Raw genomic sequence first — 230686 nt, 5'->3', positions numbered from 1 at the left:
ATTACCTGGTCATGTTCATAGGCTGGGAAGGTGTAGGACTATGTTCCTATTTATTGATTGGCTTTTGGTATAAGAATAGTTCGTATGCAAATGCGGCAAAAAAAGCATTTGTGATGAATAGAATAGGAGATTTAGGTTTTCTGCTTGCGGTATTTTTAATACTTGGGACTTTTGGCTCCTTAGAATTTTCGACTGTATTTCCAGCGGCCAAGAATTTTGCTGTTGGTGATATCACAGTCGTTAGCATTACCATTTTGTTATTTATTGCTGCAACAGGTAAATCGGCGCAGATACCTTTGTTTACCTGGTTGCCAGATGCCATGGCTGGCCCGACACCCGTGTCGGCCCTGATCCATGCGGCGACGATGGTTACAGCCGGTATTTATATGATTGCACGTTCCAATGTATTGTTTATTCTTTCACCGTTTACGTTGCAGCTCATTTCTGTCATAGCTATCTGTACAGCCCTGTTAGCTGCTGCGATTGCATTGACACAAAATGATATTAAGAAAGTATTGGCTTATTCCACAGTTTCACAATTGGGCTATATGTTTCTTGGCCTCGGTGTCGGAGCATTTACTGGAGCGTTTTTCCATGTATTGACTCATGCCTTTTTCAAAGCATTACTATTCTTAGGGGCCGGATCTGTTATACATGGTATGAGTGAGGAACAGGATATGCGTAAAATGGGCGGCTTGAAGAAAGCAATGCCTATTACTTATCTGACGATGTTGATGGGGACAATCGCGATTGCAGGAATTCCGCCATTCTCTGGCTTCTTCTCCAAAGACGAAATATTGGCGGGGGCTTTTGCCGCTAGTCCGGTCTTATGGGGTTTAGGTTTTATTGGTGCATTAATGACGGCATTCTATATGTTTAGGATGCTGTTTATGACCTTTTTTGGAACATTCCGTGGTACGGAAGAGCAAAAACATCATTTGCATGAATCTCCAAAGAGTATGACAATGCCACTCATTGTATTGGCTATACTTTCTGTGGTTGGAGGTGTGATCAACTTACCAGCTGTTTTGGGTGGTAATCATTGGCTTGAGGACTTCCTGGCGCCGGTGTTCTCAGAGGGAAAAGCAATAATGCCTGCAACTCATCATTTGGAACACAGTACTGAATATTTATTAATGGCTGTTTCTGTTGTTGGAGTATTGATTATGGTTGCTTTAGCCTTTAACAAGTATGTTAAACGACAACAGTTACCTGAAGCGGGAGAAGGTACCAGAAGTTTCTTGGCGAATCTATCTTACAATAAGTTTTACGTGGATGAACTTTATGATAGCATCATTGTACGTCCCATCAATTGGCTCTCGTCTTTCTTCGGGAATGTTGTGGATCAACGTGGCATTGACGGTGTTGTTAATGGTGCCGGGAAAGCAACATTTGATACAGGAAAAGTATTGCGTTTGCTCCAGAATGGTAATGTTGGTTTTTATTTATTGATGATGGTAATTGGGGTGATTGCCATTTTCATCTATGGATTGTTGAGTCTTTAATTTTGGTGTAATCGATGGATAACTTGTTTTTACTTATTTTATTGCCGTTAATAAGCGCATTGATTCTAACGTTTTTAAAGACCAATGCTGCAAAGTCTATTGCCTTGATTTTATCATTACTGTCTTTGGCTTTGACTATTCCTTTCCTTTGTACTTTTGACGCAAATGGCGGAATGCAATTTGAACAAAATTGGCTATGGATTTCTTCATTGCATATTCATTTTCATATCGGCGTTGATGGAATTAGCTTGCCGCTGATATTATTGACGAATGGACTGATGCCTTTAATTATTGCTACAACCTTTAAGAAGGATTATAAAGGAAACTTTTATGCATTAATGGCTTTTATGCAAGCGGGCTTATTGCTCGTATTTATGGCCTTGGATGCGTTTACTTTTTATGTGGGTTGGGAGATTGCCTTGATTCCGATTTATTTTATTTGTGCACTTTGGGGTGAAGGAGATCGTATTCGCGTAAATTTGAAATTCTTTATTTATACTTTTTTGGGGAGCCTTTTGATGTTGATCGGTATTCTTTATCTCTATCAACAAGTACCCAATCGTGATTTTGAATGGACTTCATTTATAGCATTAGATTTGGGGGAAAATACGCAGAGATGGTTATTTTGGGCTTTTTTTGTTGCTTTCGCCATCAAAATACCAATTTTTCCTTTTCATACCTGGCAACCCAATACGTATACAAACGCACCTGCAGCAGGTACGATGTTGTTGGCGGGTATCATGCTCAAAATGGGGGTTTATGGTTTAATGCGTTGGCTATTGCCTATTGCACCGGCTGGTGTTGCTCTATACGGACATTTTGCAATGATCTTATGCGTTATTGGGATCGTTTATGCTTCCATTATTGCAATTAAACAAGATGATGTGAAGCGATTGATCGCATATTCATCAATAGCCCACGTTGGCTTAATTAGTGCTGGTGTCTTCACATGGAATACGAATGGCCTGAGTGGAGCAACTATTCAAATGTTAAATCACGGTATTTCTGTGATAGGGCTTTTTTATGTGTTGGATATTATACAGCAACGCACACAGACACGTAGTCTCACTGAGCTCGGCGGAATAGCAAGCAAGGCGCCTCGGTTGGCCATCTTCTTTATGATTATTTGTATGGGAGCAGTGGGGTTACCATTAACGAATGGATTTATTGGTGAGTTTTTATTATTGAAAGGCGTCTTTCAATATGGATTTTGGTTTGCGGTTTTCGCGGGTTTAACCTTAATTCTGGGTGCAGTTTATATCCTTAGGCTTTATCAAGGAACGATGCTGGGAGAAACGACCGAAAGAACTATACAATTTGAAGATATAAAAGGAACGGAACTTATTGTATTGACAGTGGTCTCCGTATTGATCCTTTATATTGGTATATTCCCTAATTTCCTATTGAACCTTTCTGCAGGTTCTGTGGAAGTTTTAAGTACATTTTTAGGCAGATAATAGATATATTTAATTGTATGGGTGCAATAATTACACTTTCGATATTAGCATTAGTCGTCCTTTATCTTGGTTTATTCAAGATGAAATCTATGCTGCTGCCTGTTTCTATTCTTGGCTTCTTGGTCGCTATTGGTTTCTTATGGAATGACTGGACTTCTACCAGCGGACCTCTCTATAGTGGGATGGTTCATTTTGATCATTATGCTATTGCTTTCTCGATCTTATGTATCGCGGTTACCTTGTGCATCTTTGTAATATCAAAGGGATATTTCGATGAGGAGGGACAAATTGCGGAGTATTATTCGTTATTGATTTTCTCCCTCACAGGTGCTGTTCTTGTGAATAGTTATCATAATTTTTCAATGCTTTTTTTAGGTATTGAAATTATGTCTGTAGCGCTTTATATTTTGGTCGGTATACGTAAAAGAGACAAAGCATCAAATGAAGCGGCATTAAAGTACTTTTTGATGGGAGCTTTCTCTACCGGGTTTCTGCTGTTTGGTATTGCCCTGTTATACGGTGCTACAGGATCATTTGATTTAGGTGAAATCAAAGACTATGTTGTCAATAACCCGCAGGCAATTTCGCCTTTGTTTTATGGAGGTATATTGCTCCTCATTGTGGGACTGACGTTCAAGGTGGGGGCTGTTCCCTTTCATTTCTGGACACCAGATGTTTATGATGGAGCTCCGATACTGATTACGAGTTATATGAGTACGGTCGTTAAAGTTGCTTCTTTTGCTGGATTGTTACGTTTATTCAGTTATAGTCTATTGCCTTTACAAGATTTTTGGACTCCGGTTTTCTTAGTGATCGCCATTCTTACCTTATTTGTTGGAAATATTTCTGCATTAATGCAGTCTTCCTTCAAACGCATGCTTGCCTATTCAAGTGTTTCGCATGCTGGGTATATGTTATTTGCGATTGTAGCAGTTGGGGCTACTTCGGCTAATAGTATCTTTGCTTATGGCCTTGCCTATTCACTGGCAACCATTGTTGCCTTTACGGGATTGATCCTTGTCAAGAAAACGACTGGCTCCGAGCATTTTGAAGCTTTTAATGGCTTGGGCAAACGAAATCCTTTGCTCGCATTTGCCATCACGATAGCCATGCTTTCTCTTGCGGGAATACCACTGACAGCTGGATTTATCGGTAAGTTTATGATGTTTTCTTCTGTTATGGAAAATTATCATATTGTTTTGCTCGTATTGGCGGTAATCAATGCAGGCATTGCCGTGTATTACTACTTAAAAGTTGTCGTTGCGATGTACTTTAGAGACAGTGACGAATCCTGTGTCAATGTGCAGTGGAATTATTCATTGGTATTATTCCTTGCCGTAATGCTTACAATCTTAATTGGGGTATATCCAGACTGCCTTTTAAAATTAATATAAAGTTTCTGTTAAAATACTTGTTGTTTATTAGAGCATGGCGATTTCGCTGTGCTTTTTTTATTTTTATTGGTATAACTCTTGCATACAAATTGTATATTGTAAAAAAGAAATCCTATCAAATTGCAGATGGCGTTTAAAGTGTGTGTTAAATCTTTTTCGATTCATGTTTTATGTGTGTTACTTTTCTTCGTTATCTGCGGACAAGTAATTGCACAGGACTTTATTCGTGGAAAGGTTGTTGATGCACAAACAGGCAAGGGCATTTCAAGGGTTTCAATCAACTGGCTTGGGGAAGATAGTGGTGGTAGTAGTGATACCCTTGGGTATTTTAAGATTCTAGATATCAAGAAATACAGACAACTTGTATTTGGAGCAGTGGGGTATGAGCGGCGGACGGTGGATGTTCGTCGTTTACAAGATTCTATGCTGACGGTGCATTTAATTGCCTCGAATAATACATTAGAGGAGGTCGTGGTCAATCGAAAAAACAAAAAGCCTAAAGATCCAGCTATTGCACTGATCGAACAGGTGATAGCGCATCGACCACAAAATCATTATACCCGAATACCTGAAATTCGTTTTGACGAATACGAGAAGACGCAATTTGGTTTTGTCAATCCTGAGGATAAAGCGAAAAAATTTCCGAAACCATTCCGATTCCTCTTTGAAAATGTCGATTCTACAGCTTTTCGGGGGCAGACCATAGCACCCTTTTATTTGGAAGAAAACTATGCTAATATCTATTCGTCCCATAATCCAGATCGGAGTAAGAAGATTGTCATTAGCCACAATCAGACCGAATTAAATCCACGTTTTTTTAACAATGATAATTGGCAGACACGGTTTCAGACGATACTCCGTGATGTTGATCTCTATGATAATACAATTCAGATCACAAACAAAGGGGTCTTAAGCCCTATTGCAGCCGGTGCCACGGCATTTTATAAATACAAAATTCAAGATACGATTAAGATAGAGGGGAAGGATTATATTGAGCTCCATTTTGAAGGTAAATCGGAAATTGATCTGCTCTTCTATGGTGATCTACTAATCTCAGATGATACAAGGTATGCCGTTCATCGCGCGACATTGAATATCGGACGTACTGCAAATATCAATTGGATAAATGACGTGCAGATAGATCTCAGCTATAGCGAATTTAAAAACGGTAGCATGCTTCCCGTTCATGCAGACCTGAAAATGTTATTTGGCGGGAGCAAGTCGGATGTATTGTATGGGCGCAGGGAAACCCAATACTTAGGACATCGCACCGATTCTATTTCGAATGAGAATTTTGCGGGTGTACCTGTTGAAAAAAGGTATCTCCTCCAGTCCGCACCGCATGTACCCATAGGAGGGGTCAGACCAAGCCCATTAAGCCATGCTGAATTAGGGGCATATCAAAAAGTTGATTCGGTACAGAATATGCGTTCTTTTAATCAGTTAGTAGCATTGGGCTATTTATTGGCAAAGGGGTATTATAATGCCGGGAAAGTTGAGTTTGGTCCTCTGGAATATCTTTATAGCCGTAATAATTACGAAGGGAATCGTTTTAGGATGAGTGGTCGAACAACACGGTTGTTTTCGGAAAAGGCCTACATTGAAGGATACACAGCCTATGGCGATAAAGACAAAGCGCTAAAATACTACTTGAGTACGGCATTTACTTTAAATGGAGAACGTATTGTTCAGTTTCCGGCAAATTATTTGCGCTTTACCGTACAGCACGACGTTATGGAACCGGGGCGAGGTTTGGGTTTTTTAAAAGGAGATGGTTTCTTCCGTTCTTTTGGGAAAAACAGACCGAATAAATGGCAGTTTAATGATATCTATCGTATCGATCATCTGATCGAATTTGGGAACCATATTAGTGTAGGAACGGCATTTACACATACCCGCAGACAACCTCGCGGTGATTTGTTTTATATCAATAGTCTACCTTTACCGGATACAATCCGCCAAGTAAATACAAATGATCTACAGCTAATTTTGCGTTGGGCTCCGAATGAAGAATTTACTTATCATAATCTCGACAGGGGAACAGTAGAAAATAAATATCCCATTTTTACCCTGCAATATAATAAAGGCCTGAAAGGATTTTGGGGGGCAGATTATAGTTATGATGCGTTGCGGTTCAGTGTGTTCAAACGATTGTTCTTATCGCCAGCAGGACAGGCTGATTTTGAATTCTCAGGCGGGAGAATTTGGGGGAAACACCTGCCTTATACCTTACTGGAACTTCCAGAAGTCACTAAAGATAAGCAGGGCCCGTTGGTGAATTTTGACTTGATGGCTACCTCGGAATTTGTTTCAGACCAGTTTTTGAAATTGACTTATTACCACAATTGGAATGGTTTCTTTTTTAATAGAATTCCTTTGTTCAGACGGTTAAAGTGGCGTGAAGTAACAGGATTCAAGGCGTTTTATGGAAAGTTAAGCGATGCCAACAATCCCTTTGTTACGCCCGAAAATATTCAGTTTGAAGCGGACAAGGATGGTATTATTCAAACAAAAGCAGTGCGAAATAAACCTTATGTAGAAGGACTTGTGGGGGTGGATAATATCTTTAAATTGATTAGATTAGAGTATAAAAAGAGATTAAGCTATAAAGGCGGAGAAGGAGTTCCTTCTGATACTTTTACGGCATCCTTACATTTTAATTTTTAGCAATTATGGTTCAATATTCAAATTTAAAGTATGCCATTAAAGATAGTATTGGCTATGTCATCATTAATCGCGAGCCGCAACTGAATGCCTTAAATCAGGAAACGCTTGATGAATTGCAAGATATCTTCAAACATTTCAATTCCGATGATCATGTAAGGGGTATTATCCTGACTGGCGCCGGACATAAAGCATTTGCCGCGGGCGCGGATATCAAGGAATTTATGGATTTGTCTGTGATTCAGGCGCGATGGCTTAGTGAAAGAGGGCATATTATCTTTACGGATCTTATCGAAGGTTCTCCTAAGCCAGTTATTGCTGCTATAAATGGATATGCTTTAGGCGGAGGGCTGGAGATGGCTTTAGCTTGCCATATCCGTATAGCTTCTGAAAATGCCAAAATGGGACTTCCGGAGGTTTCTTTAGGCCTGATTCCGGGTTACGGAGGTACGCAGCGTTTGCCCAAATTGATCGGAAAAGGGCAGGCTATGCAAATGATTTTAACGGGCGATATGATTGATGCGCAGCGAGCTTATGAACTAGGACTGGTCAATGAGGTGATCGCACAGGATAAACTAATTGCCCGAGCGGAGGAAATACTCCAAAAGATATTTACGCGCTCGCGCGTTGCAGTGGCAAATGCTATTGCAGCTATTAATGCTGCTGAGGATAGACAACAAAACGGAAATAAGTTGGAAATGGATGCCTTCGGACATTTGTTCGGGACAGAAGATTTCAAAGAAGGTGTTTCAGCATTTTTAGGGAAAAGGACACCCAATTTTGAATAATGCCGCAATACTTCGCTAAACGCTATACCTTGTGTATTGGCAGGTTTGAGTGTCGATGAAGAGTGAGAGATAGCCAAGAAAAGATGTTCGAATGGAGAGCTAATCGTTTATAACCAATCGTTTAGAGGTGACTGGTCTAGATGGCATATGAATCCGAAGGGTTTAACCGACTTTATTTTTGATATTTTTTGCGATATTCTTGTGGCGACATTTTCATTTCTCGTGTAAACGCTTTTGAAAAATGAAAGGGATCATAAAAGTGGAGTTTGAATGCGATTTCTTTAATCTTAAGTAGTGTAAATTGTAGGTAAGAGCAAGCTCTTTGCATACGGAGTTGATTGTAATATACCATGGGTGGGTAAGACGTTTTCTGCTTGAACAAGTTTATAAGATGTGATTTGGAGTAGCTGAAATGTGCTGAAATATCATCCAGATTGATATCGTTCTCCAGGTTGTCTTTCATAAATATGATGATGTCCTGTATAATATTGTCTACTTGAATTCGGTTACTTTCTCTAAACTGTGCCTGATATTGAATGGAAGCTAAAAAATATTGGAAGCAAAAACTCGTATACTCCAAATTTTCTGGACTGTATCCCATTTCGAGGTTTTTGTAGATGCTTTCGAAGAGTTGGATGCGGTTGGCATGTTTGTTTGAATCCGCGTCATCTATATGAATCACTTCGCCCATGATATGTTTAAAAAGAGCCGCATCTGTCCCGATGAAATGAATCCAATAGATGCTCCAGGGATCATTTGATTTTGCTCCATAGCAATGTGCACTATCTCTCGGTATTATAAATACATCGTTTCTTTTAAGGTTGTGCGTTGTTTCATCCTGTTTTATCCAACCACTTCCTTCTTCGCAATAAATCAGAATATATTCCTTACATCCTTCTTGACGATCACGGTAGTGTTTTTTTGCATTGGGATAATAGCCGATATGTGTGATGTGTAATTTTGATGTAATGCTATTGTCTGCCAGGTAATTGCAGACGGCATAGGGAAGGACAATCGCCTTTTCTCCTTTGAATCCTTCAGCGATGACATCTTGGTTTTGTTTCATAAATCGAGCTTGTTTTTGGTTATCCTTATAAAAATAGTAATATTTTACATGTTTATCGTGTTCACTTACATGATTCTCCCCAAGTAATCCATTACTTTTACCTAAGTAAATCTAAATATGTAAACTCTTATGCAAAAGACTGCGACGACCTATCTGCTATTGATCACTTTTGTGGCTGCTATTGGTGGATTTCTATTTGGATATGATTGGGTAGTTATTGGAGGTGCGAAACCATTTTATGAGGCTTATTTTCATTTGAAATCCGATCCTGCATTGCAAGGATGGGCCATGTCTTCGGCGATTGTGGGAAGCTTTGTTGGTGTACTGCTCTCGGGGGGATTGGCAGATCGCTTTGGTAGAAAACCACTGATTTATACAGCTGCAATTTTATTTATAATTTCTGCATTGGGAACCGGCATGGCGTCCGAACTTGACACCTTTATTATTTATCGGATTTTGGGCGGGATAGGTATTGGTGTAGCCTCCAATTTGGCTCCGATGTATATCGCGGAAATCGCCCCTGCAGAAAGTCGGGGAAAATTTGTATCAGTCAATCAATTAACCATTGTACTGGGCATACTTACAGCACAGGTGGTTAATTGGCTCATTGCTAAGCCGGTTTTAGCTGGAGAATCTATTCTAGAAACCTGGAATGGGCAAGAGGGTTGGAGGTGGATGTTTTGGGCAGGTGCGATCCCAGCGGTCTTTTTTTTGGTATTACTTTTCCTGATTCCCGAAAGTCCCCGTTGGTTGTATTCGAAAGGGAAGCACGAACAGGCAAAGCGCGTGTTTTTACGCATGGGTGGAGATGAATATGCAGCAGAAAATATACGATCTATTGCCGAGGCGGCTGAGCTAAGTCAGGGTAAAGCTCGAAAAAGAAATTTATTTCAGGGCAAGTTGCTGCGCTTGTTGTTGCTAGGGAGTTTTATTGCGGTCTTTCAGCAGTGGTGTGGGATTAATGTTATTTTTAATTACGCCCAAGAAATTTTTACGGCTGCTGGATATACAGTTTCGGGGATGCTTTTCAATATTATTATCACTGGAGTGATCAATGTAATTTTTACATTCATCGGCATGTATCTGGTCGATCGAATTGGTCGTCGTGCATTGATGCTCTTCGGATCGGCAGGGCTTTTTGTGATTTATATTGCCTTAGGAGCTTGTTATTATTTCAATTGCAGTGGAATTTTCGTGCTTCTGCTTGTGTTAGCCGGAATTGCGGTGTATGCAATGACCTTGGCACCTGTTACTTGGGTAATCATCGCCGAAATATTCCCTACCGCTGTAAGGGCGCAGGCCATGGCGATTGCGACATCGTTATTATGGATTGCATGTTTTGTGCTCACTTATACTTTTCCTTTACTGAATCAAAATCTGGGCGCAGCTGGTACATTCTGGCTGTATGGTGGAGTCTGTTTTATTGGCTATCTGTTTCTGTGGAGCCGACTGAAAGAGACCAAAGGAAAAAGCTTAGAAGAAATTGAACAAGAACTGGAAGGATAATTGGCACCAGGATAATCAACTCGACCTATATAAACCTATTAGCGTATTAAGAAAATGACAGAATTGACTCGTTACCTCATAAAATCAACAGTTGACCAGAAAGGGATCGTAAAAGCATGGGAGGAGCAGGTTGCAATTCCAACATACGAGATTGGGACGATGGAGAAGAATCCCATATTTGCCGAAAAGCGCGTATACCAAGGTAGCTCAGGGGTAGTATATCCTTATCCGATAATAGAGAAAATTAGCGATCAGAAGCGAAACAAGATATATCAAGCGCTATTTCTTGAAAATGAATATATCAAGGTGATGATTCTTCCAGCTTTAGGTGGACGGGTTCATATGGCTTATGATAAAGTTAGAGAACGACATTTCGTTTACTATAATGAAGTTATCAAGCCCGCTTTGGTTGGGCTCACTGGTCCTTGGATTTCCGGAGGGATTGAATTTAATTGGCCCCAGCATCATCGACCGACTACTTTTATGCCAACAGAGCATTTAATCGAACACAACAGCGATGGAAGTATTACGGTTTGGTGCAACGAAATCGAGCGTATGTTTCGGATGAAGGCCATGCAGGGATTTACTTTGCATCCCGACAAAGCGTATCTGGAAATCAAGGTTCAGGTGTATAATCGGACAGCATTGCCACAAACTTTTCTGTGGTGGGCCAATCCGGCTGTTGTTGTGAATGACGACTATTATTCCGTGTTCCCTCCCGATGTCAATGCCGTTTTTGATCATGGAAAGCGAGAGGTTTCTTCTTTCCCGATTGCTACGGGGACCTATTACAAGTACGATTACTCGGCAGGTGTTGATATTGCGCAATACAGGAATATTCCTGTTCCGACATCCTATATGGCCATTCAATCGAAATACAACTTCGTTGGCGGCTATGAGGCCGGTGCTACCAATGCGGGGATGTTACATGTGGCCGACCATCACATTTCACCGGGGAAAAAACAGTGGACCTGGGGAAATGGTGACTTTGGTGTCGCTTGGGATAGAAACCTGACAGATGAAAATGGACCATATATTGAATTGATGGCTGGTGTATATACAGATAATCAGCCTGATTTTGCTTGGTTACAACCCTACGAAGTGAAATCTTGGTCTCAGTATTTTATGCCTTACGCAGAAGTCGGACAGGTGAAAAATGCAACAAAAGATGCGGTGCTCAATATGGAGGTTAGGGAGCAGACTGCTCACATTGTCCTGTATACAACAGGGACGTATGAAAGTATACGTGTTTTGTTACGTAATACGGCCGGTACAATCTATTTGGACGAACAAGTGACTTGTTCTCCTCGGAATATTTATACCCAAAGTGTTGCTGGATTGGACAGTGTACCAACCGAACTCATATTGACTGTGTATGATAAAAATAACCATGAAATATTGGTCTACCAGCAAGAACAGCTGAAGGATGCCGAAGATATACCCAAACCAGCACAGGCAGCATTGCTGCCTGAAGACATTTGTTCTATCGAAGAATTGTTTTTGACAGGACAGCATCTGGAGCAGTACCGACATGCAACTTATAATCCATTGGATTATTATAAGGAGGCTCTGCGACGTGAACCGAACGACATCAGATGTAATAATGCAATGGGCGCTTTTTTGTTGCGGAACGGTAAGATAGAGGAGTCCATTCCTTATTTTGAGACCGCGATCGCTCGCGCTACCGAGCGTAATCCCAATCCTTATGATGGAGAACCTTATTACAACCTTGGTGTAGCTCTGCAATTATCTGGGGATCTGAATGGAGCTTATGCAGCTTTCTACAAAGCAACATGGAATGCCGCATGGAAGGATTCTGGCTATTTTGGTTTGGCACAAATTGATGCGAAGAGAGGCGATTGGAAAGCTGCTTTGGAAAAAATAGATCACTCATTGAGCAGAAACTGGTATCACCATAAAGGAAGACAGCTGAAGGCCTCTATTTTAAGAAAACTCGGAGCAAAAGATGCCGCTTTAGCATGTATTCAAGAATCAATGGAATTGGATCCGTTTAATATGGGCTGTCGATTCGAATGGTACCTGTTAACACAAGAAGAATCGATATTTTCTCCTATTCTCGATTTAGCGCGCGTTAATATTCATAGTGTGATAGAGTATGCATTGGATTTTGCTCATGCCGGTCTGTATGAAGAAGCATCTTTACTCCTTGAAAAAACCATTGACGACGTAACCTTAGTTTACCCACTGGTATATTATACACTAGGTTATTTCGCAACTCATTTGGGCTTGCATGACAAGGCAAAAACTTATTGTGACCAAGCCGTCGTTATGGATCCGACTTATTGTTTTCCAAATCGTTTGGAAGAGATTGCAATTCTCCGACATGCCATAGTTTTAAATAGTGCTGACGCAAAGGCCTCGTATTATTTGGGCAATCTTTGGTATGGTAAAAGACAGCATCAGGATGCTGTTGACTGTTGGGAGCATGCGATCCAACTGGATGGACAGTTTCCTACCGTTTATCGTAATTTGGCCCTAGCTTATTATAATCGGATAGACAAGAAGAAAGAAGCTGTACCCCTATTGGAGAGCGCATTTTCATTGGATGAAACTGATGCACGTTTACTCATGGAGCTCCATCAGCTCTACAAGAAGGAGGGACGCTCTTACAAAGAAAGGTTGGCGTTACTCGATCGATATCCGGATTTGGTGAAGCTTAGGGATGATCTATTCTTGGAGCGCATCACCCTGTTTAATCTCTTGGGCGAATACGAGAGCGCGAAAACGTTGCTTGCTTCCCGGCAGTTTAAGCCCTGGGAAGGAGGAGAAGGTAAGGTCTCTCGTCAATACACCATATGTCAGCTGGAATTGGCCAAAAAATCGATACTGCAAAATGAACTGCAGCAGGCGCTTTCCTTACTAAAGGCGATTGATTATTATCCACATAACCTTGGTGAAGGTAAGCTGATTACAATGGAAGAAAACGATATTCACTATTATAAGGGACTTGTCCATCGTTTATTAGGTATGGACGAAGAAGCTAAGGTTTATTTCTATAAAGCAACAGAAGGTGCTGATGAACCCCAGCAGGCCCTTTTCTATAATGATCCACAACCAGATAAGATATTTTATCAAGGTTTAGCCTGGCATGAGCTTGGTGATCCGGTGCGAGCTGAACAACGTTTTCAATGTTTAATAGATCATGGAAAGTTATTTATTGACAAGACCTTTAAAATAGATTACTTTGCAGTTTCCTTGCCTGATATGGATATTTGGGAGGAAGATCTGGATCATAAGAATATGATACATTGTCTGTATGTCATGGGATTGGGGTATTTGGGGAATGGAGATCGTACTTTGGCAATGGATTATTTGGCACAAGTGCAGCAGTTGGATCCCAATCACCAAGGGAGCCAGGCTATTATATATTCTTTCTTAGGTGAAACTTCTTTAAAGAATTAATTTCAGTATGTATCGCTATATCATTGTATTCGTCGTTCTATTTCAAAGTTATACGGTCTGGGCAGATGGAGTAAATCGTCTTGATCTTGCAGGCGAGTGGAAAGTTCGGCTTGATCCCGAAGATGTCGGTATCGAGCATGGTTGGGCTGGTAAATCGTTCGAAACATCGATTAAATTACCAGGAACAACAGATGATGCGGGTTTAGGAACCGTAAATACGTTGACACCTGCTCTTGCCAAACCTCAGCTTTCGCATCTTACGCGAGCACATCGTTATGTGGGGGCCGCATGGTATACACGGGAACTTTCAATCCCAGCAGGTTGGGCAGGTAAGGAGATGATCTTAACCCTCGAGCGTGTTCTTTGGGAGTCTATGGTTTGGATCGATGGGATAGCAGTAGTACAAAAGCAACGTAGCCTTGTCAGTCCGCATGAGTTTGACTTAAGTTCACTACTGAAAACAGGAAAGAAACATCGGTTGACAATCCGCGTAGATAACAGGAAGAAGCTCCCGATCAGTGTTGATGATATGGCGCATGCTTATACCGATCACACCCAAATTATTTGGAATGGCATTCTTGGAAAGATTGCTATTCAGGCCTACGATGCGGTGCGTCTGAAGTCTGTGTATGCGAGCCCTAATCTAGCGAAAAAGGAAATCAATCTGCAGATCAATCTCCGTAATAAACTTGCAAAGGCCGTTGTCGGTAAACTGAAAATAAAGGTAAAAGACAAAATGGGTTCCCTACCACCAGTTGAAAGAACCATTCAGCTGTCGCCAAGGGATTCAGCGATCAACCTAAACTACCTTCTTGGTGACAAACTGAAACTTTGGAGCGAATTTTCGCCGCATTTGTACGACATCAGTCTGGAATTGAAAACCGCAGATGCCGTATCAACATTGAGTACCTCAATAGGTATGCGTGAGCTCTCTACGGATGGGACCATGCTAAAAGTCAATGGTGAGCCTTTATTTTTGAGGGGAACATTGGAGTGCAGTATCTTCCCGTTAACGGGACATCCGCCGATGGATAAGGCCGGTTGGAGAAAAGTCTTTGTGACAGCACGCGAATGGGGGTTAAATCATCTGAGGTTTCATTCATGGTGTCCTCCTGAGGCGGCCTTTGCTGTTGCCGACGAATTGGGATTCTATCTTCAAATTGAGTTGCCAATCTGGGAGAATAATCTTGGTAAAGATGAGGGAGTGATGAATTTTCTCTATGAAGAGGCCGATCGAATAATGCAGACTTATGGAAATCATCCGTCCTTTTGTTTTTGGAGTATGGGTAATGAGTTGAGTGGTGATTTCAATGCGCTGAATGATCTGGTAAAATACGTAAAGGAAAAAGACAAACGGCATCTTTATACGGCAACTTCTTTTACATTCCAGCAAGGGCATGGTGTGAAGGAAGAACCCTATGATGATTATCTGATTACCCAGTGGACAGCCAAGGGCTGGGTGCGGGGACAAGGTGTATTTAATAGCGAAGCACCTACATTCAATAAAAACTACAGCAATTCTTTGGAAGGAATTTCGATTCCGGTCGTGACGCACGAAATTGGACAATATGCTGTCTATCCCAATCTCGCCGAAATCAAAAAATATAAAGGTGTTTTAAAACCATTAAACTTCATTTCTGTTGCAGAAGATCTAAAACAAAAAGGATTATTACATAAGGCCAGTGCATATACGATGTCCTCGGGGAAATTGGCAGCTATTCTGTACAAAGAGGAGATGGAAAGAGCGTTGAAGACACCGGGTATCAGCGGTTATCAGCTCCTTGATCTTCACGATTTCCCTGGTCAAGGAACGGCGTTGGTGGGCTTATTAGATGCTTTTTGGGACAGCAAACATATTCTCTCAGCGGCCGAATTTCGACAATTTAGCGCTCCAGTAGTGCCTTTACTCCAGTTTGCGAAAGCGGTATATACCAACGATGAAACGTTCGAAGCTTCTATAGATGTGAGTAATTATGGACAGGAGATTTTGAAGAATCAGGGGATTAGTTGGTTCCTGAAAGATGCGGGAAAAATAGTCGCACAAGGACATTTTCAGTCAACCATTGGAAAGGGACATCAAGGCAATGTGGGGCATGTAGAAATACCATTACAAACAATTGGACAGGCGAAGAAATTGACGATTCAACTTAAACTTGAGGGTACTTCATACGAAAATCATTGGAATATTTGGGTGTATCCTCAAAAGGTAGCCGTTGATTTTGGGGAAGTTAGCTATACGCGCGAATTGGAGGAAGCAATGCACTTGCTGAAAGAAGGGAAAAAGGTACTTTTAAATCCCGATTGGAAGAAAATAAACGGTATTGAAGGGAAGTTCGTTCCTGTTTTTTGGAGCCCGGTACATTTTCCAAAACAGGCAGGTACAATGGGCTTGCTTTGTGACCCTAAACACCCTGTATTTGCCGATTTCCCGACAGATAATCATACGGATTGGCAATGGTGGGATCTCCAAATTAAATCGACTACGATGATTACGGATCAGGTCAAAGGCGGAAATGCAGTTGTAGAGCTCATTGATAACTTTGCCAATAATAGAAGATTAGCATCTCTTTTTGAAGGAACGGCAGGATCAGGCAAGCTGATGATCGCTACGTTTGATCTGGAGGCGGATCTAACCAATAGGCCCGTTGCAAGACAGCTGTTGAGCTCCATCTTAACGTATATGAACAGTACAAAGTTTAGGCCTAAAGTGATCGAAAATCCAGCAATTCTATCGCAGGTATTGCGCTACAAAGAAGCGCAAGAAAAATCCGAACCCAAAGCGATCTATTAGTTAGAAGATCGCTTTGGAAAAATTTAATATGCTTGATTTTTTAAAATAAAGATGTTGAAATAATTGTTAACTTGGCCTTGTAATCTAATTGTTACCTGTGAAAAGCACAAAGACCAATAAACTGAAGATTGGGCGCTTTAGTTATGAGAAAAGAAAACGATGAAGCCAATTTGATCCAGGCGCTCTCTATAGGAAAGCAGGCTGTTTTACCAAAACTTTACGAACGATATGCAGACCGCATTTTCGATGTATCTTTCCACCTGTTGAAAGATACAGGCTGGAGCGAGGATGTCGTGCAGGAAGTTTTCGTGAAACTGTGGACCAATAGAGAAAGTATAAAACAGGATGTGGATCTCTGGCCCTTTCTCTATGTATTGACTAAAAGAGAGTGTTTCAATAAACTAAGAAGTATTAAACGTTCTCATTCGGCCTTTGAGCTTCTATATTACCATATTGAACATCATTCGGATAGCGCCGACGGTTTAATAGAACGAAAGGAACTTGCTGGTGAAATAGAAAATTATCTTGCTCTACTTCCTGAACAACAAAAACTTGTTTTTACATTAAGCCGAATCGAAGGAATACCTCACAATCAAATTGCAGAGGAACTAAATCTTTCTAAGAACACTGTAAAAAACCATCTTGCCAGAGCATCGAAACATTTAAAACAAGTCCGTTCTGGACGAAATCCGCTATTATCCCTATTTTTTTATTTTTTCTGAAAAAGGATCTCATTTATTGATGTATCTATATTAAGTGCCTGTTTACATTTTTTATGGCAAGGCTTAAGATCTATTTAGAAATTATTATGGCCATAGGTGATTTCGGCTTGATCTAAAATTTTTTAAAAAAATATTTTTCAGTGTAGTCCTTTTCTGTTTTTGCGGTGTACTGTCTAAAATCAATACTTAGAAAGTACGAACCAATTTGACCATGCAAGAAGAAAGACTACGCTATTTGCTAACCCATTATTTTAGAAATACAATCTCTCGTTCGGAACTGAAAGAGATGCTCGATCAATTAGATCAGCTGGAAGAAGCTGAATTCTCCGATCTTTTTGAACGTATGGGCGAAAGAATTCCTGAACGCTCGGAGCTGTTTAACAGGGATCAGGTTTTAAATCAGATCTCAAGTCGAATAGGGGAACATCATGAAGAGATAGGAGATGAAAGAAAATCAAAGCTACGCTACATCAAATGGGGGGCGATTGCAGCTGCAATTGTTGTTTTTTGTTTTTCAATTTTGTTTCTGGTCCAGCAAAACGCGAAGGAAATAACGTCTCAACAAGCCATCTCGCCAAGGGAAATCGCCTTGCCGGAAAACGGTGCGCCTATACTTAAACTTTCAAATGGTGATCAATATTCAATTTCAGAAGAGCATCCTGAAACCTTGGATAAAAACGATCTGAGCATCGTTAAAGCAACAGATGGTACAGTAGTGTATCAAATTAGAAATAATGGCAAAGGCAAGTCTGAGATGAGAACTTTCCTTAGTCCAAAAGGTAGTGCATTAACCGTGAGGCTGATTGATGGCACACAAGTTCAACTAAACTCGGGCGCTAGCTTGACCTATCCGACACATTTTGATGATCACATCCGAACGGTATCCTTGGATGGTGAAGCCTATTTTGATGTCACTCATGACAGTAGCAAGCCTTTTATTGTTCAGACGAAACAAACCCAAATTAAAGTGTTGGGCACGCAATTCAATATCGCCTCCGATCTCAGTAAAACTAAAATCCTGACTACTTTAATCAAAGGTAAGGTTGCTGTAGCTGCAGGGCGTAATCAGCAGATTTTAACCCCAGGAATGCAGGCGCAGACTAATCTGCATACGAAACAAATTGTGGTACAGGAAGCCGACTTAAAAGAGGTTCTCGCATGGCGGGATGGCTTCTTTCGCTTTACCGAAGATAATATTGAGACTGTCTTGCAAAAAGTGGGTGAATGGTATGATATCAAGGAAGTCAAGGTGAATTCATCGTCCAGCGATAAATTTACGGGGATGATAAAGAGGACCAAAAAGCTCTCGGATTTATTGCGGCAGCTGGAAAAAATATCCAATTATAAATTTAAAATTCAGGATGGGAGGGTCCTTGTTATGTAATAATGAGACCTTGAGCTAAAAGTAATCGGAAGTGCTCGCAACACTCCCGATCGTAGTTTAGCAATTAAATAAACCTAATTGAGTTATAAACCATTTAACACCAAACCTATACAAATGTATAAAAGGAATAGCAAAAGTTGCTTTTTTACACAAAAATTCTTTGTAAAAGCATTTATCAGGATGAAAGTATGCATACTAATCCTCATCATCTCCATGGTGCATGTTCATGCATCTAGCTTTGGTCAACAAGTGACATTGGATATAAAAAATGGACGTTTGGTGGACGTCCTGGATGAGATTCAAAAACAAACGGGGTACGAGTTTTTGTACAATAACAGTTTGATTAATAAACAGAAAAGAGTGACCATTAAAGCAAATCACAAAAACTTTAAAGAGGTCCTGCAAGAGTTTCTATCGGAAAGAAATCTGACCTACGAATTGAATCTGAACACGGTATTGATTATGGCCAAAGCGGCTTCTCTGCCAGTTTCTCCCAGCACCGCGGTGATCTTGCAGCGACGTAAAATAAGAGGGGTTGTGTCGGATGTTAAGGGGATGCCATTGGAAAGTGTCACTGTTTCGGTTAAGGGGACAAATATTGGAACGAAGACCGATGCGCAGGGACAATTTGCCTTGGAAATTGAAGATCAGCATAAGGTGCTGCAGTTTTCGCTGGTAGGATTTCAGTCTTCTGAGCGTAATATTAGTACGTCAAATCAGCTGAATGTCACTTTGGAGCCTGCTGTAAGCGATTTGGAGGAAGCCGTTGTGGTTGCTTATGGAAAACAACGTAAAATCAGTGTGGTGGGCGCAATTAGTAGTGTTTCTCCACAGCAATTGAAAACCCCGGTCGCAAAACTTAGTAGCTCATTGGCGGGACAGATGGCTGGGGTTGTCACGGTGCAAGGCTCGGGAGAGCCGGGCTCCGCAACTTCGTTCTGGATACGGGGGGTCAGTAGTTTTGCTGGAAGTAATAGCCCATTGATTTTAGTCGATGGTATCGAACGTCCGATGGATTTAGTTGATCCTGAGGATGTAGAGTCTTTTTCAGTTTTGAAAGATGCAACAGCCACAGCGGTGTACGGTGTAAGGGGAGCGAATGGCATTGTGATCATTACAACAAAAAGAGGAAAGAAAAGTGCCAAACCAACAATTAATGCTCGTGTCGAACGGGGGATGTTGGAGCCGACACGACTGCCGAAATTGGCCAATGCTACGCAATGGTTAGATTATTATAATGATATCAACTTTGAAGCCTCTGGTAAAGTACCATTAACGCAGGAAGAAATAAATAAGTACGTGAATAAAGTGGATCCGGATGTGTATCCTAATGTGGATTGGATGCAAGAAATATTTAAGAAAAGAACGTCGAATGAACGTTTGAATGTGAATGTGACCGGAGGTGGAGATTTTATCAAATATTATGTGTCGGGTTCTTACATGAAAGAGAATGGCATCTTTCAGCCTCGTAAAACATCAAACTATGATCCTTCGGTGAACTTTGACAGGATCAATTTCCGATCTAATGTAGATATCAAGCTTTCTCCTTCAACTGAGGTAAACCTAAATCTCTCCAATCAATTTGAAACAAAGAACCGTCTGGGACTAGATTTGGGAACGATGTACGAGACTATCTTGCATACGACACCAGTGGCAATTCCAACGCAATTTTCTAATGGTGCCTATACAATGAGTCCATATTATTTTCTGAATACAACAGGATACTCAAAGGATTTTTGGAATAATGCGCAATCGCTGGTTGGCGTAACGCAAGATTTCTCAGAGTTGATCACACCTGGATTAAGAGCAAATGTCAAATTCTCTTGGGATGCTAAAAATTCGACTTCTTTGGACAGACGTAAAAATCCTATCACTTATTATGTGGATAAGACGAATGCCCGGGATAGTGATGGAAATTTGATTTTGAAAGATAATGGCGCTGGAAGCGATTATTTCACATTAAAGGATTGGCATTCTGGCGAGCGGGCAATCAACTTTGAAAGCTCACTAATGTACGACAGATTGTTTGCGGAGAAGCATCGTTTCGGGGGGCTATTTTTATTCTCTATGCGTGAGCGCACGAATAATTTTCCGGAGAACAATTATATAGCTGCGTTACCTTATCGAAATACCGGAATTGCTTCCCGTCTGACTTATTCGTATAAGGATCGCTATTTTATCGAAGGCAACTTTGGTTATAACGGTTCAGAAAACTTTGCCCCTAAGAAGCGTTTTGGATTCTTTCCGTCCTTGGCGATGGGTTATGTGCTAAGTAATGAGCCATTCTTTGAGTCCTTATTACCCGTGATTAGCTTCTTGAAGATCCGCGGATCCATCGGTAAGATTGGTAGCGATAAAATTGATGGAAAACGTCGGTTTGCTTATAACTCGGAGATGGAAGACCGTGGAGGATATTCATTTGGTATAGGGGGGCAAAAACCATTGACTGGAATTGCCACAGGTTATCCCGGAAATCCATTGGTAGCCTGGGAGAGTGCATTGAAACGAAATATTGGTTTAGAATTGACGCTATTTAATAAATTGACCATTCAGACGGATTATTTCGCTGAGAAGCGCGATGGGATTTATATCCCACAGGAGAGTGTGCCTTCTGTTGTTGGGGTAAATGTGAAACCTTTAGTAAATATTGGTCAAATGGAGAATAGGGGTATAGAAGGATCATTGGAATTTAATCACCATCAGGGAGATTTCGGCCTTCAGATTCGTGGGAATATCACCTATAATCGTAATAAAAAGTTATTTGATGATAAACCTGTTCCTGTGTGGGCTTACCAATCGGATATCGGACAACGCTGGGGACAGCAGCGGGGCTTGATAGCGCTGGGCTTATTCCAGTCCGAAGAGGAAATAGCACACAGTCCGGTACAGAAATACGGAGATGGTCCGCACCCGGGAGATCTCAAGTATCGAGACATTAATGGAGATGGACAGATAACCGAGCAGGACAAGGTCGCTATAGGTGATACTGATATGCCACAGTTGACCTATGGATTTGGAACGAGTGTATCCTGGAGAGGATTTGATATTGCCGCATTTTTTCATGGTGTGGGTGAGATTACGCGAATTATTGCCGGAGGGCCCTTGTATGGGCAGACAGGCAATATCTGGAATGCAGGACAAATTTATTTCGATGTCGCAGATCATCGTTGGAGCGCTGATAACCCAAACCCGGACGCTATTTATCCGCGTATGTCTCTCAATATTGCCAATAATTCTCAGGCATCTACATGGTGGCAGCGCGATATGAGCTTTATCCGTTTAAAAAATCTGGAGTTTGGTTATACACTACCTAAACGTTGGATAGAAAAATGGAAAATGTCAACAATGCGTTTTTATGCCCAAGGAGTCAATGTTTTTACGTTCAGTAAATTCAAATTATGGGATCCAGAATTGGAAACGGTCTCGGGAAGTGGTTATCCGCAAATGCGCGTATTTAATATTGGTCTAAGTGTGATATTCTAAACGAAAAAACGATGAAAAAATATATTTACCTCTTGACTTGTCTTTTAGTACCGGTTTTCTTTGGGGCATGCAGTAAGTATTTGGATGTGGATTTGGCAAACCAGAAGACCCTTGATGAAACCTTTCAGAAGCGTACAACAACCGAACGGTATCTCGCGCAAGTATATGGTTACTTGCCCATTGAACATGATCTATTTAATAGTGAGGGGGGGAATGTGCCGCTTAGCGATGAAGCGCTGTTCTCCTGGGTAGCATGGGTACCTTGGCTCAACTTCACAAATGGAGGTTGGGGGGTGACAACAGATGATTATGCGACATGGGTACATAATTATCAAGGCATTAACCAGGCGGCCATTTTTATCAATAATGTTGATAAAAACGTAGAGCTCAATGAATCTACTAAAAGTACGATGAAGGCGGAAGCCAGGTTTTTACGTGCTTATTTTTATTACCTATTGTTAAAACGCTACGGGCCTGTATTTGTTTGGGGTGATCGTGCTGCAGACGATAAGATCGATGCTAAGACAGTGGATCGCATGTCCTTGGAAGCCAACGTTAATTTTATACTCTCGGAATTTGATAAAGCAACTGCTGTATTACCTAAGGAGATTACCGATCAGGCCTGGTATGGTCGCTTGACCAAAGGTGCAGTAATGGCCGCTAAATCAGAGTTATTGTTGTACATGGCACGACCGTTATTTAATGGAGCGAAATTATATGTGGGTTTGAAGAATAGAAATGGTGAATTCCTGTTTCCTCAAACTGTTGATCCTACTAAATGGGAGCTAGCTGCCCAAGCGGCTAAAGATCTCATTAATCTAAATTTATATACCCTGTATCAGGATAATAAAGAGACGAACAACTTTCGTCGTGCGATAAAATCATATATGGGTATTTATTTTGAAAAGTGGAATTCGGAAATTATTTGGGGCCGCTGGTCAGACGATGGCTTTAATTATAATGTTCGTACCGCGCCGCCGCGAGTCGTTACGATGGGCTGGGGTGGATATGCTCCTTCATTGAAATTGGTCGATTCTTATCCAATGGCGAGCTCTGGACGTTATCCAATTACGGGCTACAATAGCAATGGCCAACCTATTATTGATGAAAAATCTGGTTACCAAGAAACTGGATTTACAGATAACTATGTGCATCCATTGGACAATTTTGCTGCCTTTAAAGCACATAACAGTTGTGTGGGACGTGATGCACGTTTTTATGCATCTATTCTGGCGAATGGAATGTACTGGATTAATAGGTTGCATGGCGACAAAAAGGTGACGTTTTTCGATGGAGGAACATCGACCTATACCAAAACTGGCGACTGTGTAAAATCGGGATATCTCTGGCGGAGGATGAGTGACCCAACAAACGATATAGAATCTGGAAACTGGGGACAGTTTGCCTGGCCTTTTTATCGCTTGGCAGAGATATACCTCAATTATGCTGAAGCATGTAATGAAAAGCCAAACCGAAATGAAACTGAGGCCTTGAAATATGTTAATCTCGTTCGCCAACGCAGCGGATTGAATAAATTGGAGGAGGCTTATCCTGAAGTCTTGGGAAATAAAGAATTGCTTCGAGGACTTCTTCGTAAAGAGCGCATGGTAGAAATGGCTTTTGAAGGACATCGCTATCCGGATTTAAGAACATGGATGATTGCAGAACAGGAAATGAATGAACCTTATTACACACGCAATGTTGCAGCGACAACCTATGAGACTTCATGGGAACGCACAAAAGATGTCTTCCCTGGCAAACGGGTATTTCAAGCAAAACACTATTTCTTTCCGATACATCAGCAGCAACTGAGTGAGATGGTCAACATGACGCAAAACTATGGATGGTAGTACTTATTTACTAATACAGAAAATGATGAGAAATTGTATTTCCTATTGTATTTTCCTACTGACATTGGTTTTGATGAATGGATGTCAAAAGGATGATCGAATGAATAATATGGTCGATGACACCATTTATTTCAGAGACTTTAAAGAGAATAAAATAACGGTATTTGACTGGGGAAAGTTTGATTATAATGTAACTGTTGTGAAGGCTGGAATTGGACAGCAGGAAGCAAAGGTCAACTTTAAGATTGACGAAGCTTATCTAGCGGCATATAATGCGCAAGAGGGTACAAACTATAAGTTGCTCCCCCCAGATTGCTATAAAATCGACAATACCGCTTTAGAATTTTCAAAAAAAGACTATTTACATGATATAGCAATTGTTTTTGATAGCGAACGTATAAAAGCGTTGCAGGGAAAGTATAAGGAGTTGTATGTGCTTCCCTGTCGTATTGAAGCTGAAGGATTGCATGCGCTGAAACCTGAAATGGCAACTACATTGCTCATCCCCAACGTTAAAGATCCTTTTTTGGAGTTCACATCGCCAGGACTGCAGCTGGATCAAATCAAATTAAGCCCCACTAGTGCTGAACAAGTTATAGGAGAAGCTACATTGGTGACAAACTATCCTAATCAATGGAATCTTGACTACGAAATTGAAGTAGATCCCATGATTTTGGATGATTACAATGGGACGGTATCAGATGATAAGAAGTTGAAATTACTGCCGAAAGCGGCTTATCAGCTTTTGCCTGCACCTTATAAAATTGCTGAGAAGGAGAATAAAGCGAGTTTCTCATACACCATTCAAAAAAAGGGACTTATTGATGGATCAACCAATTTATTCGGAGAATATGCTTTGCCTTTACGGATTAAGTCTGTTTCAAAAAATAGTATTAACCCCGTTGCTTCGACAATATTAGTTCCTGTTTCATTTCAGCCGCCGGATATTCCACGTAGTGGCTGGAAGGTCATCGCTGCTTCTTCCGAATGGATTGGCGGTGGTGAAAAGGAAAATATACTGGACGGAAACCCAGATACTTTCTGGCATAACATATGGATGGGCGGAGAACCACCGTTGCCACATTACGTGATTATAGATTTTGGCAAAGAATATAATGTGATGATGATTGAATTGACAAGGCGACTTTGGAATAATGATTTAAAAGTTGTTGAGTTTTCGGCTAGTAATGATAATAAAACATATGTTCCATTAGGAAAGATTGATTTTGGAACAAATAGTCCCAAATCAACGTTGGCCGTTAATGTTCCGACAACAAAAGCCCGTTATTTAAAATGTACAGTAACAGCAAGTAATCGTCCTCCTTCATCCGCTATAGCAGAAGTATATGTTAAAGGACTATAAAATGCATCCGAGATTAGACATAATACAACTTCAAGTATAGTCTAGCTTGCAATCTGGTAGAGCTGAAAGTCACTCCATTTTCCGGAGTGACTTTTTTACTTTTTTAATATTTGTTCTTATTTGATACTTTTGCGCTGAATTAGGTGATGCTGAATGGCCTAAGCCGGAAGTTTCGACTTCCCTAGTATATTTATTTGTCAAGCAGCTATCCTTTATACCGAGCTATATTACTACATTATAATGAATAACTTTTTAGAACTCAATAAGCATAAATTCTTCTTAGCATTCAAGATATTATCGTTAAGTTTTACCGTACTCTTTGTTATCCTTCCCATGGCAATTTCTATTGCGAATGGAGATTATCCTACCTGGACTCTTTTCATCAGCGTTTTTCTGTTAGGGTCCGTTATATTCCCTCTTTTCTTAGTCGGAATGACTTACTTGACCTGGCTGAATAAAATATGGGTTAAGAAGAAAGCACTTAATATACAGCCATTCGATGAATTGGATCGGATAGGATTTGCTACAGCCTATATTAATGAAAAATCGAAATGGAATTTTACCGAAGAAATCAAAGAGATTGTAATTGATGGTTATCGAATACAGTTCAATGTAATCATGGGATTTCCGAGTAATATTGAATTTAGGGCTTTAGTTAAGCATCCAAAAGTAGAAAGAGAACGCTTTATGGCTTTCGTGGCAAGTTCCAAGCAGGATAGAATATATTTAGACATTGATTCATTAATTAAAGTTTACTCGCCTAAAAAGGTAGACAATTTGACGATCGAACAATTAAAAGCTGAACTGATACAATTTGCACAGGTAATGCGGCTTGAAAATTTTGAACCTTTAGATAGGAAGTAAAACAACTAAGCTGTATGCTTTTGACTACGCTGGTAATAGATTTCTATTGATTTTTTTGAGAGGCAATATGCTTATCAAAGGCATTAAAAAGGTGTAGGCTTTAAATAGAAAAAGCGACTCTTTTGAAGTCGCTTTTTGTAGCCCGTAGGGGAATCGAACCCCTGTTTCAAGAATGAAAATCTTGCGTCCTAACCCCTAGACGAACGGGCCATATCGTTTTCGATGATGCAAATATAGAAGCTTTTTCAAAAAGCGCAAAAAAAAAGTGCTGTTTGGATGCTAATTCATTGAAATTGAGAAAAATTATTTTTTTAAAGGACCTATTCTACAGCGTAGGCGAGCATATATTCATTAAACTTCTCGTAATATACATCATAAATATGTTTATTTTGATCGCTGTCGAGTTCAAGTTTTAATATGCCTTGTGTTTGGTATTCGAATGGTTGTATGGTCATGTTGTTCAAGAAGGAGACCCCCGCATTGCCTTGAAGTTTATAAATCGCTTCTTTGGCGCACCAGCAAGCATAAAGCTGCTCATATCGGCTCTCATCTTGGGCGATGAATGCAAGCTCCGCAGGTTTTAGGAACTTATGTTGGATGCGCTCTACTTTTGTTTTGATGATTTCCATGTCGATACCAACTTCACCTTTTGTACTGATCATAGCTGCTGCATAATCAAATGAGTGTGAAAGTGATATTTTTTGGGGAAAATTAGCGAGATAAGGCTTGCCATTTGCATCCGAAGGACATTCGATATAACGGGATGTGTTCAATAGGGTTCGCAGGAGAACACGTGTGGCAAGCCAATGTAACCGTCTTTTCCCTTTATTGAAGGACCCTAATTTTGCTTTTTCACGTTCATCCAATTGAAGTTTCGACAGTAAATCGTCGTCCGATTCCTCAATTCGCCAAATTGCAAATTTGGTTTGATTATCAATTTCACGTAGATACACTAGACTCATACCCAAATTTAAAAAACAAATCCCAGATTTTTGTTTGGAAAAATGAAGTAAAATTAGTGGGAGAACTGTATTTTTGAATTTGTATAGCATTGCCTGACGCTTTTGCTATTTTGATACACATGATTTTATCTGATAAAAGAATTCTCGAAGAGATTGAAAATGGCAGTATTGTCATTCAACCATTTGATCGTAAATGTTTGGGAACAAATTCCTACGATGTGCATTTGGGGAAATATTTGGCAACGTATGCAGACCGTGTCCTTGATGCCAAGAAACACAATGAAATTCAGCATTTTGAAATCCCGGAAGAAGGGTTTGTATTGGAACCCAATACCCTTTATTTAGGCGTTACGCAAGAGTATACCGAAACGCATAAGCATGTTCCTTTTTTAGAAGGCAAATCGAGTACTGGTCGCTTAGGGATAGATATCCATGCAACTGCAGGAAAGGGTGATGTCGGTTTCTGTAATACCTGGACCTTGGAAATTTCGGTTGCCCAACCTGTTCGGGTTTACGCGGGAATGCCTATTGGACAATTGATCTATTTTGCTGTAGAAGGCGATATCGAAACATTTTATAATACCAAAGGTAACGCAAAATACAATGGCAAGACCATCCGCCCGGTGGAATCCATGATGTGGAAGAATAATTTCTGATGCGGAATATGGGATGGATTATTTTAGGGGCTCTATTGATTGTTCTCATCAGTGGAGTACTCTATTATTTTGTTCATCCAATGTTTGGTGGAAGTTTCAAAGGAGCTCGGCTTGAACGTATGAAACAGTCACCAAATTTTAAAAATGGTGTTTTTCATAATCTCGAAGTAACGCCATCGTTGAAAGGCGATGTGAATATGGTCTCTTTGCTGTGGGATTTCCTTTTCAACAAAAATCCCCACTTGAAACCGATCAACGTATTGCCTGCTATGGAATGCGATTTAGCACATCTTCCCGCAGATGACGTTCTGATTTGGTTTGGTCACTCCTCCTACCTGTTGAAGTTAGATGGAAAATTAATATTGGTTGATCCGGTGTTCAGCCCAAATGCTTCTCCTATCCCAGGGAGCAATAAAGCATTTAAGATGTCTGTCGACTATGCGACGATGGTTTTTCCGAAAATTGATTATTTGTTTATCTCTCATGATCATTACGATCATCTGGACTATGAGACTGTTGTGAAATTGAGGGATAAAGTCGGTCGGGTGATTTGTGGTCTTGGCGTGGGGGCGCATTTTGAATCTTGGGGATATAAGTCCGATCAGATCATCGAGGGTGACTGGTACGACCAGATAAAACTGGCGCCCGATTTTCAGGTAACCTTCACACCCGCAAGGCACTTTTCGGGACGAAGATTTACACGGAATAATACCTTGTGGACATCCTTTGTGTTAAAAACTTCCCAGTACACTATTTTCTTGGGTGGAGACAGCGGATATGGTAAGCACTTCAAAAAGATAGGTGACCAGTTCGGTCCATTTGATTTAGCAATCTTGGAAAATGGCCAGTATAACGATGCCTGGCATTATATCCATTCCTTACCTGACGAATGGGCTGCTGAAACGAAGGATCTGAAAGCTCAAGCTATTTTGCCCGTTCATTCTTCTAAGTTCGCGTTGGCTATGCACGACTGGAAAGAGCCAATGGAGAAATTTTACGAGACAGCGAACAAAGAACAGATCACTCTCCTTACGCCAAAAATAGGGGAAATGATCCATTTTAATAGATTAGATACAGTATACGCGCCTTGGTGGCGTGAAGTCAACTAAAGATCTATTTATTTTTTTCCTCAATCCATAAAGACATATATTTTGTGCTCTGCATCGTGTGGTGCAACAATATCTGACTAATAAAGTTTTGTTGGCGGTGCCTGTCAATCTGCACTTTTAACAAAGATAGATTCGTCATAAAGTCGGCCTGATATTTTCGTTTTTCATAACGCTCGTTGATAATACGGATACCATGTTCTTGGGCCGTTTTCCAAAGATCTTCGTTTTCGTAGAGCTCGACAGTCTTTCTGCAGAAAGTTTCGGGATCGTCTTCGATAAAACCATTCCAATCCAAATTACCCTTCATGGCTTCTGCTCCAACTGTCGTGGTGACAGATGGCGTGCCTGTCTGCATAGCGTCGATAAACTTTCCTTTCACACCGGCACCAAATTGAATTGGAGCTACCAGTACACGGTAGTTTTCCATGGTAAGACGAGCAGATTCCGCTCGGCCCTTGATCAGGAAATTCTCCTTAGAGTTGTTTAACTGGAGTACTTTTTGGGTTGCATAGGCTCCATAAATGTGCAATTCTACTTTGGGAAGCATCTTCCGTAATTGGGGCCAGATTTGTGTTTTTAGATATTGAACCGTATGCCAGTTCGGCTCATGGATAAAATTTCCGATAAATAGTAAGTTCTTACGCTCTTCAAAGGGCTTCCATTGATTAATTTCAGTAGAACTGATCTCATGTTCAAGGAAAGGGAGGTAATAGAGGATGTCGGGTGAAATTCGAAATTCTTCAATAAGAATCTTCATTTCGGATTCGGAGATAATCAAGGAGAGGTCACTTCGCAGAATTGAGGCAATTTCCCGTTTAGCGGTATCTGTAAATAACTCTTGAAAGGAGAAATCACCTTTATTTTTGACGGACGCCTGCCTCGCCTGGCGTAAAAAATGCAAGTCTTCCGTGTCGAGTACGCGAAGTGCGTTAGGGCATTGCTGGGCAACGCGCCAACCATATTGCTCCTCCACCATAAAGCGATCAAATACAACAATGTCGGGTTGAAGTTGAATGATAAATTTATCAAAGCTATCGCTATTTAGCACGATTGCTTGCTCATGCACACCCAGTGATTGTAAAGGGGCGCTATAAGGTGATTTAGCCGCCGCTGAGGCAAAAGTAATCTGAGAAAAGCCATTCAAGAATGTGTCAATTAATTGCATCATGCGAAAGCCCGCTGCTGAAGATGTTGGCTCTGGCCACACAAGTCCGATGAACAAAACCTTTTTCTCTTTCATGCAGGAAAATTACTGATTAATGTGAAAAGAATTTACGAAAAATTAACAATTAGTCATTTTCAAACGATTAGCTTTATTTTAGTGTTTATAATATATTTAAAGGTTATTCATCATTAAACGATCATATGGCCAAAACTATTGCTCAACGGATTCGACATTTTTCACCAAAGACCTATTGGAAGGAACTAATAGCTGTTTTGGTTATCTTATTGGCCTTCGTATTTTTTAGAAATGAGCGGAAAGAGCTTGCGGCAATTATTCCGCAGTTGCGCGCGGCTAACCTAACCTGGGTTTCAGTTGGAGTTGGAATTACCATCGTTTATATTGTGCTTCAGGGATTGATGTATGTGCAGAGTTTTAAAGCGATCGGTCTTTCTATTAATCTGAGAATCGCCATTGATCTTTTCCTGAAGAGAAATTTACTCAGTGTGTTTCTCCCAGCGGGTGGGATTAGTTCTTTGGCATATACAACAACGGAGTTGCGGAAAAGAAATTTAAATACGACGCAAATTCACCAAGCAGGGGCGCTGTATGGCTATGTCGGACTACTGACGGTCTTTATGATTGGTGTACCTGTTATATTGTATACGATCTGGCATAATAAAAATTTTGGTGATGCCTGGATCTCATTGGTGGTTTTGGGACTGCTCCTGGCTGTCGTATTTTGGTTCGTTTGGTCTTTTCGAACACACAAAGGCATCTATCGCTGGGTCGAATTAAAGTTTCCTGCTGTAGCCTCTAATATCGATGAAATATTTTCAGGGGAAGTCAAGCTAAAATATTTGTTGGGTACCATGTTAGCGTCCATGGTCGTCGAATGCTGCGGTATTGCCCATGCCTTTGTAAGTATGTATGCTCTTGGTTTGGACCACTCCTTCGAGGCTGCGGCTATTGCCTATACTGTTTCGGTCGTATTGATGATTGTTTCTCCTTTTCTACGGGGCCTTGGGGCTGTAGAGCTGACCATGCTGTATATTTTTAAAGCATACGGTTATTCGCAGGCCGAGGGCTTAGGAATCACGATTCTCTATCGGGCATTCGAATTTTGGCTTCCATTACTCTTGGGGATCCTTGCCTTTGCATGGCGTGGTAAGCAATTGCTGGCACGTATTGGACCAGCGCTGCTTATTTTCTTCTTAGGCGTGGTAAATCTTGTTTCTGTATTGACGCCTCCTTTGGCGGACCGAATGAAACTGGATCGTTTTTATTTACCGCTAGAAGCAATTCATGCTTCTAAATTTATGGTATTGGTTTTGGGCTTAGGACTATTGGTTACTTCAGCCTACTTGATTAAAGGTTTCCGTATTGCGTTCTGGATCGCCGTGGTGTTTAGTGCTTTGTCGCTGTTTGGCCATGTATTTAAAGCGTTAGATTATGAAGAAGCTTCGGCTGCTTTATTGACCTTGATTTTATTGGCAATGAGCTATAAACAATATCGCATCAAGAGTAATATTCGTTGGGTAAGAATTGGGTTTATCACATTTTTTGTTGCTCTGATAGCGATATGCCTGTTTGATGTGTTGAGTTTTTACTTCATTGATAAGCAACATTTCGGGCTAGACTTTACATGGGGACAATCAATATATCATACGGCACGGAGTTTTCTGTTGTTTGCAGATGATGAATTGATGCCACAAACAGCTTTTGGTCAAGAATTTTTGCGCATCACCCAAGTTTTGGGGCTATTTTGTTGGTTCTTATTGATCTACGCACTTGCACGTCCTCGGCTGATTGATGACGAAGATTCGAGTAGCTCCGAAATGGAGCATGCAGAACAATTACTAATTGAGTTTGGACAGTCTCCGATGGACTTCTTTAAATTGGGAAAAGATAAGAGTTTGTTCTTCTCAGAAGTCTCGGAGGGATTTACCGCTTATCGCTTGGCGAATGAATTTGCTATTGTATTGGATGAACCTGTCTGTGAACAGGGAGATAAGGAAGAGCTGGTTCATGAATTTGATCAATACTGTTACGCGAATGGTTTAAAGGCCATTTATTACCGTGTTGATGAAAATAGCTTGGTTCATTTCTCATCCCTTCGTAAACAGAAGATCACCATTGGACAGGAGGCTGTATTAGAATTGGAAACATTCAAGCTAGAAGGAAAAGACCGTAAGTCATTACGTAATGGACTTAATGCAATTCAAAAAAAGGGTTTTACAACAGAAGTGTTGAAAGCACCGCAGGAAAAAGCAATCATAGACCAGTTAAGCTTGATTTCCAATGAATGGTTGAAAGAATTTGACAAAAAGGAAATGGTTTTTTCGCAAGGGATGTTTGATGAAAATGAGCTTATTATGCAAGATATTATTGTATTGAAAAATGAGCAAAATAATATTGTCGCCTTTCTGAATATTATTCCCGATTATGCTAAAGATGAGTGTACTTATGATATGATCCGAAAGTCGCTTGACGCGCCAGGTGGGAGTATGGATGCATTGATTGTTGAGCTTATTACATATGCTAAAGCTAAAAAGTATGTCTATCTAAATTTGGGAATGGTGCCAATGACGGGCTTGGGAGCGACAGATAGTCCCGCTGAAAAGATTATGAAGTTTGCCTCAACACGATTGGGAAACTTTAAACATTACCATAGTCTGCGTGATTTCAAAGAGAAGTATGCGACATTTTGGGAAAATAAATACCTTATATTTGATAACGATTTTGATCTCTTACAACTTCCTGTTGCACTGGTCAAAGTGATGAAACCGAATGAATAGCTTCATGTAGATCTCATACAGATGAAAAAATTAGCCACTTTATTTATAATTGGTAGCATAGCATTTCATGCTTTTGCTCAACAACGTTTGATTGACATGAAATATTGGAATAATAAAGCTGTACTACCTCTGGTTCTCTATCTGAGTGGAGATGGTGGATTTAATTCATTCTCTAACAAGCTTTGTGAGCTGATTGCTGGAGCAGGATATACTGTCGCAGCTCTTGATTCAAAAAATTATTTCTGGAAGAAGAAAAGCCCGAATGAGATAGCAGGAGATATTTCTAATACCTTGAAGACTTTGCTATCCTCACGGCAGAATATGCGTCTTTTCATCGTTGGGTATTCATTTGGAGCAGATGCGGTCCCTTTTATTATTAACCGCTTGGATCCAGTTGTTAAAAAAAATGTAAAGAGTGTTGTTCTATTGGAACCATCCGTGTCTACAGATCTGGAGATCCATATAGCTGATATTTTAGGCCGTAGTAATACAAAGCGAAGTCTTGATGTCGTCTCTGAAATCAATCGCATGGATGGAGTCAAAACGGGCGTCATTCTTGGTGATGACGAAGCCGATTTTCCTATACAAAAAATTACACTTAAGAATTTTACAAAAAAATACCTCTCCGGGGGCCATCATTTTAGTGGGAATGCAGACCAGGTAGCGAAGAATACGATCGCTCTCTTCTAATTGGGCGGGGTTATTGTCTGCTAGCTTTCCTTTATGGTGGTTATACAGTAGCGATAGGCCTTTTACCTTGTCAAAATCGGTGAAAGCTCTGAAGCTAATCAGATTTCTTGTCCTACATCAATTTAATTAAATGAAGAAGGTCTTAATTTTGATTTAGAATTTAAATAGACAATTATGGAATTAGGAATAGGAATGTTTGGTGACTCGAGGATAGATCCTGTTACAGGTCAAATCCAGGCAGCACAAGATAGAATGAAAGAAATTATTGAAGAGATCAAGCTTATGGATCAAGTAGGATTGGATTTCTTTGGAATCGGGGAACATCACCGGGCAGATTATGCGGTTGCAGCACCCGAAATTGTCTTGGCAGCGGCTTCTACAGTTACCAAAAATATTAAATTGGGTAGTGCAGTTTCGGTATTGAGTTCTGCGGACCCTGTTAAATTATTTCAGGATTTTGCGGCAGTCGATCTTTTATCCGATGGACGTGCTGAGCTGATGGCTGGAAGAGGATCCTTCATTGAATCTTTCCCTTTATTTGGTTATGATCTGAAAGATTATTCCGAATTATTTGAAGAGAAACTTGAGCTTTTGCTACGATTGAACAAGCAAAATCCGATCACTTGGCGAGGAAATTTTAGAGCTCCGCTAATCAATCAAGAAGTCTTCCCACGGCCTAAAAATGGATCACTGCCAATTTGGGTTGCCGTAGGAGGTACAACATCTTCTGTTATCCGTGCAGGAAAACTAGGTTTACCAGTGATGTTTGCTATCATCGGTGGCATGTACGAAAGCTTCGACCACTTATTTGATATGTACCGCCAAGCTTATGAAGACAATGGGCATGATATGGCTAATTTTCAAGTTGGAGTGCACATGCATGCCTTCTTTGGTGACAATAGTACCCAAATAGCAGATTATTATTATCCTGTTTACTCTTCTCAAATGGATCGCATAGGGGCGAGCCGTGGATGGCCTCCATACCAACGTACACAATATGACTTTGGGCGTTCTTCAAGGGGTCACCTTATTGTTGGGGATGCTGCCTATGCCGTAGATAAAATTTTGCAAATACAGGAGAAATTCGGATTGACACGTTTCTCTGCACACATGGATGTGGGCGCCCCTGGACATAAAGAGATGCTCCGTTCTATTGAGATTTTTGGCGAAAAAATAGCACCTGAAATTCGAAAGGCTCTTCATAAAGATGCCTAAAGAGCTATTATCATTTTTTTAACGCTGAGATATTCGCTACCTTTGTGGCGTAAATCATTTTAGAGAGTAAGATGCTTGGATTAAAGTTGTTGACAGATCCGCGATGGGCAAACATCGCAGAAGGAAATTTAGAAGAAATTTTGACTGATCATGCCTGGTGTGAGCAAAAGGCTGCTTCAAATGCAATATCATTAATCACAAACAACTCAGAATACGAAGATTTAGTGCATGAACTGACAGCAATTGCTATCGAAGAGATGGAACATTTTAAGATGGTTATTGATATCATCAAAGAACGTGGCTATACCTTGGGTCGTGAAAGAAAAGATGATTATGTTGGCCAATTGATGAAATTCTCTAAAAAAGATGGCAGTAGAAATATGGCTTTTATTGACCGTTTATTATTCGCGGCGATGATCGAAGCCCGAAGCTGCGAACGTTTTAGAGTGCTCTCGCAAAATATTCAAGATAAAGATCTTGCGAAGTTTTACCATGATTTAATGGTATCTGAGGCAAATCATTATACAACATTTTTAAATTTTGCACGCAAATATACCGTAGACGTCGACGTAGAAAAGCGTTGGAAGGAGTGGTTGGATTTTGAAGGGAAGTTAATTCAGTCGTACGGAAGTAAAGAAGCCATTCATGGCTAATTGGATCTCGCTCCTACCTATTTTAAAACACATACATAACAGTTGTCCCGTTCTATTTCTTAGAACGGGATTTTTTGTCACTTATTTATTCTTATCTTTGTACCGTGATTGAAAAAAGTAAAATAATAGATATCAGGAGTTTGTCTTTGGATCAGATCAAAGATCAACTTACAGCGTTGGGGGAGCAGGGCTTTCGTGCGAAGCAGATTTATGAATGGATCTGGGTAAAGTCCTGTGTAGATTTTGATGAGATGAGCAATTTAAGTAAGCCCCTTCGTGAGAAGCTGAAAGCGAATTTTACGATCAATGCAGTTACAGTTAAAGAATCTCAGATCAGCTCAGATAAAACAATTAAGAGTAGTTTTTGGCTGTATGACAATAATATCATTGAGGGGGTATTGATCCCTGCTCCGGAGCGAATGACAGCCTGTGTAAGTTCACAAGTGGGTTGTAGCTTGACCTGTAAGTTCTGTGCAACAGGCTATATGGACCGTAAAAGGAACCTCAATGCCGATGAGATCTATGATCAAGTCGTTCTGATCAGCAAGCAAGCCGAAGAGAATTATGGGCAGCCACTGACAAATATCGTTTATATGGGGATGGGTGAGCCTTTGCTGAACTATGCCAATATGATGAAGTCGGTTGAGCGCATTACGGCTCCCGATGGATTAAATATGGCTGCCAAGCGGATCACTGTTTCCACTGCTGGCATCGCAAAAATGATTAAGAAATTGGGTGATGATCAGGTGCGTTTTAATCTTGCACTTTCTTTGCACGCTGCAAATGATAAAAAGCGGAATGAAATTATGCCTATCAATGAGCAGAACTCACTAAAAGCTCTGGCAGAAGCCCTCAAGTATTTTTATGCAAAGACAAAAAGTCCAATTACATTTGAATATATTGTCTTTAACAATTTCAATGACGAATTGGAGGATGCTAAAGAACTTGCCAAGTTCTGTAAACACGTTCCTTGTAAGGTCAACCTGATTGAATATAATCCTATCGCACTGGCCGATTTCTTGAATGCTGAAGCAGATAAAATCGAGGTATTTGCAAATTATCTAAAAAGTCAAGGTATAATCACGAATGTGAGACGTAGCCGTGGTAAAGATATCGATGCAGCCTGCGGACAATTAGCAATCAAGGATGAGAAAAAGGAGGAATCCGAGGCATAATCTGAAGGATAGTTCCTATCTTTAATAGGGGAATTAACCAGATGAAATCCGAATTAAATAAACTTTTTAGCGATTTTGTATCCATCTTTTTTCCAAGAGAATGTGGCTGTTGTGGCTGTGTGCTAAAATATCAGGAAAAGTTTATTTGTATAGCATGCGATTTCCACTTGCCTTATACTAACTTTCACGAATATTCAGATAACGATACCGCAAGACAGCTTTGGGGGAAAGCTCCAGTGGAAGAGGCCTGTTCTTTTTTGTTAATGCAAAAGGATAGCCGTGTAGAGCACCTCATTTATCAGATTAAATACAATAATCAACCCTTTCTTGCGGAATATTTTGGTTATCTATACGGCTTAAAATTAATAGAAGTAAAGGCCTATCAGGATATCGATTGTATTGTTCCTGTGCCATTACATAAGAGCAAACTCCGAAAAAGAGGTTATAATCAATCCACTTACTTTGGGAGAGGTTTGTCCAGAGCGATGGAAATCCCGTTGCGTGAAGATATTTTGGTAAGAAAGAAAGCGACAATTAGCCAAACAGGTAAGGGACGACTCGACCGTTACGAAAATGTAAGTGATATTTTCGATTGTCAGGCCACTGGGGTGCCGGCCAATGTACACATTCTATTGGTGGACGATGTGTTAACAACAGGCGCTACGATTGTTTCCGCGGCATTAACACTCTTAGATGCTGTTGACTGTCGGGTATCTATTGCTACTTTAGCAAGGGCCTAGGCCCAATCTGGCCCATAGCGTATGGGTTATTTAAAAATAATAAGGAATAAAATTCACAGCCCGGAAGAACGCGTTCAGATAATTTAAAGCGAATTCTTATAATTTAAGTAGCTAATTATATAGACCCAATATATAGATCTGGTAAAGCACTCAATGATAACGAAATCGTCAAAACTAAATCAACCCGGTATTTACAACCTTCGGTTGACATAGTTTAGTAGATAGGCAAACCCGGCCATCCCTATTCCGATGCTGTCGGCAAATAAATCCCACCAATCACCGCTCCGATAAGTAAAAATATAAAGCTGAAGTAATTCTGTCAGTCCAGCAAATAAAAATCCGAGGATAGATACGATAAAAATCGGAAGCCAGCGGGTTGGTTTACCGCTGAATTGCTGGATAACACCATTGTAAAGCAGCGTACAGAAAACAAAAAACATCCCACAATGGACTAATTTGTCCATACCTGGATATGCGGGAACTGCGTCAAAATTGTTACCCGGGAGTGTGCATAAAATAATAACTATTATGGCCCAAATAAAACACCACTTATAGTCTAATAAGATTTTAATCATGGCGTTAAATATCCAAAAATTTCCTGATAGAAATAAAAATATTATGAATTTAAAAATTATTCACTTGTAAATCAGTGATTTAATAAAATTGTTTTGTTTTGTATGGTACTATGTATTGCATGGTACCATAAAATACATATATCTTTGTATTGTTATGATAGCTGAAAATACACAAATCCAAATGAGGAAGGGGATACTTGAATATTGTATCCTATCCATAATTTCTCGAGGAGAAATTTATGCCTCCGATATTATCAGCGAACTGAAGAAAGCTCAATTATTGGTTGTGGAAGGAACCTTATATCCGCTTTTAACACGTCTAAAAAACAATGGCCTGTTAAGCTATATATGGAAGGAGTCGACTTCAGGTCCGCCTAGAAAATATTATGAAATTACCCAAGAAGGGTTAGAAGTCCTTTCGCGACTAGATGTTACCTGGAATGAGCTCGTGTTTGCTGTAAACACGTCATTGGTGGGTAGGAACAATGATTCAACTAAACCAGTTAAAGACAATAACGATGAATAAGACAATAATTATCAACATAAATAGTATCGTCTTCCATATTGAAGAGGATGCTTATGAGGTGCTTCGCTCCTACATGATTGATATAAAGAAGCACTTTGGACAATCGGAAGATAGTCGGGAGATTTTAGAGGACATCGAAAATCGTATTTCTGAAATGTTTACCGAAAAGATTCAGGCGGGCAGCAAAGAAGTTCTGAATATGGACGATGTTAATGCTGTTATAGAGCAAATGGGGAGTGTAAGTGATTTTGAATCTGAGGATCAGGATGGTTATGCATCTTTTCAGCGCCAGCCAAATGCAGACGGCTTTAAAGTAGGGAAGAAGCTGATGCGTGACCCTGATGACAAAGTTTTCAGTGGAGTATGTAGTGGACTGGGACATTTTTTTGGCATTGAGGCCAAATGGGTGCGCTTACTCTTTGCTTTATTTGTTGTGATCGGTGGATCGGGTGTATTGGTCTATGTCATCCTGTGGATCGTCATGCCGCTCGCTGTAACTCGTGCAGATAAGATGGAAATGCGTGGGGAAGCACCGAATATTCAAAACTTCAAACGTTCGTTCGATGAAGAAATGAGCGGGGTGAGGGATTCATTTTCGAGGGGAATGGATCGTACAGGCGATAGTGTTGCTAAATTATTGCAGGTCTTTGTGAAAGTCATCGGCGTATTCTTTGTTATTATCGTTGGGTTGACGCTCATCGGGTTGATTATTGGACTTATTTTCTTTGCACTGGCTATTGTGAACGTAATTCCTGACGTCATGGACGATTCTGGTCCTTTTTATCTCATGAATCCGAGTGACGTACCTTTTGCTTTGATAGCGGGTTTCCTGGCCATTTTTATCCCTTTTGCTGGATTGTTCTATTTGCTTCTCCGCGTTCTCTTCGAGAAAAAACCAATGAACAATTATTTGACAACCACCTTATTTTTAGTCTGGTTGGCGTCGATAGGCGCAATTATCTACTACGCTACATCGGTAGCAAAGGAATTCAAAGAGTCTAGTACGATTGTTGAAGAGAAGCCGCTGCAAAAACAAGCTGTTTATTACTTAAATGAAAATGATATTCGGGTAATCCGCTTAAAAAATGGTGTAAAAAGCGGTTTGGGTATAAAAAACGAAAACCTCTCTACTTATCTGAGACGTAATATTCGTATCCGTGTCGAACGTATAGACTCCCTACAGGAACCTTATGTACGTTATGAGTATTCGGCCAAAGGAAATTCCTATAAAGTTGCAACAGACAGAGCAGGTAAAATTAATTATGCGTTGAGACAAGATAGTACGTCATTAACATTTGACAATGCGTTCCAGTTGAATGAAGGTGAACTCTATCGGGATCAAGAAGTCAATATTACCTTGTTTCTCCCAGTAGGCACCAAGTTGATCATTAATGATAATTTGGAAGATAAATTAAGGGATATTTCATTTTACGAATGTCGTGACCGTTATAGTGAAGACCTAAGGGATGTAAAAGACGTCGAGTTTGTGGTCACGTCACTCGGGTTGAAATGTGCCTTACCGGCCAAAAAGTCAGATGACAGTGACGAAACAGATGCTGAAGGCAATGAAGTAATCGCAGCTGATACGTCTGTTGTCATCCGCAGGGATACCATTATTAATGTCAAAAAAGATGGAGTTACCATAGAGACAAAAAAGAAATAACATAAACCAAGTCTTCCGCCTTTAGGCGGAAGACAAATTATTGAAGCTGTAACCAATCGAAAATCACTACTGAACCTCGTGTGATAAGCCTATTTAGTGCCATCAAAAGTGAAAGCTATTACACCTATTTATAAACGAATGAAAAGATATTTTTACCTCTTACTCTTAAATTTTTTAATTGCTTCCTTTGCCTATGCGCAAGTGAAAGTTACAGGCAATGTACGGGTGGAAAATAATGTGCCTTTGGCTTCTGCAACTGCTTATCTGATGAAGGCAAAGACAACTGTTATTTTGAAAGCAGTTGTTACAGATGAAAATGGAGAATACCAGTTTTCGGATATCCAAACTGGAAGTTATTATGTCGACGTCAAAATGGTTGGGTATACGGCCAATAAGAGCAGCGTTTTTGATATCAGTAAATCAGATTACAAGCTCCCAACGATCCTGCTGAACGCGGACACACGAAAATTGCAGGAGGTCGCCGTAGAGGGTAAGCGGCCGATGGTTGAAAGCAAGCCTGGTAAACTGGTTTTAAATGTCGAAAACTCTCCCTTGGCCGCAGGGAATAATGCCTTAGATATTGTACAGCGGGCCCCTGGAGTGAGTTTAGATAACAATAATAACCTACAGTTGATGGGTCAATCTGGTGTATCAGTGACCATCGATGGTCGGCAGACCTATATGTCGGGTGAACAGTTGGTGAATTTTTTGAAAAGTACGGATGGTAACCAGATTAAGTCCGTTGAAGTTATCACCACCCGGGCAGCAAAAGATGACGCAGAGGGGGCTGTGGGGACTATAAATATTGTCCTCAAGAAAAATCGGATGGAAGGATTTAACGGAACCTTTAACATGACGGCAGGGCGGGGAGAAAAATTCAGAGGGAATAGCTCCTTATCCTTAAATTATAAAAAGAATAATACGACAGTATTTGGATCGTATGCATATTCGAATGAGAAAAGTCACCGGAAGCTCCTGCTTGATCGTGTTATTCAGAATAAAGGGGAAAAGACCTATTTTAAACAAAGGTCGATATTGGATGAAAAGGAACAGAATCATTCCTATCGCTTCGGTGTTGAGCAAAGGACATCAGCCAGAAATACGTTAACCGTGCAGTTTAATGGTTCGAATAATATCGAATACAATGATAACGATAGTAAGACCAATGTAGGAAAGTCTTTTACAACATTGGATTCGCTTTTGATTTCGACATCGCAATTCAAAGAGTTATTTGATCGGTACTCTGCTAATTTAAACAATGAGTTTAGAATTGATTCTAACGGCAGAAAACTTACCGTTGATCTGGATTGGAGTAAATTCAAAAGCAGCAAACGGGTAGGGTATAATAACCAATATTTTGATGGTCAGATGGATGCGATTACTCCTGAGGAGATCCAACGTAGTAGAATGCCCATCGGAATCGATATCTATGTCGCCAAATTGGATTATGAACAACCGCTGTCTAAGGTTTCCAAGCTTGAGATGGGGGCTAAATATTCTAATGTTACGTCGGATAACGACTTAACCTTTGAAGATTTTTTGAACAATTCTTGGATTAATAATGAAAAACGTACGAATCATTTTGTGTATAAGGAGCAGATTGCCGCTGGATATATAGACTATAATAATACGATAGGAAAATGGGGCCTGAAGGTCGGTGCGAGAGGAGAATATACGTTTTCTGATGGAAACTCATTGACCTTAAATAAGCAGGTGAAGCGGAACTACTTTAAACTTTTTCCGAATGCAAATCTGACATATACCCTCGATGAGAATCATATTCTTTCCTTAGGTTATGCAAGGAAAATCACCCGTCCCAATTACCGACAGTTGAATCCTTTTGATTATTTCATTGATAAACTAACCTTCGAACGTGGCAACCCTTATCTGAATCCGCAATTCTCCAATGAATTCACCCTAAATTATACGTTGATGCAACGTTACAATGTGACATTGGGAATTAACGATGTACGGGATGCGATTGTAGAGAGTATGGGGCAAGATTCAGTACTGAAACAAACTTGGGTTATACGTGAAAATTTAGGTAAAAATTTGACTGCTTATCTGAATCTGAACATCCCTATAACGGTATCCAAGATTTGGAGCATGAATAACAATATTACAGGCATCCATTTTAACTTTGATGGCATGGTGGGTGGTCATCCGCTGAAAAGGAAGTCATTTCTTTTGCAGGCTACATCGATGCACAATTTAAAATTGGCGAAAAGTCTGTCGGCTAATGTCAATTTGAGGTATTTCTCTCCTTTCAAATATAATGTATACGATATGAAGGCCCGCTGGGATATGGAGCTTGGAGCGACAAAGACATTTAAAGATCAACGTAGTTCTTTGAAACTGGCGGTGAGCGATTTGTTTAATACAGGGAATCAGAATCTGAAAACCAATTTCGGCGATTTCGACTCCAGTATCAGGCAATACCAAGATCGTCGTGTGGTTCGATTGACCTATTCGTATAAATTCGGAAATTTAAAAAATAACTATCGTAAGAAAGATACAAGTAACGAGGAGAAGGAAAGAGCGCAATAGCTACGCACCATTATGTCGTTTCAAAAAGCCGTAGGAAAATTTTTTCTTACGGCTTTTTATTTAGTCATTGAAGACTAACTCAGTAGGTAATACACGCGTTTCAAATTCTGTAATCGGATATTTGGCTTCTATTAATTTGATAAGAAGTTCCGTAGCGATTTTCCCCATTTCGAAAGCAGGTTGCCTTATGGCAGTTACTTTAGATGAGAATAGTTCGACAACATTAGAGTTTGTAAATCCAGCGATAGCAATATCGTTACAGGCTTCAAAATTTCTTTTTTTCATGACATGGAGATATCCTGTCGTTAACTTATCGCCAGAAATAAAAATAGCATCAAAACCAATGCGGATAAGCTCTTCAATTGCATTTTCGATTTCTTCCAAATGTAGCCCCCCATATTGGCAGTATTTAACCAGATCTGGATCGAAATCAATATGATTAGCCATCAGTGCCTTTTTGTACCCCATTAGTCGGTCCTTTGTTATGGACAATGATTTAGAATTTGTAAGGTGTGCAATTTTCTTCTTTCCTAGTTTTATGAGGTGCTGGGTTGCATCGTAGGCTCCCTGTTGGTTGTTTACGACAACTTTATAGGTATTAAACTGTTGTGGTATTCTATCGAAAAATACAATTGGAAATCCACGTTCTTTTAATTGGTAGAGATAAGAAATGTCCTCGGTTTCAGAGGATAACGCTATCAATAACCCATCTATGCCTCTGGATGTTAGATACTCAACATTCAGCCTTTCCCTTTCTGAAGACTCATGTGTCTGTGAGATAATGATATGAAAGTTCTTGTCATAGGCAATAGACTCGACACCGTTTATGACTTGGGAGAAAAAATTATTGGCTATTTCACTGACAATGATACCAAGAGAGTGGCTTCGACGTTCCTTTAAACTCCTTGCAATGGGATTAGCGCGATAATTGATCTTTTCGGCATACTCCAACACAATCTTTTTTGTTTCAGGACTTATTTCATAACTATCTCTTAGTGCTCTGGAGATTGTGGACGTTGATAAGTTAAGTGCTTTAGCAATATCTTTGATTGTATAGTTTTCGAATCTCATAATTGGCAAAATAGAACATAATATTAATCAAAAAAAATTACAAAACCTAATAGGCTCCCCTATGCAAACGTTGCCGGCAACGTTTGCGTAACTTTAGTCCTGATACTTGCACCAACAAGTGAAATATACTTTGTAAACTTGGTTATATGATGATTGGTTAAATTCCTCTGTATTTCCAGCGAGGGTGATTTAATCATTTTAATTGAATACCTAAAATATGAGTAAAGCCTTAGTAGTATCTACTGCTATTTGTGCTTCTTTATCCACATTAAATGTGCATGTTCAAACCCAAAAAGTCCAAGTAACTGTCGTTGATAGCGATCAAAAGGAATTAATGGGGGGAGTGTAACTGTGACAGGAGCAGGAGTGATTTTTAATGCTCCCGTTTGTTCTCCTCTATAAGCAGGGTAGGTTTAATAGGATTTTAAGTAAAATGAATACAACTCGCCTTCTGGATGTTGAAGGCAGGTGTTTTTTAGATATACCCAATGAAGAAAATCGGTACACTTATTTCGGGCTTTGTGATGGTAATTTTTCTCCTCGCTTTACAGCAGGAACAAACCCTCACAATTTATATAATTGGCGACTCAACAGCTGCAAATAAAGATAAGCGCACCTTTCCTGAAACTGGTTGGGGAATGGCTTTTGCAAAGATGTTTAATCAACAAGTGAGGATCGATAATCGCGCATTAAATGGCCGCAGTTCTAAATCCTTTAAACAAGATTCGGGCAAGGACGGGAGTACTATTAATCATTGGGAACCTATTTTTGAAAACCTCCGTCGCGGAGATTATGTTTTTATCCAGTTTGGACATAATGACGAAAAAGTCGATAAACCCAATGTAGGAACTTCGTTGGGAGAGTTTGAACAGAATTTGACTTTCTATATCAATCAGACAAAGGAGAAAGGGGGGATTCCAATTCTTTTGACACCGATAGCGCGACGTAAATTTGAAAATGGTGTTCTCATCAAAACCCATGGGCAGTATCCGGCTGTTATCCGCAAGATTGCTCGAAATATGCAATTACCTTGTATTGACATGGAAGATCAGACAACAGTACTTGTCAGGTCTTACGGAGAAGATGGAAGTAAGAAATTGTTTTTACATGTAGACAGTGGCGATATGAATTATCCACAGGGAAAGAAAGATGATACCCATTTGAATACCTTTGGTGCCAATGAAGTGGCAAGGCTGGTTGCCAAAGGGATTTGTGAATTGCAGTTACCTATTCAAAAAAATCTGATGCTGAAGTAACTTTAGGATGCTATAAAATCAGAAGGAAGCATACACCTAACACAATTTGATTGACAGGGGAAGGGCTGTCGTAAAAAGGATGGAGTTGATCTGAAAATGTACTTGGAAAATTTCTGAAAAAATGGATTTAAAAACAAGCGACACCGAAATGATCGATGTCGCTTGTTCATATCAGCCGTATACTAGAAAATGTATTTCGTGCTTAAGAAATTTGATTCATTTTCACTCACGATTTCGTTTAACAATTTCTTGTTTTCCTCGGTGAACTTTGTGGCCACTAGAGAACGTATGGAGAATGAGCGCAAAGCATCAACTACTGACAACGTTCCTTCAGCACTGTCCTTTCTACCTGTGAAAGGGAAAGTATCCGGACCGCGTTGGCATTGACAATTGATGTTTACACGGCTAACTTGATTGACAAGTGGATCAATAAGCGATGAAACAACAGCTGCGTTATTACTAAAAATACTTACTTGTTGTCCGTGTGAAGATCCGATTAAGTACTCGATAGGTTCTTCAAGGTCGTCAAAAGGAACAACAGGGATAACTGGGCCAAATTGTTCCTCTCTATAAAGTTTCATCTGTGAATTGACAGGGTAAACAATTGCCGGATAGAAGAACGATTCTGCAACTTGACCACCATTTTCATTGACTACTTTTGCACCATATGCTTTTGCATCTTCAATGCATTCAGTTAAATAAGCTGGTTTATTGACTTCTGGAAGCGGAGTCAAAGATACCCCCTTTTCCCAAGGCATTCCATATTTCAATTTTGCGACTTCAGCAGAGAGACGTTTTAGGAACTCCTGTGCTAAGCTGCGATGTACATAGATAATTTTTAATGCTGTACAACGCTGGCCATTGAAAGAGAGTGAACCCAGTACGGTTTCAGAAACCGCGAGGTTCAAATCTGCATCTTTTGTAATAATTGCTGCGTTTTTTGCGTCCAAGCCAAGAATAGCGCGAAGGCGATTCACTTTTGGATGCAATTTTTTAAGTTCATCAGCAACACGGCTTGAACCGATTAACGTCAAGACATTGATCTTTCCCGATTGCATTAGGCTAGGGACAATCTTGTTGCCACGGCCATAGATTGTATTGACAACACCTTTTGGGAAACTCGTTCTGAAAGCTTCTAATAAAGGATAATGTAATAACGTACCATGTTTAGGTGGTTTGAATAACATGGTATTTCCCATGATCAATGCTGGAATCAAAGTCGTGAATGTCTCATTCAATGGATAATTGAATGGGCCCATACAAAGGACGACGCCTAATGGAGATCTTCTGATTTGGGCAACGATACCTTGTTCGATTTGAAAACGCGAAGAATCGCGGTCTATATCTTTCAATGCATCGATCGTTGCATAGATGTATTCCACTGTGCGATCAAACTCTTTTACTGAGTCTGCATAGGATTTGCCAATTTCCCACATAATAAGCTTGACAACAATGTCCTTTTTGGCAATCATCTTTTGCGTGAAATTTTCAACACAAGTAATACGATCGGCAACGCTCATTGTCGGCCATTCTCCACGGCCATTGTCGTATGCTTTTACAGCAGCGTCTAAGGCTTCCATGGACTCTTTTTCAGTACAAACAGGGAAACTACCGATGCGCTTACGTTTCAAGCCATCCTTAGTCTTCACACAAATAGGTGAAAAAACTTCGTTTACTTGACCCGTCCAAGAAATCATTTCTCCATTGGAAAGGAACTCTCTTTGATCGACCTGTTCGTCGAGCGTAAATTCTGCGGGAATGTCTTTCTCCTCGTAGAAGATACCTTCTAAGTTTAAGCTCATTGTTTTAAAAAATGGTTTAGATTGATATTTATAAAGATATTGCTAATGTAATATAAATTTCGCAATATATGTTAATTTTTTATTAAAATAAGTTTAGGAACTAGGGTTTTCATTATCACCCATGCAATTAAATATGCGATCGCACAGAAAGAGAAGATAATAAAATATCCAGCTTCTTCGCCTTTGAATCCCATAAAAGTCATTTGTGTTTCTTTTGCATAATCAAATAACCATCCTGACGTCTTGTTGATAATAAAGGCTCCAATACCTCCTGCAAGCCCTCCAATCCCTGTAACAGTTGCAATGGAGCGTTTTGGGAATGAGTCTCCAATGGTCGAAAAGATATTGGCGGACCAGGACTGATGTGCGGCTCCGGCGAAACCGATCAGAATGACAGGTATCCAATAGGAGAGATGCCCCAAGGGCTGAGCGAAAAGAACAACCAATGGTACAAAAGCAAATAACAGCATGGCTTTCATGCGGCCTTCATAGGCATTCATACCCTTTTTCTCTACAAAGTAGGTCGGTAGCCATCCACCATAAATAGATAACATAGTAATTGCATAGAGCACAAAAATTGCGAGCTGCCCTTCTGTATCCGATGATTTTATGTCGTAGACGGCAGAAAGATAAGCTGGCATCCAGAACAAGAAAAACCACCAGACTCCGTCGGTCATAAATTTTCCAAAGGCGAATGCCCAGGTTTGCTTATATTTTAAGCATTCAGATATGGTTGTTCTTGGAAGTTTCGTATCGACCGTATGTGCGGACTGCTGTTCATGGTCATCTTGATTGATATATGCCAATTCTGCCGCATTGACTTTTGGATTTTCATGTGGCTTTTTATAGAGAAAAATCCAGAAACCCATCCAAACGAAGCCTAATGCACCTATGATGATGAAAGACATTTCCCAACCCCAATGTGCGGCGATTACAGGAATGGTCAAGGGTGCAGCCAGGGCACCAATAGTTGCGCCCGAGTTGAAGATACTTGTTGAGAGCGCCCGGTCTTTTTTTGGAAAATATTCGGCTGTGGCTTTGATCGCGGCAGGAAAATTCCCCGCCTCTCCAACAGCGAGAACAAAGCGGGCAAAGATAAATAGGTTGACACTAACGCTAATGATTAAGCCTGCATTATTCACATGAGAAATTGCCTCTTTTGCGCCTTCGAAACCGACGAACCATTCGCCGGCAACAATTCCTGAGGTCGCTATACCACAGAAAGCATGTAATATGGCACCAATTGACCAGATTCCAATTGCCCATAGAAAACCTTTTTTTGTGTCCATCCAATCCACAAAGCGACCTGCAAATAGCATACTAATGGCGTAAAAGATCGAAAATAGTGCTGTAATATTACCATAGTCTGTATTTGTCCAATGAAACTCAGGACTAATAAAATCTTTCCAGGTCAAGGACAGCACCTGCCGATCCAGGTAATTGATTGTGGTAGCAAAAAATAGTAGAGAGCATATCACCCAACGGTAATTACTCTTTTTCTCCGTGTTAATCATAATGGGTTTAATAGTTTATTTTTTTAGTGTACGTGTCTGTTTCCTGCTGTCAAAAAGTGCCCCTCAGCATGACTTTTTTGAAGTCACTATATGAAGACGTTTATCGTGCTTTTGAGACAAATTCAAGTGCTTTTTTAGTGTTTTCGAATAAATTGCTTGTGTCTTTAGGGTCAATTAACTTGCTGCCCATGCCTACTGCGCAAACCCCGGATTTGAACCAGGCTTTTAAATTCTCCATTTCGATTTCTACGCCCCCCGTCGGCATAAATTTCTGTCCTTTAAAGAGATCTCTTATCGACGACATAAATGCCGGCCCCAGAATATTTGCAGGAAATAATTTTATAAGCGCCGCTTGCTGCTGTTGCGCAGTATAGATTTCTGTCGGTGTCATACATCCTGGAATCCACAACTTATGCTGCTCATGCACAAGAGAGCCAACTAAGGGGTTTACAATGGGAGAAACAATAAAATCTGCACCAATTTGCAGAAATTGTTGCGCTTCTTCAACCGATTTGATGGTGCCAATACCTAAATAGAGATCTTGCATGTCTAAATTCCTTGCGGCAATCAAACTTTCAAACACTGCCAATGCTTCTGGGCCGCGGTTTGTAAATTCAAAGACACGTATGCCTGCCTGATATAAAGTTCGCAGGATAGTTATGCTTTCGGCCTTATCGTGATGAAAAAACAAAGGAAGTGTCCCCTGCTCTATAATTTTATCTAATACAATTTCTTTCAAATTCATGCTATCATTCTTTTTTTTATGTCTTCCACTGTACTTGTTGTTGCGTCGCTCGCGATGAATAGTTTATCGAATGCTGCGAGCGTTGCAAACGCTAGGGTTTCTTTTGGAGAAAGGTTGGAATACAACCCATAAATCAGGCCTGCCATAAAGCAATCTCCACTACCTACTTTGTCCAAAATTTCTTCGGCGGTATATTCCGTTGATTTAATCAGGCTGTCTTTGTCAAACAGTGTGGTATAATACTTGATTCCCTTGGTTTTATAGTCAAAACGAAAAGTGTTGGCCACATACTGACAAATCGGATTCGCTGATATAATTTCCTTGCTTGTACGATCTGCTTGTGCCAATAGATCTTCTTCCTGATATCCGGAAGAAGAAGTTAAGAATTGTTCCTCTAGCTGGGTTCCGAGCATCTGATGAGCAGCCCATATATTGCCCATAATTAAATTGCAATATTGGGCAATTTCGGGCATAATCTCTTTTGGGGCCTTTCCATATTTCCAGAGTTTAGCACGGTAATTAAGGTCCAAGGATACAAAGATTGATTTCTCTTGTGCTTTTTTTACGGCCTCCAGGCATAGGTCTGCAATATCTTGACTAATTGCAGGACAGATGGCTGAAAAATGAAACCACTTAACATCGGCAAAGACCTCTTCCCAGTCAATGCTACCTACTTTGAGGTTTGCAAAGGAGGAGTTCGCACGATCATAAATGACACCTGCATTTTTTAGATCTTTTCCTTTTGGCAGATAGTAAATACCCAACCTATCGCCAGTCCACTGCATCGCTGATGTGTCTATACTTCTGCGTTGAAGGTAACTATCAATACCTTCACAGATGGCATTTTGAGGAATTGCAGATAAGTAGGATGATGGTACATTCCACAACGCTAAGGCTGTGGCTACATTCAGCTCGGCTCCGCCGACGTAAAAAGGCAACTGATGTTGTTCAATCCAATCTTGTTCGATGTCGGGGCAGATCCGCAACAACAATTCTCCAAAGCTTAAAACTTTACCCTGCATGTTCATTAAAATTCAAAATATTCTTTCGCGTTATTATAGCTGATATCTGTTATGATTTTCCCTACCCATTCGATATCATGTGGTATCTCTCCCTTTTCAATGTCCTGTCCGAAGATGTCGCACAACAATCTTCTGAAATATTCATGCCTTGGAAATGAAAGGAAGCTTCTAGAATCTGTCAACATACCGACGAGACGGCTCAATAAACCCATATTTGACAGCGTGTTGATTTGTTTTGTCATTCCGTCTTTTTGGTCTAGAAACCACCAAGCCGAGCCAAACTGAATTTTTCCCTTAATTGATCCATCATTGAAATTCCCGATCATGGTTGCAATAAGTTCATTATCGGCAGGATTGAGATTATACAAGATGGTCTTGGTTAGCTTATCTTGATTGTCTAATTTATTCAAAAATTTTGACAATGCACGTGCCTGACTAAAATCTCCGATCGAATCCCAACCGGTATCAGGTCCGATCAAACGATGCATACGGGCATTGTTGTTGCGCAATGCTCCTAAGTGATATTGTTGAACCCAGCCTTTTTCATGGTCCCATTCTGCAAAATAAATCAACATCGCAGATTTGAATTTCAGATTTTCGGTTGGGGAGATTTCCTTTTTTGTACGAATCTTCTCAAAGATCGTCACGATTTCCTGTTCGGTATAATCTTCGGCATAGATTTGTTCCAGGCCGTGATCCGATACTTTACATCCGTTGGCAGCAAAGAAATCATGTCTTGTTTTTAACGCGTTTAAGTAATCCCCAAGGCTATTGATTTGAATGTCGCTGACTGCTTCCAGTTTATCGATATATTGATTTAATGCAATAATATCATCGGAGTTCATCGCTTTATCCGGACGAAAGGCGGGAAGCATCTTGAACGATTCTTTTTCCTTTGCAAATTGTTGGTGAAACTCGAGGCTGTCGATAGGATCGTCAGTGGTACAAACCACTTCAACCTTCATCATTTTCAGTAACCCGCGGACGGAATGGCTGTCTTGTTGTAACAAAGCGCCTGTATCGGCATATATCTTGGCAGCCGTCTTTGGTGACAACAAATCTGTGATGCCAAAATAGCGCTGTAACTCGAGGTGTGTCCAGTGATGTAACGGGTTGCGAAGCGTATAAGGTACAGTTTCTGCCCACTTGATAAATTTTTCCTCATCGGAAGCATCGCCAGTAATATAACGTTCATTGACTCCATTGGCCCGCATGGCCCGCCATTTGTAATGATCGCCATGTAACCACACTTGACTAATATTGTCAAATTTTACATTATTAGCGATTTGTTCAGGAATCAAGTGATTATGATAATCAATGATCGGCAAATGCTTTGAATAGCTGTGATATAGCTGTTCTGCTGTTTTTGTGTTTAATAAAAAGTTGTCGTCTAAAAAAGCTTTCATACAATATCCTATTTTTATAAACTCACACCTCTTTTCCAAGGTATAAAGTCGTCTTGATTTAATTGGACAGCCTTAGGTGTTATTTCACCACTAGCTGCTTTGATACAATATTCTAAAATGTCTTCACCCATGGTTTGGATCGATTTCTCACCGTCTATAATAGGACCGGTATTGATATCGATAATGTCGGCCATTTTGGTTGCCAGTATATTATTTGTTGCAACTTTGATGACCGGGCATATTGGATTTCCGGTAGGCGTACCCAGGCCAGTTGTAAACAGAATTAGTGTTGCACCAGCGGCAGCTTTTCCAGTTGTTGCCTCAACATCGTTTCCGGGGGTACAGACCAAATTAAGACCGGGCTTTGTTGCTTCCTCAGTATAATCCAAGACATCTACAACAGGCGAAGTACCACCTTTTTTCGCGGCACCATTACTTTTTATAGCATCCGTGATAAGTCCATCGCGGATATTTCCTGGAGATGGATTCATATAAAAACCCGAACCAACAGCCTCGGCAGCATTGCTATAAGCGGTCATCAGATCGATGAATTTATTGGCAGCCTTTGGATCGATGGTACGGTCTATTAGATTCTGCTCGGCACCACATAATTCTGGAAATTCGGCCAACAGTACCTTTCCGCCAAGAGCAACTAAAAGGTCGGCAGTATAACCGACTGCGGGATTGGCAGAAATACCGCTGAACCCATCGCTACCACCGCATTTTACACCTAAGGTTAATTTGCTCAATGGTACCGGCTGTCTTCCAAGTTTATTAATTTCTGTCAGGCCCATAAAAGTTTGTAGTATCGCCTCTTTCAGTAATTGTTCCTCACTTTTGGATTGCTGCTGTTCAAATAAGTACAGTGGTTTGTCAAAATCCGGATTACGCAACTTGATATCGTTGACTAGATCGTTCAGCTGTAAATTTTGGCAGCCCAAACTTAATACCGTAATACCTGCGACATTCGGATGGTCGGCATAGGCGGCAAGTAACTTACTCAAGATGGCTGCATCTTGTCGAATTCCGCCACAACCACCCTGATGATTCAAAAATTTAATGCCGTCCACGTTTTTGAATATGCGATCCGATTGCTGCGTAATTGTGTTTAGCTGCCCGAGGGAGGTCATATCCAGTGTTTCTCCCTTTTCATAGGCTTTTAACAGCTGATGGGTGAAGTTCTTGTATTTTCCAGAGACTGAATAACCAAGCTCATTGTATAATGCCTCTTTGATAACATCAAGATTTCGGTTTTCGCAGAAAACGGTTGGGATAAATAACCAGTAATTTGCGGTGCCTACACGGCCGTCCGGACGGAGGTAACCATTGAAAGTTCTTCCGTCAAATTTTGAAACGTCAGGCTTTTCCCAGTGATAATGTGAAGACCTGAAATGGTAAGGCTCGGCTGCATGTTTGGTGTTGTCGGTATTCATGATGCTTCCCTGTGGGATATCAAATTGCGCTTTTCCCACGAGAACCCCATACATATAGATTTCGTCACCAAACTGCATATCCTGCATAAAAAATTTATGCTTGGCAGGAATATCTTCCTGTAGAATATAATGTTTGCCCTCAAACGAAATCGCATCACCTTTTTTGAGATCTTGTAAGGCGACCAAAACATTGTCTTTGGGATGTATCTTTAATACGTTGTTTTTCATCTGTAGCGCTATTTATACTTTTTATTGTCAAGAACTGATGAAATTTCGAGTGCCTTTAATGCCCCTTTTTCAATGATCTGTTGCAATTTCTGGTTGACTGTTTCTTCAAAATGAGGAAACTCCGTTAAATTGATCCCCCATAAATCCGTATCTGAAAGCACGGTATGAACGAGTTTATCTGGATTGCTCCAGGCGACATGTAATCTCGGTGCCAATTCGTCCTGAAGTACAACCGTCCGTCCATTAATCAATTGCTCATATTGATCACCGTTCAGCTTGGATTTTAATAGATAGAGATAAGCCGCAAATCCAAGTGCGAAGAGTTGAGGAGCTTTATTGTGCGTTGTATACCACTTTCTTAGCAGCGGAATATTGCGCATTGCCATTTTTGAGCTATAATTTAAAGCGATGGATTCCCATTTGTGTTCCAGATGTGGATTGGCAAAGCGGTCGATGACTTTGGATGAGAAATCGTTGATATCGGCAACAGAAATACTGTCGCTTAAAATGGCGGGACCAATTTCATCTTGCATTAAAAGACGTATAAATTTATTGAATGCTGTATTTTGCATGGCCTCCTTTACTGTTTCGAAGCCCGCAAGAAGGGCAAGTGCACAACTTAAGGAATGCGTTCCATTGAGGAGCCTTAATTTGATTTCCTTGTACTTTTCAATTGAAGGAACCAACATGACATTCGGATCTGCCAATGCAAAAGAAAGGCGTTGTTGCACACGTTCAGAATTAGCTTCTATCGCCCATAAGCGAAAGGGCTCAGCCATAATCATCAATTGATCCTCGTAGCCCAATAAAGCGCAGGTTTTCGTGTATTCTGCTAAAGGCAATGCACCGGGGACGATGCGATCGACCAGCGTGTTACAAAAGTCATTGGCGGTATCAAGCCAGTCCATAAACTTTTCTGAGAGTTCGTTCAGCTTAGCTAAGGCTGTGACGATCGATTTCAGTTTAGTTCCATTGTCGGTAATCAGTTCGGTAGGGACGACGGTTAAGCCCTTGTTTTTATCCGCATTGAAGTAAACAAATCTGCGATAGAGGATCGCTAAAAGTTTTCCTGGAAAAGAAGTGGGGGGTGCGTCATTGATCGTGTCTTCACTCATAACAATGCCGACTTCGGTAGTGTTGGAGAAAACAATTTCCAGATCCGGATTTTCAGCACTTTTTAATATTTCGGACCAATCTTGCTTGGCCGCCAATACACGAGAAATCGAATTGTTGATTTCGTAATGTGAAATCTCTTCACCATCTTCTATTCCTTTAATAGATAATGTGTATAGATTGTCCTGCTGTTCGAAAGCATCAGCACCGGCCGAACTTGTTGACTTTACAACGAGGATTCTACCGCAAAACAGTTTTTTTTGATTTGCTTTATGGACAAAATAATCTGGGAGGCCTCTGAGCAATACACCGGTGCCAAATTGAAGAATCTTTTCCGGATAGAGGAAAGAGGATTCTGTCGGCTTGCTGATGAGATCAGAATTGATTGTATGTATAGTATGTTGTGTCAGTAACATCTGAAAGTTTTATTATTGAATTTTGTATTGTTTTTTCCACTTTGGATAGTCCTTTTGGATCAGCTTTTCCGGCCAGTTGCCAAACCAGGCATAGCCATTTCTACGCTCCTCTGAAACCTCCTCAAAGTTGTATTTGATTGTATTGTCCCGATCTCCAAACTTTTGTCTACCAACTGTTTGGGCCAGGCGCCATTTGACAACTGGTACTGAAGCATCTTTTCGTCCACTGAATCTTTAGTGCGCACAGTCTGTCCTGTACAGTAATTATGAAACACTGATACCGCGATGAAACTTAGAATACTTATTTTTCTCATGGTCTCTAGTTGTTGATCTGTTTGAATAACCAGTGTACTAAATCATTCGCTGCAGTAAAGTTCTCATATTCCTTAGGTAGCTTTCTTCCATCGGTATACTCATTATATAACCAGGGGTCTCCAATTGCAAATACGGTACCTTTTCCATATTTTGCCGTAGCAATGATGGTATCACCATGGTCTTGAATCAATGTTTGGGCTGGAGCGTTTACCTGTAATGTTGAAATTTCCTTGATATATATTTTTGCCGTACTCGGAAATACGGCGTTACCTTTTGGAATAGCAATTGCTCCCGTCTGAAAGTCATTTCCTTTCACTCGATTGCGACTATCCTCATTGAATGTGATGCCAAATTTTTGTGCAAGGGTATTGAATCTGCTGATTTCGCAGTTGCCGCTATCATTTAAGAAAAGAACGAGTACACCGCCCTGTTTAACCCATTGCGTAATCTGTTGGGCGTCGGTTTCATTCATAAAATGCGGATGCTCAGTTTCTTTCTCTGTGTCGGGGTCTACGATGATATAGACGTTGGATTTTGAGAGATTCTGTAATGTAGGTGCTGTTCTTAATGTGTTTAATTGACCACCATTTTTTTCAAATACCCTACCCAATAGGGAAAACCCGTTGTTGTCGTCACCATCCCAAAGATAGTGGTAGGGTTTAATTTGCCCCGATGCAGTCTTTTTATATTCGTTGTTGAAATAATTGTCCAATGTGACAGTGCGCCTTTTGTTGCCCTTTTGTTCCTTTGCAAATTCAACTTCGGATGCGGCAAGGATAAAAGCACCGACTCCTTTGGGATCATTGGTAACGACTGGTTCGCTCATATAATACGCAAAGCTGCCATCGCGATAATTTTTTCCTCCCAAACCAGAAACTTGAACAGTCTTTGTGAGATTAACACGGTTTTCTCCAGCAGGGGTGATGAATTGTTGTACAAGCCCTTGGTAGCCCCGATCCAGATTTTTCTGAAATGAAGCTGGAATATAACCTTTGCGTAGTGATTTTGCCAATGCAAATACAAACATACTTGAGGCCGAAGATTCTAGGTAATTTCCTTTTCTTGTCCCCAGATCCACAATGTCATACCAAACGCCGGTTTTGACATCCTGATACTTGACAATTGCGGATAACGTTCTGTTTAAGATTGCAAGGAGTTCTTGTCTTCGTGGATGCTCTTCTGGGAAATAGTCCAATATATCGACAAGCGCCATTACATACCAGCCCATACCCCTAGCCCAGAAGTGTGACGATAAACCTGTTTTGGGGTTTGACCAGCTTTCCTTTCTTGATTCATCCCAGCCATGATACAGCAGACCTGTTTTCTTGTCACGCGCGTTTTTTTCCATGTAGCTAAACTGGTTGGCGATATCGTCAAAAGCAGCAGGAATATCCATTAGGCTTGCATATTCTGCATAAAAAGGTTGTCCCATGTACAAACCATCTAGCCACATTTGGTAAGGATAAATTTTCTTATGCCAAAATCCACCTTCATGTGTGCGAGGGTGCTTTTGAAGCTGTGCATATAATTGGTGGCAGGCCTTTAGATATTTTTCTTTACCGGTTACTTTGTAAAGTGTTAATAGCGCGGTGCCATTTTTGATATTGTCGATATTGAAATCGTATGCATCATAGTTTTTAATCGAATCTGGAATGCTGAGATAAGCATCCATGCGCGATTGCATATAATTAAAATAGGTAGCGTCTGCCGTATTGCGCCACACATCTGTCAGGCCTTCAAAAATAACCCCCATATCGTATGACCATTTTGGAAATTTGTCGGTCCTGTTGAATAATGAATCCGGATAGAGCTGTTCAAGTACAGTTTTAGCCATCTGCTCAGAAAAAGGCTTTTGTTGGCCAAATCCAGAAAATGGAACAAGTGCTGCAAGGTTTAAAAGAATTAAAAATAACTTTCTCATCGCGTTCCTAATTTTTGATCGTTAAGGATTTGTCTGTACTTCCCGCTATAAATTGACTGATCTTCTTGGCAGTCCTTGTGTTGGATTTCGATAAATGGATATTAGATTCAACAAGCTTATATTGATCAAAGTCCTTGGTGAAAAGCAGTACGGTATCTCGTTTGAGGTGCAGGTTTACATTGCTCTGCATTTCAATAGGCCCTGTCAACCAAATTCCGGCAGGGATCAGTACCAGACCGCCGCCATGTTCGCTACACGTATGGATCGTTTGGTTGATTGACGCTGTATTAAGTAATTGACCGTCACCTTTAGCGCCATAATTGCCGATATTTAACGTGTCTTTCTTAAATTCGACCTGTTGTACGATAGGATGGGCAGGCTCTTGGGCTATACACAGCTGTGGCAGCACGAGAAACAATCCAAGAGCGGATTTCAATGTACGTGAATAGTGCTTTTTAAACGAATTCATTTTTTACATTTTGGTTTAAAAATGGTTATTTGTAAAAGCAATTGTACATTCTTTGTCCCTAACTTGGATGAAAAACTTATGCAATCGTTACCGGTCATTACTTATCGATCAAATGTAAGGTTTGGTACCCAATCCTTGAATACACGTTGGAAATTAAGGCTATCGGCCCCTCTATCTGTTAACAGGCAACTCCATTTGACACGATTTTGTGACATTGAGCCCGCGCCTTTGTTTTTATATTCTGCGAAATAAGCTGTTTTCTCATTTGACTCTTTGCCCCAGTTGTGCCAACCTTTGTCTTCAATAAATTTGGGAAGGTTACAATGCATGAAGATTACTTTGGCATAAGGTCGCCAAGGGCGTCCCAGATAGCATGTTTTTGTGTCTTTATTTCCTGTGATGTTGCAGTTGTTAAAGATATAACCAAAATCTACCTGTTCGGGCGTAGATGCTGCGGTAATATAGCCCTTGTTTTTGCAGTGCAGTTCACAATTTTCAAACCAGGCCGTGGACGCGCCAAAGATAAAATCTATAGTACCTTCGATATAACATTGGTAATAAAGCTGCCTTGTTCCCTTCCCGAAAGTGTATAAGGTGTCTTGAAATCCTAAGAAGCGACAATTGAGAAACAAATTACGGTCTCCGGAGATCCATGCCGCCACTGCCTGGCCCACCGGGCCGGATCCATTTTCGAAAGAAAGGTTTATGGACGTAAAATCGTCCCCATAGCAATAAAAACTTGCTGAGCCAGAAGTACCCATTTTTTCACCAAAACGATTTTTCTTTTGCGCATAATCGTCATAACTGATAATCGTTTTAAATTTATCTTCACCGACTAATGTAACAAACTGCTTGCTCCCCGGGAGGATGATTTTTTCGCGATATGTCCCGTTTTTGATATATATTTCCGTTTCCTTTTTTCGAAAATCAGGGACAGCATCAATGGCGTCTTGAATTGTTGTGAAATTTCCCGTACCATCTTTTGCCACGACAAAATCATAACTCTTTACTTCCGCAGCAAAAAGAAAAAAAGGAATTAAAAAAAAGGAAAGTATGATCGTTCGCATTCCAAATTGTTTAATTGGTCAATGAAATTACCAATATTAAAGCCTTCCTTAAAGGAAATCCATCAAAATAAATGCGCAAACGTTATCGGTCACGTTTGCGCAAACCGATTGAAAAGACAATTCTAGCATGCTACCATGGCATGAAGCGTGCACTTGTATCTTGAAATATTGCGTGTTTTGGATACCTTTGATTGAGTTCATATAGCCACAAAAGGATGTTTAGAACGATTAAGAGTCCTAAATTGTCTATATGGAGTTCAATTGTATTGCATTTAAAAAGCAATTTCTCTAAGTTTGTTCAACAAATTTCTCAACATGGACATCCAATCGCTCTATCAGATTTATAAGCAGTATCCAAATATTACAACGGATACACGTAAAATTGAAAAGGATAGTATTTTTTTCGCCTTAAAAGGTGCTAATTTCAATGGGAATACTTTCGCCGAGAAAGCACTTGAAATGGGCGCTAAATATGTTGTTATTGATGAAGAGACCTACCGAAAAGGAGAAGCGTATATTCTTGTTGATGATGTTTTAAAAACACTACAGCAGCTTGCAAATTACCACAGACACCAGCTACATATTCCAATTATTGGGGTGACGGGTACGAATGGAAAAACGACTACGAAGGAACTATTGTATGCCGTTGTTTCACAGAAGTATAAAGCATACGCGACAAAAGGAAATTTGAATAATCATATTGGTGTTCCCTTAACACTATTGGCAATAGATGATTCCATTGAGCTGGCAATCATCGAAATGGGGGCAAACCATTTGGAGGAAATAGCTTTGTTATGTGGAATTGCCGAACCGACACATGGTTTGATTTCTAACGTTGGTAAAGCCCATCTAGAAGGTTTTGGGTCTTTTGAAGGAGTGAAGAAAACTAAAGGTGAGCTATACGATTGGCTGCAAGACCATCAAGGTGTATTATTTTTGCAGGCCGATAATCCACACCTTAAAGAAATGGCTTCTGATCGCCAGATAGCTAACATTGTCACTTATGGTTTTTCGGAAGATAATGACGTGATTGGAAAGCTTCTTAAAGCAAATCCCCTTTTGCAAATTGAATGGCAAAAAAAGGGCATGGCCGAATCTTATGTAATTGATACACAGTTAACAGGTTCTTATAATACCGAAAACTTTCTTGCAGCAATTGCAGTAGGTCTGCATTTTGGCGTTTCTTCCGAGGCGATCAATCGGGGTATTGAAGGCTATACACCCACGAATAATCGCTCGCAGATTATGAAGACGGCCCACAATACGCTGATCTGCGATTATTATAATGCCAATGCAACAAGCATGGCCGCTGCGCTGGATAATATCCGGATTATTGAAGCGGATAAGAAAGCTATGGTATTAGGTGATATGTTTGAATTGGGGGCGGAATCATTTGAGGAACATAAAAAAATTGTTGAAAACGTAAGATCTATTCCGGCAGATCGCAAAATTTTTGTCGGCAAAGAATTTTTCGCGCATCGGTATGAAGGTGGTGAGTTTTATGAAACTACTGCCGAAGCAAAACAAGCAATCAGCGAAAAGCCGATAACTGATGCCACAGTTTTATTGAAAGCATCACGCGGCATGGCTTTTGAAAATCTGGTCGATTTACTATAGCCTTTTTAGCCCTGTGTTATGCACAACTAGGGGATAAGTTCGGGGTGCGACCATATTGCCAGCATGGTGCTCCCGCATTGAATGTACTTAAAAAGGTGGACTCAACGTGGACTCACGGTGGACTTACCGTGGTCGCAGGGCGAAGATGGTAGGAGTTTGCTATAGCGTTGGTGCCTTTGGATACCGAATTACTCATCAAGCAGATTAGAGTAAAAAGGAAGTGCAAAACAATTAGTTTTGTCATGTAAGGATTAAATAATGATGAAAATGAGCAAATTCGTTCCGCGAAGAAATGATGCTCATTTGGAAAAACGTACCTTTGTTGCGTATAATGGATAAAAGACGTTTTTTTTTGGAAATAGCCTATTTCGGGCAGGGATATCATGGTTGGCAAATTCAGAATAATGCAATTTCCGTGCAGGAAGTGCTGAATAAAGCGCTTGAAACGCTGCTGCGGGAGCCCATTGAAACAACGGGGGCTGGCCGTACAGATACAGGTGTTCATGCTAAGCAATTGTATGCGCATTTTGATGCAGCTCCTGTGGGTATTCTGCAAAAAGCTGATCGTTTTATTCATTCGCTCAATGCCTTATTGCCTTTTGATGTGGCCGTTAAGCGCTTGATCGAAGTGGAACCCGAAGCACATGCTCGCTTCGATGCGACACAAAGATCATATGAATACCATCTTCATTTTCATAAAGATCCTTTTATCTATCCCTATTCATGTTTTATGCGCGATCGTCCGGATGTTGAAAAGATGAATGAAGCTGCGCAATTCTTATTGGGTAAACAAGATTTCGAATGCTTTAGTAAGTCTCATACGCAGGTGTTTACAAATATTTGCGATATTCGTAGAGCCGAGTGGGTATGGCATACTGAACAACATCTCGTTTTTCACATAACTGCAGATCGTTTTTTGCGCAATATGGTGCGTGCCATTGTAGGGACATCGTTGGAAATAGGGATAAAAGGCAAGTCCGTTTCATTTATGCAAGATGTTATTCAAAGTAAAAACCGCGGAAAAGCGGGTGTTTCTGTACCTGCACATGGTTTGTATTTAACAGAAGTGGCATATCCTTATATATAGAATTTAATAGATATAGAATTTAACGTGAGTCAAGATAAAATAACTGGTAAAACCTACGATATCAATTTAGTGAAACGCATGAGTCGCTATATGCGGCCCTACCATGTGTCATTTTGGATATCGGTCGTTCTAACGATATTGTTGGCCGCCGTGGCGCCCGCTTTGCCTATGCTAATTCAGCATACATTAGATAGCTATATTTTAAACTTCGATACAAGCGGCTTGTCCCTCATGCTGATAGCGATGTTGGCATTGGTTATTCTGCAAACCTTGATTCGTTATTACCATACCCTAATGACAAATACCCTGGGGCAGTCGGTCATCCGCGATATCCGGATTCAGGTATTTAACCACATTGTTCAACTCAGGCTAAAATATTTTGATCGTACGGCGTTGGGAAAACTGATTACACGTACCATTTCTGATCTGGAGACTCTTTCCAATATTTTTTCTGAGGGCTTGATCCAGATTGTCGGTGATTTATTGCAGCTGGTTGTTATTCTGGTTGTGATGTTTTACTCCGATTGGAAGCTGACATTGATTGTTTTAATACCCATGCCCTTGATGGTAGCGGCAACTTACGTTTTTAAAGAGGCGATGAAATCTGCTTTTATTGATGTGAGGAAATGGGTTTCCAATTTAAATACCTTTTTGCAGGAACACATTACGGGAGTCGGTATTATCCAATATTTTGCGCGTGAAAAGCAGGAAATGGATAAGTTTAAAGAAATTAATGCACAACATCGAAATGCACATATTCGAACCAATTGGTACTTCTCTATCTTTTTTCCTGTTTTGGAAATTATCATGGCCATTGCTTTGGGATTATTGGTGTGGTTTGGTTCCAAACAAATTATGGGTGATGTGATCTCTCCGGGTGTAGTTGTGGCCTTTATCATGTATATCAATATGATCTTTAGGCCCATTCGGGAACTTATTGACAAATTCAATACACTTCAAATGGGTATGGTGAGCGCTGAACGTATTTTTGAAGTTTTGGACACCGATGAAAAGACACCAAATTTGGGGACGTTGGAACCTGCACACATCAAAGGGGAGATTGTGTTTCGCGATGTTTGGTTCGCCTATAATGAGGAGAACTGGGTTCTAAAGGATGTTAACTTTAAAGTTAATCCGGGCGAGACTCTAGCTTTAGTTGGGGCTACTGGTGCCGGAAAATCTTCTACAATTAATATTCTGAGCCGTTTTTATGAAATCAATAAAGGTGAAATTCTATTGGATGGCCGTAATATCCGGGATTATGATCTCGATTATCTGAGAAATACCATTTCGACGGTATTGCAGGATGTATTCCTCTTCTCGGATAGCGTCATCAATAATATCACATTGGGTGATCCTGGGATATCTAGAGAACAGGTAATCGAGGCAGCAAAAGAAGTGGGCGCGCATGATTTTATTATGCGACTGCCTGGGGGCTATGATTATGATGTGAAAGAGCGGGGAGCAACCTTATCTGCGGGGCAGGCACAATTGATTTCTTTTATACGGGCTTTGGTACACGATCCTCGGATTCTTATTTTGGACGAAGCGACTTCTTCGGTAGATACCGAAACGGAAGAAATGATCCAACATGCAATTGATAACCTCATGAAAGGAAGAACATCGATTGTTATTGCCCACCGCTTGTCCACCATTCAGAAGGCGGACAAGATTATTGTGTTGGATAAAGGCGAAATCAAGGAAATCGGAACGCATCAGGAATTGCTATCTTTTGATGGTTATTATAAAAAACTATACGATTTGCAGTTTCATTCCGCGGGGATTTAATTAAGCGATTATACTTTCTTTTGGGATAGTTTCTTCGTCTTCGATACGTGTATTTGCTTTAATTTCTGAACCGCGGCCTACTAGAACGTTTGCTCCGATCGAGACATTTGGTCCGATGTTGACAAAATCTTCAATTATGGTATTACTTTCGATAACGGCGGAACCGGCAATAACGCAGTGGTTGCCTATTTGTACATCTGGAGCGATCGAAGCGCCAGGGAGAATAATGGTGCCTTCACCAATTTCGGCTCTTTTTGATACGTAGGCTTTAGGATGGATGAGGGTCTGGAAGTTCCAGTTTGTGTTTTCTGACACAATCCTTTGGCGAAGACCAGGATTCTTGACTGCGACAAAGAAATTTTCTTCCGTGCCTTTTGATTCATGATGAAGTTGAACCTCGTAATCAAATACATCTTCAATTAGTAGCGATTTGTCAATAAGACCGCCAATTTCAATCGCTAAATCTTCTGCTACATCTACCGCAGTTTTAGCATGAGCGGTTGCTCCGTATATGTATAACATGGTATTTTTTTTTCGCAAAGATAAAGCTTTCTAAAAAGAAGCCATTTGGTATGATGTAAAAAAATACAACAAAATGTAAGGTTTGATTGTTTTTGTGTTTAATGAGTTGTAAGGTTGATTGTTTTTTCGGTCGCAATTATATTGCATATAAAAATCAATTTATCTAAGTTTGTTGATATACAAAAATTAAACTATGATTCAACGTATCCAAACTGTTTATTTGCTGATAGCAGGATTAGTCATATTCGGCTTGTTTCTATTTCCCTATGTTAATTATAGCGATTTAGTGGGTTTAGGAAAAAATGTGAAGGTGACTGGTGTGTATAGTGTTGCTGCTGGCCAGTCGGTACATGAGGGGGGATTTGGTTATATTCTCCAGACTGTGGTGACCGTGTTATTGGGAGGGCTTCCGCTATTTACGATATTTAAATTTAAAAAGCGTAAAGTTCAACTTTTGCTTATATGGGTAGAGATTGTGGCGATCATCTTATTTGCAATCTGGTTATACTCTTCTGCAAGTACTCATCTTGCCACCGTGAGCCAGTTTTTAGGTGCCGGGAATATCGGGGTAGGTTTCTTTTTGTTGCCAATTTCGATTATTTTCTGTGCGTTAGCTATGGGTGGAGTACGTAAAGATGAAAAGTTAATCCGATCTGCCGATCGGTTGCGGGCGTAATTTTGAAACGATAACACAATAATAGTCAAAGCCACGGTCTTCGTGGCTTTTTTAAGTAATATGATATGAATGTTTTTTTTAGATATGTTGTTGTCTTGATGCTCTTTCTTGGAGGTGGGCTTGTAAAGGCTCAGTCAGCAGATTCATTGCTGGTTGTTGACGATATTCAATTCGATGTAAAGGAATTTCACTTCGATGAGGGTAAGAATGAATTGGTGATCAATTTGTTTGCGACATCTTATAGTACCGATCCGCGGGAATATAAAATGAACACCTTTTCCACCCAAGTGTTGGATCAGAAGAAACAGCCCCATTTCTTTTCAATGATTCAGATGGGAAATGTTTTGGTTAAATTTGAAGATAAGCAGAATTATCTGCACTATTTGCTGGAAGAAGATAAGCCTGTGGATATACAGGTGATTGTAAAGGATTGGAAGAAAACGGATAAGCCGGTTATGATTAAACTGGTATTTGAGAGCAGTACAGAGGAGGGTGAATTTTTGGAAGTTCCTATTTCATTAAAGAAATAATAGATTTTGGCTCTTGACAAAAAAAGCTTCGAAGTTATACTTCGAAGCTTTTTTTGATTATTCAATATTATCGATTGTATCTGATCTGCTGTTTGTCCATCATGCCCATCTGGTCTTTCATCATTTTGATCTGATCAGCTAATAATTTATTTTTATCTGCTTTTTTAGCTTCTTGAAGAAGTTTTTCGGCTTCACGCTTATTGCGCTTAGCCATGGCTACACCGGCTAGGCTCAATTTTGCTAAGGCGATATTATGGTCCATATGTAGACCCAATGCCAATGCTTTCTTAAAATATTTTTCGGATTGCATAGGTGCACGTTGTGATTCGATCAATCCGATCAGCATATTGTAGTAACCGTGCTGTTGTGGGATCAATTGCTTTTCGTAGTTGGTGATTTTACGTAGCCATTTTTCAGCTGCGGCCATATTTTGTTTACGCATATACCATTGCGCAATCAGCATATATTCGTGGAAAAATACAGTAACAAAACCTAAGATCGTGATCAAGATACCTAAGATTCCCCATCCCCAATTTCCGGTCCAGAATAAGGCAACTGTTCCGATAAGCAATGCACTGCAAATAATGATTCTAACGAGATTTGACATAAATCTTTGTTTAAAATATTTGTATTCAATTTAATTCTGCAAATATCCGTTAATTTCACCGTTTAAGCAACTCGTTCAGGTGGTTATTTTGTAAAAATGTGTTTTTCCCCTGAAGAGGATATGGATAAACGAGATGTGCTCGTGTTTTTTGCTGTAGTCCCTTAAGAAGAGCTTATGTGGATAAATTTGCCTTTATATGCAACTTTATCTATGTTTGGGGTATGGAAAAGCAATACGATGATTCTTGGGCTCCTGTGCTAAAGCCTTTGTTTGGTCAGCCTTATATGAAACAGCTGTCTACTTTTGTGCAAGAAGAGCGGCAGAAAACGAAAGTGTTTCCACCGGCAGATCTAGTGATGAATGCTTTTAAGCTGACGCCATTGGATCAGGTAAAAGTAGTTATATTGGGGCAGGATCCTTACCATAATGATGGGCAGGCGCACGGCTTGTCTTTCTCTGTGCCAGAAGGGATTGCTTTGCCGCCATCCTTAAAAAATATCTTTAAGGAATTACAAGACGATATACCCGGTTTTGTTGAGCCGCATGCTGGCGATTTGACGTATTGGGCCAAGCAGGGGGTGTTGTTGTTGAATGCGACATTGACAGTACAGGCGCATTTAGCTGGTTCACATCAGAAGAAAGGTTGGGAGATTTTTACAGATAGTATTATTCATGCCATTTCGGAGCGTTGTGAACATGTGGTATTTCTGTTGTGGGGAAGTTATGCCCAAAAGAAAAGTGTGCTTATTGATGCTAAGAAGCATCTTATACTAATGGCGGTTCATCCCTCACCGTTGTCTGTCTATCGTGGTTTTTTTGGTAGTAAGCATTTTTCACGCGCAAACCAATATTTGATGGAACATGGTAAAGACCCAATTGATTGGCGCCTGGTTTAAGTTTTGTCTTGAGTTAAATAAACATCATTGCCGGTGATCGTCGCATGGAGCAAATACGTCCAAAAGCGAGATTCCGGTAATGATATTTTTGATTGGGCTTATTCCTTCGCTTAATATTCTATTCGCTTAATATTCTAAAGGAATAATTGGTTCTTTTTTGCTGGTTGACATAATCATCATGGTTTGGAATGTCTTTACAAAAGGTATTTTGGAGATTTTTTCCATGATGACGCCTTCATAAGCTTTGATATCTTTTACGTAAACCTTGAGGATGAAATCACAATTGCCTGTGACGTGGTGGCATTCGGTCACCTCGGGTATCATTTTGACAGCAGCAACAAACTCAGGGATAGCGTTATGTGTATGGAAATCGAGTGAGATCTGGATAAACGATTTTATTCCGAGTCCCAGTTTCTCCTCGTCTACAAAAGCATGGTAACTTTTGATGAAGCCAGAGTTTTCCAGTTTTCGCACACGCTCTAAAGTTGGTGCGGGAGATAGTCCGATGCTAGATGCTAGTTGCAAATTAGTTATACGACCATTCTCTTGTAATAGTTTAAGAATTTTTAAATCTGTTTTATCCGGTGCAAAGGGCATATCTTAAGTCTTAATAATCAATAGTATTTGTAAATATACAAAATTATATTTGGAAATTTAAAAATATACAAAATTATTGATGATTAATAGATTTTAGCTATATTATGATTGTTTAGTTATAATTTTAATCGATGTAAAATCATTTGACTGTCATAATCGATTGAAATGTGCTCATTTTAATGAAATGGAGTGATAAATGTCATTTTTTTATTAAAAATGCCTTCGTATGGTGCTATTAAATGCTGTTTTATTGGCTTTGAAATTGTAACTTTGCAGTTCGATAGGTGCGGAGGTGAAGCCCTCCCAAATTAGTTAAACCGTGAGAGCGCAATATGAGTACTAAAGACGACGATTTGTTAAAAGAGCTGGAGCTCGAAGAATATAAATACGGGTTCACGACAGATATCGAGATGGAAATTGCAGCCAAAGGCCTTACTGAGGATACGGTTCGTTTTATTTCGGCAAAAAAGAATGAACCTGAATGGCTATTGGAATGGAGATTAAAAGCTTTCCGTCATTTCTTGACGTTAAGAATGCCTACTTGGCAGAATTTCAAAGCTCCTGAAATTGATTTTCAAGAGATTTCCTACTATGCAGCCCCGAAAGCAAAACCACAGCTTAATTCGATTGATGAGGTTGACCCTGAGTTGATTGCTACCTTTGAAAAATTGGGGATTCCTTTGGATGAGCAAAAAATATTGGCAGGAGTTGTGGCGGTAGATGCTGTCTTTGACTCGGTATCTGTCAAAACAACGTTTCGTGAGAAATTAAAAGAACAAGGTGTTATTTTCTGTTCATTTGGTGAGGCTGTGCAAGAGCATCCTGACCTGGTGAAAAAATATTTGGGTACAGTAGTTCCACAGACAGATAACATTTATGCAGCGTTGAATTCTGCAGTGTTTTCGGATGGATCCTTTGTTTACGTTCCAAAAGGCGTTAGATGTCCAATGGAATTATCGACCTATTTCCGTATCAATGCACAGAATACCGGACAATTTGAACGCACGTTGATCATTGCAGATGAGGGCGCTTATGTTTCTTATTTGGAGGGATGTACTGCACCTATGCGTGATGAAAACCAGCTGCATGCTGCAGTGGTTGAATTGATTGCCGAACGCGATGCTGATATTAAATATTCTACCGTGCAAAACTGGTACCCTGGTGATAAAGATGGAAAAGGTGGTATTTATAACTTTGTAACCAAGCGTGGAATCTGTAAGGGTGATAACAGTAAAATCTCCTGGACACAGGTAGAAACTGGTTCTGCAATTACATGGAAATACCCCGGAGTGATTTTAAAGGGTGATAACTCTATTGGCGAGTTTTACTCTGTAGCCATGACACGTAATTATCAGGTAGCTGATACAGGAACGAAGATGGTTCATTTGGGTAAAAACACGAAATCTAAAATTATTTCTAAAGGTATCTCTGCCGGTAAGAGCCACAACAGTTATAGAGGTTTAGTGAAAATCGGTCCAAATGCAGACAACTCACGTAACTTTACACAATGTGACTCCTTATTGATCGGCGATAAATGTGGGGCACATACATTCCCTTATATCGAAAATAGAAATAAGACAGCCAAATTAGAGCATGAGGCGACTACTTCCAAAATCGGTGAGGACCAAGTATTCTATTTGAATCAACGTGGGATCGATTCTGAGAAAGCTGTTGGTTTAATTGTCAACGGGTATGCAAAGGAAGTATTAAATCAATTGCCGATGGAGTTTGCTGTAGAAGCTCAAAAATTATTGGCAATTTCATTAGAAGGTTCAGTAGGATAGATAAAAAATCATTGGGAATGTAGTTTATGACGCTACATTACACCATACTCAATACGAATAAAATGTTAAGCATTAAAAATTTACATGCGTCTGTAGAAGACAAACAAATATTAAAAGGGTTAAACCTAGAAGTAAAAGCTGGAGAAGTTCATGCGATTATGGGACCAAATGGTGCTGGTAAAAGTACATTAGGTAATGTATTGGCAGGACGTGAATCATATGAAGTAAGTGAAGGTTCTGCACTATTGGACGGTGTAGATTTATTGGATCTTTCACCTGAGGACCGCGCACGTGAAGGGCTGTTTTTGGCTTTTCAATATCCTGTTGAGATTCCGGGCGTATCGAATATCAATTTCTTGAAAACAGCTGTAAATGATATTCGTGAGTATAAAGGCCTTCCTCCAATGGAAGCGAAGGAATTTTTACAAATGGTAAAAGACAAGCAAAAATTGGTTGAGTTTTCGGCTAATTTGGCTAACCGTTCTTTAAATGAAGGATTCTCCGGTGGTGAGAAAAAGCGTAACGAAATTTTTCAATTAGCGATGTTGAATCCGAAATTATCTATTTTGGATGAGACAGATTCTGGTTTGGATATCGATGCACTTCGTATCGTTGCAAATGGCGTGAATCAATTGCGCTCTAAAGACAATGCTTTTATTGTTATTACACACTACCAACGTTTGTTGGATTATATCGTTCCAGATTTTGTTCACGTATTGTACAATGGCCGTATCGTGAAATCGGGACCTAAAGAATTGGCTTTGGAGCTCGAAGAAAAAGGATACGATTGGTTAAAAGAATATGATACACAAAACGCCTAATCTTTTACCTGAGTAAATAGGATTGGAAGAGAATTTTGGCGATTTGATTAAAAAATAACATGAGTACATTAGTTTCAGAATCATTACTTCAACAAGTGTTGGGAGCTTTCAAAGAGCAGGGCGTTTCAGACGAACCTTCGTTTTTCGTGGAGGCCCGCCAACTTGCATTCGAGCGTTTCGAAGCAGCAGGCTTTCCCACCGTTAAGAATGAAGAATGGAAATATACAAACATCCACAGTATTATCAATAAGCCTTATGCGCTTGATGTCGATGTGGATATCGAAGGCTTAGACTTTAGTGCAGGGGAGATTCCTCAATTGGATGCCTACCGTATTATCTTGGTGAATGGTCAGTATGTGTTAGCGGTAAGTGAATTAGAAAATGTGAAGGGACTGACGGTTATTCCAATGGATGAAGCCACTTCAGAGCCTGCATTCGAGAGCCATTTTGCTAAATATGCGGATAAGTCAGACAATATTATGGTCGCATTGAATACGGCTGCTTTTACAAATGGTGTTTTTATACATTTGAAAAAGGGAGTTGTACTTGATAAACCAATACAGATTATTCATGTCGCTACAGGGAAAGAGGATTTCTTTGCACAAACACGCAATTTGATCGTTGTCGAGCCAAATGCTGAGCTTGAATTGATCGAAAGCTTTATCACTGCAGAAGGTACTGCAAATAATGTACACAATAAGGTCTCTGAGATTATCGTCAAAGAGAACGCTAAAGTACAACATTATTATTTACAGCTCGCAGAATCTGTAAGCCGTTACTTTAATCATACAGAGGTATACCAAGAAAAAGATAGCCTTTATAATAATTACAACTGTAATTTTCCTGGCGCTTCTTTTATCCGTAACAATATCAATGTTCGCTTGGATGCAGAACATGTGGAGAGCCATTTATATGGAATCAACTTAACTGCAGGTGATCAATTGGTCGATAATCATACCATTGTAGACCACCTTAAGCCACATTGTGAGTCTTACGAATGGTATAAAAATATTACACAGGACAAGTCCATTGCGGTTTTCAATGGAAAAATCTTTGTGCGTGAGGATGCTCAAAAAACAAATGCTTTTCAACAGAACAATAATATGTTGATGTCGGACAATTCGGCGGTTTACACCAAGCCACAATTGGAGATCTTTGCAGATGACGTAAAATGTTCACACGGATGTACCATCGGTCAGTTTGATAATGAAGCCTTATTTTATTTGAGAGCAAGAGGAATTGGTGAAGAGTCTGCACGTATCCTGTTGGTACATGCATTTGCATTTGACGTAACGACACGTTTCTCTAATGAAGTTGTTCGCAAATATGTTGAAGAGCTTGTAGAAGAAAGCCTAAGAACAAATTAAATCCATTTAGGATCATATACTTTTAAATATGGCGTTTACCGATACGGTGAACGCCATTTTTTATAGAAACAATTGGATCTACGGTACCTGTTTGTAGTTTTGTACGACCATGTACATGTCTTTATATACAACTTACGCTTACAAACCTTGGGTTTTATAGCGTGTTCGCTTTTTCTCTTGTTAAGATCTCTATCGAAAAATAGATAGGAGGGCCTCTTTATATTAGGATATTGGGATATTATCTTTTTTCAATGCTCCAATTAGGAGGCTGGCAAGAAAGAAAGTATAATGCTATAAAACAGAAAAAGCTTCCAAATTTTGGAAGCTTTTTTAGAGCGAAAGACGAGATTCGAACTCGCGACCCCAACCTTGGCAAGGTTGTGCTCTACCAACTGAGCTACTTTCGCGTTGATGCTACAAAAGTAAGGCATTTATTCGTATTCTGCAAGAGAAAAAACAAAAAATGTTAACTTAAATTGATCGCATCAACACAATTAATACCGTCTATAGCCGCTGAAATGATACCTCCGGCATAACCTGCACCCTCACCACAAGGGTAAAGTCCTTTGACCTGAGGGTGTTGTAAATCTTCTTTATTTCTAGGAATCCGAATCGGTGAAGATGTCCGTGATTCTACACCAACTAAAATGGCTTCATTGGTATAATACCCCTTCATCTTTTTGCCAAAGATTGGCAATGCACCGCGTAATGCTTCGTGAACAAAAGCAGGTAGCACTTCGGTGAGATCTGCAGATGCTGTTCCGGGTTTGTAAGAGTTTTCTGGCAGATCCATAGACACACGTCCTTCGACAAAGTCGACCATACGTTGTGCCGGAGCAACGAGTTTACCACCACCTACGGCAAAAGCCTTTCGCTCGATCTCTTTCTGAAAATTAAGTAATGCAAAAGGATCCTTATGTGCATTGGCAACGTCCTCAAGGTTAATCTGAATAACGGTGCCTGAATTGGCGTGCGGATTGTTTCGTTTGGATGGGGACCATCCGTTGACAACAATTTCATCTAAATCTGTTGCACAGGGAGCGATAACGCCACCTGGGCACATGCAGAATGAAAATACCCCACGGTCATTAACCTGTTCAACCAAACTATAATATGCAGGGGGTAAATGCTCGCTTCTAACCTGACAATGGTATTGCGCCTGATCAATGATTGACTGCGGATGTTCGATGCGCACCCCCAATGCAAAGGCTTTGGCTTCGATCAGCCAGTTATTACGGTGAAAAAGCTCAAAGATGTCCCGTGCAGAGTGTCCTGTTGCTACGATGACGTGATCGGCCTTAATTTCTTCGCCACTGGCTAACTTGACCCCGCGCACATGACCGAAAGATTCTAAAATGTCGTCGACACGTTGGTCAAAATGAAATTCGCCCCCAAATTCAAGAACACTCTCGCGCATTGCTTCAATAATATGCGGCAGTTTATTTGTACCAATATGTGGCCGTGCATTGACTAGAATATCTGTCGTAGCACCATGGGAGACAAAAAGATTGAGCACTTTGTCTACATCACCTCTTTTATTGGAACGTGTATATAGTTTCCCGTCGGAGTAAGTTCCGGCTCCACCTTCACCAAAACAGTAGTTTGATTCGGGATTTACGATGCCTTCTCGGTTCAGCTTTGCTAGATCGCGTCTACGGTCCTGTACTTTCTTACCGCGTTCGATTACAATTGGTTTGAGCCCACGCTCAATGCAGCGGATAGCCGCAAATATGCCGGCAGGGCCTGCTCCAATAATAATAACGGATTTTCCGTCTTTGACAGACTTGAAATTATTTTCGTAGATTTCAGGAACAGGCAGTTCATCGATATAGTAGATAACCCTTGCCCGGTAGACCACCTGCTTGCTTCGGGCATCAATTGAACGTTTCCGGATTTTATAACCTTTGATTTGCTGGGGTTGAACGCGTAAAGCTTTTATGCCCTGCTGTATAATGTACTGTTCGTCCTCGATCCTTTCTGGAAGTATCGCAATTTCGATTTCTTTTTGCATAGTATGAGGGCTGGGTTTTTATCCCAAAACCGAGACAAAGTTAATGAATATTGGCTATTTGGAGATTTGGAAATAAAAATATTCTTATCTTAGTAAGAGCTTGGTATATGCTTTGATAGTGTAACCGTATAATTTGAATAGTATTTAATTCTTTGAACAATGAAAATTAAAAGATTTTTGGTCGCCCTATGTGGTTTATTTGCATTAGTATCATTAAACTCCTGTGGCTACAATACGATGGTCTCACAAGATGAGAATGTTAAAGGAAAATGGGCACAAGTTGAAAATGCGTATCAACGTCGTGCGGATCTAGTTCCAAATTTGGTTAATACGGTAAAAGGAGCGGCAAAGCACGAAGAAAGTACATTGACAGCCGTTGTAGAGGCGAGAGCTAAAGCAACTTCGGTGACGATTAATGCCGATGATTTGTCTGAGGAGAATATTGCCAAGTTTCAAAAAGTTCAGGATGAATTCAGCGGTTCGTTGAGTCGACTTTTAGCGTCGGTTGAAGCTTATCCTGATTTGAAGGCAAATCAGAACTTTTTGGAATTACAAGCACAGTTGGAAGGTACTGAAAACCGTATTTCAACAGAACGTAGATCTTACAATGAAGCGGTACAGCAATACAATACCACCGTACGTAGCTTCCCGAATAATTTAATGGCGGGTATGTTCGGATTTAAGGCAAAAGGTACATTTACTGCGGCCCCTGGTTCGGATAAAGCGCCAACGGTATCATTCTAATAGTAAATTATTAGTAATGAACAGGACGATGGATGATGCGGCTTTCGTAGAAGCACATCATCCATTTTTTTATCGTGTTTTAACTAGTTTTAGATACTTTGAATCAGGAATACCGTTTGGTAATTTGGTTTTGGAGTGCAAACTTATACAGACTATGGCATTAAATTCTGAAGAACAAGAGAAGATCGTTCACGCCATTAATGTGGCTGAAAATGAGACTTCTGGTGAGATTCGTGTAGTGGTAGAAAATCATTGCCCCGACGAGGTACATGATCGTGCAACACATTATTTTTCCAAATTGGGCATGCATAAGACCACGTTGAAAAACGGTGTTCTTATCTATATCGCGCTTGAAGACCATAAATTTTCCATTATCGGCGATAAGGGAATCCATCAACGTGTAGAAAGTGATTTTTGGAATAGTACCAAAGATCTTATGGTGGCGGAGTTTCGGGTGGATCGCATTGTTGAGGGCTTGGTCAAAGGGATCGAGCATGCGGGTAAACAATTGGCGAAATTCTTTCCGCGTGAACACGATGACATCAATGAGCTTCCAAATGATATTGTTTTTGGAGACCGTTAATTGTTAAGTGGCCAGCAAGAACCCCGAGCTGCTATTGCCTGTCTCGCAAATAGATTGATAAAAATTGTGATAAACCCGACTTCGGGATTCACCGAACGCCATTAGGAGCATGAAAGCTGCTTAAGGCAAATAAAAATGAATAAAAGAGAATAATAGGATGAAATTTGTATCGAGATTATTTTCTCGGATTCGAATCCCTGCTATGGCTATGTTGCTTTGTATGCTGTCGATAGCCACAGTATTGGGTCAAGATTTCCCAGAAACATCAAACAGACTTGTCAATGATTATACAAACACATTGACAGCAAGTCAGAAGCAATTATTGGAGCAGAAGCTATTGGCATTTGAGGATTCTGCATCTACGCAGATTGCAGTGGTTATGATGAATTCTACCGGCGGCTATGATATTTCTGATTATGCAGTCCGTTTAGCGAAAAAATGGGGTATTGGGAATAAAAAGTATAATAACGGTATTCTGTTGTTGGTAGCGCTGGGAGATCGTGCGGTGACCATTCAAACAGGTTATGGTATAGAGGGGGCTGTCCCCGATGCCATTGCATATCGTATTATTGAAAATGATATCAAACCGGCTTTTCGTCAAGGAGATTACTACAAAGGAGTCGACGATGCAACCAGTTCCCTAATTTCCTACACAAAAGGAGAATACAAAGCTGATCCAAAACAACCGAAAGGAAAGGGATCAGGTTCGGTGATGTTTGTCATTATTATTGTGATATTCTTGATTGTTATTTTCTCCAATCGCGGTGGCCGCGGTGGAGGTGGTGGTGGTGGTCGTGTGATGAATGGACGTGGCGCTTCTGATATCTTTTGGTGGACATTGCTGAATGGTCTTGGCGGCGGTGGCGGCCGAGGTGGTGGCGGTGGCTTCGGCGGCGGCTCAGGTGGCGGTTTTGGCGGTTTCGGTGGCGGTGATTTTGGCGGTGGCGGTGCTTCAGGACGTTGGTAACAACTTTGCTAAATAATGTTAAATAGGAGGACAGTGAAACGGAAATGTTTTACATTTATGGGAAGTATATAATTATGAAAAAGGGAATATTAATGGGTTTAAGCTTTTTACCAGCCTTGTTAATGGCACAAGAAAGCTACACGGTTACAGGAAAGGTAAACACGACGTCGGACAAAGCGAAAGTGTTTATGCAATATGCTGCCAATGGAACTCGCCAAACAGATTCAGCAACGGTTGTAAAAGGTGAGTTTAAGTTCAATGGACAGGTGGCTTCGCCAACGAAGGGTATGATGATCTATTCACCGGAGGGCTTATCTTTCGCTGAACTTAGAAATAGTCAAAAGCAGCCTGAAACAGCACAGCTGTATCTTTCTAAAGGAGTTATCAAAGTCGATGCAACCAAAGGATTCAAAAATGCAACCGTCTCGGGTACAGCGCTCAATGATGATCTGACGCAATACAAGGCTTTTGTGAAACCTCATGCAGATGCGTTCGAGGCGTTGAACCAACAATATTATGCTGCTTCGGAGACTCAAAAACAGGATCCTAAATTCATCGAAGGTCTGCAAAAACAGGCTGGTGAGATTTCCGAAAAAATGGAAAAAGCAGATGCTGAATTTATTAACAAAAACCCAAAAAGCTGGTATACGTTGGATTTGTTGTCTGAGAATGTCAGCGGTGAGAACGTCAATGAATATGTGACTTCTTTTGAGAAATTGTCTCCTGAATTGAAAAATTCTGAAAAAGGGAAGGAATTGGCTGAGCGTATCCAGAAATTGAAAGCAGTGGCTGTTGGTTCGGTAGCGCCTGACTTTACATTGCCAGACACAACAGGAAAAAATATCTCCTTATCTTCTTTAAGAGGTAAATATGTTTTATTGGATTTTTGGGCAAGCTGGTGTGGCCCTTGTCGCCACGAGAACCCGAACGTCGTTGCGGCTTTCAATAAATTCAAAGATAAAGGATTTACCGTGTTTGGTGTTTCTTTAGACAATCCGGGTAAAAAAGATGCCTGGGTGAAAGCTATCCATGATGATAATTTACAACAATGGCCACACGTTTCGGACCTACAGGGTTGGAAATCGGCTCCGGTTAAGTTGTACGAAGTACGTGGTATTCCGCAAAACTTCCTCATTGATCCTTCCGGTAAAATTGTCGCATCAAATTTAAGAGGTGAGGCTTTGGAGGCTAAGTTAGCTGAATTGCTAAAATAAATCGGTATATAACCGCCATTAGGCATTTGAATAACCCCTAATTGTTATACTCACGTGAACTGGGTCTACAATTAGGGGTTTCTTATTAATCATGTTGTCCTAATGGCGCTTTCATCGTTACTGCGCTAGCGGCTGTGATAACATAGAAGGAATTCACTAACTTCGCCTGTTGCTATAGCGAATGATTACATGGAACTACTATATCCTCATGTACAGCCCAACTGAGGGGTGATGAATCCTGGGTTTTAAACAAGTTGAGCAATTGGATTTCTAATGCTATTGTGGTAATAAAAATTATAAAGATGAATAAAACAGTAATTCTAAGCATATTTCTAGGGAGTGTGATTGCTTCCTGCAGTGGCGATCAAGATAAGGGGATTCCCGTTGTCAACCTAGAGGCATTGCACGCTATTCCTTTGGATCACGCTATTGATCAATTGGCTAAAGACACGACTTTTATCGATGTTACGCTGCCGCCTAATGCCAGAATAGATCAATTGTCGCAACAGGAGCTGGGCCAACTAAAAGCTGCTGCATATCGTTTTTATCAGCATGTTACACTGGAAAATAATCAATACCGTGTTGATCTTAAAGATCCTAAGGTATTGCATTTATCGGAACAGGTTGTTAAGGCCTATGAACAGGCGATTAACAACACGAATCATTTTGCTGACTCGATGGCGAAAGCAGGCCAAGCCATTCAGTTGCCTCCGGTATCTGAAGAGTACCTCAATAATTTGCTTAAATAACAACTGTGCAGGATATGGTACTATTGGGGCTTTATGTCACATGACAGTTTGGATGTCAGACCTTAACCAAAGAATTTGGACAATCTAGTAACGGAAGTCAATAAAAAAAGAGTATACATCACAATGTATACTCTTTTTTTATTGTTAGTTAAGAATAACTTATATCACTTACAAAGAAAGGATTTCAATGATACGAAGCAGATCTTCATTCATTTTTACGTTATGCTTGATGGCGCTCTTAAAAGGAGTGAATCTTACTTCACTGCAAATCAGTCCGGCCATTTCACCCCTGCGACCTTGTAGTAAAGCCTCTACGGATGCAACTCCAAGCCTGCTGGCTAACACGCGATCCATACATGTTGGGCTTCCGCCGCGTTGAATATGTCCTAAAATCGATAATCTAACATCGTAATGCGGGAAATTTTCCTTGATTTTTTCCGAAACAACCATGCCGCCTTCTTTGTCACCTTCAGCAACAATAATAATGCGGGATGATTTATTTTTACGGGATTTGTCAAGTCTTTTCATGATGGCATCATAGTCTACCTCGAACTCAGGAACCAGAACTGCTTCGGCACCGGTACTGATACCAGAACGAACGGCGATAAGCCCAGAGTCGCGACCCATCACTTCGATCACAAAAAGTCTATCATGAGACTCGGCGGTGTCGCGAATTTTGTCTACGGCTTGGATAACGGTATTAATGGCTGTATCATAACCAATCGTAAAGTCTGTGCCGGCCAAATCGTTATCAATTGTGCCCGGAAGACCGATGATCGGAAAATCGAATTCTTCTATAAATTTGGATGCGCCAGTAAATGTACCGTCGCCACCGATGACAACCATGGCATCAATACCGTGGCTGCGTAAATTTTCATAAGCCTGTTTACGTCCTTCAATAGTTTTGAAGGCCTCGCTACGGGCTGTTTTTAGGATAGTACCACCACGTTGTATGATATTGGCTACAGATTTAGCATCCATGGGGATAATCTCACCATTAACTAGACCATCATAACCTCTGCGTACGCCAAATACTTCCAGATTATTGTAGATACCCGCTCTAACAACAGCACGGATACCAGCATTCATTCCTGGAGCATCTCCTCCAGATGTCAAAACAGCAATTTTTTTAATGTTACTCATACGTACTCAAACTTAGCTATTTTTAAGCGTATATACAATTATATTTCCGTTATTGGAAGTCGCCGATAACGCTATTAAGAACAAGCAATAGCTTTTTTAAGTGCAATTCACCTAAGCGTGAGCTAAAGATAATGTAAATTTAATAATTGCTTTTTCTCATGTATCATTCAATACGGATATCTCCAGCGTATACAGACTATTTTTTTGCCTTAAAGGCGTCAATTCCGCTCTGTAAAAACGCAGTATACTCTGCTACATTATAGTTTGCGCCGGTTTTTGGAACCAATACTGTTCCTGATGCATCGACGATGACATAGAGTGGTTGCGAATTGCTGTCGAAAGCTGAGGCTTGGAAATCACTGTTTTTATTACCTATGGTTTTGATTTTTTTACCACTATATTTTGAAACGAATTGTTCGTTTGCAGGTAATTCTGTTTTATCATCAACAAATAATTCAGCCATAATAAATTCCTCTTTCAAGAGCTTGGCAACCGCAGGATCAGTCCATACATTTGCTTCCATTTTTCGGCAATTGACACAATTCCAGCCTGTAAAATCTATCAATACCGGTTTATTCAGTTCTTTTGCTGTTTCCAAGGCTTGATCATAATCGTAGTATGGATCAAATCCTTTTGGTGTACCACGTTCGTGAAAAATCTCCGCGTATTTTTTAACCTTACCATCATTGTGTGAAGGAGCGGCTGCTATTCCTGCCGACAGGTCAAAGTCCTGTGTTGCCGAAGGTGGCAAGAAGGCTGAAATCGATTTTAGGGGAGCTCCCCACAGTCCCGGTACCATATAGATAACAAAGGAAAATACAATGATAGCGAGAATAGTTCTCGGTACAGAGAGGAATTTTAATTCGCTGTCATGTGAAAACTTGATCTTTCCAATAAGATATAAGCCCATCATACTAAAAATGGCAATCCATAGCGATAAGAACACTTCTCGATCCAGCCAATTCCAATGGTAAGCCAAATCTACATTTGATAAGAATTTCAGCGCTAGTGCGAGCTCTAAGAAGCCAAGTACAACCTTCACCGAATTTAGCCAGCCGCCAGATTTTGGGAGGGATTTTAACATCGAAGGGAACATCGCAAATAAACCAAATGGAATTGCAAGTGCTATAGAAAAACCGAGCATACCGATTGCTGGACCTAAGCGTTCTCCTTTTGAGGCCGCTTCGACCAGTAAGGTGCCAATAATGGGGCCAGTACAGGAGAAAGATACCAGTGAAAGGCTGAATGCCATAAAGAAAAGTCCTACAAGACCGCCTTTGTCGGATTTGGCATCCATTTTATTGACGAAAGAACTTGGCAACGTAATTTCAAAAGCGCCAAAAAAGGACGCGGCAAAAACAACCAATAACAGAAAGAATAGGAAATTAAATACCCCATTTGTCGATAAAGCATTCAACGCATCCGAACCGAAGGCAATCGTAATAATCATTCCTAGAGCGACGTAGATCACAATAATGAAGAGACCATATAAGAGTGCCTTGCTGATACCGCTTGCGCGGCTTCCGGCCTGTTTTGTAAAATAGCTTACGGTAAGTGGGAGCATTGGAAATATACAAGGCATGAGCAATGCTGCGAAGCCGCCAACTAATCCAGCAATAAAGATACTCCAAAGTGATTTTTTTCCTGATTCTTGATTTCCGGAGGAAGCGTTTGCCTTAGCTGGAGCTATTTTACTGCTATCTTGACTAACCATCGTGTCAGGTGAAGCTGTAAAATTTAGATCCTCAGGTACCGCTTCAACAGCAGTAGCTGTATCCGGTGATGATTCAAATTGAAGCCCTTCTGTATTTGTTAAGCTATCTTGTGCAGAGGCAAAAGTTGCTGTAGTTAAAGAAAGGCTGAAAAAAGCAATTAAAAGTAGAATGAATGTGTTTTTTAACATGCGTATGAATTTCTGATGTTATGGTCAAAAATAAAAAAAGGCGATGAGAATCGCCTTATTAATTTATCCGTGTAGAATCATTTTTACTATTTGATTGTCACAGCAAAAGCATATTCGTCTGGAGGAAGACATTGTGATGCATCACATGCTTGCCATTCGACAGTACCTTTAACTGTGGCAGTTCCTTTGTTTAAAGTTACTTTTTGTTGGAAAATTACCTCGTTTGTAAAATAACCAACATCCATCTTAAATACATCCTCATGTTTTACTTTTGGTTTTGGCTCTGCAGTTTTACCTACTAGTGCATAATCAGCAGCTTTAGCGAAGGTGAAGGAAGTTGGAATTGGCCCGCCATCTTTCACATTTTGTGAATAAATGTGCCATCCACTTTGGATTGTAGCTTTTACATAAACTACAGCTTCCTTGTTATTTAACTTTTTGCTGGCCACAGTCCATTTTACAGGCTTGTGAATCTGAGCGAATGCTCCCGTAACTGCAAAAATTACTGCAGTCATTAACAGTATTAACTTTTTCATCCGAATTTAATTTGTTCTTTCCTTTTCCGCTACAACGATTGCAGTGTGTTATTATTCTTTGATGCTTCGTGTGAATAAAGGTTTAATCACGCTGTTGACAAATTTAGAACAAAGGTTTGACAATTCTAAAATGGGCTATCGTTTTTTTGTAAAGATTAGGTAATAAGATGTGTAATTTCTTTGATATCAAATTCGCGAAGGGCGTCTTCCAAAAGAACGCATAGTTTCCCATCGCTAGATACCTGTTGAATGATTCCAGTTTTCTTGATGCCATTGATGAGAAATGGTCTTTCTTCACCTTTCCAAAACAATAACGCGTTGTAGCGGCTTAACTGATATTGGGCACCCTCTTTATAAAGGGTCAGGTACTCCTGTTGGATCACTTGGAACAACTCATGAGCGAGTACCTTGATGTTGTAATCCTGTCGATCGGTCAGGTAGGCGAGCGAGGTTATTGTTGTTGCTGTGTCAAAATTAATTTGATTAATATTTACACCGATGCCGATAATAGCGCTGTCGATTTTACTGCCTTTTAATTTATTTTCTATTAAAATGCCTGTGATTTTTTTTGAATTGACGTAAATATCATTGGGCCATTTCACGGCAACAGGCTGCTCCGTTTTGCTTTGCAGCCAATTGACGGTTGCAATGGCGATTGTAGCTGAAAGCGCAAATTGTTGTGCTATTGGTAGGAATTGAGGCTTTAAGAGGATAGATGTCGTTAGGTTTTTCCCTGGTTCACTGACCCAGGAGCTTCCGCGCTGCCCCTTACCCTGAAATTGTTCTTCTGCTAAAATGGCAGTCCCCTCAGCTAGTGGCTTGAAATTTGACAATAATTCTCTGAGATAATCGTTTGTAGAGGCGACTTTGTCAAGATATATTGTATTTTGACCGATGATAAGTCCCGAAATATTGTTATTTTGCAAACTGAAAGTATTAAATAAATATTAAGTCAAAACTATCACATTTTTTAATGAGTAAAAATAAAAGTTCAGAATTGTCCCAACGTCTATCAGAAATTATCGTTTACGGTATGCAAGAAAAGAAAGCAAACGAGATCGTTCGCTTGGATTTAAGAGATCTTCACAGTTCTGTTTCCGATTATTTTGTGATTTGTCATGCCGATTCTAACATTCAGGTGAATGCGATAGCAAAGAGTGTCGAAGAAGAAGTCTATAAGGCATTTGGTCAAGAACCCCAATATAAAGAAGGACAATCAAATGGAGAATGGTTGATTTTGGATTTTGTGGATGTGGTTGTACATATCTTTAAGACCGAAAAAAGAGCGCATTATGGTATCGAGGATTTATGGGGAGATGCAGAAGTACAGCATTTCCAAAGCGCTTAATTGTCCTCAACGAAAAAATTTATAAAGAAAATATAATTACGATATAATGAAAAAAATCCCGAGTAGTAAGGTAAGCCCGAAACCGCCAAAATTCAATTTTGTGTGGCTTATGATTGCCATGTTTTTAGGTTTTTTTGCCTTACAGTACGTTTTTGGAGAAAACCCAGCTAAGGAAATTAGCTATAGTGATTTTGAGACACGCATGTTGAATACAGGCTCTGTAGAGCGCCTTGTTGCCTATAAGAAGAATGATCTTGTCGAGGTGGAGGTCTATCTAAAAAAGGGCTGGAAAGATAATCCAAGTTTTAAAGACGCTATAAAAACTGCTGATCCGCTTCCAAGTCTATCAGGGCAGGAGGATAAGGGACCACAATATATTTTTAAGGATGCTTCTCCCGATGTTTTAGAAAAGAAATTAGCTGCATCGCAAGCGGAATTAACTCCAGGTACACCAAAGGTCCAATTGACTTATGATGATCGTTCTAATCCATGGGCAAGTTGGTTTATCACGTTTATGTTGCCATTGTTGGTGTTGGCCGCAATCTGGATTTTCTTGATGCGTCGTATGGGCGGTGGTGCTGGCGGCGGCGGCGGTGCAATCTTTAATATTGGTAAATCAAAGGCTCAGCTATTTGATAAAGAGTCGCAGATCAATATCACATTTAATGATGTTGCTGGTCTTGAGGAGGCAAAACAGGAAGTTATGGAGATTGTGGATTTCTTAAAAAATCCACGTAAGTATACGAATCTAGGGGGTAAAATTCCGAAGGGTGCTTTGCTTGTAGGGCCTCCGGGAACGGGTAAGACTTTATTGGCTAAAGCTGTAGCGGGAGAGGCTCAAGTGCCATTTTTCTCACTTTCGGGATCTGACTTTGTCGAAATGTTTGTGGGTGTAGGTGCATCGCGTGTTCGTGACTTGTTTAAGCAAGCGAAAGAGAAAGCTCCATGTATCATTTTTATCGATGAGATTGACGCTATTGGTCGTGCTCGTGGTAAGAACTCGATGATGGGAGGTAATGACGAGCGTGAAAATACATTGAACCAATTATTGGTGGAGATGGATGGTTTTGGTACTGATTCGGGCGTTATTATTTTAGCCGCTACTAACCGTATTGATGTACTGGATACAGCGTTATTGCGTCCTGGACGTTTTGACCGTCAAATTTCTATTGATAAACCGGATTTAATTGGCCGGGAGCAAATTTTTAAAGTGCATCTAAAGCCGTTGAAGTTATCGGCTGAGGTCGATGCAAAGAAATTATCGGCGCAGACACCTGGCTTTGCGGGAGCTGAGATTGCCAATGTGTGTAACGAAGCGGCCCTTATCGCTGCACGTAAAAATAAACCAGAGATTGATATGCAGGATTTTCAAGATGCGGTTGATCGTGTGATCGGCGGTCTTGAGAAGAAGAATAAAATCATCTCTCCGGAAGAAAAACGTATTGTTGCTTATCATGAGGCTGGGCATGCTATTGCAGGCTGGTTTTTAGAACACGCCGATCCTTTGGTAAAAGTATCTATTGTACCACGTGGTGTTGCCGCTTTGGGTTATGCACAGTATCTTCCCCGCGAGCAGTTCTTGTATACGACAGAGCAGCTTATAGACAGCTTATGTATGACTATGGGTGGTCGTGTCGCTGAAGATATTACTTTTGGAAGAATTTCAACAGGTGCTCAAAATGACTTAGAGCGTATCACGCAACTTTCTTATGCGATGATTGCAATCTACGGTATGAATGATAAAGTTGGAAATGTTTCCTTCCGAGACAGTTCTGAGGCATCTTTCCAAAAACCATATTCTGACAAAACGGCAGAGTTGATTGATGCGGAGGTTCGCAACTTAATTAGTGATGTCTATGCACGTACGAAACAGTTATTGCTGGACAAACGTGAAGGTTTGATTAAAATAGCTGAAAAGCTACTGGAAAAAGAAATTCTTTTTCAATCGGACTTGGAAGAGATATTAGGTAAACGCCCATTTGAAACTAAGACTACTTACGAGGAGTTTGTGAATGGTGCTGATGGTGGCGGAGTTCCGCAGACAGATCTACCGTTGGATGTTCACCCGGACGAAGCGCGATCTCGCGAAGAGCAGAGCTCAGAAACACCGTCAAATAATTTGAATTAATTTGAATGCTGCAGCGCTAGAGTCATCTAGCGCTGCATTTATATATACATGCGCCATGAACGTGAAGAACGCAACAGCGAAGGAGGTAATGTTAAAACGGGTACGTCAGGCATTACTACAGAAAAACGATAATCCACATCCCAATTTCAAAGAAACACCGCTTTATAAAGAAGAGGATGAGTTGGTGGATATTGTTTTTGTTCGCGAATTGACTGCTGCGGGAGGCAAGTTTCTGTATTGTGATGGCGAGATCGGTCTGATTGAAAATTTGATTTCATTGACTGAGGAGAATAATATTAAAAATATATACGCTTGGGAACAAGGTGTTCAAAATTTACTCAGTCCATATGGTTTTCCTTTTTTAAAAACAGCGGAAGATTTTGAATTAGCAAATGCAAGTATTACATCATGTGAAGCATTAGTTGCACGCAATGGCAGTGTCATGGTGAGTAATGCAAATGCTTCAGGACGCAGGTTGAGTATATATCCCCCAATTCACATTGTTATTGCCAAAGCTTCGCAATTGGTTTGGGATCTAAAGGATGCTTTAGCCTATATGCAGAAGCGTTACGGTCAGGAAATCCCGACAATGATTTCGACAATTACCGGCCCCTCCAGAACCGCTGATATAGAGAAAAGATTGGTTTTGGGAGCACATGGACCAAAAGAGCTTTACGTTTTACTTTTAGAGGATCGATTCTAAGAATTACTATGCTATTATTTTATCTAACAGAAATGCCTGTTGCGAGTATTATTTTCATTTTTACACTCGCTACCAGTATCTATACATTTTCACATGAACAACTTTACGGTAAACTGATGTTACACCCGTATAGTATCGCACGTAATCGAAAAGTATATACGATTCTTACCAGTGGTTTTGTACATAAAGATTGGGGGCATTTGCTGTTTAATATGCTTACCTTCTACTATTTTGCTTTTGGTTTAGAGCGTATACTTGCAGAAGCAAGTCCATACGGACATATTTTATTTGCCGTGATCTATATAGGTAGTTTAATCCTGAGTGATATTCCAACGATCATTCAGCAGAAAAATAACCCGGGTTATTATAGTTTAGGTGCTTCAGGTGCAATTTGTGCGGTCCTGTTCAGCTACATTCTTTTCGATCCGAAGAGTACCATTGGTGTGATGATGATTATACCGATGCCTGCTTACCTGTTTGCGTTTTTGTTTTTAGGTTACTGCGTGTGGGCGTCAAAAAAAGCACAAGATGGTATAAATCATGATGCTCATTTCTTTGGTGCATTGTCAGGTGTGATCTTGACGATTATCTGTTTCCCTTGGGTTATTAAGCATTGTTTGGCTCAGTTCTAAAATTTTCCGCCCCAGGTTTCCCGGTCTAAATTTCTGTACTGGATTGCTTCGGCGAGATGATGGTTTTCGATCATTTTGCTCCGCTCCATATCAGCGATTGTGCGAGCAACTTTGAGTATTCTATCGTATGCTCTCGCTGATAAGCTGAGGCGTTCAATAGCTGTTTTAAGTAACTTCCTTCCGGCCTCATCAATCTGACATATTTCTCGGGTCAATTGTGTACTCATTTGCGCATTACAATGAACGTTTGGAAAAGAATCAAACCGTTCTTTCTGAATTTCTCGTGTCTGAATGACCCGATTTCGCACAGTACGGCTGTCTTCGGCTTTACGTGTCGTACTCAGCTGGTCAAATAATACAGGCGTCACCTCAATATGCAGATCGATGCGGTCTAAAAGAGGTCCCGATATTTTACTTAAATACCGTTGTACGGTGTTGCTGCCACATATACATTCCTTTTCGGGATGATTGAAATAGCCACAGGGACAAGGGTTCATGGCCGCTACCAGCATGAAACTCGCCGGATAATCCACCGTAAGTTTTGCCCTTGATATGGTAATCTGTCGCGATTCGAGAGGCTGCCGCATGACCTCGAGTACACTGCGTTTGAATTCCGGTAATTCATCCAAAAACAGTACGCCATGATGTGCTAGTGAGATTTCACCAGGCAGCGGATTGGAGCCCCCACCTACCATGGCGACGTCGGATATGGTATGATGCGGAGAGCGAAATGGCCGTGTAGTCAAGAGAGACTCCTTGGTCTTCAGGTTTCCAGATACAGAGTGTATTTTGGTGCTTTCTAATGATTCAGTCATATTGAGGGGTGGGAGGATCGTCGGCAATCTTTTTGCCAACATAGTTTTTCCTGAGCCAGGGGGACCTATTAAAATAAGATTATGACCACCTGCTGCGGCAATTTCCAGGGCCCTTTTAATATTCTCCTGTCCTTGAACATCCGAGAAATCGACATCGTAATTCGCTGTATCGGTATGAAAGAAATTTTGAATATCAACTTTTGTTGGTTCAATTTTTATCCTGTGATTTAGGAAATCAACAACTTGGCTAAGATTCTCTACTCCGATAACATCGACACCTCTGACAATAGCGGCCTCTTTTGCGTTCTCTTGTGGTAAAATAAGCCCTTTAAAGCCTTCTTTCAGGGCTTGTAAGGTGATGGGTAAAATACCGCGGATGGGCTTAATGCTTCCGTCTAATGATAGTTCTCCTAAAATGAGATAATCTGCCAGAAGCTCATTTGTCATTTGCCCGGAGGATGCCAATATGCCGATTGCGATTGATAAGTCGTAACTGGAGCCTTCTTTACGGAGGTCTGCAGGTGCCAAGTTGACAACAATCTTCTGGCGTGGCATGTGAAGTTGACAGGAAGTAATGGCACTTTCGACACGTCTTAAGCTTTCTTTTACAGCATTGTCAGGCAACCCTACAATATAATAATGCAGGCCTGTAGATACGATTACCTCAACGGTAATTGTGCAGGCATTGATTCCATAGACGGCACTGCAATAGGTTTTATTTAGCATAATTTTTATAATGGGTTGATTTAAAGATACTAAAAAACTGAACGGGTTAATAATTGTTTGGTGAATTATTGAAAGTCAATCGAAGTTTATCAAAAAATGATTATATTGGAAGATATAGTTTCTTGTAAATAATGGATTAAATGCCGCGTTTGGCAAACGATTTGCTCTGTTAATTGTATTATTAGCGAGGACTAGATTCATCGTAATAGAATTAGAACTTTAAAACGAAAAAGAAATGAATGACACAAGTAAAGTAGCTTTGGCGTTGTTAGCGGGTCTTGCTGCAGGTGCAGCTTTGGGAGTTTTATTTGCTCCAGATAAGGGGTCGGATACGAGAGATAAAATCAATGATTCATTAAGCGATTTGAGTGATGCTATTCGTGAGAGAGCGGAAGAACAATTCGATCAATTGAATGATTTTAAAGAGAAAATTGTTTCTACATTGAAAGGAAAATTAAATCAAACCGAAGAAGTGCTAGATGATGATATCATCGAACATGCATAGTTCGCAGATTATTCGTATGAATAATTGGTGTAGAATACATATCATCAGGCTATTTCTAGGATAGATTTTTACGATAACACTTTTCTTTTTAGGATAGAGGATTGAAGTTGCTAGCGTTGAGCCGAAACAGGATTCGTTTTATAAACTAGACACTGAAATAGCCTGAATAATTTTAAGATGCATGGAAGAAGAAAAATTTTCACTTAGTGGTACTTTTCAAAAAACCAAAGAGTACATTGACTCCCAGTTTAAGCTTGTCAAATTAAAGACAATTGAGCGTTCTTCTCGATTGATCGCTAGCCTTGTGGTTGATGCGACAAAGCTGATATTCACGTTATTTGTCCTGTTTTTTTTATGCTTGGCACTGGGTTTTTGGCTCGGAGAATTACTGGGGAGTTATTCCTTGGGCTTTTTGGCGACAGCGGGTATTTTTTTAGTGATTATTGTCTTAATACGGGTTTTTGAGCCGATGTTAGAGTCCAAATTTATGGATCTTTCTATCCGCCGTTTTTTGGCTAAATGGAACGATGAGATTGAGGAGGAGGAAGAAGATCTACATAAGGAAAAACTTGATAGAGAAAGGGCTACAAATGAACAATAAACATACTAAAATACGTAACCTACAAGAGCTTAAGGCTGAGATTTCCCGTTTGAAAGCCCTTAAGAATGAGCAAGAAGTCTATCTTAAGACTCAATTTACCTTGCTCAACAATAAAATAGAGGCCCCAATTCGCTTTTTCAATACATTAAAAGATAATATACCGGGGGTAAATATTGTCCAGCAGCTGTTCTCTAAAAGTAGCAATCCAGATTCCGATTGGCTAACGAAGACCTTACGTATCGGCGTGCCTTTTGTTATGAATAGGTTGTTCCTAAAAAATACCGGTGTTTTTAAGAAAGCGTTGATGTTGCTATTGTCAGAGCGTGCTGTCGGCCAGATCAATCAAGATAAAATCAGTGGTCTCCTCAGCAAGTTAACACAGTTTATTCGTCCCAAAAAGAAGAAAAATAAAGCTGCCCAAGCTGAAAATGCGGTTATCAAGGATGAGGTTAACGAGTACGGAATTCCTTCCTATAGCGAAACCTACTAATGCGATCGCGTTGGATTTATTCGGAAGCGTTTGCTTCTTTTTCCAAAAAATCCGCATAAGCTAGTTGAATGCCTTCCCGGAGGTTAACTTGATGTTTCCAACCCAGTGCGTGCAGTTTTGAGACATCCATGAGTTTTCGTGGTGTTCCGTCTGGTTTGGAACTGTCGAAGGAAATAGTTCCCGTGTAACCAATAACGTCTTTAATCAATTCGGCAAGGTCTTTAATGCTTAGATCTTCGCCAATGCCAATGTTGACAAATTGTTTCTCGTCATAATTATTCATTAAAAAGACGCAGGCATCTGCCAGGTCATCGGAAAAGAGAAATTCCCGTAAGGGGGTTCCTGTTCCCCAGATAATAACTTCAGGGAGCTGATTGATCTTAGCTTCATGAAATCTTCTGATCAAGGCCGGTAAGACATGTGAGTTTTGCGGATGGTAATTGTCGTTAATGCCGTAAAGATTCGTTGGCATAACGGAGATATAATTGCATCCATACTGATCCCGAAAAGCTTCTGTCATTTTTATTCCCGCGATTTTAGCAATTGCGTAGGGTTCGTTTGTAGGTTCCAGTGTGCCCGTAAGTAGCATATCTTCGTTCAAAGGCTGTGGTGCCATTTTTGGATAGATACAGCTTGAACCTAAGAACATTAATTTTTTAACCTTATTATCGTAGGAAGATTTGATGACGTTATTCTGTATAGCCATATTCTCGTAGATAAAATCTGCGCGATAGGTGTTGTTCGCCATGATCCCTCCAACTTTGGCTGCTGCTAAGAAAACATAGTCAGGTTTTTCCTGGTCGAAAAAATCAGCGACCGCTTGCTGGTTGCGCAAATCTAATTCGGAAGATGTGCGTGTGACTATATTGTTGTACCCAAGTTCCGATAATTTGCGATGAATTGCCGATCCGACCATTCCACGATGGCCTGCTATATAAATTTTAGCGTCTTTCTCCACGATAAGTTATTGATTCCTGCAAACTTAGATAAATTGCTTTTTATATGCAATATAATTCGCCGCTATGAGGGCGATTTATTCATTCATGTGTGTGCTATCGGACTTCAGATTGTTCCGCAATTGGCGGTATTGGTGCTGTCCCTCAGATTTATTTTTTTTAGCGGGAATATAAGGTTATTTTTGCCGGATATTTATTAAAAAATGGGAAAGGACAAACTACGTAAATTTGCTGAAGTTGCTACTTTTGAAAATGTAATCCAACTCGACGCAGGCAAAGAATATAAAGGAAAATGGGCTGAGAAGCAATTTGGTAACAATAATCCAGTTGTTTTGGAGCTTGCTTGTGGTAAAGGTGAGTATACTGTTAATCTAGCGAGATTGTTTCCGGAGAAAAATTTCATCGGTATCGATTTTAAAGGCAATCGTATTTGGCGTGGAGCCAAGACAGCTTTGGAAGATGGAATTCGGAATGTTGCTTTTCTTCGGATACAAATTGAGACTATCCTTGAACATTTTGCTGAAAATGAAATTGATGAAATCTGGATTACCTTTCCGGATCCGCAACCGCAAGATAGTCGTGAAAAGAAACGATTGACGGGGCCAAAGTTTTTAGATCGTTATAAAATCATTATGAAACCTGAGGGGATGATGAATTTGAAAACAGATAACGATGGTTTCTATGCTTACACACTGGAGCAGATCGATTTACAGCATTTGAAAAAATATAAAGAAACGACGGATCTTTACCATTCAGACTTGGTGGATAACGTATTATCCATTAAAACATACTACGAGCGGAAGTATTTAGCTGATGACAAGAACATTAATTATGTGAAATGGAGTTTCGAAAAACGATAACGAATAGGTTTATTTCATAATAGAAAGTCTAAACGAAAGTTTGGACTTTTTTTGTTTTTAGTGATTGCATTATTTTTTGCTGTATTTTATTGGTTTTCAATTAATTTAAGAGTCTTTTTTGGGAGGCTCTTTTTTGTTTAATCGATATTTAAATAATTTCGATTTATTTCGTTTTTTAAATATTATTAATTATTTTCGATTTGAAAATAAAAAATAACCAAGGAAACAGCGCTTCAAAAGCGTGCCTAATGCATGAAAACCCTTTTTGAGTGGACTTCAAGGCATTTTATTAAAATTTTAAATCGTAATAGTGTGATGAAAAGAAATACTATTCGAAATAATTGTTAACAAAAAGAAAACATTAAGTTAAAGCAAACTTTTTGTTAGGGATATATTTTTGTGCCAAATTGAAAATTAACAATTTACACCAATAACTATGTTTAGTATTAACCCTATCCAAATTAATCTGAGGCACTCCTCCTCGAAAGTGCTATTTGCGGCATTAGCAATTGCCTGCAATATGGATGTAGCTGGGGCAGCAGTTCCGTTAGAACAGGGCCACGGCGTTTTTCATTATTTTAATCAAGGGAAGATTAAAATCAAAGGGAAAGTTGTCGATAATAAAACCAAGGAGCCACTGGCTTCAGTATCGATACTTTCAGGTGGAGTGACGAAGGGTGCTACGGATCGGAATGGTAATTTTGAGGTAGATATAGAAGTAGGGGGGGAAATCCGTTTTCAGATGATCGGTTATGAGGCCCAGACGCGTACTTACGAGGCCGCTCAAGGCAATGTCCATATTGGATTAAATCCAACATCTGAAGCACTTGATGAGGTTGTGGTCACTGCATTGGGGATTAAAAGGCAAGAGAGAGAGTTAGGGTATGCGACAACAGTCGTGAAAGGCGAACAATTAACTGATGCGCTTTCCAATAACTGGAGTGACGCGTTGTCGGGAAAAGTGGCTGGATTGAATTTAATGCGTTCAAATGCTGGTCCTACGGGCTCTACTAAAATTATTTTGAGAGGTGAGACGAATTTGAATGGAGACCCTGGGGCATTGATCGTTGTCGATGGTGTCGTTGTAAATGAAGGAAGCGGACGTAAGACGGCAAATTCCGGTGAAAGTGCTTATGGTACAGGATCCGATAATATGCCTGCTGACTACGGGTCGGGTATAGATGATCTCAATCCGGAGGATATAGAAAATATAACGGTGCTAAAAGGGGCCAGTGCTGCGGCCTTGTATGGACAACGTGGTGCAAATGGGGCTATTATGATCACAACTAAGTCTGGTGCAAAAGGTAAAAAAGGTATCGGGGTTACAGTAAATTCCAATACTTCGCTTGAAGCCATTAACCGTATGCCCGATTTACAGTATGAATATGGACAGGGATTGGATGGTGCTGATTATTATTCTTATGGTACAACAGAAGATGGTACGAGCACTTCGGGGACAAGTTCCTCCTATGGACCGAAATTTGATGGTCAATATTTCTACCAATACGATCCGGTTACACAAAAAGTCGGAACGGAACGGACGCTTTGGCGTCCGTATAATAACTTGAAGTCTTTTTTTGATGTCGGAAAAACATTCACCAATTCGGTGAGTATAGACGGTGGAACAGATAAAACATCAGCCCGGTTTTCAGCGACCAATGTAAATAATACCTGGATCGTTCCAAATACGGGTTATAAAAGGAACACCGTAGCGTTGTCTGTCAATTCAAAAGTAAGCGATAAGCTTCAGATCAATGCGAAGGTAAATTATACGAATAAATGGTCTGATAATCTGCCCGGAGCTGGATATGGAAACCAGTCTTTGATGTATTGGTTTATTTTTTGGCAGCCAAATGCGGATATGAATTGGTTGAAGGATTATTGGGTGCAAGGGGCAGAGGGACAGAAAATCAAGTATCCATTTTCTTCCTATCCTGAAAATCCGTATGCTATATCTCGAGAGTTTATCAATGGTACTGATCGCCAGGGGGTAACGGGGAATGTTCAAGCCAATTATCAGTTTAATAAACATTGGAATTTGATGTTGCGAAGTTCTTTGGACATGGCTTATGAGAATAGGGAACAAAAAAGGCCTTACGATGCGGGGGCAAAAATGCCTTATGGTAGTTACCGAACCCAGTCCATTTCATCACGGGAAACTAATTTGGATTTCTTATTAAAATATGAAAATGAGATAAACAAAGATTGGAAAGTGTCTGGAACAGTTGGTGGTAGTACGAATGATAATCGTTATCATAAAGATGAAATGCGTGCAGACTCTCTCACTTATCCAGGAGTTTATGTAATGGCCAATGCAAAAGGACCTATTCTTAACTTACCTTATAAAAGTCATGTGCAAAGAAATGGTGTCTATGGACTTTTTACCGCAGCCTATAAGAACTTTTTATATTTAGACGGGACTTATCGGATTGACTGGGCAAGTACATTGGCGTCTGCAATAGCACCAGATAAGAAAAAATATTTTACTTACCCATCCTTAAATGCAAGCTTAATCGCTTCAGAATTATGGAAATTGCCAAAGGCTATTAATTATGCGAAACTGCGGGGCTCGATTTCAGGTGTGGGAAGTGGTGGCAATGATCCTTATATAATTGATTTTTCTTATGAAAATGCTGGTGGCCAATATCCTGGCGGGCTACAGGTTCCAACATTGATTGTAAATCCTTACTTACAACCGTTACGTACACAATCCATCGAATTTGGTACAGAGGTGCGTATGTTTAAGGATAGATTTGGTTTTGATGTTGCTGTTTATCAGAGTAATACACGGGATCAACAACTGAGAAGGACTATTGATGCTTCTACCGGTGGTAGGCAGAAAGTTGTCAATGCAGGGGAGGTTAGAAATAAAGGGATAGAATTGGCCATGGATGGTACTCCAATTAAAATTAAAGATGGGTTTAATTGGAAAGTATTCGCGACATTCTCTACGAATCAGAACAAAATTATGTCATTGGCCGACTCGGCTATGATTCTTCAGACAGGACCTGTAGCAGGTGGTCAGTTAGTGGCAAAAGTAGGTGGGTCAATGGGCGATTTATATGGTATTGGTTATAAAAGATCTCCAGATGGACAAATTATTTATGATAGTAAAAGCGGTGTAGCTTTGTTGACCGATGATGTGGTTTACTTAGGGAATACGATTCCTAAAGGAAAAGTAAGTTTAGGTAATGAATTTAGATATAAAGGTTTCCGATTGAATTTATTGTTTGATGCACAATTTGGTGGGGTTGCCCATTCCTTGACGCATTATAAATTGGCCGAACAAGGAAAAACAAAAAATACCCTACCAGGACGTTATAGTGGAATTATCGGAAATGGTGTCGTGCAAAATCCGGACGGTACTTATCGTAAAAATGATATCATTGCAACCAATGTGGATGAATATTACCGCTCTCATTACGGGCAGGATAATGCGGAAGGAAGTACCTTTTCTACAAACTTTATCAAGTTTAGGGAAGCTCGATTTGATTACTCATTTTCAAAAGCTTTTGTTAACCGCTTGAAATTACAAAAGGCCTCAGTTGGTGTTTATGGAAGAAATCTTGTGATTTGGTCAAACTGGCCAAACTTTGATCCGGAATTTGGTACGTTGTCGGGGACAGATATTGTCAAAGGATTTGAAATTGCTCAATTCCCTTCTACGAGAACTTACGGTTTTAACTTAGTTGTAGGCTTTTAACATTATAGACAATGAAACAATCTTTCAATTTCATAGGCATGATCCTAATTGCGATTGCAACGTTTTTGCAATCGTGCGATAAAAATTTTGAAGACATTAATACAAATCCAAATAACAGTGTAAACGCTTATCCATATCAATTAATGCAGCCTGCATTTAGGGATCTTGTTGCGTCTAATATGTCTCGTAATCGCTCATTAAATAATGAGTTGATGCAGATAACGGTCAGTATAAGTGATGGTGAGTATCGCATATTCCGTTATGATATACGTAATACGGTTTCTGATGGTCCCTGGAATTCCATCTATCCAGAACTGAAAAATGTGAAAGAAATTTACAAATTAGCGGATGGTGGGATCAATGATAATGCATCCTACCGTGGGATATCTTTAATTATGCAGACTTGGGGATTTTCTATTTTGACCGATACTTATGGCGATATTCCTTACTCGGAATCCTTAAGAGGATTGGGCGAAGACATCTTAGAACCTAAGTTCGATACACAAAAGGAAATTTATTTAGATTTCTTTAATAAATTAGATTCTGCCAATGTATTGTTGTCAAAAAATACGGCAATCAAAGGAGAATATGATCCCATTTACAATGGAAATGTTAGCAAATGGCGCAAGTTTGGAAATTCGTTATTTTTACGGTTATTACTCAGGGCTTCCGGACAATCAGATCCGGCAGTTGCTACATTTGTTCGTTCAAAAATTAATGACATTCTAGTTGATAATCCATCTTCTTATCCCGTTATGTCAAGTAATGATGATTCGGCTATTCTGCGCTGGACGGGTATGTCACCCTTGATTTCTCCATTCATGGATGTTAGAGCACAGGACTTTCGCCAAGCATCTTTAGCAAATTATTTTATTGATCATCTGGTTGCTTGGAATGATCCACGGATTAACATTCCTACATATGGTTCAAATGGTGTGAATCGTTTGGGAATTGCACCGGTGAGTGGAAATTTTGTCGGTATTCCAAGTGGTTATGCTGCTGGTGAGGGGTTGGAGCGTCAGTCCTATTTCTATTCGTATGATCAAACGGTGAATAACCTTCCCGTAAAGACAATGATGAATGAACCGTTGACAGGAATGATTATGAATTGTGCAGAATTGCAGTTTATCAAAGCGGAACTCGCATTGAAAGGATTCTATACGGATAAGGCGGGTGATCTTTACAAAGACGGTGTTATGAAAGGTATTACAACTTGGCTTCCGACTTATACCGAATCTATCGAGGATTACTTAAATAATGGCGATATAAATTGGGACGAAAGCTACAGTTTTGAGAAAAAGATGGAAATGATTCATCTACAGAAGTATTATGCGCTATTATTTGTAGACTGTCAGCAATGGTTTGAATTTCGGAGGACAGGCTATCCTTTGTTGCCAAAGGGAACTGGCTTAAAAAATGGCGGGGAGATGCCTGCCCGTTTGAAGTATCCAATTTATGTCCAATCGGCAAATCCAACAAACTATAAGCTAGCTATCGCACAGCAAGGTGCTGATGAGATTAATACGAAAGTATGGTGGCAGAGACGATAATGGCTTTTATAATTTTAATGCGTAGATAATGAAAAAATATATTTTTTACATAATAACAGGATTCATGAGCGCACTAGCTCTCGGCTCTTGTAGCAAAGACGGAAATTATCCAGGTGGGGTAGTTAGTTCGTATATCGGAATTTTTGACGTCAGGAACATTTATAAAGGACAACCTGTACAAATCAATCAAGATAATTTGGATGGATCTACAACAATTGCTGGTGTTGTTGTTTCCGATCATCGGGAGGGAAACTTTCCTGATGGCTACTTGGTCATACAGGACCGAAGACGCCTACGACAGTTGCGCGGTATAACGATCCCCTTGGGGAAGGCCGCGGAAAATTACGTGATAGGGGATTCCTTGGAAATCAATATTGTTGGTAGCGAACTAACCAGGGAAAATGGTATTCTTCAACTGAAAAACGTTGCTGAATCAAATATTGTAAAAATCGCTTCGGATAAGCCAATCCCCAATAATCGAGTGACTGCAAAAGATATTTTGGCAAATCCAGATAAATATGAAAGTACGTTGGTTGCGATCGTAAAGGGCGGTTTTAACCCATTGCCTGTAGCCGGAGATATTCTAGAAGGGCAGAAAACTCTGAATGATGGGTTTGGTAATTTAAATTTGGAGACTAAGTCATCCGCGAAATTTGCCAAGAGAAATTTAAGTGTTTTGGCGAATTATTTTGGAGTGATCTTTAGTAAACAGGATGCTGAAGGTAAACTCATTCCTTATGAGGTGTTACGTAAAGAATCGGATATTCAGGAGCTGAGTTCGGTGATTGAACACACCCCTGCGGCTATTTCAGGTTTTGCCAGCGACGTAAAAGGTGGGGATGGGAATTATGAATATATTCAGCTTCTGGCAATTGAAGATATTGACTTCTCGAAGACACCCTATGCTGTCATTGTCAGTAATAATGCCAATGCATCTACGCCGACAGGTGTTCCTGCAAAAGGTTGGGCAACCGGAGGAATGCGGACCTATAAGCTGAATATTACTTCTGGAACTGTTACAAAGGGACAGTATTTCTATGTAGGTGGAAAATATAAATTGATCAATGGCTCAAGCTCAACGGATATTTCTAATGCAAAATGGGTCGTAAATTATGATTACGTTGCAAAAGATGGTTTTGATGGTATAGGAACCAAAACCGGTGGACTTATGGCGAATAGTGGTAACGCATTTGGTATCGCCGTATTTAATACCACAACGGTGACGGAAGCAACAAAACCGGTAGATGTTATGTATATCTCAGGGGGCGGTGCATTGACAGATGGAACGAAAGGTTACCGTATTACAAATAATGATTTTTACGATGTTATCGATCCACTATCTTTAAAGTCGCAACCGTTTTTTATGGCGGGAACCAATAATATCTTTCTAAAATATAATACAGCTGATGTGGGTTATTTTGTGAGTTTGGGAGGGGTATATAATACGTCATTAGCGAGATGGACATCTGCACGGTCTCAGAATAATATAGAGATGACCAAGGCTTCTACGCTGAGTGAAATCGAAAATGAATTGTCAACTAAAATTGAACAATAAACGATATAAATAAAGGGGCTGCGGCCCCTTTATTTATGGTATAGATGGCATGCCGTTAGCTAAATATTGGTAGAGCTAAAACATATTTTTATTATCTTCATTATATAACTATAAACGAAGACTTATGAACTTAACAGATTTAGTTACAGGTGGAGTAGGCTCTAAAGCGATAGAGACTATTTCAAAAATTACTGGTGTCAGTGAATCTAAAGCAAAATGGATAGTAGCGGCGGCAGTTCCTTTGATGATTGCAGCATTGAATTACAATGCGAAAAACAAAGGCCAGGCGGAAAATATTGACAATGCCATTGACCAGCATAGCAATAGTGGCATACTTGATAAAATTGGAGATTTCTTTGGGCAAGGAGGAGCGGAGCAGAGTGGATCTGAAGATGGCAATAAAATTGTCAACCATATGTTTGGCCAAAATACTGAAGTCGTAACACAGAATATTGCGGATAAAGCGGGCTTGAGCTCTTCTCAAGTGACAGGCGTACTGGCCGCACTTGCTCCAATCGTAATGGGGTATCTAGGACAACAAAAGCAGGCTTCGAGTGGCGGGGGGATTGGTGACCTAATCGGTTCTGTACTAGGTGGCGGAACATCACAAAATGCAGGTGGTGGTATGTTAGGTGGTATTTTAGGCTCTTTTTTAGGCGGTAGCCAAGAAGAACAAACGCAAGGGACTGAGCAGCCAGCAGCGGGAGGTAGCATTACGGACATGCTGGGTGGATTGGCAGGCAGTTTTTTTGATAAAAATAACGATGGACAGGCGAAGGGAAATATTCTTGATTCAATCGCCGGTATGTTTGGGAAGTAAGTTGTGTTAGGCTATTATTTGTCCTGATAAAAAGCTCGTATGAGATTAAGCTAAGATGACGCAGATCCTAAAAGTGATGAGGTCGGAAGTTACATACTTCCGACCTCATCACTTTTGTCCAATTCGTATTAATCTTCGACCGTTACTTTCGGCGGGAAATTTTTATGTTTTCTTTTGCTGATTTTGTCAATATTGACGGGTTGAGGTACTTTTACATAATATCCTGTTCCGTCATATTCACGTTTGTTGGGGTTTTCTTTACATGCTGTCGAACAGCATCCGTCCATCTCCCAGCCGCATTCGTCACATTGTGTGAAATGTTCATTACAAGTTGGGTTGGCACAATTGATCATTTTAGTGGTTTGCTTGCCACAGTTAAAACAAGTCGATACCACAGATGGGTTGACAGAATTTACATCGACAGTAACACGATTGTCGAAGACGTAGCATTGACCTTCAAAATCTTCGCCACCAGCTTCCTTTCCGTATTTGATAATTCCGCCATGTAATTGATAAACATCCTCGAAGCCTTCTTTTAACAAAAGAGCAGATGCCTTCTCACATTTTATACCCCCTGTGCAGTATGTTAATATTTTTTTTCCTCTAAATTGTTCGAGCTCTTTTATTTTCTCTGGGAACTCGCGGAAATTGTCAATATCTAGGGTGACAGCATTTTTAAAATGACCAACATTGTGCTCGTAATTTGAGCGTACATCCAATACAACCACATCTTCTTGGTCCTTCATGGCTAAGAAATCTTTCGGCTCAAGGTGCACACCAGTTTGACGGTTGGGGTCAATTTCTTTTGGATCTCTCAAGCCAGAGTGAACGATTTCGGCTTTGTAGCGACAATGCATTTTAATGAATGACGGTTCATCTACAGCGTCAATTTTGAACTCTGTTTTGTTGAAACGACCATCGGCATAGATAGCATCCATATAGCTTTTGCAGGCCTCAACAGTGCCTGAAACAGTTCCATTAAGACCCTCATCAGCGACAATGATACGGCCGACCAAGTCCAGTGATTTACAAAATTCTAAGTGATCTGATGCAAATTTTTCGGCATCCTCGATAGGGCTGTAACAATAGTACAGCAAAGTTTGATATTGTGTCATGATATTCATTGATACCGCTGCAAACGGCGTTTAATGCTAAAAATAAATTTAGTGCAAAGCTACAAAAAATAATAAGTGGAATAAAATGACCGTCGTCACCTTTTCTTTAAAGGTTCGAGCAGGTATTCCAAGCCGTTAAGCTTTATTTCATAGAGTGTCGCTAACTGCTGGCCTAGCTTTCCCTTTGGAAAGCCTTTTTGGTTATACCATACAAGGTAGGGCTCAGGAAGATTACACAATGTGTATCCCTGGTATTTGCCAAATGGCATCTTGACTGTAACAAGCTCGGTTAAAATTTCAGGATTCAACATTAGTCTTGAGGTTTTCCATAATTGAGACGGTACCAAATAGCTTTTAGTGCGATGATGCCATGATTGAATAGATTGGGAATAGTCCCATAATAGTGTTTGAAAATAGCAAAGCGCTCTTTCAAGGATTCCTTATGTCTTTGTTTTGACATCCCGCCCACAAGATACCGGGCTACATATTGCTGTGCATTGACTGATTTTTTAGCCTTTTTGGCACAACGAATAACCCAGTCAATATCAGCACATAATTTATAATTGAGATCGTATGGCTCGGCAATGTCCCGCTTGATATAGATGGCCTGATGGCATATATTCATGCCATAGCGAAAGCTTTTCCAGTCGAAATGAGCCGGAACTTTATGCCTCCGTTCACCAATAATATTCCGATTGTCATCTACGAGGATAGTTTCGCCGTAAAGAATATCCGCATCATCGCTCAGTTTGGCAAGATTCTCAATGCTGTTGAGATCATAGATCTCATCTCCGGAATTTAGAAAAAGAACATAATCGCCTGTTGCTAAGGCTAATCCCTTGTTCATTGCGTCATAGATGCCCTTATCCTTTTCGGAGACGATGACGGCGATTTTATCCTTGTATTTTTGGATGATCTCTAATGTTCCATCAGTTGATTGTCCATCAATGACAATATATTCTATATGGTCATAGCTCTGATTAACAACAGATTTCAGGGTGTGTTCTATGTCACGCACATTGTTGTAAACGACAGTTATAATCGAAAATTTAGGATGAGCAGACATATTTTTTATGTATTGAATTTATTCATTTTCTTCTTCAGGAATCGGATGCTACGGTTGAATAAAGATCCTTTCCGATGTGCATAGAAATACTTGATGGCCTCATAAGCTTGCTTGTTTTCTGAAATTTCCTTCGGAAAATACCGTACAGGGCTTTCTGCTAGTGTAACCTGATAAGTAGCTTCCGCAGCTGTATGTGTACCCGAACCATCGTTGCCAATATTTTGCGTCATCGAATTCCTTGGATACAAAACTAACCCATTTTTTTTGAATACAGAAGCATACCAGCGTATCGCCCAAGAGTTGATCTTTCCGGCCTTAAATTCCTGCACTTGTTTCCAGAAGTTTTCTTTTCCCTCGATACTGAATTGATGTATCTGCTCGGCCGTAAAATCCGATACAAGTTCATCAATATTCGGATTGAAATGTTGCCAGGCCCGGTCCCAGGTTGCCCAGCCCCAACTATTGGCGACCCGAAAAAAGAAGGTCTCAGGCAGTTTATTTAAATCTTTTAGCGGATAACCATAACCGCTGATCTCCATGACCTGATTTTGATCTTTATAGCGCTCCAGTGCTTGATTGAAATAATCTAGGGCAAATACAGCAGTTTCCAGATCATCTTCCAAAACTATAATCTTTCCATGTGCATTAACCACTTTTGTAACTCCGTCGATCACATTGGCTGCCAAACCCCAATTTTCTGTTCGTTCGACAATAATAACTTCTTTAAAGTTCCAGGACTTGTTGATAATCTTTCGGACTTCAGTAACAGCTTGAACAGATTTTTCGTTTTTTGCAGCATCCGAATAAATGTAAAGCGTAGTCTGGTCTGCAAGCTTGTTCTGTTCTAAAGCTGAGAGTGTTCTTATTGTATGATCAGGACGATTGTACACAAAAAGTATGACTGGAGCAATACTGTTCATTTATCAATAGATTTTGTTGTATGCTTTTTTGTTGCTTAGACGAGTACGATAAACAGCTCCCGATTTGCCTAGCAATCTAAAAGCAATGTTTAAGTAGCTTTTTGCTTCAAAAATATGACCTTTAAAAATTGAAGCTCCCATTTTCTTCAGACTCGCCAATATGGCCATCGAAAAAGATCTTACAAAGGTATAATTGATATTGCAATACTCTGTCAAATGATAGACAAATTCGCTTTTCAGAAAGGCTTTTCGGTCTGTTTTACGCTGTTGTCTATCGTGATAGGCCTTTGCTCTGTCGGCGAGAATGATGTTTAATCCGTAGTATTTGATACGGTTGGCATAATCCTTATCTTCTCCATAATGGAAAAAGATCGGCGCGAAACCACCGACTTTTCTGATCACCGGGTTGGGGATAAACCAAAATGCAGCATTGACGAAAGAGCAAATTCGATAAGAATTTTCGTTAGTAGCATTTTTTGTATATACGGCAAAACCATGGTCTAGTGTTGTTTCGGTTCCATCGTAGTGAATAGGCGAGATAATTCCGATATTGTCTGCGTTTATTTTCACTAAGTTGGCAATACAGTCCTGATCCAGCCAGGCGTCCTGATTGACCAAAAATGCATAATCATATTCTTCCTTCAAAACAATGTCAAGTCCGATGTTGTTGGCCTTTCCAAAGCCCAGATTTTCGGAACTTTCTATTAGCCTTATTGTCGGGTACGTTTCTTTTATGATCTGTGTTGTGTTGTCTCCCGAATTGTTGTCGACAACTAAAATATCTGTTGGATGGCTCGAATCCAATAGGCTGGGTAAGCACTTGTGGATCCAAGGCTCAAAATTATAAGAGACGATTATGGTGAGAATCCTGGCCATCTATTTTTTTCGGATAACTGTTAGGAAATAGTGGAATAATTCCAACAAAATGCTGGGTTTAAAGATTCTGTTGACAATGATATATGCACATACAGCCACTCCAATTGTACTTGCAAACCGAAGATAGAGGTTGGCGATAGCTGCGGTGGCATAGTGAGCTGTAATACAACTGACAGCTGCCAATAATGCATAAGCAAAAATATCTGCCAGAAGATAACGAAATGAATAATTCATATAAGGTTTAGCGGAAGCATACCAAACGAATATCCAGAGGGCATTTAATGCTGAGGTTAATCCAATGAGTAGTTCAAGACCTAATGATTTGCCGAAGAATAGAATAGCGATTTGGAGTATACCAAACACGATGATATTCCGCATATAAACTTCAGGTTTTCCCTTGCTAATGATGAGGTTGGAAAAGACATTGCTTACAGAATCAAATGCCGCGCCAATACAAAATATTTGAAGAAATATGGCACTTTGTGCCCATTTATCGGTGATCGAAATAGTAATGAAATCTTGTGCTACAGTTGTTAAACCAAATAACATTGGAAAGGCTAAAAAGGCCGTAAAGGAAATTAGTTTGCGAAAAACCCGAACTTGTCTATCCTTATCATCTTCTATTTCCTTTAAAATAGGCTGTGTCACATTATTAACCATATTGGTCAATATATTCTGGGCCATGATGCTCCAACGATTTGGATTCACGGTATATCCCAGTTCTTCAGCGGTATAATGCCGGCCTAAGATCGCAGCATATATATTTTTGTTGATGTTGATGAAAATATTGGTGACTAGTATTTTACTGCTAAATCCTAAGATGTCACGAATAGGTTTAAAATCGAACTGGAAAGTAGGTCTGAATTTGGAAAAATACCAGAATCCGAGCATATTGAAACCACTATAGGAGACAATTTGGATCGCGTATGCCCAATAGGCATAGTCCTTATAGGCTAAATAAACTCCGACTATATTTGATGCAATAAGCGCAAAGGTGCCTGTGATGACTCTTTCTTTGATTTTTAAATTCCGGAAGAGGTAAGCATTGTGCGCAATACCAAAGCTACCTAGCCAAAAGGATAAAAAGGTAAATCTACTAAGTTCTACAAGTACTGGTTGATTATAGTATAAGGCGATAAGAGGAGCCGCAAAAAATAAAACGATATAAATAAATGTTCCAATTCCTACACTTGTCCAAAATACCGCGTTATAATCTTTATGTTCGACTTCTTTTTTATTGACAATTCCATACACAAATCCACTTTCTTGAAAAGCAGAGGCGAGAACAGAAAAGATGGTGATCATAGCTACTAAGCCATAATCTTCTGCTGTTAGCTTACGGTTTAGTAGGATGCCGAAGCCGAAGCCTAAAAACTGCTGGATGATACTTGCCATACCACCCCACAGCAGTCCTTTTGTTGTTTTTGATTTTAAAGAGTCATTTTTCGTTTGCGATGACATGCTAAATTAAATGAGCGGCAATATTAAAGTATTGCAATTGTATTCGCAAATTCTTTTAGGGAAACATCAGTTGGATTGACATCGGTAATCAAATAAGAAATATCACGTAACGGCACAACTTTCATTTTTTGAACTGAATTTAGTTTCTCAGCAATACTTAAAATAGCCACTTTTTTCGAGCATTTAATCATCGCACGTTTGATTTGTACCACCTCCCAGTCTGAATCGGTCACCCCATCTTCTACTGAAAGAGAATTTGTTCCCAACAAACAAAGATCGACTTTAAGATCTGCCAATTCATTAGCGACTTGGGCTCCGGAAACAATGTTTGTATTGCGTGAAAGTTTTCCGCCAACTAAAATGACTTCAAGATTTGGCTTTTCGGCCAATTCTAGTGCAACTAATGGACTTATAGTGAAAAATGTACACTGCAAATGATCGGGTATTGTTCTCGCTAATTCAATTAAGGTTGTCCCGCCTCCGACTAAAACAGTCATTCCATTGGAGATTAATGTGCTTGCTTTCTTGGCAATTTCTTTTTTTGCCTCCTTGGCATATACGTTTCCATCCTGAAAAGGGAATTGAAAAGATTTTGATAATGCCCCACCATAGACTTTTAGAACTTTTCCATTCTCGGCGAGTTCGTTTAAGTCACGTCTAATTGTATCTTCAGATACATTCAGTTGAACACTTAGATCTGATGATAAAACTTTATTATGTAGGTTAATCTGATGTATAATGAATGCTTGTCTTTCTTCCTTTAACATTGGTCTTTGGTTTTTAATCGGAATTTAAAAATAATTAAAAAAATCAGTCTAAATGTAGTGAAAATTATTCTTCCTTTTTGTCAATTTTTGTTATGCCAGCTTTGAATCTCGGTTTGAAGCCCGTAGGTTTACTGGCAGCGGGTTCCTGTGTTTCTGTGCTGTTGTTTTCAGGTTCAGCCTTTACGTTGGTATCTAACTTAATTTCGTCTTTCGTATCGGGCAGCTGTGCTTGTTCAGAAGTTTCCGTTTTGGTGACTCCGGCTTTGAATCTCGGTTTGAAGCCCGTTGGTTTACTGGCAGCTGGTTCCTGTGTTTCTGTGCTGCTGTTTTCAGGTTCAGCCTTTACGTTGGTATCTAATTTAATTTCGTCTTTCGTATCGGGCAGCTGTGCCTGTTCAGAAGTTTCCGTTTTGGTGATTCCAGCTTTGAACCTCGGTTTGAATCCTGTCGGTTTTGGAGTGGAGTTTGTTGCCTCGTCGGTTTTTTCTTCTGGTACAGATGTGCTTGCCGCTGCGTCAGGGGCTTTGGTTACTCCAGCTTTGAACCTCGGTTTGAATCCTGTCGGTTTTGGAGCGGAGTTTGTTGCCTCGTCGGTTTTTTCTTGTGGTACAGATGTGCTTGCGGCTGCATCAGGAGCTTTGGTTACTCCAGCTTTGAACCTTGGTTTGAAGCCTGTCGGTATTGAATCAGGAGTGGATTCCGCTGAATCAGTTATTTCCTTTTTGGATGTTGCCTTGACTTCATCTTCTACGGCTGTAGGCGGTGCCTTGAATCGTGGTTTAAAGCCTGCTGGTTTTGTTGCCGCAACACCGGAGGTGTCGGGTGCAATATCAGCGATAACCTGTTTTACAATAGGTTTTGCAATGACAGTTTCCTCCTCTGCTAGATGGAAACTTTTTCGGAGCTTGTTGAACCAAAACTTTTTGCTGTGGTCAAAACTCTTTTCTCCCATAGCAGAATAATGTGCTTTGAACTCTTCAAATAAAGGTCCATCTGCAGCTTGTAAAGCTTTTAAATCAATTTTCTTTTTTATGAAAAATTCTTCAAAAGTCATCCTGTTATGAGTTTAATATAGTCTATTACAAATGTAGTAATTTTTCTGACGCAGCTGGGAGGCCTAAAATAAAAAAGAGCGACTAGCGCTCTTTTTTATTGTTTTATAGGTTCAATAGCTTAAGCCATGTTATGGTAAACTGCTTGAACATCGTCATCTTCTTCGATTTTATCGATCATCTTCAACACATCAGCAGCTTGTTCTTCCGTAATATCTGAATGCGATAAAGCGATACGTTCCAATTTTGCAGATGTTACTTCAATTCCCTTTTCTTCGAGTAATTTTTGCATATTACCAAAGTCTTCGAAGGAAGTTTGAACGACAGCAATATCATTGCCTTCTTCATCAGCTTCTACGTACAATTCTTCTAAGCCTCCATCGATCAACTCTAATTCAAGCTCTTCTAAGTCCAGTTCCTCTGTTGCAGCAAAGCGGAAAATGGATTTACGATTGAAAATAAAATCCAATGATCCTGTCTTCCCTAATGAACCACCTGCTTTTGTAAAATAGCTACGGATGTTTCCTACGGTGCGGTTGGTGTTATCTGTTGCAGTTTCAATTAAAACAGGTACACCATGAGGGCCATAGCCTTCGTATACATATTCTTCGTAACCTTTTGAATCTTTTTCTGAAGCACGTTTGATTGCGGCTTCGATACGATCCTTGGGCATATTTACTGCCTTGGCATTGTGTATTGCTGTACGAAGTCTCGAGTTGGTTTCAGGGTGAGGGCCGCTTTCTTTAACCGCCATGGCGATTTCTTTACCTAAACGTGTAAATTGAACGGCCATTTTGGCCCAGCGTTTGAATTTCCGCTCTTTTCTGAATTCGAAAGCTCTTCCCATTGTTATATTTTGTTTTTAAGATTTTCAATCATGTCGACTGTCATCTTCTGGATGTCAAATTCCGGCGTCCAGTTCCAGTCTTCTCTCGCATAAGAATCATCTAGACTAGCAGGCCATGAATCGGCAATCTGTTGTCTTGGATCGTTCTCGATGTAAGAGATTGCAAAATTAGGAAGAATTTTTTTAATTTCTTGTGCAAGTTCTTTTGGAGTAAATGTAATACCACCAAGGTTATAACTGTGGCGAATGCTTAGGCTTTCCTTCGGTGCATCCATTAATTCGAGTGTACCACGGATGGCATCTTCCATATATAACATGGGTAATGCTGTGTTTTCAGATAAGAAGCAGGCGTATGTCCCGGTTTTTAATGCTTCATAAAAAATATCGACTGCATAATCCGTTGTGCCACCTCCTGGTTCCGTTTTCCAAGAAATGATGCCCGGATAGCGGACACTGCGAATATCCAGACCGCGGTGTTCCTGATACCATTCAATGAGACGCTCACCTGCGAGTTTGCTGATACCATAAATCGTGTTCGGATCCATTACGCAATATTGTTCGGTATTTGTTTTCGGAGAATGCGGTCCAAAAACAGCGATTGAGCTTGGCCAAAATATCTTTGAAACTTTATAGCTTACGGCTAGATCAAGAACATTCAATAGACCATTCATATTCAATTCCCAAGCCTTCTCAGGGTATTTTTCACCTGTAGCCGAAAGCATGGCAGCTAATAGATATACTTGAGTAGGTTTATATTGTTGAAATAATGTCTCGAGTCCATTTTTGTCAAGGACATTAGCGATTTCGAAATTTTCGTCAGGGCTTTTAATCTGTGGTTCTCTAATGTCAGTGGTTACAACATTCTCTGCACCAAATTTTTTGCGCAAGGCGATAGCTAATTCTGTGCCGATCTGGCCATTTGCACCAATGATAATAATGCTTTCTTTCATTTGTAAGTTTTATTTTATGAAGCTCCTGCTTTCACTATAATGAGTGTCCATGCTCAAGAATATAAATGAATCGCTTCGCTCGTTTCTTCCTATCGATATGATAAGATCTAGCCTGACATAATTTACGTTTCATCATGTAATGAAAAATGAAATTTCAACCATGGCGGTTTATGATGCAAATATAAAGGCTTTTCAGTATCTATCAACTTTGTGGCCTTTTAGGAAGTAGGGAAAAAATGCTAATTTTTAGACTCTTGGGACTGTTTTTATGAGATTTTAAACTGTTTCAATCGTTTGTTCTTTTTTTTTGAATAAGCAGCGAAAATTTTTATTTTTTTTGAATTGCTTTAATCTTGATTTTTAGCAATAGTTATGGGATGCACGGATTTCTTTTTTAGCAATTATGGAGGAAAAATTCTTAATGTTGTGATATTTTTAGCAGAGGGAGTAATATTTTGTTATTTTAATAGTGGAATTAGGGAATATTTTTTAAATTTGAAGAATTCATTCTTCAAGAATCAACTAAAAACAAAATCAAATAACAATTTTATATACACAATTTAAACACAGACAAAAATGAAAGTGGCAGTAGTCGGCGCAACAGGCCTTGTAGGTACTGAGATGCTAACCGTGTTGGCGGCGCGAAATTTCCCAGTAACAGAATTAATTCCAGTAGCTTCAGAGCGTAGTAAGGGTAAGGAAATTGAATTCAAGGGAAAGAAGTATAAGGTGGTTACACCATCTGAGGCTATTGCTTTGAAACCTGATGTTGCGTTATTTTCTGCTGGTGGTGATACCTCGAAAGAATTCGCGCCTAAATTTGCTGAAGCTGGAATTACAGTGATCGACAATTCTTCGGCATGGCGTATGGACCCAACGAAAAAGTTGGTGGTTCCAGAAGTAAATGGCGATGTGTTATCTGCTGAAGACAAGATTATTGCAAACCCGAATTGCTCAACTATACAAATGGTGGTGGCTTTAAAGCCATTACATGATAAATATAAAATCAAACGTGTTGTAGTTTCTACTTACCAATCTGTAACAGGTACTGGTGTTAAGGCCGTTAACCAGTTAATGGATGAACGTGCCGGAAAAGATGGTGAAAAAGCTTATCCTTATCAGATTGATTTGAACGTTATTCCTCATATTGATGTTTTTCAAGAAAATGGATACACGAAAGAGGAAATGAAGATGATTTTGGAAACAAATAAAATCATGCGTGATGATTCTATTAAAGTAACTGCAACGACAGTGCGTATTCCAGTTATGGGAGGACACTCGGAATCATTGAATATCGAATTTGAAAATGACTTTGATTTGAATGATGTACGTGCAGCTTTAGCGGCGCAAAGTGGCTGTATTGTTGTTGACGATCCTGCGTCATTACAATATCCAATGCCAAAGGATGCACACGGCAGAGATGAGGTTTTTGTAGGACGTATCCGTCGTGATGAATCTCAGCCAAATACCCTTAACATGTGGGTAGTAGCGGATAACTTACGTAAAGGTGCTGCAACAAATGCAGTTCAGGTAGCGGAGTTATTGGCCGAAAAAGGATTGATCTAACTCAAGTAGATTCCATAATAAATATGGAGCCCCCACGAATTCGTTCATGGGGGCTCTTTTTGTACTATCATCAAATCACAATTTATATACTTATGATTTGGCCCTTGATACTGGGGCTAGAAATTATGGCGTCAATGTTGTGGGTTGGATAGAAAACTCAATCTTGTCATTCAACGGCGCATAGGCTTCTTTGCTTTGCTCTTCCAGTCGATCTGGAAATAGAATGCCGAAAAGATGATCCGTTTCGTGCTGAAAAATAACAGCAGTAAAACCCTCGATATTTTCTTCGATAACTTTACCTTCTTTATTGATGTATTGTAGGCGGATAGCATAACTCCGTAATACATCCTCTTTACGATTAGGGATAGAAAGACAGCCTTCGGCGCCTTTGCGTTTCAGTTTGGAGCGCCATAAAATTTTAGGATTTACATAAAATTCAAATGGTTGATCTGGTTTGTCAAATCGCTGTACCCAGATTAGATTTTTATTTATACCGATTTGTGGCGCTGCAATGCCTACACCGGGGTGATTGGGATCACGTACAGTCGCGAACATTCTTTTGGAAAGAGACTCAATCAATGGGTCGTTGTATTTGACATCACTGCTTGTAGCTTTTAAAACTTTCAGATCTTTATCGTCTGTTGTTTGCAATACGCGAAGAATTGCATTTTCATCTCCTGATAAAATGATTTTCTTGTCGGCAGCACTGAACTCCTGTCCTGCGTTAAGGTTGACTGGTCTTTCATTCTTTGACTTATGAAATGCTTTTTCTCCGGCCATAATTTTTGTTTCTAAATTGTTCTCAACTGGGGGGACTGGGCAACGGTAGCCATTGCTATAAGCGCAATACGGATTATAGGCTTTGTTAAAGTCTATCTCAACATTGTTTCCTTTAATGTCGTCTGTTGATAAATCAATATACCGGCCCCCACTATAGCTTTCCTGACCATTTGTTAAATCTAAAAATGGTAAAAATAAATGGTTTTTGTATGCTGGATTTTGAAATAATGCGACACTTTGGTAGATATTCAACGTATGTTGTTTTCCATGAAGAGTAAAGGTAATGATGGCGTAGCGTTTGTACTCGTTGCTTGTGCCATCGTAGGTTGGCATCCGAAATACCGGTTCGTCAAACAAAACTTCAATTTTGGCGTTGACTTTATAGCCCGCATCTACGGGAAAGTAATCCAAAAATGCTACTTGATCTGATTTCAATGGGCCATATTGTTCTTTCGCCAATTCAGTGGCTTTTTTTTCACGAAGAGCGGTAATTTGTTGCTCATATTTACTTTGAGCATGTGTACTCAAGCATAAGGCCAAAAGGAAACTGGCAATAAGTGTTTTTTTCATTTGTTTAAATATTTATTCTTCCGATTTCGCACAGCCAAATGCCGCATTGCTTTTGATGTTGTTTTGATCAGTGTGCCTATAGGTAAGTCTATAGGCCCGCTATGATCAGATTGAATTCGGTGATCTATTGCCTCAAAAAGCAAGTTAGCTTGTCGTTGTTAAATAGTCTATCAAAGTTATAGTTTTTTTTGATTAAAAGATCAAAATTAAAAGATCAAAAACGAGAAGAGAATGTATTAGAAAGCGGAGTCCAATTGAAATATTAAATCTTCCTGTGTAATACTCAGGACTACTTTGTATTTTTGTAAAAAATATATATCCATGAGATTGATGGCCTTTGATTACGGTACAAAACGAATAGGGGTTGCGGTGACCGATCCAATGCAAATTATCGCTACAGCATTGACGACAGTACATCCGCAGGATATCTGGACATACTTAGCTGATTATTTACAGACAGAACAGGTGGAAACGTTTGTTGTAGGCAAGCCACGGCAGCTGGATGGGACAGATTCGGAATCCGCACAGCATGTTGTCGGTTTTATTCGGAAACTGAAGAAGACTTATCCCGCAATTGCTGTCGCCGAAATAGATGAGCGTTTTACTTCTAAAATGGCTTCTGCAGCGATTGCACAAAGTGGGAAAAAAAAGAAGGACCGTCAACAAAAAGGACTAATTGATACCGTGTCTGCAACGATCATTTTGCAAAGCTACATGGATAGCCGTAATTTTTAGATACACAACGACTGATAAGTCAAACAAAAATGAATAAAAAATAGAAGGATGAAGAGCATATTATTTTTTACCGAGGATACGGATTTCAAATTAAAAGAAAAGGGAAAGATTCGTCAATGGATTGCTGATGCCATCAAATCCGAAGGATTTAAACGTGTAGGCGAATTGAGTTTTATCCTTTGCTCGGATGCTTACTTACTTGAAATCAATAAGCAGTATTTAAATCACGATACCTATACTGATATCGTTACTTTTGATTCTTCCGAATATGATGACACCATCGCTGGTGATATTTTTATCAGCGTGGAACGTATTCAGGAGAATGCCGAAAAATTTAAGGTTGATGTGCGTGACGAGCTTCATCGGATTATCATTCATGGTGTAATGCACCTGTGTGGCTATCCGGATAAAAAGCCGGCAGATAAAGCAAAGATGACCGCCAAGGAGGATGAATATCTAGGTCAAAGAAACTTTTAACATACTCCTTCGTGCTGTCGTTAGGGCCGACGGTTCGGTGAACCGGTTGAAGGTTCTATTTTACTCGAGAGTGAGAAGGAAACAACATAAAAAAAAGCGCTTTACAATTTGTAAAGCGCTTTTTTTTATGTTGTTTCTAACGACTAGAATCTTTCAAATTGAGAGAAGAAGAAGTTTCCTTCGATAGCAGCATTCTCATCTGAATCCGATCCATGGATAGCGTTTGCGTCAATAGATTTAGCATATTTGTTACGGATTGTACCTTCCGCTGCATCAGCAGGATTAGTCGCGCCGATCAACGTACGGAAATCTTCAACAGCATTATCTTTTTCCAAGATTGCAGCAACAATAGGACCTGAAGTCATAAATTTTACCAACTCACCATAGAAAGGACGCTCTTTGTGTACTGCATAGAATGCACCAGCTGTCTCTTGAGAAAGTTGGATGTATTTCATTGCAATGATTTTAAAACCACCAGCAATGATATCGTTTAAGATTGCACCGATGTGACCGTTCGCTACTGCGTCAGGTTTGATCATCGTAAAAGTTCTGTTAGTTGCCATTATTTTAATTTTTTTGCAAAATTAGATAAATTGCTTTTCATATGCAATATCATTACGCTTCATATAGACACAATTATTGATAAGCCAACTGGCTGATGTGATCCTTATCGCTAAATCTTATACGCCTCGAAAATATGGTTATATTGAAATAGACGTTTCGCATGCTCCTAATCAGCTGTTTTTTCTCGGTATGTAACAAGGCTTTGTATGTGACCGTTACTAGAAAAGTAATAAAACAATTTATCTAAGTTCAATACGAATATGTAACTTTGTGATATTATGGCATTAAATCTAACAGTAGACATCGATAAAGATTCAGGCTTTTGCTTTGGAGTGGTATACGCTATTGATATGGCGGAGGAGATCTTGGCGGAAGAGGGGTATCTTTATTGTTTGGGAGATATTGTTCATAATGATGAGGAAGTTGCTCGATTGAAAGCAAAAGGTTTACGGATTATCGACCATGCTGTTCTGCCAACGTTGAGCAATGAAAAGGTATTGATCCGTGCCCACGGTGAAGCGCCCGAAACCTATCGCATTGCTTTGGAAAATAACATTACCTTGATAGATGCCTCTTGTCCAGTGGTGCTTAAATTGCAGAACCGTATAAAAACCTCGTTCGATCAAAAGGACAAAATTTTAATCTTCGGAAAGCATGGGCATGCTGAAGTGATCGGTTTGCAGGGGCAGACAAATAATGAAGCCTTGGTTTTTCAGGATATTTCCGAATTGGATCAGGTCGAATTGCCGGCCTCATTTACCCTATATAGCCAGACAACAAAAAGTGTAGATAAATTTTATGCGATCAAAGATGAACTTATCAAGCGCGGGTATGAAGTAAAGGCCAATGATACCATCTGTCGACAAGTTTCCAATCGATACGAAGATCTTGGCGCTTTTGCCAGACAATACGATAAAATCGTCTTTGTATCGGGCAAGAAATCCTCCAATGGAAAGGTATTGTTTGAAGTTTGTCAAAACGCCAATCCCGCTAGTTATTTTATTTCTGATCCAGCAGAATTAGATGCTTCGGTCTTTGCTGAAAACGATCGTATTGGTATCTGTGGCGCTACTTCTACGCCAATGTGGTTGATGAAAGACGTAAAAGCAAGTTTAGAAGCATTATAAGCACAATTACCCGTCACAGATATTTCATAATTCAGCGGTTTAGATCCCGAGTGCATTCTTTTTTGCGTAGCTTTGTAAGCTATGAGCAATAAAGGCAAAAAAGGTATTCTTTTAGTACAATTGGGTACACCTGATAGTCCCACTACTCCAGATGTAAAAAAGTATTTAACGGAGTTCTTAATGGACCCACGCGTCATTGATATTCCTTATTTTCAACGAACCTTATTGGTAAAGGGAATCATTGCACGTACCCGTGCTCCCAAATCTGCAAAAGTATACGAAACGATCTGGGATAAAGAAACGGGATCACCTTTGATGCATTACAGTATTTTGCAACGTGATCTGCTTCAAGAGGCATTGGGAGAAGAATACCATGTCGAATTAGCGATGCGTTACCAAAACCCATCGATTGAGGCTGCATTGAAAAATATGGAAGGTCTATTTTTGGAGTCCATTCGCGTAATCCCTTTATTTCCACAGTACGCTTCAGCAACATCGGGCTCGGTCATTGATCGTGTCATGGAGCTAATCCGCAAATGGAATTATCTACCGGAAATCAGTTTCGTAAGCAATTTCTGTACTGACGATTTGATGGCAGAAACTTATGCAGATCATGCCCGCAGGCACGATTTGGAAAGTTTTGACCATTTTGTTTTTAGCTATCATGGCCTTCCTGTGCGGCAGCTAGGCAAAGTGGATCCGACAGGTCAACTTAAATGTCCCGAAGCAGGCTGTGATTCCTGTAAAACGACAGCCAATTCATATTGCTATCTCTCGCAATGTTATGCAACAACACGGACGATAGCTGCAAAGCTTGGTTTAAAAAAAGAACAATATTCGCTTTGCTTTCAATCCCGGCTAGGTAAAGAGCCCTGGATACAGCCGTATACCTCGGATTTGTTGCACGACCTTGCCGCGAAAGGTTATAAGAAGTTATTAATTTTCAGTCCTGCTTTTGTGGCGGATTGTATCGAGACCATTGATGAAATTGGCGTGGAATATGCTAATGAATTTAAGCACTTAGGTGGAGAAGAGGTTTGTTTGGTAGAAAGTCTTAACGATGATCCCAAATGGATCGAGTCTTTAAAACAATTGGCACTCAATGCCAAAAACTAAAATAGGTAAAAGATGTTGTTCGTAAACGCGTGTGTATTACTCATATTGGATTTTTATATTTTCTTTGCGCTCCGTGCAACGAAGATCAAATTTCCCAAAACAAAATTATTTTCCATCCTCTGGTGGTCTTATTCTGTTTTACTACTATTAGGGGTTTTTATCTCAGCACAATATAGTATTCCTTTAATCGTACGGTCGGTTATTTTAGTCGCCTTTTTTCTGACTGCCGCATCAAAGATATTTTTCTTTTTGATTTTGTTAATTGATGATATCCGACGCGGTGGTGTATGGTTAAAACGTCTATTTACAAAAAAGAGATCTATTGAAGACCTAGTTGAAGATGCCGGAGACCCTTTACCGGAAAATCCGGTGAAAGGGATTAGCCGATCCGAGTTTTTGACCAAAGCTGGTATTCTGGTCGGTGCCTCACCCTTGATACCATTGAGCTGGGGTATTATTTCAGGAGCCTACGACTATCGTGTAAGGAGAGTACCGTTGTATTTGCCAAATTTGCCCAAAGCATTTCATGGAATGACCATCGCGCAGATTTCAGATGTGCACTCGGGATCTTTCTACAATAAAAAGGCTGTCAACGGTGGTATTGATATGCTTTTAAAGGAAAAGGCTGATGTGACATTTTTTACCGGTGATATTGTGAATGCCCAAGCTTCTGAAATGCGCGGTTATCAAGATATTTTTGCTCGTGTGAAATCTGATTTAGGTGTGTTTTCTACATTAGGTAACCATGACTATGGTGACTATTATTATGGTAAAGAAGATTCTCCTGCTAAACGCAAGAACCTCAAGGATGTGATCGATGTTCATAAAATCATGGGCTGGGATCTGTTAATGGATGAAAATCGCAAGATTAAGGTCGACGGTGAAGAGCTTTGTATTGTCGGGGTTCAGAATTGGGGCACAGGCCGTTTTCCGAAACATGGTGATATCAAGAAAGCTTTAATGGGTACCGAAGAGCAGCCTGTCAAGTTGCTGTTATCTCACGACCCGTCGCATTGGCGGGCTCAGGTATTGGATACCGACGTGGATGTGATGTTTGCCGGACATACACACGGTATGCAATTTGGCGTAAGATCCGAGATGTTGCAATGGAGTCCAGTACAATATATCTATAAGGAATGGGCAGGGCTATATCGTGAACAACAGAACAAACGATTATATGTTAATGTCGGCTATGGTTTTTTGGGTTATCCGGGACGCGTTGGAATTCTGCCTGAAATTACCATATTCGAATTGCTAAAAGCGCAAGACCCAAAGTTTAAAGCCTAAAAAATCCCCTTTGACTTTTGAGTTAATATAGCTATAATTGTGTATTCTGTACACCAGTTATACATAACATGCAATCAACTTTAAACTTTGGGGACTCTCCCCACACACGTGTTAATATTCTTACCGGGGAAAAAGTACTTGTGTCTCCGCATCGTAGTAAAAGACCATGGCAAGGGCAAGTGGAGGATCTTCCCGGGGATAATAGACCGGAATATGATCCACAATGCTATTTGTGTCCGACAAATAAACGAGCAGACGGTGATATCAATCCAGATTATAAAGAAAGTTTTGTCTTCGTGAACGATTTCTCGGCTTTATTAAAAGATACAAGCCAGCAAGAATTTAATGAGGATGAATTATTTGTCGCAGAGACCGAAAGAGGGATCTGTAAGGTAATTGCATTCACTCCACGCCACGATCTTACACTACCCGAAATGGATCAGGCCGCAATCAAATCAGTGATTGATCTTTGGCAGAAGGAATTTGTTGAACTGTCCAAGGTTGACTGGATCAAATACATTCAAATTTTCGAAAATAAAGGTGCGATCATGGGCTGTAGTAATCCACATCCCCACGGACAGATCTGGTCACAAAATCATTTGCCTGTAGAAATCCAAAAAGAATGCGTTCAACAACAGCAATATTTCAATAAATATCAACGTACAATCCTATCAGATTATGTTAAAGCAGAGTTGAGAAAAGAGGAGCGCATTATTGACGAAAATGATTCTTTTGTTTCTCTAGTCCCTTTTTGGGCTGCCTGGCCTTACGAAACGATGATTGTCAGCAAACGATCTATCCAAAACATTGCTGGGTTTGACGAAAAGGAAAAGACGGATTTTGCCGCTATCCTCAAGTTGCTGACAACGCGTTATGACAATCTCTTCAAAACATCCTTCCCCTATTCTGCAGGAATGCATCAAGCGCCGGTAAATGATGGAGACCACCCGGAGTGGCACTGGCATATGCACTTTTATCCGCCACTGTTACGTTCTGCTACTGTTAAAAAGTTTATGGTAGGTTATGAGATGCTAGCAAATCCACAACGTGATATCACACCGGAAGTTGCCGCAGAACAGTTGCGAAATTGTTCGACAGTACATTATAAAGCTAAATAAGATGATAACAAAAGATACAATTGTAAATAAATTTAAAGAACTCTACCAGGAGGAACCTCTTGTCGTTACTTCCCCCGGACGGATTAATATTATTGGAGAACATACGGATTATAACGATGGATTTGTATTGCCTGCCGCAATTGACAAAGCAATATACGTTGCTGTAAGTAAGCGATCGGATGATAACATTGTGCTTTATGCGGAAGATTATAAAGAGCGTCATGAGGTAAAACTAGCAGATATTGCAATCTCAGAAAAACATTGGCCAAACTATATTCTCGGGGTAGTTGATCAGTATCAGAAACGTGGGGCAACGCTAGGTGGATTCAACCTGTATATCGATGGCGATGTGCCATTGGGAGCCGGATTATCGTCTTCAGCAGCCGTTGAATGTGCCGTTACCTTAGCACTCAGCGAATTGTTCGATTTGCAGGTCGAACGACTTGAGATTCCACAGATTGCACAAAAGGCCGAACATACCTATGCTGGTGTGATGTGTGGTATCATGGATCAGTTTGCTTCAGCCTTTGGTAAAGAGAAAAATGTCATCAAACTGGATTGCCGTACTTTGGGTTTCGAGTATGTTCCACTTGATCTTAAGGGTTATGAAGTTGTGTTATTGAATACAAACGTAAAACACTCATTAGCTTCTACAGCTTACAATACACGTCGTGAACAATGCGAACAGGCGTCTGCATGGGTACAGGAAAAATACCCGGAAGTCAAGAACCTGCGTGATGTAACCATAGCGATGCTTGATGAATTGGTGAAAGATAAAGATGCCGATATTTATGCGAAAGCTAGCTTTGTGGTCCGTGAGAATGAACGCGTAGAGAAATCGTGTGATGCACTACGTTCAGGAGATGTTGTTCAGCTTGGACAGTATATTTTTCAGAGCCATGAGGGATTAAGTAAAGTGTATGAAGTCAGTTGTCCGGAACTGGATTATTTAGTGGATTACGTCAAGCAATTTCCTGAGGTGATCGGTGCCCGAATGATGGGTGGCGGTTTCGGTGGCTGTACAATCAATATCGTCAAAGAAGGTGTATTACCTTCAATTTTGCCAACACTCGAAAAAGAATACAAACAGAAATTTGATAAAGAACTTTCGGTTATTCAGGTCAGGATTGCCGATGGTACCCGCGTACTTTCATAAGACATAGGTACAGTAAGGGGAATAACATGAACATGTTATTCCCCTTATTTTTTGTCTTTTTTGATAACGACTTACCACACAAGTCCTAGTTAAGCTGGTCTAATGCCTGTTTTAAGTCGGCGATTAGATCATCGGCATGCTCAATTCCAACAGAGATGCGCAACATGCCTAGCGTGATTCCGGAAGCTTCTTTCTGTTCCTTCGTATGATGACCGCCCCACATACTCGCGGGGTGTACAATAAGCGATTCGACCCCTCCCAAACTGGCTGCATTGATAAATATATGCAGCCCATTGATGAGTTTCTGCGCATTTAAAAATGCCTCTTCTTCATCTTTACCATTGACATCGATGCAAAGCATACCCGAGAAACCGTTCATTTGTTGGGCTGCGAGCTCATGTTGTGGATGATTGGGTAATCCAGGATAACTGACTTTTTTGATTTTTGGATGTTGATCCAGAAATTCGGCCAGCTTCAGTGCATTTATATTGATCTGTTTGACGCGTAGACTTAATGTTTTCAATCCCCGTAATAGTAACCAAGAATCAAGCGGTGCGAGTGATGCTCCCAAAGCGACGGATCGTTTCCATACGCTGGCGATATAGTTCCGCGTACCGCAGACGATACCTGCAGTGAGGTCGCTGTGTCCGCCCAAATATTTCGTGGCGCTGTGAACAACGACGTCTATTCCAAAATCTGTGGGGGTTTGGTTGATAGGGGACGCAAATGTATTATCAACCATGCTCTGGATTCCATGCTGTTTGGCAAGCTCTCCGAGTGCTTTTAAATCGCTAATGTTGAGATTTGGATTCGATGGAGTCTCTATATAAATCAGCTTGGTATTTGCCTGAATAGCTTTTTCAAACGCTGAAACATCTGTTTGATCCACAGCCGTAACCGTGATGCCATAATCCGTTAGGAACTCTTTAAAGAAAATAGCTGTTCCGGAATAATGTGCATGTTGGGCGACAATATGATCGCCCGATTTAACGATGGCCAATATGGCTGTACTGATCGCTGCCATACCTGTTGCAAATACAAGTGCATCCTCCGTTTTTTCCAATTTTGCTAGGATGGACGCTACTTGGCTATTCGTCGGGTTGCCATGACGATGATAAAAATAAGGGTGTTTCGGTTCGGTAGCAGCCTTGATGTATTCCGTTGGGTCAGGATCTGCAATGTATGTGGATGTCTGATAGATTGGAGTAGTTACTGCAGATGTCTGGTTGAATTGCTGTCCTTCATGGACGAGTATCGTTTCGGTATTGGTAGCCATACTAATAATATTGATTGATGCTTGTATTGCCTTAAGTATCCATAACTCGATCTTGTCGAATCTTTGATCGTAAGGAAGCCTTAGCTCGTTTGAAAGCACTGTTGGTGCTAACAGCTCGAAGAAGGTTTGTCTTGTATATCAAATATAAATAAAATCTACTCAATATGTAGATTTTATTTATATCGGATGCATCAATATGTCTTACAGCATTTCTTTCAGAAGGCTCAACGCATAACCAATGGTATTCACATTGTTTAACGCTAAACGAAGCTGGCCTTTGACTTCTTTGAGGTTGCTGATCTCCGGATGGCTTTGTACAAAGGACAGTACTCGGCCGAATTGATCAGATTCAAAGTAGCTCGACTTGGGGTTATTGACAAAATAACCTTTCAGTGTATGCTTTTTATACGCTATTTTTTCGAATCCGATCGTTTTGCCAAACCACTGTAAACGGAGTGTATTGAATAATTCAAATACTTCTCGTGGGATAGGGCCAAAGCGATCTTCAAGTTCTTTTTCAAACGCTGCCAATTGCTGCTCGTTTTCCAATTTGGATAGTTCAGTATACAAATTATACCGTTCCGTAATATTGGTTACATATTCATCAGGGATCAATACCTCAAGGTCGGTGTCAATTTGCGTAAAGGACACATATTTTCGTTCTTTCTCATCAGCGAATACTGCTGAGAACTCATCCTCTTTCAGTTCCTGAATAGCTTCGTCCAAGATTTTATGATACATCTCGAAACCGATCTCTGCAATAAATCCCGACTGTTCGCCACCTAATAGGTTTCCCGAACCACGTATATCCAAATCGCGCATGGCAACATTAAATCCAGAGCCCAGTTCAGAAAATTCTTCTATCGCAGAAAGTCGTTTATAGGCCTCCGGTGTTAAAGTCGATAATGGCGGACTCAGTAAATAACAGAAAGCCTTTTTATTGGAGCGACCGACCCGGCCCCGCATTTGGTGCAGGTCACTTAGTCCGAACATATGTGCATGATTAATAATAATCGTATTCGCGTTTGGAATATCAAGACCTGCTTCAATAATCGTTGTTGCGATTAAGACATCGAAATCGTGATTGATAAACTTAAGCATCACATCCTCGAGCTCATCACCTTCAAGTTGGCCATGTGCAACACCGACGCGGGCTCCTGGAACCAGCTTACGGATCAAATTGCCCAGCTGCGGAAGATCTGCAACACGATTATGGATAAAGAATACCTGTCCACCACGATCAAGTTCGTAACTGACGGCCTCCCCGATCAGTGTTTCATTGAAAACGTGGAGTTCGGTCTGTACAGGCTGACGGTTGGGTGGGGGAGTCGAGATGATACTCAGATCGCGGGCCCCCATTAATGAAAAGTGCAATGTTCTTGGAATTGGCGTTGCTGTCAATGTCAGCGAGTCTACATTCGCACGCATGACTTTCAATTTTTCCTTTACGGTAACGCCAAACTTTTGTTCCTCATCAATGATCATTAGGCCAAGATCTTTGAATTTGACATCTTTGCTGACAAGGCGGTGGGTGCCAATGATAATGTCTATTTTCCCTTCGGCAAGCCTTGCTAACGTATCTTTAATCTGCTTAGGTGTCTTGAAACGGTTGATATAGTCGATCGTGCATGGGAGCCCCTTTAGTCGTTCCGAAAAAGTCCGATAATGCTGTAGCGCAAGAATTGTCGTCGGTACAAGCACGGCAACCTGTTTACTGTCTGCTACGGCTTTGAAAGCCGCACGGATAGCGATCTCCGTTTTTCCGAAACCAACATCCCCACAGACCAATCGATCCATTGGATGTGGAGACTCCATATCTTTTTTTACATCGGCAGTAGCTTTTTCCTGATCGGGGGTATCTTCGTAGATAAAGGAAGCCTCCAGTTCATTCTGTAGGTAACTATCCGGTGAGAAAGCATTTCCATGCTGGGCCTTTCGTTTGGCATAAAGCATGATCAGGTCGCGCGCAATATCCTTGACTTTTTTCTTGGTCGTCTTCTTGAGTTTGTCCCAGGCGTCGGTACCCAATTTATTCATTTTGGGAACAGTACCCTCTTTGCCGGAATATTTGGAAATGCGGTTTAAGGAGTTGATGTTCACATACAAAAGGTCATTGTCCGCATAGATCAAGCGGATCATTTCCTGGGACTTACCGTTGACGTCCACTTTTTCCAAACCACCGTAGCGGCCGACACCATGGTCAATGTGGGTAATGAAATCGCCCGGTTTAAGATCCCGTAGATCTTTGAGTGTAATTGCCTGTGAGCGCTCGTAAGCCTTCTTACGTTTATATTTATAATAGCGGTCAAATATTTGGTGATCCGTGTAACAGGCCAACTTTAAACTGTCGTCTCTAAAACCTTCCCGTAAAGCTTTATGAATCGGAATGAAGGTCGCCGATTTATCAAGATCTTCTAGAATCGTATAGATACGTTCTACCTGTTTGGTTGAATCTGAAAAGATCAAATTCTGGATCCGCTGGCTCTCATTCTCTTTGAAATTATGGATTAAGAGATTAAAATCCTTATTGAACGAAGGTTGCGGGTGGATATCGAACTTGAGTGTTACCTCAGCTTTATAAAAGAACTGTTTACCGAATTCGATGATTGGGAACTCAAAGAATAAGGCATTGAGATTCTTCTCATCTGTAAACTCATAGGCTGGGTTATGCCATTCGGGATTGTCTTTTTTCTGCTTATCTGTTAGTCCCGCCCATAATTTTTCCGCCTTCTTTAACCCATCTTTTACAATATCTAATGTAAATTGAGCGTCTTTGATCCAGATCGTAGCGTCCTGATCTACATATTCCAATAAGGAAATGTGTTGAGATGTTAGGAATTTCGCTTGGACATTTGGTACAATGGTTACTTTATGGATTTTTTTGACAGACAGCTGGGACTCAATGTCAAATGTACGTATGCTTTCGATGTCATCGCCAAAGAATTCAATACGGTATGGGAGGTCATTCGAAAAAGAAAAGATATCTACAATGCCACCGCGTATCGCAAATTGCCCAGGTTCATACACAAAGTCGACACGTTCGAAATCATATTCGATCAAAAATTCGTTGATGAAATCAATACTTAGAGCGGTGTTTTCTGTTATTTCCAACGTATTTTTATCCAGGTCGTTGCGGTTGATCACTTTCTCAGCAATAGCCTCCGGATAAGTCACAACCATTTTCGGTAATTCCGAAGTATGGTTGAGTGAACTTAAAGTCTCCGCGCGTTGCAATACATTGGCAGAGTCAGTTTGTGTAAAATCAAAAGCTTTGCGATAAGACGAAGGGAAAAAAAGAACCTGCTTATCCAACAGGCTTTCCAGATCACTTAAGAAATAAGAAGCGTCCTCATGAGTCGGTAAGATAAAGACCATTGGACGTTCCTGTAAGTTGTAAGAAGATACGGCTATGAACGCATCCGAAGATCCAATAAGCCCTTTCAGCTGAATCTTTGGGTTTTTGGATTGTATAGCCTTGGTGAGCGACTGGACAGATTCGCTTTGGCTGTATTTTTCTAATATTTCTTGAATTCCCACGAGCAAAAATTTCGAATAATTGCGAATTTAACGAAATAGTATCAAGTATTGGGTATGAAGTACTAAATTTTTTGGTAAAAAAATGGCTGAATCCCTCGTTAAGAAGGGCATGACTTTGGGGAGCTCAAAAAGCTATAACAGATTGATCTGTGCAGGATTTTATTTCGCGAGGTAAAAGGTGTAGGCAAAAGCGAGCAACACCAACAATGTGGCCAAGTAAATTAATTTATATTGCTCGTAAGCTGTAACATGAAAGGATCCAATTTTAACGCGGTTTTTGCTATTTCTCATGACTAATTTAGGTCGAGGTCAATCTTCTGTTCACTAATATAGCTTTTAAGTGTTGTATTACCAAAAGCATCCAGTGTATTTTGAAAATCTTCCCGGTAGTCAAACTGAAAGTCCTCATGAAGTTTACTGTATTTACCCACCGCATGTTTTATACGCCCTGTTATATATTTATGCAATTTGTGGGCGGCAGACTGATAAGAGGAGTCGAAAAGCCTGTCGTAATCAGCAATGGTTCTCTTCAGGATATAGCATCTAAATTCTACTTCACTGATTTTGTCCTTGGTGACTTTTTCGTGTTCATTCACTAAGCCGCTTGCCTGTTTTACCAGTTTGCTAAGTCCAATAAAATGAATGTGTTGTGGCGTATTGCCAATTTGACTTAAACCAATATCGAACAATTGTGCCAGTTGCTTTCTTAGTTTTTCAATACGTTCCTCTAAATCATCCGCATTCTCCAGTAATTGGAAATGCAATTGCTTGATCAGCATTTTGTCCTTGCTTATCAGGCGTACAAGGAGTTTGTCTTTTTCCTTCTGCGGTAGGTCAAGGACAGCTTTCTTTAATTCGGCATCTTGATGTAAGGACATAATCTGTGTTTTTAGTGTAAAAAGAGTTGTTGAGCGAAAAGTCAGGCACACTGAAAGTGTGCCTGAATAAATTTCTCGTTTCATAAGCCGGAATTTAAGCAGCAATAGCTGCCGCCCATATTTACCGGCGCTTGCTATTAATACAATATTCTGAACTTAATTGTATTGTCGATCTGTTTGAGTTGTTTCAATAGATCTTTATCATATTCACCTTGTATATCGGTTACCGCATAGCCAATGTCACTTTTGGTCATTAGAAATTGTGCAACAATATTGATGTTATTTTGGGCATAGACCTTATTGATCTGCGCCATAATTCCGGGAACGTTTTGGTGGATATGCAGTAATCTCGTTACCTGTTTTACTTTTGGTAAAATCAGATTTGGGAAGTTGCGACTTAAATAAGTATCACCATTGTTGATAAAATCGGCCATCCGCCGAGGTATAAACTCGGAATTTTTCTTTTTATTTTTCTTATCATCGAAAACGACAATACCTTTAGCATTGCAGATATCCTTATTGATATGCCCTCTGATATCACCCAAATATCCGATCGTTTTTAATTTGTCAGCATGTTGGAGTTGCTCATCACTGATATCGATATTGTCCCCCAATAGAAGCATCCCTACATCTTTCACATACTTTTCTTCGAAGGTATCTTTTGTGCGGATAGAAAAACCGTCTCTTTTTAAGATATGAGCCGCTATTTCTGGTACATCACCCACGATCAAACAAAGGATACGGTTTTTAGGATAGGATATTGCACGGGGCAGATCATTTACATATAAGAACTCATCAAAACTAGGTGTGATGAAGTCTGCTTTCTCAGTGACACTTTTACGTTGGATATTCTCTGTAAATGCAAAGAATTTTTCAATTAATCCCGATTCTTTCAGTTGAAAATCTGAATAACCGTCACCAATGCCAAATAGTCTTCCTTCAATATTTAATTGTTTTAATAATTGCACTTTTCCACCTTCATTTGATAATGGATTCTCTTCATCAAAACCGATGATATTACCTTCTTCATCAAATCTGAATGTATTGGCATAGATATTTTCAGTCTTGATATGATAGGGTGTAACAACAGGAGTAATAAACTCCTTAAAACCTCCTGAAACAATCCATGCTGTGTCGGCGTGTTTCTTGAAGAATTCACGATTTCGGGAAAAAGAGGTTGAAACCTTTTTCTTAAGATGTGAAACAAGTTTATCCAGATGAGATTTATTGGCATTTAAGAGTTTTACGCGACCAGCCAAAGCTTCACGGAAAGATAGTTTACCCTCCATGGCAAGATTGGTGTACCGCTCAATTTCGTGATAAATAGATTCGCGATCCGGATGGTCCTCAAGGGAGATTCGTGCAAGTTCATCAAGTGCCTCTACTTGTGTAAATGTACTATCAAAATCAATGATGTAATAGTTTTTCATCTTGTTATTTTTTTATGAAACGATCGTGAGCAATAGCGCTGATTGCTGATCTCCGATATCGGTAGGTTTCCGATGGTTTCAAGGTTCGGTTGTTTGTTATGTTATAGTTTTACTGTTTGTTATATAAATCTGCAATTTCCTTTAGCGTTTGTTCCAAAGGCCGATAACTGTGGTTTAGGAGTGCTTGGATTTTCGCATTGGAATACTGTAATTTGGCACTTGAAGCAACCGCAGTCTCCTTCGTTAATGTCGCGTCTGATTTTTTAAATAGAGCAAGCATACTTGAAACTGTGGAAGCAATTTGGAGTAAGGTTTCGGAAACTTCGATTGTCGGTTCAGGCCTGTTCATTAATACACTTGCCACGCTCAACAAATCCTTGTTGCTTATATTGAGATGATTGATGATATAGCGCTCAGCACTAATATCATCTCTTTCCATCAATTGAATCATGATCGCAGCAACATCCTCTACGTCAACAACGCCGACACTTCCTTTCGGGTAAAATCGTAGACCTTTATTGATCATCGAAAAAATAGCTCCAGAGCCTTTCCCGTTTGCCGAAGCACCTAAAATTACTGAGGGGTTAACAATAACTGCACTTAAACCTTCGGTAATGCCACGCCACACCTCCATCTCCGCCTGATATTTTGATAACGAATAGTTGGATGTCAGTGAATTGTGTTCCCAATGGTCTTTTTCGGATACCGGCAGGTTGTCTCTATTTGTCCCTAAAGCTGCGATCGAGCTGACATGGAGCAGGCGAATGCCCTTTTCAAGGCAAAGATTGACCACATTTGTCGTTCCTTCCACATTCACTTTAAAGAGCGCTTTAGTGTCTTTCTTTTGGTAGGAAACCAATGCTGCACAATGGAACACTTTAGTAACCCCTTCAAGAGCATCTTCTAATTCAAAATAATTGTTGATATCAGCATCGATCCATTGAACCAACGAAGAAGATAACAACGAGGTCGGAATAGCCGATTGAGCTCTTTTGATGGCAATGACGTCAATTCCTTGGTCTATCAACTGTCTGATTAGTGTAGACCCTAAAAAACCTGTTCCTCCAGTTATTAATATCACTTGATAAAGATACTGTTAAAAATAATGTTTTCAAAAGTTAGTTAATAAATGGATATTTGTGTGAATTGCATCCTGAAAAAACCTTCATGCTTTCGCAGGTCTCAAACGCCATGAAAGCCGAGGTAGCTTCTTTCAGTCCAATTAAAACAGTCGTTTTCAGAACAAATAGGAGATTTTACAAATTATAGCTTATGTCATCACTGTCCGTATTCTTTAGCCCGATTTCAATTACAGGTTTTGCTCCTGAGCATGGGTTCTTGAGTTCTCAACTAGGAAACGTTATTCAAGCCTATGAAACAGATTTTCCGAGCTGGGAAGCGGATAAACAGCCTCAATTGGCTATTGTCGGTGTGGAGGAAGATCGTGCATCCATGAATAATAATGGAACGGATAAAGCGCCGGATGCTGTACGAAAACATCTCTATGCGCTATATCAGGGCGATTATAAGATGAATATCGTTGATTTGGGAAATATCAAAGCAGGTAATACAATTCAAGATACCTATATCGCTTTAAAATCTGTCGTAGAGGAACTGGTCAAAGAAAATATTCTTCCGATTATCATTGGCGGTGGGCAGGATCTCACTTATGCACAATATTTAGGATATCAAAATTTAGAACGAAAGATAGAGCTGGCGATTATAGATGCCCGTTTTGACCTTGATGAGGAAAATGCCGAAAATGTAAGCCTGAATTCCCGATCTTATGTGAACCATATTATCTTGCATCAGCCAGACTATTTATTCAATTTAAATGCCATAGCCTATCAAACCTATCTCGTAAGTAAAGAGTCTATCAATATGTATGATAAACTATTTTTTAATGCAACTCGAGTCGGTATGATTGCCGGTAAAATGGACCAATCAGAGCCTTTGATCCGAGCAGCAGATTTAATTAGTTTTGATATTGGAGCCATTCGCGCCTCTGAAGCACCTGGAAATGCCAATGCAATGCCCAATGGCTTATTTGGCGATGAAGCTTGTCAACTCGCCCGCTATGCCGGGATGTCGGATAAATGTTCTTCCATCGGTTTTTATGAATTCAATCCAACATTTGATCCAATGGAGCAGACGGCTATGTTGGTCTCCCAAATGATCTGGTGCTTTATTGATGGTTACTATAACCGCAAACAAGATACGCCACTGTACCCCAAATCATCTTATATCATTTATCGCACGACACTGGAAAATGAAGAACATGAATTGGTCTTTGTGAAAAGTAAAAAATCAGACCGCTGGTGGATTCAAGTGCCTTATTTTGGATCTAAATCAGTCAATGAACGCTATTACCTCGTGCCTTGCCGTTATGAAGACTACCAATTGGCTGTTTCAGGTGAAATGCCTGATCTATGGTGGAAAACACACCAAAAGTTACAATAATGTACCTCTAAGAGGGACATTGGTATTACGCCTTACCATAGAGAAGTGTGTAATACATCGTGCAAACTGATTACAGATTGGAGTTATCTGTTTTTAGTCCTGTCGATCCATTAAGTTTGAGACGTTATAGGTTTAATTAAATGCAGTGATGGCAAAATAGACCTGCTCAGGTAAGCATACACCATCTTCAGAAAATACAAATCATGGAAATATTTTTCTTTGCGGGAATCGTATTGTTATTGGTCATTTTGATCATATTGGTACTAAAAAAGAATACCGATACCAGTGCCGGTCCTGTGTACAATAAAGAGGTTGAAACACTAAAAATTGAGCTCGCTAGATCGCAACAGCGGGAACAAAGTTTGCTGGAAGAACGTCTTATGCTAAAAAATGAATTGGATAAGGAACGGGAGAATCTTCTGGTCGCAGAGCGGTCTTTAGAGAGTACACGTTCTTTTTATGAGGCGCAGCTCGATAAATTTCAGGAACAGAAGAATGAAATCGCCGAGATTAAACGACAATTCAACAATGAGTTTCAGGTCATTGCCAGTAAAATATTGGAGGAGAAGACACAAAAGTTTACAGAGACCAATCACCGTTCCCTGGGCTTGATCTTGGATCCATTGAAGGAAAAAATCAAATTGTTTGAAGAGAAAGTCGATAAAAATTACAATCAAGAGGCGGCGGAAAGAAATTCTTTAAAGGGAGTTGTCCTTCAGCTGGTCGAACAGAGCCTTAAAATTAAAGACGAAGCCAATAGCTTAACCAAGGCATTAAAAGGGGATACCAAAAAGCAGGGCAATTGGGGCGAGGTAATTTTAGAGCGGGTTTTGGAGCGTTCGGGACTTATGCGCGATCGCGAATTTAGATTGCAGGTCTCTCTTATGGATGCCGAAGGAAGAAGAATGCAGCCCGATGCTATTATCGACCTCCCTGAAGATAAACATTTAATTGTGGATTCAAAAGTTTCGCTGATTGCCTACGAACGTTGGGTCAATGCTGAGACGGACGAGGACCGCGCAATATTCGCAAAACAACACGTACAGTCTGTGGAAAATCACGTGAAAGAACTCTCCGCAAAAAACTATCACGAGTTATATGGTATCGAATCCCCGGAGTTTGTCCTGCTGTTTATGCCGATTGAATCTGCATTGAGTATGTCCGTCGCTGAAAAACCAGATCTATTCAGCGATGCCTGGGATCGTAAGGTTGTAATCGTTAGCCCTTCGACATTGTTGGCGACATTGCGTACCATCGCCAGTATATGGAAACAAGAGCGCCAGACACGCAATGTGATTGAAATCGCCAAGGAAGCAGGGAGTTTGTACGATAAATTTGTGAGCTTTCTGAACGATATGGAACAGGTGCAAAATCAGTTGGAGCGCGCATTAAAAAGCCATGAAGATGCAACTAAAAAACTCTCTACAGGCGCTGGGAACGTTATTGGAAAAGTGGAGAAATTAAAACGTTTAGGAGCCAAAGCAAATAAACAGATCGATTCCAAATTTTTAGATGAGGAAGATTAACAAAAACGGGCTTGCCGAAAGGTAAGCCCGTTTATAATTTTTAACCGTGCAAAGCAAAGCCTGCTCTGCTAACTTATGCTAGAGGTTCTACTAAAGCTCTTTCATCCGTTTATTGATCGAAACATCCACATACGTATCCTTTAAACGATCTACAGCTTCTTTTTGAACAGTGACATTGGTGTCTGATTCGTAATCATGAATAGTCCTTTGGTTTTGGACTTCGTTGTCATAAGGATCCTTTCCTGCCAAGAGCTTGACGATTACCGGAAGACATTCGAGGAAGACAAAAAGCAGCGCAATAAAAAACACAGCATTTGCATTGGATTCGTTGACCTTTCCATTGGCATCGTACCTTAGATTGCCCAGCGCAGAATTACGGTCTGCAAAACCAGCGACATTGACGGCGCTGTCCAAAGAAGCGTTGGATAAGACTTTTTGGTCCAATATCCCTTCAAATTTCTGTTTCTGACGTATTGCGTTTTGTTGGGTCGTTATCTTGTTCCGTAAAGTGTCCAAATAACCCTCTTTTTTCTTCAGCTCTTCTTCTTTCATTTTGGCATAAGGGCCATATCCCATGACACCAGATGTTTCAGTTGTTTTGTTCCCGAATATCTCGTAATTCAATTTTGTACGATCATTTTTAATACTGGCTTCCAATGAATCACGTTCGACCGTAATCGCTTTTAAAAGCGAAACCTCATTGGCATATTTCTTATTGAAAGTACTGTTGAGCGTGTCGATTTTAGCGCGTTGATCTGCGAGAAAACGTACACGGAGATTTTCTCGAATCTCTTTATCGAAGATTTTTAACTCCAATGGCCTAGAGATAACCAAACCAATCAAAATTGCCAATAAAATTCGTGGAAGAGCCTGCAGAAGCTGCATAAGGCCACTTTTTGATTTATTTATACTAAGTACAATATAGCGATCCATATTGAATATCGCTAAACCCCAAATGATGCCAAATACAATGGCCAAAAGCCAGTCAAATGCTCCACCACTAAATACGAAATACATGGCATAGCCCCCCGAAAGGCTGGCAAACAATCCCGTAAAAAAAATAGTAGCACCTATGGCTGTGTACTTACTATGTTCTTCCGGATATTTTTCAAGAGTTTCTTGATGTACCCCCGCACATCTCCAAAAGAAACGGTTAATATCGCTCATTAAAATATTTTTACCCAAATTGACAGATTATTTTTAACAAGGTTTATGAATAAGTTTTTGTTTTACAATACGATGACTGTTTTCAGGTTCCTTTGCACACCTCCTTAACGAGGCCTACCATTTGCCTAATTTTATTATCTTTGAAAAAAAAAATCAGGAATAATCAGATAATATGAAGAAAAGACAACTTTTGCCATTCTTTGCGATAGTGGCAACTGCATTTGTTGGTTGTGAGGAAAAAAAAGTGATGACAGATAATCCTCTTTTATTGGCTTACGAAACCCCATTTAATGTACCTCCTTTTGACAAGATCAAAACAGAGCATTTTAGGCCAGCTTTTGATGAAGCGATAAAAGTACACAATTTGGAAATTGACACGATAGTCAACAATTCGGATAAAGCAACATTTCAAAATACGATAGTCGCCCTAGAAAATGCAGGTGGATTATTGAGTAATGTATCTACTGTATTTTATAATCTAAATAGTGCCAATACAAATGACAGTATTCAGGCGATAGCAAAAGATTTGGCCCCCATCTTATCGAGTCATTCTGATGAAATTTCGATGAATACCAAACTATTTGACCGTATCAAAACAGTTTGGAGCAGCCGAAATACACTTGGATTAGACGAACAGGACAATAAACTATTGGAAGAAACCTATAAAAGTTTTGTACGTTCCGGAGCGAATTTAAAGGATGCTGATAAGGAAAAAATGAAAAAAATTAATGCTGAGCTTTCAACATTAACAACGCAATTCGGACAAAATTTGCTTGCTGAAACCAATGCTTATACACTGGTAGTTGATTCTGCTAGCCAATTGGAAGGCTTGCCAGAATCGTTGAAAACAGCAGCAGCTGAAGAAGCCGTAGCAAAAGGAAAGAAGGATAAGTGGGTGTTTACCTTACAGAATCCTTCCATTATGCCCTTTCTTCAATATGCAAAAAATCGTGAATTGAGAAAGCAACTTTGGGAGGCATATCAGCTACGCGGTAATCAAGATAACACCAACGATAATAAGGCGATCATTCAAAAAATTGTTAATCTCCGTCTTCAAAAAGCAAAATTATTGGGTTATTCTTCACATGCGGCCTATGTACTAGAGGAATCAATGGCGAAGAATCCGACCAATGTCTATGCACTATTAAATAAACTTTGGACTCCAGCACTCGCTAAAGCAAAAGGTGAAGAAGCAGATATAGCAAAGGAAATTAAGGCTGAAGGAGGTAATTTTGCTGTGGCCCCTTACGATTGGAGATATTATACAGAAATTATTCGCAAAAAACGCTTCGCGTTGAACGAGGACGAAATTAAACCTTATTTGAGCCTTCCTGCAGTTCGTGAAGGAGCGTTTGCTGTAGCCAATAAATTATATGGTTTGACATTTGTTGCCTTAAACAATGTCCCAACTTACCATAAAGATGTGGAAGTGTATGAAGTTAAAGACAAAGACGGTTCACATTTAGGTCTGCTATATGCCGATTTCTTCCCGCGTGAGTCAAAACGAGGGGGTGCCTGGATGACTTCTTACCGTAACCAGTCAACAAAAGATGGCAAACGTGTTGCTCCAGTAATTTCCATCGTATGCAATTTCACAAAACCAGTGGGGAAAAATCCTGCCTTGTTGACATTTGATGAAGCGACTACCTTGTTCCATGAGTTTGGACATGCTTTGCATGGTCTTCTTTCCAATGTAAGATACCGTTCAATGGCGGGAACTTCTGTACCACGTGACTTTGTTGAACTACCTTCACAAGTGATGGAAAATTGGGCAGCGGATCCAGAGGTGTTAAGAACATATGCTAAGCATTATAAGACCAAAGAAGCAATGCCAGATTCATTGATTCAGAAAATGGAAAAGGCCGGTACCTTTGATCAAGGATTTGCAACCGTTGAATACCTTTCTGCCGCGTTGTTAGACATGGATTATCATGCTACCACAAAAGAAATTTCAAAAGACATTAATGGCTTTGAAAAAACAGCAATGAAAAAAATAGGTATTATTGACGCTATTATTCCGCGCTATAGAAGTACATATTTTCAACATATCTTCGCTGGAGGGTATTCTGCAGGTTATTATGCCTATATCTGGTCTGAAGTATTGGATTCAGATGCCTTCGCAGCTTTCAAGGAAAAATCATTGTACGATCAAGTGACAGCGGATTCTTTCCGTAAAAATATCCTTGAAAAAGGAGGTACTGATGATCCCGCTAAAATGTACCGTACATTTAGAGGTGCAGATCCAGATCCAAAATATCTATTGAAAAAGAGAGGTTTGAACTAATGCTCTCCAATCAAAAAAAGGCGATATAGAAATATATCGCCTTTTTTTTGTTCAGGTACTTGTTATTCTAAAAACTATTCTTACATTTGAATATTATTTATAATGAGTCTAAATAAATGCAGGTAGTATGTGTGACACAAAAATTCTAAGCCAACGAGGAGATACCCATATTAGTGTTTGCCATAAGTGTCAAACATATTATATCTGGCAACAAAGTTTTGTACTGACATTTACGAGGAATAAATTCTTCGATTTCTTGAATATTACGAAAAGTAATGGTGATGAGCTCTTTTTTAGCACATTTCCAGATGGTGAATTTCGGTTGATTATGAAAACACCTTATCCAGATATCGTATTTTCATTTGATGAAGAACAATGGCAGAATTTCAGGGATGCACTCCAAGAATCTTATTACATGAATGAGTTTTATGGAATGCTGAATAATTAAGATAAAAAGTCCTGTTGCATCGCTTGTGTTTCATCTCTCTTTCCTTACGCGTTGACAACAGGCACAAACAAAACCCTCAGTTATAAGTTGCATACACTTATGCGACTATATGGTGAGGGTTCTTTTTATCTATATATTGATTACTCGCCTATCGCGTAATATTTAAAATCAAGGTCTTCAAGTTCCTTACGGTTCAATAGTTTACGGCCATCGAACACAAATGCAGGCTTTTTCATGTGCTCCTTAATTTTGGCCCAGTCATAACGTTTAAATTCATCCCATTCAGTCAATACTGCAATTGCATGTGCATCATTGCAAGCCTCATAGGCGGTATTGACAACCTTTACCAAAGCTCGGTTTTCTTCCGAAGAGCGCGTATTCAGATAATCGAGGTCGGCATAGATACGTTCAGCAGATACTTTGGGGTCATAGACCGTGATTTCAGCTTGTTCACTCAATAGATAATCTGCAACATAGATCGCTGCAGATTCACGTGTATCATTGGTGTCTTTTTTGAATGCCCAGCCTAAGAACGCAATCTTTTTGCCCGATACAGTATTATACAATGTTTGGATAATGTTGTCCGCAAATCGCTGTTTTTGATAATCATTCATCAAAATCACTTGATCCCAATACTCGGCAACCTCTGTGAGACCGTAACTTCGTGCGATATAAACCAGATTGAGGATATCTTTTTGAAAACAAGAGCCACCAAAACCTACAGAAGCTTTCAGAAATTTGGATCCAATCCTGGAATCCATACCAATCGCCTTGGAAACTTCATCTACGTTTGCCCCTGTTTTCTCGCATAGTGCCGAGATGGAGTTAATGGAGGAGACACGTTGTGCTAAAAAGGCATTTGCGGTTAGTTTTGAAAGTTCAGATGACCAAAGGTTCGTTGTGAGAATCTTGTCGCGACTTACCCAATGTGCATAGATGTCGACCAATGCGGCGATAGCTTCATCATTCTCTCCGCCTATAAGCACACGGTCTGGATTGATTAAATCCTGTATTGCTGTGCCTTCAGCCAAAAATTCAGGGTTGGAAAGAATATGGAAATTAACACCATTACCCGTGTTATCAAGGATACTTTTTAAAGCTGCCGCAGTGCGGACGGGTAAAGTCGATTTTTCAACAACAATTTTATCGTTTTTGGCAACCGCTGCGATCTGCCGTGCACAAAGTTCAATATACTTTAAGTCTGCAGCCATTCCCTTGCCTTTTCCGTAATTCTTAGTCGGTGTATTGACCGAAATAAAAATCATGTCGGCCTCGTCGATAGCTTTTTCGATATCGGTTGAGAAAAACAAATTACGATTACGCGCTTCTGCAACAATCTCTTGTAAGCCAGGTTCGTATACAGGAAGGTTGTCTAGATTCTCATCATTCCAAGCCGCGATACGGGCGGCATTGACGTCGACGATCGTAATCTCAATGTGTGGACATTGCTTTGCAACAACTGACATGGTAGGTCCACCGACATAACCAGCACCGATACAGCATATTTTCTTGATTGTTTTGCTCATTTTGATTATCTTAATCAGCTATAAATTGAAGAACAAACTTAGATAAATTGCTTTTGATATGCAATACAAAGCACAGTATATCAAAACAATTTATTTAGACGAACTGGCTCATCCATTGTTTTTCCTTCTATTTGTTTCATTGCCCTTCTGCAATGCCATTAAAGAAGCCATTTCGTAGTGGAGATGCAAAAGATTTATTCTAATTTTACATTAAAAAAGAAACGGTTTGATAAAGCAGGAAGTTATTGATAAGGTACTGGAAACAGCACGGATAGAAGAGGTGGTGGGAGACTTCGTTGATTTAAAGAAACGGGGAACTTCTCTGATTGGAAATTGTCCTTTTCACCATGAAAAGACGCCTTCCTTCCACGTTTCTGTGTCAAAGGGTATCTATAAGTGTTTTGGTTGTGGTGTTGGTGGAGATTCCCTTAAATTCGTCATGGAACTGGAAAAGTTCTCTTATCCGGAAGCCATCCGTTATTTAGCCGATAAATATTCGATTCAAATTGAAGAAATCGAGCGTTCTCCAGCCCAGCTTGCTGCGCAGGATAAACGGGAAAGTCTATATGTCCTAAGTGCTTGGGCCAGTAAATTCTTTGCTGAACAACTCTGGAAAACTGAAATGGGCCAGGTCATCGGACTCAACTATTTCAAGGAGCGTGGCTACCGGGAGGATATCATCAAAAAATTTGAATTGGGTTATTCGCCGGAGGAATGGACTGCATTGGTCGATAAAGCACAGGTAGCGGGTTTTCACCCAGATTATTTGGCCGCGAGTGGTTTGGCTATTGAACGTGATGATAAATCTTTATATGATCGTTTCCGTGGCCGGGTCATGTTTCCGATTCATAACCTGACAGGGCGTGTTATTGGCTTTGGTGGTCGGACACTAAAGACGGATAAAAAGGTCGCCAAATATGTAAACTCTCCCGAGAGCGAAATCTACCATAAATCCGATGTGCTGTATGGATTGAATTTTGCCAAAAAGGCAATTATGGAAGAGGATAATTGCTACTTGGTAGAGGGCTATGCCGATGTTCTTTCGGTACATCAAGCTGGAGTCGAAAATGTTGTTTCCTCCTCGGGAACGTCTTTGACAACAGGTCAGATCAAGCTTATTTCCCGATTCACAAAGAATGTGACCATACTTTATGATGGGGATGAAGCAGGGATCAAAGCCTCCCTACGCGGTACAGATATGCTGCTCGAAGAAGGCTTAAACGTTAAAGTGCTGCTTTTTCCCGACGGTAATGACCCCGACTCTTACGTGCAAAAGTTTGGTGCCACAGCTTTTAAAGATTATGTCAAATCCAATCAGCAGGACTTTATTTTCTACAAAACGAATATCCTGCTTCGCGATGCCAATAACGATCCAATAAAAAGGGCTTCGGTAATCCGTGATGTCGTCGAAAGTATTGCATTGATTCCCGATGAAATTAAGGTTTCTGTTTTTATCCGGGAATGTAGCAGCCTTTTGGATATCGAAGAGCGCATTTTATTGGCTGAACTCAACAAGATTAGGCTCAATAGAGCAAAGAAGGCAGATAAGGATGCTGCTCGTAAACCACAGAGCCCTCCTCCAAATGCAGGGATGCCACCTTTTGGGATGGACGGTCCACCTCCGGATTTCTTCATGACAGACGATGAAAGAGGGGGAGTAGCTCCTATGGAGAATGTCGAACAACCGGTACAACTGACTTCGGAAATTCTTCAGGAACGGGAGATTGTCCGTATTTTAATCAACTATGGGGATTATCTGGCAACCTGGGAAGGTGACGGGGATATTCCCGTTGCAGGACTGCTACTAGGGAATATCGGCGACATCGAATTTAAGGATAAAGCTGCGGCTTATATTTTAAAAGTCTATAGAGATGCTGCAGAAAATTACGAAATTCCAGATGCTAAGCAGTTTTATTCGAATTCGGATACAACAATATCCGATTTGGCGATTAATAGTGTTGCCAGTAAATATTCGCTCAGCGAAAATTGGAATGACGATAAGCGTAAAATTTATGTAACGCAGGAATACGAGCATTTAAAACAACTTGTTGTTACAGCAATTTATCGGATTAAGAAACGTAAGATTGAGGCAGAAATGCATCATATTCGTGAAGAAATGAAACATGAACAAGATGTGGCAAACCTAGAAGTCCTTATTTTTAAATATCAGAAACTTAAAGAAGCTGAACGGCTCTTGGGAGGCTTTCTGGGAAATACGATTGTTAAGTAATACTTGATATGGCCAAGCATCTTGAAACGGGCGAATGGGGTGAGCAAATGGCCATGGAATACCTCGTGGAGCAAGGCTATAAAATAGTGTTAAGAAATTGGCGATTTAAGAATTTAGAAGTAGATTTGATTGTCGTGGACAGGGATACCTTGGTATTCGTTGAAGTAAAAACACGGTCGGGAACGGATTTCGGTGAACCCTACGAATTTGTAGATCGCAAAAAACAGCGATTACTGATTCGTGCAGCACAGGCTTATATTCTTAAAACAGGTTATGTCGGTGAAGTCAGATTTGATGTTGTCGCAATAACAAGATCTCCCAAAACAGTACTCAACCATATCAAAGATGCGTTTTGGGATAGTTAAGGATACGTACTTATAAATAATTATACATAGATGAGAAAAATCACTTATTTTATGGCAATTGCAGCGCTAGCTTTTGCTTCTTGTAAGTCAAAAAAATCAAGTTTGGAATTTGCATCTCCTGGAGCAAATCAAGCTGTTTTAAAAGGAGCTCAAGTCCAGTTGAAATTGAAATTTGAATCAGTATCAATGGACTCTGTGGCTTATTTTGTTGATGATAAACATGTGGGGTCCTCAACTGACACTACGGCAATTACAATCGATACCAAAGATATGGCCTACGGTACACGTAATATTTCCGCCTTGGTATACAATGCTGGAAAACCCGATTCTGTTTCAAGTACATTTTATGTTGTACCTGAAAATGCGAAGAACTATGGTTTTGAGGTTGTCAACAAATACCCGCACGATACGACTGCTTTTACACAAGGGCTACAGTTTGCTGATGGCATTCTCTACGAATCTAATGGCCGTTATGGTGAGTCAAACTTGAGAAAGGTCGACCTAAAAACAGGTAAAGTACTCAAGGAAATCAAATTTGATGAAAAGACTTTTGCCGAAGGAATGACATTGGTAGGTAATAAGTTATTTATGTTAACGTGGCAACAGGGAGAAGGATATGTCTTTGATAAAAACTCGTTTGTAAAGGAAAGTTCCTTTAAATATGAAAATAGCAAAGAGGGGTGGGGCTTGACCTACGACGGGCAGCATTTGATAAAGTCTGATGGATCCAATAAATTGTTCTTTTTAGATGCAACGACCGGTAAGGAGCTAAACGCTATCGGAGTTTACGATGAAGCTGGGCCAGTGGATGAACTTAATGAACTGGAATATATAGGCGGCAAAGTCTACGCAAATGTCTATCAAAAAGATGTTATTGTTATAATCAACCCTCAAACAGGAGCGGTAGAAGGACGGATTAATCTTGTAGGTATCTATGAGCATACTTCCGCATATGACAATGAACTGAATGGAATTGCTTACGACCAAGCCGGAAAGCGTCTCTTTATAACAGGGAAGTTATGGAATACATTATTTGAAATCAAGACAGTTGAAAAATAAATGAACTTCAGATCTTAACCTTTCTTCGTGAGGTCGAAAGTATTGCAAGTTCGCATAAAATGGAAACCTTGTCAGAATTATCTGACAAGGTTTTTTTATTGCCCCCATTCTTCTTTGAAGTATGGATGTTATCGTGTGAGGCTTTCAATTCCATCTTTTTTATAATGACGCACCGGGCTGAGAGAGATCGCTTTTAAAACTGTATCGGAAGCTTTTAAAACTGCATGGAGAGAATGAAATATTATGACGAGCAGATCTCTCGTCAGGTGCACCTCAATTAATGAAGAACAAGAGAGTTGCCCTATATTAGTAAATAGCAGCTGGATGTATGCTATATTGATGACTGATTTCGCTATAGCGGACAGCCATAAAAGAGACCTAGAAATCCTTTTTAACCAATAGAAACAAAATATTTGAAGCAAAAAAAAGGGATGAAGTTTGAAACTTCATCCCTTTTTTTATATTGATTTTATTTCGATTAATAAATCGGAGTAAACATCCAAGTATCGTCAAAACGAGATGAACCATTAAGTCCAGTAGTGATGTAACCGTTGTTTCCTACAGCGAAACCAACAGCATCTTGGCGTGCTGAACCAGCGAAAGCGCCGTTATCATTCGTCCAGTAATCACCAGAAATATTATATTTCCAAGTGCTGTTGATAACAGCATTTTTGTAACCACCAACAACGAATGGAGTACCATTGATTGCGAATGCAGAAGCATTTGAACGAGTCAAATCGTAAGTATATGAATCATCTGCTCTGTTTAGATCGTTCAATTTAGTCCATTTGCTACCATCAAATTTATAGAAATCTTTTGGGTAAGAACCGTTAGAGATACCACCACCTACATAGGCTACATTATTGACAACAAAAGAGAAAGCTGCTTTTCTTTTCGCTGAAAAAGGAGCATCACTAATTGCTTGCCAAGTATTAGCAGCTGGATCATATTTGTAGAACTCATTTGTATTTGTTGTTCCACCGCTAACGACAGTTTCACCTGTTCCAACATAAGCAGCGCCATTTAAAGTAAAAGCTACCGCATTTGATAAAGCAATAGGAAGTGGAGCAATGCTTGACCAAGCACCTTTTCCGCTGTTAGCCGTAGGGTCAAATTTGTAGAAATCTGTTAGGTTGTTTGTTCCGTCATTTCCACCACCAACATAACCGATATTACCAATGGAAAAACCGATGGCACCGTTTCTCTCAACACCTGTGAAAGGCGCTTTTTCAGCCCAAGTATCTGATGCTGCATCATACGCATACGTATCTTTCACACGGAAAGGCTTACCACCAGCATTACTTGCTAGACCAGTAGTGACATATGCAACATTATTTATCAAAAAGCTAGCAGCAGATGAAGTTTGTGGGCCTTTAAAAGCAGCTTTTGCAAACCATTCGTCTGATTTGGTTGAGCTGTCGTCACTTTTTTTACAAGAAGAGAAAGTTGTAACTGTAAATACAAAAGCTAATAAAACGAGTAGCCAATTTTTCTTGTTCATAAATTATTGAAATTTAGTATAAAGGATGTTTAATTTAATTTTCGGATCATTCTCATTATCTTTTGCCAATATTAATCTATTTCCAGTTGAAAACAAACCCGATGTCGGTAAAGATAGATATAATGAAGTATTATTGTATGCTGTTGTTTTAATTTTTGTTAAATATTCAATAAGATTGAATGTATATGTTCCATTCGAACCAAAATCATTTCCACGCACTAATGTTGCTTGTTGTGTTGTTGTCGAATAAGGTGAAGTTACCAAACTAATCGGATTTCCATTATTACTTGCCACCATTAAGACTAAACTTTGCGGCTGATCAAAAATACTGGAAGCTCCGTTAGGGACTTCAATGACAAGTTCCGCCTTATTAATTGCAATTGATGGATTATTCACCAATTCTAATAACGTTGGAAACTCAATTTTTGCTACAACACCCGTTGAACCCTCTAAAAACACATTTCCATCAGTTTGTTGACTCGAAATTTGAGGATTTTTTAAGCTCATCGGCGCAAACTTTGTTGCAGAGCGATCTGCTTCAATTTGATTGTACTGGTAAGCCTTGTTGTCAATGGAAAAATATTGTTTGCCAACAGATTTCGTCCCTTCATTATTCAGGAATGAATAGTGCACTTGTAAAAATACAGTGTCCTTGAATCCGATAACTGCAGTATTGCTATTGTCAGGAACAAGTGCCAATCCTTTGAAATACTCTTGGAAGCTTGTGCTGTTCTGAATCCGGTTGTCATTATTTTTGATCATCGTAAATAGCTCATTGCTAATGGTACTGTTGAACCTAAAGAATAATGAATCTGCTGATTGTATACGTGGTTTAAAGGAAAGTTCTGCCAATGGCGTATTTTCATAGGCAAACTTTTGTTTACTGAAGATTGCTGCAGAAGTGACAAAAACAGGACGTTCATCAACCGGTTTGGTTAAATCAATCTGCGTTTGCGTGATTTCTTCCGTAACACGGTGTACCGATATCTTTTGTACTTTCGTTGTATCACCGTAAGAGTATTTATTTGGCGTTAATACCAAGGTCACAGAATCCAGTACCGCATCATCAGGTATAGAAGCATTGCTTATCGTTCCTACTCCGAGGCGCATATAAGCCGTAGACTTCATACTACCCGTAACAGCATTGCTATTCTTTCCGACAAGCATTGTTCCAGTAGAGGAAGTCGGAATATCGTCCAATTGATAAGTCGAAACTTTGGCGGAAACCGTATCAATTGGTACTAAACCGATTGTTTCATCTCTTGAACTATCCAATGAGAGCGAAATGTCTTTATTACAACCAACGAAAGCGGCCAATGTAAAAAGTGGAAGTAAAAGTTGAATACTACGTCTCTTAAAGTCTTTAATCATATTAATTTTTGAATAGTGCAAAAGTAATCAATGCCAACTGTTAATCAGTGTTATATTTTGTTAAATATGGTTAATTACCACAGCGATTGCAAATCTAGTAATTTAAATTTGTTTTAGTTATGGGTAGAAGATTTAAATTACTGATCAGTTTGATCGTTTTAATAGGGGCAGGAATTACTGTAGTACTGGGAATTTGGCTTTATGGAAGTTATACAAATCGTCGCGACCTGTTTCTTTCTACCGCTGAGCGTTCGCTCTTTAATGCTGTTCAAGAGGCATACCAAACGCGCAATGGTGATCGGCAGTTAGATGGCCCGGAGGCTGATCGGAATCGACTCCTCCAAGATGTAAAACGAGAGCTTTCGGTCTTAGTGCCCGCTGCTGAATTGGATAAGGCTTTACAACGTGTAAATGCCGAACGGCCTAAAAATGAGCGTTTTGATCGTAATAGCCACGATAGACGAGAGAAAATGTTTCCCAAAGACCGCGAAGGGCAAGGCGCAATTATCCCGCCCTTTCTGTTCCGGGACTTTGAGATGAACAAAGCTAATCTGGATTTAATCGAAAGAAAGTTTAAAGAATCCCTGAACAATAAGAGCATATCAGTGCCATTTGAAATGGCTATTGTCACCATTCCGCACGATCAAATCAAAGATGTGCGACGCAAGTACCGCGAAGCAAATCTTGCTTGGACGAGACCCATGATGGTCAACCCATTAAAAAATGAATTTCTTGTGATCAAGTTTCAGGAGGATTGGAAGTATCTGCTGTATAGCTTAAGCTGGCAGCTGTTAATCTCACTGCTCTTGATTGGACTGCTGCTCGGGACATTCTTCTATTTGATGAAAACCATTCTCAACCAAAATAAGATGGCCGAGCTGCGTAAGAACTTCGTCGATAACATGACACATGAACTCAAAACGCCGGTATCTACTGTCATGGCAGCCATAGAAGCTATACAGTTGTATGGTGTACAGGATGACAGGGAAAAGATGAATCGCTATCTGAATATCTCCAAAAAGGAACTGGAGCATCTGTCCAATATGATTGAAAAAGTGCTTCAAATGGATATCGATGCATCAAGGGGCATTGTTTTGCAACGTACTGACTTTGATCTTGTCGCCATGGTGAAGGGAGCCATTGAAGTTGCTCAGCTGAATAAAACTAAGCAAGTGGACTTTAAGCTTATTGCTGTTCCAAGTGAGATAAGGATCAATGGCGACGAAGCCCATTTAAAAAATGTGATCAATAATTTGCTGGAAAATGCAATAAAATACGCTGGACAGCAGGTTTATATTGAGGTGGAAGTGAAGGAAACCAAGGAAAATGTCCATATTCGTATTACAGATAATGGCAAAGGGATTTCCGCGGAATACCATACTCAGATTTTTGATATGTTCTTTCGGGTTCCCTCCGGTAATCTGCACGATGTCAAGGGTTTTGGTTTGGGGCTTGCTTATGTCAAGCAGGTGGTAAAAAGGCACGATGGCAAGATTACCGTCGATAGTGAGCTGGAAAAAGGAAGTACCTTCAGTATCCGATTACCGTATAAATAGACAGCATTATTTATTTTTCTGAGCAGAAATAGGGCTGTTTATCGGGCAGTAATTGGGCTAATTTATCCTAAAGATGTCTTTGAAACAAGGCCGAAATATATTTTGATTGAATGACAACGCTATGATTGAAATTTTATATGTAGAAGACGAGCCAAGTCTCGGAATGATCGTTGCCGATAGCTTGGAAGCTAATGGATTTCATGTTACCCATTGCAGTAATGGTCACGAAGCCTTGGGAGCATTTACAGCGGCTCGGCCGGATATTTTGGTCGTCGATGTCATGATGCCCGTCATGGATGGCTTTACATTGGTAACAAAAATACGCGAATCAGATACGCAGGTGCCCATTATCTTCTTGACAGCCAAAGTGCAGACAGAGGATGTTGTGAGGGGATTTCGTTTGGGCGGGGACGATTATGTTAAAAAACCGTTTAAGATTGAAGAATTGGTTGTGCGGATAGAGTCCCTATTGAAAAATAGTCCCAAGATGTTGTTCGGCCAAAAGCTGATGATAGGCGACTATAGCCTTGATAGCTTAAAACATCAATTAACTTATCAAGGTGAGGTGCTTAAGCTGTCTTTCCGGGAAAGTGAACTGCTGCGGAAGTTATACGAACAAAAAGATAAGGTCATCCCACGCGAGGATATCATGCGTGCCTATTGGAGCCATGATAAATATTTTACAGGAAGAAGTTTGGATGTGTTTATCAGCCGTATACGGAAATACCTCAGTCAGGATGATCGGATCAAGATTATCAATGTCAGAGGGGTAGGGTATATGCTTACCGTCGATTGAGACGTGTTCCACGTGGATTGACGTCAAGGGCACTGTGGCTAACGACGATTTTTCATGCCCGATTTTCCGCCAAGCCCACGAATATGATAGGTGAAACTTAATATCGCGTAGCGTGTTATTGCATTTGATTGGGATACACGTACCCAAAGATCGTTTACCTGCTGATTGATATTTTTATTGTCGTTAAAAATATCAAATACCGTGAGATTGATTTCGGCATTCCTACGTTTGAACAATTTCTTGCCGATAGAGACATTCCATAACAAACTTGTTGTACTTGCTGAATTCAGAATGCTGCCATTGTATAGGTAGTTGAACGTTGAATTGAGTGTCCATGTTTTTAACAAGGTCAATGCAATGGAATTGCCAATGGTATGTTTATAGACCGAATAATTCGATTTCTCGCTTGCTGAGTTCTTGGAGAAGGCAATGTTTCCATTATAATCCAATCCAATGATAACGTCTTTACTGAATGCTGTATTGACGCCGACGCGTTGACTCAGGCCGTAGGTTTGCGCATTGACCTTTTCGAGATTCAATAAGGTGTAATTCTGGTTGAAATAGAGGTTATTGTTTAGGTTGAAATTAAGTTTCAATGGTTCAAAGCGGTATCCAAGGCTATTTTGCCATTTGAGGTTATAGACTCCATTGAAATTTTCGGGTCTGATATATTGCCCCCCTGGCCCGAGTACAACATCCTCGGTGATCGTAAAGGCTGAATCTGTGGTGAAAATGGTATTGGAGATTTTATGTTCAATAAAATCTGCAGTAAAGTCGGAGGTGAAGCTTCTGCCCGAGCCTTTATTGATTGATCTAAATTGTACCACAAGGTTGTGGTCATATTCTTGCTTAAGATCCGGATTCCCCGAGCTAATGCGTAGTGGATTTTGATTGTCTGTAAAATCTTGCAATTGCTCGATAGAAGGGGTATTTGTCTTTGCATTATACCGAAACTCAATCCGCGTGTCTTTATTGAAATTATACTGGAAGTTTAGATTGGGCAGCAGACTATTGAAGTGGCTTTTTGTTGTCAGCGTATTGGGAAATAATTTATCATTGACCTGTGAAGCCGTCTGATAATCTAAGCCAATCTGAAATCTTATACTGTCTTTTTTGTTAAATAAGTAGGAGATCCCACCGCTATGGTAAACAAAATCATTACGGAATTCATTGGAAAGACGGTTTTTTAATTCACCCAGCTGGCCTGTTTCGGCCAGAAATTCATAGGTCTTGCGGTCCGAATAGCGTGCCGTATTCCGAAAAGTATAATTCCCTTGCAACCGGGAATACTTACCGAGCATCTCGGTATAGGCTACCTTTGAGCGAAAGCCATTATTATCGCCAATGGAGTAATTCCTATTGTTGACGGTATCGACGCGGTTAAATACACCATCTTTATAATAAGAGTTTAGTGCAAAATTTGTTGCATGGCTCTTGTTACTGCTAAATGAACCATTGAAATTAAAACTGATCGTGCGCCCCGGTTTGTTGAGTCTCCGCATGTAAGTGAGATCTCCTCCCCAGTTGAAATTTTCTCCAAAACTGTTATTTCTACGATCTGAACTATTAAGCATCTCTGTAAGATTTAATAACGTATTGCCTTTAGAGCTGCTGTTCCTGTCGTTACTCTGATAGGAAAAATTAGGCTGAAAGTCCAGTTTTTGAATAGAATCTATCTTCCAGTTTGCGCGGATAGAGAATGCATGATTGTTGCTGTAGGTGCTATTTAATTGATCCTGATTGTTGATTTGGTTGGCCCGGTTGCCTGCCGTATATTCTGTTTTACTTTGGCTGAGGATATTATTGTCCGTATAATTGTACGTGTAATTCGCATTGAAATCCATCCGGTCATCGAAAAAACGATCCAAGTAGTTGAACCCGGCGTTGAAGCGGGTCGTCACCCCTTGTCCGGTACGTCCTCTTGTGTTTCCGCGTGGAGCAAAACCATTGGGTTGGTTGACGTTGTTGGTATTTATATCGATAGCATACTGGCGCTTGGGGTTCATTTTGGTCACCTGGGTATTTATGGCATATTTCTGATCGGGACCTACTCCCCCAGAGAGCTTGCCAAAATATGATTTTCTTTTATCAGGCTTGGTGACGATATTGATCACTTTCATACGTTTTCCGTCGTCAAAACCACTAAATTTGGCCTGCTCGGTTTTGTCATCGATAATCTGGATTTTAGCAATAACATCGGCCGGAAGGTTTTTTAAGGCAACCTTTGGATCGGTGCTAAAAAACTCCCTACCATCAATAATAATCTTATTGACAGGTTCTCCCTGAGCTTTTAGGTTGCCATCTTCATCAATTTCAACACCAGGTATCTGTTTCACCAATTCGTCAGCATCTGCAAAATCTTGTGTGACATATTTCTTGGTGTCAAATTCAAGTGTATCCCCTTTAACCTGTATACTGCTCGAAGAAATGTTAATTTCGTCCAGCACAATCTCGGCATTAGTGAGTTTAAACGTTAGATCGATTGTTTGGCCGATTAGCTTTACACGCCGAAGATCCATGCTGTAGCCCATCGGCTGTGTACTGACTAGATAATCTCCATTGGGAAGTGTACTGCTGCTGAACCTACCCAAAATATCTGTAGGGACCTGTACTTTAATGGAATCTTTTACCGCGATAATGGTGATGCTTGCACCTCTGATAGGCTGCGAAGTCGTATTATCGAGCAACTTGCCCGTAATATACTGCTGGGCTTGCGCGTTCGTCCCCAATAATAAGCAGATAGAAAAGAACAAAATGGTCCAAAGTTTGGTCTTCATCGGTCGAGGTACAAATGTGTTTTAATGTGTTGTTGACGGTTATATAATTTTATATCCCAAAAATATGGCACTATTTGTTACGAATTATTATCATTTTAGTTACAATAACCCCAAGTGAATGGAAAGATTAGATATATTTGCAGTAGAATTAAAAATCAACTGAACAAAACCGTGTAGAGATGTAGTGATATACGGGTATAGATAAAAAAAAATAAAAGATGAAAGAAAGTGTTTTGAGTAGAAAAGAGCGTATTATGAAAGAAGCATTGTTGCTTTTCTCAGATCAAGGCTATACAAATACCTCTACCAAAACGATTGCCCAAAATGCAGGGGTCTCCGAAGCATTAATCTTTAAACATTTTGGGAATAAAGATGCACTACTGGTCTATTTAATTAAATCAGGCTACCGAAAAGTTCTTACACATCACCGTGGAATGATGACCTATCGTGAACCAAAGGAATTCCTGCGTACCATGATCAATCTCCCAGGCAAGCTGGTCAGTGCAGAACCCATATTCTGGAGGTTGCAGGAGCGTTTGTCGCATCACCCTTTTTCCAAACAGCAGCACGAACAATTTATGAAGCCGGTTCAACCCATTATTCACCGTGCTTTTAAAGAGCTGGGTTATGAGAGTCCTGAATTTGAAACCGAATTCTTATTGCTGATCATAGATACTCTGTGGAAAAAAGAAGCCATTGGAGAACTCGAGAATACCATAGAGTTGGCACTCTTTCTAGAGAAAAAGTATAACCTGATTTAGATTATATTATAAGGCTAAGTTATAGACTTTTTCTAAAAACCGTTTCCTTACTAAAGTTCTTTCTGTCTGGTCAAACCGGCTATCGTGGGCTACAATTATTGGCACAGAGCTGTTTTTCAAGAGGTATCACTTCTTTTGCATATTTACTGTTTTATCGCTTCCTCAAATTTGCATGCGTCATTTTTCTGCTTTGTAACCTAACGGAATGCTGTTTTGTGCGTTTTTATATGAAATTGTTGCAAAAACAATTTCATATTGTCCGAAATAATAACGTTCTTAGTATTTCTATTTTAAATACATTATACAAACTAATTTATGTTCAAAAAACTCGGTCTGGGAATATTGGCATTAGTCGGCACAATTTCTTTTTTGAAAGCTCAGGACAAAAAAGATTTTGTGAAATACATCAACTCTCAGCATGAATGGGTAGATGCGGTATTCAATACCTTGACGCCAAAAGAAAAAGTCGCTCAGTTATTTTTGGTTAGAGCACATACAAATCTAGGTCAGAAGTATATTGACTCGGTCGCTCAGGTGATACAAGACGAACATTTGGGTGGTCTAGTTGTTTTTCAGGGCGGTCCCGTACGTCATGTCGACATGTTCAATCGCTATCAATCCCTGTCAAAGGTACCATTGATGATGACTTTTGACGGCGAGTGGGGATTAGGTATGCGTATGCCGGATTCAACCTTGTCGTTCCCATATCAGATGACATTAGGAGCCGTTCAAGATAATCAGTTGATTTATCGCATGGGTCGTGAAGTGGCCTTAGATTTCCAACGTATAGGTATGCATTTCAATTTTGCACCCGATGTGGATATCAACAATAACCCTAAAAATCCGGTGATCGGTATCCGCTCCTTTGGTGATAATAAATATAATGTAACCCAGAAAGCAAAAGCGTATATGGACGGTATGGTGGATGGCGGTATATTGGCTTCCATCAAACACTTCCCGGGACATGGAGATACAGATGTGGATTCACATTATGATCTGCCGCAACTTCCTTTTGATAAAAAACGCTTGGATACCCTGGAAATGTATCCGTTCAAAGAACTTATCAAAGCCGGAGCTCCTGCTGTCATGGTGGCACACATGAACATCCCGAGTTTAGATGATACCCCTAATATGCCATCTTCGATTTCCAAAAAGGTCGTTACCGATCTTTTACGCAACGAACTTGGCTTTAAAGGGCTAACAGTCACTGACGCCATGGACATGAAAGGTGTAAAGAAGTTTTTCCCAAATGGAGAGGCCGATGTACAGGCTATCATTGCAGGGCATGATTTACTTGAAGTGTCGGAAAACAGCAAACGTGCGATCGATTTGATATTAAAAGCGATCGAAGAGGGACGTATCGCGCAGTCCGATATTGATGCACGTGTTAAAAGAGTGCTGGCTGCTAAATTATGGCTTGGTTTGGACAAATATCAAGCAACTGCACAGCAAAATCTATACAATGATTTACATCGTGCATCTGCGGTTCAGCTCATTGACGAACTGTCAAATGCAGCGATCACTGCATTGAACTCTACCGAAAAATTAAAATCATTCAAAAAGGATTTACCTACTGCTATTATCAATATCGGAATTACGGCTAATCAGACTTTTCAGAATGAATTAGCGGGTGCGCTGACCAATAAAACACAGTATTTCGTCACAGACAGCATGAGTAAGGATGATATCAAGCGTATTACCAAAGAAATCAAGAAAAATAAACAATTTATTATCGCTGTGCATGACACGAGACTTCGTCCGCGTCCGACCATGGTATTGAATAAAGATGTTCAGGGCTTGATGAAGAAATTTGCAAAAAAATCGATCTTGACCTTATTTACCAATGCTTATGCTTTGGATGGTTTCGAAGCAACGAAAAAAGCAAAGACAATTTTGCTGGCTTATCAAAATGATGCCTTCATGCAGAAAGCAGCAGTAAAAACGATTTTGGGGCAAAATACGCCGAAAGGAAAACTTCCAGTTACGATCAACAAAAAATTTAAATACGGACAGGGGAAATAACGTATTATAAAATCACACAAACAGGATGCCTCTTCCGAAAATGGTCCCATTGCATTAGCAAAGCCATTTAGGAAGAGGCATTTTTTAAACCTTTAAATTTCTTCGTTAGCACTCCTGCTATCTGACGGCTTACTTTCATTTTTCATGCGATCAATAGCTGTAACGACATATTTATACTGTTGATGCTGCTTGATATCGTCATCGGTATATTGAAGCTTATCGCCATCAAAGGTGATAAAGATGATTTTTCCAGGATCCTTAATGTTCACTTTTTCATCGAGGTTGAACCGATAGATCACATAGCCATAAGCAGACTCCCCATCAGTGGCCACATCTGGTTTTTGCCAAAATAAGGTGTTCATTTTAGCATTGGCCGAATTTTTAACCAGAAGACCGAAAGGGGCATTGGGTGGGATACTATCTAGCCACGGCATTGTGGGGGGGAGAGCTGGTGTGCGATACAGATCATTTCGCATGGAATCCTGCAGTCCAACAAGATTGTCCGTGAGTGATTTGGAACTGAAATAAATACTTCCCTCCACATCGTGCTCCTCTCTTAAGTGGCGTACCTGTCTGGGAATTTGACTGCGGTCTGTCCAGCCGATTTTATTTTCTGTAACACGATAAGCCCCATGCCCCACATAAAAGTGACGGCCATAGGTGTGTTTCTGCCACCAGTCAACTAAGATCTCATATGCTGCAGCGCGATTTTTGAAAGGAAAGTAGATCTGGGGATTGATGTAGTCTATCCAACCTTCCTGCATCCATTTTACACCATCAGCATATAGTTCCCGGTAAGCACTCAGACCACGGGTATCTGAGCCAGCGGTATTATTTTCTTTGTTGTCCCATACGCCACAGGGGCTAATGCCATATTTTACATAAGGTTTTATCTTTTTGATGGCAACACCAAGATCGTGTACCAGTACGTTGACATTGTTGCGTCGCCAGTCGTCAATTTTCTCGATCCCGTTGTTATATTGACCAAAGGTAATCTGATCCGGTACCGGTGTATTTCTGCTATCAGGATAGGGGTAAAAATAATCATCGAAATGAATACCATCTACATCGTAGTTTTTGACCACATCCATTATCACATCAATAATATATTTACGAACTTCCGGAATACCTGGGTTGAAAAGCTTCTTGCCAGCATAGGTGAAGAACCATTCTGGGTGGCGCTTGGTAATATGGTCATCCGAAAAATGGGCCGGATTTAATGTTGTCGAAGCACGATACGGATTGAACCAGGCATGTAGTTCCATGCCTCTTTTGTGTGCCTCGGTGATCGCAAATTCCAGGGGGTCATAAAATGGTGACGGAGGCAGGCCTTGTTTTCCGGTCAGGTATCTACTCCAGGGTTCTCTGCCCTTTGCATAGAAAGCATCGGCAGCAGGACGCACCTGCAAAATAATTGCATTCAGCCCCGCGCTGCGGTGCTGGTCCAGTAAATCAATAAACTCCTGTTTTTGCAGTGCGACATTATTGCCCGCTTTGACAGAGGGCCAGTCTATATTACCTATGGTTGCAACCCACACTCCACGAAACTCCCGCTTAGGTAGTTGTTGGGAATACGTTCTAATCGAAAATAAACAGATAACAATGGTAAAAAAAGAATATAAATATGTTTTTCCCGTCATTCTATAAATTATAGCCAACAAAGATAGGGAAGCATTTCTTACTTTTTCCCTAAAAAATGTAAGATGTTTGTTGGATACTTGTTAAAAGAACCTGAGCTTGGTTTTCAAATTGATAATAATGCAAATACAGGTAACATTGTACTTTATTTGTGCTAATTTAGATGCGGTTTTCACAAAAGCAATGGCTTGATCAGCTAACCGCAATAAAAAAGATTATGAGCAAAGAACAAATATCCGTTTTTGACATGTTTAAGATTGGTATCGGCCCCTCGAGTTCGCATACCTTAGGACCTTGGCGCGCTGCCCAGCAATTTACCGCTGTGCTCAAGTCAAAAGGCCTATTACATGAAGTCGAACAAGTCAAAATTCTGCTATATGGTTCTTTGGCCAAAACCGGTGCCGGGCACGGTACTGATATTGCCGTTCTACTGGGGCTAAGTGGAGATGATCCGGTCACCTTTGATGTCAATAGAGTGACACCCAAAGTCGAGCATATCAAGGCTGTCGGCGAACTCGAAGTCGCTGGCGAACGAATGATCCCATTTTCCTACCAGGAAGATTTATTGTTTTTATATGCCGAAAGCTTGCCTTTCCATCCCAATGCCGTTACCTTTCAGGCTTTTCTAGCTAATGGAAAGGCAATTACCGAAACTTATTATTCTATAGGTGGCGGTTTTGTGGTGCAGGAAAATGATACGGAAAGTGTCCTGTCTGAAGTAGATCTTCCATTCCCTGTCGATACTGCACACGAACTCTTGCATTGGACGATGAAAACGGGGCTGAAAATCTCCGAGCTGGTCCTTGAAAATGAATGTGCATGGCGTGAAGAAAGTGAAACCGTAGCAGGTGTATTGAATATTTATAATACAATCCATGAATGTATTTACCGGGGCTGTCACACCGGAGGGACATTGCCTGGGGGGCTAAACGTTGAACGTAGAGCAGCCAAGCTAAATAAGAAATTAATGCAGGGACGCAGTTATCAAGATTATGAGTCCTGGGTAGCGGCCATTCGTGAGGGCGGCCAAAACTTTCAATATATTCTTGATTGGGTAAGTTGTTTTGCACTTGCCGTAAATGAGGAGAACGCCTCTTTCGGACGTGTGGTTACAGCGCCTACCAATGGAGCTTCGGGCGTTATCCCGGCTGTATTGCAATATTATATTACTTTCCACGACGGTATGCGTGAGAATAGAATTATCCAATTTATTCTTACGGCATCTGAAATCGGTTCAATATTTAAGAAAAATGCAACGATCTCTGCTGCAATGGGTGGCTGTCAGGCCGAGATTGGCGTTTCATCAGCGATGGCTGCCGGTGCGCTGACAGAAGTGTTGGGTGGATCGCAGCGCCAGGTTCTGATGGCTGCCGAGATAGCGATGGAACATCATCTTGGATTAACATGTGATCCAATTGGTGGGTTGGTTCAGATTCCTTGTATTGAGCGTAATACAATGGGAGCCATTAAGGCAATTACTGCTGCGCAATTAGCACTGCAATCGAACCCAGATAAGGCAAAAGTGAGCCTGGATACTGTGGTTAAAACTATGTGGGAGACCGCTTTGGATATGAATGCTAAATATAAAGAAACAGCAGACGGTGGACTTGCCGTCAATATTCCATTGAGTTTGCCGGAATGTTAATGACTGTCTGAGTTTTCTTGTTTTTCGTATCTTTGCCGCGGTAAAATAGATATATTCTTATAAATAGCGTAAACGAATGAAATATTGTGCAATCGCCTCCGGAAGTAATGGAAACTGTTATTATGTCGCTAAAGATGATTCGGCTATTTTGATAGATGCTGGAATCAACAGCAAACATATACACCTTCGGATGTACAATCTGGGGCTTTTACCGACTCAGATCAAAGCAATTTTCATTACCCATGAACATTCTGATCATATCAGAGGCCTATCAGTATTTGCCAAAAAATATAATCTACCGGTTTATATCACCAAGGGGAGTTACGATGGTACCCGATTGCATTTGCCAGCTCATTTGGTTCATATCATAAGTCACGATGAAGTCGTTGAAATCGGAGGGCTCAAAGTTTACGGTATTCCCAAATATCACGATGCCAAAGAACCCTGTAGTTTCCTTGTTTCAGATGGAACATACAATATTGGTGTACTTACAGATATTGGGCGCCCTTGCGAAAATGTGCAGCATGTTATTCAACATTCGGATGTATTGCTCCTGGAATCAAATTATGATGAGGAGATGTTGCGTACAGGACGCTATTCGTATTTTCTGAAAAATCGGATCAGCAGTGGTTGGGGACACCTTTCAAATCGTGTTGCCGTCGAACTGTTTAACGCCTATAAAACAGATCGCCTTAAACATCTTATTCTAACTCACCTCTCCGGCGAAAATAATACGGTCGATCTGGTTCAGCAGACTTTCGAACCACACTGCGAACGTATCCAGCTTCATGTAGCGACACGTTACCAGGAAACGGAATTATTCGACCTGAAACTTGTGCTAGAGAATCCTGTAACATCCTTTTCAATCCCTTCCGCACTCTCTTCCTAGCGTAAAACGCACTTTTTGTTCGCTGTATTTCTTCAGTTAAAGCGTAAGAATACTGTAAAATAAAAAAATTAGTTGATTTAAAAAGATTTCCTGTTATATTTGCTTTGTTTTTAATCAGTCTAAATAACACCTTGTGTGCTTATTTGGACAAAAAGAAACAAAACACCATGTAATAGACGGCAATCTATCACATGGCGTAAATCTACACACAGCGGCAACTGGATGTAGATGACTGAAACAGCACGCTGTGTCAGTTACTCCCGATATACGATATGGAAGAACTTGCAAGATAACGAATTTTATTGTTTATTCGTTGTAGAGCTCGCTTAAACCAGCAAATTCTCCCATAATAAGTTGAAGAAAACTAAACATCAATCAACATATTATGAAAATTTTAATTTCATTTTTTACATTTCTTGCGGTATTACTGTGTAGTCATACCGGTCATGCACATGCCCTTTGGATTGAATCATCTTCTTATGGGACGTTAAACCAATCCCATGAAGTCAAGGTATATTACGGTGAGTTTGCAACGAATGAAAGAGATCAGGTCGACAAATGGTACTCCGACGTGAAGGACTTCTCATTAATGTTGCATGCCCCGGGAAAGGAACCCGTCAAGCTTCAGTTGACGAATAAAGGCGATCACTTTAGCGGTTCATTTCAACCTACAGCAGCAGGAACCTATTTTCTATCTATTGTTAAAGCACCTAAAGATCTCGGCGGCAAAACGAAGTATGAATTTTCTTCCTTAGTACCTGTTGTCGTAGGAAAGTCTGCGACACTTGATTATAAAGGCGTAAAAAATCCATTGCAGATTGAGTTGCTTGGTGCCACCAACGCAAAAAAAGGCCAAAGTTTACAGGCAAAGATTACCAGTTTGGGTAAAACTGTTCCCCATGCCAAAGTTTCTGTTTTTTCGGCTACTGGTTGGGGGAAAGAGTTTGTTGCGGACGAGAATGGCATCCTGACATTTGATGCAATCTGGTCGGGTCCATACGTTTTGGAAGCAAGTACGTTTGCTGAGACAGCAGGTGAACATGAAGGAAAACCCTATGCTTCGGCATGGCAGGGAAGTACAACTTTTATTACCATCAAATAACTGCAGATACAGCGCAGACAAAATAGTAAAGGATCCATCTGAAACGATGGAAACACCAATGGATCCTTGCAAAAAAAGAATATCTACTATAAAAAACATCTACCATACTACATTCATGAATAAAACTTTATCCTTTCTGGCTATTCCTATGATTAGTTCGGTTTTTTCTGTTGCACAAGCACAGACGAACAAAATAATTGAAGGAATTCTTATCAATGAAAAATCTGAACCGATCACAGGGGCGACAGTAAAATTGACCAATACGGGTGTGACCACCAGTACCGATAGTGAGGGGCATTTCGCTTTTCATAAGCTTTCATCCAAAACCTATCATATCGAGATTAAAGCGATCGGTTACGGCAAGCACACGATGGAAGTGAACGTAAAAGAGGAGACGACAAACCTTGGCCCCATCATCTTAAAAGACCAATCGCAAGCTATCGACGAAGTTGCGGTTTATGGTAAATACTATGAGCATTATAAGTTTGACAGTATCTCCGGATCGTTACGTCTTAAAACACCGATCTTAGAGTTACCTCAAAATATACAGGTTATTTCTTCTGATTTAATGGCCGATCAACAGGTGTTCGATATTGTTGACGGTATTACGCGTAATGTTAGTGGTGCTACACGTCAGGGCCATTGGGACAACCAATATGCGAATATCCGTATGCGTGGCTCAAAGATCCCGGCATTCCGTAACGGGATGAATATTGAAGCTTCTTGGGGACCTACAGCCGAAGATGCGAGTATGATCGAGCGGATCGAGTTTGTAAAGGGGCCTGCTGGATTTATGTTAGCCAATGGCGAACCAGGAGGGTTCTATAATGTTGTGACTAAAAAACCGACAGGAAATACCAAGGGATCTGTGACGCTGAATACAGGTAGTTTTAGTACGTATCGTGCTGCTCTTGATTTAGATGGTAAATTGCGGAAAGATGGAAAGCTACTTTACCGTCTGAATGTAGCTGGTCAACAAAAAGACTTTTTTACAAAATATAATTACAGTAATCGGCTTGTCATAGCACCAGTTGTGACCTACAAAGTGGATTCTTTGACGAGTTTAACATTTGAATATACCTACCAAGGATCTTCTTATCTATCCAATGGTAATTATACCTTTTCTCCAAAGGGATTTGCAGATCCAGGTATCTCGAATGATTTCTTCTACGGTGACCCTTCCATGGAACCTGGTAAGCTAAGAGACCATAGTGCTTATATCTACTTGGACCACAAGTTGAATGAAAACTGGAAACTGCATGCTCAGATGGCCTATTTTAATTTTGATATGCAAGCGACGAGTACCTGGTTGAATTATATGAAAGCCAATGGCGATATGCCACGTTATTATAGTATCGGCGACGAGCATGGTGAAAACAGCTTCGGTCAGGTTTCTTTAAATGGGGAGGAATATACTGGAAGCGTTCGTCATCGGATTTTAGTGGGCGCAGATTATGGTAACAAGAAATTTTGGGGTGATTTTAGAACAATCTTAGATTCCATTCCTTCGGCTCCGCTTAATGTCTATGATCCTAAATATGGTATCCCAGGAAGTGTATTCCCAACGTTGGATCGTTCACAGAGTGTAAAGGTGCGCGCAGGAGGAAGCAACTATGTGACTTCGACAAACTACATGTCATTCTATGCACATGATGAGTTGGCATTCTTGGAAGAGAAATTACGTTTATCTCTTGGCTTACGATATACAATTAATGAGACGATAGGTAAAACGGCTGCCGCAGACAGAACTGATAAAGCATTTACCCCGCGGGTAGGTTTAAGCTATTCAATCGACAAGTCCATGAGTGTGTATGGATTATTTGATCAATCGTTTGTTCCTGTTGCTGGTACGGATTGGGAAGGAAATACTTTCAAACCGATCCGTGGAAATGATTTAGAAGCGGGTGTTAAGAAAGAGTGGATGGGTGGAAAATGGATCTCCACATTAAGTGCCTATACCATTGCGCGTAAAAATGCGCTGGTAGCTGACCCCGATCCTAGCCATGTTGTTAATGGTGTATCTTTCCAGACCCAATTGGGAGAGACTAGAAGTAAAGGTATCGAATTCGATGTCACCGGTGAAATTATTAGGGGGTTAAATGTTAATGCAAATTATGCATTGACAGATTCTAAGATCTCAAAAGATACTAAAGAAGAAAATATAGGTAATATCACGCCTAATACTGCAAAACATACTGCTAACGCATTTGTTTCCTATCGTATTCAGGATGGAAAGGCTCGTGGGCTTGGCTTTATGGGGAGTGTTCAGGGAATGTTTGACCGTGCCGTAGGAACAACAAAAGAGAGTAATTTTAAAAATTATCTCCGTACGGACGCGGGTATTAGTTATCAAAAAGGAAAATATAGCATTTCTGTTGTGATCAATAATCTTTTGGACAATCGGAAATTGTTGACTGCCGGATCTATCTCCAAAGCGAGTGCGGCTGTTCAGAAGTTAGGAGGTGTGGATTATTATTCTTATATCGTAGAAGCTAGACGTAATTTCCGTATGGGGGTTACCTATAAGTTTTAAATAAACGATCTCGATAAATTATAGAATCGATGTATAGTACATTACTAGTCGTTATACTCTTTGGAGCATACCTTTTTTACAACACGAGCAAAAAGGTGAAATTTGGCCCTAGGCCACAATGGCTGGAAAAGCTGTGCGCACAAACTAAGTTTGTGCGCACTTTGAGCATGTTGCTGCTGCTCTTTCCATTTGGCACTGTTCTCTATATGCAAGGATTTGGCGCAGGCTTTTTTGCATTTTTCGCCTATTTCATGTGCATGATGTGTCTTGTGGTCCTATTGAATCCTTATCGCTATTTCAAATTATACCCAATTGTGGGATTGTATGTATTTAGCCTTTGTGTTGAATTATTGATTTCCTAACCGATAAAATATGCCTGCTAATAAAAAATACCTCAGTACGCCCTTTCAGCGATTCCTGAAAATTACAGCCGGATTTATCGGTGGTTATGTTGTCATGATCTCTTTCCACGTCTTGGTCACACATATTTTTGAGAAAAAGGATGTTGTTGTCACGGCTTGCTTCACGGGCTATCTCCTATGGGCAGTACTCTTACTGTTTGCTTTCCTTGCAAAAAACGGATGGAAAATATGGGGGCTATATTTACTCTTGGCTGCAGTTTTTTCGCTGCCTTATTTTTTCAAAATGTAATTGACCATGAATAACCGAAATTATAATATCTATTTCAATACGCATACCATTAGTGGCATTATTATTTGCGCTATCCTTTATGTGATATTTTTTGCGGGATCATTTGCATTTTTTAGGAATGAAATCGCTGCCTGGCAGAATAATACGTCCTATAAGACCTATCGCGAAGATCACCAAAACTTTGATCGTTTGCTCGATTCGCTCAAAGGACAAACAAATTTGCATGGACGCGATATCACGTTTTATATGCACCGGGAAGGAACCTCAGCCTATGTGGGCTTGAGCGCATCTAACGATAGCATCCTCAACAAAGAAAATCTAGCAAAGGTAACTCCAGAACAGAAAGCAGCAAAACAGAAGGGCCGCAGAAGAGGTGGAGATGATGATTCAAAGAACTTTACCTATAATTTTGCAAATAAGAAGTCAGGTGACTATACTCAGAATTACGATATGGGCGAATTTCTGTTCCGCTTACACTTCATGGCTCAGCTCAATCAGGTACCCATTAGGGTAGGTATAGCTCCCTTTGGTTATCTTATTGCTGGAATTACCGCTTTTATTTTCCTATTTGCTCTTATTACAGGACTATTGCTGCATTGGGACAAGATCGTCTCAAATTTCTTCGTGTTCCGACCGTTCAGTAAATGGAAAACGGTATGGACCGACATGCATACGGCATTAGGTGTTATTGGTTTTCCGTTTCAATTTATCTTTGCGGTAACAGGCACGTTTTTGATCATTAATTCTGTCCTGGCTTTGCCGCTGAGCAAGTTGTTGTATGACGGTGATCAACAAAAAATGTATCAGGAGATGGGGGTTAGTGCCGAGACCGATTTTCCTTATACCTACAAACCTTTAAAGGCAGACATTAAGATTGCTCCATTTTTGGATCTGGCAAAATATAAATGGCCTGAATCCGAGTTTCAGCGCATTACGATCAAAAACTATGCAGATTCCAATATGCATGTTGTCATGGAGCTGGAGCCGCAGTTTAATAAGAGCTTTGCTGGATCGGGTATATTGTCTGTGAGAGCTATCGACAATAAAATTGTGGCCGAAAAATCCCCGATCAGTGATGCTACCTATGCCGATGGTGTCCGCAGTCTTTTATACCGTCTGCATTATGGTGATTATGGTGGCTATCCGCTTAAGATGGTATACTTTATTTTAGGTGTCATGGGCTGTTTGGTCATTATCTCAGGTATATTGATCTGGTTGGTAGCACGTGACAAAAACAATGTAATTCCACGAAAACGGAAATTCAATTTCTGGGCGGCAAATATATTCACAGCAATATGTCTGACCATGCTACCTGTTACAGCGCTGACTTTCATTGCCATTAAATTGAGTCCAGAGGTTAATCAGGACTTGATATACCGCGTGTATTTTTACAGCTGGCTTGTACTTTCACTGTATTATATTATACGGAGAAGCATTCGACGCACCAATCGCGAAACATTGCTGGTTGGAAGCATCTTGGCATTTTTTATTCCACTTGTCAATGGTTTTATAACCGGCAACTGGATCTGGGATACATTTCGCAATGGACAGCGTGATATTTTTGTCGTAGACTTTTTATGGCTTATGATCGGTATCATCGGTATAATCGCCTATAACAAGACTAAAAAATTCTTTGAGACTATTCGTTAACAAAGATTCTTTTCTCTCTGCGAAGTAAGTACACTTCGTTTTTTAATTCCAAGGGCGCTCACAAGGTGCCCTTGGAACGTTTATAGGGTAAGGCTTAGGAAAAATCTTTGATGCCATGTTGATCCTTGATGGAAAAGTGGTAATTTTTCCAAAGAAGGTCCCAATGATATTTCTCCTCCCATTCAGGCCGATGATGTTGATGAAATAGACTGGGATTGATTTATTTGGAGTACGGCTTTCTTAGCGTACGGCTTTGAAAAATCGCCCAAGGCGCATCAGATCCTGTGCCGTCTTTTCGTTCCAGTCCACGGCATAGTTGAGCCGAATACAATTCTTAAACTGATCGTGCTGTGTAAACATCCTTCCTGGAGCAAAACTCAACTTTTGCCTTAGGGCATAATCGTAGAGCATCGTTGAATCAATTTTAGCATCCAATTCTAGCCAAAGTACAAACCCACCCTCAGGCTGTGACATTTTTGTGTTTTCCGGAAAATGGGCCTCAATACTGTTTCTGAAATTGACATAATTGCTGTACAGTTTTTTTCTGAAGCTATTGAGGTGATGGTCGTACCTGCCGATCTGTAAGAATTTGGAAACCGCCTCTTGATAAATTGCAGGCTGCGAAATCGTCTGTATGAGTTTTTGTTTTAGGATCTTATCCTTGTATTGTCCGGGCTCAACCCATCCGAGCCGAAAACTTGGCGCCAATACTTTGGTAAATGATCCACACCACATCACCAGTCCCTCTTCATCAAAATATTTGCATGGCTTGGGCCGTGACGAACCAAAATAGATGTTTCCATACAGATCGTCTTCAATCAATGGAATATGGTGATGGGCGAGCAGTTTGACAAGCTCTTTCTTGTGTTCTTCAGGCATTAGCGCGCCCAATGGATTGCTAAAGTTGGTAACGAAGCAACAGACATCAATTTTATGAATAACTTTTTTCAGGGCATCTAATTCAATTCCCGTAATAGGGTGGGTCGGAATCTCGATGGTTTTGAGCCCCAGTAGTTGAAAGGCCTGAATAAAACCAAAATAAAGAGGGCTTTCCACCGCGATGGTATCGCCAGGCTTAGTTACTGCGCGAAGGCAGCTGTAGATCGCATTCATGGCGCCCGACGTGATAATAAGATCCTCGTCACTTATTTTTCCTTCAAGTACCAATGACCATTTGGCAATTTCTTTCCGCAAGCTTGGACTTCCCTGTACCTGTCCGTATTGATCACCGTAATCATGCAGTTCATGAACCGACTCTATAATGCATCTATTGAGTTTCTGAATCGGAAGTAATGATGCGCTGGGTAAACCCAGTGAAAAGCGTGTAATTTCCTTGTCTTCCAGAGAGTGGAAAACTTTATCGATCAATGCTGCAGGATCTTGTTTCTTTTCGTCGATTTTAAACGTGGAAATAGACGGAATAGCCATCCGACGAAGTCCCGACCGGCTAACGAAATAGCCTGATTTTGGTCGCGATTCAATTAGAGATCTGCTCTCTAATTCCATATAGGCACTTTTTGCTGTATTTAAACTTACATTGTATAGCTTCTGAGCGCTCCGGACAGAGGGCAAACGATCTCCATAGACCAAAGAGCCATTTTTGATCTGATTCTCTACAATATTCGCTATTTTCTTATATAACAGTTGCTGCTCCATCCTTATGCTAATTTACTGTTTCTGTTTTGATTTAACCAGTTGTTATATCGATGGATCCCTTTTCTGAGCAATTCTTCCGAACCAAATAGGTCAATCAACTGGTGCTCGAAGAAGGATTGTACTTTTTCCGTGAATACTTTGGAGAGCGTGTCCGAAATAGGCGCTTCGTAGGTAATTTCGATCGATAACAGATTTTTTTTGCAGATTGTTACGGACGAAAAAGCTGTTAATTGATTACATTGATCGAGTGCCATAAAAGGCATGCCTATCGAGTCTGTATCCAGTTGTTTTTTGTTGAGTATTTCTTTGATAAGCGCTAAATCAGAAAGATCCACTTGTCTGATCAGATACGGTTGATTTGCAGTTGTCGCCATAAGAATAAATCTTTTTGCTAATTTAAGAAGGGTACAGGATGCTGTTTAGGTACAGACTGCTGTTAAAATAAGGGTACAGAAAAAAATAAGATGACCATGAGTTTTTTTAATTTCCATTTGAGATCTTTACACTAGGAAAAGGATATCTCTGGATCCATAAATTATGAACTCGTATGCATAGCTTGTTTCCGTTATTTATCGCGATGATCGCGATCATCGTATTGATCGAAATGTGGGCCACCAAACTACGGATAGCCTATCCCATTCTCTTGGTTCTGGCGGGGCTATTGATCAGTTTTATTCCCACTTTGCCCGTAGTGACAATTGATCCGGATGTCATCTTCCTCATTTTTCTACCACCACTACTCTGCGAGGCCTCTTGGTCTATTTCGTTTAAGGAGATGAAGAAATGGTGGCGTATTATAGGGAGTTTTGCCTTCTTGGTTGTATTCTTTACCGCACTTTCCGTTGCGGTGGTTGCCAATTATTATATACCGGGGTTTACACTAGCGCTGGGTTTTCTATTGGGGGGCATTGTGTCACCGCCGGATGCTGTCAGTACAGGGGCGATTATGAAATTTGTGAAAGTTCCCAAAGCCACTTCTGCTATCTTGGAAGGCGAAAGCCTATTAAATGATGCTTCTTCCTTGATCATTGTCCGTTTTGCCCTTATTGCCGTTGGGACAGGGCAATTTGTATGGGGACAAGCTGCGGTATCCTTTATCTGGATGCTTGTCGGTGGTGTGGGTATTGGCCTGTTATTGGGTTGGTTCTTTATACAGGCGCACAAACGCCTGCCGACAGATGCACCGTCGGATATTGCACTTACCTTGATTGAACCCTACTTTATGTATTGGATTGCGGAGCAATTCCATAGTTCAGGTGTGTTGGCTGTTGTTGCTGGAGGTCTTTTGATGTCCGGTCAGCGGTTGACATTTCTCAATAGTACGAGCCGGGTGCGGGGTCTGAGTGTTTGGGAGAGTTTTGTATTTATCTTAAATGGTATTGTATTTTTTATTATTGGATTGGATCTTCCGGAGATTGTTGACGGTCTGCGATCCAATGGAACTTCACTGCGGGAAGCTATAGGGTACGGTCTTTTGGTAACGGCAGTATTGATCCTTGCCCGTATCATCAGCTCGTATGTGGCTATGATTGCTACCCTAATTTTCCGCCCTGCTGTCGCTCCAAGGTCAAGGTCCCCTAAACAGCGTTTTCTAATGCCCCTTTTGTTGGGCTGGACCGGCATGCGCGGGGTTGTATCACTGGCAGCAGCATTGTCCATTCCTGTTGTTATGAACGGTGTGGCTGTTCCGCAGCGAAACCTGATCTTATTTATCACCTTTGTAGTGATCTTATCCACGCTCTTGATACAAGGGCTTACCTTACCCTACTTGATCAAAAGGACCAAACTATTTGAAACTTTTGAAGAAGAGCCCGAAGAGCAGGTTCGTACTCGCATGAAGCAAGGGTTAAAACATCATGTTTACCAATTTCTAAAAGATAAACATGAGAAAGAGCTGCACAATCGCGATGTTATGGACCGTATTTTGAAACATTGGGAGGAAAAGGTGAATGCGGCAGATGATTCCTGGATGAACGAAAAAACGAAAGTGATATTTATGGAGCTTTTGGATGTGCAACGGGAATATCTTCAGAAGCTAAACTGTGAGTCGACCATTGATGAGGGTATTGTTCGTTCGCAGTTATATCAACTAGACTTGGAAGAAGAGCGATTGCGACGGATTTAGCCATTTGGTTGTGTAAAACGACCGACGAGAATAATACTTGTATAACTAAATGCTCCGAAGGAGCGACGATAAAATATGAAAGTAATCATAACAGGAGCCACCGGAATGGTTGGCGAAGGTGTTTTGCTAGAATGCCTCCAAAACGAAAAGGTAACAGCTGTGCTGAGCATTTCGCGTCGTACCGCGGCTATTCAACATCCTAAATTGAAGGAACTTTTGGTGGACGACTTTACTAAACTTTCGCTATTTAGAGATGCGATTGCAGGGTATGATGCCTGCTTTTACTGTGCAGGTGTAAGTTCTGTGGGAATGAAAGAAGACAAGTACCGTTATATTACTTATGATACGACACTAGCTTTTGCAAAGTCCCTGCTGGAAATTAATCCGGAGATCAGTTTTATTTATGTGTCCGGCGGAAGCACCGATAGCACGGAGCAAGGCAAGGTGATGTGGGCTAGGGTTAAGGGTAAGACAGAGAATGATCTGGCCAAATTACCGTTCAAAAAGGAGTATAACTTTAGACCGGGGGCAATGACGACTGTTGCAGGGCAAAAGCATGCCAATCCCTTTGCTTTTGTGGCCAAAATCATCAAGTTTTTTGCCCCTTCGGCAGTACTATCCTTGCATGAGGTCGGAAGGGCAATGATACATGCTGTGGAAAGAGATGGTGTTAATAATATATTGGAGATTAAAGATATTCGCGCTTTGGCTTAAAGGGCTCGGGATTTTATGGCTATGCCCATTGCCAGTTTAGTTCCTCCCGATAGTCTATTTGAAGACGCTGACAAAGCTGCTGCAGGAAAACTTTGAATTCAGCGATATCTGATAGTTGATTTTTTGGAAAAAATAATTGGTCAGCCATTTTTAATTTTATAAAAAAAGCCGAGGACGTTTCCGTTATATATTCAAATTGGTTGAATTGATATTTAGCTTCCATTTGATCACTTTTGATTTCCAGATGATCATCTTCAAAAGTGATGGTATGGACAAGGCCGATGCGGTTTTTGAACTCTTGGCTCCTGACATATCTGGTGCCGTATTTTTTATAGTATATTCCCAGGTATTTTTGAAAAAACAGGAACGCGAGTAGGCCGACAAGGATAATTAGAATTGCCAGAAATTTTTCATAATAAAAGAAGGGAACTGCGAGGATCAGCATCAACAACAAGAAAAGTAAGCGTGCATTCTTACGGGCTTTAATGATCTGTGGAGATTTGGACATGCTAAAAAGTATGGCTTCCAATTGATCCTGTTCGGAAAGTGTTAGTTTCAGTTCTTTCATAAGATAAAAATATTAATTTTTTGGATTAGGCCCTGTCGAACTTGAGGTATTGAATTAATTTTGAAAAATACTCCTGATTCCAAATGTCGAGAGCAGTATGATCGGGAATAAACCTTACGATATCTTCTTTCACACTATTCATATTCACTGTATTTATTTTGATCTTGAGGAGATCTAGTATATCTTCTTTTGATATTGTAGATTTTTTCCAATCATTTGTGTCTTGGGCACGTAATAGGAAGTGATTAATATCCAAAGAAACACCTTTTTTTATGTACCATTCCAAATCATACCAATCTCTTCCCTTCACTCTATTTTTCCATTTTCTAAACAATAATGCGTGCATTTTACCCGCAAATAAGCTTGGCAGAGTAAAGCATTTAATATAAAAAGAGAATGGACGAAGTAGTAATTTATCTTCTGTTTCAAAACCTAATGGAGGTTTTTTGTCGACTTCTATTTTTATCTTAATGACAGGCATATTTCCCAGGCCCACCTGAGGAATGACTTCTTCTAATACTAATTCTTTCCAGACGGTGTCAGATTTCAGAAAGGCAGATTCTACGGAGGAGGTAACAGTTTTCTTTTTTTCATTTATGCTGATTGTCATTCCCAACGCTTTAAACTCATTTGTAATTGCCTCAAAATAGGGTTCAAAAGAAAAATTGGGGTCTATTGATAAAAGTGAAAAATCAAGGTCCTCGGAGTACCTATCCAATTGGTAAAAAATGCGAAGTGCTGTTCCGCCATAAAATGCAGCCTTTTCGAAAAAACCAGATCTTTGAAGTCCTGCTAATGCAACCTCTTGCATAATCTCCCGGATTGCGTCAAAGGTTTGTTGTTGATTCTGCGGATTATATTCTTTGAGCCATTCTTTTATCATAAGTTGTAGAGAGTTTTGATTAACATTTCTAAACTGTTTTTTTTCGGCGCATCAGGAATCCATGACGCTATTTCTGAAAGATTGAGTTCTTTGAGTTTTTCTTCGTCTATCCTCATATCTTCTATTAAAAAATCTATTACTTGATTTGTGCTTCGGAGAAGTATTCCAGAAGTGGTAATGATTTTGTCACATAATGCCTTTTCGGGTGAACCGATTATTATAGATTGTTTTGGGGTGAGTTGTGCCGTCTTTTGGCCAAAGGAATAATAAGGGAGGCCAACGTGAGCGAAACTAAACCTACCAATTTTTGGATTAAAAACCTTTGTCGCTTTTAGGGTAATTGAACTAATTTCATACACTTTTTCAGGAATATAGCCCCAATAAGAAAGAGCAGATTCCATAGATATATAACTGGGGCCCCATAGATGGTTTGCTATTAAAAATAACTCTGGACCTAAGATTTTACTTTTGGGGCCAGGTATATAAAATCCTCGCTTCACTGCTGTCAATATTCCCGATTTCACAAGCTCATTTATTTTGTCGTTGGGGCGCTTGTAATCCTTAAGAATGGACAAGGCTATTTGTCGCGTAATAGGTGTTTCTGCGTAATTTTCTAAAGCCTGTTTAATATCCATTTTGTTAAATATTTATATAATAATCGGAATTATTCCGATTATTTGCAAATTATTTGACATAATTGTAATTGGCTTTGTTACTTTGTAATATGCTTTCTATTCAACTTGTTCGAGCAGCTGTTGGCTGGAAATTTTCTCAAAATAGATTTCCATCTCATTGTTACATTTTTCGATAAACGTTTTGGTGAGTTCCTGTAATCTTGGGAAGGTTAGCGGATTCGCTTTGTAATTTACATTATACCTAAATTCCTGCTGTGCTTCCGTAATGTTTTTAAAGGCGTAAAGATGATCCTCATGATCTAGGCAAAATGTTGCGTAGGCATCAGGAACTATCAATTTGCAGAGTGTCATCAGAAAAGTCAGGTTGACACGTTGTGGTTTGTATTGGATGACGGAATTGATTACCCCGAGACAAGCCTGCTCCAACGCTTGCGATAGCATATAATATGTGGCCTCGATGCTTATTGACGACCTATCTTCCTCGTAGGGTAAATATAATGTGTGCGCATTATTATAGCGCGTCTTCCACTGTTGATGTACATAATCCAAATTAAGCTGTGGGCAACGATACTTTCCAGATCGATATTTGCTATTGATGGATTTTGAAACCAGATGTCACCGGCTTTTAGGAGCGAAAGAAAAAAAGGATGACCCTTTAAAAGCTGTTTGCTGAAAGCGGCTGAGTTTTCAAGGGCCAGCGTAAGCGATACATTGTTGGGGAGCAAATCCGTAATGAGCTGGGGTAGATTATTTAGCTCGGCGTTTAAAGTATCATAAGCGACAAAAATATAGTAAGTATGCGTGATACAATCATTTTTGGCTTTTTGGAGCGCATTCTGATATTTGTGATGATCAGAATCATAACCGAAACATACTATCAGCGCAGGAGTGCAATAGCGCTCTATAGCGTTTAAAATGAGGTCTCGATAATTGGCGTTACAATAGCTTTGTTTGTATATTTCATTGTTATTTTTGCAATTTTCAACTTCGTTGTTGGCAGCTGGGACTGGGTTAAGTTTTGACTTAATTTCTTCGAACAAAAGATTGGAATAATCGTAGATCCAGTTTAATGTATTGATAGCAATTTGATAGGCTGTTTCTAATACATCTTCATCGATAAAATAGTCAAAGTGATATCGATAGTCAATGTAAGCCTTGTTGATTTTCTCCAAAGCTTGTTTGTTTTCCATGTTATCTGTTAGTGTGCCGAGGCGATCGTCGAAAGCTTTGAGATAGTTTATATGGTTTTTTAGGGAATGGGACTTTTTATCCTCAACGACAAGGATATTTTCTGCTGTTCGAAATGCAAGTTCTAAAGCTTGGTGTAGCATGAATGCTGCATGTGCATAATTTTTATGCTCGAAATAGAAATTGTAGCCATCTATAAAAGATCGAATCTTGCCCTTTTCCTTATTGATATATGTCCGTGTTTTTTCGATGACTTCATCACTTTTATTATTTTGTAAGACAAGGGGGATATCTTGCATAGGATTCTGATAAATACGGTTTTCAGGTTGGCAAATAAGATAGGCCCGGCCTAAACCTTGATTCAATTTTTGTTGTATTTCATGCGTGAAGTTCACATTGATATACACATTGGGATAGGAACCAACGGTTTTGTTTATCAGACTGTTTGCATCGGAAAATCGAATTCCGGCATTTGACGTAAGATTGACCTGTAACATCTGATACTTTTTACCATCGTGGTCAAAAGTCCATTGGTAAATTTCATCGACGGCAACAGCACGAAGTATTGCTTCGATAATAGGGTTAATATCGGTGTTCATAATATGGATTGAATAAATGGGCTTTATATTTCTGTTTCTAGAAGAGCTGTTTGTTTTTGATTGAGAGATTCTATCTCTTCAGAAAAAGCTGGTAAATAGGCGAGTTCTATTATTTTGATCATAGTCTGGTAAATTCGTGTACCGTAATCTGAATAGGCGCCGGTATATCGGTTTTTGGCGAGGCCATAGTTGATCCATTCATACAAGATTTCATTCCATTCTTGTTGATCGTATGTTTTAACTGTTGCCAATAGTGCTGACAAAGGATTGTCTAGTTCTTCATTCGATACATAATAAAGTATAATCTCCTCTTTTGCATGCCTAATCAAAACTGATTGGCATTCGGGCAATATCGAAAATGAATTGTCCATACCGATTGGTAGATTAGAGGATTCCTCAGATTTATTGGATAACATCTCCAATAAGGCGTAAAGGCAAGCATAGTTAAAGAGTAGATTTGCCCCCGAAAATTTACTGTTTTCATGATCAGCAGACCAGAATTCTTTTTCGTCGATGACCGTTTGGTACCAATATCGGATATCTTCTCGCCAGCCATTTAGATCGTCTCTATCAAAAAAATCTTTTAATGCTGAGATGGAATAAGATTGGGAAGCAAGCCATTCGGGCGATATGATACGTTTTTTTGGGTGAAGTATTTCGTCTTCTGTTTCGTCCAAAGATTGCTGGGTTTGGCGCTGCTCATCTGCAATGTCTTCTTGATTTTCTTTAACATAGTCTGGAAGTATTTTATTTTCATAGATCTTTCCGAGAGAAGCCGCTAGACGCAGTAAGAATTCTTTTACAGCAACAATTTCATGACCGTTATTGCCTAAAAAGCCGTTATCTCTGTCTCCTAAACTTATCCATAAATCATCAAGAATGTCGTACCATTTTTGCAAAGACTGATAGGAAAAGAATCGACTAATGCTATCTGCTGCTGTGTCAATATTACGTGCCGATGAGTCTGTTGCTAATAGCTGACTCCAGTGGTCTGAAACAAGTTTGCTGAACTTCAACGGCTGTTCTATTGTTTTTAGTTTACATTTCCTAAAAATGACATATGCCAATTCTACCTGTTCAATTAATTTTTTGGTAAGATATCCGATAGAGGAACGCGGTGGGTTCATCTTTGCGTTTGAAGCTGCATTGATTAGCATATTTAGGTCTGCTAACCAGTCAGGTATGGATGTTTCGCTTTCAAAGAACTCTATAAGATATTTCATCGGATCATCGATGTATTCTTGGGTTAAATAGCGAAAATGTTTCGCTTTTAGTTTCTTTTGCGTATTTTTCATCAGATTATATTTTTTTAGTTGATGAAACTGCTACTTGGGCATATACCGATCTGTGCACTGATCTAAAGCCTTGTTGGTTTCATAAATTTTTTGGTTTGTAAAGTGGTTTATAATTGTCTTCGTTGACACTAAATTAAGAACTATTTTTCGGTAAAACAAATATTTTATATTAAAATTTTCGGTAATGAGTTCTGTTTTGAAGAGAATTAAGATTGTTGCGGATAGGGAGGGGATGAGTGTTTCAGCTTTTGAAGCTACAATAGGGGCCAGTAAAGGGGTTTTTACTCGTGCGCTTGCCAATGGAACTGATATACAATCTAAATGGCTAATAAATCTTGTTGAAAAATATCCGCAATATTCTTCCGAGTGGTTACTAAAAGGTGAAGGCGATATGCTAAAGCCTAATCTCGTATTAAAAGAAGAAGAGGAAACTTATTTAACTCCCGAATTGGAGGGAATTACGAACTCTGTAATCAATAGTTTGAGACAGGTTATAGCCTCACAAAATATCACGATAAAATCTCAAGAGAAGACAATTATGTCTTTGGAGAGATTATTGTCTTCATTGGAGCGGGAGATCGAATCCTTAAAGAATTAGTAAATAATCGACGATTTTTAAAAGGGACCTATAGGTGAATGTAAAGGAACGTGTGCTGCTTATTGCTGAAACCAAAGGAATCAGCAAAACTGAGTTTTTCAAAGATGTGCAACTTTCCTATGCAAACTTTAAGGGAGGGCAGAAAAATACTGCACTCAGTTCGGATGCCATGGTTGCTATACTGTCCAGGCATCCCGATATTAGTCCAGCCTGGTTATTGATGGGCGAAGGAACTATGATGCGGAAGGATGAGAGGAATGTGGTAAGTGCTCCACCTGCCGAAACAGCTCCTGCCACTGCCGAAGGCCTCGGAATTTATAGGCAGCTGGTCAATGCCTTAGAGCAAACCGTCAAGGCACAGGAAAAAACAATCCAGTCATTGGAAGGACAGGTGAGTTTATTGCAGCGCAAATAGCCACATCGTGTAGTTTAGAAACCAAATAATTTCCTCCCCAAAAAAATACCTGATTCCGGTGATTTCATTGGCCTCCTTTTTGTTTTAATTTCGTTATTGCAACGGTGCGTGTTTGACCGGCAGCCAGAAAAAGTTTCTGTTGCATTTATAGATGTCTCGTTCCCTGCGGTTGATCGCAATGGAACGACCACTAGTCATGTATTCAAAGAATTAATTTTATGTCGAAAAAAGTATTTGTTATATGCTGTCTGCTTTTAGCTTGTTTTGTGCATCAGGCACTAGCACAGCCTGCGGGTCAGCGCCCAATGTATACCTCAACATGGGGACACCTTTACCGTGAAGCAGGAAACAGTAAAGACCTCTTGGGGGTTTTCCCAACGGAGGCACCTGTCTACCTGCTAGATTCCACTAATACACAGTATAAGGTGCAGGTGAGTAATGGGGATATCGGCTATATTGACCGTCAGCCTTTGAAAAGTGCAATGTTCGGAAAAAGATCTGCCGGCGAGCCAAAGCAATATTTCTATCGTGGAACAACAGATGCCCAATGCCCACATTTCTATGTGCAGGTGTCGCAATTGCGCGTGCGTAAGGCTCCTAATACAACAAGTACCGCTGTGCGTAGGGCCGGGCTCAATGAAATGGTATGTATCGATTATGTGCCGCTCTACACAGATGGATGGGTCTACATTGGAGACCACTTTCATGAAAGTCCGGAGTATATTCAGATGAAATTTTTGGGGTCTGAACTAACGTATGACAAGGTGCTAAGAGAATATCTGGCCGTAAAAGGAAAGGACCAGGAGAAAGAGCTGGCAGCAGTTGGACGCCTGCGTGAGATCGGGTGGACCAAGTATCCCAAATTAAAACAGGCCCTTACCTATTGGAAGGAATCCTATGCTCAAGCGGGAATAGTAGATCCCAAAGTTGATATAGACTTTGAATTACTCTTGGCCAATAAATTCCAAAATGAGCTCCAGTCCGAAGTTTATGCCAAGAAACTGAAAGCGCTGAATTTCCATTTCGAATGGAAAGGAGTGTCGTTAGCTGACGGCAAGATTACGGATGCACAGATGAAGCAACTGGCTTTACAACGGGTTTCCGAAATTCCCGATATGCCCGAATGTGGCTGGGAGCCGCGGTATTACTATAAAACACCGAATATGATCGTTGCCTTCGAAGAAAACTATAAGGGGAAAGTGGTCGGTACGATGTATAAGCTGTTTTTTAGTGATGGCGAAACCATTGTCATGGGCAACGAGCGGATGGATGCCAATTACGCAGAAAAAGACTTTGTAAACCACTTTGGTGAATTGCTTTCGGCAGATTGGATTTCAACACCACATACGTACTATATTCAAAATAGCGATGCAGGATTATTTATATTCAGATTTGTTGATGGGAAACTGGCCAGCTATGAGTGCATGTATTATTGTTAATACTCCGAAATTGTGTAGGGGTCAAGTATAGACTTCCAAGCGTTTGAAAATGTCCTTCCTTTGTGATGTTAGCAAGGATTTTATTAACGAGCAGGAACAGGGATGCTCAAAAAATAAGGCCCTTTGAAGGGGAATTAAAACTCCGCTTTCAAAGGGCCTTTGGATGTTATTGAAATCTTAAATTAGACTACTTGCATTTCAAAGAGTTGTGCAATATGGCCTTTCAATTTTTCTTTCACGTCTTCCATATCGACTTCTTTGCCAAGTTCCCGCTTTAAAGACGTTACATCCTTATCGTCGATACCGCAAGGAATGATGTTGCCAAAATAGTCGAGGTCTGTGTTGACATTGAATGCAAAACCATGCATGGTCACCCAGCGTGAAGCGCGAACCCCCATCGCACAGATTTTGCGTGCCGTCGGTTTATCGGGCTCTATCCATACACCGGTAAATCCAGTATATCTCCCGGCTTCGATACCGAAATCAGCACAGGTCAGTATGATCGCTTCTTCCAGTGTACGCAGATAAAGATGTATATCGGTAAAGAAGTTGTCGAGATCCAGGATCGGGTAACCGACAATCTGTCCCGGACCGTGATAGGTAATGTCGCCGCCACGGTTGATCTTATAGAATTTGGCTTCTTTCTCTTCGAGTCCTTTTTCATCTAACAGCAAGTATTCCTCGTGCCCGCTTTTCCCTAAGGTGTAAACATGGGGATGTGCTGTAAAGATCAAGTAATTCGGGGTACTGGTTGCTGTCGCGTTGACCCTATTGTCGTGCTTAATGTCCAATACTCCCTTAAAGATGGATTCTTGTCTGTCCCAGGCTTCCTGATAATCGACAAGACCCCAATCTTGAAACTGCACCTCTTTGTTCATTTTGTATTTTTTTAAGCTGTGAATGGACATAAGGCCCATTCACAGCATTGTTTGTCAAAATTAATACAATAAATTATTGTATGGGTAACGCTCATTGTGCATCTTCACAATGATATCGTAAAGTTTTTGTTTGAACTCTTCGATATTCGTTTTATTTGTTGCTGACAGAAAGATTGCGGGATCTGAATTTTTTGCCATCCAGGAATTACGGAAATCATCCAACGTTACCTCGATCTCCTCGCCATCGTGTCCTTCTTCGACCGCCGGTTTATAAAGGTCAATTTTGTTGAACACCGTAATCACCGGTTTGTCCAGCGCTTTAAGATCCTTCAATGTTTCGTTTACCGCCTGGATATGATCTTCAAAATTCGGATGCGAGATGTCGACTACGTGGATCAGGACATCGGCTTCCCGAACTTCATCCAATGTGGATTTGAAACATTCCACCAAGTGATGCGGTAGTTTACGGATAAAACCAACGGTATCTGAAAGCAAAAAAGGAAGGTTGTCGATAACAACTTTACGTACTGTCGTATCTAATGTTGCGAAAAGTTTATTCTCGATCAATACATCAGACTTGGAGATCATATTCATGATCGTCGACTTTCCGACATTGGTATAACCTACCAAAGCTACACGGATCATCTCACCACGGTTTTTTCGTTGTGTCTCGTTTTGCTTGTCGATTGCTTTTAGGCGTTCTTTGAACAAGGAAATTTTGTCCAGAATGATCCGTCTATCGGTCTCGATCTGTGACTCCCCCGGGCCACGCATACCAATACCCCCGCGCTGACGTTCCAAGTGGGTCCACATACGGGTCAAACGTGGTAAAAGGTATTGCAGCTGTGCCAATTCCACCTGTGTCTTCGCCTGTGCGGTTTTGGCATGACGGGCAAAGATGTCCAGGATGAGATTGGAGCGGTCCAATATCTTGCGTTTCAGTTCTTTTTCAATATTACGCAACTGCGAAGGTGAAAGCTCATCGTCGAAAACAACGATGTCAATTTCCTCGGCTTCGACGTATGCTTTTATTTCTTCCAGCTTTCCACTACCGACAAATGTAGCGCGATCTGGGAAGCCCAGTTTCTGTGTAAACATGCCTTTGGTCTCACCACCGGCAGTCTGTACAAGAAATTCAAGTTCCTCCAAGTATTCTTTTGCTTTTGTCTCCGTCACACTTGGCGTGATGACACTCACCAAGACGGCTGTTTCGGGTTTTATAGCTGTATCGTGTATTTTAAATCTGGCCATTTTGTACTATTAAGTCTTTCAAGTGAAGTCGGCAGGTCATTAAGCTTTGCAATGTGCGCTATTGCCTACCTCTTGTTATACGTTCACTTTTTAATTATTTTGAATGAGCTCGCAAGCCCGGTTTTTGTTTGAAAAGGTAAATTTAAGAATTTATGCGTTTGTACACCACACAAGACTGATGCCGATTATGACATAATTCTCCATTAACCAATAAATTTCCTGTGATTTGCTTACCAGGGCAACTCAAAATATGTAAGCGTTCGGTCGCCATCTTTTGCCTAGTAAAAGAAGGGATATTTTTCTATATCATGTTCATAATGATGCAAAAGTAAATAAATTTGGTTTTATATACAAAAAAGATAAATTGTCTTCAAAAGCTAATTAACAACAATTCGTATCCTATTTATGTTGAAGAGCGGCCTTTAGATTCCAATGCGCTCTGTTTATTCACTTAAACACGTTATCGATTTATTTGCTGGCCCCGTTTTTTGTCGCGAAAATGACATGCGGTTAAGAAATCTTGTCCCAAGCAATGCCATCGGATTTTCTGGCGAGGAAGCTTCGCAGTAAATGATTCTTTTCGCTTTGTAGTGTTGGGTCTTCTTTGAAAATAGCAATGACGGTGTTACGGCATTCGGTAAGCAATGCCTGATCTGTAGCTAGGTTCGCCATCTTGAGGTCAAGTACACCCGACTGTTGGGTGCCCGATATATCGCCTGGACCACGTAGCTGTAGGTCGACTTCTGCAATCTCAAACCCGTCATTGGTACGCACCATTGTATCCAGCCTTAATCGTCCTTCTTTGCTCAGCTTATTGCCCGACATCAGGATACAGAAAGACTGTTCGGCACCACGGCCTACGCGGCCACGCAATTGGTGCAGCTGGGATAATCCAAAACGTTCGGAATTTTCAATGACCATGACCGATGCATTGGGAACATTAACTCCGACCTCTATAACGGTGGTGGCAACCATGATCTGCGTTTCATGTTTGACAAATCGTTGCATCTCAAAGTCTTTATCTTTTACGGGCATCTTGCCGTGAACAATACTGATCTTGTATTGTGGTAGCGGAAATTCGCGTTGCAAATTCTCAAGGCCTGCTTCCAGGTAAATCAGATCCAGTTTTTCGCTTTCCTTGATGAGGGGATATACCAGGTAGACCTGCCTGCCTTTGGCGATCTCCTCGCGCATGAAGCCGAACATCCTTAAACGAGAGCTTTCAAAAAAGTGAACAGTCTTGATTGGTTTACGCCCAGCAGGTAATTCGTCAATTACAGAGATGTCCAAGTCGCCGTACATGGTCATCGCTAGTGTGCGTGGAATAGGTGTGGCTGTCATGACCAACATATGCGGTGGAATGACATTCTTCCGCCAGAGTTTGGCCCGTTGTTCTACGCCAAAGCGATGCTGTTCGTCAATAACAACGAAGCCCAGGTTTTTGAACTGCACCTTATCCTCGATCAGGGCATGGGTACCAATTAAAATATCCAGGCTGCCATCTTCCAGTGCCTGGTGGATCAGACGGCGTTCCTTCGTGCTTGTGGAGCCTGTAAGTAGTTTAATATTGACGATGTCATCGCCTACGAGCTGCTTTAGTCCATGATAATGCTGTGTCGCCAGGATTTCTGTGGGAGCCATCATACAGGCCTGAAATCCATTGTCGACAGCGAGTAGCATGCTCATCAGGGCAACAACTGTTTTCCCGGAGCCAACATCACCCTGCACCAGACGGTTCATCTGCGCGCCTGTATTGGTATCGATACGGATTTCCTTCACAACGCGCTTCTGTGCGCCTGTCAACGGGAACGGAAGGCGCTCATTAAAGAATGTGTTGAATTTTTCACCGACTTTATTGAACCGCTGGCCTCTAAACTTCTGGGTATTGAGCTGTTTGTTGTTGAGCAACTTGAGCTGAATAAAGAATAGTTCTTCAAACTTGATGCGTTTGATCGCTTGGTTCAGCTCCTTTTGATCGCTTGGAAAGTGTATGGATGCGAAAGCCTGCTGCCGCGATATGAGGCGATGTTTAGTGAGAACTTCCTGGGGAAGCGATTCGCCTATAGTGCGAAATACGGTTTCCAGTGCAGTCTGCTGTAGCCGCTGTATGCCTTTGGCATCAAGGTTGAATTTTTTGAGTTTCTCCGTTGAAGAGTATACAGGCTGTAAGCTCATATTGCCGACCTGTTTTACCTGCGGGTTGTACAGGTCCATTTCGGGATGAGTAATGGATAGTTGTCCATTGAATTCACTCGGCTTGCCATAAATAATATAGGCCGAACCTACTTTCAGTGATTTTTGGAGCCATGGGATAGACTGAAACCAGACAAGTTCCATGGAGCCGGTTTCGTCCTTGAATGAACCGATAAGGCGTTTTGTCTTTTTCTCACCCACGAGCTGTAAAGAAACCAGACGGCCCAGGACCTGTGCTGCCATCATGTCTGGGTGGAGTTTCCTTATTTTATGGAATTCCGTACGATCGATATAACGGAAAGGATATTGCGTCAGTAGATCACCAATGGTAAATACCTGCAACTCTTTCTTGAGCACATCTGCCTTTTGTGGACCTACACCTTTGAGGTATTCTATGGGGGTAATTAAACTTAATTCAGCCATTCTTCTAGAATGGCTAAATTACGAAAAATTTAATTTTTACGATTTATATACTTCTACAAATGGTTTTCCATCCCTGCATTGAACTGGTCTGGCCATATTTGGACAGTCCCCTTGACAGGTTGTTTTCTCCAAACGAAGCTTGTTTTCCATGAGGCGGTTATAGAGTGCTATTTTTTCTATCATCTCGTTTGATCGGATGGTTTTGTGTACGGCAATTCCTTCCATACAACAGCCTGTGCGTAAAAAATGGCTGGTCCAATCGTTTGGATTCGAGCAGGTCACGTCTTTATAGAACTCTTTTAGCTCCTTGAGTCTTTTGGGTAGTTCTGCGTTGATTTCTTCAAGCGATAGATCGTAGGCAAAACGCAGTGCGGCTTTACCGTTATAACAGACTTTCCCCACAGGTGGATTGGGCGCTGGCATTGATAGGCGTTGTGCATCATAGTACGTTTTTCCTTCACGTTCGGCTGCTTTATTTAGCTCATCTTGGAGATGATCTAATTCGAGATTCAATTTTTCGAATTGGGTTTTCAGTGAAGAATGCACTAGGTAATATGTATAATATGGACGCTGTACAATTTCAAACTCTTCAATATTTGTGCAGGGAACAGATTCAAGCAGCTTGTTGAGTTCCTGCGCCTTTGCATTGACTTGCTCATTCCAATATTCGTACGATTTAGAACTATCTTTCGAACAGGCAAAGAAGAGTATAAGTCCAATAATCGGGACTATAAAGATTATTTTTTTCATGTTTGGTTAATTAGGGTTTTTGCTATTTTTATGTGTAGAATCTGTCTATTCGTATTTAATTGTTGCCTGCCCTTCTTTGCAGATAATACCTGTTGGTTTTTGATAAGGTGTGCAATTTATTCTGGGCGCCATCATCGGCTGGTATATTTCCATCAGTTTGTTGTTGTCATTGATCATATTCTGCAATTTTGTTTTGTCTACAGATTTGTGGTAGGGGAGGTAACTTATTCCGCACACTGTCCGTATTTCCATCATTTCCCATTCCGTAGCGTCAGTACATGATTTTGGGCTAGCAAAAGCAACGATTTTGCGGTACTTCTCATTGGAAAGCGACTCAAGTTCCTTTTCTGTTTTGTCCTTGTAGGGATTTTCCAAATGTGATTCTGATTTACAGACAACAAATAGCAGGCTGCAGGCTAAGAGGGTGGTCATACCCAAAATGGAAAGATTTTTCATAATATTCTTTTTGGTTTTTTAACTAAACGGGTAATTTTTGATCTCTGCTACAGGAGGTCTCTATTAAGTTTTTGTTAAGGGAACTTGGAGTATGTCGCAGTAGCCGTGAGAAGAGAAGAGAAGAGAAGAGAAGAGAAGAGAAGAGAAGAGAAGAGAAGAGAAGAGAAGAGAAGAGAAGAGAAGAGAAGAGAAGAGAAGAGAAGAGAAGAGAAGAGAAGAGAAGAGAAGAGAATGCATAAAAAGAGGGCTGTCCAATCATTTTGGACAGCCCCGTTTGAGAATTTATTCCGGATGATTTCTCGCTTAGAAATTACCCTTATTTACATCCCACCAAAGTCTGGTACCGCCGTTGTCAGGTCCGCCCAACAAGGAGATTGCAGATTGTACTTCAGCTGCATTTGTATTGTATTCATTTTGTGGGAACGGTAAACGACGGATCTGTATTTTAGTATCGATCAGTCCACCACTATTGTTGACAACAACTGGGAATAGACGTGGATATCCTGTACGACGAAATTCACTCCAAGCTTCTTGTCCTTCAGGGAAGATCGCCAACCATTTCTGTGTGATAATACGTTCCAATTTTTCTTCGTTGGTAGCACCCTCATTCCATTTGATGGTCAGTGTGCTTGGTGAAGCTGCGTTATTCTTCGCATTGAAGGGATCCTCGTAAGCTGCTGCCTTACTTGTATTATCATTTAGGTAAGTGCTTAAACCTGATGTTACACCCCATTGCGTAAAGGAAGTTTCCACTCCTTTTTCATAAAGTGATTGCGCTGTTCCGCCAGCATTGTTCCAACCTCTCAATGCTGCTTCGGCACGTAGGAAGTAAACTTCAGCGGCAGTCATCAATACCGGTGCTGTTGTCGCTACGAAAGTAGGCGTTGTACCTTCGGTATTCAAAGCGGATAGTTTTTGGTATTTATCCTTTTCGATACCATCAGCTCCTGCGCGGATTCCAATGTATTTACCAGCGAAAGCCGTTGTTGTTGCATCTTTAATGACGGGCGCCATGTACTTAGAGATACGAGGGTCGTTCAATCCTGTCATATAAGACGAAAGCGTCGCATTGATACGTGTGTCAGCCCAGTTTTTGGAAATAAACCAAAGCGGGTTGCTGTAGGTTCCATCTGCCGGTACAGTGATCTTGAAGTTTTCGCTATTGCTTTCCAAGACACCGCCATTTGCTGGATCCAATGCTTTTTCAGCCTGTGTTTTCGCTAATGTTGCATCGATTTTAACCAAACGCATCGCTAAACGAAGGCGCAATGAATTGGCAATTTTCAACCAATTTTTAAATCTGACCTGATTATCTGTATTCGGAAATACCAAATCGATCTGGTCAATTTTAGCAGCCATTGGACTATCTGCTTTGTATGATTTCAATGCTGTTACAGCCTCATCAAGCTCTTTGAAGAAAGCAGCATATACATCCGATTGTTTGTCGTATGGAACGGTATTCGAAGTACCTACTTTACTATATGGAATAGGACCATAGATATCTGTCACCCGACTGGCCGCTTCTACTTTGATCACTAATGCGGAGCCCCATAGTGCTGGATATGTTTCTGCAAGTCCATTGCTTTTTAGCTTCTCAATGGATTTGATAACGTTGAGATATAAGACCTGGAACGGTTCGCCATTCCATCCATTAACCATCGCATAATTCAGGTTGTTTTGTCCGCTATTGAAAGGCGTAGGTGACATGAAAAAGCCTGAAAAAACGTCTGCATTCAAGTTTTGTTGTACCTGATAGGAGTTAGGGTCTCCAGCACCGGAAAAGTTATAGATAGACATTTGTGCATTTCTGAGAAAAAGCACAAGATCCTGTCCATCACCTTTTAAATCTTCGTCGGTAAGCCCAATATTGTTTTTATTGTATTCTTCGAAATTCTTTGTACAGCTGGTCAATGTTCCTCCGAGAAGTAACAGGGCAAGCGAGAATTTAGATATATGTTTGATATTAAATTTCATTGTTGATCGTTTAGAAAGTTGCATTTAATGTAAGACCGTAATTACGCGTAGCAGGCATCATAAAGATATCCACACCGCTCAACGAATTGCCTGTTGACATGGTTACTTCCGGGTCAAAAGGCGCTTTTTTCGAAATGTAGAATAGGTTTCTTCCTACAGCATTTACACGCAGTTTTTTGAAAAAGCTATCTTTGATATTGAAGTCATAACCAAAGGTCAACTCACGAAGCCTCACGACTGTTCCGTCATAGATATATTGGCTGCTGACAGGACCTATACCCCCAGTTGATGTATACCATTTCTCAGCATCGACGACAGAAACAGGAGTTCCATTTGGTGTAACACCGTTTACAGCAACACCACCATTTGCTCGGGCTGCTCCAGTTGCCGCAGATACGCCATAACCATCCATCACCGACTGTGTAATTGACATGACATCATAATTAAACTTGCCGTCAATCAAGAAACTTAAGTTGAAATTTTTATAATTGAAACTATTGTTCCAGCCCATTTGCCAAATTGGGTTCGAATTTCCTAATTTGGTATAGGCGTTGGTTTTTTGTGGAATACCATCTTCAGAAATAATAATCCTTCCTTCACCATCACGAACAAAATCCTGCCCGTAAATATCACCAAAAGAACCGCCTACTTCAAGTTTGGAAGCAAAGTTGTTTTGATTTTCACCAGTTAGATTAAATTCAGGAACAGCATCAGCTAGTTTCTTTATTTTATTTTTATTGTAGGTGAAGTTGACGCTTGTTGTCCATTTGAAATTGTCATTTCTAATAGCATCCAATGATACCAATGCTTCAACACCTTGGTTTTGGATATCGCCTGCATTAATCGCATATTGCTTGTTTAATGAAGCTTGGCTAGCAGCGACCTTGAAGAACTGATTCGTCGTGTTTGTTTTGTAGTACGTAACATCCACATTCAAACGGTTGTTCCACATACGCCATTCTGTACCGATCTCAAAAGATTTGGTTTTTTCAGGCTTTAATGTTTTTAAGAAAGCAATGTCATTGACTGTCAATACTGCATATGGATTCACCGTGTTTGTTAATAAACTGGTATATGGAGGCAAGTCGTTGCCCACTACCGCATATGAACCACGAACCTTGGCCATATTGACAAATTCAGGCAAGTTTAACTTGTCGTTCAATACGACGCCCAATCCCGCAGAAGGGTAAAAGAAAGATTTTGTTCCTGTGAAAGCTAAAGTACTAGACCAGTCGTTTCTCGCCGTCAGATCTAAATAGATCCAGTTGTCATAAGCTAAGTTTGCTGATGCAAATACCGATTGTAATTGTCTCCGATTAGCCGACAATGTCGAAGTCACGGGAGTTGTTGTGTTCTGAATAAAGAACTGATTGGGGATTTTTAATCCATCAATACCTGTATTAAAATCTACACCTTCGGTTTTCCAGTCTGTGATACTTGTTCCGACCAATCCAGTAATCTGAAATTTATCGCTGACATTAAAGTTCATGTTGGCAACCACATCACCATATTGTTGTGTAATGGTCGTATTTGTGTAATTATAGTTACCATTTGTTTTTCCTAAAGGATTCGGTGTGCTCGCATAGACTTTGCGGTCCCAGACCTCTGAAGTACGATCGACACTTCCTCTGGCTTGAATGCTGATCCATGGGGCAACCTTATATTTTGCGCTACCATTTAAAAGCAAACGGTTTCGGGTTGATTGAGTAGGGTTTCTATTGACGATCCACCATGGATTTTGTTGTGTTGTAGGGCTATCGCTCAGGCTGAACCAGTTTTGTTCATTCAGATTGCGACTTGTATTAAAGGTTTCGAAATTTTTGTAGTCTGCGATATTTAAGCTTCGAGGTAATAGGTAGGTTCCAACCAATGGGTTGTAATAAAACCCTGAAGTAGGTGCATTATCTAATTTTTGGGTAATGTAATTGGCACTACCTTCAACAGTCAACTTATTATCAAAAAATGAAGCACTCTCCTTAAGGTTGAAATTGTGACGCATCAGGTCATTTTCTGGAAGAATACCTTTTGCAAGCGTATTTGCATAAGAGAAGTACGTTTGATTTTTTTCGTTACCTCCAGACAATGTCAATGAATTGGTAAAGTTGCTACCTGTACGGAAAAATTCACCTACATTATCATAGTTGGCGCCATTGGTTTTGTCGCCCCAGCTAAATACACTGGTGTTACTGTTTTTACCACCCGAACCTTGACCATATTGGTTTTGGAATTTAGGTGTTGATACAGCTTGTTCGATCTGTGCACTTGACGAGAAGTTAATCGTTGTGCGACCTTGTTTACCTGATTTTGTTGTTACCAAGATAACGCCGTTGGCTGCTTGGCTACCATATAATGCCGCCGCAGATGCTCCTTTTAATACCGAAATGTTTTCGATATCTTCTGGGTTGATCAATGAAATAGGGTCGCCACCATCACGTTGTCCACCGAAAACGTTGTCTGGCTGACTTGCCAATGTCTGGTTATTGATTGGAACCCCATCGACAACATAAAGTACCTGGTTGTTGCCGGAAGCCGATTTGTTACCACGCAAAATAACTTTTGCTGAACCACCTGGTCCAGAAGAGCTGGAAGCAATGTTAACACCGGCGACTTTACCGTTTAAATTATTCGCCAAGTTGGTGCTTTTAACTTTGTTTAATTCGTCACCACTGACCTGTTGCGTAGAGTATGTTAATGATTTTTGTGCACGGCTAATACCCAAAGCAGTAACGACTACACTTTCCAGTTGTTGGGTTTGTTCTTCCAAACTCACCGTTACTGTCGTTTCTCCAGGGCCCAATGTAACCGTTTTATTTTCGTAACCGACCGTACTGATGTTCAGTATGCGATTCTTATCGTCGACATTGATCTGAAATGCACCTTTAACATCCGTAGAACTTGCGTTGGAAGTGCCCAATACTTTGATTGTGGCACCTGGAATAGGAGCTTTGGTTTTAGCGTCTACAACCGTTCCCTTTACCTGGTTGGTTTGCGCGTGCAATAAAGATGCTGAAAAAAGCATTGTTGGAACAATACCTAACACCCTTAATGTAGAGTATAATTTGTTATTCATATAGTATATGTGTTATATTCAGTTTTTTATATACATATTTTCATAACGGTGAAATTTTTAATGAAATGGGCTAATTCCATTTAGCATTTTGGTTAGAAGATAAGATATTGAATAATCGGGGGGCAAAATAAGTGATTATTTGTAATAGTGTGTATGCTATTCAATACCTAGTTATAGGAAGAAAGAGCGCTGTGATTTCCCTTAATAAAGATCTAATTTACTATAGTTGAGCAAAAATCAAAAATTTTATGAAACAAAAATGATACATATAAGGTGTTTTTTACTTTTAAAGCCTTGATAATTATTTTGTTATATGTTTTGTCATTTTTTTAAGTCGAGATTGTGGTACTGTCTTTCATCATCAGAAAGATGTAATCTGGTTAATTTCAGACAGTGTACTTGATTTAAGGGCTATTTGAAAATAACGAATGATCTATTGTTTTGCAGGCGTCTTCGATGTGGAAACAGTCTCCTTGATGTTTTTGATATTAAAAAGGATAATTGCAACAAATATAATTCCGTAAGCGATATATTTTATTGGAGAAACGGGTTCTCGGAAATAGGTTGCAGCCAAAGTAAATGCGATCAGCGGATTGATATAGAGCAGAACGCCAGTCGTTGTTGATGAAATGCCAATGAGTGCATACATGCTCAGGAAAAGGGGGATAATCGTGAATAGCGATGCGATAAGAACTATGGTGCCCCAAAATAGGGGCTCTGCCGGAATTGCATGATGATTGTAGATCAGTTTGGGGATCACAAACAATGCACATATACTGAGCTGGACCACCAATTGATTGAGTTTATCGAAACTCGTGGATATCCGTTGTACGATCAGATAAAAAGCGTAGCAGGTGGCAATAGTAATAGCCCAGAGAACATCATGTAACGAACCTTTTGCAAGGAGACAAACGCTGCCAAAAGCAATAAAAAGTGCTGTTTTTTGCCAGCTCGTTAGCTTCTCCTTGAGTATGAGATAGGCTCCCGCTGCAGTGATCAAGGGGCAGGTCAGGTAGGCCAATGCGGCAGACTGAATGCTGATGTGGTTGACCGCATAAATATACGTAAACCAGTTTCCAAAGATTAAGGCCGACGCGAGTAGGGTAAGGCAGGTCTGGCGGAGCTTGCCCACACGAGGTAGAAGTTGGAACTTCCGAATATCAGCTTGCATGGTTTTTCTTCGAAACAGCAACAGGTATATCCAGAGGATCAGGAGCGCAGTTATTATTCTAAAATACAGAATATCCTCGGCCGGATAGCCGCGTATCCAGCGTACAGGGATAGACATAAATCCCCAGATAAAAGGGGCCAAAAAAGCCGCGAAAAGATATTTTCCGCGGCTTGCTGTTTCGTTGCTATTTTCCACGGATTAATCTTTCCAGGCAATGACTGAAATCTCGACATTGACGTTCTTGGGAAGAGTTTTGACCGCAACACACTCGCGTGCAGGTTGGGCGTCTTTAAAATATTCCGCATATACTTCATTGACTAATGCAAAATTGCCCATATCACTTAAGAAAATCGAAGCTTTGACAACATCTTCAAAAGTATATCCGGCATTTGTCAGGATAGCTTCTACATTTTTCAACACCTGGTGCGCTTCGTCTTTCACGCCCGATGAAATTAACTCCATTGTTTCGGGAACCAGTGGGATTTGTCCAGAGACATATAATGTATTGCCGGCTTTAATTGCCTGGTTATATGGTCCTATTGCAGCAGGAGCTTTGTCTGTATTTAAGATTTCTTTTTTTGACATGGATGACAGTGTTTAGGAGGTGAAAAATATTTTGTAAATCAGGCCCAATAAAAAGATGATAATGGCCGTTGCATTAATAATATGCATAGCTTTTATATTTCCACTAGTCGGGCGATCTGCGTTACGCTTTCTAAAAAAGTACATGGAACTAAGTTACAACAGTAAATTAGAAAGTGAAAATGAAAAGATCAAAAACTTTGAAAGGATTTCTTGTAGACTATGAAACAAAATCTTGTACAAGTGACAGGTTTTTTTTGAATTTTGGTAACTTGGTAATGAAATAGAATTTATATGAATAAGATAGCATTAATTGGTGGCAGAATATACACTGGTGAGTCGATTTTGGAACAAAAAGCATTGCTGATCAGCGAAGGTAAAATTGTAGCGATTGTCAATGATCAGGAGGTGCCTGCAGATTATACCAGTTATCCAGTCAACGGGTCTACTGTTTGTGCTGGGCTGATTGACCTTCAATTGTATGGTGACGGATCGGACTTGTATTCCGCCGAGCGTAGTGTAGCCTCTTTGGAACGTATCGCCGAGGGCTTGGTCCGTAAAGGCACGACTTCTTTTATGATGACCCTGGCGACCAATACCATCCCTGTATTTAAGGATGCCATTCGGGTGGCAGAAGGCTTCCGGCATGATGCATTTTTAGGGCTACATCTGGAAGGTCCTTTCTTGAATCCTAAAAAACGGGGTGCTCATCCTGCGGAATTAATTATCGAGCCTACGAAGGAAAAGATTGACGATCTTTTGGCAGGAAATCAGGTTGTCAAGATGATGACCATAGCGCCTGAATGTATAACGGACGATGTCTTAAAGTATTTGCAGGGCTATAATTTGCTGCTCAGTGCTGGACATAGTGATGCTACTTTTGAGGAAGGTACGCATGGTTATGATCTGGGGATTCCAACAAGCACCCACCTGTTTAATGCAATGTCGCCTTTACATCATCGCGAAGTTGGGTTGGTCGGTGCAATTTTTAATCATCCGACTGCACAAGCAAGTATTATTGTCGACGGACATCATGTAAGCTTTGAAGCGGTAAAAATTGCGAAACGTCAGATGGGTGAGCGGCTGTTTATGATTACTGATGCTGTAGCCAGTTGCGATAAAGATATTTATCGGCATGTGTTGAACGATGGATATTATGCTTTGCCTGATGGTACCATTTCAGGGGCTGCAATCTCCTTGCTCGAAGGGGTGAAAAATGCCGTGCAAAAGGTGGGGATACCACGCGATGAAGCGATCCGAATGGCAACGCTGTATCCCGCAAATCTTTTAAATAGAGGAGATATCGGAAATCTCAATCATGGAAGTATGGCGAATGTTATTGTCTTTAATGATGACTTTAAGCTGGAGCAGGTGATCTTCAAAGGAGAGTTAAAGCGCTGATCCATTTCGGAGAAGATTGACCGACTGCCGAGATTGACTAATATTATACGTATCTTTGTTAGTTATTTTTGAAAAAACACTATTCTATAGATTGATGAAACGTTCTCTATTATTTTTAGCGGCAGCACTTTTTGTTTTATCTTCTTGTTCATCCAAGAAAAATAAGAAACAGGAGCCTGCCAATACCACAACTACAAATGTCGAAATTGTAAAAAAAGACCCGCCTTCGGTACCTAAGCGCGAACGGGTAAAAAATACAATTGAAACAAAAGAACAGCCAGTTGCAGAAAAGAAGAAGGAAATCGTTGTCGATCTTCCTGTGTTACCGCGCGAGTTTCGCGCAGCTTGGGTGGCCTCTGTTGCAAATATCAATTGGCCGAGCAAAAATAACCTGAGTACAGCTGAACAGCAAGAGGAAGCGATCGGCATATTGGATTTTTTGAAAAATAATAATTTTAATGCTGTTGTTTTTCAAGTACGCCCATCAGCCGATGCATTTTATAAAAGTGATCTTGAGCCTTGGTCGTACTTTTTGACCGGTACAGAGGGGCAAGCACCTTCTCCTTATTACGATCCGCTTGATTTTTGGGTTGAGCAGGCGCATAAAAGAGGGATTGAACTTCATGTTTGGTTGAACCCTTATCGTGCCCACCATACCGCTGGCGGTGCCGTTAATTCAGCTTCCATGGCGCGCAAAATGCCCGAGTCGGTTGTCAAATTGAAACAGGGCTATTATTGGTTTGATCCATCCAAAAAATCTACACAGGATCACGCAGCGCGCGTGGTTATGGATATTGTCAAGCGTTATGATATCGATGGTGTGCATTTCGACGATTATTTCTATCCTTACGCAGAATATAATGGTGGTCAGGATTTTCCGGATTCGGATAGTTACAATGAATACAAACGTAATGGTGGGGATCTATCGCGCGGAGACTTCCGTAGAAATAGTGTAAATACCTTTATCGAACGTATTTATAAGGATATTAAGAAAGAGAAGAATTTTGTGAAATTCGGTATCAGTCCCTTTGGTATCTGGAAACCCGGTTATCCGTCAGGAATTCAGGGGTCTAGCCAGTATGATATGCTTTATGCAGATGCTAAATTATGGTTGAACAAAGGCTGGATAGACTATTTTGCTCCGCAGTTGTATTGGCCTATACAGCCAGCTAAACAGAGTTATACGGCTTTGTTAAAATGGTGGGAAAGTGAAAATACATTGGGACGCCACCTTTGGCCGGGCATCAATACGGTTGGCAGACGTGGTCCGGAATATGTTCAGGAAATTGTTAATCAAGTGGAGGCAGCACGGACACTATTGCCTGATAACCGGGAAGGTGTAATCCACTGGAGTTTGGCGGGACTGACCAAAAACCCGGCCATGACACAAGCTTTGGTGAATGGCCCTTATCAGGTGAAAGCATTGGTGCCAACAAGTCCTTGGTTGAATGCAAATCCTTTGTTGAAACCGACTTTGCTACTGACTCCTCAAGGTGGCAATATCTTTGCGAAATGGCAGCACCAGCAAATTGATCAGGTTTCAAAATGGGTACTATATCTCAACTACGGTGGGGTATGGCAATATGAGATTTTGGATCCGGGGGTTACAAGTAAGGACATTCCAACGACATTGAACAACAAAAAACTGCAGTATGTTGCGGTAAAAGCTGTTGACCGCCTGAGCAACGAAGGGCCTTATGCTGCTGAGAAGATAAAATAACGAGCTGTTGTATCGTCAACATGTAAAAAAGGGATATCTGAATTTTAGATATCCCTTTTTTGTTTTGAATTGTAATCTATCCAAGGTAAATTTATAGGTATGGAAGAAATCTATAAAACGGTAAGCGACTCTGTGATCCGGATGTCACAGCTGATGTTGCCCTCGAATGCTAATTTTGGTGGTAAAATACACGGCGGTTATATTTTATCATTGATGGATCAGATCGCATTTGCTGTGGCGTCCAAATTTTCTGCACATTATTGTGTGACAGCGTCAGTTGGCAAAGTTGATTTTTTGAAGCCTATTGAGGTAGGGGAATTGGTGACATTGATCGCTTCTGTGAATTATGTAGGTAACTCTTCTATGGAAGTCGGTATTCGGGTCGAAGCCATGAATATTCAGACCGGTGAAACCAAGCATTGTAATTCCTCTTATTTTACGATGGTGGCAAAAGATGAAACAGGCAAGCCTGCCCGGGTGCCAAGGTTAATATTGGAGAGCGAAAAAGATGTATTTCGTTTCTACCGCTGTGTGGTGAAGATGGAGGTCGACAAAGAAAGAGATCGTGCTATTCACGATCTGGAAACGGATTCTGCCGAACAACAGGTTTATATTAAGCAGCATTTTGATGTGAAGATCAGTCTGAATTCCTAGATCTTCCTCCCTTTCTTACCATTCAAATGTCCCTAGATATTTGCTGTCTGTGCATTCATCGCTTCCGTCTGTTTTGTAGAAAAATACATAGACGTGATAGTTGCCGACGGTTTGCTGTCGGGTTAGGGTGGCTGTCTGTGTTTTATGCGTCAGGGGATTCATGCTTTCATTTGTGAATGCGCACTCATCGGGATTGTATAGCAGCAAACGGCAATTACTTGAGCTAATGTCGTATTGCAATGCAGTATTTGCGTCATATTCCCAGGTGATTGTAAATGTTCCTGTCTCTTCATCTACCTGAAATGTATAGGTGGAAACGGGATTGGGAACCCCTTTACTCACGCGAAAGTTTTCATAATTGATGGCATAGCCAGTTGCGGTTTTTTCTGTCGCATGATTGAGATTATAGGACATGGCGTTACTATAGGCCTTTTTATCGGGGTTATAATTTTTAAATCCTACCCGTAATAAACTTAGCATTGGGGAGATAAATTTCTGGATAAGGGAAAAACGCGACCTTGATTGGATTTGATCTGCAGAAGGTTTTTTTTTTGGTTTTCTTTGGTAGCCCCCTTGCATAGGTTGTATTTCCATTGGTAACAAACACCACTGATCCTGCTTTGCCCGAAAGCGTGCCATTGGCACCGTTTTTAATGACTGCCATAATATTAAGTTGATTGCTATTGATTTTTCTTTAAGTTACAAAATAAATAGGTATTGGTCAATATTAAGTTCGGCCTTTTTTCGAAATTATAACGAAGCTTAAACGGAATTTAGTCGGACTTTATTCGGTTCCAACCGAAGAAGCACCGAAGGAGTACCGAAGAAGCACCGAAGAAGTACCGAGCAATCTCCGAATACAATAGCTATTAATTAGTTTAAAATGGCGGTGTAAATCGAATAATTCCTTGCATAAGCACGCTGTTATCTGTTGGATGATGCATGCTATTGGTGATTTTGTTGTGCTAATGTTTGTTTTTTTGCTATCAAATGCGGTGAAAAGGCCTTGCTAAATGCTTTTATAAGATGCTTTTGTTTTTATTTTGCTGCGATGTGCGTTTTTGTATCTGTTTTCATGTAGATTTTTGGCTTTTCTGCTGTCATATTGTGCGTTAATGTGTTTATTGTTATTTCTTTTTCAAATAATTACGCATAAGCTTGCAAAAATAGGAAGCTTTTCATACTATTGTGTGGTAATTGATATAAACCTAGGGTTGGAACCGCCCGTTATGGAAAATTATTAACAACTAACTAAAAACCATGAATAAAAAATTTCTCTTATTCTGTTCAGGGGTGATGCTGTCAACCAGTTTATGGGCACAGACCAAAACTGTAACGGGTAAAGTGACGAATGCCTCTGATGGTGGTACAATGCCTAATGTAACCGTGAGCATCAAAGGTAAATCTGTCAGTACACAAACCAAGCCTGATGGAAGTTTTACCATCAATGCGGAGCCAGGCGATATTTTGATTTTTAGAGCCGTGGGGTCTCAGGAAAGACAACAACTGGTTGGGACAAATGCAACGATAAATGTTGCGCTTTCTGGCAGTGAGGAGGCGCTTGAAGAGGTTGTTGTGACCGCAATGGGAATTAAGAAGGAAAAGAGAGCGCTCGGTTATGCTGTTCAGGATATTAAATCGGATGAGTTGATGAAGAATAAGACCGCCAACGTGGTCAATTCATTGGCAGGTAAGATTGCGGGGGTAAACGTAACACAATCTTCGGGAGCAGCAGGTGCAGGTGCGCAGATTATCCTTCGGGGCGGTACCTCACTTGAGCGGGATAACCAGCCCTTGTTTGTTGTCGACGGTATTATCTATGATAATTCAACGCCCATTGGAGGAAATAGCGGATTTGATGGAATGCAAGCAACGTCAACTTCCAATAGCAACCGTGTCATGGATATTAATCCGGAAGATATTGAAAATGTTTCCGTATTAAAAGGTCCGGCGGCAGCAGCCTTATATGGTTCACGTGCAGCGGCTGGAGCGGTTGTTATTACGACGAAACGTGGTAGTGAAGGGCGCGTTGAAATAGGCTTTTCGAGTCGTTTTTCTGCAAATTGGGCTAATCGTTTGCCTGAACAACAAGGTAAGTACAAGCGTGGGTACTATAACAGTGCTGGGACTTTAGATAACTATACAACACAATCTTGGGGAGAGGCTTTCAATTCAGGGGAAAAAGTTTATGATAATGTTGGGGACTTTTTTCGGACGGCTACCGTTTTTGATAATACAGTTAACATGACCGGTGGTAATAAGAATGGGTCTTTTTATTTGTCTGGATCACGTTTTGATCAACAGGGTATTATCCCGGAAACTGGTTATGGAAAAACGGCTTTTCGCTTTAATGGTGATCAAAAATTTGGAAAATTAAGTGTAGGAGCCAATGTGGCCTATACTTTAGCCAATACAGATAAGACTTTAACTTCGGCGGGGCTGTATGGTTCTGGCGGAGCTGGAGCAATTTCTTCAGTTTACGGCTGGTCGAGAAGTGATGATATGAAGAAATATCTGAATGATGATGGAACTAAATATCGGATGTTCGAAGGTTTGCAGGAGCTTCAGGATGATATTGAAAACCCGTATTGGACGATCAATAAAAATAAATTAACCGATAATACAGAAAGGATCACAGGAAGTATTAATGCCAATATGAATATTTTTGATTGGTGGAATGTATCTTATCGTGTTGGGATGGATAGTTATTTAACTAAAAACTCTACATTAATTGCCGAAAACGGGGCTGTTAAACAACTTTGGCAAAATGGTATGATGTCTGAGAATGATTTGAAATTCAACTATTGGTCTTCCAATTTAATGTCCAACTTTAATAAGAAAATAGGTGATTTTGATTTAGGGGCCATGGTCGGTTATTTCGCTGAAGAGACCAAGGTGAATACAAATAGAAGGATGGGGTATGATTTTGTCGTTAATAACTTCTATAGTTTTGGAAATATTGATAAAGCAAATAAGCTTTTTGATGAAGTTACCTCCAAGAAGAGGTTATATGGCCTATATGGTGAATTACGGGCTTCCTATAAAAATTTCCTTTTCTTAAATGTAACCGGTCGAAATGACTGGACATCCACACTCCCGGTTGCAAATCAGTCCTATTTTTATCCTTCTGTGGGAGGAAGTTTTGTTTTTACGGAGTTGTTGAAAGATAAAGGGCTAGATTGGCTGAGCTTTGGTAAGTTACGTGCCTCTTGGGCCCGTGTTGGTAAGGATGCTACGCCATATGCTACAAATACCTATCTGTGGACACCAAGAGAATCTTTAGGTGGAATTATTGGAACAGGAAATAGCTGGACAAAAGGGAATCCAAATCTTAAACCAGAAACTACGGGATCTTTTGAAGTTGGGGCTGAACTACGTTTCTTAAATGGTCGATTGGGTGTAGATTACGCTTATTATACCAATAATTCGTATAATCAGATCCTTTCGCCACGCTTAGGGCAGTCTGTGGGCTATATTTTTGTCTCGGTCAATGCGGGCGATATTTACAATAAAGGCATGGAGCTCTCATTAACGGGTAAACCTATCAAAAGAGAAAATTTTGAATGGGATGTTACCTTAAATATGTCTCGGAATAAGGGGACAGTAGATAACCTGATTTCTGGCGTGGACATTCTTTATGTAACGGATGTGCAAGTTGGTAATGCTAAGGCTGCGTCATTCAATGGTGGAAGTTTTATGGGTATTTCTGGATCAAAATATGCGCGCACTCCGGATGGTAAGTTGATCCTTGATGCCAATACGGGTATGCCAACGAGTGATAATGCGACGACGTATAATATCGGTAATCGGGAACCGAAATTAATTGGCGGCTTAAATAATAGTTTAACCTACAAAAATTTCAACCTCTCATTTTTGTTGGACTATCGTATTGGCGGTGATATTTATAACGGAACAGATTATGCGATGACACTTAATGGATTGAGCATGCGTACATTGGAGCGTGATGAATTGACATTGTCTGGTGTTGTGAACACTGGGACAGCTGCAGCTCCAGTTTATGAGGATAAAACATTTACATTCAATGCAAATGAATCTTATCTGGTGAGTGGAGCGCAAACAAGTGGTAAAAAGATCATTCAAGACTATTGGGGGATACACTATATAAAAGAAAGTGCCAATTTTATGACAAAAACCAATTGGTTGAGATTGCGCACTGTTTCCGTTTCTTATGATTTCGGAAATTCTTTGCTTAAAAAATCTAATGTTTCCAAAGTTATTAAAGGGTTGACAGCGACGCTGACAGGTACGAATTTATGGCTTTTGACTAATTACAAAGGATTGGATCCAGAAGCTAGTGCAGCAGGATCAGGAGTGACAGGTTCGAGTTCTGTTGGTATTGATTATAATGGAGTGCCAAGCACTGCAGGTGTAACTTTTGGTGTTAATTTAAAATTCTAAGCACATTATGAAAAAATCAAAATATTTATTGGCCTTGTTGATAGGGGTGGCTAGTCTTTCTTCCTGTAGTAAGGGTTGGTTGGATATCAATGTGGATCCCAATACACCTTCTAGTACGGTAGCATCGGTTGATAGTCGATTGGCATGGATTCAGCATTATTATTTATATGCGCAAGGTACTGCTGGTGCTAGGGCGGGTTTTGTGACACAACAGTTGAGTTTTACGAATGGTACCGCTTCCAATAGTATGATTGCTGGTTGGAACCCCATTGCTGGGATGTCGACGACACCTTATCAGTTCTTTTTTGTAGGAGCAGGGGCCAATTTCTCTGATTTAGAGATAAAAGCCAAAGCAGAAAATGCCTATCATTATATTGGTGCGATGAAGGCAATTCGTGCCATGGGTTTTATGCTGATGACAGATTGGTATGGGGAAATGCCTTATACAGAGGCATTGGGAGATGTTATCACCCCCAAATTTGATGATGGAAAAACTATTTTTGAAGGTTGCCTAAAGGAAATTGATGAAGCTATTGCTTATCTCAAGATGGAGCAACCTGCCACAGCTACAGCTTTGTCTGCGGGAGATAGCTGGAACGGTGGGGATGTTTCGAAATGGATAAAGATGTGTTATGGGGTAAAAGCGCGCTGGCTAAATAACTTATCGAAAAAATCAAGTTTGTACAAACCCGATGATATTTTGGCTGCATTAAATAATGCGCCACTATCCATCAATGAAAGTACAATTGTAAATCATGTTGATGTACAGGGGGATAATCTTGGTGATATTTTGTTTGCAGATCCAGTTAAGACTTCCATTGTTTATGATAATGTGGGGATGAATTCCAATATTTTGGTGACCAAATGGTATGAGAATTTATTGACCAATTTTGATAACAAAAATGTTGAGGATCCGAGAGCGGATAAGTTGATTCCATGGGCGGAATATGGTATTCCGAAAAAAATGGCTCGTTCTAAAGGGGTTGATATGCAGTCTGATATCCGCATGAAATCTGGTCCTATTGTCGCCTCGTATAATGCCAAAGATGTTGCTATTGAAAGTAATAATCGTTCGGTAGCTCCGCATAGTTGGTATATCAATTCAGCGAATACTGCTCGATGGGGTGATACCGTATATGTTTCGTTTAGGAGCACCTCGAATGCAAAGGCGGAGAAAACACCCGATATTTATAAATGGGACGACGGTGTTGTTGCTGCAAGTGGAACTTTTTATTCGCGCCCCGATGCACCGACTCATCTCTTAACATCTGTTGAAATGAATTTTATTAAGGCAGAGGTTTTATTTAAAAAAGGTGATAAGGCAGGTGCTTTTGCCGCTTATAAAACTGCTATACAAGGGCACATCGACCTTATGAATCTTAAGTTGGCTACTTATGGCAACGTCAATCAGAGCAAATCTCCAATGGCTCAAAGTAAAATTGATGAATTTATCAATAAAGGTATTGGAACTGCTGCAGATATTACACTGCCGAAAATTATGACACAAAAGTTCATCGCGATGTCTTTTACGCAACAGAACTGGAATGATATGCGACGTTATGATTTTAGTGCCAATGTTTATCCTGGCTGGAGCGTTCCTTATGAGTACACGGTTACTGCAGCTGCGAAAACTAAAATACCCGATGGTAAGCAATTTAGACGTGTTAGGCAAGTGTCGCATGAGATCAACTATAATGCGCAAAGCCTAATGGCATCACATCCTAATGCTTTAAGTGATGATATTTGGTCTTATCCAGTATGGTGGGATATTGCCGAATAATATAATATGTATTGTACAAAGCCGTTTTTTAACGGCTTTGTTTTTGTAATTTTAATGTATGAAATTCACTAATTATTTAACGACAGCTTTTGCGTTGCTGTGGACATCTATAGGATTCGCACAATCGCCCAAGATTATTCAAAAACCGATTACCTGGGACAAGGAGCGTGTTCAGCTCTCGTTGGATTACCTGAAAAATCGGCATGGTCTGACGCAGTCGACACCTGTTATCCATCCTAAAATGGTGGTGGTGCATTGGACGGCCAACAACAGCGTAAAAGCAACTTTTAATACCTTTAATCCTGTCAGGCTTCCGGGACGACCGGAACTGACCAAGGCCAGTCTATTGAACGTCTCTTCGCAATTTGTCATTGATCGGGATGGAACTATTTACCAGTTTCTGCCGGATTCTATTTTTGCGCGGCATACGATAGGTCTCAATTATTGCGCTATCGGTATTGAGAATATAGGTAGCCGTCAGAACCCATTGACCGATGCGCAACTAAAAGCCAATGAAGAACTGATCCGCTATCTCAGTAAAAAATACCCCATTGAATTTGTATTGGGTCATCATGAATATCAGCGTTTTAAGAAAACAAGTTGGTGGAAAGAAACTGATCCCAATTATATCACGGGTAAAGATGATCCGGGAGATAAATTTATGAATGAATTGAGATCCGAATTAAGCGATTTAAAATTGAAGAGACTACCCTAGTCTCTTTTTTTTGTTCTCCTACTCTTCCCATAGTTCTTCCTGAAACAACGATGAAGACTCTGTACAGCGTATGGAGGTCTCTTCTGTCCAATGATTTCTAGAAATTACCTTAAGCGAAATTATGTGTATTCGAAATAGTGCGTATTGTTCACTTATTTGCTTTTTATTGCGTTTTATCTTACTTGTGTTATAAACCACTATGGTTGCGCTTCTATTCGATATATTGAATGAAAGGTCTGCTATTCTATTTTTATACTATTCTGAATATCTTGTTTTTTTGCCTTATTATTCGTTTTTATGATGGATGTGATTGGATTTGTGCTCTAAAAATAAAAATTATGTCTTGTTTTTTGCATTTTTATGCTATATTAGATCTGAAAAGAAGTACAAACCAATATTTATACCTAAAAGTAACGCATGCTTATGAACGAATAATATGCATTTTTTGCGTTTTGTTACCGTACTAGGTACGTAGCATTCTATTTTAAAACTAAACTAATCTTATTAATTAAAATTTAAAATTATGAAAAGGAGTTTGCTTATTTTTTTGGGTTTACTGTGTTTTTGTTGTGTTGCTCTGGCACAAAAAAATATTACCGGTAAAGTGACTAATGCGAGTGGATCCGGTTTGGCGGGAGTGACCGTGCGGGAGAGTGGAAAAGGAGTGCAAGCAGCAACAAATAGTCAAGGTAACTACAAGATAACAATTCCTGAAGGTGCTTCTTTGATATTCCGATATGTGGGGTATCAGTCGGAGGAAGTTGCCGTAAATGGTCGGTCGATCGTCAATGTGGTTCTTAAAGAAAATACTGCGTCATTAGATGAAGTGATAGTAACGGCAATGGGAATCGAGCGTTCCAAAAAATCTCTGGGTTATTCTACGCCGAAAGTAAACGGGGATGACGTGTCAGATACGCAACGGGAAGGTTTTTTTCAAGGCTTGCAAGGGCGTGTACCAGGTTTATCCATTAACAGTACTTCGGGTATGCCTGGTGCTTCGGCGCAAATTGTGCTTCGGGGTTTTGCCTCTATCTCCGGGGATAATAATGCATTGATTGTTGTCGATGGAGTGCCAATTAATAATTCGACAGTCAATGAAAATGATTTGGCAATGAATGGAGCCAACCGGGATTTGGATTATTCCAATCGGGCACTGGATATTAATCCTTCGGATATTGAAACGTATACAGTGATGAAGGGACCGGAAGCGACTGCATTGTATGGTAGTTCAGGTGCTGGTGGAGCGATAATTATCACAACAAAGAAGGCCAAGAGTGGTAAATTCGGAGTTGATTATAGCTATTCAGGAAGAATGGAGTTTGTCAATAAATTCCCCGAGCGGCAGTATACCTACATGCAAGGCCTGAATGGTAATTATGATGGGACATCTTCCTATGCATTGGGGCCGAAATATAAGGATGACATGCTGTTGCATAAGGATAATGTTAAAAATTTCTTTCGTCACGGATATAATCAAAAGCATAATTTAACCTTTAATGGCGGCAATGAAAATCTAAGTTATCGCTGGTCAAACGAATACAATGATAACACAGGTATTGTTCCAAATACACGTTATACACGCTTCTCTTCAAGATTAAACTCTACCGCCAAATTTTCAAATAAATTTGAGCTCAATACGTCCTTTAATTTTATCTTTTCGGATAATGATAAGGCGAGAAAGGGTGCTACGGGTTATTTGATGACTTTGATGCGCTTTAATCCCCTTTATGATGTCAGGAATTGGATAGATGAAAAAGGTAATCGCGTATTAAATACCAAGGATATTTACAATGAGCTTGATAATCCATTTTGGGATGTGTATCGGAATATTGCCAATGATAAAACGAACCGTACGATGGCTTCCTCAAATTTTACTTATAAGCCATTGTCCTGGCTGAGATTTGAAGGTGTTGTCGGGATTGATTATTCCACTACAAAAGGTGAGAGTGTTTATCATCCGCAATCTTATTCCGGTTCGGGTTCCACCACTTCACCTACAGGAGGTAAGTATAGTTCTTATCAGAATAATATGCGGATTTTGTATGGTAATGCACGTTTTTCGGCCAATAAAACTTTTGGAGATTATTCAATTAATGCATTTCTGGGGGGCGAGATTCGTGATCAAAACTCGATTACCGATTCGCAGTACGGAACAAATTTCTTTGATCCAAATTTCTACAGCATCAATAATACCTATGCTTCGACACGTCTGGCAAAAAATGTCATCAACAACTACCGCTCTATTGGATTCTTCGGACAGGCTGTGTTAGGGTATAAAACCTTGCTGTATCTGACTTTGTCGGGCCGTTTGGACGGGACGTCGCGTTTGATGCCAAATGATCCTTATTTTTCTTATCCTTCAGGGTCCCTGGCCTTTAATTTTACAGATTTAAATCCAATTAAGGCAGTCTCGGATGTGATCTCAGATGGAAAAATTAGATTTTCGGCAGGTAAAACGGGTAAAGGACCACTCAGATCCTATTTTATTAAATCAAATTATGAGCCTCAATATTCAACCGGTGGTGGATATGCTTATGGTTTTAATGGGGGAAATGATAAGTTGGTTGCTGAAATGACAAAAGAATTTGAGGCAGGTTTGGAATTTTCCTTGTTTAAAAAGTTTGTCTCTTTTGATTTTAGTTATTTTTCTAGGCTGAGTGATGGACAGATTATTTTGCCCCGATTGAGTTATGGTTCTGGCTTTGTTTTAAAAATGATGAACGGGGGTAAAGTGAAAAATGTGGGTACTGAGGTTCAGGCAATATTCAATCCGATCGTCAAGAAGAATTTCAACTGGAACCTGGTCTTCAATTTTACCCAATATAAAGGCCGTGTGTTGTCGCTGGCTGAAGATTTGCCGGAATTGTATGACTCGGATACTTGGTTGCTGAGTGGTGTGCGTTCTGCGGTATTGCCAGGTTACAGTATGGGCGCCCTCTCTGGAACGCAGTTTATGCGAAATACAAATGGTGACGTACTGATCGATCCGGCAACGGGTTTGCCGGTCGCTGGTACAGATCGCTATTACCCGATTGCTGACCGTCTGCCTAAGTTTACATTGGGCATCGTTAATAAATTCAATTACAAAGATTGGTATCTGACATTTTTGTGGGACTGGCGTAAAGGTGGAGATGTGTTAAACGGATTGGATTATAATATGTATACCCTCGGTATGTCGACGAAAACGCTAAATAGAGAAGATCCACGGGTGATAAGGGGTGTTTTGAAGGATGGATTGGAGAATTCGGAAAATCCAACGATCAACCATATTGCGGTAACACCATATACTTCCTCCGCGTATTATTTTACCAATATCGAGCCGGGTATGTTCGTGGAACGGAATATCTACACAATGAGACTGCGTGATATTACCTTAAGTTATCGGTTGCCGAAAAGACTGACGCGGTTCTTGGGTGAAAGGTCTTCACTAAAAGCGTTTTTTACAGCTACTGATCTCATTATGTTTACAAATTATACAGGATTGGATCCAGAAAGTAATTCGAATACAACTGGTATTGGAGGTATTGGGGGGTATGGAATAGACTTTGGCAATATGGCTAGACCGAAAGGGTTCAACGTTGGCGTTAACTTACAATTATAAGATTATGAAAGCAAAAATAGTCACAGCTTTGTTGTTATTGACTTTGATAATGACAGGTTGTAAAAAATTTATGGATATCAATGATAATCCGTCGTATCCACAGGATGTTAGGGCTGAGATTTTGTTGGCTCCGATTATATTTCATATGGCAAATGGTTATGCGCAGGATCAGACCATTATGAATAAGTTTAATCAATCTATTATGGGGGCTTCTGCAGATGATGCTTCAAAAATTTGGGAAAGGCATGGATTTAGGCTTCAGAGTGATGTTGGTGGCGTGATGTGGCGGATGGTCTATTTTAACCATGGTCGAAACCTGGCAAACATGATCCGGGATGCGGTGGAAAATGAGAAATATGAGTATGCCGCAATAGGTTATGCTGTTAAGGCCTGGGGATACCAAATGCTTACGGATTATCATGGTCCAGTTATTATGAAAGAGGCCCTGCGCGATCAGCTTAGCTTTACGTATGACGATCAAAAAGACGTTTATGCGCAAGTTAGAGTTTGGTGCGATTCTGCCTTATATTATATGGATCAAAAAAGTCCGCTTGATTATAGCGCTAATTTGAGCTCGGAAAAAGGAGATAACCTTTTTCGTGGTGATATGGGCAAGTGGCGCAAATTTGTTTATGGTATTCGGGCGCTTCAGTATATACATTTGGTTAATAAACCTGATTTTAAATCGAAATATGCGGATTCAGTCATCTATTACGTTGATCAATCGTTGGCATCGAATGATGACGATGCAAGCGTTAAGTTTTCGGGAGATAAGGCGGAAACCTCGAGTGTGGTGGGGCCGCTGTATGGGGTTTATACGAGTACGTACTATAGCCGTGCCGGTCAGCCTATTGTGAGTTACTTGTCTGGAGGACTTAGGGGGTCGGTAACGGCACCTTCACGTGTTGTAAGTGATCCGCGTCTCTTAAAAATGATCAATAGGAACTTGGACAATGTGGCTGATACGGTGTTTTCCGGTGCGCTGCCGAACGTAACCAATTCGGCCACAATTATCCCTTCGATTCTCGGGAAAATTGTGGGTGGAGTGTATGAAGGGAAATTCATCTTTAGGGATAAAGCTGATTTTCCGCTGATGACTTATGCGCAATTGCAGTTGATTAAGGCGGAGGCGCTTTTCATTAAGGGGGCGTCGTCTGAGGCTTATCAGGCTTATCTTAATGCGATTCGGTCGCATATGACTTTTGTGAATAAGTATATCAATACAAATGGTGAAACCGCAATTACAGACGCTCAGGTAAAAGCTTACCTGACGAGCAGTGAAATTCCACAGACTTCAGCTGACTTGATGCTTTCTGATATTATGGGACAAAAGTATATTGTCCAATGGGGCTGGGGAGGATTGGAGCAGTGGTGTGATCTACGTAAGTATAACTATGATACTAGTATTTTTAAGCAGTATCAGCCACTCAGCGGTTCGGGCTTGCAATATCAGGCTTATTGTTATCGGGTTCGTCCCCGTTATAATTCGGAGTACGCCTGGAATGCAAAAGAATTGGATAAGTGGGGGGCCTTGGATCCGTATTATGTCACCAAGCCGACCTGGTTTGTAACAAAAGATAATTAATCCTTTAAAGATTAAAGTATGAAAAGTTTTAAAATTATATTGGGCGCCTGCTTGTTTCTTTTTGGTCTTTATTCTTGTGATAAGGCTATACAGAATTTTGGCGATGTGGAATTTATGGGTGCTGACGATGCAATTGTTAAAATTAACATGGCGTCCATTTACCCGGATGACCGTTATATGTATGTAAAGTTTGATGGTCAACGTGTTACTCCACTTATTCGTGGTAGAGAGCCTTTCCCTGGTGGAGGCTATAATACGCGCGGTGATTCTCGTCCGGACTTTCTGAAATGGAAATCGGGTTCCGTCAATGTTCAGGTAGGTTTGCCTTATAAAACCGATAGTGGTTTGGATTCTATTATTTTATACGAATCTACAGTGAAGTTTGAAGCCGGCAAACGTTATACGTTGCATGTGACAGATACAGCAAAAAACACAAAAATGATCTTAAATGAAGAAGATTTAACCCGTCCGGATAGCACACAGGCGCGCTACCGTTTTACAAATTTAATGCCTAATGTAGAGGCTATTGATCTGTATTACGGAGCTGCAGCGGCAACTACGGAGCCGACGCAGGATTCTTTAGTAGCTAAAAATGTGAAATATTTGGAAACAAGTCCATATTTTGAACTAAATCGTATCACTGCACGGACATGGAAGATACGTAAAGCAGGGGCGCCTATAACGAATGCTTCGGTGCTGGCTTCTTATTCAAATGCCGGGGCAATTTTAGACCGAAGGTCATATACCGTGTATGCGCTGGGCTACGATGGTTTTACTTCTACCATCATGAAGCCTTATGTTTCATTTTTCTTAATTCGATGATCATGAAGGATAAAAAATATAGAAATAGATTGTGTGCAAGTGTATCGTTTTGCTTGCTGCTTTCATTGGTGTCTTGTAAACAGAGAGATGATTATCCTGTTTTTGAGCAGAAGGAGCCTGTGGTTACTGTTCCGGAAGTTATCCCACCCGACAACGAGATAGGTGCGCTTGCAAAGAAGATCATGGATAAAACGGATATCATTGCGATTTTTAAATTAGATTCTACGACAACCCTGGCTGATGGAATAAAGCGTACACACGTTCGTTATATGAATAAATTAAATCAGGCCATGAGTATGCAGATCTTGGAAGTGGATCTCTCTAAAACTAATATAAGTGTTACTGCCCTAAGTCCTTTTGATGATTATTTATTTACAGTGCAGACGTTGGGAGATATGGCTAAATATAATGAGGGGCGCGCTGGGGGAAAAATTATAGCAGCGATCAATGGAGATGTGGCGACTTCCTCTGCGCCGACAGGTTCGTTTATATTTAAAAGCCGACAGTTGAAAACAACAACGACGACAGCTACATCGGATACAAGACCTTTTTTAGGTGTGAAAAAGGACGGTTCTGTTTTTGTTGGAAACAAGCCATCTGCATCATCTCCAATGGACTCATATAATTTAAATGATCTAGCTTCCTTGGTTTCTGGGGGTACCTGGCTTTTATATAAAGGTGCTGCCGTGACTTCGACGGTAACAACGGTTCAGGCTAATACTGCGGTGGGGCTAAATGCAGCTAGGAACTATCTGTATGCGGTGGTTGTGGATGGCGGCACAAATGCTTTTTCTGTTGGTATCACATATAACGATTTAGGAAAGATCATGGAGTCGATCGGATCTTCGGATGCCTTTGTTACAAATGGTGGGGCTGCGTCCGTCATGGTACAGCGTGCAGAAAGTGAAGGACAGTCCGGGTTTTTAAGCTGGAAAGTGGTAAATAGTCCGGTTGCTGTGGCAGGCGGTCCAAGTGCAAATGGGATTGGTTTTGTGTTAAAATAGATTTTATTTTTTTGTGAATAAAGGCTTTCGGATCGTTTATCCGAAAGCCTTTATACGTTATATCAATTTCATACTATGTTGGGAATTGTGTTTGCTGCGAAGTATGCTGCGTTAAATTGCGAAAAAGTAAAGGTAGTTTTTGAAATGAATGTTGCGGTTTTCTGCTGATAGGGCCCTGAAGTATGGTAATCAGCTATTTAAATGCTTAGTAGTACTGGTTTATGCGTGGTTGTATGAGGTGATTTTAAAGTAATGTATTTGTTACGTTTAGGTGTTCTAGTTACACTAATGGGTTACTTTTTTTTGTGCTTTATGTTTTGTAATTGATTGTTTGTCTTTTGCTTGTGTTTTGTTAGTCGTGAATTTTCTAGGTAAAAAAGGAAAAATTGTTTACTCGTTTCATATCCTAATAGAAAGTGAATACTTACTTTCTTTTGCGTTTTTATGACAATTTTAGTTTAAAAATCGAAAAGTTCTACTTACTTTTATCCTGATTTTCAATTATTCATGCATAAAACTGCATTTGTGCACGATCTAAAAGTCTATTTATGATGAAAACTACCTTACTAAATTTGACCTTTTTGGTTGCGGTTGTCACCTGTATTTCTTGTGGAAGTTCATTGAAGTCTGCTCAGACTAATGAAAAAGCCGGAAACAGCATTTCTGGTGATTTAACGAACAGGGTTGTTGTGCCCGGAGCAGATCAGTTAGCCTTGTATCTACCGCAATTAAAAGGTAAAAAAGTAGGGGTTATGGGAAATCAGACCTCTATTGTTGGGGCCGATAAAAAACATCTCGTTGATGTTTTAATGGATAATAAAGTTGACTTAAAATTTGCCTTTGCTCCTGAACATGGCTTCCGTGGTAATGTAGAGCGTGGCGAGAAGTTTGGAAATGATATTGATCAGAAAACAGGTTTACCACTATTTACATTATATGGTGGGAATAAGAAACAGGATTCGATTGTCAATTCCATCGATGTTATGATTTTCGATCTACAGGATGTCGGAGCGCGTTTTTACACTTATATCACTTCCTTACATCGTGTGATGGAGCTTTGTGCAAAGCATAACAAAAAATTAATTGTATTAGATCGCCCAAATCCAAATGGAGATCAGGTCGACGGTCCAGTAAGGCATGACGATAAGTTTAAATCCGATGTTTCTTGGCATAAAATAGCAATGATCCACGGGCTGACAATTGGTGAGTTGGCACAGATGATCAATGGGGAACACTGGTTAGAAAATGGTCGCCAGGCAGATGTGCAGGTTGTAAAGGTGCAAAACTGGGATCACAAAACGATGTACGATTTACCGGTAATTCCTTCACCAAGTCTACCCAATCAGCTTTCTGTACGATTGTATCTTTCATTATGCCTTTTCGAAGGAACTGATATTTCGGTAGGGCGTGGGACGGATTGGCCATTCCAGGTTTTGGGGTATACAAATCCGGTGTACGGCTCTTTTACATTTACTCCGGGTGAACGTCATGGTATGTCCAAACATGTGGAAGGAAAAGGTGCAACGAATTATGGTATAGATCTACGTGCTTTGGATCCTGAAAAGCAAAAATTCACACTAAAATATATCTTGGATTTTTATCAAAAGACACCTGATAAATCGACTTTCTTTGCGAGGCCTGAATTTTTTGACAAGCTCGCAGGTACTGATCAGTTGCGTAAGCAGATTCTTGCAGGTGAATCCGAGGCACAGATTCGCGCTTCCTGGTCGGATGACTTGAAAAACTATAAACAAATGCGTAAGAAGTATTTGTTATATACTGATTTTGAATAGCAATAACTAACAATATTAACTAGAATCATTTATTTTAAAACTCTATAATCAATGAGAAAATTTGTACTATTTTCTGTTGCTCTTGGATTGAGTTTTCCTTCTGAATCCTATTCTTTTACAAAAAAGGAAGGCTCTTTGAAGAACGTTAATTCAACAAGCGTTCTTTTAAGTTCTTCTGCAAAAAGTGCGGTTCAAAATACAGTGCAAGGTACTGTAACGGATGGAAAAGGTCCAGTCTCTGAAGTGAGCGTGTCTGTAATTGGCGGTAATGCGTCAACGAAGACCGATGCGCAGGGGCATTTTAAAATTACAGCTGCCGTGGGGAGCAAGTTGCGTTTTTCATCCGTAGGTTATATTACACGAGAGGTTCCTGTGACTTCGAATTCGCTAAATGTAACTTTGGTCGATGATAATCAAACGTTGAATGAAGTCGTTGTTGTTGGATACGGTACACAGAAAAAGAGTAACTTAACAGGTGCTGTTGCGTCAGTTAATATCAAAGAGACAATGCAAGGGCGTCCTATTGCTGATGCAGGACGTGCCATGCAGGGTACGACTCCTGGATTGAGTATCGTTATTCCCAGTGGAGAGGTGGGATCTGATCCAACGATCAAAATTCGCGGTCAAATAGGTTCAATAACTGGATCCAATAATCCATTGATATTACTGGATAATGTGGAGATTCCGAGTATCAATATTGTGAATCCCGATGATATTGAATCTATTTCAGTTTTAAAGGATGCAGCAGCATCATCTATTTACGGAGCTAAAGCCGCGTATGGTGTCATTTTAATTACAACAAAACAGGGGGCTAAAACTGATCAGGTGTCAGTAAATTATTCTAATAATTTCTCCTTTCAAAACCCATTCAAGAAATACGAAATGGGGACGGTTGATGCGTTGAGATATTCGTTGGATGCAGCTTTGCGCGTTGGTAGCAATTTTACTGGAGCTTTCTATAAAATAAATGAAGAAAGTTATCAAAAATCGGTTGAATGGCAGGATAAATATGGTAGCTCGGTCGGTAAAGATGATCCAACGTTGTATGGACGTGACTGGTATTATGATCCTGCAACAGGTTATAAATATGGCGTACGTACGTATGATCCATATGACTATATGGTTCGTGAGTGGGCTCCTACGCAACAACATAATTTATCGCTATCGGGTAAATCAGGTAAAACTTCTTATAATGTAGGATTGGGGTTGCTTGATCAGTCAGGTATGTTGAAGACTAATACGGACAAGTTCTCGAGATATAATGCTTCAGTACGGGTTTCTCATGAGATTAACAAATACATTACAGCGAGGGCAGGAGCTATTTATTCCCGTACGAATAAACAATATCCGTATGCAACGAATTCGACAACAGCAGATCCATGGTTATATATGTACCGTTGGAGTTCGCTGTATCCGTTTGGAAATGATGGTGACGGGGATCCAATTCGTAGTCCAGCTTATGAGACAGGTGCAGCAAACGTGGCAAGCCAGTTAAAAAACTATATGAATTTCAATGGTGGTGCTACTGTAAATTTCACGAAGAACTGGAAATTGGATTTTGATTACACATTGACCAATCAGGAGATGATCTGGAATAAGCCGGGTACACGTTTTACAGCAGGCAATTCCTGGGGAAATCCAGTGGTGAAAAAGGATGCAAATGGAAACCAGATGTATGTCGATGCAAATGGAAATTATGTGGATGCATCTGCTGCGGGCGCGATGGCTGCATATGATCTAGATTATTTCCAATATACAGCTGCAGGCTCTAATCCTGACCATTACCGTAAGGAAGATGAGAATTTCTTGCGCCATACGATCAATGCCTTCTCTACTTACAATTTAAGTTTGGATGGTGGGCATGAGTTTAAATTTATGGCAGGTTTAAACCGTGTTGCGGAACAAACTGAAAATTCTTGGACACAAATTACTAACCTGCTGGATATCAAGAATCCACAATTAACGTTTGGGTCGGGAACAGTGACTGGTTCCGGTTATAAAAAATGGGAATCTCAGATTGGTTTTTTTGGCCGGGTGAACTATGCTTATAAGGATAAATACTTGTTTGAAGCAAATTTACGTCGTGATGGATCGTCTAAATTCCCGACAAGCTTGCGCTGGAAATGGTATCCGTCGTTCTCTGCAGGTTGGGTGGTATCGCAAGAATCTTTTATGGACTGGTCACGTGAGGTCGTAAATCAATTTAAAATCCGCGGTTCATGGGGCTCAATTGGAGACCAGGCTGTTCCGAATAATTTGTATACAAGTTATATGACGAATGCCCAATCTAACTGGATTAACAGCTCAGGAAATAAGGATTGGTATGTAGGATCTCCTGCCGCTGTTCTATCTCAGGTAGGCTGGCAAGATATCCAGACCTTGGATTTTGGACTTGACGCAAGATTCCTCAAGAATAAATTGGGGCTTGTGTTTGATTGGTACCAACGCGATACCAAAAATATGCTAGTGCCGATGGAAGGTGTTGCTGCGACTTTTGGTGCTGAGGCTCCTAAAGGTAATTTTGGCGCTTTACGTACGAGAGGTTGGGAGCTTGCCGTTGATTTTAACCACCGTTTCGAAAATGGTTTGGGAATTAATCTGCGTGCAAACGTATCGGATGCAAAATCTGTTATCACAGAATACGGTACAACAACTTTAGTGGATGGATACTATAACGGTAAGACATTCGGTGAAATTTGGGGTTATGAAACGGATCGTCTATATCAAAAAAGTGATTTCGTTTATGAAAACGGGAAACTAGTTACGACAACCGTCAATGGTAAGACAATGAACAAGTTGTCTGATCCAAATGGAGCTTACCAATCTTGGGTTCAAAATTCTTCTACCTTCCTTTATGGTCCCGGTGATGTTAAGTTTAAGGATTTAAACGGGGATGGTGCTATAGATAACGGTAAGGGGACAATTTCAGATCATGGTGACCTTTCTGTGATCGGTAATTCGACGCCGAGGTATGAATATGGCTTTCGTTTAGGGGCTGATTTCAAAGGTTTTGACCTCTCTGCGTTCTTCCAAGGCGTAGGTAGCCGCCAGGTTTGGGGAAAAGGGTTCTTGGCGCAGGCCGGCTTTAATGCATCTGATGGAGCAATGCCTGCAGTTATGTCTTCAGATTATTGGACTGAAAATAATACGGGTGCATTTTATCCTGCAGCATACAGCAACGGTGGAACCGACAATATTAATAATATGCAGGTACAAAGTCGCTATTTGTTGGATATGTCCTATTTGCGTATTAAGAACTTAACCTTGGGTTATACCCTTCCGAAAGGAACGTTGAGTCGAATCGGAGTAAGCAATTTACGTATATACACTGCTTTGGAAAACTTCTTTACATGGGATAAACTTAATGGCTTACCTATCGACCCTGAAGCTGTTGTTGGGGTGAATATGTTTGTTGATCAGAGCTTGAATAATTACAATAGTGGCCGTATTGGTGTTGGAACGCCAACGTTCAAATCTGCTTCTTTTGGCGTTCAATTGACATTTTAATTGAAATTATCATGAAAATTAAAACAAAATTCTTATATATATTATTAGGTTCCTCAATGGTGTTATCAAGCTGTAACAGCTTGTTAGATCGCCCGTCTTTGGATCAGATTACAGATGGTTCGGGGCTTTATTGGAGGGATGAAAATGACCTAAGGTTATTTGCGAACGGTTTTTATACGCAATATTTCAACGGCTACAATAGTTCCTTTACGACGGATTATACGCCAGTAAGGGGGTATACTTTTTCAGACGATTTGACTTTTAGTGGTCAACAAGCTAATTTTGAAAATGCTATACCTGATACGCGTTCATCCACATCTGAAGTTGCGGCATGGCTTGATACGTATGCAGGTCCCACATGGAATTATTCGTGGGTTCGCAAATCCAATATTTTCTTGAATAGAATAGAGACTATTGCTAAGCCGAACTTAACCACAGCTCAATATAATCACTGGACTGCTGTTGCGAAATTCTTTAAAGCTTTTGAGTATTCTAGGTTGGTCTCTGTTTTCGGGGATGTTCCATATTTTGAATCTGAAGTATCTGCTTCTGATTTTGATACGCAATATAAAGATCGTGATAATCGTGGTGTCGTGATGGATCATGTGTACGATGACTTTGTATATGTATTGCAGAATATGAAAGCCGATGATGGTGCAAATGTGTTGAATAAGTATATTGCAGCGTCTTTTATATCACGTTTGATGTTGTTTGAAGGTTCTTGGCAGAAATACCACGGTCTTGATCAGGTAAGAGCAAAGAAATATTTGGAGCTTGCTCAAAGTGCAGCGGAGGTTGTTATGAGTTCAGGGAAGTATTCATTTACTGCTGATTTCAAAAGTTTGTTTTCTTCCCAGGATTTAGCTACCAACAAAGAAGTGATTATGTATCGTAAATACGATGCATCCGTTAGTGTGCTGCATGCAATCGGATCTTATCAAAATGGCATTGAGGCACAGGCTACAGCTCCAAATTTAAAATTGATCAAGGAATTTATCTGTATTGATGGTAAGCCTTATTCTTCATCATCACTTGCCAGTGCGGCTGATTTTTCGTTGAGTAAGTTGGCGACCTCTCGTGACCCGCGTTTTGAGGCTTCCTTTGATACGGATTTGAACTCCAAGGCTTCAACATTTGTCTATGGAACAAAGTATGTCGCTCGTAATGGCTATAAGATAACAAGTGCAAATCCTGATTATTCTAAGTGGAATTCAAATACCAATACATCAGACGCTCCTGTTATTCGTTATGGAGAAGTTGTGTTAAACTGGATTGAAGCAAAGCAAATTTTAGCCGAGAATTTTGGTGGTGGAGCTGTTACACAAACAGATCTTGATAAGTCAATCAATGCAGTAAGAAATAGGCCGCTTGACGAAGCTGCTATAGCTAAAGGAGTGACAAAGACTGCGCCGTTACAGATTGGTTCAATTGCCAATGATCCAGCTAGAGATGCAGATGTAACGCCACTAATGTGGGAAATACGTCGTGAGCGCCGGATGGAATTCGTGTTTGAATACTCGCGATTGCTGGATTTAAAGAGATGGAAAAAGCTGGGTTATATGGACTTTTCGAAAAGTACGGATTATTTCACAGGAATTTGGGTTGATGTAGCAAAACAGGCTCCAGATTTCTTAAAATCTAACTATGTTGGCGTCACCAAAGTGAGGAAAGCGGATGGAACCGTAGTGACTTATAATGGTTCTAATGCTGCCGATATGGTTGGTTTTATAGTGGTTCAAAATGCAGCAAATAGAAATGCCGTGGATGATAAATTTTATTTAGCTCCAGTGGGTAAAGCGCAAATTGTTGACTATGAGCAAAGAGGCTATAAATTAACACAAACTAAAGGGTGGTAATTTAATCCACATATTATGAGGCCTTGTCTATGTTTTTAGACAAGGCTTTTTTATGCCCATGATAGCCGAGGCTGTCGAAAACAAACCTAAATCTACATCTAAAATACTTTGCATAAAAACGCATTTTTATTTTATTATTATGCATAAAAACGCTATTTTTAAGAAAACATTACGCATGAGGTTTCCAATTATCACCTTTTTTACTGCATTATCCTGCGTTTTTAACGTTGTGATAGCGCAACAGTCCTTCAAATTTGCCCACGTAACAGACACGCATGTCGGTGGTGCAACAGGAGAGGAGGATTTGCGACGTACTGTAAAGGACCTGAATACATTGAAAGATATTGATTTTGTTATACTCTCCGGAGATATCACTGAGTTTGGTGCTGATCATGAGTTAAAGCTTGCAAAGCGCATCTTAGATAGTTTGCAGCTGCCTTGGTATGTGATTCCGGGAAATCACGATGGAAATTGGTCTGAAAATGGAGCCAATACATTTCGTACCGTTTTTGGTGGTGAGACCTTTTTCTTTAAGCATAAAGGTTACGCATTCATTGGAACCAATTCAGGGCCAAATATGCGTATGAGTCCTGGCCAGATTCCTCGTGAAAACCTGGTTTGGATGGATTCCATTTTTGCAGCGAATCCTGATAATCAGCTGCCATTGATCTATATTAATCATTATCCACAGGATTCATCGTTAAACAACTGGTTTGACACTTTAAAAAGGGTCAAAACGCGGAATGTTCAATTGGCGCTTTGCGGACATGGCCATGCCAATAAATTATACGATTGGGAAGGAATTCCAGGAGTAATGGGGCGTTCCAACCTGCGTGCGAATAAAGAGGTTGGCGGTTATAATATTGTGACTATCGCCGATGGTAAAGCGAGTTATCAGGAGCGTAATCCCGTTGTAGGGATGCAGGAGAAATCTTGGGTTGTTGTCCCTCTATTTAATCATCATTATGAAAATGAAACGGTAAGCTATCCGAGACCAAGTTATGCTGTGAATACCAAATATGCAGATCAGGTTAAAGTCAATTGGACTTTCGAAGATGCTAGTGATATTGGGGCGGGACTAGCTGTTTACAAAAATAGCGTGATTACATCAAATACCGCGGGCGATATCTTTGCGCTTGATTTAAAAACTGGCAAAAAGCTATGGGCATTTCGTACAGGTGGTAAAGTTTATTCTACTCCGGCTGTGTGGAAAGGGATTGTCGTGGCGGGATCATCGGATCATGCAATTTATGCGGTAGATGCCCGTAATGGCAAGTTGTTGTGGAAGGTGCAGACTGAAAAGGCGGTTTTGGGTTCGCCTCTGCTACATAATGGCGTGGCTTTTATCGGTGGTTCGGATGGTAAGTTTAGGGCACTGGACATCAAGACGGGCGTTGTAAAATGGAGCTTTGATCAGGTCAAAGGATTTGTATCGACCCTGCCAACGTATTATTTGGGGAATGTAATTTTTGGCTCCTGGAGTAATGGATTCTATGCTTTGAATGTCAATACAGGTAAGCTGTCGTGGGAATGGAATAATGGACAGGCTAATCGGATGTTTTCAGCGGCGGCATGTAATCCAGTGGGGGTAAATAATCGTGTTTTTGTAGTTGCACCGGATCGTTTTATGACAGCACTGGATGCGAAAACGGGGGCGGTCATTTGGCGGGAAAAGAAAGATACCATTCGGGTGCGCGAATCTATGGGGTTGGCAGCAGATCATAAACTGGTTTATGTGAAGACGATGGATGGGGATCTTTTGGGTATTTCAGTTGCTGGTGATCGTATGGATGTTGCCTGGAAGTCCAAGCTTAAATTGCCCTACGAATTGACACCTTCTGCAATTACCTCCAATGGCAAATTGGTATTTGTGCCGAGTCATTCGGGTTTGCTATCCGGGGTTGACGCAAAAACAGGCGCGGTAATATGGCAATATAAAATATCCAATGGAATGGTTAATCCTGTAGCGCTAAATGGCAGGAATACAGTGATAGCGAGTACGATGGATGGCAAAATAGTTTCATTACAGTTTTAAGCAATCGATTGAATTGATCTTTTTGAAAATAAATGCCTTGATATGATAAAAAAATGTCTAAACTTCTTAAATTTACGTCAAGCTTTTTTGCTTGTTTTTGCATGTTTTGTTTGTAACTTTGCGAAAGCACAGCAAAATGCTTGGATTAGAATAAACCAATTGGGCTATACTCCGGCGGGCAAGAAGGTCGCGGTATGGGGCGGGAAATCAATCAGGCAGCTTCGTTCTTTTGAAATTAAAAACGCAGAAACGGGTAAAACAGTCTATGTGCATCCTGTCGGAAAAGATTATGGGGCTTATGGTCCTTTTGTTCAAAGCTTTCGTTTTGATTTCTCTTCTATACAGGATACAGGGTGCTTTTTTGTTCAGGCCGGAGATGTAAAGTCTCCAACATTTCGAATTGCTCGGGACGTTTACAAAGGAGCGGCAGATTTTGTACTGCGTTATATGCGGCAACAACGGACATTGTTTAACCCTTTTCTGAAAGATAGCTGCCATACACATGATGGATTTGCGCTTTATGCAGGAAAGGTTGGAATTCCCGATAGCTCCCATATCGATGCGGGTGGAGGTTGGCATGATGCTTCTGATTATTTGCAATATGCGACAACGTCGGCAAATGCAACATTTCATCTGTTAGCGGCTTACCGCGATTTTCCAAAGGTATTTGGTGATCTAAAGCAAGCAAATGGTCTTGATGGAAAAAACGGTCGTGCCGATGTATTGGATGAAGCGAAATGGGGCTTGGATTGGTTGTTGAAAATGCATCCTAAATCCAATCAAATGTACAATCAGATTGGTGATGACCGGGATCATGCAAGCATGCGGATGCCAAAGGAAGATCCCTATTATGGTCGTGGATTTGAAAGACCGGTGTATTTTATCGATGGCGAACCACAACAGCGTGGTAAGTTTATGAATAATACGACGGGGACAAGCTCTACTGCTGGTAAATTCAGTAGTGCTTTTCGCCTGGGGGCGATGTTGTTTGACAAAGAGGATGGTAAATATGCAAAGCTGCTTTCGAAGAAATCGGAAACGGCCTATGCTTATGCCAATATAAAACCCGGCGTGACACAGACAGTTTCTGTGAAATCGCCTTATATTTATGCCGAGGATAATTGGGTGGACGATATGCAGTTGGCCGCTGCAATGGGGTTTTCGGTGACAAAAAAAGAAAAGTTTGCGCGAGAAGCCTTAGGCTACGCACGGCAAGAAAAGATTACACCTTGGATGGTAAGCGATACTGCTGCACATTATCAGTGGTACCCTTTTATCAATCTTGGGCATTATGAGTTGGCAAAAGGATTAAAAGGACAAGATCGCGAGGAGATTGTTTCCTATTATAAACAGGGGATTGAGGAAGTCAATCGGAGAGCCGAAAAAAACGCATTTTTTCGCGGAGTTCCCTTTATCTGGTGTAGCAACAACTTAACGGTATCCTTTGCGATCCAATGTCTCTGGTATAAAGAATTGACGGGAGATGCACATTTTGATGAGCTAGCGCAAGCAAATTTTGACTGGTTATTTGGGACGAACCCTTGGGGCACGAGTATGGTATATGGTCTTCCATCCGGGGGCGATACACCTGTTGATCCACATTCGGCGTTTACCTTTCTTGGAAAGCATCCGATCGATGGCGGTTTGGTTGATGGGCCCATTATGGCATCCACGTATCGCAATCTGATCGGTATCAAGTTGAATAATCCGGATAGCTATGCGGAGTTTCAAAGTGATTTGGCGGTCTATCATGACGACTACGGAGATTATAGTACGAATGAGCCGACAATGGATGGTACCGCTTCGTTGATTTATCTGTTGGCTTCAAAGGAGGGTAAGGCAATGGAGGAGCCGACCGGAAAAAAGTAACACGGGATGTTTTCGGAGCTATTGTCCGGGGCGACTCGACAAAACGGCAGGTGGCTCTGGTGTTTACAGGTCATGATTTATCTGAGGGTGCAGCTCAGGTATTAGCAAGTCTAAAACGTAATGGCGTTAAAGGCTCTTTTTTTCTGACAGGTGATTATCTCAGAACATCAGATTTTGAGCCGTATGTCCGTCAGATGTTAAGCGATGGCCATTGGATTTCGGGGCACTCGGATAAACATCTTCTGGTGAGTGACTGGGGGAGTAGGGATGTGCTTTTGGTGAAGCGTGACTCTTTTGTCGCTGATCTAAGGGCAAATTTGAAAGCACTGGAACCTGTGGGCGTTCAAAGAGAGCAGCTGTCCTATTATATTCCTTCTTATGAATGGTATAATAGTGAAACAGTCGATTGGGCAAAAGCAGTTGGTCTAAATTCGGTTAATTATACACCAGGAATACGGACTGCAGCTGACTATACCTATCCTGAAATGGGGGCTCGTTATTTATCGTCGACAGCGATTCTCGACAATCTCTGGTCTTATGAAACTCGATATGGGCTCAATGGATTTCTGATATTGATTCACATGGGAACCGATGATCGGCGGAAAGATAAACTGTATCATCATTTGGATGATATCATTAGCATATTAAAGGGGAAAGGGTATCAACTTGTGGATGTGCCCGATTTATTGAAATAAAGAAATACAATATATACTAATAATGGTAAATACAACGGAGAAAGATTCGAATTATCAGGATTTGGACAAGATGTCTGTGCATGAGTTATTGACAAATATCAATAATGAGGATAAATCTGTGCCACTTGCTGTAGAGCAGGCTATCCCTCAGATTGAAGCATTGGTTAAAGTCACTGTGGAGAAAATGAAGGCTGGTGGTCGAACTTTTTATATCGGCGCTGGTACAAGTGGTCGTTTGGGCGTGTTGGATGCGTCAGAATTACCTCCGACTTACGGCGTTCCATTTGAATGGATCATTGGGTTAATTGCTGGTGGTGATACTGCAATTAGAAAAGCAGTTGAATTTGCAGAAGACGATTTGGAGCAGGCCTGGAAAGATATGGAAGCCTATGATATTGATGAAAACGATGTTGTTATCGGTATTGCGGCCTCTGGAACCACACCTTATGTTATTGGCGGATTAAAAACGGCAAACGAGAAGGGGCTTGTGACGGGATGTATTGTCTGTAATGGGGGGTCTCCGATTGCTGAAGTAGCGCAGTATCCGGTTGAAGTTATTGTTGGGCCAGAATTCGTTACCGGATCTACTCGGATGAAATCGGGTACAGCACAGAAACTTGTGTTAAATATGTTCAGTACCGCAGTGATGATCCAATTGGGCAGGGTAAAAGGGAATAAGATGGTCGATATGCAATTGTCAAACCATAAGCTGGTCGGTCGTGGTGTACGTATCATTATGGATCAAACCGGGGCGCTTGAAGAAGAGGCAGCGGCTTTACTTGAACAATTTGGTAATGTAAGACAGGCAATTGAAGCTTATCAGGCTACCCATTGAGTATAACCTACTAAAAATCACCTATTTTAAAAACAAACTATGTCACCAGTAATATTATTATCTTTTATAATAATCTATTTTGCAGTTCTGCTTGCAGTAGCTCACTTCACCTCGAAGGGGGCTTCCGATAACTCTACTTTTTTTGTCGCAAACCGGAACTCTAAATGGTATATGGTCGCCTTTGGGATGATCGGTACCGCGCTCTCCGGCGTAACTTTTATTTCGGTTCCCGGCGCAGTCGGTGCGTCTGAATTTAGCTATTTTCAATTTGTTCTTGGGAATGCCGTTGGTTTTGTCATTATTGCCTATGTATTGCTTCCGCTCTATTATAGAATGAACTTGACTTCCATTTACACGTATTTGGAAGAACGTTTTGGGCACACCACGTATAAAACAGGTGCTGCTATTTTTTTGGTTTCCCGTACGATAGGTTCAGCATTTCGTCTTTATTTGGTGGCAATCGTATTGCAGCATTTTATTTTTGATGCCTGGAATGTGCCTTTCGCGATTACGGTCGTTATATGTTTGGTGTTAATCTGGATGTATACAAATAAGGGCGGTTTAAAGACAATCATTGTAACGGATACCCTACAGACTACCTTTTTAGTGACTGCAGTAATTCTCTCCATCTATTTTATGGCAAAAGGATTAGATTTTGGTATTGTGGATACTTTCGAGGCTGTGAAAGAAAGTAGTTATTCCAAGATCTTTTTCTGGGATGATTTTGTAGGCAGTAAAGCAAATTTTTGGAAACAATTCTTGGGAGGGATTTTTGTGACCATTGCAATGACGGGGCTTGATCAGGATCTGATGCAAAAGAACTTATCGATGGGGACCATTAAAGAGGCCCAAAAGAACATGATCACTTTTACAAGTGTTTTTGTGGTCATTAATATTTTCTTTTTAGCTGTCGGTGCTTTGCTGTATATCTATGCGGCTAAAAACGGGATTGATGTGACTCAACTGGCAACACGCGATTATTTGTACCCAGAAATTGCATTAAACCACTTGGCAATTGTTCCTGCAATCATTTTTATGATGGGGCTGACGGCCGCTACTTTTGCAACGACAGATAGTGCGCTAACTGCCCTAACGACATCTTTCTGCATAGACTTTTTAAACTTCAATAAAAAAGAAAATCCCAATGATCCAACGCTGATCAAACAGCGTAACTATGTCCATTTTGGTTTTTCCATTGTGATGTTGTTGGTTATTTTGGTCTTTAAGCTGATCAATGATGATTCGGTCGTAAATGCAATCTTTACTGCGGCGAGTTATACCTATGGGCCTTTGTTGGGTTTATTCGTTTTTGGAATATTCACAAAATATGCGGTGCGGGATAAGGCTGTACCCTATATCTGTGTGCTTTCGCCTACCGTATTATTTTTGCTTAAAACCTATGTAATTGAGGTGTATACACCGTATGTTATCGGATTGGATTTGATCATTATAAATGGTTTTATCACGTTTGTAATGCTTTTGATCAGTTCTCCAGGTAAAGCAAGTGAAAAAGCATTGTCCCACAATTAATGCATTTCAGCTATAAAAAGTTTCTCCATTGGTGAGAAGATGTAAATACAAGTAGTGATTTTGATTTGTACGTACAGAAAAATTAAGTTAAGTTTGATATACTTAGTTTTTCTGTACGTATGTATCATAGCATAAATGAGACTACGGAATTTATCCGTAGAAAAATTGGAGATTTTGCTCCAGAATTCGGTATCATCCTAGGTACTGGTTTAGGTAAGTTGGTTGATGAAATTGAAGTCGAGTATCAGCTGATGTATTCCAATATACCTAATTTCCCTATTTCAACTGTTGAATTTCATTCTGGTAAGCTTATTTTTGGTAAGCTGAGTGGACGCAATGTGGTCGCTATGCAGGGAAGGTTGCATTATTATGAAGGTTATGATATGCAGCAGATTACATTTCCGATCCGGATCATGAAGGTTTTGGGGGTACAGAAATTGTTTGTTTCCAACGCTGCGGGATCCCTTAATCCTGATGTGAAAAAAGGTGACCTTGGAATTATTGAAGATCATATCAATTTATTGCCGGATAATCCGCTTCGCGGACAAAATTTGGCGGAGTTTGGACCACGATTTCCGGATATGAGCGAGCCTTATAACCGAAAGATGATCGAGCAGGCTCTTGAAATTGCAGCCAAACATGCTATTGCTGCGCGAAAAGTTGTTTATGTTTCTTCCGCAGGTCCAAATTTGGAAACAAAAGCTGAATATCGTTATATGCGCCTGATCGGTGGCGATGTGGTCGGTATGAGTACCGTTCCGGAGGTTATTGTCGCCAATCATATGGCTCTTCCGGTATTTGCCATTTCTGTTGTTACGGATGAGGGCTTTCATGAACAACTTAAACCTGTGTCGTTGCAGGAAATTGTCACTGTTGCGGAGAAAGCGGAACCTAAAATGACATTAATTTTGAAAGAATTAATAGCTTTGCAATAAATTACATCTTTATGTGTCACCGTTGAAGGAGAAGGTTGCTGGATTTGTGTGGTGTGAAGGGTAATTGGTTCATTCAGGTGAATTTAGCTTTTTTGGTTTTTATATAATTTTAGATGAAGTTGATCGTACGCATACTTGCCGCATGGTGTGTTTTATTTATTTATTCCGTGGATGTCATTGCGCAGAGCAAAGAAGATTGGAGCAGTGCATTGGATTCGGCTAGAGCCAAGGAGGATGGAAAGAAGGATTCCGTTATCCTGTCTGCAAAGTATATCCGATATGCGACATTGGATATGTTAAAAAAAGCTACTTATACACGGCAGATTGATACATCACATCATAACTATCAGTATTATAATCCGCAGAATTTACCATGGAATCCCAGTGTGAACCTTGGGGCCTATGGCCTTGCCACACGGGATCTATTGTTCCAGCCTAAAAAGACTATTGGCTTTCAGTCTGGTTTTACAGCGTTGGAACGTTATTTATTGAACCCCGATTCGGTCCAATATTTTAGGGCCCGGGCGAGGTACTCCGAATTGTCTGCGGTAGGATTCTTTTTTAATGACCAGGTTTTTAGGGCTCGGGTGGCCCAGAATATCAATTCCCAATGGAATATGAATGTCGATTTTCATTCTACCAAAACGGATGGATTTTACCTTGGACAGAGTTATTCAGATTTAAAGGCTTCAGTTGCTTCTTGGTATGAATCGAAAAATAATCGGTATAATTTGTTGATCAATGGGGTATTTAATCGTTTGGATGCCATGGAGAATGGTTCTATTACGGAAGATCTTCCATTTGCGCCTGGAAATAGACAATCGCCGGACCGATTTATACCAAAATTCTATGATGCGAGTAATACAAATATACCTCGGTCTAAGTGGTGGGATAATTCATTTTTCCTGAGACAGTCACTTTATTTGGGGCGATTGGATACAATTGATAAAGGTAAGCCTACGATGGAGATCCGTCCAACGAATAGCATGGCACATAATACCCGCCTCCGAAGACAGACTTACAGCTTCTTCAAGAACATGGATGACCAAAATGCAGCTTTACCATACAATAATAGGGCGTTGGCGCTAAACAATGATAAGACGCTGATCACGAATGTTTCAAATGAATTTGAATATAACTTTTTTCTCAGAGGGAAGTCGGTCTTTAAGAATGAGGTAAAGTTGAATTTGGCTTTTCAGCACGACATGAACTGGGTGGAGCAGAATCAGTTGGACTCCATGCGGTATTATAACAATACTTCAGCCTATCCTCAGCCACTGAAGAAATTGCCGGATAGCACAACATTTAATCGTTTTTATCAAAATGGAATCGCGAAAGGTGAATTGGGATATAAGTTTTCAGATCGTCTTGATTTTAGTTTAAAAGCGAATCAAATCGTATTTGGCCACAACTTTGGGGACTTCTTGTATGAAGCTAAAGCGGATATCGCTATGGGGGATAAAATCGGAAAGGTGACGTTGTCAGCTTATTCACAGAACAAATCCCCGGAGATGGTTTTCGAAAATTTGAATTATACCTACGGAAAATGGAATGATTTAGATCTTAAAAAGACTAAAATTCAGAATCTGGGGTTTCAATATGCCAATCCGATGCTTGGTTTCCATGGCAAGGTTGAGTATTTTCTGATGAACAATTATACCTATTTCGAAGAGTTGTCCAATCCACAGAACGATCCGAAGAAAGATAAATGGATTGTTCCGGCACAATTGGATAAAGCTAATTTGTTAAAGGTAACCGTTGGACAAAAATTTAAATTAAACCATTTTACCTTCGATAATCTTGTGGTCTATCAGAAGACAGATCAAAAGGATGTATTGGCTGTCCCGGAGTTGTATACCTGGCATAGTTTGTATTACAGTAACCTGTTTTATAAAGTTATTGATTATAGTATCGGTCTGGACGCAAAGTTCAATACACCCTATGCCAATCCGAATTATTCGATTGGGACAGGACAGTTTTACAATGCTTACAAACAGATTGAGTTTTCGACGTATCCAATCATGGATCTATGGGTTACAGCGAATATACAACGGGTAAATATGTTTTTGAGTTATAATTTTTTAAATCAGAACTTCTATCCGCATGGTTACTATACCGTCAGACGTTATCCGATGAATAGTGCTAATTTTAGATTTGGTATTTCTTGGAAGTTCTATGATTAAAAATTATTTCGGTGTTTCTTAGCTTGTTGTGATGTTTAAGGCATAAAATCTTGTAAAATAATTTTGAGAATAGAATTTTTAAGCTATATTTGCACACGCAATTAGGGAACGGCGTTCTTTAAAAAAGTATGGAGGCTTAGCTCAGCTGGTTCAGAGCATCTGCCTTACAAGCAGAGGGTCACAGGTTCGAATCCTGTAGCCTCCACCATACAAAGTCGGAGAATTAGCTCAGCTGGTTCAGAGCATCTGCCTTACAAGCAGAGGGTCACTGGTTCGAATCCAGTATTCTCCACCAATCCAAAACGGAGGCTTAGCTCAGCTGGTTCAGAGCATCTGCCTTACAAGCAGAGGGTCACAGGTTCGAATCCTGTAGCCTCCACAAAAGCATCATCAAATGGTGCTTTTTTTTCGTTAGGGGGTTTAGCTCAGCTGGTTTAGAGCACTACCTCGACAAGGTAGGGGTCACTGGTTCGAACCCAGTAATCCCCACGATAAAAAAAGCGTTCTTCATGAACGCTTTTTTTATGTATTGAACTCGCTGGGAAATTTGAAAGCCCCCGATCCGGTATTCAATCTGTCTCGGGAATCTCTCATGTTTATTTTCTTACTATTTCCGTTTCTTACCTAGTTTAATTCCGTAACCTGTTGTCCATTCAATAAAATCAGCTTTACCGCCATGGGCTTTAATGGAAACACCGGCAAAGAAATCTTTGTAAACTTTATAACGTACACCTACTCTTAAATACACAGGCATGCTCTCGCCATTGAATTCGTTGCGATGAAGATAGGCTCCAACATTTCCGTTGATGTATAGACGTGAATTTAACACATGATCAATGTAGAATGCTGGGCCGTAAGAAAATAAGGCGGAGAATTTCCCGGCTTTGTCGCCGGCAACCTTTTCGTCGTTTCCGCTGGCTGAATAAAATGCATCAAACCCAGCGCCAAGTCGCCATTTGTAGCCGAAATGCTTGCTGTAGTATGCACCTAACGTAGATTTAAAATATTGGCCGTCGTGTTCGCGATCAATCTGTTTGAAGCCAAAGGCATAGTTGAAATGGAGTTCCTCTGTTTTCTCCATCTGTGGAATACTTGTTTTTCTATAATCAAAAGGTTTGTTTGTTGGTGTATACGAAACAGATAGGCTCAAGGGGACGAGGTTTATCCCTGTGTTCGGTAATGCCAGGGCTCCATTGCTGAAGTGATGAAAGGCTGCGCCGGCCCCTACCTGGAAGTTTTTATTTAGGCGGTAGTTGACCTGAAGTCCAAGGTCAATAAATACATTATTTTTGCTGCCGATAAGTAGGTTGAAAGGATTGTCTTCCTCATTATAAGGATTGAATCTGCCAGAGAGACCGAGTGCAATCCGATAGTTGAAATTCCATCTCGAATTTACTTTTGGTCTAATGGGAATGGCGACAAAGCCATAGGCTGCGAAAGGTCGTCCGAGGTGTTCCTGGCCAAATGTACTGCTGTAGATCCCGATGCCGTATATTGGATAGTTGTATATTTCGTTGTAAATACTCTTTAGGGAGTCTTGAAACTGTGTTTGAAAACCGACTCTGAAATTTAGTCCGCTATAGTAAGAGTCTGCAAGGGTTTCTTTGGAGGGCTCATTGAATTTGAGTTCGCCCCCGCTTTCATGTTCAAGTTGAAATATAAGTCTCGTCTTGGCTGGGGTACGGCTTTGTAAAGTATCCTTCGGATTTTCTATTCGGGGTGTGACCTGTGCTGTGGTACGAAAGGAGAGTAGTGCCAAGGCCACAAAAGCAAGTATTCTTGATCTCATGAAATAAAACGTTAGCGTTTTTTAAAATATTTGCAAAAATAAGAATGATATATCATTGTAACAATAGTATTTAAACAGTAGCGAAATCTAGTTGTAAAAAATGCCATTTTTCAGCCACATCTTGTCGGTTAGTGGCGGGAGAAATTGGGTGACTTAACCATCAGGATGTCAAATGGGTAAATAATTATTGTTTATGTCTTTAATTGTATTGCATATAAAAAGCAATTTATCTAAGTTTGAGGTGAAAAGAAAAAGGAAATATGATTAAAAACCTATTTAGAATTACTGCTGTTACGTTTGCACTAACAACAGCAGGGTATGCTTTGTTTGCCCAAAACGCCAAATTTGATTGGAAAGAAGCATCTGAGGGGGGGTACACCTACAAGTACGTAACGAATGACCCTACCCATTCGCGGTTTTACAAGCTAAAAAATGGCTTAACTGTGATTTTGAGTCCGACTAAAAAAGAACCACGTATTCAAACTTACATTGCAACAAAGGCGGGGAGCAAAACAGATCCGAAGGATCACACCGGTTTGGCCCATTACCTGGAGCATATGTTATTCAAAGGAACCGATAAATTTGGCTCTAAAGACTGGGCAAAGGAGAAACCTTTGTTAGATCAGATTGATGCGCTCTATGAGAAATATAATGGTACAACTGACGAAACCGAACGGAAAGCAATCTATAAGGAAATCGATAAAGTATCTGGAGAAGCCGCGAAATATGCGATTGCGAATGAGTATGATAAATTGATGGCATCAATGGGGGCGGAAGGTACTAATGCTTTTACTTCATTTGAGCAGACAGTCTATCAGGAGCAAATTCCTAGTAATGTAATGGATAAGTATCTTGCTGTACAGGCAGAGCGGTTTAGATATCCGGTATTGCGTCTGTTCCATACCGAACTGGAAGCTGTGTATGAAGAGAAAAATATCAGCTTGGATAAAGATAATCGTAAGGCTGTAGAATCGATGTTTTCAGCAGCATTTCCCAATAATAATTACGGAAAGCAGACGACAATTGGTACTGTAGAGCACCTTAAAAATCCATCTTTGAAAGCGATTCGTGAATATTTTCATACCTATTATGTCCCTAATAATATGGGGGTTATTATGTCGGGGGATTTTGATCCTACCGAGGTGGTGAAAAAGGTGGATAAAACCTTTGCATTTATGCAGGCGAAAGAGGTTCCAGCCTATACTTTTGATGCGGAGAAACCAATTTTAACTCCTGTTGTCCGCGAGGTGAAAGGTCCGGATGCTGAATTTATGTTAATGGGATTCCGTTTTCCTGGCGCTGCGACAAAGGATGCCCGTATGCTCAATTTGATGAGTCAGATCTTGACGAATGGTTCTGCTGGTCTGATTGATCTGGATTTGGTGAAGAATCAAAAATTATTAGGTGCAGGTGCTTTTCCTTATGTGTTAAAAGACTATTCTTTGCTCCTGTTGCAGGGTAATCCTGGTCAGGGACAGAGCTTGGAAGAGGTGCAACAGCTGCTGTTGCAAGAATTGGCGAAATTGAGAAAAGGTGAATTCTCGGATGATTTGATTACAGCCATTGTCAACAATGCGAAGAAAGACGAAATCAAACAGAATGAAAGCTATGGTGACCGAGCTGAATCATTGATGGATGCCTTTACTTCGGGCCAGGATTGGGCGTCTGTTGTGGGATATTCGGATGAATTGAATAAAATCACCAAGCAAGATGTGGTGGATTTTGCTAACAAATACTTGAATGATAATAATTACGTCGTTATTTATAAACGTAAGGGTGTTGATAGTAATGTTGTTAAAGTTGTTAAACCTGAGATTACTCCTGTAACGGTCAATCGCGACGACCAGTCTGAGTTCTTGAAGCGGGTTGAAGCAATGCCAGAGGATAAAATCCAGCCGGTATGGGTAGATTATAACAAAGATATTCAGAAAGCTACTGCAAACGGTTTGCCAGTACTTGCTGTAAAGAACTCAGATAATGAACTGTTTTCGCTGTCTTATCGTTTTGATGGTGGAAAATGGAGCAATAAGTTACTTTCATTGGCTGCGGGTTACCTTGAATTTTTGGGTACAAAAGATAAGTCTAGTGAGCAATTCAGCAAGGATTTTTATCAATTGGCTTCTGATTTTTCGGTGTCTGCAGGAAATGAGGAAACCATGGTGTCGATTTCAGGTTTGAATTCCAACTTTACGGCTACATTGAACTTGATTCAGGATTTATTGCGTAATTGTGTTGCTGATCCGGAGGCTTTCAAAATGTATATTGCCCGTCTTAAAAAAGCGAGAGCAAATGCGAAAGAAAACAAGGGCGCTATCATGGAGGGTCTAAAATCTTATGCTAAATATGGCGCTAAAAATCCGTTTAATAATGTGTTTACAGATGCGGAATTGGATGCTTTAAAAGCGGAGGATTTGGTGAAGGCATTGCACGATTTGGCTAATATGAAACATACGATGCTTTATTTTGGCCCATTAACTGCCTCGGAATTTGTAGCGAAAGCGAAGCCTTTGAAACAAGGTGCTGGAGAGTATGTTCAGGCGAAAAAGGCGGTCGTGTTTGCAGAATTGCCAACAAGCAAGAACCAGGTCCTTTTTGCTAATTTCGATATGAAGCAGGCTGAAGTGTTTTGGTATAGAAGTTCAGGAATATACAACAGTGCTTTGACACCGACTGTTTCATTGTTTAATAATTACTTTGGTGGCGGAATGGGAAGTATTGTCTTCCAGACTATCCGTGAATCAAAAGCATTGGCTTATTCAACTTATGCTTATTATGGACAACCTTATAAAAAGGAAAACCATTATACAGTAGGCGCTTACATTGGGACGCAGGCAGATAAGTTTAACGATGCGATTAAAGGCATGAACGAACTATTGGATGTATTGCCTGAAAGTGCTAAGGGGCTGGATATTGCGAAAGTAAGTCTGGAAAAATCAATTGCCAGTGAGCGTGTGTTGAATGCTTCTATTTTAGGTAGTTATCTGGCGGCACAACGTTTGGGGAATGCAACTGATATTCGCAAAGTTGTCTATGAGCAAGCGCCAAAATTAACTTATGGCGATCTAAATACTTTCCACAAGAAAGAAATGAGTCAAAAGCCGTACGTTTACTGTATTGTAGCGAAGGAAGAAAGTCTTAAGCCAGAAGATCTTGCAAAATTGGGCGAGGTTAAAAAGCTGGATCTTAAAGAGATCTTCGGCTATTAGATCCAGAATTTCTTGTCTTAAGAATTAGATTAGCTTATGAAATTAAAGAAGCCTCCGGTGTTTGCCGGAGGCTTCTTTCGTGTCAGGTTTTGTGATGCCCTTTGTTTTTTTCTTATTTCACGCTACGCAATCCTTGTTTCACTGTTCACGGGGAGGATTAATTTTAGGGTGAATTCGTTATCGTGGCTACTCAAGCTAGTGTATTAAAACCGGATAATCTCCTCAATCTGTTCGTTGATGAATTGCAGCGTATCTTCTTTGAATAACTGCCCGTCGTCATTCAGTTCGTTCTGAACATTGGGTAGAAAGATCTTGAGGGGAAGCACGTGCATTCTTAAGTAGTGGCATATGCCAGTCAGATGATCGATGCCGCGGAGGTTGCCATAGCGTCCTGAAGACAGTCCGACCAATGCAACTTTCTTGTGATAAAAGCTGATCGGAAAAGTGCAGCAATCGATAAAAAGCTTGAGCGCTCCTGGTATACTTCCGTTGTATTCTGGTGCGATGAAAATAAACAGCTCCGCTTTACTGACCTTTTCTTGGATAGGTTCAAATGCTGTACTTCTTTTTCCATAAAGATCTGTTTCTAAAATGTTTGCTGGCAGATCTTCCAGCGAAAAGATGTCACTTTCAATTGACTTACGATCAAGTAATTGCTGGTAGCACTTTGCTATTTTTAACGTCTTACTATTGGGACGGTTTGTTCCGGATATTATTAAAATCATTGTGTTGTTGATACTTATAAAAAGCGCAGTTTCAAAGTGGATACATATCTTGATTTTTTGTATCTTAGCATCCTGAGGATATGTGCTTTCGATCAATCAAAAGTACGAAATATGCTGAATTTGTTTTGTTAATTTGAATTACGGATAAAAAATTTGGCAAATTGATCTTCAAATAAGTGAAATGTGGAATAAAATGACATTTTAATTAAGAAAGGTTTTCATTCAAGATGGGAAAAGTAATTGCAATCGCAAATCAAAAGGGTGGGGTCGGAAAAACCACAACGTCAATTAATTTGGCGGCTAGTTTGGCGGTTTTAGAATATAAAACATTGTTGGTCGATGCAGATCCCCAAGCAAACTCTACTTCTGGGATTGGCTTTGACCCTCGTACAATCAGCGCAAGTGTATACGAATGTTTAGTGAATGATTTGGATCCTCGTGAGGCTATTCAGTCAACAGAAACACCAAATTTGGATCTTTTACCGGCTCATATTGATTTGGTTGGGGCAGAAATTGAGATGATCAATATGCACGAAAGGGAGTACAAGATGAAAAAAATCTTGGATCAGGTGAAACAGGATTATGATTTTATTATCATCGATTGTTCGCCTTCCTTAGGCTTAATTACAATCAATGCACTATCTGCTTCTGACTCAGTCATCATTCCGGTACAGTGCGAATACTTTGCCCTAGAAGGACTTGGTAAGTTGTTGAACACAATTAAAATAGTTCAAAACCGTTTAAATACAAGTTTGGAGATTGAAGGAATTTTGTTGACCATGTATGATGTTCGCTTAAGATTGTCAAATCAGGTGGTCGAGGAAGTGAAAACACATTTCACAGATTTAGTTTTTGATACGATTATTCAGCGAAATACCCGTTTGAGCGAAGCTCCAAGCTTTGGAATTTCTGTTATCATGCATGATGCGTCCTGTAAAGGGGCAATCAACTATTTGAACTTGGCGCGAGAGATTTTACAAAAAAACGGGCATCTTAATGAAATGAATAAAACAGTAACCGCATAATATGGCAGCACATCAGCGTAAAACAGGACTGGGAAGAGGCTTAGGTGCGCTATTAAACGATAGTGTAGAAGTTCCTGCTAAAAGTAATCAGCAAGTGGAAGAAGCTCCTCTAGTTACATCAACTGCTGTAAAAACAACAAAAGAGAATGGCAGTATCAGCCATGTTCGTGTAGAAGAAATATCTGTCAACCCTTTTCAGCCGCGTACAGAATTTGATCCGGTTGCCTTACAGGAGTTATCGGAATCGATTATTTTACAAGGATTAATTCAGCCGATTACCGTACGTAAAATTTCGGACGGTAATTATCAGTTGATCTCCGGAGAGCGACGTCTCCGTGCTTCACGCCTGGCCGGTATTACCGAAATTCCAGCGTATATCCGTACCGCCAACGACCAGCAGATGCTGGAAATGGCCCTGATTGAGAATATTCAGCGGGAGAACCTAAATGCGATTGAAGTAGCCTTGAGCTTTCAGCGCATGATTGAGGAATGTAATCTAAAACAGGAAGAATTGGGTGAGCGTGTCAGCAAAAACCGTTCTACTGTTACAAATTATCTCCGTTTATTAAAACTCCCACCTGTCATTCAAGCGGCAATACGTGATGGAGCATTGACCATGGGACATGCTCGTGCTTTGATTAATATTCCGGAGGTTGATAAGCAGCTTTATATCTTTAAGTTGATTATTGATCAAGGTTTATCCGTTCGTAAGGCGGAGGAGTTGGTTCGTGAGTTACAAAAAGGTGGTAAGAAAAAAGCTGGAAAAGATAATGCTCCGATGTCTTTTCAATTGCAGAAAATTGAAGATGATCTGGCGTCGAAATTTTCTTCTCGCGTCAAATTGAATCTGAAGAGCACAAAAGGAAAAGGAGCAATTGAGATCCCTTTTGAATCGGAAGATGATTTAAGTCGCATTCTTGAATTGTTAGATTGGTAATATGGCCAAGTTAATAAGCTTGATATTTGCGGTGTTTGCACTGTCGGTGGTAAATGGACAGATTGTGGATACAATTCCTAAGAAACAAATAGCACCAGTCAAAATAGATAGCATAAAACAAAAATCGGTACAGGATACCGTAAAGAAAGAGTCTCGGAAGGAACGTAAAAAACGGGAGAAGGAGGAGGCTAAGGCGAAAGAGAAGGTTGTATTCAAGGATTCGACACGCTTGGCTATTGAAGCAAAAAATAAACAGGCTTGGAAACGTTCTTTGGTTCTTCCAGGCTGGGGACAATACACCAACGGTGGCGTTTGGTGGATAAAAGTGCCTGCAATCTATGGTGGCTTAATAACAACCGTACTAGTTTTTGATTTTAATAACCGTTATTATAAGGAACTACTGGGGGTATTACAAGACAAAGCTCTTGGTAAGCCAATTGATCCTTATTACATCGGAATCTCAGACCAATCTATCATCCGAGCAAAAGATAATGCGCGGCGAAATCGAGATCTCATGGTGCTGCTTACCTTAGGTGTTTATGGCCTGAATGTCGCAGAGGCTTATATTGACTCGATGCTTAAATATCGCTGGAGTATTGGTGACGATAAGCCCAAAAAGACTGCTTTCTTAATTGGACCTACTTTAATGGATGCGAGTCTCGCGTCGGGAACTTATTCATTTAAACCTACTGTAGGACTTAAATTGACCATGAAATTCAATTAAATCCCGTATTCCTAAAATGATATTTCGATTTGAAATGATTGTTGATCCGGGTTTATCTAATTTGTCTTTTAGTGAATATTGCATATACACGGCCAGTTTAGATTGATGTTTGTGGTTTTTAAACATGGGTATTTCATTGGAATTTTTTAATTTTAAAAATAAACTATACTTTTTTTTCTAAATATATGAACATCATTCTCTTGGGATATGGCAAAATGGGGCAGATTATCGAAAGATACGCGCTGAAAAGAGGCCATCAAATTTTTTTAGTTGTCGATGAACATAATCGTCCCAACCTGACTGCTGATGATATCAAAGGAGCTGATGTCGCAATAGACTTTAGTGTACCTTTCGCGGCACTGGATAATATGAATCTTTGCCTTGAGGCAGGTGTGCCTATTGTCGTCGGAACAACCGGTTGGTATGATCAACTGGAGGAAGTTAAGGCGAAGTGTTTGGAGGCTGATGGTTCCATTTTGTATGGATCTAACTTTTCCATCGGAGTGAACGTGTTCTTCCATATCAATAGAATGTTGGCGAAGGCCCTACAACCATACAAACAATATGATGTTCAGGTAGAGGAGATACATCACATTCATAAACTTGATGCACCAAGTGGTACAGCAATTACGATTGCTGAGGGAATATTGGATAATAGCGATGTGAAAACCACCTGGGTGAATACTGTTATTGGTGATCAGGATGAAATTATTCCAAAACCACAGGAGCTTTTAATTGAAAGTCATCGTATCGAAGAGGTTCCGGGAACACATACGGTACTTTATAGTTCCGAGGTTGACCAAATAGAGTTTAAGCATACCGCACATAGCCGTGATGGATTTGCTTTAGGAGCTGTAGTTGCTGCTGAATGGTTGAATGGCAAAAGAGGTTTCTATCAGGTTACTGAAATTTTTGATTTTAATAAATAGTACTAATTAGTAGATTATGGGCTTAATTATATTTGCGGTTTTAACAGCAATATCGGGATATGGATTGTGGCAATTGTTTGTTAAAGCTGGCAGAAATGGCTGGGAAGCGATCGTGCCTTTTTATAGCCAGTATATTCAGGCAAAATTGACGGGACGACCTACATGGTGGGTAGTTTTATTGCTCGTACCGATTGTCAATGTCTTTGTTTTCTATAATCTTTACCTTGATTTTATCCATTGTTTTGGAAAGCGCCGTTTTTGGGAAAATGCTGCTGCAGTTTTAGTGCCTTTTATTGTTCTGCCAATGTGGGCAAAGGACAACAATGTGCGTTTTTTGAATGGCTTATATGCTAAGAATTTAAAGGCTGCAAGCCAAGAAGGTATTGAATTGACCGAAGAGAAGCGTGCCGAAATTGCACTTGAATCTTATAAAGATTATAAAATTAAATATCCGTACAAGAAATCGATGGTACGCGAATGGGCAGATGCAATTGTATTTGCAACCGTAGCGGCATCCCTTATTCGTGGCTTCCTGATCGAAGCTTATATGATTCCAACAGGATCTATGGAGCGTACCTTGTTAATCGGGGATTTCTTATTTGTAAGCAAGTTAAATTATGGCCCCCGTGTTCCTAACACGCCGATTGCCTTTCCTTTTGCGCATCATACGATGCCTATCACTGGCGGAAAAGCCTATTCTGAATTGATTGAGCTTCCTTATAAACGTTTGCCAGGATTTCAAAAGATTGAACGTAATGATGTCGTTGTTTTCAATTTTCCTGCAGGTGACACTGTTGCGCTTGAAAACCAAAATGCAAGTTATTATGATCTTGTTCGAGCCTATGGTTGGCAGACTGTCAATTCTCAGTTTACAATCCAGGCAAGACCTATCGATAAGAGGGAGAATTATATTAAACGCTGTGTTGGATTGCCTGGCGATAAAATTTTCATGAAAGATGCTAAACTCTTTGTGAACGATCAACCAGGATTTGATCCTCCAGAAAGCCAATTGGACTATCTCGTATTAACGGATGGTACCCCGTTAAATATGGATCGGTTACGGGAGTTGAGAATAGAAGCAGTCGGTGGCGATCAGCAGCCTGGTGTTTATCAGTTGTTCATGACAAAAGATGAACTAGCTATTGTAAAATCTTGGTCGAATGTCAAAGAAATCAGAAGAAATTCGGGTGGAGAAGGAGCGTATCCGTATGATCCACAATACAAATGGAATTTTGACAATTTTGGACCGATTTTAATCCCGAAGAAAGGATGGACAGTAGCATTAAATGCACAGACTCTGCCCATTTATGAAAGAGCTATCCGTGTTTACGAAAATAACAAGTTAGAAAAACGTTCGGATGGGATCTATATCAATGATGTTAAAGCAGACCATTATACGTTTAAAATGGATTACTTTTGGATGATGGGTGATAATCGCCATAATTCTTTGGATTCAAGGGGTTGGGGATTTGTTCCCGAAGATCATGTTGTCGGAAAGGCCTTATTTACTTGGATGAGCTGGGATGATATTGGTACCGGACTTTCGAAAATTCGTTGGAACCGTATCTTTAAAGGAATTCATTAATAATTGCAAGTTCAGCAATAGTACCTCTATTTTGAGGGTAATAAAAAGGGCTTTCTTTAAGAAAGCCCTTTTCTATTTATGCATTTTTGTGCAATTCGCTAGATCACAATAAGCTCATTTATAAAGTTAGCACTTCGCCGAATATGCTATTACTTCAAACAAGCTAGATAACGTTTGATGGTTTCTTCTAGTCCTAGGTATAATGCATCAGCGATGAGGGCATGGCCTATGCTTACTTCCAGGAGTTCGGGGATATGTTGGTTGAAATATTGCAGATTGTTGAGATCTAAGTCGTGGCCTGCATTTAGACCTAAACCGACTTCACGTGCTTTTAAGGCTGCTTTGAAATAAGGTTTTATAGCGAGTTCGCTGTCAAAGCCATATTCCGTGGCAAATCCTTCGGTGTAAAGCTCAATGCGATCTGTTCCGGTTTCTGCCGCTGCCTCTACCATTTCTTCGACCGGATCAACAAAGATAGAAACGCGTATACCTGCATCTTTGAACAATTTGCACATATCTTGCAGGTAGGCTTTGTTCTTAATGGTATCCCAGCCATGATTCGAGGTCAATTGTCCTTCGGTATCTGGCACTAAGGTTACTTGTGCTGGTTTATTGGCCAATACGAGGTCAATAAATTTCTGTTCCTGGCAATTTCCTTCAATATTGAGTTCGGTCTGAATTTCTGCTTTTAAGTCAAAGACATCCTGATATCGAATATGTCTTTCATCAGGTCTCGGGTGGACAGTGATACCCTGTGCTCCAAAACGTTCACAGGCTAATGCCGCAGATACTAGATTAGGGTTATTGCCACCTCTAGAATTTCTGAGCGTTGCGATTTTATTGATATTTACTGAAAGTCTAGTCATTTTCCTGTATGTTATGTTGTAAAAATACAAATAATATCTATTTTTTTTTAACTTGCATATATGGATGGAATCGACTATAGCCTGTTTAGCGGCTTTCGCCTATTGGACGTTATTGATATCATATTGGTAGCGATTATTATCTACTATATCTATAGTTTGATTAGAGGGACCATTGCCGTTAATATCCTGATTGGCGTAGCACTGTTTTATGGTGTTTATATAGTCGTTAAGCAGATGCATATGCGCTTGCTGACCGAAATATTCGGCGGTTTTATATCTGTAGGGTCCATCGCATTGATTGTCGTGTTCCAACAGGAAATCAGGCGGTTCTTACTGCACGTTGGGAAGAATATATCCATGAAGCGGAAAAAGGTTTTTTGGTCGTTTATCGGGAATAAGAAGGCTATACAAAAGGATTTGACAGAGG

184 protein-coding genes and 6 tRNA genes (2 of these 190 cut by a window edge) are annotated in these 230686 nt (G+C 40.3%); 116 read left to right on the top strand and 74 right to left on the bottom strand.

The genetic code is table 11. The annotated features are described in order from the left end of the window. The 5 genes from nuoL to GVK91_RS06750 all read left to right on the top strand — a co-directional run. Positions 1-1505: the 3' portion of an NADH-quinone oxidoreductase subunit L gene (gene nuoL / locus GVK91_RS06770; RefSeq protein ID WP_159727570.1), read on the top strand. 418 nt of this gene lie to the left of the window's left edge; 1505 of the gene's 1923 nt are visible here — the last part of the coding sequence; its start codon lies off the left edge, out of view; its stop codon occupies positions 1503-1505. A 14-nt stretch (positions 1506-1519) separates the two neighbouring features. Beyond that, on the top strand, positions 1520-2962 hold the full coding sequence (locus GVK91_RS06765) for a NuoM family protein (protein ID WP_159727568.1): 1443 nt from the start codon (positions 1520-1522) through the stop codon (positions 2960-2962). A 17-nt stretch (positions 2963-2979) separates the two neighbouring features. Beyond that, positions 2980-4356: an NADH-quinone oxidoreductase subunit N gene (locus GVK91_RS06760; protein ID WP_153844496.1), complete on the top strand. Its 1377-nt coding sequence runs from the start codon at positions 2980-2982 to the stop codon at positions 4354-4356. A 126-nt stretch (positions 4357-4482) separates the two neighbouring features. Further along, positions 4483-7023, top strand: a complete 2541-nt coding sequence (locus tag GVK91_RS06755) for a DUF5686 family protein (protein ID WP_153844495.1) — start codon at positions 4483-4485, stop codon at positions 7021-7023. 5 nt (positions 7024-7028) lie between these two features. Further along, entirely contained in the window at positions 7029-7808 is a 780-nt protein-coding gene (locus GVK91_RS06750; RefSeq protein ID WP_153844494.1) for an enoyl-CoA hydratase/isomerase family protein, read from the top strand. 172 nt (positions 7809-7980) lie between these two features. On the opposite strand, the gene GVK91_RS06745 is transcribed toward GVK91_RS06750, so the two are convergent. After that, positions 7981-8874, bottom strand: a complete 894-nt coding sequence (locus GVK91_RS06745; RefSeq protein ID WP_153844493.1) for an AraC family transcriptional regulator — start codon at positions 8872-8874, stop codon at positions 7981-7983. A 129-nt stretch (positions 8875-9003) separates the two neighbouring features. On the opposite strand from GVK91_RS06745, the gene GVK91_RS06740 reads away from it, so the two are divergent. The 9 genes from GVK91_RS06740 (at position 9004) to GVK91_RS06700 (ending at position 26260) form a co-directional block, all read left to right on the top strand. Then, positions 9004-10380, top strand: a complete 1377-nt coding sequence (locus tag GVK91_RS06740; RefSeq protein WP_159727565.1) for a sugar porter family MFS transporter — start codon at positions 9004-9006, stop codon at positions 10378-10380. Positions 10381-10434: 54 nt separating this feature from the next. Continuing rightward, positions 10435-13803, top strand: a complete 3369-nt coding sequence (locus tag GVK91_RS06735; RefSeq protein ID WP_159727563.1) for a DUF5107 domain-containing protein — start codon at positions 10435-10437, stop codon at positions 13801-13803. A 7-nt stretch (positions 13804-13810) separates the two neighbouring features. Continuing rightward, positions 13811-16594: a sugar-binding domain-containing protein gene (locus GVK91_RS06730; RefSeq protein ID WP_159727561.1), complete on the top strand. Its 2784-nt coding sequence runs from the start codon at positions 13811-13813 to the stop codon at positions 16592-16594. Between the two features lie 143 nt (positions 16595-16737). Beyond that, complete coding sequence (locus tag GVK91_RS06725; protein WP_120335201.1) at positions 16738-17316, top strand: RNA polymerase sigma factor; 579 nt, start codon at positions 16738-16740, stop codon at positions 17314-17316. Positions 17317-17527: 211 nt separating this feature from the next. Then, the gene (locus tag GVK91_RS06720) at positions 17528-18700 is read left to right on the top strand and encodes a FecR family protein (RefSeq protein WP_159727559.1); all 1173 of its coding nucleotides are present in this window, start codon (positions 17528-17530) and stop codon (positions 18698-18700) included. Between the two features lie 180 nt (positions 18701-18880). Beyond that, complete coding sequence (locus tag GVK91_RS06715; RefSeq protein WP_200845541.1) at positions 18881-22183, top strand: TonB-dependent receptor; 3303 nt, start codon at positions 18881-18883, stop codon at positions 22181-22183. An 11-nt stretch (positions 22184-22194) separates the two neighbouring features. Beyond that, entirely contained in the window at positions 22195-24033 is a 1839-nt protein-coding gene (locus tag GVK91_RS06710) for a RagB/SusD family nutrient uptake outer membrane protein (RefSeq protein WP_159727557.1), read from the top strand. A gap of 22 nt (positions 24034-24055) precedes the next feature. Beyond that, positions 24056-25396 carry a DUF1735 domain-containing protein gene (locus GVK91_RS06705; protein WP_159727555.1) on the top strand — a complete coding sequence of 447 codons (1341 nt, stop codon included), beginning with the start codon at positions 24056-24058 and terminating at the stop codon, positions 25394-25396. Positions 25397-25636: 240 nt separating this feature from the next. Then, positions 25637-26260 carry a hypothetical protein gene (locus GVK91_RS06700; RefSeq protein ID WP_153844486.1) on the top strand — a complete coding sequence of 208 codons (624 nt, stop codon included), beginning with the start codon at positions 25637-25639 and terminating at the stop codon, positions 26258-26260. A 138-nt stretch (positions 26261-26398) separates the two neighbouring features. Here GVK91_RS06700 and GVK91_RS06695 read toward each other — a convergent pair. Together GVK91_RS06695 and GVK91_RS06690 are read right to left on the bottom strand one after the other, a co-directional pair. After that, positions 26399-26470, bottom strand: a tRNA-Glu gene (locus tag GVK91_RS06695). A 110-nt stretch (positions 26471-26580) separates the two neighbouring features. Further along, positions 26581-27222 (bottom strand): 4'-phosphopantetheinyl transferase superfamily protein, encoded by a 642-nt coding sequence (locus GVK91_RS06690; protein ID WP_153844485.1) that lies wholly within the window; start codon positions 27220-27222, stop codon positions 26581-26583. 119 nt (positions 27223-27341) lie between these two features. Between GVK91_RS06690 and dcd the strand changes: the two genes are divergently transcribed. After that, entirely contained in the window at positions 27342-27878 is a 537-nt protein-coding gene (dcd, locus tag GVK91_RS06685; protein WP_046673098.1) for a dCTP deaminase, read from the top strand. An 8-nt stretch (positions 27879-27886) separates the two neighbouring features. Then, a complete protein-coding gene (locus GVK91_RS06680) occupies positions 27887-28987 on the top strand; it encodes an MBL fold metallo-hydrolase (RefSeq protein ID WP_153844484.1) in 1101 nt (366 codons plus the stop codon). A gap of 4 nt (positions 28988-28991) precedes the next feature. Here the strand turns inward: GVK91_RS06680 and GVK91_RS06675 are convergent, their stop codons facing one another. Then, complete coding sequence (locus GVK91_RS06675; RefSeq protein ID WP_153844483.1) at positions 28992-30227, bottom strand: glycosyltransferase family 4 protein; 1236 nt, start codon at positions 30225-30227, stop codon at positions 28992-28994. Positions 30228-30352: 125 nt separating this feature from the next. Between GVK91_RS06675 and GVK91_RS06670 the strand changes: the two genes are divergently transcribed. From GVK91_RS06670 to GVK91_RS06645, 6 genes are all read left to right on the top strand, one after another. Further along, positions 30353-32947, top strand: a complete 2595-nt coding sequence (locus tag GVK91_RS06670) for a phosphatidylglycerol lysyltransferase domain-containing protein (RefSeq protein ID WP_159727553.1) — start codon at positions 30353-30355, stop codon at positions 32945-32947. Positions 32948-32968: 21 nt separating this feature from the next. Beyond that, positions 32969-33637, top strand: coding sequence for an AcvB/VirJ family lysyl-phosphatidylglycerol hydrolase (locus tag GVK91_RS06665; RefSeq protein ID WP_153844481.1), 669 nt, complete (start codon positions 32969-32971; stop codon positions 33635-33637). A gap of 174 nt (positions 33638-33811) precedes the next feature. Then, positions 33812-34852 (top strand): Atu2307/SP_0267 family LLM class monooxygenase, encoded by a 1041-nt coding sequence (locus tag GVK91_RS06660; protein ID WP_159727551.1) that lies wholly within the window; start codon positions 33812-33814, stop codon positions 34850-34852. Positions 34853-34923: 71 nt separating this feature from the next. Next, entirely contained in the window at positions 34924-35505 is a 582-nt protein-coding gene (locus tag GVK91_RS06655) for a tRNA-(ms[2]io[6]A)-hydroxylase (protein WP_153844479.1), read from the top strand. A 107-nt stretch (positions 35506-35612) separates the two neighbouring features. Further along, a complete protein-coding gene (gene rlmN / locus GVK91_RS06650; protein WP_182333285.1) occupies positions 35613-36680 on the top strand; it encodes a 23S rRNA (adenine(2503)-C(2))-methyltransferase RlmN in 1068 nt (355 codons plus the stop codon). Positions 36681-36721: 41 nt separating this feature from the next. Continuing rightward, positions 36722-37420 (top strand): ComF family protein, encoded by a 699-nt coding sequence (locus GVK91_RS06645; RefSeq protein ID WP_088163299.1) that lies wholly within the window; start codon positions 36722-36724, stop codon positions 37418-37420. A 191-nt stretch (positions 37421-37611) separates the two neighbouring features. Here GVK91_RS06645 and GVK91_RS06640 read toward each other — a convergent pair whose 3' ends face one another. Continuing rightward, positions 37612-38037 (bottom strand): VanZ family protein, encoded by a 426-nt coding sequence (locus tag GVK91_RS06640; RefSeq protein WP_369073908.1) that lies wholly within the window; start codon positions 38035-38037, stop codon positions 37612-37614. Positions 38038-38149: 112 nt separating this feature from the next. On the opposite strand from GVK91_RS06640, the gene GVK91_RS06635 reads away from it, so the two are divergent. The 3 genes from GVK91_RS06635 to GVK91_RS06625 all read left to right on the top strand — a co-directional run bounded on the left by GVK91_RS06635 (position 38150) and on the right by GVK91_RS06625 (position 42731). Beyond that, complete coding sequence (locus tag GVK91_RS06635) at positions 38150-38521, top strand: PadR family transcriptional regulator (RefSeq protein WP_046673104.1); 372 nt, start codon at positions 38150-38152, stop codon at positions 38519-38521. Beyond that, complete coding sequence (locus GVK91_RS06630) at positions 38514-40184, top strand: PspC domain-containing protein (RefSeq protein WP_159727549.1); 1671 nt, start codon at positions 38514-38516, stop codon at positions 40182-40184. The genes GVK91_RS06635 and GVK91_RS06630 overlap by 8 nt, the downstream gene beginning before the upstream one ends. Before the next feature lie 138 nt (positions 40185-40322). Beyond that, on the top strand, positions 40323-42731 hold the full coding sequence (locus GVK91_RS06625) for a TonB-dependent receptor (RefSeq protein ID WP_159727547.1): 2409 nt from the start codon (positions 40323-40325) through the stop codon (positions 42729-42731). A gap of 60 nt (positions 42732-42791) precedes the next feature. On the opposite strand, the gene GVK91_RS06620 is transcribed toward GVK91_RS06625, so the two are convergent. Beyond that, positions 42792-43802: a LacI family DNA-binding transcriptional regulator gene (locus GVK91_RS06620; protein ID WP_153844474.1), complete on the bottom strand. Its 1011-nt coding sequence runs from the start codon at positions 43800-43802 to the stop codon at positions 42792-42794. A gap of 217 nt (positions 43803-44019) precedes the next feature. On the opposite strand from GVK91_RS06620, the gene GVK91_RS27605 reads away from it, so the two are divergent. Continuing rightward, entirely contained in the window at positions 44020-44151 is a 132-nt protein-coding gene (locus tag GVK91_RS27605) for a hypothetical protein (protein WP_259256196.1), read from the top strand. A gap of 139 nt (positions 44152-44290) precedes the next feature. Continuing rightward, positions 44291-45058: a rhamnogalacturonan acetylesterase gene (locus GVK91_RS06615; RefSeq protein ID WP_159727545.1), complete on the top strand. Its 768-nt coding sequence runs from the start codon at positions 44291-44293 to the stop codon at positions 45056-45058. 182 nt (positions 45059-45240) lie between these two features. Here GVK91_RS06615 and GVK91_RS06610 read toward each other — a convergent pair whose 3' ends face one another. From GVK91_RS06610 to GVK91_RS06560, 11 genes are all read right to left on the bottom strand, one after another. Next, positions 45241-46860 carry an NADP-dependent glyceraldehyde-3-phosphate dehydrogenase gene (locus GVK91_RS06610; protein WP_153844472.1) on the bottom strand — a complete coding sequence of 540 codons (1620 nt, stop codon included), beginning with the start codon at positions 46858-46860 and terminating at the stop codon, positions 45241-45243. Between the two features lie 71 nt (positions 46861-46931). After that, positions 46932-48374, bottom strand: a complete 1443-nt coding sequence (locus GVK91_RS06605) for an MFS transporter (RefSeq protein WP_159727543.1) — start codon at positions 48372-48374, stop codon at positions 46932-46934. Positions 48375-48474: 100 nt separating this feature from the next. Next, the gene (locus GVK91_RS06600) at positions 48475-49119 is read right to left on the bottom strand and encodes a bifunctional 4-hydroxy-2-oxoglutarate aldolase/2-dehydro-3-deoxy-phosphogluconate aldolase (protein ID WP_153844470.1); all 645 of its coding nucleotides are present in this window, start codon (positions 49117-49119) and stop codon (positions 48475-48477) included. Beyond that, positions 49116-50141 carry a sugar kinase gene (locus GVK91_RS06595; protein WP_235032779.1) on the bottom strand — a complete coding sequence of 342 codons (1026 nt, stop codon included), beginning with the start codon at positions 50139-50141 and terminating at the stop codon, positions 49116-49118. Before GVK91_RS06595 ends, GVK91_RS06600 begins: the two co-directional genes overlap by 4 nt. A gap of 5 nt (positions 50142-50146) precedes the next feature. After that, on the bottom strand, positions 50147-51547 hold the full coding sequence (uxaC, locus tag GVK91_RS06590; RefSeq protein ID WP_153844468.1) for a glucuronate isomerase: 1401 nt from the start codon (positions 51545-51547) through the stop codon (positions 50147-50149). A 14-nt stretch (positions 51548-51561) separates the two neighbouring features. Next, complete coding sequence (locus GVK91_RS06585; protein WP_159727539.1) at positions 51562-53208, bottom strand: UxaA family hydrolase; 1647 nt, start codon at positions 53206-53208, stop codon at positions 51562-51564. Positions 53209-53216: 8 nt separating this feature from the next. Next, a complete protein-coding gene (locus GVK91_RS06580) occupies positions 53217-54737 on the bottom strand; it encodes a tagaturonate reductase (RefSeq protein ID WP_159727537.1) in 1521 nt (506 codons plus the stop codon). A 12-nt stretch (positions 54738-54749) separates the two neighbouring features. Then, on the bottom strand, positions 54750-54875 hold the full coding sequence (locus GVK91_RS06575; protein ID WP_235032783.1) for a pectate lyase: 126 nt from the start codon (positions 54873-54875) through the stop codon (positions 54750-54752). Between the two features lie 181 nt (positions 54876-55056). Further along, the gene (locus tag GVK91_RS06570; protein ID WP_159727535.1) at positions 55057-56973 is read right to left on the bottom strand and encodes a glycoside hydrolase family 88 protein; all 1917 of its coding nucleotides are present in this window, start codon (positions 56971-56973) and stop codon (positions 55057-55059) included. A gap of 7 nt (positions 56974-56980) precedes the next feature. Beyond that, the gene (locus GVK91_RS06565) at positions 56981-57442 is read right to left on the bottom strand and encodes a glycosyl hydrolase family 28-related protein (protein WP_159727533.1); all 462 of its coding nucleotides are present in this window, start codon (positions 57440-57442) and stop codon (positions 56981-56983) included. Positions 57443-57543: 101 nt separating this feature from the next. Beyond that, complete coding sequence (locus GVK91_RS06560) at positions 57544-58509, bottom strand: pectinesterase family protein (protein WP_159727531.1); 966 nt, start codon at positions 58507-58509, stop codon at positions 57544-57546. Between the two features lie 315 nt (positions 58510-58824). Between GVK91_RS06560 and murF the strand changes: the two genes are divergently transcribed. From murF to GVK91_RS06545, 3 genes are all read left to right on the top strand, one after another. Further along, a complete protein-coding gene (murF, locus tag GVK91_RS06555) occupies positions 58825-60126 on the top strand; it encodes a UDP-N-acetylmuramoyl-tripeptide--D-alanyl-D-alanine ligase (RefSeq protein WP_153844462.1) in 1302 nt (433 codons plus the stop codon). 331 nt (positions 60127-60457) lie between these two features. Next, positions 60458-61213 (top strand): tRNA pseudouridine(38-40) synthase TruA, encoded by a 756-nt coding sequence (gene truA / locus GVK91_RS06550; protein WP_182330612.1) that lies wholly within the window; start codon positions 60458-60460, stop codon positions 61211-61213. A 24-nt stretch (positions 61214-61237) separates the two neighbouring features. Continuing rightward, on the top strand, positions 61238-63001 hold the full coding sequence (locus GVK91_RS06545; RefSeq protein ID WP_159727529.1) for an ABC transporter ATP-binding protein: 1764 nt from the start codon (positions 61238-61240) through the stop codon (positions 62999-63001). On the opposite strand, the gene GVK91_RS06540 is transcribed toward GVK91_RS06545, so the two are convergent. Beyond that, positions 63002-63523 carry an acetyltransferase gene (locus tag GVK91_RS06540; RefSeq protein WP_153844460.1) on the bottom strand — a complete coding sequence of 174 codons (522 nt, stop codon included), beginning with the start codon at positions 63521-63523 and terminating at the stop codon, positions 63002-63004. Between the two features lie 193 nt (positions 63524-63716). Here GVK91_RS06540 and GVK91_RS06535 point away from each other — a divergent pair, with 193 nt between their 5' ends. Beyond that, on the top strand, positions 63717-64199 hold the full coding sequence (locus tag GVK91_RS06535; protein WP_075990265.1) for a DUF4293 domain-containing protein: 483 nt from the start codon (positions 63717-63719) through the stop codon (positions 64197-64199). Between the two features lie 65 nt (positions 64200-64264). Then, positions 64265-64729: a hypothetical protein gene (locus tag GVK91_RS06530; protein WP_153844459.1), complete on the top strand. Its 465-nt coding sequence runs from the start codon at positions 64265-64267 to the stop codon at positions 64727-64729. Positions 64730-64796: 67 nt separating this feature from the next. Here GVK91_RS06530 and GVK91_RS06525 read toward each other — a convergent pair whose 3' ends face one another. After that, the gene (locus GVK91_RS06525) at positions 64797-65336 is read right to left on the bottom strand and encodes a hypothetical protein (RefSeq protein ID WP_075990263.1); all 540 of its coding nucleotides are present in this window, start codon (positions 65334-65336) and stop codon (positions 64797-64799) included. Between the two features lie 221 nt (positions 65337-65557). On the opposite strand from GVK91_RS06525, the gene ung reads away from it, so the two are divergent. Further along, positions 65558-66232 carry a uracil-DNA glycosylase gene (gene ung / locus GVK91_RS06520; protein WP_153844458.1) on the top strand — a complete coding sequence of 225 codons (675 nt, stop codon included), beginning with the start codon at positions 65558-65560 and terminating at the stop codon, positions 66230-66232. A gap of 126 nt (positions 66233-66358) precedes the next feature. On the opposite strand, the gene GVK91_RS06515 is transcribed toward ung, so the two are convergent. Continuing rightward, a complete protein-coding gene (locus tag GVK91_RS06515; protein ID WP_046673117.1) occupies positions 66359-66829 on the bottom strand; it encodes an Lrp/AsnC family transcriptional regulator in 471 nt (156 codons plus the stop codon). A 332-nt stretch (positions 66830-67161) separates the two neighbouring features. Here GVK91_RS06515 and sufB point away from each other — a divergent pair, with 332 nt between their 5' ends. The 3 genes from sufB (at position 67162) to sufD (ending at position 70801) form a co-directional block, all read left to right on the top strand. Then, on the top strand, positions 67162-68613 hold the full coding sequence (sufB, locus tag GVK91_RS06510) for a Fe-S cluster assembly protein SufB (protein ID WP_153844457.1): 1452 nt from the start codon (positions 67162-67164) through the stop codon (positions 68611-68613). A 62-nt stretch (positions 68614-68675) separates the two neighbouring features. Beyond that, positions 68676-69434, top strand: a complete 759-nt coding sequence (gene sufC, locus GVK91_RS06505; protein WP_046673119.1) for a Fe-S cluster assembly ATPase SufC — start codon at positions 68676-68678, stop codon at positions 69432-69434. Between the two features lie 59 nt (positions 69435-69493). Continuing rightward, positions 69494-70801 carry a Fe-S cluster assembly protein SufD gene (sufD, locus tag GVK91_RS06500; protein WP_159727527.1) on the top strand — a complete coding sequence of 436 codons (1308 nt, stop codon included), beginning with the start codon at positions 69494-69496 and terminating at the stop codon, positions 70799-70801. A 334-nt stretch (positions 70802-71135) separates the two neighbouring features. On the opposite strand, the gene GVK91_RS06495 is transcribed toward sufD, so the two are convergent. Next, positions 71136-71208 (bottom strand) — tRNA-Gly (locus GVK91_RS06495). A 59-nt stretch (positions 71209-71267) separates the two neighbouring features. Next, positions 71268-72812 (bottom strand): NAD(P)/FAD-dependent oxidoreductase, encoded by a 1545-nt coding sequence (locus GVK91_RS06490; protein WP_153844455.1) that lies wholly within the window; start codon positions 72810-72812, stop codon positions 71268-71270. Between the two features lie 165 nt (positions 72813-72977). On the opposite strand from GVK91_RS06490, the gene GVK91_RS06485 reads away from it, so the two are divergent. From GVK91_RS06485 to GVK91_RS06465, 5 genes are all read left to right on the top strand, one after another. Further along, on the top strand, positions 72978-73556 hold the full coding sequence (locus GVK91_RS06485; protein ID WP_046673163.1) for a LemA family protein: 579 nt from the start codon (positions 72978-72980) through the stop codon (positions 73554-73556). A 16-nt stretch (positions 73557-73572) separates the two neighbouring features. Then, positions 73573-74139 (top strand): TPM domain-containing protein, encoded by a 567-nt coding sequence (locus tag GVK91_RS06480; protein WP_317163029.1) that lies wholly within the window; start codon positions 73573-73575, stop codon positions 74137-74139. Positions 74140-74341: 202 nt separating this feature from the next. After that, positions 74342-75106, top strand: a complete 765-nt coding sequence (locus tag GVK91_RS06475; protein ID WP_120335179.1) for a YgcG family protein — start codon at positions 74342-74344, stop codon at positions 75104-75106. A 74-nt stretch (positions 75107-75180) separates the two neighbouring features. Beyond that, positions 75181-76320, top strand: a complete 1140-nt coding sequence (locus tag GVK91_RS06470) for a TlpA disulfide reductase family protein (protein WP_159727525.1) — start codon at positions 75181-75183, stop codon at positions 76318-76320. A 302-nt stretch (positions 76321-76622) separates the two neighbouring features. Next, positions 76623-77069 carry a hypothetical protein gene (locus GVK91_RS06465; RefSeq protein ID WP_159727523.1) on the top strand — a complete coding sequence of 149 codons (447 nt, stop codon included), beginning with the start codon at positions 76623-76625 and terminating at the stop codon, positions 77067-77069. Between the two features lie 168 nt (positions 77070-77237). Here GVK91_RS06465 and pfkA read toward each other — a convergent pair whose 3' ends face one another. The 4 genes from pfkA to GVK91_RS06445 all read right to left on the bottom strand — a co-directional run bounded on the left by pfkA (position 77238) and on the right by GVK91_RS06445 (position 81577). After that, positions 77238-78212, bottom strand: coding sequence for a 6-phosphofructokinase (gene pfkA, locus GVK91_RS06460; RefSeq protein WP_075990255.1), 975 nt, complete (start codon positions 78210-78212; stop codon positions 77238-77240). Positions 78213-78408: 196 nt separating this feature from the next. Further along, a complete protein-coding gene (locus GVK91_RS06455; protein ID WP_159727521.1) occupies positions 78409-80115 on the bottom strand; it encodes a protein-disulfide reductase DsbD in 1707 nt (568 codons plus the stop codon). Between the two features lie 86 nt (positions 80116-80201). Further along, entirely contained in the window at positions 80202-80651 is a 450-nt protein-coding gene (locus GVK91_RS06450; RefSeq protein ID WP_182330617.1) for a protein-disulfide reductase DsbD domain-containing protein, read from the bottom strand. A gap of 155 nt (positions 80652-80806) precedes the next feature. Next, entirely contained in the window at positions 80807-81577 is a 771-nt protein-coding gene (locus tag GVK91_RS06445) for a biotin--[acetyl-CoA-carboxylase] ligase (protein ID WP_220801580.1), read from the bottom strand. Positions 81578-81624: 47 nt separating this feature from the next. On the opposite strand from GVK91_RS06445, the gene rsfS reads away from it, so the two are divergent. Genes rsfS through GVK91_RS06425 form a run of 4 tightly spaced genes read left to right on the top strand, consistent with a single transcriptional unit; the run spans position 81625 to position 85462 of the window. Then, positions 81625-81999, top strand: coding sequence for a ribosome silencing factor (gene rsfS / locus GVK91_RS06440; protein ID WP_046673130.1), 375 nt, complete (start codon positions 81625-81627; stop codon positions 81997-81999). Between the two features lie 46 nt (positions 82000-82045). Further along, positions 82046-84127: an ATP-dependent zinc metalloprotease FtsH gene (gene ftsH / locus GVK91_RS06435; RefSeq protein ID WP_159727519.1), complete on the top strand. Its 2082-nt coding sequence runs from the start codon at positions 82046-82048 to the stop codon at positions 84125-84127. A 55-nt stretch (positions 84128-84182) separates the two neighbouring features. Continuing rightward, complete coding sequence (locus tag GVK91_RS06430; protein WP_120335174.1) at positions 84183-84830, top strand: lactate utilization protein; 648 nt, start codon at positions 84183-84185, stop codon at positions 84828-84830. A gap of 8 nt (positions 84831-84838) precedes the next feature. Further along, positions 84839-85462, top strand: a complete 624-nt coding sequence (locus GVK91_RS06425; protein WP_145328760.1) for a rhomboid family intramembrane serine protease — start codon at positions 84839-84841, stop codon at positions 85460-85462. Here GVK91_RS06425 and GVK91_RS06420 read toward each other — a convergent pair. Further along, entirely contained in the window at positions 85459-87003 is a 1545-nt protein-coding gene (locus tag GVK91_RS06420) for a YifB family Mg chelatase-like AAA ATPase (protein WP_159727517.1), read from the bottom strand. The two genes, GVK91_RS06425 and GVK91_RS06420, sit on opposite strands and share 4 nt — an antisense overlap. A 235-nt stretch (positions 87004-87238) precedes the next feature. Here GVK91_RS06420 and GVK91_RS06415 point away from each other — a divergent pair, with 235 nt between their 5' ends. The 3 genes from GVK91_RS06415 (at position 87239) to GVK91_RS06405 (ending at position 88599) form a co-directional block, all read left to right on the top strand. Beyond that, on the top strand, positions 87239-87508 hold the full coding sequence (locus GVK91_RS06415) for a YtxH domain-containing protein (RefSeq protein ID WP_075990249.1): 270 nt from the start codon (positions 87239-87241) through the stop codon (positions 87506-87508). 181 nt (positions 87509-87689) lie between these two features. Next, positions 87690-88109: a hypothetical protein gene (locus tag GVK91_RS06410; RefSeq protein WP_153844447.1), complete on the top strand. Its 420-nt coding sequence runs from the start codon at positions 87690-87692 to the stop codon at positions 88107-88109. Then, positions 88099-88599: a hypothetical protein gene (locus tag GVK91_RS06405; protein ID WP_075990247.1), complete on the top strand. Its 501-nt coding sequence runs from the start codon at positions 88099-88101 to the stop codon at positions 88597-88599. Before GVK91_RS06410 ends, GVK91_RS06405 begins: the two co-directional genes overlap by 11 nt. Before the next feature lie 16 nt (positions 88600-88615). Here GVK91_RS06405 and GVK91_RS06400 read toward each other — a convergent pair whose 3' ends face one another. Continuing rightward, positions 88616-89557, bottom strand: a complete 942-nt coding sequence (locus GVK91_RS06400; RefSeq protein WP_153844446.1) for a GDP-L-fucose synthase — start codon at positions 89555-89557, stop codon at positions 88616-88618. A 201-nt stretch (positions 89558-89758) separates the two neighbouring features. Here GVK91_RS06400 and trmB point away from each other — a divergent pair, with 201 nt between their 5' ends. From trmB to GVK91_RS06375, 5 genes are all read left to right on the top strand, one after another. Further along, positions 89759-90415, top strand: coding sequence for a tRNA (guanosine(46)-N7)-methyltransferase TrmB (gene trmB / locus GVK91_RS06395; RefSeq protein WP_159727515.1), 657 nt, complete (start codon positions 89759-89761; stop codon positions 90413-90415). Between the two features lie 436 nt (positions 90416-90851). Further along, positions 90852-94118 carry a SusC/RagA family TonB-linked outer membrane protein gene (locus GVK91_RS06390; protein WP_235032777.1) on the top strand — a complete coding sequence of 1089 codons (3267 nt, stop codon included), beginning with the start codon at positions 90852-90854 and terminating at the stop codon, positions 94116-94118. 11 nt (positions 94119-94129) lie between these two features. Next, positions 94130-95668 carry a SusD/RagB family nutrient-binding outer membrane lipoprotein gene (locus GVK91_RS06385; protein ID WP_159727513.1) on the top strand — a complete coding sequence of 513 codons (1539 nt, stop codon included), beginning with the start codon at positions 94130-94132 and terminating at the stop codon, positions 95666-95668. Between the two features lie 64 nt (positions 95669-95732). Beyond that, positions 95733-97223 (top strand): DUF5689 domain-containing protein, encoded by a 1491-nt coding sequence (locus GVK91_RS06380; RefSeq protein WP_235032771.1) that lies wholly within the window; start codon positions 95733-95735, stop codon positions 97221-97223. A 124-nt stretch (positions 97224-97347) separates the two neighbouring features. Continuing rightward, entirely contained in the window at positions 97348-98043 is a 696-nt protein-coding gene (locus tag GVK91_RS06375; RefSeq protein ID WP_159727509.1) for a DUF937 domain-containing protein, read from the top strand. A 128-nt stretch (positions 98044-98171) separates the two neighbouring features. Here the strand turns inward: GVK91_RS06375 and GVK91_RS06370 are convergent, their stop codons facing one another. The 10 genes from GVK91_RS06370 to GVK91_RS06325 form a co-directional block, all read right to left on the bottom strand. Further along, a complete protein-coding gene (locus GVK91_RS06370; protein ID WP_159727608.1) occupies positions 98172-99158 on the bottom strand; it encodes a rhodanese-related sulfurtransferase in 987 nt (328 codons plus the stop codon). Between the two features lie 95 nt (positions 99159-99253). Beyond that, complete coding sequence (locus GVK91_RS06365; RefSeq protein WP_046673143.1) at positions 99254-99469, bottom strand: DUF3820 family protein; 216 nt, start codon at positions 99467-99469, stop codon at positions 99254-99256. Further along, the gene (locus GVK91_RS06360) at positions 99469-100224 is read right to left on the bottom strand and encodes a glycosyltransferase family 2 protein (protein WP_159727507.1); all 756 of its coding nucleotides are present in this window, start codon (positions 100222-100224) and stop codon (positions 99469-99471) included. The genes GVK91_RS06365 and GVK91_RS06360 overlap by 1 nt, the downstream gene beginning before the upstream one ends. A 5-nt stretch (positions 100225-100229) precedes the next feature. Beyond that, entirely contained in the window at positions 100230-101144 is a 915-nt protein-coding gene (locus GVK91_RS06355) for a glycosyltransferase (RefSeq protein ID WP_159727504.1), read from the bottom strand. A 3-nt stretch (positions 101145-101147) separates the two neighbouring features. Next, entirely contained in the window at positions 101148-102020 is an 873-nt protein-coding gene (locus tag GVK91_RS06350; protein WP_159727502.1) for a glycosyltransferase family 2 protein, read from the bottom strand. Beyond that, on the bottom strand, positions 102021-103481 hold the full coding sequence (locus tag GVK91_RS06345; RefSeq protein WP_153844436.1) for a lipopolysaccharide biosynthesis protein: 1461 nt from the start codon (positions 103479-103481) through the stop codon (positions 102021-102023). Between the two features lie 23 nt (positions 103482-103504). After that, a complete protein-coding gene (locus tag GVK91_RS06340) occupies positions 103505-104248 on the bottom strand; it encodes a DeoR/GlpR family DNA-binding transcription regulator (protein WP_046673148.1) in 744 nt (247 codons plus the stop codon). Positions 104249-104312: 64 nt separating this feature from the next. Further along, on the bottom strand, positions 104313-105302 hold the full coding sequence (locus GVK91_RS06335) for a hypothetical protein (protein WP_159727500.1): 990 nt from the start codon (positions 105300-105302) through the stop codon (positions 104313-104315). Between the two features lie 119 nt (positions 105303-105421). Continuing rightward, complete coding sequence (locus GVK91_RS06330) at positions 105422-106147, bottom strand: YebC/PmpR family DNA-binding transcriptional regulator (RefSeq protein ID WP_153844434.1); 726 nt, start codon at positions 106145-106147, stop codon at positions 105422-105424. Positions 106148-106149: 2 nt separating this feature from the next. Then, positions 106150-107097, bottom strand: a complete 948-nt coding sequence (locus GVK91_RS06325; protein WP_159727498.1) for an NAD-dependent epimerase/dehydratase family protein — start codon at positions 107095-107097, stop codon at positions 106150-106152. Positions 107098-107673: 576 nt separating this feature from the next. Here GVK91_RS06325 and GVK91_RS06320 point away from each other — a divergent pair. Continuing rightward, positions 107674-108663, top strand: coding sequence for an aspartate-semialdehyde dehydrogenase (locus GVK91_RS06320; protein ID WP_088163260.1), 990 nt, complete (start codon positions 107674-107676; stop codon positions 108661-108663). 123 nt (positions 108664-108786) lie between these two features. Here GVK91_RS06320 and def read toward each other — a convergent pair whose 3' ends face one another. Then, on the bottom strand, positions 108787-110013 hold the full coding sequence (def, locus tag GVK91_RS06315; protein ID WP_159727496.1) for a peptide deformylase: 1227 nt from the start codon (positions 110011-110013) through the stop codon (positions 108787-108789). Positions 110014-110334: 321 nt separating this feature from the next. Between def and ruvX the strand changes: the two genes are divergently transcribed. Both ruvX and ybeY read left to right on the top strand, forming a co-directional pair. Further along, positions 110335-110748 (top strand): Holliday junction resolvase RuvX, encoded by a 414-nt coding sequence (gene ruvX, locus GVK91_RS06310; protein WP_046671589.1) that lies wholly within the window; start codon positions 110335-110337, stop codon positions 110746-110748. A gap of 48 nt (positions 110749-110796) precedes the next feature. Continuing rightward, positions 110797-111225 carry an rRNA maturation RNase YbeY gene (gene ybeY, locus GVK91_RS06305; RefSeq protein ID WP_153844432.1) on the top strand — a complete coding sequence of 143 codons (429 nt, stop codon included), beginning with the start codon at positions 110797-110799 and terminating at the stop codon, positions 111223-111225. 143 nt (positions 111226-111368) lie between these two features. Here the strand turns inward: ybeY and GVK91_RS06300 are convergent, their stop codons facing one another. Then, positions 111369-111788 (bottom strand): nucleoside-diphosphate kinase, encoded by a 420-nt coding sequence (locus tag GVK91_RS06300; RefSeq protein WP_075994543.1) that lies wholly within the window; start codon positions 111786-111788, stop codon positions 111369-111371. A 279-nt stretch (positions 111789-112067) separates the two neighbouring features. Between GVK91_RS06300 and GVK91_RS06295 the strand changes: the two genes are divergently transcribed. The 5 genes from GVK91_RS06295 (at position 112068) to galK (ending at position 117593) form a co-directional block, all read left to right on the top strand. After that, entirely contained in the window at positions 112068-112916 is an 849-nt protein-coding gene (locus tag GVK91_RS06295) for a 4-hydroxy-3-methylbut-2-enyl diphosphate reductase (protein ID WP_159727494.1), read from the top strand. A gap of 81 nt (positions 112917-112997) precedes the next feature. Next, positions 112998-114032, top strand: coding sequence for a ferrochelatase (hemH, locus tag GVK91_RS06290; protein ID WP_088163255.1), 1035 nt, complete (start codon positions 112998-113000; stop codon positions 114030-114032). Positions 114033-114044: 12 nt separating this feature from the next. Beyond that, entirely contained in the window at positions 114045-115319 is a 1275-nt protein-coding gene (locus tag GVK91_RS06285; RefSeq protein WP_159727492.1) for a metallophosphoesterase, read from the top strand. Positions 115320-115387: 68 nt separating this feature from the next. Further along, entirely contained in the window at positions 115388-116437 is a 1050-nt protein-coding gene (locus GVK91_RS06280) for a UDP-glucose--hexose-1-phosphate uridylyltransferase (protein ID WP_153844430.1), read from the top strand. A gap of 1 nt (position 116438) precedes the next feature. After that, positions 116439-117593: a galactokinase gene (gene galK / locus GVK91_RS06275; RefSeq protein WP_153844429.1), complete on the top strand. Its 1155-nt coding sequence runs from the start codon at positions 116439-116441 to the stop codon at positions 117591-117593. Positions 117594-117678: 85 nt separating this feature from the next. Here the strand turns inward: galK and GVK91_RS06270 are convergent, their stop codons facing one another. From GVK91_RS06270 to GVK91_RS06250, 5 genes are all read right to left on the bottom strand, one after another. After that, a complete protein-coding gene (locus GVK91_RS06270) occupies positions 117679-118869 on the bottom strand; it encodes a PLP-dependent aspartate aminotransferase family protein (protein ID WP_153844428.1) in 1191 nt (396 codons plus the stop codon). 201 nt (positions 118870-119070) lie between these two features. After that, a complete protein-coding gene (mfd, locus tag GVK91_RS06265) occupies positions 119071-122406 on the bottom strand; it encodes a transcription-repair coupling factor (RefSeq protein WP_153844427.1) in 3336 nt (1111 codons plus the stop codon). 293 nt (positions 122407-122699) lie between these two features. Beyond that, positions 122700-123368 (bottom strand): hypothetical protein, encoded by a 669-nt coding sequence (locus GVK91_RS06260; protein WP_227550069.1) that lies wholly within the window; start codon positions 123366-123368, stop codon positions 122700-122702. A gap of 53 nt (positions 123369-123421) precedes the next feature. After that, entirely contained in the window at positions 123422-124714 is a 1293-nt protein-coding gene (locus GVK91_RS06255; RefSeq protein ID WP_075994534.1) for an HAD-IB family phosphatase, read from the bottom strand. A gap of 109 nt (positions 124715-124823) precedes the next feature. Continuing rightward, positions 124824-125795: an NAD-dependent epimerase/dehydratase family protein gene (locus GVK91_RS06250; protein ID WP_153844426.1), complete on the bottom strand. Its 972-nt coding sequence runs from the start codon at positions 125793-125795 to the stop codon at positions 124824-124826. Positions 125796-125986: 191 nt separating this feature from the next. On the opposite strand from GVK91_RS06250, the gene GVK91_RS06245 reads away from it, so the two are divergent. Then, complete coding sequence (locus GVK91_RS06245) at positions 125987-127174, top strand: formimidoylglutamase (protein ID WP_159727490.1); 1188 nt, start codon at positions 125987-125989, stop codon at positions 127172-127174. Between the two features lie 203 nt (positions 127175-127377). Continuing rightward, the gene (rmuC, locus tag GVK91_RS06240) at positions 127378-128700 is read left to right on the top strand and encodes a DNA recombination protein RmuC (protein WP_153844424.1); all 1323 of its coding nucleotides are present in this window, start codon (positions 127378-127380) and stop codon (positions 128698-128700) included. 90 nt (positions 128701-128790) lie between these two features. Here the strand turns inward: rmuC and GVK91_RS06235 are convergent, their stop codons facing one another. After that, positions 128791-129867, bottom strand: coding sequence for a DUF4407 domain-containing protein (locus tag GVK91_RS06235; RefSeq protein ID WP_120335147.1), 1077 nt, complete (start codon positions 129865-129867; stop codon positions 128791-128793). A 172-nt stretch (positions 129868-130039) separates the two neighbouring features. On the opposite strand from GVK91_RS06235, the gene GVK91_RS06230 reads away from it, so the two are divergent. Both GVK91_RS06230 and GVK91_RS27485 read left to right on the top strand, forming a co-directional pair. Next, entirely contained in the window at positions 130040-132151 is a 2112-nt protein-coding gene (locus tag GVK91_RS06230; protein ID WP_153844423.1) for a M3 family metallopeptidase, read from the top strand. A 256-nt stretch (positions 132152-132407) separates the two neighbouring features. Then, positions 132408-132599, top strand: coding sequence for a hypothetical protein (locus GVK91_RS27485; protein WP_228280105.1), 192 nt, complete (start codon positions 132408-132410; stop codon positions 132597-132599). Positions 132600-132739: 140 nt separating this feature from the next. Here GVK91_RS27485 and GVK91_RS06220 read toward each other — a convergent pair whose 3' ends face one another. After that, positions 132740-134125, bottom strand: coding sequence for a nucleotide sugar dehydrogenase (locus tag GVK91_RS06220; RefSeq protein ID WP_153844422.1), 1386 nt, complete (start codon positions 134123-134125; stop codon positions 132740-132742). Between the two features lie 226 nt (positions 134126-134351). On the opposite strand from GVK91_RS06220, the gene dnaG reads away from it, so the two are divergent. Genes dnaG through GVK91_RS06205 form a run of 3 tightly spaced genes read left to right on the top strand, consistent with a single transcriptional unit; the run spans position 134352 to position 137779 of the window. Then, on the top strand, positions 134352-136355 hold the full coding sequence (gene dnaG, locus GVK91_RS06215; RefSeq protein WP_153844421.1) for a DNA primase: 2004 nt from the start codon (positions 134352-134354) through the stop codon (positions 136353-136355). Between the two features lie 8 nt (positions 136356-136363). Then, complete coding sequence (locus GVK91_RS06210; RefSeq protein ID WP_145330336.1) at positions 136364-136720, top strand: YraN family protein; 357 nt, start codon at positions 136364-136366, stop codon at positions 136718-136720. 30 nt (positions 136721-136750) lie between these two features. Next, the gene (locus GVK91_RS06205; RefSeq protein WP_153844420.1) at positions 136751-137779 is read left to right on the top strand and encodes a glutaminyl-peptide cyclotransferase; all 1029 of its coding nucleotides are present in this window, start codon (positions 136751-136753) and stop codon (positions 137777-137779) included. 478 nt (positions 137780-138257) lie between these two features. Here GVK91_RS06205 and GVK91_RS06200 read toward each other — a convergent pair whose 3' ends face one another. Continuing rightward, a complete protein-coding gene (locus GVK91_RS06200; RefSeq protein ID WP_153844419.1) occupies positions 138258-139280 on the bottom strand; it encodes a kelch repeat-containing protein in 1023 nt (340 codons plus the stop codon). A 3-nt stretch (positions 139281-139283) separates the two neighbouring features. Then, on the bottom strand, positions 139284-140651 hold the full coding sequence (locus GVK91_RS06195; RefSeq protein ID WP_153844418.1) for a DUF4270 family protein: 1368 nt from the start codon (positions 140649-140651) through the stop codon (positions 139284-139286). Between the two features lie 119 nt (positions 140652-140770). On the opposite strand from GVK91_RS06195, the gene GVK91_RS06190 reads away from it, so the two are divergent. Further along, positions 140771-142207 (top strand): cell wall metabolism sensor histidine kinase WalK, encoded by a 1437-nt coding sequence (locus GVK91_RS06190; RefSeq protein ID WP_153844417.1) that lies wholly within the window; start codon positions 140771-140773, stop codon positions 142205-142207. A gap of 121 nt (positions 142208-142328) precedes the next feature. Beyond that, a complete protein-coding gene (locus GVK91_RS06185; RefSeq protein WP_153844416.1) occupies positions 142329-143003 on the top strand; it encodes a response regulator transcription factor in 675 nt (224 codons plus the stop codon). 38 nt (positions 143004-143041) lie between these two features. On the opposite strand, the gene GVK91_RS06180 is transcribed toward GVK91_RS06185, so the two are convergent. After that, complete coding sequence (locus tag GVK91_RS06180; protein WP_153844415.1) at positions 143042-145780, bottom strand: outer membrane beta-barrel protein; 2739 nt, start codon at positions 145778-145780, stop codon at positions 143042-143044. Between the two features lie 218 nt (positions 145781-145998). On the opposite strand from GVK91_RS06180, the gene GVK91_RS06175 reads away from it, so the two are divergent. Continuing rightward, complete coding sequence (locus GVK91_RS06175; RefSeq protein ID WP_153844414.1) at positions 145999-146541, top strand: TetR/AcrR family transcriptional regulator; 543 nt, start codon at positions 145999-146001, stop codon at positions 146539-146541. Positions 146542-146856: 315 nt separating this feature from the next. Beyond that, a complete protein-coding gene (locus GVK91_RS06170; protein ID WP_153844413.1) occupies positions 146857-148563 on the top strand; it encodes a glycoside hydrolase family 3 protein in 1707 nt (568 codons plus the stop codon). Positions 148564-148655: 92 nt separating this feature from the next. Here GVK91_RS06170 and GVK91_RS06165 read toward each other — a convergent pair whose 3' ends face one another. Next, positions 148656-150203 (bottom strand): glycoside hydrolase family 10 protein, encoded by a 1548-nt coding sequence (locus tag GVK91_RS06165; RefSeq protein ID WP_153844412.1) that lies wholly within the window; start codon positions 150201-150203, stop codon positions 148656-148658. A gap of 215 nt (positions 150204-150418) precedes the next feature. Here GVK91_RS06165 and GVK91_RS06160 point away from each other — a divergent pair, with 215 nt between their 5' ends. From GVK91_RS06160 to GVK91_RS06130, 7 genes are all read left to right on the top strand, one after another. Next, a complete protein-coding gene (locus GVK91_RS06160; protein ID WP_159727488.1) occupies positions 150419-151846 on the top strand; it encodes an L-serine ammonia-lyase in 1428 nt (475 codons plus the stop codon). A gap of 76 nt (positions 151847-151922) precedes the next feature. Then, positions 151923-152735 (top strand): MBL fold metallo-hydrolase, encoded by an 813-nt coding sequence (locus tag GVK91_RS06155; RefSeq protein ID WP_153844410.1) that lies wholly within the window; start codon positions 151923-151925, stop codon positions 152733-152735. A 385-nt stretch (positions 152736-153120) separates the two neighbouring features. Next, positions 153121-153837 carry a DUF4198 domain-containing protein gene (locus tag GVK91_RS06150; protein ID WP_159727486.1) on the top strand — a complete coding sequence of 239 codons (717 nt, stop codon included), beginning with the start codon at positions 153121-153123 and terminating at the stop codon, positions 153835-153837. 115 nt (positions 153838-153952) lie between these two features. After that, the gene (locus GVK91_RS06145; protein ID WP_159727484.1) at positions 153953-156370 is read left to right on the top strand and encodes a TonB-dependent receptor; all 2418 of its coding nucleotides are present in this window, start codon (positions 153953-153955) and stop codon (positions 156368-156370) included. A 29-nt stretch (positions 156371-156399) separates the two neighbouring features. Next, positions 156400-156732, top strand: coding sequence for a hypothetical protein (locus tag GVK91_RS06140; protein WP_153844407.1), 333 nt, complete (start codon positions 156400-156402; stop codon positions 156730-156732). Between the two features lie 10 nt (positions 156733-156742). Then, a complete protein-coding gene (locus tag GVK91_RS06135) occupies positions 156743-157021 on the top strand; it encodes a hypothetical protein (RefSeq protein WP_120335131.1) in 279 nt (92 codons plus the stop codon). A 6-nt stretch (positions 157022-157027) separates the two neighbouring features. After that, complete coding sequence (locus GVK91_RS06130; protein WP_159727482.1) at positions 157028-158671, top strand: PepSY domain-containing protein; 1644 nt, start codon at positions 157028-157030, stop codon at positions 158669-158671. A gap of 240 nt (positions 158672-158911) precedes the next feature. On the opposite strand, the gene GVK91_RS06125 is transcribed toward GVK91_RS06130, so the two are convergent. Together GVK91_RS06125 and GVK91_RS06120 are read right to left on the bottom strand one after the other, a co-directional pair. Then, positions 158912-160327: a PLP-dependent aminotransferase family protein gene (locus GVK91_RS06125; protein ID WP_153844405.1), complete on the bottom strand. Its 1416-nt coding sequence runs from the start codon at positions 160325-160327 to the stop codon at positions 158912-158914. Between the two features lie 2 nt (positions 160328-160329). After that, positions 160330-160701: a hypothetical protein gene (locus GVK91_RS06120; RefSeq protein ID WP_153844404.1), complete on the bottom strand. Its 372-nt coding sequence runs from the start codon at positions 160699-160701 to the stop codon at positions 160330-160332. Between the two features lie 173 nt (positions 160702-160874). Here GVK91_RS06120 and GVK91_RS06115 point away from each other — a divergent pair, with 173 nt between their 5' ends. Continuing rightward, positions 160875-162452 (top strand): Na+/H+ antiporter, encoded by a 1578-nt coding sequence (locus GVK91_RS06115; RefSeq protein WP_153844403.1) that lies wholly within the window; start codon positions 160875-160877, stop codon positions 162450-162452. A gap of 75 nt (positions 162453-162527) precedes the next feature. Further along, positions 162528-163166 carry an NAD-dependent epimerase/dehydratase family protein gene (locus GVK91_RS06110; protein WP_153844402.1) on the top strand — a complete coding sequence of 213 codons (639 nt, stop codon included), beginning with the start codon at positions 162528-162530 and terminating at the stop codon, positions 163164-163166. A gap of 19 nt (positions 163167-163185) precedes the next feature. On the opposite strand, the gene GVK91_RS06105 is transcribed toward GVK91_RS06110, so the two are convergent. The 6 genes from GVK91_RS06105 to GVK91_RS06080 form a co-directional block, all read right to left on the bottom strand. Beyond that, positions 163186-163734: a YcxB family protein gene (locus tag GVK91_RS06105; RefSeq protein WP_153844401.1), complete on the bottom strand. Its 549-nt coding sequence runs from the start codon at positions 163732-163734 to the stop codon at positions 163186-163188. Positions 163735-163759: 25 nt separating this feature from the next. Then, positions 163760-164617 (bottom strand): nucleotidyl transferase AbiEii/AbiGii toxin family protein, encoded by an 858-nt coding sequence (locus GVK91_RS06100; RefSeq protein ID WP_153844400.1) that lies wholly within the window; start codon positions 164615-164617, stop codon positions 163760-163762. Then, positions 164614-165252, bottom strand: a complete 639-nt coding sequence (locus tag GVK91_RS06095) for a hypothetical protein (protein WP_153844399.1) — start codon at positions 165250-165252, stop codon at positions 164614-164616. The genes GVK91_RS06100 and GVK91_RS06095 overlap by 4 nt, the downstream gene beginning before the upstream one ends. 96 nt (positions 165253-165348) lie before the next feature. Next, on the bottom strand, positions 165349-165693 hold the full coding sequence (locus tag GVK91_RS06090; protein WP_159727480.1) for a hypothetical protein: 345 nt from the start codon (positions 165691-165693) through the stop codon (positions 165349-165351). Positions 165694-165713: 20 nt separating this feature from the next. Further along, positions 165714-167039 (bottom strand): HEPN domain-containing protein, encoded by a 1326-nt coding sequence (locus tag GVK91_RS06085; RefSeq protein ID WP_159727478.1) that lies wholly within the window; start codon positions 167037-167039, stop codon positions 165714-165716. A gap of 23 nt (positions 167040-167062) precedes the next feature. After that, complete coding sequence (locus GVK91_RS06080) at positions 167063-168334, bottom strand: hypothetical protein (RefSeq protein ID WP_153844397.1); 1272 nt, start codon at positions 168332-168334, stop codon at positions 167063-167065. A 184-nt stretch (positions 168335-168518) separates the two neighbouring features. Between GVK91_RS06080 and GVK91_RS06075 the strand changes: the two genes are divergently transcribed. The 3 genes from GVK91_RS06075 to GVK91_RS06065 all read left to right on the top strand — a co-directional run bounded on the left by GVK91_RS06075 (position 168519) and on the right by GVK91_RS06065 (position 170786). After that, complete coding sequence (locus GVK91_RS06075; RefSeq protein WP_153844396.1) at positions 168519-168932, top strand: hypothetical protein; 414 nt, start codon at positions 168519-168521, stop codon at positions 168930-168932. Between the two features lie 34 nt (positions 168933-168966). Next, on the top strand, positions 168967-169347 hold the full coding sequence (locus tag GVK91_RS06070) for a hypothetical protein (protein WP_153844395.1): 381 nt from the start codon (positions 168967-168969) through the stop codon (positions 169345-169347). A 218-nt stretch (positions 169348-169565) separates the two neighbouring features. After that, complete coding sequence (locus tag GVK91_RS06065) at positions 169566-170786, top strand: hypothetical protein (RefSeq protein WP_153844394.1); 1221 nt, start codon at positions 169566-169568, stop codon at positions 170784-170786. Positions 170787-170968: 182 nt separating this feature from the next. On the opposite strand, the gene lipB is transcribed toward GVK91_RS06065, so the two are convergent. From lipB to GVK91_RS06040, 5 genes are all read right to left on the bottom strand, one after another. Next, complete coding sequence (gene lipB / locus GVK91_RS06060; protein ID WP_153844393.1) at positions 170969-171664, bottom strand: lipoyl(octanoyl) transferase LipB; 696 nt, start codon at positions 171662-171664, stop codon at positions 170969-170971. Positions 171665-171724: 60 nt separating this feature from the next. Next, entirely contained in the window at positions 171725-172915 is a 1191-nt protein-coding gene (gene hflX, locus GVK91_RS06055) for a GTPase HflX (RefSeq protein WP_075994499.1), read from the bottom strand. 510 nt (positions 172916-173425) lie between these two features. After that, positions 173426-175531 carry an ATP-dependent DNA helicase RecG gene (gene recG, locus GVK91_RS06050; RefSeq protein ID WP_153844392.1) on the bottom strand — a complete coding sequence of 702 codons (2106 nt, stop codon included), beginning with the start codon at positions 175529-175531 and terminating at the stop codon, positions 173426-173428. A 36-nt stretch (positions 175532-175567) separates the two neighbouring features. Beyond that, on the bottom strand, positions 175568-176281 hold the full coding sequence (locus tag GVK91_RS06045) for a hypothetical protein (RefSeq protein ID WP_153844391.1): 714 nt from the start codon (positions 176279-176281) through the stop codon (positions 175568-175570). Between the two features lie 45 nt (positions 176282-176326). Next, positions 176327-176737 carry a hypothetical protein gene (locus GVK91_RS06040; RefSeq protein ID WP_153844390.1) on the bottom strand — a complete coding sequence of 137 codons (411 nt, stop codon included), beginning with the start codon at positions 176735-176737 and terminating at the stop codon, positions 176327-176329. Positions 176738-176808: 71 nt separating this feature from the next. Between GVK91_RS06040 and GVK91_RS06035 the strand changes: the two genes are divergently transcribed. Beyond that, positions 176809-176976 carry a hypothetical protein gene (locus GVK91_RS06035; protein WP_159727476.1) on the top strand — a complete coding sequence of 56 codons (168 nt, stop codon included), beginning with the start codon at positions 176809-176811 and terminating at the stop codon, positions 176974-176976. Positions 176977-177040: 64 nt separating this feature from the next. Here GVK91_RS06035 and GVK91_RS06030 read toward each other — a convergent pair whose 3' ends face one another. The 5 genes from GVK91_RS06030 to GVK91_RS27700 form a co-directional block, all read right to left on the bottom strand. Beyond that, positions 177041-178711 carry a RagB/SusD family nutrient uptake outer membrane protein gene (locus GVK91_RS06030; protein ID WP_153844389.1) on the bottom strand — a complete coding sequence of 557 codons (1671 nt, stop codon included), beginning with the start codon at positions 178709-178711 and terminating at the stop codon, positions 177041-177043. A gap of 10 nt (positions 178712-178721) precedes the next feature. Next, positions 178722-181781: a SusC/RagA family TonB-linked outer membrane protein gene (locus GVK91_RS06025; RefSeq protein ID WP_153844388.1), complete on the bottom strand. Its 3060-nt coding sequence runs from the start codon at positions 181779-181781 to the stop codon at positions 178722-178724. Positions 181782-182214: 433 nt separating this feature from the next. Next, positions 182215-183147, bottom strand: a complete 933-nt coding sequence (locus tag GVK91_RS06020) for an EamA family transporter (RefSeq protein ID WP_235032770.1) — start codon at positions 183145-183147, stop codon at positions 182215-182217. A 3-nt stretch (positions 183148-183150) separates the two neighbouring features. Continuing rightward, positions 183151-183537, bottom strand: coding sequence for a RidA family protein (locus GVK91_RS06015; RefSeq protein WP_159727474.1), 387 nt, complete (start codon positions 183535-183537; stop codon positions 183151-183153). Between the two features lie 12 nt (positions 183538-183549). Further along, a complete protein-coding gene (locus GVK91_RS27700; protein WP_310442189.1) occupies positions 183550-183681 on the bottom strand; it encodes a DUF6728 family protein in 132 nt (43 codons plus the stop codon). A 147-nt stretch (positions 183682-183828) separates the two neighbouring features. Here GVK91_RS27700 and nagA point away from each other — a divergent pair, with 147 nt between their 5' ends. From nagA to GVK91_RS06000, 3 genes are all read left to right on the top strand, one after another. Next, positions 183829-184935 carry an N-acetylglucosamine-6-phosphate deacetylase gene (gene nagA / locus GVK91_RS06010; protein WP_159727472.1) on the top strand — a complete coding sequence of 369 codons (1107 nt, stop codon included), beginning with the start codon at positions 183829-183831 and terminating at the stop codon, positions 184933-184935. Between the two features lie 94 nt (positions 184936-185029). Next, positions 185030-186655: a glycoside hydrolase family 10 protein gene (locus tag GVK91_RS06005; RefSeq protein WP_153844385.1), complete on the top strand. Its 1626-nt coding sequence runs from the start codon at positions 185030-185032 to the stop codon at positions 186653-186655. Positions 186656-186754: 99 nt separating this feature from the next. Next, positions 186755-187309: an acyl-CoA thioesterase gene (locus tag GVK91_RS06000; protein ID WP_153844384.1), complete on the top strand. Its 555-nt coding sequence runs from the start codon at positions 186755-186757 to the stop codon at positions 187307-187309. Positions 187310-187324: 15 nt separating this feature from the next. Here GVK91_RS06000 and GVK91_RS05995 read toward each other — a convergent pair whose 3' ends face one another. Next, positions 187325-187789: a DUF6266 family protein gene (locus GVK91_RS05995; protein WP_159727470.1), complete on the bottom strand. Its 465-nt coding sequence runs from the start codon at positions 187787-187789 to the stop codon at positions 187325-187327. Next, positions 187761-187973: a hypothetical protein gene (locus tag GVK91_RS05990; RefSeq protein WP_159727468.1), complete on the bottom strand. Its 213-nt coding sequence runs from the start codon at positions 187971-187973 to the stop codon at positions 187761-187763. The genes GVK91_RS05995 and GVK91_RS05990 overlap by 29 nt, the downstream gene beginning before the upstream one ends. Positions 187974-188569: 596 nt before the next feature. On the opposite strand from GVK91_RS05990, the gene GVK91_RS05985 reads away from it, so the two are divergent. From GVK91_RS05985 to GVK91_RS05890, 21 genes are all read left to right on the top strand, one after another. Then, positions 188570-191728, top strand: a complete 3159-nt coding sequence (locus tag GVK91_RS05985) for a SusC/RagA family TonB-linked outer membrane protein (protein ID WP_159727466.1) — start codon at positions 188570-188572, stop codon at positions 191726-191728. Positions 191729-191735: 7 nt separating this feature from the next. Further along, entirely contained in the window at positions 191736-193508 is a 1773-nt protein-coding gene (locus GVK91_RS05980) for a SusD/RagB family nutrient-binding outer membrane lipoprotein (protein ID WP_153844381.1), read from the top strand. A 58-nt stretch (positions 193509-193566) separates the two neighbouring features. Continuing rightward, positions 193567-194223: an N-acetylmuramoyl-L-alanine amidase gene (locus GVK91_RS05975; RefSeq protein ID WP_159727464.1), complete on the top strand. Its 657-nt coding sequence runs from the start codon at positions 193567-193569 to the stop codon at positions 194221-194223. A 523-nt stretch (positions 194224-194746) separates the two neighbouring features. Continuing rightward, a complete protein-coding gene (locus GVK91_RS05970; RefSeq protein ID WP_153844379.1) occupies positions 194747-197824 on the top strand; it encodes a SusC/RagA family TonB-linked outer membrane protein in 3078 nt (1025 codons plus the stop codon). Positions 197825-197828: 4 nt separating this feature from the next. Further along, positions 197829-199409, top strand: a complete 1581-nt coding sequence (locus GVK91_RS05965) for a SusD/RagB family nutrient-binding outer membrane lipoprotein (RefSeq protein ID WP_153844378.1) — start codon at positions 197829-197831, stop codon at positions 199407-199409. 18 nt (positions 199410-199427) lie between these two features. Continuing rightward, a complete protein-coding gene (locus GVK91_RS05960; RefSeq protein WP_153844377.1) occupies positions 199428-200231 on the top strand; it encodes a DUF4397 domain-containing protein in 804 nt (267 codons plus the stop codon). Positions 200232-200233: 2 nt separating this feature from the next. Continuing rightward, positions 200234-201235: a phosphodiester glycosidase family protein gene (locus GVK91_RS05955; RefSeq protein ID WP_159727462.1), complete on the top strand. Its 1002-nt coding sequence runs from the start codon at positions 200234-200236 to the stop codon at positions 201233-201235. 548 nt (positions 201236-201783) lie between these two features. Continuing rightward, positions 201784-203028, top strand: a complete 1245-nt coding sequence (locus GVK91_RS05950) for an exo-beta-N-acetylmuramidase NamZ domain-containing protein (RefSeq protein ID WP_200845540.1) — start codon at positions 201784-201786, stop codon at positions 203026-203028. A 51-nt stretch (positions 203029-203079) separates the two neighbouring features. Further along, entirely contained in the window at positions 203080-206535 is a 3456-nt protein-coding gene (locus GVK91_RS05945; RefSeq protein WP_159727460.1) for a TonB-dependent receptor, read from the top strand. Between the two features lie 11 nt (positions 206536-206546). Beyond that, positions 206547-208391 carry a RagB/SusD family nutrient uptake outer membrane protein gene (locus tag GVK91_RS05940; RefSeq protein ID WP_153844374.1) on the top strand — a complete coding sequence of 615 codons (1845 nt, stop codon included), beginning with the start codon at positions 206547-206549 and terminating at the stop codon, positions 208389-208391. A 175-nt stretch (positions 208392-208566) separates the two neighbouring features. After that, on the top strand, positions 208567-210426 hold the full coding sequence (locus tag GVK91_RS05935) for a PQQ-binding-like beta-propeller repeat protein (RefSeq protein WP_159727458.1): 1860 nt from the start codon (positions 208567-208569) through the stop codon (positions 210424-210426). A 42-nt stretch (positions 210427-210468) separates the two neighbouring features. Next, entirely contained in the window at positions 210469-212295 is a 1827-nt protein-coding gene (locus GVK91_RS05930) for a glycoside hydrolase family 9 protein (protein ID WP_235032769.1), read from the top strand. A gap of 59 nt (positions 212296-212354) precedes the next feature. Beyond that, complete coding sequence (locus GVK91_RS27480) at positions 212355-212990, top strand: polysaccharide deacetylase family protein (protein ID WP_235032768.1); 636 nt, start codon at positions 212355-212357, stop codon at positions 212988-212990. 22 nt (positions 212991-213012) lie between these two features. Further along, positions 213013-213825, top strand: coding sequence for an N-acetylmuramic acid 6-phosphate etherase (gene murQ / locus GVK91_RS05925; RefSeq protein ID WP_145329004.1), 813 nt, complete (start codon positions 213013-213015; stop codon positions 213823-213825). A 39-nt stretch (positions 213826-213864) separates the two neighbouring features. Further along, entirely contained in the window at positions 213865-215355 is a 1491-nt protein-coding gene (locus tag GVK91_RS05920; RefSeq protein WP_159727456.1) for a sodium:solute symporter, read from the top strand. Between the two features lie 119 nt (positions 215356-215474). Then, positions 215475-216290, top strand: a complete 816-nt coding sequence (locus tag GVK91_RS05915) for a purine-nucleoside phosphorylase (RefSeq protein ID WP_075994483.1) — start codon at positions 215475-215477, stop codon at positions 216288-216290. Positions 216291-216403: 113 nt separating this feature from the next. Continuing rightward, on the top strand, positions 216404-218473 hold the full coding sequence (locus GVK91_RS05910) for a putative porin (RefSeq protein ID WP_159727454.1): 2070 nt from the start codon (positions 216404-216406) through the stop codon (positions 218471-218473). Between the two features lie 130 nt (positions 218474-218603). Next, positions 218604-218681: transfer RNA gene (locus GVK91_RS05905), tRNA-Val, on the top strand. Between the two features lie 9 nt (positions 218682-218690). Next, positions 218691-218768, top strand: a tRNA-Val gene (locus GVK91_RS05900). Between the two features lie 9 nt (positions 218769-218777). Next, positions 218778-218852: transfer RNA gene (locus tag GVK91_RS05895), tRNA-Val, on the top strand. Between the two features lie 35 nt (positions 218853-218887). Continuing rightward, positions 218888-218962, top strand: a tRNA-Val gene (locus GVK91_RS05890). A gap of 118 nt (positions 218963-219080) precedes the next feature. On the opposite strand, the gene GVK91_RS05885 is transcribed toward GVK91_RS05890, so the two are convergent. Continuing rightward, positions 219081-220262, bottom strand: coding sequence for an acyloxyacyl hydrolase (locus GVK91_RS05885; protein ID WP_159727452.1), 1182 nt, complete (start codon positions 220260-220262; stop codon positions 219081-219083). 260 nt (positions 220263-220522) lie between these two features. Between GVK91_RS05885 and GVK91_RS05880 the strand changes: the two genes are divergently transcribed. Continuing rightward, positions 220523-223468 (top strand): pitrilysin family protein, encoded by a 2946-nt coding sequence (locus GVK91_RS05880; RefSeq protein ID WP_153844368.1) that lies wholly within the window; start codon positions 220523-220525, stop codon positions 223466-223468. Between the two features lie 203 nt (positions 223469-223671). Here GVK91_RS05880 and GVK91_RS05875 read toward each other — a convergent pair whose 3' ends face one another. Then, positions 223672-224193, bottom strand: a complete 522-nt coding sequence (locus tag GVK91_RS05875; RefSeq protein ID WP_159727449.1) for an NADPH-dependent FMN reductase — start codon at positions 224191-224193, stop codon at positions 223672-223674. Between the two features lie 227 nt (positions 224194-224420). On the opposite strand from GVK91_RS05875, the gene GVK91_RS05870 reads away from it, so the two are divergent. From GVK91_RS05870 to lepB, 5 genes are all read left to right on the top strand, one after another. Beyond that, complete coding sequence (locus GVK91_RS05870; RefSeq protein ID WP_070561294.1) at positions 224421-225218, top strand: ParA family protein; 798 nt, start codon at positions 224421-224423, stop codon at positions 225216-225218. Position 225219: 1 nt separating this feature from the next. Then, positions 225220-226155 carry a ParB/RepB/Spo0J family partition protein gene (locus GVK91_RS05865; RefSeq protein WP_153844366.1) on the top strand — a complete coding sequence of 312 codons (936 nt, stop codon included), beginning with the start codon at positions 225220-225222 and terminating at the stop codon, positions 226153-226155. A gap of 1 nt (position 226156) precedes the next feature. After that, positions 226157-226879, top strand: a complete 723-nt coding sequence (locus GVK91_RS05860) for a DUF5683 domain-containing protein (protein ID WP_159727447.1) — start codon at positions 226157-226159, stop codon at positions 226877-226879. 185 nt (positions 226880-227064) lie between these two features. After that, a complete protein-coding gene (dapB, locus tag GVK91_RS05855; protein ID WP_153844365.1) occupies positions 227065-227808 on the top strand; it encodes a 4-hydroxy-tetrahydrodipicolinate reductase in 744 nt (247 codons plus the stop codon). A gap of 16 nt (positions 227809-227824) precedes the next feature. Further along, the gene (lepB, locus tag GVK91_RS05850) at positions 227825-229393 is read left to right on the top strand and encodes a signal peptidase I (protein ID WP_159727444.1); all 1569 of its coding nucleotides are present in this window, start codon (positions 227825-227827) and stop codon (positions 229391-229393) included. 149 nt (positions 229394-229542) lie between these two features. Here the strand turns inward: lepB and GVK91_RS05845 are convergent, their stop codons facing one another. Next, positions 229543-230259, bottom strand: coding sequence for a pyridoxine 5'-phosphate synthase (locus tag GVK91_RS05845; RefSeq protein WP_159727442.1), 717 nt, complete (start codon positions 230257-230259; stop codon positions 229543-229545). Positions 230260-230319: 60 nt separating this feature from the next. Between GVK91_RS05845 and cdaA the strand changes: the two genes are divergently transcribed. Then, positions 230320-230686, top strand: the start of a protein-coding gene (gene cdaA / locus GVK91_RS05840; RefSeq protein ID WP_182330648.1) for a diadenylate cyclase CdaA. Its footprint extends 428 nt past the window's final position; 367 of the gene's 795 nt are visible here — the first part of the coding sequence; it begins with the start codon at positions 230320-230322; its stop codon lies beyond the right edge, outside the window.

It is taken from the genome of Sphingobacterium sp. 18053 (genome assembly GCF_902706145.1).
Classification (GTDB): domain Bacteria; phylum Bacteroidota; class Bacteroidia; order Sphingobacteriales; family Sphingobacteriaceae; genus Sphingobacterium; species Sphingobacterium paramultivorum.
The sequence above is the reverse complement of the archived record's forward strand: the minus strand, read 5'-3'. Positions and strand labels throughout refer to the sequence as shown.

Bases quoted from the DNA above. Each gene is read 5' to 3' on its own strand.
- GVK91_RS06765 (WP_159727568.1), top strand. From the start codon at position 1,520: ATGGATAACTTGTTTTTACTTATTTTATTGCCGTTAATAAGCGCATTG.
- GVK91_RS06760 (WP_153844496.1), top strand. From the start codon at position 2,980: ATGGGTGCAATAATTACACTTTCGATATTAGCATTAGTCGTCCTTTAT.
- GVK91_RS06755 (WP_153844495.1), top strand. From the start codon at position 4,483: ATGGCGTTTAAAGTGTGTGTTAAATCTTTTTCGATTCATGTTTTATGT.
- GVK91_RS06750 (WP_153844494.1), top strand. From the start codon at position 7,029: ATGGTTCAATATTCAAATTTAAAGTATGCCATTAAAGATAGTATTGGC.
- GVK91_RS06745 (WP_153844493.1), bottom strand. From the start codon at position 8,874: ATGAAACAAAACCAAGATGTCATCGCTGAAGGATTCAAAGGAGAAAAG.
- GVK91_RS06740 (WP_159727565.1), top strand. From the start codon at position 9,004: ATGCAAAAGACTGCGACGACCTATCTGCTATTGATCACTTTTGTGGCT.
- GVK91_RS06735 (WP_159727563.1), top strand. From the start codon at position 10,435: ATGACAGAATTGACTCGTTACCTCATAAAATCAACAGTTGACCAGAAA.
- GVK91_RS06730 (WP_159727561.1), top strand. From the start codon at position 13,811: ATGTATCGCTATATCATTGTATTCGTCGTTCTATTTCAAAGTTATACG.
- GVK91_RS06725 (WP_120335201.1), top strand. From the start codon at position 16,738: ATGAGAAAAGAAAACGATGAAGCCAATTTGATCCAGGCGCTCTCTATA.
- GVK91_RS06720 (WP_159727559.1), top strand. From the start codon at position 17,528: ATGCAAGAAGAAAGACTACGCTATTTGCTAACCCATTATTTTAGAAAT.
- GVK91_RS06715 (WP_200845541.1), top strand. From the start codon at position 18,881: ATGAAAGTATGCATACTAATCCTCATCATCTCCATGGTGCATGTTCAT.
- GVK91_RS06710 (WP_159727557.1), top strand. From the start codon at position 22,195: ATGAAAAAATATATTTACCTCTTGACTTGTCTTTTAGTACCGGTTTTC.
- GVK91_RS06705 (WP_159727555.1), top strand. From the start codon at position 24,056: ATGATGAGAAATTGTATTTCCTATTGTATTTTCCTACTGACATTGGTT.
- GVK91_RS06700 (WP_153844486.1), top strand. From the start codon at position 25,637: ATGAATAACTTTTTAGAACTCAATAAGCATAAATTCTTCTTAGCATTC.
- GVK91_RS06690 (WP_153844485.1), bottom strand. From the start codon at position 27,222: ATGAGTCTAGTGTATCTACGTGAAATTGATAATCAAACCAAATTTGCA.
- dcd (WP_046673098.1), top strand. From the start codon at position 27,342: ATGATTTTATCTGATAAAAGAATTCTCGAAGAGATTGAAAATGGCAGT.
- GVK91_RS06680 (WP_153844484.1), top strand. From the start codon at position 27,887: ATGGGATGGATTATTTTAGGGGCTCTATTGATTGTTCTCATCAGTGGA.
- GVK91_RS06675 (WP_153844483.1), bottom strand. From the start codon at position 30,227: ATGAAAGAGAAAAAGGTTTTGTTCATCGGACTTGTGTGGCCAGAGCCA.
- GVK91_RS06670 (WP_159727553.1), top strand. From the start codon at position 30,353: ATGGCCAAAACTATTGCTCAACGGATTCGACATTTTTCACCAAAGACC.
- GVK91_RS06665 (WP_153844481.1), top strand. From the start codon at position 32,969: ATGAAAAAATTAGCCACTTTATTTATAATTGGTAGCATAGCATTTCAT.
- GVK91_RS06660 (WP_159727551.1), top strand. From the start codon at position 33,812: ATGGAATTAGGAATAGGAATGTTTGGTGACTCGAGGATAGATCCTGTT.
- GVK91_RS06655 (WP_153844479.1), top strand. From the start codon at position 34,924: ATGCTTGGATTAAAGTTGTTGACAGATCCGCGATGGGCAAACATCGCA.
- GVK91_RS06645 (WP_088163299.1), top strand. From the start codon at position 36,722: ATGAAATCCGAATTAAATAAACTTTTTAGCGATTTTGTATCCATCTTT.
- GVK91_RS06635 (WP_046673104.1), top strand. From the start codon at position 38,150: ATGATAGCTGAAAATACACAAATCCAAATGAGGAAGGGGATACTTGAA.
- GVK91_RS06630 (WP_159727549.1), top strand. From the start codon at position 38,514: ATGAATAAGACAATAATTATCAACATAAATAGTATCGTCTTCCATATT.
- GVK91_RS06625 (WP_159727547.1), top strand. From the start codon at position 40,323: ATGAAAAGATATTTTTACCTCTTACTCTTAAATTTTTTAATTGCTTCC.
- GVK91_RS06620 (WP_153844474.1), bottom strand. From the start codon at position 43,802: ATGAGATTCGAAAACTATACAATCAAAGATATTGCTAAAGCACTTAAC.
- GVK91_RS27605 (WP_259256196.1), top strand. From the start codon at position 44,020: ATGAGTAAAGCCTTAGTAGTATCTACTGCTATTTGTGCTTCTTTATCC.
- GVK91_RS06615 (WP_159727545.1), top strand. From the start codon at position 44,291: ATGAAGAAAATCGGTACACTTATTTCGGGCTTTGTGATGGTAATTTTT.
- GVK91_RS06610 (WP_153844472.1), bottom strand. From the start codon at position 46,860: ATGAGCTTAAACTTAGAAGGTATCTTCTACGAGGAGAAAGACATTCCC.
- GVK91_RS06605 (WP_159727543.1), bottom strand. From the start codon at position 48,374: ATGATTAACACGGAGAAAAAGAGTAATTACCGTTGGGTGATATGCTCT.
- GVK91_RS06600 (WP_153844470.1), bottom strand. From the start codon at position 49,119: ATGAATTTGAAAGAAATTGTATTAGATAAAATTATAGAGCAGGGGACA.
- GVK91_RS06595 (WP_235032779.1), bottom strand. From the start codon at position 50,141: ATGCAGGGTAAAGTTTTAAGCTTTGGAGAATTGTTGTTGCGGATCTGC.
- uxaC (WP_153844468.1), bottom strand. From the start codon at position 51,547: ATGAAAGCTTTTTTAGACGACAACTTTTTATTAAACACAAAAACAGCA.
- GVK91_RS06585 (WP_159727539.1), bottom strand. From the start codon at position 53,208: ATGAAAAACAACGTATTAAAGATACATCCCAAAGACAATGTTTTGGTC.
- GVK91_RS06580 (WP_159727537.1), bottom strand. From the start codon at position 54,737: ATGTTACTGACACAACATACTATACATACAATCAATTCTGATCTCATC.
- GVK91_RS06570 (WP_159727535.1), bottom strand. From the start codon at position 56,973: ATGAGAAAGTTATTTTTAATTCTTTTAAACCTTGCAGCACTTGTTCCA.
- GVK91_RS06565 (WP_159727533.1), bottom strand. From the start codon at position 57,442: ATGAATTCGTTTAAAAAGCACTATTCACGTACATTGAAATCCGCTCTT.
- GVK91_RS06560 (WP_159727531.1), bottom strand. From the start codon at position 58,509: ATGCGAACGATCATACTTTCCTTTTTTTTAATTCCTTTTTTTCTTTTT.
- murF (WP_153844462.1), top strand. From the start codon at position 58,825: ATGGACATCCAATCGCTCTATCAGATTTATAAGCAGTATCCAAATATT.
- truA (WP_182330612.1), top strand. From the start codon at position 60,458: ATGGATAAAAGACGTTTTTTTTTGGAAATAGCCTATTTCGGGCAGGGA.
- GVK91_RS06540 (WP_153844460.1), bottom strand. From the start codon at position 63,523: ATGTTATACATATACGGAGCAACCGCTCATGCTAAAACTGCGGTAGAT.
- GVK91_RS06535 (WP_075990265.1), top strand. From the start codon at position 63,717: ATGATTCAACGTATCCAAACTGTTTATTTGCTGATAGCAGGATTAGTC.
- GVK91_RS06530 (WP_153844459.1), top strand. From the start codon at position 64,265: ATGAATGTTTTTTTTAGATATGTTGTTGTCTTGATGCTCTTTCTTGGA.
- GVK91_RS06525 (WP_075990263.1), bottom strand. From the start codon at position 65,336: ATGTCAAATCTCGTTAGAATCATTATTTGCAGTGCATTGCTTATCGGA.
- ung (WP_153844458.1), top strand. From the start codon at position 65,558: ATGGAAAAGCAATACGATGATTCTTGGGCTCCTGTGCTAAAGCCTTTG.
- GVK91_RS06515 (WP_046673117.1), bottom strand. From the start codon at position 66,829: ATGCCCTTTGCACCGGATAAAACAGATTTAAAAATTCTTAAACTATTA.
- sufB (WP_153844457.1), top strand. From the start codon at position 67,162: ATGAGTACTAAAGACGACGATTTGTTAAAAGAGCTGGAGCTCGAAGAA.
- sufC (WP_046673119.1), top strand. From the start codon at position 68,676: ATGTTAAGCATTAAAAATTTACATGCGTCTGTAGAAGACAAACAAATA.
- sufD (WP_159727527.1), top strand. From the start codon at position 69,494: ATGAGTACATTAGTTTCAGAATCATTACTTCAACAAGTGTTGGGAGCT.
- GVK91_RS06490 (WP_153844455.1), bottom strand. From the start codon at position 72,812: ATGCAAAAAGAAATCGAAATTGCGATACTTCCAGAAAGGATCGAGGAC.
- GVK91_RS06480 (WP_317163029.1), top strand. From the start codon at position 73,573: ATGAACAGGACGATGGATGATGCGGCTTTCGTAGAAGCACATCATCCA.
- GVK91_RS06475 (WP_120335179.1), top strand. From the start codon at position 74,342: ATGGCTATGTTGCTTTGTATGCTGTCGATAGCCACAGTATTGGGTCAA.
- GVK91_RS06470 (WP_159727525.1), top strand. From the start codon at position 75,181: ATGAAAAAGGGAATATTAATGGGTTTAAGCTTTTTACCAGCCTTGTTA.
- GVK91_RS06465 (WP_159727523.1), top strand. From the start codon at position 76,623: ATGAATAAAACAGTAATTCTAAGCATATTTCTAGGGAGTGTGATTGCT.
- pfkA (WP_075990255.1), bottom strand. From the start codon at position 78,212: ATGAGTAACATTAAAAAAATTGCTGTTTTGACATCTGGAGGAGATGCT.
- GVK91_RS06455 (WP_159727521.1), bottom strand. From the start codon at position 80,115: ATGTTAAAAAACACATTCATTCTACTTTTAATTGCTTTTTTCAGCCTT.
- GVK91_RS06450 (WP_182330617.1), bottom strand. From the start codon at position 80,651: ATGAAAAAGTTAATACTGTTAATGACTGCAGTAATTTTTGCAGTTACG.
- rsfS (WP_046673130.1), top strand. From the start codon at position 81,625: ATGAGTAAAAATAAAAGTTCAGAATTGTCCCAACGTCTATCAGAAATT.
- ftsH (WP_159727519.1), top strand. From the start codon at position 82,046: ATGAAAAAAATCCCGAGTAGTAAGGTAAGCCCGAAACCGCCAAAATTC.
- GVK91_RS06430 (WP_120335174.1), top strand. From the start codon at position 84,183: ATGAACGTGAAGAACGCAACAGCGAAGGAGGTAATGTTAAAACGGGTA.
- GVK91_RS06425 (WP_145328760.1), top strand. From the start codon at position 84,839: ATGCTATTATTTTATCTAACAGAAATGCCTGTTGCGAGTATTATTTTC.
- GVK91_RS06420 (WP_159727517.1), bottom strand. From the start codon at position 87,003: ATGCTAAATAAAACCTATTGCAGTGCCGTCTATGGAATCAATGCCTGC.
- GVK91_RS06415 (WP_075990249.1), top strand. From the start codon at position 87,239: ATGAATGACACAAGTAAAGTAGCTTTGGCGTTGTTAGCGGGTCTTGCT.
- GVK91_RS06410 (WP_153844447.1), top strand. From the start codon at position 87,690: ATGGAAGAAGAAAAATTTTCACTTAGTGGTACTTTTCAAAAAACCAAA.
- GVK91_RS06405 (WP_075990247.1), top strand. From the start codon at position 88,099: ATGAACAATAAACATACTAAAATACGTAACCTACAAGAGCTTAAGGCT.
- trmB (WP_159727515.1), top strand. From the start codon at position 89,759: ATGGGAAAGGACAAACTACGTAAATTTGCTGAAGTTGCTACTTTTGAA.
- GVK91_RS06390 (WP_235032777.1), top strand. From the start codon at position 90,852: ATGTTTAGTATTAACCCTATCCAAATTAATCTGAGGCACTCCTCCTCG.
- GVK91_RS06385 (WP_159727513.1), top strand. From the start codon at position 94,130: ATGAAACAATCTTTCAATTTCATAGGCATGATCCTAATTGCGATTGCA.
- GVK91_RS06380 (WP_235032771.1), top strand. From the start codon at position 95,733: ATGAGCGCACTAGCTCTCGGCTCTTGTAGCAAAGACGGAAATTATCCA.
- GVK91_RS06375 (WP_159727509.1), top strand. From the start codon at position 97,348: ATGAACTTAACAGATTTAGTTACAGGTGGAGTAGGCTCTAAAGCGATA.
- GVK91_RS06370 (WP_159727608.1), bottom strand. From the start codon at position 99,158: ATGACACAATATCAAACTTTGCTGTACTATTGTTACAGCCCTATCGAG.
- GVK91_RS06365 (WP_046673143.1), bottom strand. From the start codon at position 99,469: ATGTTGAATCCTGAAATTTTAACCGAGCTTGTTACAGTCAAGATGCCA.
- GVK91_RS06360 (WP_159727507.1), bottom strand. From the start codon at position 100,224: ATGTCTGCTCATCCTAAATTTTCGATTATAACTGTCGTTTACAACAAT.
- GVK91_RS06355 (WP_159727504.1), bottom strand. From the start codon at position 101,144: ATGAACAGTATTGCTCCAGTCATACTTTTTGTGTACAATCGTCCTGAT.
- GVK91_RS06350 (WP_159727502.1), bottom strand. From the start codon at position 102,020: ATGGCCAGGATTCTCACCATAATCGTCTCTTATAATTTTGAGCCTTGG.
- GVK91_RS06345 (WP_153844436.1), bottom strand. From the start codon at position 103,481: ATGTCATCGCAAACGAAAAATGACTCTTTAAAATCAAAAACAACAAAA.
- GVK91_RS06340 (WP_046673148.1), bottom strand. From the start codon at position 104,248: ATGTTAAAGGAAGAAAGACAAGCATTCATTATACATCAGATTAACCTA.
- GVK91_RS06335 (WP_159727500.1), bottom strand. From the start codon at position 105,302: ATGACTTTTGAAGAATTTTTCATAAAAAAGAAAATTGATTTAAAAGCT.
- GVK91_RS06330 (WP_153844434.1), bottom strand. From the start codon at position 106,147: ATGGGAAGAGCTTTCGAATTCAGAAAAGAGCGGAAATTCAAACGCTGG.
- GVK91_RS06325 (WP_159727498.1), bottom strand. From the start codon at position 107,097: ATGAAAGAAAGCATTATTATCATTGGTGCAAATGGCCAGATCGGCACA.
- GVK91_RS06320 (WP_088163260.1), top strand. From the start codon at position 107,674: ATGAAAGTGGCAGTAGTCGGCGCAACAGGCCTTGTAGGTACTGAGATG.
- def (WP_159727496.1), bottom strand. From the start codon at position 110,013: ATGAAAAAAACACTTATTGCCAGTTTCCTTTTGGCCTTATGCTTGAGT.
- ruvX (WP_046671589.1), top strand. From the start codon at position 110,335: ATGAGATTGATGGCCTTTGATTACGGTACAAAACGAATAGGGGTTGCG.
- ybeY (WP_153844432.1), top strand. From the start codon at position 110,797: ATGAAGAGCATATTATTTTTTACCGAGGATACGGATTTCAAATTAAAA.
- GVK91_RS06300 (WP_075994543.1), bottom strand. From the start codon at position 111,788: ATGGCAACTAACAGAACTTTTACGATGATCAAACCTGACGCAGTAGCG.
- GVK91_RS06295 (WP_159727494.1), top strand. From the start codon at position 112,068: ATGGCATTAAATCTAACAGTAGACATCGATAAAGATTCAGGCTTTTGC.
- hemH (WP_088163255.1), top strand. From the start codon at position 112,998: ATGAGCAATAAAGGCAAAAAAGGTATTCTTTTAGTACAATTGGGTACA.
- GVK91_RS06285 (WP_159727492.1), top strand. From the start codon at position 114,045: ATGTTGTTCGTAAACGCGTGTGTATTACTCATATTGGATTTTTATATT.
- GVK91_RS06280 (WP_153844430.1), top strand. From the start codon at position 115,388: ATGCAATCAACTTTAAACTTTGGGGACTCTCCCCACACACGTGTTAAT.
- galK (WP_153844429.1), top strand. From the start codon at position 116,439: ATGATAACAAAAGATACAATTGTAAATAAATTTAAAGAACTCTACCAG.
- GVK91_RS06270 (WP_153844428.1), bottom strand. From the start codon at position 118,869: ATGGCTACCAATACCGAAACGATACTCGTCCATGAAGGACAGCAATTC.
- GVK91_RS06260 (WP_227550069.1), bottom strand. From the start codon at position 123,368: ATGAAACGAGAAATTTATTCAGGCACACTTTCAGTGTGCCTGACTTTT.
- GVK91_RS06255 (WP_075994534.1), bottom strand. From the start codon at position 124,714: ATGAAAAACTATTACATCATTGATTTTGATAGTACATTTACACAAGTA.
- GVK91_RS06245 (WP_159727490.1), top strand. From the start codon at position 125,987: ATGTCATCACTGTCCGTATTCTTTAGCCCGATTTCAATTACAGGTTTT.
- rmuC (WP_153844424.1), top strand. From the start codon at position 127,378: ATGGAAATATTTTTCTTTGCGGGAATCGTATTGTTATTGGTCATTTTG.
- GVK91_RS06235 (WP_120335147.1), bottom strand. From the start codon at position 129,867: ATGAGCGATATTAACCGTTTCTTTTGGAGATGTGCGGGGGTACATCAA.
- GVK91_RS06230 (WP_153844423.1), top strand. From the start codon at position 130,040: ATGAAGAAAAGACAACTTTTGCCATTCTTTGCGATAGTGGCAACTGCA.
- GVK91_RS06220 (WP_153844422.1), bottom strand. From the start codon at position 134,125: ATGAGCAAAACAATCAAGAAAATATGCTGTATCGGTGCTGGTTATGTC.
- GVK91_RS06210 (WP_145330336.1), top strand. From the start codon at position 136,364: ATGGCCAAGCATCTTGAAACGGGCGAATGGGGTGAGCAAATGGCCATG.
- GVK91_RS06205 (WP_153844420.1), top strand. From the start codon at position 136,751: ATGAGAAAAATCACTTATTTTATGGCAATTGCAGCGCTAGCTTTTGCT.
- GVK91_RS06200 (WP_153844419.1), bottom strand. From the start codon at position 139,280: ATGAACAAGAAAAATTGGCTACTCGTTTTATTAGCTTTTGTATTTACA.
- GVK91_RS06195 (WP_153844418.1), bottom strand. From the start codon at position 140,651: ATGATTAAAGACTTTAAGAGACGTAGTATTCAACTTTTACTTCCACTT.
- GVK91_RS06190 (WP_153844417.1), top strand. From the start codon at position 140,771: ATGGGTAGAAGATTTAAATTACTGATCAGTTTGATCGTTTTAATAGGG.
- GVK91_RS06185 (WP_153844416.1), top strand. From the start codon at position 142,329: ATGATTGAAATTTTATATGTAGAAGACGAGCCAAGTCTCGGAATGATC.
- GVK91_RS06180 (WP_153844415.1), bottom strand. From the start codon at position 145,780: ATGAAGACCAAACTTTGGACCATTTTGTTCTTTTCTATCTGCTTATTA.
- GVK91_RS06175 (WP_153844414.1), top strand. From the start codon at position 145,999: ATGAAAGAAAGTGTTTTGAGTAGAAAAGAGCGTATTATGAAAGAAGCA.
- GVK91_RS06170 (WP_153844413.1), top strand. From the start codon at position 146,857: ATGTTCAAAAAACTCGGTCTGGGAATATTGGCATTAGTCGGCACAATT.
- GVK91_RS06165 (WP_153844412.1), bottom strand. From the start codon at position 150,203: ATGACGGGAAAAACATATTTATATTCTTTTTTTACCATTGTTATCTGT.
- GVK91_RS06160 (WP_159727488.1), top strand. From the start codon at position 150,419: ATGAGCAAAGAACAAATATCCGTTTTTGACATGTTTAAGATTGGTATC.
- GVK91_RS06155 (WP_153844410.1), top strand. From the start codon at position 151,923: ATGAAATATTGTGCAATCGCCTCCGGAAGTAATGGAAACTGTTATTAT.
- GVK91_RS06150 (WP_159727486.1), top strand. From the start codon at position 153,121: ATGAAAATTTTAATTTCATTTTTTACATTTCTTGCGGTATTACTGTGT.
- GVK91_RS06145 (WP_159727484.1), top strand. From the start codon at position 153,953: ATGAATAAAACTTTATCCTTTCTGGCTATTCCTATGATTAGTTCGGTT.
- GVK91_RS06140 (WP_153844407.1), top strand. From the start codon at position 156,400: ATGTATAGTACATTACTAGTCGTTATACTCTTTGGAGCATACCTTTTT.
- GVK91_RS06135 (WP_120335131.1), top strand. From the start codon at position 156,743: ATGCCTGCTAATAAAAAATACCTCAGTACGCCCTTTCAGCGATTCCTG.
- GVK91_RS06130 (WP_159727482.1), top strand. From the start codon at position 157,028: ATGAATAACCGAAATTATAATATCTATTTCAATACGCATACCATTAGT.
- GVK91_RS06125 (WP_153844405.1), bottom strand. From the start codon at position 160,327: ATGGAGCAGCAACTGTTATATAAGAAAATAGCGAATATTGTAGAGAAT.
- GVK91_RS06120 (WP_153844404.1), bottom strand. From the start codon at position 160,701: ATGGCGACAACTGCAAATCAACCGTATCTGATCAGACAAGTGGATCTT.
- GVK91_RS06115 (WP_153844403.1), top strand. From the start codon at position 160,875: ATGCATAGCTTGTTTCCGTTATTTATCGCGATGATCGCGATCATCGTA.
- GVK91_RS06110 (WP_153844402.1), top strand. From the start codon at position 162,528: ATGAAAGTAATCATAACAGGAGCCACCGGAATGGTTGGCGAAGGTGTT.
- GVK91_RS06105 (WP_153844401.1), bottom strand. From the start codon at position 163,734: ATGAAAGAACTGAAACTAACACTTTCCGAACAGGATCAATTGGAAGCC.
- GVK91_RS06100 (WP_153844400.1), bottom strand. From the start codon at position 164,617: ATGATAAAAGAATGGCTCAAAGAATATAATCCGCAGAATCAACAACAA.
- GVK91_RS06095 (WP_153844399.1), bottom strand. From the start codon at position 165,252: ATGGATATTAAACAGGCTTTAGAAAATTACGCAGAAACACCTATTACG.
- GVK91_RS06090 (WP_159727480.1), bottom strand. From the start codon at position 165,693: ATGCTATCGCAAGCGTTGGAGCAGGCTTGTCTCGGGGTAATCAATTCC.
- GVK91_RS06085 (WP_159727478.1), bottom strand. From the start codon at position 167,039: ATGAACACCGATATTAACCCTATTATCGAAGCAATACTTCGTGCTGTT.
- GVK91_RS06080 (WP_153844397.1), bottom strand. From the start codon at position 168,334: ATGAAAAATACGCAAAAGAAACTAAAAGCGAAACATTTTCGCTATTTA.
- GVK91_RS06075 (WP_153844396.1), top strand. From the start codon at position 168,519: ATGAGTTCTGTTTTGAAGAGAATTAAGATTGTTGCGGATAGGGAGGGG.
- GVK91_RS06065 (WP_153844394.1), top strand. From the start codon at position 169,566: ATGTCGAAAAAAGTATTTGTTATATGCTGTCTGCTTTTAGCTTGTTTT.
- lipB (WP_153844393.1), bottom strand. From the start codon at position 171,664: ATGAACAAAGAGGTGCAGTTTCAAGATTGGGGTCTTGTCGATTATCAG.
- hflX (WP_075994499.1), bottom strand. From the start codon at position 172,915: ATGGCCAGATTTAAAATACACGATACAGCTATAAAACCCGAAACAGCC.
- recG (WP_153844392.1), bottom strand. From the start codon at position 175,531: ATGGCTGAATTAAGTTTAATTACCCCCATAGAATACCTCAAAGGTGTA.
- GVK91_RS06045 (WP_153844391.1), bottom strand. From the start codon at position 176,281: ATGAAAAAAATAATCTTTATAGTCCCGATTATTGGACTTATACTCTTC.
- GVK91_RS06040 (WP_153844390.1), bottom strand. From the start codon at position 176,737: ATGAAAAATCTTTCCATTTTGGGTATGACCACCCTCTTAGCCTGCAGC.
- GVK91_RS06030 (WP_153844389.1), bottom strand. From the start codon at position 178,711: ATGAAATTTAATATCAAACATATATCTAAATTCTCGCTTGCCCTGTTA.
- GVK91_RS06025 (WP_153844388.1), bottom strand. From the start codon at position 181,781: ATGAATAACAAATTATACTCTACATTAAGGGTGTTAGGTATTGTTCCA.
- GVK91_RS06015 (WP_159727474.1), bottom strand. From the start codon at position 183,537: ATGTCAAAAAAAGAAATCTTAAATACAGACAAAGCTCCTGCTGCAATA.
- GVK91_RS27700 (WP_310442189.1), bottom strand. From the start codon at position 183,681: ATGTACTTTTTTAGAAAGCGTAACGCAGATCGCCCGACTAGTGGAAAT.
- nagA (WP_159727472.1), top strand. From the start codon at position 183,829: ATGAATAAGATAGCATTAATTGGTGGCAGAATATACACTGGTGAGTCG.
- GVK91_RS06005 (WP_153844385.1), top strand. From the start codon at position 185,030: ATGAAACGTTCTCTATTATTTTTAGCGGCAGCACTTTTTGTTTTATCT.
- GVK91_RS06000 (WP_153844384.1), top strand. From the start codon at position 186,755: ATGGAAGAAATCTATAAAACGGTAAGCGACTCTGTGATCCGGATGTCA.
- GVK91_RS05995 (WP_159727470.1), bottom strand. From the start codon at position 187,789: ATGCTAAGTTTATTACGGGTAGGATTTAAAAATTATAACCCCGATAAA.
- GVK91_RS05990 (WP_159727468.1), bottom strand. From the start codon at position 187,973: ATGGCAGTCATTAAAAACGGTGCCAATGGCACGCTTTCGGGCAAAGCA.
- GVK91_RS05985 (WP_159727466.1), top strand. From the start codon at position 188,570: ATGAATAAAAAATTTCTCTTATTCTGTTCAGGGGTGATGCTGTCAACC.
- GVK91_RS05980 (WP_153844381.1), top strand. From the start codon at position 191,736: ATGAAAAAATCAAAATATTTATTGGCCTTGTTGATAGGGGTGGCTAGT.
- GVK91_RS05975 (WP_159727464.1), top strand. From the start codon at position 193,567: ATGAAATTCACTAATTATTTAACGACAGCTTTTGCGTTGCTGTGGACA.
- GVK91_RS05970 (WP_153844379.1), top strand. From the start codon at position 194,747: ATGAAAAGGAGTTTGCTTATTTTTTTGGGTTTACTGTGTTTTTGTTGT.
- GVK91_RS05965 (WP_153844378.1), top strand. From the start codon at position 197,829: ATGAAAGCAAAAATAGTCACAGCTTTGTTGTTATTGACTTTGATAATG.
- GVK91_RS05960 (WP_153844377.1), top strand. From the start codon at position 199,428: ATGAAAAGTTTTAAAATTATATTGGGCGCCTGCTTGTTTCTTTTTGGT.
- GVK91_RS05955 (WP_159727462.1), top strand. From the start codon at position 200,234: ATGAAGGATAAAAAATATAGAAATAGATTGTGTGCAAGTGTATCGTTT.
- GVK91_RS05950 (WP_200845540.1), top strand. From the start codon at position 201,784: ATGATGAAAACTACCTTACTAAATTTGACCTTTTTGGTTGCGGTTGTC.
- GVK91_RS05945 (WP_159727460.1), top strand. From the start codon at position 203,080: ATGAGAAAATTTGTACTATTTTCTGTTGCTCTTGGATTGAGTTTTCCT.
- GVK91_RS05940 (WP_153844374.1), top strand. From the start codon at position 206,547: ATGAAAATTAAAACAAAATTCTTATATATATTATTAGGTTCCTCAATG.
- GVK91_RS05935 (WP_159727458.1), top strand. From the start codon at position 208,567: ATGAGGTTTCCAATTATCACCTTTTTTACTGCATTATCCTGCGTTTTT.
- GVK91_RS05930 (WP_235032769.1), top strand. From the start codon at position 210,469: ATGATAAAAAAATGTCTAAACTTCTTAAATTTACGTCAAGCTTTTTTG.
- murQ (WP_145329004.1), top strand. From the start codon at position 213,013: ATGGTAAATACAACGGAGAAAGATTCGAATTATCAGGATTTGGACAAG.
- GVK91_RS05920 (WP_159727456.1), top strand. From the start codon at position 213,865: ATGTCACCAGTAATATTATTATCTTTTATAATAATCTATTTTGCAGTT.
- GVK91_RS05915 (WP_075994483.1), top strand. From the start codon at position 215,475: ATGTATCATAGCATAAATGAGACTACGGAATTTATCCGTAGAAAAATT.
- GVK91_RS05910 (WP_159727454.1), top strand. From the start codon at position 216,404: ATGAAGTTGATCGTACGCATACTTGCCGCATGGTGTGTTTTATTTATT.
- GVK91_RS05885 (WP_159727452.1), bottom strand. From the start codon at position 220,262: ATGAGATCAAGAATACTTGCTTTTGTGGCCTTGGCACTACTCTCCTTT.
- GVK91_RS05880 (WP_153844368.1), top strand. From the start codon at position 220,523: ATGATTAAAAACCTATTTAGAATTACTGCTGTTACGTTTGCACTAACA.
- GVK91_RS05875 (WP_159727449.1), bottom strand. From the start codon at position 224,193: ATGATTTTAATAATATCCGGAACAAACCGTCCCAATAGTAAGACGTTA.
- GVK91_RS05870 (WP_070561294.1), top strand. From the start codon at position 224,421: ATGGGAAAAGTAATTGCAATCGCAAATCAAAAGGGTGGGGTCGGAAAA.
- GVK91_RS05865 (WP_153844366.1), top strand. From the start codon at position 225,220: ATGGCAGCACATCAGCGTAAAACAGGACTGGGAAGAGGCTTAGGTGCG.
- GVK91_RS05860 (WP_159727447.1), top strand. From the start codon at position 226,157: ATGGCCAAGTTAATAAGCTTGATATTTGCGGTGTTTGCACTGTCGGTG.
- dapB (WP_153844365.1), top strand. From the start codon at position 227,065: ATGAACATCATTCTCTTGGGATATGGCAAAATGGGGCAGATTATCGAA.
- lepB (WP_159727444.1), top strand. From the start codon at position 227,825: ATGGGCTTAATTATATTTGCGGTTTTAACAGCAATATCGGGATATGGA.
- GVK91_RS05845 (WP_159727442.1), bottom strand. From the start codon at position 230,259: ATGACTAGACTTTCAGTAAATATCAATAAAATCGCAACGCTCAGAAAT.